Here is a 195,846-nt window from a genome sequence, read left to right as displayed (position 1 = left end):
CCCGCTCCAACACCGTGATCGCCTCCACCAGCACCGCACCGGTCAAATCCGGGGCGCCCGAATCAGCGGCAGCACCAGGATCAGCGGGGTCGGCAGCACCGGCAACGGCATCGGCAGCGGTGGCCGTTGTGGCGTCGGTGTCATCACCGGCGTGACACCCATCATCCGGCCGGCCTGCACCGGCGACCGAGGTTCCAGCGGGCGAGGTGTCAGTAGGCCCGGGCACACTCAAGCTGACCTCATCCAGGGCAGCTAACCGCTCGATCAACGCGCGCAACTCCGCAGCGGTCGGCGCCTGCAACGGTTCACCGCCTGCCGCGGCGCGTGCCGAGGGGGCGTCCGACATGGCATCCGCCGCGCCGTCCGACATGGCCTGCGATGTGGCGGACACCGGGTCACTGGCGAGGATGTCGGAGGCGTTGTTGGTGTTGTTCGAGCGCGCGCCGGCGGCCGGGTCCGGCCTTGGCGTGGGGGTGTTGTCGTGTGCTTCGAACATGTTTCTATTCTAGCTGCCCGGTGTGACATTGTCAGTGTTTTTCACAGGGTTTATTTACGCTGATAGTGAACATTCGAGGCTGTCGGTGGTGCCGGTTAGTGTGGTCCCGTGTGTGCTTCTTGACGGCCGCGACCGGCGCCCAAATCCGCGCCGATAGAAGCGCCGCCGGAAGGGCCGGAAAGCGGTCGCTATTACCGCCACATTCCTCTACTACGGATGTAGGGCACGCGAGGCGACCGCCAGTCGACGACAACTCACCGCTCGGCCGGTGATTGGCGCCCGCTCGGGCGACGAAAACTCGCCGCTCGGCCGGTGATTGGCGCCCGCTCGGGCGACGACAACTCGCCGCTCGTCTAGCAAAGAGTCGCCGCCGTCGACAGCCGCTCGATAACTGGCGGGAAACGAGAAAAGGACTCCGCGAGCGGGAGGTCGGAAAGTGGTCGCTATAGCCGCCAGATTCCTCTACTACGGATGTAGGGCACGCGAGGCGACCGCCAGTCGACGAAAACTCGCCGCTCGGTCGGTGATTGGTGCCCGCTCGGGCGACGAAAACTCGCCGGTCGGCCGCCTCAATACCGCTCGCTAGCGCTTGACCGCCATCAGCAGGCCGTCGCCGACGGGCAGCAAGGTGGTCACCAGGTCGGGGTCGTCGCGCAGCTGCTTGCCGAGATCGCGCAGGATCGTGGTCACCTCATCGCGCACCGCCGGGTCGGCGACCTTGTCGTGCCAGAGCATGTTGTCGATCAACAGCGTGCCGCCGCGACGCAGCAGGCGCAGGGCCTGCTCGACGTATGCCGGGTACTCCCGCTTGTCGCCGTCCACGAGCACCAGGTCGTACGCGCTGTCGGCCAGGCGCGCCATCACGACCAGGGCCGACCCGACGATGGTGCGGGTGCGCTGGGGGGCGACCCCGGCGTCGGCATACGCCCGCTTGGCCGCGTGCGAGTGCTCGGGGTTGATGTCGATGGTGGTGAGGATGCCGTCGGACGGCATACCGGAGAGCAGCCATAGGCCCGAGACGCCGGCGCCGGAACCGATCTCGACGACCGAGCGGGCACCTGCCGCCGCCGCGATCGCCCGCAGCGCGGGACCGGTTCCGGGGCCGACGGGACTCGCGCCGAACTGTTCGCCCTGCTGACGGGCGCGTTCCATCAGCTCGGGCTCGGCCACGAACTCCTCGGCATAGGTCCACGTGGCGGGTCGCATGGTGCTCATGGCTGCCAAGGTTCCCACTGCCGAGGCGCCCAGAACAAACGAGTCGAGAACAAAACCAGTTGCTTGCGCGTTGGACCCGATGAGGCTGCAGCCGGCTCCACAGAGTGAGCACAGCACCGGCACAGGTCGCGCTGTCACACTGAGGGCTCGACGACACGAGGGGTTGACACCGACCATGACGACGACCGTTTCGGGGACCGTGGTGCCTGACCAGGCACCTCCGGGTTGGCAGCCGCCGACCTGGGAGGAGATCGTCACCGAGCACTCCGCGCGGGTCTACCGGCTCGCCTACCGGCTCACCGGCAACGTCCACGACGCCGAGGACCTCACTCACGACGTGTTCGTGCGGGTCTTCCGCTCCCTGAACTCCTACCGCCCCGGCACCTTCGAGGGCTGGCTGCACCGCATCACGACCAACGTCTTCCTGGACAAGATGCGCCGCAAGCAGCGGATCCGCTTCGACGCGCTGGCCGACGACGCGGCCGCTCGGCTGCCCAGCCGGGACGGCAGCCCCGAGCAGCAGTATGTCGACGCGCACTTCGACGACGACGTGCAGCGCGCGCTGGACGCCCTCTCCCCGGACTTTCGGGCCGCGGTCGTGCTGTGCGACATCGAGGGACTGTCCTACGAAGAGGTGGCGGCCACGCTCGATGTGAAGCTCGGCACCGTCCGCTCCCGGATCCACCGCGGTCGTGCGCAGCTGCGCGAGGCGCTGGCGCACCGGGCGCCCGAGGCACGCGCCGCCCGCACCGCCGCCACTCGCCCGGCGCTCACGCCGGCCGCCCGGATGGCACCGGCGGCGCAATGAACTGTCCGGCAGGCGACCTGATCGCCGACTACGTGGAGGGCATGCTCGCTCCGGCGCAGGAGACTGCGCTGGAGCGCCACCTCGTCGCGTGTCATGCCTGCCGCACCCAGGTCAGCGCCGAGCGCGAACTGCTCGGCCGGCTGCGGGCCATGCCTGCACCGGGCGCAGGCCACCAGCACCTCGTCGCCGGCCTGATGAGCCTGGCGCCGAGCGGGCCGCCGCCGCGCCCGGAACCGCAGCGACGGGTGCCCCTGCCGAAGGCCGTCACCGGTCCGATCCCGGTCACCCTCGACTCTCGCGCGCCCGCGCAGTATGTGTCCGCGCGGCGCTCGGTCGGCCTGGCCGCGGTCGCCGCAGTGGGATGCCTGGCCGCGGTCGCCGCCGCGCACGTGCCCCTGCAGTCGACGACGCCCGCCCCGAGCACGGAGCGCCGCGTCGTGGTCAACCACCAGACGCAGCCGCCCGGCCCGCGGATGATGAGCTTCACCCAGGTCGGGCCGATCAGCGCAAAGAACCGGCCCTGATCCCTGCCGCTGCCTCGGCGCGGTAGGTCGTGAACAATGTCGGTATGACGCAGCCGCCCGTGGTCCCGCCTTCGCGGCCCAGGCCGCGCCGGCGTGCCGGAGCCCTGGCCGCTGGGGCCGCCGCCATTGCGCTGGTCGCCGGGGGAGTAGGTGGCGTCACCGGCGCCGTCGTCGCACACCGCGAGGACGCGGCCACCTCCAGCGACGCCGCGAAGGGCAGCCTGGAAGCTGTCGCGGAGCGGGCGTTGCCCAGCGTCGTGACCATCCGGATCGCCGATTCCTCGGGGAAGCCGATCGGCACTGGCTCGGGGTTCGTGCTGCGCGCCGACGGTTATATCGTCACCAACTACCACGTGGCCAAGGCGCCCGGCAGCGACCAGCTGAAGGTGCTCTTCCAGGACGGCTCGCAGATCGACGCGAGCGTCGCGGGCGCGGACTCGTCATACGACCTCGCAGTGCTCAAGGTGGACCGCAAGGGGCTGATACCACTCCTGCTCGGCGACTCCCGCGCCCTGCAGGTCGGCGCACCCGTTGTTGCCGTCGGGGCGCCGCTCGGACTGCAGGGTTCGGTCACCTCGGGCATTGTGAGCGCACTCAATCGCCCGGTGATCACCAAGGGTGGTGGCAGTGGCGGCGACGACAGCGGTGGCAGTGGCGACAGCGGCAACTCCGACGCGGAAACCAGCGACGCGGCATACCTTGACGCGATCCAGACCGACGCGGCGATCAACCACGGCAACTCCGGCGGTCCGCTGCTCAACCTGCAGGGTCAGGTGGTCGGGGTCAACACCGCCATCGCGAGCGCGACCGAGAACGGTGGCAGCATCGGGCTCGGTTTCGCGATCCCGGCCAACCAGGTGCGGCGCACGACCGACCAGTTGATCCGCAAGGGCCAGGCTGACCACCCGGTCATCGGCATCTCCTTCGACACCGAATACGCCGGCGAGGGCGTCAAGGTGACCCAGGTGCAGACCGGCGGCCCGGCCGCGCAAGCCGGGATCAAACCCGATGACGTGATCACCAAGATCGACGGGCAGAACGTTCGCGGCACCGCGGACTTCATCGTGGCGCTGCGCTCCAAGGCGGTCGGGTCGCGGGTGACGCTGATGGTAGTTTCCGAGAGCCGGGAGCACCTGGTGAGCGTCGTGACCGCAGCGTCGGGGAAGTGAGAGGGCCATGTTCGGTCTGGACGGCTGGAAGCTGCTCATCCTGCTGCTGCTCGCGACCTTCCTCATCGGCCCCGAGCGCCTGCCCGAATACATGGCCAAGCTGCGCGAGTTCATCAAGCAGGCTCGCTCGATGGCCGACGGCGCCAAGACGCAATTGCGCGACCAGATGGGGCCGGAGTTCGACGACATCGACTGGCGGCAGTACGACCCTCGTCAATACGACCCGCGGCGGATCGTGCGCCAGGCGCTCTTCGATGATGACGAGCCCGGTCAGGCCGACGCGGCCGCTCCGGTGTGGGAGCCGCCGCGCTATGACCCCGACCGCGTGACGCCCTACGACATCGACGCGACCTGATCGGCCCGCTCAGCGACCGGCCGGTGTGAGCCCCAGCGACCGACCGGCGAGCCCGCGAGCGCGGCTGCCGAGACCCTTGGCGATGCCGCGCAGCGCCACCGCGGCCGGGCTGTCCGGCTGGCCGAGCACCACGGGGGTGCCGGTGTCGGCGCCCTCACGCAAGGTGGTGTCGAGCGGGATCTGACCGAGCAGCGGCACGTCCGCACCAACCGCCCGGGTGAGCGACTCGGCCACCGTCTTGCCGCCGCCGGAGCCAAAGATCTCCTGGCGAGTGCCGTCCGGCAGCTCCAGCCAGGACATGTTCTCGATGACCCCGACGATGCGCTGCTTGGTCTGCAGGGCAATCGAACCGGCCCGCTCGGCGACCTCCGCGGCGGCCTGCTGCGGGGTGGTGACGACCAGGATCTCGGCGGTGGGGATCAATTGGGCGACCGAGATCGCGATGTCACCGGTGCCGGGTGGCAGGTCGAGCAGCAGCACGTCCAGGTCGCCCCAGAAGACGTCGGCGAGGAACTGTTGCAGCGCCCGGTGCAGCATCGGTCCGCGCCAGACGACCGGCTGGTTGCCGGGCACGAACATGCCGATCGAGATGACCTTCACCTCGTTGGCCACCGGCGGCAGGATCATGTCGTCGACCTGGGTGGGCTTGCGCTCCACGCCGAGCATGCGCGGCACCGAGAAGCCGTAGATGTCGGCGTCGACGACGCCCACCCGCAGGCCGCTGGCAGCAAGCGCCGCCGCGAGATTGGTGGTGACCGAGGACTTGCCGACGCCGCCCTTGCCGGAGGCCACGGCATACACCCGGGTGAGCGAGCCCGGCTTGGCGAACGGGATCTCCTTCTCCGCGCTACCGCCGCGCAGCTTGGTCTTGAGCTCGTCGCGCTGCTCGTCGGTCATCACGCCTAGGCGCACGTCGACGCCGGTGACACCGTCAACCGCGCTCACTGCGGCGGTGACGTCGTCAGTGAGTTTGGTCTTCAGCGGGCACCCCGCGATGGTGAGCAGGATGGTCACCGCGACCTGGCCACCGTCGGCGACCGTCACCTCGTCGACCATCCCGAGGTCGGTGATGGGACGTCGGATCTCGGGGTCGTTGACCGTCGCGAGAGCCGCGCGCAGGGCATCCATGGTGGGGGCAGACATGCCCTCCATCGTAGGTCGCCGGTATGCCGAGCCTGTGGCCGCCCGGTCAGGAATCCCGAGGCGCGATCAGGCTGCGTTGTTCGAGCTCGTCCAGCAGGTTGCGCAACTCACTGCGGACGAAGTCGCGGGTGGCCGCATCGCGGGTCGCGAGGCGTAGCGAGGCGACCTCCCGGGTGAGGAATTCGGTGTCGGCCAGCGCCCGCTCGTCCCGCGCCCGGTCCGACTCGAGCGCCACCCGGTCGCGGTCGTCCTGCCGGTTCTGGGCGAGGAGGATCAGCGGGGCGGCATACGACGCCTGGGTGGAGAAGAACAGGTTGAGCAGGATGAACGGGTAGGGGTCGTACCGCAACCCGAAGACGCCGATGAGGTTCCAGGCGACCCAGAGGATGACGAAGACCGTCATCCACATGAGGAACTTCGCGGTGCCCATGAAGCGGGCGAACCGCTCGGCGAAGACACCGAAGGCGTCGGCGTCGATCTGAGGCAGGCGGCGGGTCCGCAGCTCGGCCGGCTGGTCCAGCTTGGGGCCGCGGGCCGATTCACGGCGACGCGTGGGCCGATCGGTGCGCTCAGTCACGGGTCGCCTCCTCCATCACTTCTTCGTCGGTGCCTTCTTCGTCGTGGCGTTCCTCGCGCCAGTCGTCGGGCAGGATGTGGTCGAGCACGTCGTCCACGGTGACCGCGCCGAGCAATCGCCCGTCGTCGTCGACCACCGGCACGGTGACCAGGTTGTAGTTGGCCAGGGTCCGGGTGACCTCACCCAGGCGTGCATCGACCGCGATCGGCTCGATCGTCTTGTCGATCGCGATGCCGACCGGATTGTGCGGCGGCTCGCGCAGCAGGCGCTGAGTGTGCACCAGCCCGAGGAAGCGCCCGGTGGGCGTCTCCAGCGGCGGCCGCACGACGAAGACGGCGGAGGCGAGCGCCGGCGCGATCTCCTCGCGGCGCACCATCGCCAGTGCCTCGGCGATCGTCGCCTCCGGTCCGAGGATGATCGGCTCGGAGGTCATCAGGCCGCCGGCAGTGTTCTCCTCATAGGTCATCAACCGGCGCACCGGCTCGGCCTCGTCGGGTGCCATCAGCTGCAGCAGCCGTTCGGCCTGCTCCGGCGGCAGGTCGGACAGCAGGTCGGCGGCGTCGTCGGGCTCCATCGCCTCGAGCACGTCGGCGGCGCGGTCGTTTTCCAGGCCGGCGATGATCTCGACCTGGTCGTCCTCGGGCAATTCCTCCAGGACATCGGCGAGCTTCTCGTCGTCCAGGGCGGCGGCGACCTCGGCGCGGCGCTTGGGGTTGAGGTCATGGATCGCCTCGGCCAGGTCGGCGACCCGCAGGTCCTCGTAGCTCTCAAGCAGCAGCTCGGCACTCTGGGCGGTCGGCTGGCGGCGCAGGCCGATCACCTGACCGATATCCACCAGCGTGGTCTGACCGCTGCGCCGACGGGTCAGCCGGGACACCGCGCTGCGCTGCCCCGGCTCGTTGCGGCGCACGAAGATCTTGGTGACCAGCCACTCGCGGCGCGCGTTGCGCTCGATCGCGAGATCCTCGACGACCGCGTCGTAATCGCCTTCGCTCGAGCGGACCCGCACCTGCCGGTCGAGGATTTCACCGATCGCCAGCGCCTCCCCGGCCCGCTGCTCGAAGCGGCGCATGTTGACCAGGCCGGTGACGATCACCGACGCGGGGTCGACTGAGGTCACCCGGGTCATCGGCAGGAAGACGCGGCGCTTGCCGGGCACCTCGATCACCAGCCCGTGCGCGTGCGGCTGGCCGCCGCGGGCGAAGGACAGCACGACATCGCGCACTCGTCCCACGTGGTCACCCAGGGGGTCGAGCACGGTCAGGCCCGCCAACCGGGCGACGAAGATCCGCGTCACGCTCACGAGGAGCGAGTCTAGGGGTTGGCCGGCTAGTTGCCCGACCGCGGCCGACGCAGGGCGGTGAGGTGCTTGGGCCGCCAGCGGGCCGTCGTCGCCGCGGTGGGCTGCGGCGGCCGAGCGTCACTCGGCTGGTCCCGATTCGCTTGCGGCACAGGGGTTTCCGGGTCCGCGATGATCGCCCACACCACCGAGTCGGCGGCCCACCGGTCGCGCAGTTCCTCGGTCGGCACCGCCTGCCGGGCAGCCAGAAGTATGTCGGTCACCCGCGCCCAGTCTTCGCCGGCCGGGTTGATGCGTTCGGCGCGGGCAGGGACCGGTCCAACCCGCTCGTGGGTGTCCTTGGTGCGCAACACCAGCTCGACCTGGGCCGGCAGCTGCGGGAGGGGTTGCTCGCCGCCGCCGGTGACGGCATACAGCGTCCCATCGTCGACGGCGACCCACAGCGGCCAGGGGCGGTCGTCGACGACGACCCACACCACGGCGGCCTTGGCGAGGACTGCGGAAAGTTCGGACACGGCCACCGAGACTACCCGCGGACCTAGGCTGTGGCTCGTGGATGCGACTTCGTTGCCCAGCCCCCAGACGCCCGAGTCGGTCTTCACCTACGGCGCGCCGCAGTTGAAGTTCGGCGCCGGCGCCGCCGACGAGATCGGTTACGACCTCAGCCTCACGGGGGCGCGCCGAGCCCTGGTGGTCACCGACCCGGGCGTGGCGGCCGCCGGTGTTGCCGAGCGGGTCGCCACGCAGATGGGCCGCTTCGGCGTCGAGGCGGTGGTCTTCGACCGGGCACACGTCGAGCCGACCGACGAGAGCCTGCAGGAGGCGGTGGCCTTCGGGCGCGAGCGCGGGCCGTGGGATGCCTTCGTGGCCGTCGGTGGGGGATCGGCGATCGACACCGCGAAGGCGGTGAACCTGCTCACCACCAACGAGGGCGAGCTGATGGACTACATCAACGCGCCGGTCGGAGGCGGTCGGGCACCGGCGAATCCGTTGCGACCGCTGGTCGCGGTGCCGACGACGACCGGGACCGGCTCGGAGAGCACCACGATCTGTGTGCTCGACGTGCTGTCGCTCAAAGTCAAGACCGGCATCTCGCACGCGCGGCTGCGCCCGACGATGGCGGTGGTTGATCCATTGCTGACGGTGAGCCAGCCTCCGGGTGTCACCGCGGCCTCCGGGATGGACATCCTGTGCCACGCGCTCGAGTCCTACACCGCCCGGCCCTACACCTCCTACGAGCGCAAGCGGCCCGAAGAACGGGTGCCCTACTGCGGCTCGAACCCGATCGCCGACATGTGGTCGGAGAAGGCGATGACGCTGCTCGCCTCCTCCTTCCGGACGGCCGTGCGCGACGGTTCCGATCTGGACGCGCGCGGCAGTATGGCGCTCGCGGCCACCTTCGCGGGGATGGGCTTCGGCAACGCCGGGGTGCACATCCCGCATGCCAACGCTTATCCCATCGCGGGGCGGGTGCGCGACTTCCGGCCGGCCGACTACCCGCAGGACGAGCCGATGATCCCGCACGGGATGAGCGTCTCGCTGACCGCGCCGGAGGCCTTCCGTTTCACCTTCGCCGCGTCGCCCGAACGTCACCTGCGTGCTGCGGATCTGCTTGCGGGACAACGGGATTACCGTGAGGTCGCAGCGGAGGAGAGGCTGCCGGCCGTGCTCATCGACCTGATGCGCGACATCGGCATACCGAACGGGCTCGCGGCGGTGGGGTACACGGAGGCCGACGCCGACGACCTGGTGGACGGGACGATGAAACAGCAGCGACTGCTGGCCACCGCGCCCCGGCCGGTCACTGAGGAGGACATCGCCGGGATCTTCCGGCGCAGCATGACTCTCTGGTGACGGCTGCCCGCCTTCGGGAATAGATGTGAGGGACGTCTCGTTGTTTCGATTAGAATAGTTCGATTCCAAACAGTATGCTGGAATCACGAACACCGACGAGTGTCATGGGGAAGGAGGCACCGACATGATGAACATGGTTCCGTTCACCCGAGGCGCGATCGCGCAGTCCGTGGCGGCCGACCGGTACCGCACCGAGCGTGTCCGGCGGTTCCTGGGGCGTCGCTGACTCATCCAGAGACTTCAAGGCCTTGATCCCATCGCGAGGATCAAGGCCTTCGTCATATCCCGTAACCAAAACCGGTGCTGCGACGTCATACCAAGTGACGGCGGTGCCGTGAGCGATTCAGGGGGAGTCGCTTCGGGGGAAGCACCGCCGCACCAAGGGGGAATAACGATGTCTCGTACTTTCGATCGCCGGGCGCTGCTCGGCGGAGGGATCGCCGCAGCGACCGTCGCGCTGGTCGGAGGAGGCACCGCCGCCGGTGCCGTCGCCGCCACGCATCCGCAGGTGCGGTACGGCTCCAGCGGCGGTGCCGTGCTCGAACTCCAGCGCAAGCTGGCCGCCAAGGGCTTCTGGTGCGGGTCGCCCGACGGTTCGTTCGGCGGGCTCACGCAACAGGCGGTGTATGCCGTGCAGAAGGCCTACGGCCTCACCCGCGACGGCGTGTGTGGCCCGAACACCTGGGGCGCCGTGGACCGGCTCACCCAGCCGAAGTCGTGGACCCAGACCTATGCCGTCGAGATCGACCTGCGCCGGCAACTGCTGATGATCACCGGCAACGGCTACGCGCGCATCACGCTCAACACCAGCACCGGCTCAGGTCAGTGGTTCAGCTACAACGGCCGCTGGATCCGGGCGACCACGCCGACCGGCTGGTTCTCGATGCTGTGGCACGGATCCAACGGTTGGGACTATGGCGCGCTCGGCGGCCTCTACCGGCCGTACTACTTCACCCGCAGCGGCATCGCGGTGCACGGCTCGGGCTCGATCCCGCCATACCCGGCCTCGCACGGCTGCTGCCGGGTGTCGACGGCGGCGCAGGACATGCTGATCGCCTCAGGTCACCTGCGGATTGGTCGCGGAGTCCTCGTCCACAACTGACGCATCGACCGCTCAGCGGCGCTGCACTCGGGCGATCCACGCCTCGACGTCGGCGCTGGAGCGGGGCATGAAGCCGGAGAGGTTCTCGTGGCCGTCCTCGGTGACGAGCACGTCGTCCTCGATCCGCACGCCGATGCCGCGCAACTCGGCCGGGATGAGCTCGTCGTCGGCCTTGAAGTAGAGGCCGGGCTCGACGGTGAGGATCATGCCTGGCTTGAGCTCGGCCTCCATGTACTGCTCCTGGCGGGCGAGCGCGCAGTCGTGCACGTCGATGCCGAGGTGATGGCTGGTGCCGTGCACCATCCAGCGCCGGTGGTACTGGCCCTTCTCCTTGTCGAGGGTGGTCTCGACGTCGATGCCGTCCGGCAGCAGGCCCCACTCGTGCAGGTGCTCGGCGATCACTCGGATCGCGGCGGCGTGCACATCGGAGAACTTGTTGCCCGGCTTGACCGCGGCGATGCCGGCCTCCTGGGCGGCATACACCGCGTCGTAGACCTTGCGCTGCGCGTCGGTGAAGGTGCCGCTGACCGGCAGGGTGCGGGTGATGTCGGCGGTGTAGAGGCTGTCGACCTCCACACCCGCGTCGAGCAGCAGCAGGTCGCCGTCCTTCACGTCGCCGGTGTTCTTGATCCAGTGCAGGGTGTTGGCGTGGTCGCCGCTGGCGCAGATCGAGTCGTAGCCGACGCCATTGCCGGCATGCCGCGCGTAGAGGCCGAAGACACCTTCGACCCAGCGTTCGCCGCGGCCGCGCTTGACCGCCTCGGGCAGGTCGCGGATGACGCCCTCGAAACCCTCGCCGGTGGCGCGGACGGCCTCGCGCATCTGCTCGATCTCGTGCGGGTCCTTGACCAGCCGCAGTTCGGACAGATGCCGCGCCAGCTCGGCGTCGCGGTCGCGGTCCTCGGCGACCTTGTCGTCGTCGTGCTCCTGGGTCTGGGCGCGCACCTCATCGACGCGCGCCGTGGTCTGCTGGTCGGCATCGCGCACCACCCGCAGCGCGACGGCGCCAGCGTCCTTGGCGACCGCGTCACTGAACTCGTCGATATGCCGCGCGGTGAGCCCGAGTTCGGCCTCGAGGTCAGCCAGCGTCGGTCGGGCGCCGACCCAGAACTCGCCATACCGCGAGTCGCCGAAGAACTCCTCGGTGTCGCGGCCGGCGAGCGGGCGGAAGTAGAGGACCGCCTCGTGACCGCCGTCCTCCTGCGGTTCGAGCACGAGCACCGAGTCCGGTTCGCGGTCGGCGCCGAGACCGGTCAGGTGAGCGAAGGCCGAGTGCGGGCGGAAGACATAGTCGGTGTCGTTCGAGCGCACCTTCAGCCCACCAGCCGGTATGACGAGCCGCTCGCCCGGGAAGCTCGCGCTCACCTCGGCGCGTCGGTCGGCGGCGTAATCGGCGACCGCTGCGCGCTCCGGCGGCGTCTCGTCGCGCGGTGCCCACCCGCTCGCGACGAACTCGCGGAAGGCCATGCTCTGCGGACGGCTGCGGTGTTCGGCCTTGGCCTGCTCTTCACTCACCCGCTCATCGTTGCACGGCGAGCAAGCCCCGCCGCGCCGGGATCAGCGGGTCCACACCCAGGAGTCCAGCAGCGCCGTCAAGGTCGCGGTCGCCGCGGTGCGACGCGGCTGGGAGCACGACAAGGTGATGACATACACCTTCCCAGCGCGCAGCACGTAGAACTGCGTCTGGCTGACCTTCACACCTTGCACCGGGCGGTCGGAGGCATAGCCCTTCGCCGGTTCGCCGCCGATCCGTCGGTCGGCGATGGTGCTGACCGTGCCGCCCTCCTGGCGCATCGCGGTGGACCCCTGATTGACCAGGTCGGTCAGCGTGACGGTGTCCGGTGCGGTCTGCCGCAGCACGGTGATGTTGGTGTAGTAGCCGTCCTCCTGCGCCTTGGAGCGCATGCCGAGCGCGAGGCCGCCCACCCCCGCGACCTTGTCGACGGTGATCCATCCGGACGGCAGCGCGAGGGCGAAATCCTTGTTCTTGTCAGCGGTGCTGCCCGTCGGCGCGGTCGTCGGCGTGACGGTGGTCGGTGCCGGCACCGAGGTGGTCGCCGTGGCGCTGGAGGTGGGCGTGGAGGTGTCGGTGTGCGCGGCACCGCCGGCCGCCGAGCAGCCGGTGAGCGCGAGAGTCGAGATGGCCAACAGCGCGATGGAGCGAGGGGTGCTGGTCATGGCAGGCAACTGTAGGTCGTTCACCGTTGAGGCAGCGCCGCGACCCGTTCGAAGTGCGCGGCGTTGCTGCGATGCCACAGCCAGCCGGCGGCGACGACCCCGGTCAGGGCGATGAGCAGTTGGACGACGATGCCGTACCACGGCAGGTGGCCCCGGGTGACCAGGCTCCAGGTCTGCAGCACCGCGAAGCCGGCCAGCACGGTGGACACGATCCGGGCCCACCACCGGCCGCGCCGGTTGAGCCGAGCCAGAACGAGCCAGAGCACCACGCTGACCGCCGCGACGGTGACCATCAGGCCGACCGTGCCCGTCGTGATGTCGTCGACCGCACCTCGCTGCGTGGCCGTGGTGGCCGTGGCCCGGATGCCCTCGGCGATCGACCCGCGGGCGGCGAAGGTGAGGGGGATCGACAGGGCCGACAGCGCGGCCCCGGCATACATCGCACGGAGTGCGAACTGCAGCGCACGGCTCGTCTGCGTCATCGGCTCACCTTCGCTCGGCACCGTGTCGGCGCTGGAGGCTAGCCTGCCAGAGTGCTGATCGATCTACACGCTCATTCGACCGCCAGCGACGGCACGCAGCCGCCGGCGCAGGTGGTGCGTGCAGCGAGCGACGCCGGGCTCGACGTGGTGGCGTTGACCGATCACGACACGACGGCCGGCTGGGCCGACGCGCTCGCGGCGGCCCAGCAGATCGGTGTCGGCCTGGTGCGCGGCATCGAGGTCTCCACGCAGCACGAGGGCATCAGCCTGCACGTGCTGGGTTATCTGCACGATCCGACCGACCAGGCACTGCTCGCCGAGCTCGAGCACGCCCGCAGCTCGCGCGAGACCCGGGCGCAGCGCATGGTCGAGCGGCTCGCGCCCGACACCGGTCTCACCTGGCCGGAGGTGCTGGCCCAGGTCAGCGAGGGCACGACGATCGGGCGGCCGCATATCGCCGACGCGCTGGTGGCCCGCGGTGTCGTCGCCGACCGCAACGAGGCCTTCGCGAGCTACCTCGCGACCGGCAGCAAGTACCACGTGTCGCACTATGCGCCCGACCCGGTGACCGCGGTCGGGTTGATCGGCGCGGCCGGCGGCGTGGCGGTGATGGCCCACCCCTTCGCCAGCTCGCGCGGCCGGATCGTCGGTGAGGAGGTCATCGAGCAGATGGCCGAGGCGGGGCTGGCGGGCCTGGAGGTCGATCACCGGGACCATGACGCCGCCGCCCGGGAGCGCGCCGCCCAGCTCGCGACCCGGCTGGGGTTGATCGCCACCGGCAGCAGCGACTACCACGGCGCCGACAAGTCCAACCGGCTCGGCGAAAACACCACCTCCGAGGCGGCGCTGCGCGCCCTCGCCGAGCGCGCCACCTCCGGCATCGAGGTGTGGTGGGGATGAGCGACACGCCCGAACTGCCGGGGATGCCGCAGCGGCTCTACCTGGCCAGCCCGAGCCGGCTCTACGCCTTCCAGTCCTGCCCGCGCGCCTATCGCTTCGGCTATCTCGACCGGCCCCGGCCGCAGGCCCGGCCGCAGCGAGCGCACACCTCGGTCGGCCTCAGCGTTCACAACGTGCTGCGGGATTTTTGGGACCTGCCCGCCGACAAGCGCACGCCACAAGGGGTCCGCGAGGCGCTGCGGGCGGCGTGGATCCCGGTCGGCTTTCGCGACGACGGCCAGTCGGCGCGCTGGCGGCAGAAGGTGACCGAGGAGGTCATCGACTATCTGCGCGGGATCGACCGCGACGCCGAGCCGCGCGGCATCGAGCGCACCGTCAGCCTGCGCACCGACGTCCTCGGGCTCACCGGTCGCGTCGACCGCATCGACGAGCGGGGCGAGGAGCTGGTGATCGTCGACTACAAGACCTCCCGGCGCCCCCTGCACCCCGACTCGGCCCGCACCTCGCTCGCCCTCGCGTTCTATGCCGCGGCCGCCAGCCGGCTGCTGCGCCGGCCCTGCTTCGAGGTCGAGTTGCACCACATTCCAAGCGGCGAGGTGATCCGGCATCGGCATACCGCCGAGTCTTTGGACCGCAAGCTCGCCGAGGCCGACTCGATCGCGCGCGATGCCCGCCGAGCCGACCAGCGGTATGCCGATCTCGGTCCCGACGCGCCCGATTTCGCACCGACCCCGTCGGCGCTGTGCCGGTGGTGTGACTACCGGGCGCACTGCCCGGAGGGGCAGCGGGAGGGCCCGGAGCAGTCGGACTGGGCGGCGCTGGAACCGGACGAGCGGTCCTAGGCCCTGACGCATGACGAGGGGCCAGCAGCCCCCTTGCCTGCTGGCCCCTCATCAGTGCGTTCCCCCTGGCCCGTGCTTCTATTGTGCGGCGTGGCAAGGATGTCGCGCCATGCGACCGGGACCGAAGTTCTTGCGGGAAGGTCCTAGGACCGCTCTTCCCCGTCGGGATCGAGGACGTAGCCGATCTCCGAGCGTTGGGTGATGCCGAGCTTGGACAGGATGTTGCCGACATGCGTCTTGACGGTCTTCAGCGAGATGTGCAGGTGGCGGGCGATCTCGGAATTGGTCAGCTGGTCGACGGCGATCAACCCGGCGATCTCCGCCTCGCGCGGAGTGAGGGCGGTGCGCAGCGCAGCGGCCTGCAGGTGGCTGAGCCGGGCCTTGGCGGCGGCTTCCTTGGCGCGCAGCAATTCCACGACCTCGCCCTGCACCTCGACGCAGATCTCCGCAAGCAGCGCCGCCTCGGTGGCGATCTCGTCGCTCGGCCGGCTCTCCTGGGCCGCGATCTGCACCGTTCGCGCCGCGCGCCGGATGCGTTCCATCCGGTGCGAGACCTCCGACATCAGGTCGATCTCGGAGGTGGGCCGGGCCGAGTCCAGCTCGGGGTGGTCGGCATACAGGTCGTGCCCGAGGGGCGAGGTCGCGTCGCGGGCGATCGCGTTGGCGAGTGCGGCCGCCAGCCATTCGGCGGCGGCGACCACCGTGTCGTCATAGGTCTTCGGGGTGAGCGATTGCAGGCTCATCTGGCCCATGACCTCCTTGGAGGTCGGGTCGATGATCGGCACGACGATCGCGTCCTTGGACGATTCGTCGACATTCCCGAAGGGCACCGTGCGGTTGAGCAGGGCGCCGTTGTCGTCGGCGTACCGGTAGGTGCGGGCCGAGGAACGGATCCAATGCGACAGTCCGTGCGGGCCGTAGTGCGAGATGTCCGGTGGGTAGTACTGGTCCTGGTCGAAGACATACGGCAGCACGCAGGTGTGGTCGTCGTGGAAGAAGCCGATGTAGAAGCTGTCGACCCGGGTCAGGTTGGACAAGGTCATCCGGCAGGTGGCATACCGCAGCCGCTGCTCGTGCGGACCCGAGGTGCGCAATCGACGGTCGGCCAGCCGCAAGTGCTTGACCGTCTCCTCATCGAAGCGCACCCGAGCACTCATGCTCCGGCGCCCCGCTCACCACCGCCACCGGCGCCGCGGGTGCGCCGACGGCGACGCGGGCGCCCGGAGGCCGCGGCACCCTCGGTCGGACGCGACCCACTGTCGGAGCGGCGGCCGCCACGCGAGCCACCCCGCCCGCGTCCGTCGGCGGAGCGACCACCGTGACCACGTCGGCCGGCCGCGGCCCCGACCTCGCCGAGGTCCTCGACTTCCTCGGCGCCGAGGCCCGCGCGGGTGCGCTCGGACTTGGGCAGCGTGCCCTTCGCGCTGGTCGGGATGGACAGCTCGGCAAGCAGGTGCGGTGAGGAGGAATAGGTCTCGACCGGCTCCGGTATGCCGAGGTCGAGCGCCTTGTCGATCATCGACCAGCGGTGCAGGTCATCCCAGTCGACCAGGGTGATCGCGATGCCGGTGTTGCCGGCGCGGCCGGTGCGGCCGACCCGGTGGACATAGGTCTTCTCGTCCTCGGGGCACTGGTAGTTGATGACGTGGGTGACGTTCTCCACGTCGATGCCGCGCGCGGCGACGTCGGTGGCGACGAGAGTGTCGATCTTGCCGGAGCGGAACGCGCGCAGCGCCTGCTCACGCGCGCCCTGGCCGAGGTCGCCGTGGATGGCGGCGGCGGCGAAGCCGCGCTGGGTGAGCTCGTCGGACACCTTGGCGGCGGTGCGCTTGGTGCGGGTGAAGATGATCGTGAGGCCCCGGCCCTCGGCCTGCAGCACGCGGGCGAGCAACTCGACCTTGTCCATCGCGTGCGCGCGATAGACGAACTGCTCGATCGCCTTGACGGTCTGCTTGTCGTCACCGTCGTCGCTCATCGCGCGGATGTGCGTCGGCTGGGTCATATAACGGCGCGCCAGGGTCACGACCGCCCCCGGCATGGTCGCCGAGAAGAGCATCGTCTGGCGCGACCCGGGGGTCATCGCCAGGATCTTCTCCACATCGGGCAGGAAGCCCAGGTCGAGCATCTCGTCGGCCTCGTCGAGCACGACGCATTTCACGTGGGACAGGTCGAGGTGCTTCTGCTTGGCCAGGTCGATGAGGCGGCCGGGCGTGCCGACGATGACCTCGGCGCCCCGACGCAGCGCCTCGACCTGCGGCTCGTAGGCGCGGCCGCCGTAGACCGGCTCGACCCGCACGCCGCGCTGGGTGGAGGCGGTGCGCAGGTCACCGGTCACCTGCACGGCGAGCTCGCGGGTGGGCACGACGACCAGGGCCTGTGGCGCACCCGGGGCGGCGAGGGCGGCATACCCCTCGTCGTCCGGGCCGACCACCCGGTTGAGCAGGGGGACGCCGAAGCCGAGCGTCTTGCCGGTGCCGGTCTTGGCCTGGCCGATGATGTCGTGGCCGCCGAGCGCGACCGGCAGGGTCATGGCCTGGATCGGGAAGGGCGTGTGGATGCCCGCGGCGGCAAGCGAGGCCACGATCTGCGGGTGGACGTCGAATGCGGCGAAGGTGGGCTGTTCGGTGGACATGATGGTGTGCTGATCCTCCGGGATCGGTCGGGCGCAGCAGCCGGGTCCGGCGCGCGCGGTCCAGGGCCGATCGGGAAGAAGCGAAATGCGGCGTCTCGCCGCGAGTCATGTCGTATGCCGACCGGGCACCATGTTCGATGACCGCTCGATCCTACCGTCCGGTCGCTAAAGTTCCTGCATGGCCGAACAGCACGCGGGGCAGGCGCCTGCCCGGACGCCGAGGGCGCGCACCGTCGAGGACCTGGAGGATCCCACCTACCGCCGCGGCGTGGTGGCCCTGCTGGGCACGCTCGCGTATGGCGAGCTGGTGAGCTTCTTCACCGTCGTGGCCGACGCCGACCGGGCGCCGTCGATGGCCGACAAGGTCAAGCTGACCCGGGTGGCGCTCAGCGAGTTCGCCCACTTCGACCTGCTGACCGATCGGCTGACCGAGCTCGGCGCCGACCCGGAGCAGGCGATGGAGGCCTCCCGGGACAACCTGGACGAATGGCACCGGCGCTGCACGCCGAGCGATTGGTATGAGGGCCTGATGAAGGTCTATGCCGGCAGCACGATCGCCATCGACTTCTACAAGGAATGCGTCCCGGTGGTCGACCCGGACACCCAGGAGCTGATGCGCAAGGTGCTCGACGACTCCGGGCACTATCTGTATGCCGAGCACGAGCTGCGGGCCGCGATCGAGGCCGACCCCAAGCTCGCTGCCCGGATGGGGCTGTGGGGCCGGCGGATCGTGGGGGAGGCGCTGTCCCAGGCGCAACGGGCCGCGGCCGAGAACGACGACCTCACCGGTTTGCTCATCGACAGCGGGTCGGGCCACGGCTTCGACCTGGCCGAGTTGATGCGGCTGTTCACCCGGATCACCGAGGCCCACACGCGCCGGATGGAGGCGCTGGGACTGTCCGCGTGAGCGGCATACGGCATGACAACGGGCCCGCACCATGGCTGGTGCGGGCCCGTTGTGTGTGGACCGCGGGTCAGACCCGGGAGGACCGACTCGTGATCGCGGTGTAGCCGAAGACCAGCGCGGCACCAACGATCACGCTGATGATCAGCGGGATCCACTGGATGCCGCCGTTGTCGGCGACGTTGAGCACGCTCTTGGCGATGAAGCCGCCGATCAGCGCACCCAGGATGCCGAGCACGATGGTCACGGCGACGCTGATGTTCTGCTTGCCCGGAACGACGAGGCGCGCGAGCGCTCCGACGATCAGGCCGACGACGATCCAGACGATGATGTTCCAGAGCATCTTGACTGACTCTCCTTCGATGCATGAGCCGCGTATGGCGGTCCCACCCGCCCGGCCGGCAAGACGCCGTCCGGGTCCTTCGACTGTGGCGCAGCCTCCGCAGGGGTGCACGCAGGCGCGCCGTTACACCGAAACGCTAGGGCAGACCTCATCCCCACGTGGGCTTGCGAAGGTCACGGAAAGGTTGCGTCCGACACACTCAGGCGCCGAAGCCCACCCGCCGGCCGGTCTCGGGGGCGATGTCGAGATAACCGAGCGCTTCGGCGGGGACGATGACCGTGTGGCCCTTGTCGTCCTCGAGCGTCAACGGGCTGCCCTTGTCGAGCGCGCCGGTGACGGCGTCCTTGACCGCCTGCACGCTCTGCTCGGACTCGATCACGACCTCGCGGCTGACGTTGCGGATGCCGATGCGGACCTGCATGGACCGCTCCTTTCGGTTCGAAGTGGTATGACGCAGCGCGCTGCCGCGCGCTGGTGCCGGTCAGGCCTTGGGGAACCCGGCCAGGCCCCGCCAGCCCAAGGTAGTCACGATGCGAACGGCTTCGTCTCGCGGCATCCGGTCCGGCTGCTGTAACCACCAACGCGCCACCACCTGGGACATTCCCACCATCGCGACGCCGAGCAGCATCGCCTGGTCGCGGGCCAGGCCGGTGTCCTCGGCGATGACATCCGCGATCGCGCCGGCCAGCTCGGTGCTCATGCGGTCGACCTTGTGCGCGACGGTCGGCTCGTTGATCAGGTCGGACTCGAAGACGAGCCGGAAGGCGGCGTCCTTGCGCTCGACGAACTCGAAGAAGGCGCCGATCGCCAGCAGGATGCGCTGGGAGTTGTCATCGGTGGAGGCCATCGCCGCCTTCACCAGCGCGGGGACCTCGGCCGTGTGGTGGTCGACCAGCGCGAGGTAGAGATCCAGCTTGCCGGGGAAGTGCTGGTAGAGCACCGGTTTGCTCACCCGGGCGCGATCGGCGATCTCGTCCATCGCGGCGCCGTGATATCCCGCTTCGACGAAGACCGACTGAGCCGCCTCCATCAATTGCGCCCGTCGTGCGGAACGTGGCAAACGCCCGCCGCGCGAACCAGTGGATTCGGAGGCCGTATCCGCCGTCATGTCACCGTCCTGCTTCGTCTTGCCGGACCCGTGCTACTCGCGGGTCACTTCTGCGGCATCCTACGGCTCAGCGCCGATTGCGCCACTGCGCCCACGGCTGTCGGTGCCCTTTGGTGGGATGGACGACATGGTGCAGATGCAGCGCAGGCAGCGCCCACTGGCGCCGTCCGTGGTGCCCGACGAGGGTCAGCGGGCGGTGCTGGACTCGGCCGCCCGGCGACGGGTGGTGCTCGGCGCACCGGGCACCGGCAAGAGCACGTTGGCCGTCGAGCTGATCGCCGCCGAGGTGGCCGCGGGAGTGCCGGCCGACGCCTGCCTGCTGCTGGCTCCCACCCGGCTGCGCGCGGCGGCCCTGCGCGACCGGGTCACCGAGCGCATCCGGGCCACCTCCACCGAACCGCTCGCTCGCACGCCTCAGGCGCTCGGCTTCGGCATCCTGCGCCGGGCCGCGGCGCTGCAGGGTATGCCGGCCCCGCGGCTGCTGTCCGGCCCCGAGCAGGATGTCGTGCTGCGGGAGATCCTCGAAGGTCACAAGCACGGTGTCGCGCGTGCTCCGGCCTGGCCCGAGTCCTTGCGAGAAGCGTTGGGCGCCAAAGGTTTTCGCAATGAGTTGCGCGACCTGTTGATGCGGGCGGTGGAGTGGGATGTCGACGCCGACCGGCTGGCTGAGCTGGGCCGCGAGCATGACCGGCCGGAGTGGGTGGCGGCCGCGGCGGTGCTCGACGAATACGACCAGGTGACGGCTTTGTCCGCGCCCGGCGCCTACGACCCGGCGTGGATCCTCGGTGGTGCCGCGCAGGCGATGGCCGAGGACCCCCAGCTCGCGCAGGGCGTGCATGCCCAGGTGCGACTGCTCGTGGTCGACGACGCTCAGGAGCTCACCCACGCCGGCGTGCGATTGCTGCGGCAGGTCGTGGCCGGCGGTGCGCGGGTGGTGCTGATCGGCGATCCGGACGCCGCGGTGCAGACCTTCCGCGGGGCTGAGCCGGGGTTGTTCGTGCGCTGGAGCGAGGAGTGGGAGGACGCGGATCGGCATACCTTGCCGGTGGCGCACCGGTTGCCCGAGGCCATCACGCGCGCCGCGGCCCGCGTCGTGGAAAGAATCGGCGCGGTCGGTGGCACGGCGCACCGCGCGCCCGAGCCGGACCCTCGGCGCGGCGAGGTCGAGGTGGGGTTGTTCAAGGCGGTCGCCCAGGAGTCGGCGCATATCGCCGCCGAGTTGCGGCGCGCGCGGGTGATGGGTGGCGTGCCCTGGTCGCAGATGGCGGTGATCGTGCGCGGGCAGTCACGGGTGGCCGCGCTGCGCCGAGCGCTGGTGAGCGCGGACGTGCCGGTCGCGGTGCCGCCGACGGTGGTGGCCCTGCGCGACGAGGCGGCGGTGCGGCCGTTCCTGCAGCTGTTCGAGCTGGTGCAAACGATCGTCACGGTCGGCGCGGCCCGGCCCGACGCCGCGCTGGTGACTGACCTGTTGACCTCGCCGCTCGGCGGTGCCGACGCGATGACGTTGCGCCGGCTGCGGCGGGCGATGCGGGTGCGCGAGATCGCCGACGGCGGAGAGCGCACCAGTGATGAGCTGCTGGTCGCCGGTGTCGTCGACGACGCCTGGCTCACCCTCGACCTGCCCGAGGCGGTGCCGCTCAAGCGGGTGGCGCGCGTCCTGCGGGCCGGCGTGGACGCCTGGCGCGCACCGCAGGCCAATGCCGAGACCGTGCTGTGGGCGATGTGGTCGGCGAGCGGCCTGGCCAAGCCCTGGGAGGAATCCGCGCTCGCGGGCGGCCCCGCCGGGGCTCGCGCCGACCGCGATCTCGATGCGATGGTCGCGCTCTTCGGTGCCGCCGCGAGCTATGTCGACCGGTTGCCGGCGAGTGCGCCTGGCGGCTTCCTGGAGCACGTGCTCGGCCAGGAGGTGCCGGGCGACCGGCTGGTCGCGGCGGCCCCCGACGACGAGGCGGTCGCCCTGCTCACCCCGCAGTCGGCGGCGGGCCAGGAGTGGGCCTTCGTCATCGTCGCTGGTGTGCAGGAGGGCGTCTGGCCCGACCTGCGCCTGCGCGGGTCGCTGTTGGGCTCGGAGGCTTTGGTCGACCTGCTGTCCGGTCGTGACGGTTCGCTGCGGTCGGCCGCGGCTGCCGTGCGGTATGACGAGACCCGCCAGTTCCTCGTCGCCCTCACCCGCTCGAGCGAAAGGCTGCTGGTCACTGCCGTGAGGTCGGAGGAGGAGCAGCCTTCGGCATACCTCGATTTGGTGGATCCTCTTGTGGCAGAAGGGGATTCGGATCCGTTGCGGGAGTTCACCCCGGTCGCTCGCGGTATGACGCTGCGCACCGCGGTGGCCGAATTGCGCCGCGAGGCGGTCGACGGGCAGGTGGGGCTGGCGCCGCAAGACGCCGCCCGGCTGCTCGGCTGGCTGGCCCGCGAAGCTGTCGCCGGCGCCGATCCGGCCGGCTGGTGGGCGTTCACCGAGTTGTCCGACGACCGGCCCCGCCGCGATCCGGACGGCCCGGTGGAGGTGTCACCCTCCAAGGTCGAGGAGTTCGGGCGCTGCGGCCTGCAGTGGCTGCTGCGAGCCAGCGGTGGCGAGGGTTATGAGGTGGGCTCGGCCGATGTCGGCACCCTCGTGCACGAGATTGCGGCCGAGTTGTGGGATGCCGAGCCACACGAACGGCATACCGCCCTCGATGCCCGCTGGGGACGGCTGGGGCTCGGCGACGGGTGGCTGGCCCAGCGCACGCGCGACCAGGCGCACGAGATGCTGCAGCGGTTCGACACCTTCTCCGCCGAGGCGGCGGCCCAGGGCTGGCGGGTGGTCGGCATCGAGCGTGGCTTTGCGGTCACCGACGGCCGGGTCGCGCTGCGCGGGCGGGTCGACCGGCTGGAGCAGGGCCCGGACGGCGGGCTGCGGGTGATCGATCTGAAGACCGGGTCGAGCAAGCCGTCGAGCGACGAATTGCCCGAGCACCCGCAGCTCGGGTCCTACCAATGGGCGGTCGAGCACGGTGGCTTCGAGGAGAGCGACCGGTCCTCGGGTGCGGCGCTGGTGCACCTCGGCAAGGCGGGCAGTGCGAGCCGGGACAAGAGCACCGATCTGCTCAAGCACGCGCTGCAGGTGCAGCCGCCCCTGGGCGAGGACGGCGGGTGGATCGACGAGCGGCTGCGCGCGACGGCCGCGGGCATGGGCGGCTCGCGGTTCGAGGTGCGACTGGATGAGAAGGCCTGCCGGATGTGCCAGCTGAAGCGTTGCTGCCCGCTGCAGCCCGAGGGTGGGGTGGTCTGACATGCCTTACAGCGCAACCGAAATCGCGCAGGCGCTGGGCCTGTTCCCGCCGACCGAGGAGCAGCGGGCGGTCATCGAGCAGCCCCTCGGCCCGCTGCTCGTGGTCGCAGGTGCGGGCTCGGGCAAGACCGAGACGATGGCCGGCCGGGTGGTCTGGCTGGTCGCCAATGGGTTCGTGCAGCCCGACGAGGTGCTGGGGCTGACCTTCACCCGCAAGGCCGCCGGTCAGCTCGCCGAGCGGATCGGGTCGCGGCTGCGCCGCCTGGAGCAGCGCGGACTGTGGAGCCCCCAGCCGGCCCCCGACGGCACGCCGGGGCTGGCCGACATACCCACGGTGCAGACCTATCACTCGTATGCCGGCCGGCTGGTCCGCGAACACGGGCTGCGCGCCGGGGTGGAGCCGGACGCCCGGCTGCTCACCGAGGCCGCTGCCTGGCAGTACGCCTCGGAGGTGGTGCATCGCTACGACGGGCCGATGGGGGAGGTGGACAAATCCGATCGCACCGTGACGGCCGCGGTGGTCGGCCTCGCCGGGGAGATGGCCGAGCACCTGCTCGCCTCGGACGAGGTCGACCGCTATCTCACCTCGGTGATCGCCGAGCTGCAGAGCCAGCCGCCGAGCGGCCGCTCCAAGGCGCTCAAGGCGGGCGCCAAGGAGGCGGTGGCGGTGCTCAGCGCGCGCCGGCAGATCCTGCCGATCGTGCAGCGCTACCAGGCCCTGAAGCGCGAGCGGTCGGCACTGGACTTCGCCGACCAGATGGCGGTGGCGGCGCGGGTCGCCCAGCGCTTCCCCGTCGTCGGTGCGATGGAGCGGCGGCGCTTCCGGGCGGTGCTGCTGGATGAATTCCAGGACACCAGCGAGGCGCAGATGGTGCTGCTGCGGTCACTCTTCGTCGCCGACGGCGAGGCCGTGCCGGTGACCGCGGTCGGCGACCCGAACCAATCGATCTACGGCTGGCGTGGCGCGTCGGCGACCACCCTCGCCGCCTTCCCGGGCAACTTCCGCGAGGGGGACCGCGAGACGCCGGTGCTGCAGCTGTCCACCTCCTGGCGCAATGCCTCCAGCGTGCTCGACGCCGCCAACACCGTCTCCGAGCCGTTGCGGCGAGACAGTGCGGTCGAGGTGGCCGTGCTGCGCCCGCGCCCGGACGCCCCGGCCGGTCGGGTCGAGCTGGCCCGGCTGACCACGGTGGACGACGAGGCGGCGCTCATCGCGGACTGGTTGCGGCAGCGCCGCCGCCCGGACGCCGACGGCGTGCTGCCCACCGCCGCCGTGCTGTGCCGCAAGCGCAGCCTCTTCGCGCCGATGGCCGAGGCGCTGCGCCGGGCCGGCCTGCCGGTCGAGGTGGTCGGCATCGGTGGCCTGCTGCTCACTCCGGAGGTGAGCGACCTGGTGAGCCTGCTGTGGGTCGTCCAGGATCCGACCCGCGGCGACCGGCTGATGCGGTTGCTTACCGGCCCGATGGTGCGGCTCGGCGCCGCCGACCTCGACGCGCTCGCCGCCTGGTCGCGGCACCTGCTCGACGAGGCGCATCGGCGCATCCCGCGCGAGCAGCGCGATATCGCCCCCGACTCCAAGGAGCGCGCCGCGATCGCCGAAGCGCTCGACCAGTTGCCACCCGCCGGGTGGACCGGGCCACGCGGCGAGCGGCTGAGCGACCTGGGCGCCCGCCGGCTCGCGGCGCTCGCCGCCATCGTGCAACGACTGCGCAGTATGCCGGGGCTGCCGCTCGCCGAACTCGCCGGTGAAGCTGAGCGTGCGCTGGGCCTGGACATCGAGGTGCTCGCCCGGCCCGAACACACCCCGGAGACCGCCCGCGTGCACCTCGACGCCTTCGCCGATGTCGCCTCGCATTTCAGTGCGAGCGCGGACCGGCCGACCCTCGGTGGCTTCCTGGAATGGCTGGACGCCGCCGAGGAGGAGGAGCGCGGCCTGGACGCGCCCGAGCTCGAGGCCTCCCACGACGCGGTGCAGATCCTCACCGTGCACGCGGCCAAGGGCCTGGAGTGGGACCACGTCGCGGTGCCCGGCCTGGTGGAGGGCACCTTCCCCGACCACGCCACCAACGCCGCGTGGGACGACGAGCTGGCTGCCTGGACGCTCACCAAGGCCGCCGACCACCGCGACTGGCGGGTGCTCGGCAAGGGCTGGCTGATCGGGGTCGAAGGCGTGCCCTATGAGTTGCGCGGCGACCGGGCCGGGCTGCCGGAGTTTCGCTGGGCCGAGGCCACCGATGTGGTGCACGGCCAGGAGCTCTACGAGCAGTTCCGGGCCGAGGTGGGCGAGCACCTGATGCGCGAGGAGCGCCGGCTGGCGTATGTCGCGCTGACCCGCGCCCGCTCGGATCTGCTGCTCACCTCCTCGGCCTGGCTGACCGGCGCGACGCCTCGGCTGCCGGCGCGCTTCCTGCTGGAGTTGCGCGAGGCCGGAGCCGGGACGGAGTTGGCCTGGGAGGAGATGCCCGAGCCGGGTGTCGACGGCAAGGCGGTCAACCCGCGCGAAGCCGAACCGGTGACCACCAGCTGGCCGCACGACCCGCTCGCCGACCGGAGAAGCCAGCTGGCGGCGGCATACGACCGGGTGCGCGCGAGCGTCGCGGACGACACGGTGCCGGTGCAGACCGAGGCGGGCGCGTTCGGGGCGCGGGTGGCCGAGCTGCATCAGCTGCTGCGCGAGCGGGCGGAGCGGCGCCGCACGCGGGTCGCGGCGGTCCTGCTGCCGCAGCACCTGTCGGCCAGCGGGGTGGTCGCACTGGCGCGCGACCCGGAGCGGTTCGCCCGCGAGCTGCGCCGCCCGATGCCGTCGCCGCCGGCGCTCGCGGCCCGGCAGGGCACGCAGTTCCACGCGTGGGTGGAGCAGTACTACGCGAGCGCGGCGCTCGTCGACATCGGTGAACTGCCCGGCTCCGGTGACGACGACGCGGATCCGCAGGCCGACCTGGAGACGATGAAGGCAGCCTTCCTCGCTTCCGAATGGGCCGGGCGCACGCCGTCCGAGATCGAGCTCGCCCTGGAGACCTGGATCGGTGGGCTGGCCGTGCGCGGCCGCATCGACGCGGTGTTCCCGCGCCCGGACGGCGGGTTCACCATCGTGGACTGGAAGACCGGCAAACCCCCGAGCGGTGCCGCTGCGCGAGCGCGCGACCTGCAGCTCGCGGCCTACCGGGTGGCCTTCGCCCGGCTGCACGGGCTGGCGCCGGACCGGGTCGACGCGGCGTTCTTCTACGCCCAGACCGGTGAGACGGTGCGTCCCGAGCTGCCCGAGGAGCAGGAGCTGGAGCAGCTACTCGCGGCGCTCACCGGCTGACTCGCCGTCCTCGTCGACGATCGGCACCGTGTCGTCCTGGTCGTTCGTCGGGATCTCGACGGTCTCCTCGTCCTCGTCGGCCTCGCGCACCTCGACCGCCTCGATGTCACCCGGCTCGAAGGGCTCCTCCTCAAGGGGCTCGACCAGCACCGGCCGCGGCCGTGGGGTGGCGGGCAGCAGGCTCTCGTCGTGCTCGGTCTGCTCGTCGAGCCGGCGCAGTGCCGCGGCCCGGCGTTCGACCATCGGCTCGTCATCGGCCTGCACGGCCTCGAGCAGAGCGGTCACCCGCTGCAGCTCGGCGGACAGCCGGATGCGGCGCACCAGGTGGCCGTCCGGAGCCTCGGAGCGGGCGCCCGCATAGGTCTCCAGCACCGTGTCGAAGGCGTCCTGGGGAGCCAGCGAGTGCAGCGCCGCGAAGTCGTCGGCAGGGTCACCGACCGCCGCGCGCTCCCAGCCGGTGATCGCGCGCACCTCACCGCCGTCGCTGAGCACGTCGTGGCCCTCGAGCGGGCCGTGGGTCACGCAGGTCGCGAACTTCCAGAGGCTGACCTCCTCCAGGGCGCGTTCCCACCGCGCGAGCAGGCCGCTCGGGACCAGACCGGTGGTCGCCGCCCGGTCGAGGGTCGCCAGCCGCCGGGCGCGATAGCCGTCGGCGTCGTATGCCGGCACGCCCGCCTCGTCGGCCACCCGCGGGTCCACCTCGTGCAGCACCGCCAGCGCCCGACCGAGCGAGCGGGCGAGGTCGTCGCCCGCGGCGAGCTCCCGCCATACCGACGGCGAGCCGGGCAGGCTGCGCTGCACGATGACGGCCGTGCGGTCGGGCAGCACCAGGCGACCCTCGACCCGGGGGACGGCGAAGGGCACCCGCTTGGCGAGCAGGCTGGCGAACCGGTCGGCCTGCTCCAGGCCGGCGCCGTCGGCGGGGGACAGCGACATCCGCACGGTCCAGTCGCGGTCGTCGGCGTCGATCACCCGCACGCTCTGGAAGCGGTCACCCGGGCGGGTGGGCATCGCGGCGAAGCTGCGCGGGCGCAGGCCGGGGACGGCGGCGTCGGCGAGGGCGGCCAGGACGGCGGGAGGTCGAAGCACGGGGTTCACGGTAGGTGCTGGCCCTCGCCTAGCCTGGGAGCCGTGGCCGATTCCCCGGAAACTCACCGAGACCTCATGCTCAATCGCAGCACCCTCGACCGGGACGGCCTGCGACGCCACGACGCCGACCTGGTGACCGCCCTCGTCGCCGAGCCCGGCACCCGGGTGCTTGCCATGCAAGGTGAGCGGCTGCCGGTGACCGAGGTGGATGGGCGGCTGCGGCTCGCCTTCCGGTCTCCGTCGCCGCAGGACTCCGCCGAGGGCGCGCGGGCCTGCTATCTCGGTCGCGTCGACGGGGCAGCGGTCGTCGCGATCTTCGCGCCGCCGCAGCCGGACAGCGCCACGCACCGCAGCCTGCGGGCGATCGCGGCCCGGCTGGACGCCGCGGACACCGGGGTGGCCGTGCTCGCCGTCGGCATGGCGAATTGGACTGCGACGCAAGGCTTTTGCTCTCGCTGTGGTGCACCCACGGAGTCGGTCGACGCCGGCTGGGTCTGGCGGTGCACGGTCGAGGGGATCGACTTCTATCCCCGCACCGACAGCGCGGTGATCATGTCGGTCATCGACGACCAGGACCGGCTGCTGCTCGCCGCCGGCACCCGCCACGTGAGCTCGATGATGTCGGTGCTGGCTGGTTTCGTGGAGCCCGGCGAGCCGCTGGAGGCTGCCGTGCGTCGCGAGGTCATGGAGGAGGTCGGTGTGCCGGTCGGTCGGGTGACCTATGTCGACAACCAGCCCTGGCCGATGCCCGCCTCGCTGATGGTCGGCTTCGAGGCCCGGGCCGAAGCGCCCGAGCTGACCCTCGACCCATCGGAGATCTCTCGCGCGCGCTGGTTCACTCGGGCCGAGTTGCTGGCCGCGCTCACCGGCGGCGAGCTGACCGTCCCGCCGACGCTGTCGATCGCGCGACACCTCATCGAGCGCTGGTATGGCGCGCCCCTGCCGGACCAGCCGGGTGATCTCGCGTGACGCCGGACGAGGTGCTGCAGGGGCTGGATCCGCAGCAGCGCGAGGTCGCCTCGCAGCCGCTCGGCCCGATGTGTGTGCTCGCCGGAGCCGGGACGGGCAAGACCCGGGCGATCACCCACCGGATCGCCTATGGCGTGCACTCCGGGGCGTATGCCGCGGGCCGCGTGCTCGCGGTGACCTTCACCGCGCGCGCCGCAGGGGAGATGCGCACGCGTCTGCGGGGGCTGGGTCTGCCGACCGTCCAGGCACGCACCTTCCACGCCGCAGCGCTGCGCCAGCTGCACTATTTCTGGCCGCAGGCGATCGGTGGTGCGGCGCCAGAAGTGTTGTCGCACAAGGCTCCTGCGGTCGCAGAGGCCGGCGGCCGACTGCGGCTCGACCTCGACCGCACCGCGCTGCGCGATGTCGCCTCGGAGATCGAGTGGGCCAAGGTCTCGATGCTGACTCCGGACACCTATCGCACCGAAGCCGCCCGGCAGGGGCGCTCGGTGGCCGACCTCGACCACACCGCGATGGCGCGCATGTGGGAGGCCTACGAGGAGGTCAAGACGGCGCGCGGAGTGATCGACTTCGAGGACGTGCTGCTGCTCACCGCCGGCATCCTCACCGAGCGCGAGGACATCGCGCGGACCGTGCGAGGCCAATACCGCCACTTCGTCGTCGACGAATACCAAGACGTCAACGCCGCCCAGCAGACCCTGCTCGATGTCTGGGTGGGCGAGCGCAGCGACGTGTGCGTCGTCGGCGACCCGGCCCAGACGATCTACTCCTTCACCGGGGCCTCCCCGCGGCACCTGCTGAATTTCACCGCGCGGCATCCCGGCGCGCAGACGGTCCACCTGGTGCGCAACTACCGCTCGACACCGCAGGTCGTCGCGGTGGCCAATGCCGTGCTCGGTGTGCGCGCCGACGGTCCGCGGCTGCAGGCCCAGCGCGGGGACGGTCCGGCGGTGAGCGTGCAGCAGCACCCGGACGACGCCGCTGAGGCATCGGCCATCGCAGCCTCGGTGAAATCTCTTCTGGCACAAGGGATTCCGGCCAGCCAGATCGCCATACTCTATCGAGTCAACGCTCAGTCCGAAGCCTTCGAGCAGGCGCTCGCCGAGGCCGGCATCAGCTATCTGGTCCGGGGTGGGGAGCGGTTCTTCCAGCGCGCGGAGGTCCGCAACGCGATCGTGCTGCTGCGGTCGGCCGCTCGTTCGGATGACGGCACGGTGCCGCTCGGCAAGCTGGTGCGCGATGTCATCACTGCGGCCGGGTGGTCACCGCAGCGGCCCGCGGGCGGTGCCCTGCTCGAGCGCTGGCAGTCCCTCGAAGCACTCGCCTCGGTCGCCGACGACCTCGCTGCCGACCCGCAGGTGCGCATCGGCCAGCTCGTCGCCGAGCTCGACCGCCGCGCCTCGGAGCAGCATGCCCCCGCGGTCGAAGGCGTCACCCTGGCGTCGCTGCATGCAGCGAAGGGGCTGGAGTGGGATGCGGTCTTCCTCGCCGGCTGCTCCGACGGGCTGCTGCCGCTCAGCCACGCCGAGGGCGCCGCGGCGATCGAGGAGGAGCGCCGGCTGCTGTATGTCGGTCTGACGCGCGCCCGCGTCCACCTCACCCTCACCTGGGCTGCTGCCCGCAACCCGGGCGGCCGGGCGACCCGGTCGGTGTCCCGCTTCCTGCGGCCGGCGGCCCGACTGCTCGACGGTGGCGGCATCCCGGCCGAGGCGCCCCCCACCCGCAGCCGCACCCGCAAGGTGTCGGGACCGGTGCGCTGTCGCGGCTGTGGCAAGGATCTGCACCAGGCGGCCGAGCGCAAGATCGGCCGGTGCGCCGACTGCCCGCCCACCTACGACGAGCAGACCTTCGAGGCGTTGCGCAGCTGGCGCAAGGCGGTGGCCACGGCCCAGAGCGTCCCCGCGTTCGTCGTCTTCACCGACGCCACGCTCATCGCCATCGCCGAGCGGGCACCCGGCTCCGAGACCGAGCTGGCGAAGGTCTCGGGGGTGGGCGCACGCAAACTCGCGGCATACGGCCCGGCGGTGCTCGGGGTGCTGCGCGGTGACGCGCCGGAAGATATGGCCGAACTCGCTTGTGCCACAACGAAATCGGACTAGCCCGAAAAGTTCTCGAATAATTCGGTTGCTCACGACCTGAGCCGGGCCGTAGCCTGACTGACATCCAGCCCGGGTGCGACAGGCTCGCACGCCGGGGCAGACGAGAAGAGACGAAGGAGGGTTGGACAGATGGAGACCATCGTGATGACGGACATGCGCGGCGAGATTGCTGCTGCCTGCGCTGCTGCCCAGATCCAGCTGCCGACCCTCTGCGCCACCGAGGCTCCGGCCCAGGGGAGCAGTGTCTTCGCAGCCGGCTCACTCGTCCCGGCGTCCCGCCCGCGTCAGGGTGGCGTCGCCGTGCGCAAGCCCTACTTCTCGATCTTCGCCACCGGTGTCGTGCGTTCCGCATCCGGGAGGCCACCGATCTGATTGCGACAGCGATCGCCGGTCCTCCTCGGCCGCGGAACCCCCACCAGGGTCCGCGGCCTTTTTGTTTGTCGTCGCTGGGCCACCCGACCACCCATCGAAGGAAGCCATGACCGAGCACCGCTGGGACCACCCGAACCCATGCCCGACGAACGACCCGGCCGTCGACCACGGCCACGACAAGGAGGCGCCGACCATGATGCTGTCCGATTTCATCGACGCGACGCAGCTGGCGGCCGAGGCTGGCGAGGACCTGCCCTGCCAGAGCAACGACCCCGAGCTGTGGTTCGCCGACCGGCCGGCGGATGTCGAGTTCGCCAAGACGCTGTGCCAGACCTGCCCGCTGCGGGCGGCCTGCCTCGCCGGCGCCAAGGAGCGCGAGGAGCCCTGGGGCGTCTGGGGCGGCGAGCTGTTCCAGGCCGGCGTGGTGATCCCGCGCAAGCGGCCGCGGGGACGTCCGCGCAAGCACCCGGTCGCAGCGTGACCGGCATCGAGCGCCGGGAGGCGGCAGCCTCCCGGCGCTCTGCGCATGTCCGGGCGGGGATCAGGTGAGGCAGTCGGCTCCGGGGACCGTCGCACCGAAGATGTCCCGCGCCGGCACGGTGCCCTCGATCTGACAGAGCACCGCGATGCCGCCGAGCCAGGCCCGGTGGATCAGCACGTAGTCGGGGGGCAGGTTGAGCTTGAAGTTCACCCCGAAGTGGCTGGAGCGGGGGTCGTTGAGCGCGGTGAAGACCGAGCGCAGCCACGGGCGGGAGAAGGTGAACTCCTCGGCGCGGACCGGCGCGGTGAAGACGCTGAGGTAGTCGACCAGGCCGCGACCGTCGACGCTGACCCGGGGGCGGACGAAGCCCGCCTCGCGCAGCACGTCGAGCAGGTCATCGGCGTCCTGGGTGAGCACCGCACAGGCGATCCGGCCGAGGCTCGGCGGGAGCCCGTCGGGCAACCGGTTCACCGCGCCGAAGTCGAGCACACCCAGCCGGCCGTCCTCCATCAGCCGGAAGTTGCCCGGGTGCGGGTCGGCGTGCAGCAGCCCGGCCACGGCGGGCGCGCCGAGCAAGAACTCCAGATAGCGAGCCGCGGCCAGGTCGCGTTGCTCCCGCGTGCCGGACTTGATGATCTTCGACAGCGGTATGCCGTCGACCCATTCGCTGACGATGACCTGGGGCGTGGCCGTGACGACCCGTGGCACGAGGACTTCGGGGGAGTCGGCATACGCCTCGGCGAATTGTTCCTGCATGACCGACTCGATGACGTAGTCGGTCTCCTCGGTCATCCGGGAGCGGACCTCATCCAGCACCGGCCCGAGATCGAGGCCGGGCATCCACGCGGTGGTGACCCGCAGCGCCAGGCTGAGTTGCTTGAGGTCGGACATCAGGGCGTCGGCGGCGCCGGGATATTGCACCTTGACCGCGACCTCGCGCCCGTCCTTCCAGACCGCGCGGTGCACCTGCCCGATCGAGGCGGCCGCGACCGGGGTGTCGTCGAAGGAGGTGAACTTGGCGCGCCACCGGGCGCCGAGCTCGGCGCGCAGGACGCCGTGGACGGTCTTGGTGGGCATCGCCGGCGCGGAGTCCTGCAACCGGGTGAGCATCTCCCGGTAGGGCGCGGCGATCTCCTCCGGCAGCGCCGCCTCGAAGATCGACAGGCCCTGCCCGACCTTCATCGCGCCGCCCTTGAGCTCGCCCAGGACCTTGAACAGGTGCTGGGCGGTTTGCTCCTGCATCGCCTGGGTGACCGCCTCGGCCGGCTTGCCGCCGACCCGCTTGCCCAGCCCCACGGCAGCCCGGGCGCCCATGCCCAGCGGAAGACTGGCGAGACGGGCGGTGCGGACGACGGCCTTGCGTGGCAGGTCGGTCATGTCCTCAGTGTCGCAAAGTGCGCCGGCTCAACTGCCGGTGAGCCCCAGCCGGCCGCAGGCACACAGCGGGTGGCGCCGCCACAGATGATGGCCGATCGTCGTGGCGGGTGTCGCCAGTGACAACGAGATGCCGGGCGGCAACTCCTGGCCGCTGCTCAGCCCGCGCAGCACCAGCCCGGCCAGGCCGGCCGCGCCGGCGACGAGCTCGGGCACGGTCGCCACGTCGCCGTCCTCGCTGGGCGGCAACACCAGCTGGGCGGCGAGCGCGGGCCACGCGGGGTCCAGGTCGCAGCGGGCCAGGTCGACGCATTCGGCGCACGGGCCCTCGGCGGCGCCGAGCAGCGGGCCGAGGTCGACCCGGTCGGCCGTGACCGCCACCGGCAGCACCCGCGACCCGATCCGCTGCCATGCATCAAGCCGGCGCGCGGGCACGGCCTCGGAGCCGACGACCACGACCAGGTCGAGCCGGTGGCGCACCACCCGAGCGACAGCGGCCGGCAACACCGAGCAACCCATCGCGGTCAGCACCGAGGTGATGGCCTCGGCGACCGGTCCGGGGCCATCGACGGTCACCCGGCCCGCGACGCACGGCACCTCCTGGGCCAGCACCGCACCCATCAGCAGCGGGGTGAGATGGGCCCACCGCGTCCCGTCGTCGAGGGTCGGCAACACGCCGGACCACTGCGCCACGGTCAACCCACCGAGCGAGACCAGGGCGTCGATCTCCTCGGCGGTGAGGCGGTCGACATACCGGCTGTGCGCGGACCCGACGCCGAATTGCACGGCATCACGGTCCCGGCGCCGGGCGTGCACGCGCGGGGTGAGTGGCGTGAGGGGCAGGCGCATGGGTCTCCTCCGGGCGGTCGCGATGGCCCACTGTGACACCGGCGACGGCCGTGCACGGGGCGTTGTCCACAGGCTCCGCGTTCTCCACAGACTCGGTGCGTCTGGCCCGATGCGGTCGGTGTGGCGACGTAAGTTGAGCGAGTATGACGAACGCCACGCGCCGTCCCGAGGTCGAGATCCGCCGCTCGACCCGGCGGCGCCGCACGTCCTCGGCGCGCCGGGAGGGTGACCGGATCATCGTCATGGTGCCGGCGCGGATGTCGGCGGCGCAGGAGCAGCAGGTGGTCGACGATCTCGTCCGGCGGGTGCTCGCCGCCGAGCGGCGCCGCACCCAGGGCCCCAGCGAGGCCGAGCTGATGCGCCGGGCGCGGGCGCTGTCGCGCCAGCATCTGGGTGGTCTGGCGCGCCCGGTGTCGGTGCGGTGGGTCGACAACCAGAACACCCGGTGGGGGTCGTGCACCCCGGCCCGCGGCACGATCCGGCTCTCGTCCCGCCTGATCGGTATGCCGGAGTATGTGCAGGATTACGTGCTGCTGCACGAGCTCGCGCACCTGTTGCAGCCGCATCACGGCCCGTCCTTCTGGGCGCTGCTGGGTGGTTACCGGCGCGCGAGCGAGGCCGACGCCTTCCTGGCCGGGGTGAACTTCGGCAGCGGCCTGCCGGCGACCGTCGACGACCCGGAGCAGGACGCCGACGACGAGCCGGTCAGTGCGCCTGGCGCGCCCGCCTGAGCTGCGGCAGCAGATCGGGGTCGGTGGGCTCGGGCATCCGCTCGATCGGCCACCACGCCACCTCGAGGGATTCCTCGCTCACCCGCGGAGCGTCCTGCGGCACGACGGTCACGAACCGTAGGTCGAGGTGGGAGCGGCAGCGGCCGAAGGCCGCGGCCAAGGGGTGGTGGTGCAGGCCGGCCAATTGTGGGTGCAGCCGGATGCCGGTCAGCCCGGTCTCTTCGGTGGCTTCTCGGGCTGCGGCCGCGGCGACATCGGCGTCACCGGCTTCGAAATGTCCGCCCGGCTGCAGCCACATCGCCGCCTTGCGGTGCAGCACGAGCAGCACGTGTTCGCGGGTCTGGTCCAGCACGAAGACGCTGGCGGTGAAGTGATGCGGCGGGCCGGCCTTCGCCATACTGTCCGGCTCGGCGGCCAGGTGGGAGAGGAACCGCTGGCGCAGGCTCTCCTGCTCCTCGTCGGGCGCGGACCAGCCCTGCAGCGTCGCGGTCGCCGAGGCGTGCAGGCGGGCGAAGCCCTGCGTCACGAGGGGGTGGGACCGGGCTCGTCGTCCTCGCCCTTGTCTTTGCCGCTGCTCTCGTCGTCCTCGCTCGACCGCTCGGCGTTGAGCTCGTCGGTGCCCTGGGCGAGCAGCGCGGCGAGTGCGTCGTCCATGTCGTCGGTGCCGGACCCGGCCTCGATCGTCCGCTCACCGGCGACATAGGCCGCCGGGTCGTCCAGGTCGGCCGCCGTGGGCGCGAAGTCCGGGTGCTTCCAGGCCTCGTCGCGGCGGGCGCCGCCACCGGCCTCCTCAAGCGCGGCGAACAGCGCGGCTGCCTCGCGCATCCGGCGCGGCCGCAACTCCAGACCGACCAGGCTGGCGAACACCCGCTCCGCCGCCCCACCGGTGGCCCGGCGCCGCCGCACGGCCTCGGCCAGCGCCGCAGCGTGCGGCAGGTGCGGCGCGACCGCGGCCGCGCTCACCTGGTCCACCCAGCCCTCGACCAGCGCGAGCAGCGTCTCCAGGTGGGCGAGCGCCCGCTTTTGCGCCTCGCTCGGCTCGGGGTTGAACATCGAGCCCTGCAAGGCCTGCTGCATCTGCTGCGGGTCCTGGCCGTCGATCCCCTGCAAGGCCTCCTCGATGCCTTCGGTGTCGATCCGGATGTCCCCGGCATAGGACTGAACAGCCGCGAGCAGCGCCGGCCCGAGCCACGGCACGGCGTGGAACAGCCGCACCCGGGCGGCCTCGCGCACGGCGAGGAAGAGGTGCACCTCGCCCGCGTCGACCTCGAGTCCTTCGGCGAAGGCGGCGACATTGCTGGGCAGCATCACGACCGGGTCGCCCTCGACCAGCGGCAGGCCAACCTCGGCACCGCTCACCAGGTCACCGGCGAGGGTGCCGACCGCCTGGCCGAGCTGGGCGGCGAAGACCCCGCTGCTCATCCGGGCGATCATCGGCTCCATCTGGCCCATCATCGCGCCGGGCATGCCACCGGCCTCGGCCGCGCCGAGCCGCTCGATCTGCTCGCGCATCGCCCGTTGCACCGCGCCGCCCACCGCGGTCGCGATCGGGTCGACCAGCCGGCGCCAGGTCGGCATCGTCGCCTCGACCCACTCCGAGCGGCTCCACGCCTTGCCCGCGCCGGTCGACGCGAAATCGGTCACGGCGTCCAGCCACAGGTCGGCGACCGCGGTGACCTGCTCGACATCGCGCTTGGTGGATTCGGAGATGCTCGGGTCGCCGGCCGCGCTCACGGTTTTGCGGGCCACGTCGGTGGCGACGCTCATATTGAGGCTGCCGTCCGACGGCGCCGACATCATCGCCTGGATCTGCGCCTGCAGCTGCTGCATCATCGCCGGGTCCATCGACCCCAACCCCATCTGCTGCAGCTGCGCCATCAGCTCGGGGTTCGCCTCACCACCGGTGAGCGAGCGCAGGATCTCGCCGAGATCGAACGGTTCGTCGCCGAACTCGTCGTCGGGACGGTGCGGTTGGTCAGTCATGACGTGAGCTCCGGTTCTCACTCGGGATGCTGTCTGCTTCCAAGACAACCACGAAGGGGACCCCGCTGGTTCCGCGAGGTACGGCTGACCGGGCGCCCACACGCACGGCATACCCTGTCCGCGACAGAAAGGCGGGGCATGAGCGAGGACCCACGGATCCGGTTGGCCGACCTGCGTGATGCGCCGTTGTCGGTCGACGAGGTGCTCGCGGCCGTCAGCGACGCGAAGGCCGGTGGCGTCGCGCTCTTCGTCGGGCGCGTGCGCGATCACGACCACGGGGAGTCGGTGCAGGCCCTGGACTACACCGCCCATCCGACCGCGGTCGACCAACTGCGGCAGGTCGCGGCGGGCGTGCTCAGCGAGGAGTTGATCGCGGTCGCCGCCGTGCACCGGATCGGCCACCTGCGCGTGGGCGATATCGCCGTCGTCGTGGGCGTTGGGGCCGCGCACCGCGGACCGGCGCTCGCGGCCTGCGAGAAGTTCATCGACACCCTCAAGCAACAGGTCCCGATCTGGAAGCACCAGATCTTCGCCGACGGCTCGGACGAGTGGGTGGGGTTGACATGACGCAGGAGTATGCCGAGCCCGCGCCGGCCGAGAACCAGCCGGCTCCCAGCCGGCTGAGCCGGCGCAATATCACCTGGCTGGTGACCGCCGTGCTGATCGTCGCGGTGGTGGCGGCGCTCAACCTGATCCACGTGCCCTATGTGATCCTGCGCCCTGGTCCGGCGGTGAACACGCTCGGCAAGAGCGACGGCAAGGAGGTCATCGCGGTCACCGGTGCCCCGACCTACCCGACCTCGGGCTCGCTGGATTTCACCACCGTCTCGATGGCCGGCGGGCCGAACTATCCGGTGTCGGTGATCGAGTACCTCCAGGCGAAGTACCTGTCCCGCAATGCCCAGGTGGACCCGCAGGAGGTGTGGTTCCCCAAGGACATCACCGGCAAGCAGGTGCAGGAGCAAAACACCGCCGAGATGACCGACTCGCAGGAGACCGCCGAAGTGGTGGCGCTGCGCGCGGCCGGGTTCACGGTGCCGGAGACCATCTCGGTGGCCGCGATCCAGAAGGGCGCAGCCTCGCAGGGCGTGCTGAAGGTCAACGACGTGCTGGTGCGCGTCAACAACGTGCCGGTCACCGACCTGGCCTCGGTCGCGACGATCATGCGTCAGGTCAAGCCCGGCACGACGGTCCCGGTCGTGGTGCGGCGCGGCGGCAAGGAGCAGCCGCTCCAGGTGCCGACCGGCAACAACAACGGCCGGGCGGTCTTCGGCATCGGCATCGCCCCGGACTACCGGCTGCCGGTGACGATCAAGGTCAACGTCGGCGACGTCGGCGGCCCCTCGGCCGGGATGATGTTCACCCTGGCGATCTACGACAAGCTCACCCCGGGTGCGCTGACCGGCGGCAAGCGCGTCGCCGGCACCGGCACGATCTCCGAGGACGGATCGGTCGGCCCGATCGGCGGCATCCGGCAGAAGATGGTCGGCGCCAAGGACGCGGGTGCGAAATTCTTCCTCGCTCCGCAGAGCGACTGCGGTGATGCTCGCGGCTACGTGCCGAGCGGTCTCACCGTGATCAGCGTGACCACGGTGCAGCAGGCCATCGCGCAGCTGAAGAAGATCGCCGGCGGGCAAACCACCGGGTTCCCCAGCTGCTCTTGAGGTCAGGGCTGTCCGGCGGCGTAGTGAGCGCGGGCGGCCTCGGCGGACAACGCCCGGTCGTAGATCGCGATGTCGTCGATCACGCCGGGAAAGCTGTTCCCGGCGGGTGCCTGGGTCCAGCCGGACAGGTTGTCGTAACCGGCGCGCCAGTAGCCGGCATAGTCCTGGGTGGCGCCGGGTGCGCCCTCGACGGTCTGCCCGTCGACGATCAGGCGCATGCCGCCGGCATCGCGGGCGGCGACCACGTGATGCCAGGCGCCGTCGTCGTAGCGGCCGGGCGCGGTGAGCACCGAGGTGCCCCAGGCGCCGATGCCGAACAGCAGCTTGCCCTCAGCGGTGAGGTAGACGACCCGGTCGTAGAAGAAGGACGCACCGTTGTCGGCCGTGCTGCCGTAGCCGATGATCCGGCCGCCGCGACCGGACGCCGTGGTGCGGAACCACGCCTCGGTGGAGAACGCCGTCGGCCCGGCGGGAGTCTGCGGTGCGCGCAGCGTGAGTGTGGCGGCCGGCCCGCCGAAGTCGAGTGATCCGCTGCTCGCGCCCTGGTGGCCGCCAGCCGTCGTGCGCACGCCGTATGCCGTCGACGGCTGGGCACCGACCGAGTCCCGTGCCGGATCGCTGCTCTCTCCTTCGTAGAACGCGATCGGGCGGTCGGCGAGGACCAGGTCGCGGTAGCCGAGTTCGGCCACGGCGAACTCGGCCCGGGCCAGCGTCTGCGCCGCGAAGCCGGCGCTCGCCGTGCTCCGGCTCGCGATGGTCGTCGCGGTCAGGGCCACGATCGCCAGACCGGCGCAGAGCACGACACCGGTCCGGTCGCCCGACCCCGGCATACGGCCGCGTGCGACGACGACGAGCAGGCCGATGCCGAGGCTCGCGAGACCGAGCGGGGCGAGGTCGCGCCGGCCCAGCCACAGACCGGGCAGCCCCGCCCACGGCACCCGCAGGGCACCGACGCCGTGGACGGCGCTCGGGTGCACCGGGCTGGAATCGTCGGCCCGGTTGGCGTCGCCGCGCAGGATCAGCGCGCCGCCGGGGGTGAAGCGCACCATCCGGTGCAGCCGGAGCGCTCCCTGGTGGTCGGGGTCGTCCACGAGTGCGACCTGGCCGGGTTGGACCTCGGCACCGCGCACCGGCTTGGCGGCGACGACGTCGCCCACGGCGATGGCCGGAGTCATCGAGCCGGAGATCACGGTGGTCGACTGCCAGCCGAAGGCCGCGGGCACGGCTGCCCACACGGCCAGGCCGGCCAGCGTCGCCAGGATGGTCCGGGCCGCGGTCATCAGGATCAGGCCGGGCCAGGTCGCCTCGAGTCTCACTGGTTCTGCGCCTCCCACACCAAGCCCAGCGAGGCGGTGCCGCCCTGGGTGGAGTTCGGGGCGTCGGCGGCGAAGGTGTACTGGACGTGGTAGCCGCGGGCCTCACCCGGGGTGCCGGCCGGCTTCCAGCTGCCGATGCCGGTGGTGTAGCCGGTGGCGCTCGCGCCGAGGCGGTCCATCGAACCGTCGAAGATCACCGCACCGGTGGGCGCGTCGCACGAGGCGACCTCGGTGACCTTGAGGTTCAGGTGCTTGTCGAGGTCCTTGGTGGCCTTGGCGTCGGTGGCGTAGAGCTTGACCGCGGAGGCCAGGCTGCCGCGCGAGGTCACCGTGATGCACTTCTCGCCCTGCTGGCCGGGCGCCAGGTCGCGGACGTCGAAGAGGGCCTTGCCGGAGTCGTTGTCCTCCAGCGCGACGGTGCCGGCGGCCCAGTTGTTGCCGGGGTTGTCGGTCGTGGCGCTGAACGCGGCGCGCGATGCCTGGGACACGATCAGGCCGCTCGCGAGCAGCGAGATCGGGACGATCGACCAGGCGGCGATCTTCTTGCTGCGCTGGCCAGGGGTGCGGGTCGTGGTGGTCATGCTGCGGTCTCCTTCGTCGGTGTGCCCCGAGCTCCCCGGTGGAGTCGGCGACGAAGAAAACTCTATCAGCAAGTAACTCGTTTACCAAACTACTCGCTAAGCGAGCTAACTCGGCTGGCTACTCCTCGGCGCTGCTGAGCGCTCGCGAGAGGATCTGCATCGCCGTGATCCCGGGCAGGAGCGTGCCGTCGAGCTCGGTGAGCGCCGTCTGCGCCACCCCGACATACCGCTGCACGACGACCTTCATCGCGCGCCGTCCTTGCGGCGCGAGCGTCAGCACGACGCTGCGCCGGTCGCTCGGGTGCGGTTCGCGGGTGAGTAGGTCCGCCTTGACCATGCGGTCGATGAGTGCGGTGGTCGAACCGGTGGTGATCGACAGGCTGGCGGCCAGACCCTTGGGGGTCGCGCGCTCCTGCAGCCCGACATACGTCAGGGCGCTCAGTTCGTGCGAACTCAGGCCGAGTTCGGCATACAGGCCGCTTCGCAGTCGCTCGTTGGCGAGCACGAGGCGGCCGAGCTCGAGGATGACCGAGGCGACATCGTCGGCCATGCCGAACCGTCGGGCGATCTGGGCGTCGAATTCCGGGAGTTCCACCCGGCGGCGGGCGGGGCGTGGGTCAGTGCTCATAACGAGCCAGAATACCCGACATAGCTCGATCGCCGAGTAAGTCGACAATCGAGGTATGCCGGGGCGCCGCGCGACGCGGTCAGTCGGCCAGGGTCGCCTCGAGTGCCGCGACCAGACCCGGGGCAATGTCAGTGCCGAGGGCGACCTTGTCGTCCTCGTCATGCGCGCGTTGCCGCAGGAGGCAGATGCGTTCGCCATCGCGCAGCACCGCGACGAAGAGCCGCACATCCTGGCGATCCTCATGTGCCGCAAGGGTTTCCGCGGCCTGCTCCGGATCTTCGGGCAGATCACGCTCGGCTGCCGGGGGCACCACGATCCGTTCGATGGCCAGTGCTACTCCGTCGACCTCCGGCGGCCAGGCCAGCCGCCCCAGGAGCGACTCGATCGAGGACGTCGAGGGGAAACCCTCCTGCTCGACCGTGCTGTAGGCCTGCGGATCGAGGCCGGCCAGCTGCTCCTGCAGCGCCGGCTCGCGGGCAGCGAGGTCGCCATTGCGGGCGATCGCGAACAGCCGCGGTGCCTGGTCCCAACCTGCCCGGGCGACATGACGTTCGGTGTCGACTGCACACTGGCCGAGCGCGCTGAGCACCGGCTTGGCGGTGGGTCCGTCGGAGGCGTCCATGGCCCCATCGTGCTCTATCGCCGGGAAGCGGACAGCCACGGGCGGCCGCCGGGCTCGCGGGTTACCGTTGGGGCGCGACCTTCCGCGGGGAAGGTGCAGCGGAGGTGGCGCGTGAGTTCAGCGGACGACTTCGACGGGATGTCGGAGCCGGCCTATGCCGCGCCCCTCGACGACCGGCGCTGGCGCCAGCGCCGCCGGTGGATGCTCGCGACGATCGGGTTGATCGCGCTCCTGATCCTGATCAACCTGTGGGCGCGGATGTGGCTGGACAGTCTGTGGTTCGCCAGCGTGGGCTTCGGGACGGTCTTCCGCGTCGAGCAGACCACCAAGACCCTGCTGTTCGGCAGTGGATTCCTGCTTACCGCCCTCCCGGTCTGGTGGTCGATGCGGCTGGCCTACCGTCGGCGCCCGATCGAGGCGCCCGCGTCGGCCGAGCTGGACAGCATGGAGCGTTATCGCGCGGTCGTCGAACCCTTCCGCCGGGTCGCCTTCCGGCTGGTGCCCGGGCTCTTCGGCTTGTTCGGTGCCTCGGTCGCCACCACCCAATGGCAGACCGCCCTGCTGTGGCGCAATGGTGGCTCCTTCGGCTTCACCGACCCTGAGTTCCACCGCGATCTGGGGTTCTACGTCTTCACCCTGCCGTGGCTGCAGTTCCTCACCACCTTCGCCACGCTCGCCTTGGTGCTCACCCTCATCGCGGCGGTCATCACGCAGTACATCTACGGCGGTCTGTCGCTGAGTCGCGAACCAGGACAACGGTTCACCACCGTCGCACGCGTGCAACTGTCGGTGACCGGAGCGATCCTCGTGCTGGTGCGCGGTGCCGCCTGGTGGCTCCAGCGCTACGAGCTCACCACCAAGGACGGCTCGCTGATCACCGGCATCGACTACACCGCCGCGCACGCCGAGATCCCCACCAAGGCGGTGATGGCGCTCGCCGCGGTCGTCTGCGCCGGGCTCTTCCTGGCCACGCTCTGGTCGCGCACCTGGCGCCTGCCCATCGTCGGCGTCGCCTCCCTCGTGGTGTGCAGCATCGTGCTCGGCGCGATTTATCCGGCGGTCGTGCAGGGTCGCGCCCGCGGCGCCGAGGAGCGCTACGAAGCGCCCTATGTCGCGCGCAATATCACCGCGACGCGAGCGGCATACGGCCTGGCGGGGATGACGACGACCCAGGCGAGTTCGTGGACCGCCACGCCGACCCGGGACGGGCTGCGGGGCGATCAGGCGACCGTGTCCGGCATACCGCTGCTCGACCCGACCCTCACCGAGGGCACCTTCAGCGACCAGCAGAAGGTGGGTGGCTTCGAGTTCTCGACCCTCACGGCCGGCCGGTATGCCGTCGACGGCAGCCTCCAGCCGATGGTGCTGGGCGTGCGTGGCGTCGATGTGGCGAATATCCCTGCGGATCAACGGGGTTGGGACGGCATGCACAGCGTCTGGACCCATGGCTACGGTGTGGTGTCGGCGGACGCGACCACCCGCACGGCGGCTGGAGACCCGGTCTACGAATCGGTCGGCGTGCCGCCACGGGGGGTGCCGCAGCCGACCCAGCCGCGGATCTACTTCGGCAAGGGCATCCCGAGCTATGCCGTCGTCGGCGGGCTCGCCGCGCACGAGCAGGACCCGGGAGCTGGGCGCACGACCTATTCGGGCAAGGCCGGTGTGCCGCTGGATGCATCGCTGCGCCGGCTGGCGTATGCCGTGAAATACCGCGAGAGCAACTTCCTCAGCTCGTCGGTGAGCAACGACAAGGCCAAGGTGTTGGAGGTGCGCGACCCGGTGGATCGCGTGCGCAAGGTCGCACCCTGGTTGACGACCGACAGCACGCCCTACCCGATCGTCGCGGGCGGACGGATCGTCTGGGTCGTCGACGGTTACACCACGACCGCGCGCTATCCCTACGCGCAGACGGTCGCCTTCGGTGACGCGGCATCCACCTCGGTCACGCCGGCCGGTGACCGGGGCGTGGACCCCGGATCGAGCGTCAACTACGTGCGCAACGCGGTGAAGGCAACGGTCGATGGGTATGACGGGACCGTGCGCCTCTACGCCTGGGACGGTGAGGACCCGATCCTCAAGGCCTGGCAGCGGGCCTTCCCGGGCACGGTCGAGCCGGCGAGTGCGATCCCGGCCGACGTCCTGCCACAGCTGCGCTATCCGGGTGATCTGTTCGCCATCCAGCAGCAGGTGTTGACGATGTATCACAACACCGACCCCAAGGCGTTCATCGCGGGGTCGGACGTGTGGTCGGTGCCCGCCGACCCGATCCGCGGCAACGGCCGGCCGGCCCCGGCCACCTATGTTGCGACGCCCGGACCGCAAGGTGGTGCGCCCGAATGGTCGCTCGTCTCGACCTTCGTGCCGCGTGGTGCCAAGCAGAACCTCGTGGCGACGCTGCGCGTCGACGCCGATCCCGGCGGTGACCCGCAACAGGTGCGCGATGCCTACGGCCGTTTGCACCTGACGGTGTTGCCTCAGGGGAGCGATTCGTATGGGCCACAACAGTTTCAGGGTGCTGTGAACGGGTCCACCGCGACCGCACCGGCCTTCAAGCAGACGCTGTCGCAATATCTCACCGGCAATGCCGCCAAGCTGGTGCGGGGCACGATCGTGACCGTGCCGGCGGGTGGCGGGCTGCTGTATGTCGAGCCGCTCTACCTGCGCTCGAAGGGCACCGCGCTGCGGCAGACGGCGGTCGTCGTCGGCTTCGGTAAGACGGTGGCGTGGGGTGACACGCTCGACGCCGCGCTCAACGCGCTGTTCGGCGGTTCGTCCGGGGTGAAGGCCTCCGACGCGGGTGCGAGCACCCCGGGGGCTTCGCCGGCACCGCCGCCGGCGAGCACGCCCAGCCCCCAGCTGAAGGCGGCGGTCGCGGAGGTCAAGAAGTATTTCGACCAGGCTCAGGCGGCGATGAAGAAGGGCGATTGGGACGCTTACGGCAAGGCCCAGGAGAACCTGCGCAAGGCGATCGACCGGCTCGTCAAGCTCGGGGGAGTGGCCCGGTGAAGTAGCGCTGGAGGTTCGGCGCGATGAGGTCGACGAGCCTCGGTGCCGGCATCGAGGCGATCGGCTCGAGCCGAATCACCTTGCGCACCATGATGATTCCCGAGATCTGGGTCGCGGCCAGGCCGAGGCGGAGCTCCAGGTCGTCGGCGCCGGCCAGTCGGTCACGCAGCACGTCGAAGACCAGGGTCGACACGAAGCTGCGCGCCAGCTCGGACTCGCCGCCGGCGATGGCGGTGCGGAAGGTGGCGAGCACCGCCTCGCTGGACGGACCGTCCCAGACCTCGAGGAATTGGGTGAGCAGGGTGCGCGCGAGGTCCTCGTCGGGGGCACCGGCGAGGGGCTTGAGCACCTCGGCCGGGTCGACCGGCAGGGCCACGGTCGCCAGGAAGAGCCCGCGCTTGTTGTCGAAATAGTGACTGATCAGAGCCACGTCGACGCCGGCATCACCGGCGATCGCGCGCAGCGATACTCCATCAAAACCCTTGTCGGCGAACAGCTTTCGCGCACTCGCGAGGATGTCCTCGCGGGCGCTGGAGCCGCCGGGGCGCCGTCCGGACGCGCGTGGCGTCATCGGGTCCGGCGCGGCATCGACCCCGCGGCCAGGCCGAGGGCGACGACGGTGAAGGCGAGCAGCACACCGGCATTCTGCATCACATCGGTGGTGGGGTCCGACTGCCTCCCAATGGCTTGCAGCGCCTTCACGGCATAGGTCATCGGCAGGGCGTCGGACAGCCAGCGCAACAGCTCCGGCATACCGTCGCGGGGGGCGAGCAGGCCGCACAGAAAGACCTGCGGGCCGATGACCAGGGGCATGAACTGCACCGCCTGGAACTCGGTGCGGGCGAAGGCGCTGGCCAGCAGGCCCGTCGCGACGCCCACCGTGGCCGCGCAGATGGCCACGAGCAGCACCCAGGCCAGGGGGCCGGCGGTGTCGACGCCGAGCAGCCAGTGCGCGACTGCGACGATCACCAGACTCTGGGCCAACGCAGCGACGGCGAAGGCGATGCCATAGCCGAGCAGCAGGTCGGCGCGGTGCAGGGGAGTGGTGAGCAGCCGCTCGAGGGTGCCGGTGGTGCGTTCGCGCAGCATGGCGACGCTGGTGACGAGGAACATCACGAGCATCGGCAGGATGCCGAGCATGGTGAGCGCGAGCCGGTCGAAGACGGCGCTGCCGTTGTAGACGAAGTAGAGCAGCGTGAGCAGCAAGGTCGGGACCCCGACGATGAGGCCGACAGTGCGGTGATCTGCCCTGAGCTGCAACAGGATTCGCTTGATCGTCGCGATGGTTGCGTGCGGGTTCATGCGGCGTGCTCCTTGATCAGGGTGAGGAAGGCGCGGTCCATCGAGTCGGTGTGGGTGCGCTCCAGCAGCTGCCGTGGCGGGAGGTGCTCGAGCAGGCGACCGTCGCGCATCAGCAGCACGCTGTCGCACCGCTCGGCCTCGTCCATGACGTGGCTGGAGACGAGCAGCGTGGTGCCCGCGTCGGCGAGTGCGCGCAGGTGCTCCCACAACTCCTCGCGGGTGACCGGGTCCAGGCCTACGGTGGGCTCGTCGAGCACGAGCAGGTCGGGGTCCCCGACGAGGGCGCAGGCCAGGGAGGCACGCGATGCCTGGCCGCCGGAGAGTTGCTCGACCCGACGGTCGGCATACGGCGTGAGCCCGACGGCGGCCACGGCGTCATCGACGTGGTCGACCGAAAACCCTTGCAGCGCAGCGAAATACGCGGCGTTCTGGCGCACGGTGAGGTCGCGGTAGACGCTGACGGCCTGGGTGACATAGCCGAGCCGGGGCCGGTTGGCGGGATCGTCCGGGGTGCTGCCGAGGACGGTGAGGCTGCCGCCGGCGATGCGCTGGACGCCCACGATCGTGCGCATCAGCGTGGTCTTGCCGCAGCCGGACGGCCCCATCAGGCCGACGATCGCGCCGGTCGGCACGGTGAAGGTGAGCTGGTGCAGCACGGGGGTGCCGCGGCGACTGACCTCAAGCCGGTCGGCCGCGACCGCGGTTTCAACAAGCGTTGAATTCAGCATGTGTTGAATGGTGCGCCTTACGGCTGGCCCGCGTCAACCCCCGGTCTCGATTTGGAGCCAGTCGTCGCGGTCGCGTAAGGTGGTGTTCACCGACGCGGGGTGGAGCAGCTCGGTAGCTCGCCGGGCTCATAACCCGGAGGTCGCAGGTTCAAATCCTGCCCCCGCTACTGCGGTCCCCGTCGGGACCACGAAGGGCCGGAACTCATGACGAGTTCCGGCCCTTCGTGCATGCTGGAAACCGGATCCGCAATTTCCCCCATCAACCCGCGGCGGCAGCCAACCAAGCTGGGGCGTGTGTCGTCCACAAACCGACGAGCGCACGCACATGAGCGAGGGGGTCTTCGGTGCCACGTCCGGTGGATCGCAATGCCACGTACTATCCCGGCCTGGACGGCGTGCGGACGCTCGCCGTCGCCGTGGTGATCCTGTATCACCTGGGCATCGACCGGTTCTCCGGCGGCCTGCTCGGGGTCGGCGTGTTCTTCACCCTCAGCGGCTTCCTGATCACCAGCATCCTGCTCAGCCAGTGGCGCCGCAGCGGCACCCTGGGCCTGAAGACCTTCTGGATCCGACGGGCCCGTCGCCTGCTGCCGGCGGTGATCCTCGTGCTGTTCGTCGGTATGACGATGGTGCTGCTGGTGGATCGCGAACGTTTCGGCACCCGCGCGGTGGAGGCGCTCGCGGCGCTGTTCTATGTCGCCAACTGGCACACCATCGTGTCCGGCAAATCCTATTTCGACCGGTTCAGCGGACCCGGTCCGTTCGACCACCTGTGGTCGCTGTCGGTCGAGGAGCAGTTCTATCTGGTGTGGCCGCTCCTGCTCGCGGCGTTGATCATCGTCTGCCGTGGCCGGCAGGTGCTCGTCGCGGCCGCCACGACGGTCCTCGCCGGCGGATCATTCTGGCTGCTCAGTCAGTTGGCCCAACCCGGTTTCGACAACACCCGCGCCTACGAGGCCACCGACACCCGCGCCGGTGGCCTGCTGCTCGGCGCGGTCCTGGCGCTGTTGTGGCGCCCCCATCGGATGGCGCCAGGCGGCCTCGGACGCGGCGGGCGCACGTTGGTGGATGTCGCCGGTTTCGTCGGCCTGGCCGGGGTGATCGCGATGTGCATGTTCACCAGCGACTACACGATGAGCCTCTACCAGTGGGGCCTGATCGCCTTGTCGGTGGCCACCTGTGCCCTGCTCGTCGCGGTCTGCACCTCCGGCACGGTGCTGTCTCGACTTTTCGCCTGGGCTCCGTTGCGGTGGCTCGGTGAACGGTCCTACGGCATCTACTTGTGGCATCTGCCGGTGCTCGCGTTCACCCCAGCGAAGTTCGCCCAGGGCAACGCGATCGTGCGGGATCTCGTCCTGGTGGCGATCACGATCATCTTGGCCGCGCTGTCCTGGGCACTGGTCGAGAATCCGATCCGGCGACACGGCTTCCTCGGCGCGCTGCGGCGCGCGCGGCAGGGGATCCCCGACCGGCGATCGCCCGGGGTGGGGTGGGGCACTGCCGTCTTCATCCCGTCGGCCGTGCTCGCCCTGATCCTGCCGCAGGCCTTCACCTTCCCCTCAATGAATGCCGCCAGCGCCGCCCGAGCAGAGGGTGCCGCCGCCAACAGTGGAAAGATCGTCGCCGAGGACGCGCCCAAGCCGTCCGCGAGCGCCACTCCGGCCCCTTCTACTTCCCCGGTCTCCACGCGGACTTCGTGCAGCAAGGTCGTCTACATCGGAGATTCGACTTCGGAGGGTCTGCAGTCGCCGAATTATCTGCCCAACCCCGCAGACCGGATCAAGGCGCAGCTCCAACGGGTCGGAGTGACGACGTTCTATCCCGAGATCTCCGGGGCGCGCTCGATTATCGAGACCTGGCAGGGGCAACCGAACGCCCAGTCCGTCGCGGACAAATATCTCACCGCGGGATATAACGGTTGCTGGATTCTCGCGCTCGGCACCAATGACGCGGCCAACCTCTACACCGGCGGTGCGGACTACCCAACCCGGATCGCGGCGATGATGAGCAAGATCCCCTCGGATCAGCCGGTCCTGTGGGTAAACACCAAGTCCTTGGTGAAGTCCGGCTACTACTCGGCGGCACACAATGTCGACTGGAGCAACAGCTTGCAGCAGGCCTGCGCGCAGTACCCCAATATGCGCGTCTATGACTGGGCCAGCGAAGTCCAAGACCAGTGGTTCATCGACGACAACATCCACTTCAACACCCCCGGATATCGCGAGCGGTCCCGCCGCATCGCTCACGCTCTCGCGGTGGGGGTGCCCGCTCGCGGGGCGTCGCCGAAGGCGTGTCTGGTCTCCTCCGGGTTGCCGTCGGCGTAGTTTTCAGGCAACCACGGCGAAGGAGGCGCGATGGAGGTCGTGATCCAGGACGACGCCGGCGAGCTCGGCCGGCTCGGCGCGAAGGCAGTCATCGACACCCTCGCCAACACGCCGGATGCTGTCCTCGGGCTCGCCACCGGGTCGAGCCCGGTGTCGATCTATGACGCCGTCGCAGCGGCCGTCGCCGCCGGATCGGTGTCGCTAGCGCGGTCCTCGGCCTTCACCCTCGATGAGTATGTCGGCCTGCCACCCGGCCACCCGCAGTCCTATCGCAGCGTCATCCTGCGCGACTTCGTCGACAAGGTCGACCTCGACCCGGGCCGCCTGCACACCCCGGACGGTGCGGCGGCCGACATACCGGCGGCGTGCGCGGCATACGAGGGGCAGATCGCCGACGCGGGCGGAATCGACCTGCAAATCCTCGGGATTGGCGCCGACGGGCATGTGGCGTTCAACGAACCGGGGTCATCGCTGGCGTCGCGCACCCGGATCAAGACGCTGACCCAGCAGACCCGCGTCGACAACGCGCGGTTCTTCGACGGCGACGTGGACGCCGTGCCGAGCCACTGCGTGACCCAGGGTGTCGGCACGATCATGCAGGCGCGTCACCTGCTGCTCATCGCCTCCGGGCGGCACAAGGCGCAGGCCGTGCACCAGCTCGTCGAAGGACCGATCACCGCGATGTGGCCGGCGTCGGTGCTGCAGCTGCACCCGCATGTCACCGTGCTGGTCGACCGGGCCGCCGCGTCACGTCTGCAACTGACCGACTACTACCGCGACGCCTTCGCGAACAAGCCCGACTGGCAAGGGTTTTAGGGCTGGATCTCCTCGCAGGTGACCGTCATCAGCTGCAGCCACGGGGCGCCATAGGTGGTCACCATCGCCACGTCGGCGGCATCGCGACCGACGCCGACGACGACCCGGCCCTTTCGGGGAGCGTTCCACCGGGCGTCGAAATCCCACCAGCGGCCGTCGAGCCAGACCTGGGTCCAGGCGTGGAAGTCCATCACGGCCTCGACCCGCGGGACATCCATGATCGGCATATAGCCGTGCACATAGCGCGCCGGGATGTTGAGCGCCCGGCAGAAGGTGATCATCAGGTGCGCGAAGTCGCGGCAGACGCCCCGGCCGGTCGTGAACACGTCGACGGAAGTCGCCGTCGCGATGGTGGATCCCGTTGTGTACGTGAGCCATTCGTGCACGAACTGCCGTATGGCGAGCACCCGCCGGTAGCCGGGTGGCAGGTGGCCGAAGCGCTTCCAGGCCTGGCCGCCGAGCACGTCGGGCTGGCAGAACCGGCTGGCCAGGGTGTAGACGAGCACGTCGTCCGGCAGCTCGGTTGGCGGCGTCTCGGGTGCGTCCTCGTCGATGTCATCCAGGGCGTCCGGCACCTCCGCCTTGGCGGCATACGTCAGGGTGGTGACGCCGGTCGGCAGGGTGAGCCGGGTGCAGGGGTTGCCGTACAGATCGCGGTAGTGGTGCAACGGCAGGTCGCCGGTGACCGACCAGCTGACGTCCCGCAAGGTGGCGCGCGGCTGGTCGACCGGCCCGACCTGGAAGACAGCAGCCGTCGGTGCGAGCGAGGAGTACCGGAAGGTGCAACCGAGCTGCAGGTGGCGACTGGACACGGGTCTCCTGGGGCGGGTCGGTGAAGCGGTCCGCACAACGGTAGCGGCGCGCGCCGCCGCGTGGTCCACCCGAGGGTGCCTAGGCGGATTTCGCGGCTGCGGGTGGGGCCGGGGGTAGCGCCGCCTGCAGCGGATGGACGCGACCGCGCAGCACGAGCAGGCCGCGCCCCGGCCCACCGCGTTCTTGCGGCGGCAGCTGAATGCCGAAGATCTCACCGTCGTGCCGGCCGGGGGACAGGATCACCCCGGTGCGGCGGCGCTTGAGATCGGCCGCCAGCCCGCGGAAGGCCGTGGCCAGCTCGGCGGACGTGCCGGCCGCGATCACCGCGCCGCCGGTCATCCGCGATGCGGCGAGGTGGTCGAGCAGCGGGTCCTCGGCCGGACAACCAAAGAGCTGGTCCAGATCGTCAACCAGCACCAGGCCGTTCGGGTGCTCCTGGCACCAGCGCTCGACCGCTGCCTCGTCGTCCGGCGGCAACAGCATCACCCCGTCCGGTATGCCGGCCGACGCGCCTGGCGCGACCCAGGCCACCGGCCGTTCGCCCGCGCCGTGGGCGAGGGTGAGCAGCACGCTGGTGCGACCGCTTCCTGGCGGACCGGCGATCACCGCACTTGGTTCGGTGGCATCGAATCCCATCGGGGCCGGATCCTCGCCCGCGATCCCGAGGAGCAGCATGTCGGCCGGAGCGGTCAGCTCGCTCAGCGCGACGTGGTCGGGGAGCGAGGCGAACCGCCGCGGCTGGCTCGCTGCAGCACAGTTGCGCGCGATCGCGCCGAGGGCCGCTGACCGTTCCGCGCCGGTGGTGCCGAGCGAAATCCATTGGCATTCCTCGGCATTCGGCAACACCACGGCCCGACCTGGTGGCATGTGCTCGGGGAGCTGATCCTGCCGAAGACCCACCATCATCAGGTCGGACTCCTCGGCCGACAGCACGGTCGTGGCCCGGATCGAGGCGGCGAGGCGGCCGCTGGTGAGCGCCCGGCCGCCGGTGAGCACGGCATACAGTCCGGCGGCCGGTGCGGTGCGCAGCAGAGCGAGCACCTCGTCGCCGAGGCGCCCCTGGGTGAGTTCGTCGCTCGCCTCGGAGAAGGCTTCCCACCCGTCGATCAGCAGCGCGATCCGCGGCCACCTGGCGCGGTGCGCATCATCGAGCTCCACCCAGGTAGACACTCCGATCCGCGCGAATTCGACCTGGCGACAACGGATTTGCTCGCCGAGCCAGGACACCACCCGACCCGCTCGGCCGATATCGGTGGCGTCCACGACGGCGCCGCACAGCGGCAGTTGGGCGAGCGCTCCGAGCGCGCCGGAGGCGTCGATCGCATAGAGGTGGACGTCGTGGGTGGCGCTGCCCGCGGCGATCGTCAGCAGCGCGCTGGTGCGCCCACTGCGGGGGCCGCCGACGATGGCGAGGTGCCCGTCGGTCTCCGGGGTCCAGTGCAGGGCCGCGCGGACCTGGTCGTCCGGCAGATCGAGCAGCGCCAGCGGTATGCCGGGCCGTTCCGCGCCGGTCACGCTGCGCGGGGGCACGCCCTCGAGGTCGGTCGGGTGCACCAGATCGGGCAAGGGCGCCAGCCAGGGTGACCGGCCCGGGGCGACCTGCAGGGCCGAGGTCGCGGCGCGGCACGCCGAGGTCAGCGCGGCCAGGTCGGACGAGTCGTCGATGGTGGCCGGGCCGTGCCAGGCGATGGCCGGACCGCGTGGCACGCCGACCTCGACCGATGACCCCTCCTCACCGCTCGCGGTCGTCACCCGGGCGGTCTGGAGGGTCACCGGTTCGGTGGCGCCGGTGCGAAGGACGGCACGGCCGGGGGTGGCGCTGCTGATCCGCGCCGGCGCCGCGTCCTCCACCACATCCTGGGCGTCACCCTCATCGCGCACGCGCAGCGCAATCCGCAGGTTCATATTGGCGCGGATGTCGGCGGTCACCACGCCCGCAGGACGCTGGGTGGCCAGCACGAGATGCAGCCCCAGGGAGCGGCCCACGGCCGCCAGGCGCACGAGCCCGTCGACGAAATCCGGGAGTTCTTCGGCCAGCACCCGGAACTCGTCGATGACCAGCACCAGCCGCGGCACCGGTGGCCGGCCCGGATCGGCGCGATAGTCGTCCAGATCCTTCGCACCGGCCTCGGCGAGGATGCGTTCGCGCCGGCGGACCTCGGCCTGCAGCGATCGCAGCGCGCGCCGGGTGAGATGGGCGTCCAGGTCGGTGACGATGCCGACGGTATGCGGCAGGTCGGCGCAGCCGGCGAAGGCCGACCCGCCCTTGTAATCGACCAGCACGAAGTTGAGCTCGTCTGGCCGGTTCACCGTGGCGAGAGCCGCGACGAAGGTCTGCAGCAACTCCGACTTGCCCGCGCCGGTGGTGCCGGCGATCAGGACGTGGGGTCCGTCGCGGCGCAGATCCAGGGTGACCGGACCGCCTCCGTCGGTGCCGATGGTGAGCCCGGTGCTGTGCGGCCGGCGCTGCCAAAGGCGTTGCAACGCAAGGGAATCAACCATGTCGATGCCTTCAGCACCGCGGAGCAGCGGACGCAAGGTCACCGCATCCGGCACCGCCGCAGCGCCTCCGTCCGGAGTGACGTCCCGGCAGGAGGCGAGCGAGCGGCATACGGCCCGAACCATCGACGGCACCGGCAGGTCGGGCACGAACCCGAGGCGCTGTTCGGTCTGCAGCACGCCCGCGCGGGACGAATCCAGCTCGATCGTCGCCGTGCACTCGGCGGGCAGACCGCTCGCCGCGGAGGCCGACGCAACGATCGTCAGCCCACGTCGGGCCGGGTCGGCCAGCAAGTCCCGCACCGCGGGGATGACGGCGGTGCGATCGGCGTCGAGCAGGACCAGCACCGTGCGCGGGGGTGCCTTGGCCAGCTCGGCATCGGCTCGCAGCGCGGCGATGACATCGGTGAACGCCTGCTTACCCGGGTCGGCGACGACCAACCGCGGGTGCAATGGCCCACCGGTATGCGGCAGCCAGCGCCACGGCGAATCCGACCGCGGCTCGGCCGAGAGCACCACCACCTCGAGCGTGCGCGGCGAGTGCCACGCCGCGAGTTGGAGCAGCAGGCCGTCGAGAGCCTCCTGCGCGAGCGGTCCGCTGATGCCGGTGACGCGGTGTTGGGCAAGGTCGAGCGCGACCGGCGCGCGGGCGTGGCTGACCGGCACCTTGTCGAGGGTCACCCGCGCGGGCACCGCACCCGTGCCGAGGCGCCACAGGACCCGGTCGCCGTCGCCTGGCCGCCTGCTCCACAGTGCTGCCGACCGGGTGTGCACCGCGCGTTCGGCGTCCACGAGGGTGGGTGAGCGGCGGATCCGCAGCGCGAGTTCGGCGGCGAGCGCGTCGCGGATTCGCTCCTCGTGCGTCGCGACCGCCACGGTGTGCCGGGCTGCCGCTTCGAGGCCTTTGCGTTGATCCGAGCGTTTGTCGTTCCACCACTGCCCGATCGCCATCACCGGGCTCAGCAGGGCGAAACCGAGGAACATCGCGTTGCGCCAGAGCACGGCCATCAGGACGGCCGCGACCACCGGCAGCAGGGCGACGATCCACGGCAGTGAGCGTCGTTCGGGCGGCTGGGGCGGAGTCGGCGGGATGAGGTCGACCGTGGGCAGCGGCGGACACACGCGCGGTCCTACGCGCACCTCGGTGCTCTCGGATTGTTGCGAAACACGTTGCACGACAAGCACATTCGACCCGACGCGGAAGTGCTGACCCAGTCGCAACTCATGGCGTTGCTCGGGCTGGATCGGCTCGCCGGCCAGCCACGTGCCGTTGGTGGTCGCGAGGTCCACCACCTCGGCCTGACCTTGGCGCACCGCCACCGCGCAGTGGCGGCGGGACACCTCCGGATCCTCCAGCCGCAGGTCGCAATCGACGCCGCGACCGATCACCACGGGCCGGGCGGAGAGCGCCGCGGAGAGGCCGCACCACGGCCCCTCGACCACGGCCACCTCCAGCAGCCCGGTTGCCGTCCGCGCCGTGGGCCGCGGGCCCAGGACGGCACCGGACCGGACGCCCTGGGCAACCCACGAGCGGTCGGCGACCACCGCGGTGGCTCCGGCATACGCCGGGTCGGGGACCTCGATCCCGCTCGCTCGCACGGCGGCGCGCACCTCGCCCCATGGCACCGAGGGTGCGGCGCGGATGACGACATCGCGCGGCGCGCAGCCTGCAGCGGCGATGAGCGTGCAGCGCACAGCGACGGGATCTTCGGGCTGCATGCGCCCAGGGTGCGCCGAACCGGTCCGCGCCCGCCGGACCCCCTGTGGAAAACCGGGGTCAGCGCGCCGGCGGCAGGATGCTGATCAACTCATAGACCGCGTGCGCCGCGGCCAGGCCGGTGAGCTCGGCGTGGTCGTAGGCAGGGGAGACCTCGACGAAGTCCGCTCCGACGACGTTGAGGCCGGCCAGCCCGCGGATGATTTCCAGCAGTTCGCGGCTGGTGAGCCCGCCCGGTTCGGGCGTGCCGGTGCCGGGCGCGTGCGCCGGATCGAGGACGTCAATGTCGATCGAGACATAGACGGGGCGATCGCCCAGCCGGGCTCGGATGCGCTCGATCAGCTCGTCCAGCGGGTGCCGGATGAAGTCGCGCGCGTGGATGGCGGCGAAGCCCATCCGCTCGCTCTCCTGCAGGTCCAGCCGGTCGTAGAGCGATCCGCGCAGCCCGACGTGCATCGAGTGCGCGTGGTCGATCAGGCCCTCCTCGGCGGCCCGGCGGAAGGGCGTGCCGTGGGTGTAGGGCGCCCCGAAGTAGGTGTCCCAGGTGTCGAGGTGGGCGTCGAAGTGCAGCACCGCGATCGGCCCGTGCAGCGAGTGCTGAAAACGCAACAACGGCAACGCAATCGTGTGGTCGCCGCCGATCGTGAGCAGGGTGCGGCGGGTGCCGGCGAGGTCGCGGGCCGCGGTCTCGACGGTGCCGATCGCCTCCTCGATGTCGAAGGGGTTGACCCCGATGTCGCCGGCGTCGGCGACCGTGCGGGCACTGAACGGCAGCACCTCAAGCGCGGGGTTGTAGGGGCGCAGCAACCGCGAGGACTGCCGGACGTGCTGTGGCCCGAAGCGCGCGCCCGGCCGGTAGCTCACGCCGCTGTCGAAGGGCACACCCCAGACCACGGTGTCCGCCTCCGGCAGCTGATCCAGCCGCGGCAAGCGCGCGAAGGTGCCGTCACCGGCATACCTCGGCACGACCGTCGCATCGATCGGAGCGCTCGGGCTGGTTCGCTGCTCCGGTATGCCGGGGTCGTGCGTGCTCATCGAAGGTGACCTTTCGTGGATTTCACTGGGGGACAACGAGATTGCCGCGGGCGCTGAACCGCCGCAGCACGTTGCGGGTGATCTGTTCAGTGAACGGATCGTGCAGGCGCAGGCCGTTGACCCACTCGGTGCTGCCGGCGCAGAACACACTGCCCTCACCCTTGGTGAAGCTCGCGACCATGCCCGACCCGTAGAACTCGCCGGTGAACCGGTCCGGCACCGGGTCGAAGAGGACCTCGATGATCTGTTCAACCTCGACCATGGGCGCGCCGAGCGGCACCTGGCCCTGCCAGCGATCGGACTCGCCACCGACGGCTGGACACATAGCGATGATCTCCAGGTTGTCCGGCGCGCCGTCCGACCCGGTGGGGAACGGCAACCCACGGCGCACGGTGTAATCGCAGCCGTCGAGTTCGAACGCCGCAACGCAGATGGGCGCGCCGCCGAAGACATCGCCGTGGTGCAGGTCGGTGTCCTCGAAGGCCCAGTGCCCCGGCCGTTGCACGGTGAAGCCGCCCGACGACCGCGGTGCGGCCGAGCCATAACGGTTGTAGACACCGGCCATGCCGTTGAGGCCCATCGTCTGCGAGCCGGGCCGGCCGATCGGTGGCCACTCCCAGGCTGTGGTGACATGCACCGGATCGGTCGCGAAGAGCGGGTCGAGCTCTGGCAGCTTGTAGCAGACCTGCACCGACTCCTCATCCTCCAAGCGGACCTGCCACAGGAAGTTGCCGGCGAACCGGGAGATGTGTCCGCCCTGCTCGACGAAGGCGTCCACGGTGTCGCGCATCGCTGCGGTCCAGTACTCGTCGTGGCCGACGATGATCGCGTTGGCATAACCGTCAAGAGCGTGCGGATCGCGGTGGAGGTCGTGCTGGGTCAGGTAGTCCAGCGTGATCCCCTCGCCTTCGGCCCAGTGCGCGAACGGCCGCTCGTAGGTCGCCCAGAACGCGTCGGCGTGGTGGCGTGAATAGCCGTGGGTGTGCGCCCATTCGTAGGCCGGGTGCCGCGGCAACTCGCCGAGCGCCGGAGTGTGCGGGTTGGAGCTGCGCGGCGCGTGCGGGGGTTTGCGCAGCATCCCCCGTGCGATCGGCCGGCGGACCGACAGGCGTGGGCTGGGGACATCGGCGTAGGGATCGTCGCCCAGTCCGCGGTAGGCGTTCGCCCCGCCCCAGTCGTTGTAGGAGGTCATCGTGCTCGTGGTCAGGATGAGCGCGTGCGGGGTGCGCCGCTGCCCCCGCACCACGATGAAGTGCTCGCGCTCGTGCCGACGGCCGCCGTCGTCCACCTCGATGATCAGCAGGTAGAGGCCCGAGGGCCAGTCCGCGCCGACCTCGAAGGTGACGGCGACCGGCCAGCCGCAGCCGACGGCATACGCATCCTCGGGGGTCGGGTGCGCACGACCGGGCAGGTCGCGCGCGGACCACACCTCCTCCGGCCGTATGCCGTCGCGCACGAGCCTGAGCGAGTAGCTGTCCGCCGTCGTGTGGGCGCGGACCTCGACGGTGTCGCCGGGATCGAAGCTCCATTCGTCGGTGTAACACCAGGCTTCGACGCTACCCATGCCCGGGCGTTCGACGACGAACCCGGGCACCGACCACGCATATCGGGGGCCGGGCTGCGGTTCGGCGTGGCGGACGGCCTCGGCATGCGGCGGGGCGGGCAGGTTGTCAGCCATGGTCGGTCCTTCGAGTGAGTGCCACGCCCCTGACCGCACCGATGGCGGCAGCGAGCAAGAGCGGGCTGATGACGAGCAGGTTGCCGAGATTGCCGAGGCCGGTGAGCAGGCCCATCGAGGACACAGCCAGCCAGAGCACGACGGCGAGGAGCACGGCCGCGAGCGACGGAGCCACCAGCCGTGTCCAGGCGGACTCGCCCTGGTGACGGCGAGTGAACCACCGCACGACGGCGAGGCTGGTCACGATCTGCAGCGCCAGGACGGCGAAGAGCGTCGGGGTGTTCGTCCAGGTGACGACTTGGGTGTAGGGGTCGAGCGAGGACAGCCCGAAGGCGGCGATTGCGACGGTCGTGATGACCCCCTGGGTGAGCACGGCCCGATGCGGGCTGCCCTGTGCACTCGTCGTCGCGAGCGACCGCGGCAGCAGGCCGCGCCGCCCCATCGAGAACAGATAGCGCGTGCCGGCATTCTGCAGCGCGATGACGCCGGCGACGAAGCTGGTGATTACCAACACCTGCATCACAGTGGTCATTTCAGCTGAGACATAGCTGGTGTTGAGATTGAAGACCACCTGCGAAGGGTCACCCGACAGGACCTTGGCAAGCGCGCCGGTGCCGATCGCCATGACGATGGTGAAGGCGGCGAGCGCGTAGATCAGCGTGAGGATGGCGACCGCGGCGAAGGTGGCACGGGGGACCGCTCGCTGGGCGTCGGCCACCTCTTCGCCATACACCGCGGTCTGTTCGAAGCCGATGAAGACCAGGAAGGTGATCAAGAAGGCGGCGCTCAGCGTGGGAGCCTGCCAGGCGGATGGTTGCAGGGTCTGCCACGGTATGCCGGCCGCGCCGCCACGCAGCCAGACCGCGATGACGAAGACGGCGAGCACGCCGATCTCGAGCAGCAGCAGGAGCGCCGCGACCCGCGCGCCGAGGTCGACCCGCGCCCAGCACAGGGCGACGACCGCCGCCGAGATGACGGTGGCACAGATGCCCCACGGGATGGTCACGCCGAACTGCGAGTCGATCGGCACGGACGCGAAAAGCCCTGCGGCAGAGGCGAATCCGATCTGACCCAAGGTGTATCCGGTCCACGCGACGAGGGCTGCCGACCCACCGGCGACCCGCCCGAAACCTGCCTCGATGTAGGCCGAGAACGCACCGGAGTCCACGACGTGGCGGGACATCGCGGTGAAGCCGACCGAGAAGATCGCGTAGGTCGCACCCGCGATGAGGAAGGCGACCGGGAGCATCGTGCCGCCGACGAGTAGGCCGAGCGGGAGGAAACCCGCGGACACGGTCAGCGGCGCGGCGGCCGCGACGACGAAGAAGATCAGATGGCGGGTCGTCACGGTGTTCTTCCGTAGGCCGCCCGGGTCGTGGCCGGCAGCCACCTCGACGGTCGCCGCTGTGTTGTCGGGACTCATGCGGTCCCTCCCTTCTGGGTGCGCGGAGGTGCGCTGACCCGAAGGCTATCAATCGATAGCCTTCGGGTGAAGGGGATCACATCGGCGGCTGGTTAGAGTGGCTGCCGCCGACAGCACGAGCAGGGAGGGCCGGATGACGAGCGCGCGTCCCGCGCCGACCCGGTTGCGCATCCTCATCGAGGCATCGCGACTTTTCGCGATCCGCGGATATCACGGGACCTCGACGCGCGATATCGCTGGGGCGGTCGGCATCCAACAACCCTCGCTCTACAAGCATTTCGCGACCAAGCACGAGATCCTGGCGGCACTGCTCGATGAGGATCTTGGGCCGGCGCTCGCCCGGATCCGGGCGGCCGTGGCCGCCGACGGGCAGGTGGCCGTGCGCCTGCACGCCTTCGTGGTCGGTGACATCGCCGCGGTGCTCTCCCTGCCGTATGACGTGCGCGGGCTCTACAACGACGACGTGCTGCAACTGCCGGAGCTGGCCGCGCAGGCGCGCAGCCGGGCACGCTTGCACGCTGCGACGGCGGATCTGGTGCGACTCGGGGTCGAGGCCGGTGAGTTCGTGGCGGAGGAGCCGGAGTTCGTGCAGGGTGCGATCACCGGGCTGTTGCTCGAGGTGGTGCGTGAGCAGGGGCCGGAGCCGGCGGCCGATCCCCGCACGCCGGCGACCCGGGTGGCCGATTTCGTGCTGCGCTCGGTGCTGGCCGATCCACGGCGTATGCCGGAGGTGCGCGCCGCGAGCGCGACTCTGGCGGCTCGCATCGAGCGTGCCGGCTGACGCACCTCAAGAGGCGGGCTCAGTTCACGGGATCGGCGTGAGCATCCGGTGCGGGGTGCTCAGCGCGACGGCGACCGGGTCGCTCCGGCGACTGCCGTGGGGCCCGTCCGCCAAACGTACGACCAGTTCGGCGACGTCGGGCACCGTCCCGCAGGTGGGGCAGCGGCCGGCGTCGTCGAGGTCAGTGCCACAGTCGGCGTGGCTGAACACCCGAGGCGGATGGTTGCCGGACAGGTGCTGCTCGCCCCACTTGCTCAGCGCATAGATGCTCGGCCACAGCGCGCGGCCGGCGTCGGTGAGGACATACTCCACCGCCCGGCCCTTCGGCCGCCGCTCCAGCACGCCCGCGGCCACCAGCGCGTCGAGCCGCTCGGTCAGCACCCCGCGGGAGATGTCCAGGTGCGCCAGCAGGTCGCTGAAATGCCGCACACCGTAGAAGCAGTCCCGCAGGATCAGCAGCGTCCAGCGCTCGCCGACCACCTCCAGCGCCCGCGCGAGGAAGCACCCCTGCTGCTCGTATCCGTTGCCCAGTGCCACGTTCCCGCAGTCTACCCGATAAGTCTCGTCATGAGACTCATAGCGTGGTAGACAGGTCTGGTGATGAGACCGAACAGCCCGGGAGCGTATGGCGCGGTGCTGGCCCTCGTCGTGGCGAGCACCTTCTGGTCGATGGTCGCCTACGCCGGTCCGCTCGGGAACGCGGTGACGCTGTCCGCCGCGCTCGACGCATCGACCGCCGGCACCACCTGGGTGCTCGCGTCGATGAGCGTGGGCCTCGCCGTCACCCTGCTCGCCGCCGGAGTGGTCGCCGACGCGCTCGGCCGCGCTCGCGTATTCGCCCTGGGCGCAATGGTTTTCGCGGGAGCCAACCTCGTGTGCGCCGTGGTCGGCGGCACCGGACCGTTCGTCGCCGCGAGGGTCGTGGTCGGCTTCGGCGCGGCCGGGATGATCGCGACCGGGCTCGGTCTGCTCGCCGCGGCCGACGGCGCCGGGCGCCGCCGCTCGACGTCCGCCGTCTGGTGGAGCGCCGCGATGGGCGCAGGCATCGCGCTCGGCCCGCTGCTGACCGGAGTGCTCGACCTGGGCGGGGCGTGGCGCTGGTTCTACGCCGGGCTCGCGCTCGTCGGCCTGCTGTTGTCCGTCTTCGCCGGCCGGGTGCTGCCCGTCGAGCCACCCACCGAACGAGCCCGGCGCCTCGACCTGGTCGGGTTCACCCTGCTCACGGCGTTCCTCGCGCTGCTGATCACCGCGATCGTGCAGGTGCGGGCCGGCGGGCCGGTGCTCGCGGCCGTGCTGCTCGGCGGGTCGGTGCTGCTGCTCGTGGCCCTCGGGCTCAGCCAGCGCCGACCGCAGCGCCTGGTCGACCCGGGCATCTTCACCCACCGCCCCTTCCTCGGCGCGACGATCGCCGGCCTCGGCACCGGCCTCGGGATCATCGCCGCTTCGTCCTTCCTGTGCACGGTGCTGGTGCGGGGGGTCGGGCTGAGCACGTTCCAGGCCGCGGGCGTGCTGGCCGCCTGGTCGGGCACGAGCGCCCTGGCCGCCCTGGCGCTCGTGCGGCACGGCCCGCGCATCCCCGGCCGCGTGCAGTTGACCGCCGGGCTCGTCGGCGTCGCGGTCGGGCTGGTGCTGCTGGCCGGCGTGGAGGACCCGGTCAGCGCGTGGCGGTTCGTGCCCGGGCTGGCGGTCTGCGGCTGCGCGTCGGGGCTGCTCAACGCCGGCCTCGCCCGGCAGGCCGTCGCGACCGTGCCGGGTGGGCTCGCCGCCACCGGGACCGCCGCCAACAACACCGCCCGCTACCTCGGGGCCGCGGTCGGCGTCAGCGTCGCCAGTGTGACCGCCGGCACCGACCTGCTGGCCGGCTGGAACCGGGTGGCGCTGCTTGCCGCGGCCTGCTCGCTGCTCGCGGCACTGACCGTCGCCTGGCTCTCCCGCGGTGAGGGGGAGCGCGGGGTTGCGGGCGCACGAACCGGCACCTGGCGTACCGCAGCAGAGTGATCCATCTCGATCGGAGGAGCTATGACCGCACCCGTCCCCTTGCCCGACTTCGCGCTCGAGGTCGCCAGCCCGTTCGTCGCGGCGAGCGGCCTGCGCGTCGATGAGTATGACGGCGCCCACGTGCGCGGGCACGTCGACCTCGGCCCGACGCAGCACACGCCCTGGGGCGTCGTGCACGGCGGCGCCCACTGCAGCATCGTCGAATCCGCCGCCAGCATTGGCGGGTCGGCCGCGGTGGCCGGGCGCGGTCAGGTCGCGGTCGACGTGCACAATGCCACCGACCTGATCCGCTCCACCACGGGCGGCCGCGCCGAGGTCGAGGCGCTGCCGGTGCACCAGGGCCGCACCCAGCAGCTCTGGGAGGTCGAGATCCGCCAGGACGGCAAGCTGCTCGCGCGCGGCAATGTGCGGCTGCAGAACGTCGACGCGAGCCGGGTGGGGTAACGGTCTGCCCCCAGCCGGCGTGACGGCGATGACGAAGGGGTTCGCCGGAGAACGGCCGGGGCTGGTGTGACGCACGAGTCGGGTGACAACTGCGTGGGTAAGCGGCAAGTAAAGCTTCCTGTGGAAATCGGTTCAGCACCCGCTCAGGTGTGTTTGATAAGCGCATCGCCCGAGATCGAAAAATTGCGGGCGCCACCGGCAAGGAGGGTGCCGATGCAGGGGATCGACGTCATCGAGGGTGAGGTCAGGGAGCTCATCCGTCGACGCCGGCTCGATCCGGCGCGCGATCAGGACGTGCTGCACGGCCTGGTCCGCGATGTCGTCGCCGACTACGAGGAGCGCAGCCTGCGCGGCGGTCTCGAGCCGCTCGGTGACCGGGACACCGCGACCCGGCGGGTGATGGACGCGGTCGTCGGCTTCGGCCCGCTGCAGCCCTATCTGGACGATCCGACGGTCGAGGAGATTTGGGTCAATGATCCGACCCGGGTCTTCGTCGCCCGCCAGGGCGTCGCCGAGCTCACCAACACCATCCTGACCGAGGAGCAGGTCAAGGCCCTCGTCGAGCGGATGCTCAAACCGTCGGGCCGGCGGGTCGACCTCAGCTCCCCGTTCGTGGACGCGACGCTGACCGACGGCTCGCGGCTGCACGTCGCCATACCTGATGTCACTCCGAACACCTGGTATCTCAACATTCGCAAATTCGTCGCCCGGGCCTACACCCTCGATGACCAGGTGCGCCTGGGCACCCTCACCCAACCGGCGGCGCGCTTCCTCGGGGCGGCCGTCGCGTCCGGGCTCAACGTGCTGGTCGCCGGCGGCACCCAGGCCGGGAAGACCACCCTGCTCAACTGTCTCGGCAGTGCGATTCCCTCCCAGGAGCGGGTGGTGAGTTGCGAGGAGGTCTTCGAGCTCAAATTGTCCGCGCGCGACTGGGCGGCGATGCAGTGCCGGCAGCCGAGCCTGGAGGGCACCGGCGAGATCCCGTTGCGCCGGCTGGTCAAGGAGGCCCTGCGGATGCGGCCCTCGCGGATCATCGTCGGCGAGGTGCGCCAGGAGGAGAGCCTCGACCTGCTGATCGCGCTCAACTCGGGGCTGCCGGGCATGGCCACCGTGCACGCCAACTCCGCCCGCGAAGCGGTCATCAAGATGTGCACCCTGCCGTTGCTCGCCGGGCCGAATGTCAGCGCCCAGTTCGTCGTGCCGACCGTGGCGAGCGCGGTGGACCTGATCGTGCACATCGCCCTCGAACGCGACGGCCGCCGACGGGTGCGCGAGATCGTCGCGGTGCCCGGGCGGGTCGAGGGCGATGTCATCGAGCTGGCCGACCTGTTCGTCACCGAGGGCGGTGAACTGGTGCGGGGCACCGGCTATCCACCGCACGAGGAACAGTTCGCCCGCGCCGGTTATGACGTGCGTGAGTTGCTCGGGAGATATGCATGATCTCCCTCACCGCGCTCTGTTTCGGGCTGGGCGTCTTCTGCCTCTACTGGTCGACCTGGCCACGACAGGAGAGCCGCAAAGGATCTCGGGCGGACTTCACCGAGCGGCTGCGCGACGACGTCGCGTTGTGTGACATCCCCGGCCTTACCTTCGGCCGCCTGATCGCCGTTGCGTGCGGGGTCGGCGCCTTCGTCTTCCTCATCGGTATGGCGGCGCTCGGCGTCGCGCCCGTCGCGCTGGCCTTCGCGCTGATCAGCGCATGGGGGCCGATCGCGTTGATTCGCAGTCGTGCTCGCCGCCGCCGATCGCAACGCCGGGACCTGTGGCCGGATGTCGTCGACCACGTCGCCTCAGCCGTGCGCGCCGGCCTCGCCCTGCCAGAAGCGTTGTCCCAGTTGGCGATTCGCGGACCGGTCGAGTTGCGGCCGCTCTTCGAGCAGTTCGCCCACGACTACCGCACGAGCGGCGACTTCCACCGGTCTCTCGACGCGCTGAAGGCGCGCCTGGCCGACCCGGTGGGCGACCGGCTGGTCGAGTCGGTCCGCATCGCGCGTGAAGTCGGTGGGACCGACCTCGGCCGATTGTTGCGGACGCTGTCGACCTTCCTGCGCGAGGACGCGCGCACCAGGGCCGAACTCGAGGCGCGCCAGTCCTGGACCGTCAACGCCGCCCGGCTGGCGCTGGTCGCACCGTGGGCGGTGCTGCTGATGCTGGCCACGCGAGGCGACTCGCTCACGGCATACCAGCGACCGAGCGGCGTGCTGGTCCTGATCATCGGCGGCGCGATCTCGCTGCTCGCCTACCAGATCATGCGGCGGATCGGCCGGCTGCCGCACGAGGAGCGGGTGATGCGATGACGCTGCAGCTTCCCTGGGTGGGCGCGTTGTGCGGGTTGCTCGCGGGCACGGGCCTGCTCGTGATCTGGGCTCGGTTGCCGTTCCGTCGCCGTCCCGGTCTCGCCGACCGGATCGCGCCGTATGTCGCCGACGCCCCACCGCCGTCGAAATACCTTGCGACGCAACGCAATACCACGTCATACGGGATGGCCAGGCCTGCTTTGGAACGCCTCGGCAAGGCGGTCGACGCGGTGCTCGGTGGGGCGACTTCGGTGCGCAAGCGACTCGAACGATCCGGCCGGGCACCCGATGTCGACCAGTTCCGCGCGGAGCAGGCGCTGTGGGGAGTCCTCGCGGGCGTCGCCGCTGCCTGCTGGGTGGGCGTGCGTGCGGCTTCCGGTGGAGCATCGCTGGTGTCTGGCGTGCTGATGATCCTGGTGGCCATCGGCATCGGGGTCGTGGCGCGCGATCAGATGCTGACCCGCGCCGCTGACCGGCGCGGCCGGCAGATCCTCACCGAGTTTCCGGCGGTCGCCGAGATGCTCGCCCTGGCGGTGACCGCCGGGGAGGGTGCGGCAGCAGCGCTGGAGCGGGTGGCGCGGTTGTCCAAGGGTGATCTCGCCGGCGAGCTCGCCCGCTGCCTCGTCGATGCCCGGGCCGGTGCCACGCTGCCCGACGCCTTGCAAGGGCTCGCCGACCGGACCGGCCTGCCGAGTGTGGCTCGCTTCGTCGACGGCGTCGTGATCGCGGTCGAGCGGGGCACGCCCCTTGCCGACGTGATGCGCGCCCAGGCGCAGGACGCCCGGGATGCGAGCAAGCAGCAACTGATCGAGATCGGTGGCCGCAAGGAGTTGCTGATGATGGTCCCGGTCGTCTTCCTGGTGCTGCCCGTCACCGTCCTCTTCGCCGTCTGGCCGGGCCTGAGCGCCCTCCAGTTGACGATGTGAGGCGCACGAATGTTGTTGTCCCCCAACCGATCACCCCGATCGATACCACCAAGAGGAAGGAACTGTCATGACCAGTTTGCAGAACGCCCAGGATCGACTCCTGCGCACCGTGATCGCCCGCACCCAGCAGGTGAGCTCCCGCGACAATCGCGACCGTGGCGACGTGCCCGGGTGGGTGCTCATCACGCTGATGACCGCCGGCTTGGTCACCGCCCTGTGGAAGTTCGCCCAGCCGGCGCTGACCAGCTTGTTCGACAACGCGATCAGCTCGGTCAACGGCAAGTAACCCGCCGCGACCACGGCAGCGCCGTCGCGGAATTCGCGATGGTGTCGGCGCTGCTGGTGGTGCTCTTCCTGGCGGCCTTCCAGGTCGGGTTCGCGCTCTACGTCCGCAACAACCTGACCGCCTTCGCCGCCGAGGGAGCGCGGTATGGCGCTCGCGCCGACTCCTCGCCCGCTCAGGGGGCGGAGCGAGCGCGGTCGCTGATCAGCGCCGGCCTCTCGGGTCGCTATGCCTCGAATGTGTCGGCCGACCAGGTGTCCGAGAACGGCGCCCGCGTGGTGCGGGTCACCGTGCGAGCGCCCATCCCGGTCATTGGACCCTTCGGGCCGCAGGGCGCGCTCACCGTCACCGGGCGCGCCTACGCCGAGGGTCAGGGATGAGCCGGCTGCGGGCCCGGCTCGGGCGGCGCGACTCGGGCAGCGCGGTGCTCGAGTTCCTCGTCGTCGGGGTGCTGCTCACCTTGCCGGTCTTCTATCTGGTCATGTGCCTGGCCCGGCTGCAGGCCGGGGCGTATGGCGCCGCGGCCGCCAGCCGCGAGGCCGGCCGGATGTTCGTCACCGCCACCGACGACGGCGCCGCGTGGTCGAGGGCGTCGGCCGGGATGCAGCTGGCGTTGCAGGACCAGGGGTTCGGCGGCGGTGGACTGCAGGTGGCGTGCACCGCTTCACCGTGCCTGACCCGCGGTGCGTCGGTCACCACCACGACGAGCGTCCGGGTCGACCTGCCGCTCATCCCCGACTTCCTGCGCGGGGTGGTGCCGAGCACGGTCGAGCTGCGCAGCCGGCATACCGAGACGGTCGGGCGGTATCGCGGATGATCCGGCGACTGCGCTCGCGCTGGCGGGCGGCGCGACAGCGACGGCGCGAAGAGGGGCGGATCCTGCTCCTCGGAGCCGGGTTGTTCGCGCTGCTCGGCCTGCTCGTCGTGGGCGGCGTCGACGTCACCGCGGTGCAGCTGGCCAAGCTGCGCGTGCTCGACGCCGCGGATGCCGCCGCGCTCAACGCCGCGGACGATGCCGACCCGACCGACCTCTACAAGGGGGGAGTCGGCACGGGCATCCCGCTCACCGCCGGCCGCGTCGCGACCTCGGCACGCACCAGCCTGTCTCGGCAGGATCGCCCGGCGCATGTCACCAACTGGGCCGTCACCTCGGCCAGCGCTCCCGACGGCACCACGGCAGTGGTGGGGTTGACGGCCACCGTCGATCCGCCGCTGTCCGGCCGCTTCCTGCGAGCGATCGGCGCCGACGTCACCGTCCGGGTCGAGTCCCGCGCCCGGTCCGTCGTGCGATGAATGAAAGGAGGTCAGCCTTAGCCGGTCAGCGGGGTTGTCCCAGCCTTGTCCTCGAGGTCCACGCCCGGTCGAAGGCCACTGCCCCCGAAGACCGGGATCTCAACGGGTTCGGTCGGCATCGCGGGCCGATGCCGCATCAGCAGGCGCAAAGCGTCATCGACCACGTCTCCCAGACTTTGCCCGGTGGCGGCCGCTCGCGCTCGCGCTTCGCGAAGGAGCGCGTCGTCGATCGTCACGGTCGTGCGCATTGCTGCATCATCGCATCATGACGGCCGCGACGTGAGGCGCTCACGTGCCGGGCGGTCGGCCCGATCTGGCGCTGGCCGCCCGAGATGAGGCAGAAAGTCGGGGATCGTCCGCGCCCCGTAAGCTTGTGCCTCGTGGCTGTCGACTTCGCACAAGAGATCAAAGACCTGCGCACGACCATGGAGTCGGTGCGGCAGGTCGTCGACGTCGACGCGCTGAAGCAGCAGATCGGCGAGTTGGAGCAGCAGTCGGCCGCCCCCGACCTGTGGGATGACCAGGAGCGCGCCCAGCAGGTGACCAGCAAGCTGTCGCGCGCCAATGCCGAGGTCGAGCGGATCGCCTCCATGGACTCGCGCATCGACGACCTCGAGGTGCTCGTCGAGATGGGCACCGAGGAGCACGACGCCGACACCATGGCCGAGGCCGAGCGTGAGCTCAACGCGCTGAAGAAGACCGTCGGCGAGCTCGAGGTCCGCACCCTGCTCAACGGCGAATATGACCAGCGCGAGGCGGTCGTCACCATCCGGTCCGGTGCCGGTGGCGTGGACGCGGCCGATTTCGCCGAGATGCTGATGCGGATGTACCTGCGCTGGGCCGAACGCCACGGCTACCCGACCAAGGTGATGGACACGTCATACGCCGAAGAAGCCGGGCTCAAGAGCGCGACCTTCGAGGTCAACGAGCCCTACGCCTTCGGCAACCTGTCGGTCGAGGCCGGCACCCACCGGCTGGTGCGGATCAGCCCGTTCGACAACCAAGGCCGCCGGCAGACCAGCTTCGCCGCCGTCGAGGTGGTGCCGCTGATCGAGACCACCGACACCATCGAGATCCCCGAGAACGAGCTCAAGATCGACGTCTTCCGCTCCTCCGGACCCGGCGGGCAGAGCGTCAACACCACCGACTCCGCGGTGCGGATGACCCACATCCCGACCGGCACCGTGGTGTCGATGCAGAACGAGAAGTCGCAGATCCAAAACCGCGCCGCCGCCCTGCGCGTGCTCCAGTCCCGCCTGCTGCTGCTGAAGAAGCAGGAGGAGGACGCCAAGAAGAAGGAGCTGGCCGGCGATGTGAAGGCCAGCTGGGGTGACCAGATGCGCTCCTACGTGCTGCACCCCTACCAGATGGTGAAGGACCTGCGCACCGAGTACGAGGTGGGCAACACCAGCGCCGTCTTCGACGGCGACATCGACGGCTTCATCGAGGCCGGCATCCGGTGGAAGCGGTCGGCCGAGCGCGACGACGCCTGAGAATAGGCGCGATTCCCGGCGAGTCTGCGGCGCCGGTCCGGATGCGCGACATAGCGTGACGGCGCACCCGTGCCCGCCCCACCTTGAGCGAAGGTCCACCGCGCCCGCATGATCAGCTTCGACCAGGTCACCAAGCGCTACCAAGCCGGCGCCGAACCCGCGCTGGAGGACATCAGCGTCGAGATCGAGCGCGGCGAGTTCGCCTTCCTGATCGGCGCCTCGGGCTCGGGCAAGTCCACGATGATGAAGCTGGTGACCCGGCAGGTCGCCGCCACCCGCGGCACCGTGATGGTCGCCGGGCGCGATCTGCGCACTCTGCCCGACCGCAAGGTGCCGGCCCTGCGCCGCGACATCGGCGTGGTCTTCCAAGACTTCCGGCTGCTGGAGAACAAGACCGTCCACCAGAATGTCGCCTTCGCCCTGCAGGTGCTCGGCGTCAAACGCCGCAAGATCCGCCAGCTGGTCGCCGAGTCGCTCGAGCTGGTAGGCCTGGACGGCAAGGCCCGCCGGCGGCCGCATGAGCTGTCCGGCGGTGAGCAGCAACGGGTGGCGATCGCGCGCGCCATGGTCAAGCAGCCCCAGCTGCTGCTGGCCGACGAACCCACCGGCAACCTCGACCCCGAGACCAGCGACGAGATCGTCAAGGTGCTGCAGCGCATCAACAAGACCGGCACAACCTTGCTCGTCGCCACCCACGACCAGCGCATCGTCGATGACTTCCGCCAGCGGGTGATCGAGTTGTCGCACGGCCAGCTCGTGCGCGACGAGAGCGGCGGCGCCTATCTGCGCGAACGCCGCGGGCGAGGGGAGGGCTGAACCGTGCGGTTGCTCTTCATCCTCGGCGAGACCTGGCAGGGCATCCGCCGCAACGCCTCGATGATCGTCTCGGTGCTGCTGGTGTCGATGATCTCGATGTTCTTCCTCGGCTCCGGCCTGCTCGCCCAGCGCGAGGTCAACCTGGCCAAGGGCTATTGGTACGACAAGGTCGAGGTGTCGGTCTTCTTGTGCACCCCCGACGCGACCAACGTCCCGTCCTGCAGCGAGGGCGCGGTCACGCCCGCCCAGCAGAGTCAGATCCGCCGCGACCTGGTCGGCATGGGCCCGCTCGTGGAGAACCTCTATTACGAAAGCTCGGCGCAGGCCTACAACCGGTTCAAGGCGCAGATGCAGGGCTCGCCCTATCTGTCCGATGTCTCCCCGACCTCGCTGCCCTCCTCCTTCCGCGTCAAACTGTCCGACCCCGGCCGGTATGCCGATGTCGTCGCTCGCATGGACGGCCAACCTGGGGTGCTGGCGGTGAGTGATCAGCGCCAGGTGCTGGACACCTTCTTCAAACTGCTCGGCGTGCTGAGCGTGGGGGCGGTCGGCCTCGCGGTGCTGATGACGGTGTGTGCGGTGCTGCTGATCTCGACCACCGTGCGGCAGGTGGCGTTCAGCCGCCGCAAACAGGTCGAGATCATGCGGCTGGTCGGCGCCTCGGCTTTCGTGATCTACGTGCCGTTCGTCATCGAGATCGTGCTCGCCACGGTGGTCGGCGCGGCCTTGGCGACCGGACTTTTGTGGTTGCTGGTGCACTACGGCGTCAGTGAGTTGTTCAATGGACGTGGCAGCAATGGGGATGTCATCGCCTTGATCGGCACGGGGGACGTGTGGCGTGTCGCGCCGTGGCTGATTCTCGGTGCGGCCATGCTGTCATTGATCGTGTCGTGGTTCAGCCTGAGACGACAGGTGCGCGTATGACGGGGCCGGGAGGCAGCGTGAGACGGACGTGGCGGACGCGAGGCCGGCGCGCCGTCATACTCGCGGCGACGGTGACCCTGGCCGCCTCCACCATGACCGCGCACGCGGACGACCCGGACGCGCAGAAGAAGAAGGTCGACGGACAGATCACCGCGACCCAGGCCGACCTGGAGATGGTGAGCGGCCAGCTGCAGACCGCGATCAAGAACCTCGCCGCGACCGACAAGAAGGTCGGGCTCGCCAACGCCGACCTGGTCAAGAAGCAGGGCTTGCTCAAGACCGCGCAGAACCACTCGCTCGACATGGCCGCCCAGCTGAAGACCGCCCAGGGCGACGAGGCCAAGGCCAAGGGCCAGCTCACCACGATCAACGCCCAGCAGAACCGCACCAAGAAGCTCGTCGGCGGCATCGCCGCGCAGTCCTATATGACCGGCGGCCTGGGCAAATTCGACCTCACCCTGCAGATCCTGATGAGCAAGCAGGATCCCTCCACCCAGATGTCCCTGGCCGATGTGGTGCTGCGCCGCCAGAACGGTGTGCTCACCGACCTGGCCGGACAGCAGGCGCGGGCCAAGGCGACCACCAACCGGCTGTCCGCCGCGACCCGCCGGGTGGCCGGGCTGAAGATCCAGGCCGACAACGCCGTCACCGCCGCGGCCACCGCCCGCAACAACGCGCAGAAGGCCAAGACCGCGCTGGAGAAGCTGCGCAAGGTGCAGGACGCCCAGCGCAAGAAGCTGCAGCAGGCCAAGCAGCAGGACCTTAAGGATCTGGCCTTCCAGAAGGCCGAGTCGGTGCGCCTCGGCAAGATCCTCGTGGCCCGGGCGGCCGCGCGGGCCAAGGCGGCGCGCGACGCGGCCGCCCGCAAGGCGATGGCCGCCACCACCGCCCCGCGGGTGATGCCGGCCGGTGCCAACACCTTCCTCACCCCGCCGGGACCGCTGTCGTCGATCGGGTCCGGTTTCGGCATGCGGGTCAACCCGGTGCTGAAGGTGCCGATGTGGCATTACGGCGACGACTTCCCCTATGCCTGCCGCACCCCGGTGTATGCCGCGGCCGCCGGCGAGGTCGTGGAGGCGAGCTCGGACAGCGTCGCCGGGGTCTACATCACCATCGACCACGGCTTCGTCAAGGGCGTCAACCTCGCCACGATGTACGAGCACCTCGACAGCCAGGTCGTCCGCAGCGGCCGGGTGTCCAAGGGCCAGCTGATCGGCTACTCCGGCACGACCGGCCGCTCGACCGGCTGCCATCTGCACTTCGCCACGCTGGTCAACGGGCAGTATGTCGACCCTCGGGGCTGGATCAGCTGACCCACCGCTCGCGCCGGGAAACCGGTTGCGCCGCCTCCGTAGACTTGGGGCATGCCCAAGGAGTCCGGCAAGAAGATCATTGCCAATAACAAGAAGGCGCGGCACGACTACCTCATCGAGGAGACGGTCGAGGCGGGCCTGGTCCTGATGGGCACCGAGGTCAAGAGCCTGCGGATGGGGCGCGCGACGCTCACCGACGGATTCGCCTCCGAGCGGGACGGCGAGCTGTGGCTGGAGAATGTGCACATCCCCGAATACCTCAACGGCACCTGGACCAACCACTCGGCCAAGCGCCGGCGCAAGCTGCTGCTGCATCGCCAGGAGATCGACAAGCTGATGGTGAAATCGCGCGAGGCCGGCCACACACTCATCCCGCTGTCGCTCTACTTCAGCGACGGCCGGGTCAAGGTCGAGATCGGTCTGGCCAAGGGCAAGAAGCTGCACGACAAGCGCCAGGCGCTGCGCGAGCGGCAAGACCGGCGCGAGGCCGAGCGGGCCATGTCGCTGCGCCGGCGGGTGTGAAACGCGCGGCGGGTGTGAAACGCGCGGTCGCCCTCGCCCTGGCGCTGCTGTGCGCCGGGTGCTCGGGGTCGCCGTCGGGCGGTCCCGTCACGGGTTCGCCCGGGCCGGCCGATCCGACCAGCGCGAGCGGCAGCTCCGCATCGACGACCACCCCGGCCCGGCTGTCGGTGCAGGTGGTCACCGCCGGCCTCACCCATCCGTGGGATCTCGGCTTCCTGCCCGGCGGGGCGATGCTCGTCACCGAACGCCCCGGCCGGCTCACCCTGGTCAAGGACGGCCGGCGCTCGCCGGTGGCGGCGGACCTGAAGGATGTTTACGCCCAGGGGGAGGGCGGCCTGATGGGCCTGGCACTCAGCCCCGATTTCGCCACCTCGCGCGAGTTCGTCACCTGCCAGACCTACGCCCAAGGTGACCGGCCGGTCGACATACGGCTGGTGCGGTGGAAGCTGTCCGCGGACTCGCGGTCCGCGACCAAGGTGCGAATTCTGTTGTCCGGTATGCCGATTGCCTCCTCCGGGCGGCACTCCGGCTGCCGGCCGACCTACGGGCCGGAGGGTGCACTGTATGTCGGCACCGGCGACACCGCGGCCGCCCCGGTCGCCCAAGACCTCACCAGCCTGGGCGGAAAACTGTTGCGGCTCAACGGATCCACCGGTGCGCCCTGGCCCGGCAACCCGTGGATCACCGCGGCTAACCCGCGCCAGCGGTATGTCTACGGTTACGGCCACCGAAATGTGCAGGGCGTGGCCGTCCAGCCGGGCACCGGCCGGGTCTGGACCGCCGAGCACGGCCCCGACAACAACGACGAGGTCAATCTCGCCACCGCGGGCGCGAACTATGGCTGGGATCCTTCGCGCGGCGGGACGACCAGCGACTACGACGAGGGCGTGCCGATGACCGACCTGCAGCGCTTCCCGAAGGCGCAACCGGCCGCCTGGTCGTCCGGGCCGACCACCCAGGCGATCTGCGGGGCGGCTTTCCTCACGGCTCCGCAGTGGGGTGGATTGCGTGGTGACCTGGTGATCACCGCGCTCAAGGGTGCGACGCTGCTCGTGCTCAAGCCCACCGGCGCCAACCGGATGCAGGTGGTCGCGGTGCCGGCCGAGACCAATGGCACCTACGGTCGGCTGCGCGCTGCCCGGACCGGCCCGGACGGCGCGCTCTATGTGACGACCAGCAATGGCACCGACGACAAGATCCTGCGGATCACGCCGGCCGGCTGAGCTGGGTCAGTCGGCCCGGTTGCGCGCCACCCGCCACTGGGTGATCGCGGCGAAGACCGCCGCCAGCGCCAACAGCAGGCCCACGGCCAGCACCCAGTGGGCCACATCGTGCTGCCACAACGGGTCGTCGACGACGGGCGCGGGCCGACCGGTCGAGGTGATCAGGATGCGCTGCACGTCGGTGGTCGCCGCGCCGGCGGCATAACCCCACCGGGCGGGCATGAACCACGACAGTTGCTCCAGCCCGGCTCGGCCGCTGAGCGCGAACAGGCCGCCGCTGAACACCAGCTGGGCCATCACGACCACGACGAGCAACGGCATCGTCTGCTCGGAGGTCGTCACGAAACTGGAGATCAGCAGGCCGACGGTCATCGCACAGAAGGCGGTCAGCCAGCACACGACGATCAGCTCCAGCCGGGGCGACCCGAGCAGGATCGCGTCGGAGGGTCCCTTCTTCACCATCGTCACGAGCAGGACGAGGATCACCGACTGTAGGAAGGTCAGCAGCCCGAAGATCGTGATCTTGCCCCAGAGGTATGCCGCCGGCGACAGGCCGACGGCCTTCTCCCGGGTGTAGATCGCCCGCTCGCTCACCAACTCGCGCACGCTGGACGCCATACCCATGAAGAGCGCGCCGACGACCAGCACGACGAGCAGCATCAACGGCTCGGTGCTGCGTTTGAGCACCTCCGGGCCGGGCACCGACAGGCCGTTGGCGCCAGGCACGACCATCGCCAGCACCGCGAGCACCACCGGCAGCAGGAACATGAAGGCGGCATACCCGCGGTCGGCGAGGATCACCCGCAGGTGCCGGCGCGCCAGCGTCGACAACTGGGACGGGATCGACTGCTGCCTCGGCGGGCGTTCCAGTGGTGGCGCCGGCGGGCGTGGCGCGCTGAGCGGCGCCTCGATCTGCTCGGCCTCGAGTGGTGAGGCCTTGAACCGCTGCTGGGAGCCTTCCGGGTCGCGCGCGACCTGGGTGAAGACGTCGGCGTGGTCCTGCAGGTTGAAGAAGGGCAACAGCTGGGCCGGCGGACCGAAGTAGGCGACCTTGCCTCCCGGCGCGAGCAGCAACACCTTGTCGCACACGCCGAGATTGGCGACCGAGTGGGTGATCACCACGACGGTGCGGCCGCCGTCGGCCAGGCCACGCAAGGTCTGCATGACCTGCTTGTCCAGGCCCGGGTCGAGACCGGAGGTCGGTTCGTCCAGGAAGAGCAGCGAGGGTCGGGTGAGCAATTCGAGGGCCACCGAGGTGCGCTTGCGCTGGCCACCGGACAGCTTGTCGACCCGGGTGTCGGCGTGCCCGGTGAGCCCGAGTTCGGCCATCACCTCATCGACCCGCTGGTCGCGCAACGGCTTGTCGAGGTCGTCGGGGAAGCGCAGCTCGGCCGCGAACCGCAACGCTTGGCGCACGGTCAGCTGCCGGTGCACGACATCGTCCTGGGGCACGACACCAATGCGGTGCCGCAGGTCGTCGTAGTTGGTGTAGAGGTCTCGGCCGTCGTAGTAGACCTCGCCCCGCGTGGCCTGCTGTGACCCGGTGAGCGCCTTCAGCAGCGTCGACTTGCCGGCACCGGAGGGGCCGATCACCGCGAGCAGGCTTGAGCCCTCCATCGCGAAGGAGATGTCGTCGAGCAGCTTCTTGCCACCGGGCAACTCGAAGCTCAGGTGGTTGGCGACGAAGGCGACGTCACCTTCGTCGACGCTGGCGACGAGCTGGCCCTGCAGGACGGTGAACCGGGAGTGGCCGACGGCCAGCAGGTCACCCTCACCGAGCCGGCCGCGGGTGATGCGCTGACCGTTGATGTAGGTGCCATTGCGGCTGTCGAGGTCCTCGACCTCGAAGCCCTGCCCGTTCGGCACCAGCCGGCAGTGGGTGCGCGAGACCAGCAGGTCGTCGACGACGATCTGGTTCTCCAGGCCACGACCGATGGTGAAGCCCGGGCCACGCTGGGCCGGACCGCCACCACCGGGCACGCTGAGCACTTGGGGTTCGGCGCCCTGCACGGCGGTGTGCCCCGAGCTCGGCGCAGCGGCCGGTTGGAGGGCCTGCGGTGGCAGCGCGTGCCGGTCGAAGACCACACCGGTGTGCGAGGGGACCCGGGGCACCGAGGAGGTCGCCGGCAGCTTGCGGGGGAGCGGCCCGCTCGCGCCCGGCGGCCGGTCACCGCCGGGCGGCCGGTCACCGCCGCTCGGGGCTCGGCGCGGCAAGGGGCCACTGGTGCTGCCGCGCCGCGGCAGTGGACCGCTCGGCCCACTCGATGAGCCGCTCGCGCTGTCGACGACGACTCCCAGCGGCTGGGCGTCCGCGCCGCCGAGTCGTATGTCGGCGCCGTCGCCCACCAGCGTGGCCGCAGCAATGCGCTGCCCGTTGACGAAGGTGCCATTGGAGCTGCCGAGATCGATGACTTCGATCTCGTCACCCACCCGGCGCAACTGGGCGTGGCGACGGGAGGCGCCCGCGTCGGTGACCATCAGGTCGTTGTCGCGACCGCGTCCGATGGTCACGGTTTCGGACGGCGCGAGACGACGACGGTTGCCGGCGTAGGTCAGCACGACCTCGCTCATGGCGGTTTCCCCCTGGGTGACGGTGTGCGGTGGGTCAGATGGTGACGAGCCAGCCGTCACGCACCTCGAAGGTGGTGGACCCGATGCCGATCCGGTCGCCCTCCTCCAGGTGCGTGCGTTCGACGCGTCGGCCGTTGACGAACGTTCCGTTGCGGCTGCCGAGATCCTCCAGCAGCAGGCCCTGGTCGTCCGCGGTGATCCGCACATGCTGACGGGATACGAGCATGTCGTCCAGCACGATCGAGTTGTGCCGGCCGCGGCCGATGGTCAGCGCGTCCTCGTCGACCTCCTGGCCGCCGGCCGGGTCGGGGGGCGCCGGCGCGAGGGAGGTCGCCGAGTCGGCCGGCGGGCCGGGTGCGTCGGCGGACGAATACTGCGCGCCACCCTCCTCGGGCTTGAACGCATCACCCGGCCGCGGTGGGCGGTCCATGCTCACCGGCGGCTCGTCGTCGTGCCGCTGCGCGGCGTCGGGCGCCGGGGCCGACTGCCACTGCTCCTGCGGCGGCTGCTCCTGCTGTGGCCACTGTTCCTGCGGCGCGGCGTGGGCCGGGTGGGCGGGGTCGCGGTCCGGGTGCACGGCGGGAGCGCCGACCCCGGCGGCCGCCATACCGGCTGCGGCAGCAGGAACGGGCACGTCACGATCGGCGGGAGGCTGCGGCTCCTGCGACGGCTCGGGGGCATCCCAGGACTGCCCGGGCGGCGGGGCCCACGGGTTGCGGTGCTCCTCGGCGGGCGGGGCCGTCGGTGCGGGCGCCGGCTCGGCAGGCTCGGGATCGAAGGCGCCCGGACCGGTCCACGCGCGGGGCGCGTCGGGCCGCGGCTCGTCCCAGACGATCGGCGCCGCCGCACCTGCGGGGGCGCCGGGGGGCGACCACTGCTGCGCGTTCGGGTCCTGATCGTGCGTCATGGCGGCTCTCCGGCGGTCGATGGGGCAGAAACCTGCCTCAGACTACCCAGGCGTCCGCCCGGACGCTGGTGGCGCCGCGCCAATCCGGGCTCGTGGACTGCGAGCGGACTCACACCGCGCGGCTGCGGGCGGACCCGACCGCGCCGATATCGTGGAGGTGAGGAGCCTGCCCCGACCAGTATGTGAGGCGTCATGTCGCAGCCCACCACCACCGCACCACCCACCGGCCGTCACCGGGTGGTGATCATCGGCTCCGGCTTCGGCGGCCTGTTCTCCGCGCGAGCCCTCAAGCACGCCGACGTCGACATCGTGCTGATCTCCTCGACCAGCCACCACCTCTTCCAGCCGCTGCTCTATCAGGTCGCCACGGGCATCCTGTCCGAAGGCGTGATCGCCCCCTCGATCCGCGAGGTGCTGGCCCGCCAGCGCAATGTGACCTGCCTGTTCGGGCATGTCGACGCCATCGACCTGGCCACCCGGACGATCACCGCTCGCACGCTCGACAGCACCCAGGAGTACTCCTATGACAGCCTGATCGTCGCGGCCGGGGCTGGGCAGTCCTATTTCGGCAATGACCACTTCGCTCGCTACGCGCCCGGGATGAAGAGCATCGACGACGCGCTCGAGCTGCGCGGCCGGATCTTCGGCTCCTTCGAGCTGGCCGAACTCGCCGCCAGCTCCGGACGCGAGCAGGACCTCAGTCGGCTGATGACCTTCGTGGTCGTCGGCGCCGGACCGACCGGTGTGGAGATGGCCGGGCAGATCGCCGAACTGTCCAAGCGCACCCTCAAGCACGACTTCCGCCGGATCAACTCCAAGGAGGCCCACGTCGTGCTCGTCGACGCGGCCGACCAGGTGCTGCCGGCCTTCGGCACCCATCTCGGCGGCCGCGCCGAAGCCCGGCTCAAGCAGATGGGCGTCGAGGTGCAGCTGGGCGCCAAGGTGGTCGACGTCGACAACGACGGCATCGTCATCGAGGACAAGGACGGCCAGCGCCGGCGCATCGAGGCGCTGTGCAAGGTGTGGGCGGCCGGCGTGCAGGCCAGCCCGCTCGGTGCCCAGCTGGCCGAGCAGAGCGGTGCCGGCATCGACCGCTCGGGGCGGGTCGAGGTCGAGCCCGACCTGACCCTGCCGGGACACCCCGAGGTGTTCGTCGTCGGCGACATGATCTCGCTGGACAACCTGCCCGGCGTTGCCCAGAACGCCATCCAAGGCGGCCGGTTCGCCGCCCGGCAGATCATCCGCCGGCTCAAGGGCGAGCCCACCCAGCCGGCGTTCCACTACAAGGACAAGGGGTCGATGGCGACCATCTCGCGGTTCTCCGCGGTCGCCAGCATCGGCAAGGCCCAGCTGTCCGGATTCATCGCGTGGCTGATGTGGCTCGGTGTCCACCTCGTCTACATCATCGGCTTCAAATCTCAGATCACCACGCTGCTGCACTGGGCGGTGTCCTTCCTCGGCCGAGGGCGAGGGGAGCGCACCTCCACCGAGCAGCAGATCTACGCCCGGGTGGCCATCGAGAAGCTCGGTGACCGGTTCACGCCCCGCTCCGGGCTGTCACCGACGCCTCCCTCGGATCAGTCGGCGGTCCCTGCACCCGAGCAGGAGCGGCACCTGAGCGCGGGGTGACCGCGGCCGGCATACGGCAGGGATCGAGCCCGGCCCGTTGACCGGACCGGGCTCGAGCAGGTGCGGCGATCAGCCCTCGTGGCGCTCCAGGGCGACCAGCACACCGGCGGTCGCGAAGTACTTGTTCGACCCGAGGTCACGGATGGTCTTAATGCCGAGCAGGGCCGCCAATGCCTCCGCGTGACGGGGCGTGAGCCCGGCGAGCGCGTCGACCGGCGCGTCGAGGATGTCCTTCAGCAACTTGTCCTCGTAGTCCTTGTCGAGCTTCTTGGCCAGGTTGACCGAGACGGCCATGGTGCACTCCTTCGCGTCCGAGATATGCCGGTGCCGCGGCGCGAGCACCGCGATCACTCTGGTCCGACTGGGCCCCGCCCACAAGGGTGCACGGCAAAGACTCAGTGAACTCGCAGGCTGGCGGCTTTCGTACAGTGACCCGCATGCCGCTGGACTATGAGATCGCGACGCGCACGCTCGCAAACGGATTGCGGGTGCACGTCGCGCCTGACCCAGGCGTCCCCATCGTCGCGGTCAACCTGTGGGTCGGTGTCGGCTCGCGGCACGAGCGGGCCGGCCGCACCGGCTTCGCGCATCTCTTCGAGCACCTGATGTTCCAGGGATCACGGGAGGTCGCCGAGGGCGAGCATTTCGCCGCGATGCTCGGACAGGGCGCCCGGCTGAATGCCACCACGTGGTTCGACCGCACCAACTATTTCGAGACCGTGCCGACCGGCGCGATGGAGCTCGCGCTGTGGCTGGAGGCCGACCGGCACGGGCACCTGCTCGACGCCGTCACCCAGGACAACCTCGACAACCAGCGCGATGTGGTGAAGGAGGAGAAGCGGCAGCGCTATGACAACCGGCCCTACGGCAACGCGATGGTCGATGTCTATGCGACCGTCTTCCCGCAGGGGCATCCCTATCACCATCCGACGATCGGCTCGATGGCCGATCTGGACGCGGCATCGCTCGACGACGTGCACGAGTTCTACCGGCGCCACTACGGGCCCAACAACACCGTGCTGACGCTCGTTGGGGATGTGACCCCGGAGGAAGGTTTCGCCGCGGCCGAGCGCTATTTCGGCTCGCTTCCTGCGGTCGAGCTCGAGCCGGAGCCTGTGGCCGCGCCGCTCGCGCCCTTGGAGCAGCCGGCGCGCTGCGAGCGGACCGAGGACGTCCCCTCGGACCGGATCTGGCTGGCCTTCCGCCTGCCCGCGGCGCACACCCGCGAGTTCTATGCCGCCGAGCTCGCGCTCGACCTGCTCGCCGGGCTCGCCACCTCGCGGCTCTACCGGCGACTCGTGCGACGCGAGCAGATCGCCACGCACGTCTCGCAGACCGCGATGGGCCTGGTCGCCGGCACCTCACTCGGGTTGTTGTCGGTCGAGGTGGCTGAGGGCCGCACCGTCCAAGAGGTGGAGGAGGCGGTGTGCGCCGAGCTCGACCGGCTGATCGCCGAGCCGCCGACCGACGACGAACTCGCGACCGTGCGCGCCGACCTCGAACGGTGGTGGCTGCAGGCGCTGGCCTCGCACGACGAACGCGCCGACCTGATCAGCCACTATTCGTTGCTGCACAACGACCCTGAGCACATCAACCGCTATCTCGACGAGCAGGCCACGCTCACCGCCGACGACGTCATCCGAGTGGCGCAGACCTGGTTGCGACCGCAGTCGCGAGCCGCCGTCATCTACCGCCGGGAGACCTCATGACCGCCCGCCCGATCGTCCAACCGCCGCGGCCGTGGGCCTTTCCCGAGACCGTTGAGCAGCGGTTGGCCAATGGCGTCGTGGCCGAAGTGATCCCGCTGCCCGGCCAGAAGGTTGTCTCGACCCGGCTCATCGTCCCCGTGCCCGCCGCCGCCGAGCCGCGCGCACAAGAAGGTGTCGGCACCATCGTCTCGCGCACGATGGACGAGGGCACCGCTGCACGGTCCGCCGAGGAGATGGCAGAACTGTTGGAGCGCAACGGGATTGCGCTCTCCGGAGGTATGACGGCCCGCGGCCTGGTCATGGACCTCGAGGCGACCGGTGGTCACCTGGACACCGCCTGGGAGCTCACCCGGGAGTTCATCTCTGAGCCGGCCTTCGACAGCACGGAAGTGAATCGCCATGTGCGGCAACGGATTGCCGAGGCCGAGCACGAGCTGGCCGACGCCGGTGCGCGCGCCGCGGTGGAGTGGGTGCGACGGTTCTACACCTCCTCGTCGCGCGCCTCTCGCCCGCTCGGCGGGTCACCAGAGACGATCGGGACGATCGACGCAGAGGCGTGCCGAGCGTTCCACTCGGCATACATCCGCCCGGAGGGCGCGCGGGTGGTCGTGGCCGGTGATGTGGACGCCGCGGACGTCTTCGAGCGACTCGACCGGACCATCGGGCGGTGGGACGAATCCGCTTCTGCCGCAACGCCGGTCGAGGTCAACGAGGCGCTCTCACCCGACCGGGGTGGTGTCACCTTCGTGCACCGGCCGGGGTCGGTGCAGACCGAGATCCAGCTCGGCTGGCAGGGGCCGTCGCGGCGGGTGGACGGCGGCTGGGCGCCCTATCCGGTGCTGTCCTTCGTGTTGGGCGGTGCGCCGACCGCGCGGATCGACAAGGTGCTGCGCGAGGAGAAGGGTTACACCTACGGCATGCGCGGCGGCTTCCGGCCGCGGGTGCGCGACGGGGTGTTCTCCGTGAGTGGGTCGGTGCGCGGCGAGGTCACCGCGCCGGCGCTCGAGCTGCTGCTGGAGATCCTGCGGGACGCCGACGGCGGCTTCGGCGCCGACGAGGTGCGCGGGGGAGTGGACTTCCTCGCCAAGACCGCTCCCGGCCGGTTCGCGACCGCGGATGCCGTCGCCGACGAGGTGGCGATGTTGCGCATGGACGGGCTGGGGCCGCAGTGGGTCACCGACTATCTGGCCGACCTGCAGCAGGTGACACCGGAGCGGGCGAGTGAGGCGTGGCGCCGGTACAGCGGGCAGCAGCCTTGCATCGTCCTAGTCGGTGACGCCGAGGCGTATGCCGACGCGGTGCGCGCGTTGGGTCTGACCGTCGACCTGCGCTGATCGCAAAGAAGTGTTTGCAAAGAACTCTTTGTAGTTCTACGGTGAGGCCATGACCTCACCGCGCACGGTCGTCCCCGACACCGCTCAACTCAAGGCGCTCGCCCATCCAGTGCGGCTGCAGATGCTCGGCATGCTGCGGCTCGACGGCGCAGCGACCGCCTCCCAGTTGGCCGACCGGCTCGGCCTCAACTCCGGCGCGACGAGCTACCACCTGCGCCAGCTCGCCGACGCCGGGCTGATCGAGGACGACGCGGAGCGCGGCAACGCTCGGGACCGTTGGTGGCGCGCGGCGCACCGCTCCACCGAGACCGCGAACACGAGTGCCGACCCACAGGAGCGGGCGGTGTTGGAGACCTACCTCGGAGCGGTCGTCGGCACGATGATCGCGCGGCTGCAGGAGTCAGTCGTCGAGCGGCCCGAGCTGCCGGCGCGGTGGGCGACCGCGGTCGACGCCAGTGACTGGGCGATGTGGCTCACTCCCGAGCGCGCTCGCGAACTCGAAGAGCGGGTCCACGCAACCATCGGTGAGTTCGCCGAGGGGGCGCTGGACGAGGCCGACGCCCCGGAAGGCGCGGCCCAGTTCCTCGTGCAGTTCCACGGCTTCCCGCGACCCGGCACCGTCGTTCACCGCGAGGAGGAGGCATGAGCCGGCGCCCGTTCGCCGGCCTGGCGATCGCCGAGACCTTCTCGATCTCCGGCACCCGCCTGGCGCAGATCGCTATCCCGTGGCTGGTGCTGACCACGACCGGGTCGGCGACCTGGACGGGGGTTGTGGGTTTCGCCGAGATGCTGCCCTATGTGCTGGCCAAGGCCTTCGGCGGACCGATCGTGGATCGCATCGGCGCGAAAGCCGTTGCAGTCATTGCGGATTCGCTGAGCGTCTTCGTTGTCGGGCTCGTGCCGGTCCTGCATTGGCTGGGGTTGCTCCCGCTGCCGGTGCTGATCGCGATCGCGGTGCTGATGGGGGTGGTGCGCGGACCGTCTGATGGTGCCAAGCAGGCACTCGTGCCGGTCGTGGCCGAGGTCGGTGGTCTGCCGCTGGAGCGCGTGACGGGTGTGGCCGGTGCGATCGAGCGCCTCGGCGGCACGATCGGCGCGGCGGTCGCCGGCGGTGTCGTCGCGCTGATCGGAGCACCGCAGGCGTTGCTGATCAACGCAGCCACCTTCGCCGTCGCGGCGTTCTGCATCGGGGTGCTGGTGCCCCGCGGCGCGGCCTCGGCGACGGAAGGCCTGTCGTCATACCTCGAGGACCTGCACGAAGGCTGGCGGTTCCTGCGCGGCGACGCCGTGCTGGTCGGCATCACCACGATGGTGGCGCTGACCAACCTGCTCGACCAGGCGTGGGCGGCGGTGCTGGTGCCGGTGTGGGCGCACGACAGCGGGCGTGGCGCGGGAGCGGTGGGGCTCGCCTTCGCGGCCCTGTCCGGGCCGTCGATCCTGGGCGCGCTGCTGGCCGCCGCTTTAGGAGAGCGGATGCCGAGGCTGCCGGTGTACACGGTCGGCTTCCTGCTCGTCGGGCTGCCGCGGTTCGCGGTGTTCGGCGCCGACGTGCCCTTCTGGATGCTGCTCGCCGTGATCGGCATCGGCGGGTTCGCGTCCGGCTTCATCAACCCGATCCTCGGCGCGGTGATCTTCGAGCGCATCCCGAAGCCGTTGGTCGGCCGCGTGAGTGCGCTCAACACCGCGCTGTGCTGGGCGTTGATCCCGTTCGGCGGTCTGCTCGGCGGTGCGCTGATCAGTGGGCTCGGCCTGCGACCGGCGATGTGGATCGTCGGCGTGAGCTATTTCGTCGCCACGCTGATGCCGTTGGTGCGCAAGAGTTTTCGCCAGTTCGGCGATCGACCGGCGCTCGCTGCGTGAGCCGCTCGCGGCGGGTGTCCGCGGGTGCGCACGAACGGTGGTGCGGAACTGCGGACGCTGACCGGAGGGTATGCCGGGTGTCCGCGCCTTCGCACGAACGGTGGTGCGGAACTGCGGACGCTGGGCCCCCCGGGGACGCCCACCGACGCTCAGGCCGAGGTGAGCGCCTCGGTGAGGATCTGCAGGCCTTCGGCGAGCAACTCGTCGCTGATCGTGAGCGGCGGCAGCAACCGGATGACATTGCCGAAGGTGCCACAGGTCAACACCACGACGCCCTGCTCGTGACACTTCTTCGCCACGGCTGCGGCGAGCGCGGCGTCCGGCTCTTGCGTGCCGGGCTGGACGAGTTCCAGCGCCATCATCGCCCCCCGGCCGCGGATGTCGCCGATCGCCGGCTGCGACTGTTGCGCGGCCTCGAGCGTCGACCGGATCACGGCGCCGATCTGCTCGGCCCGCTGCAGCATGCCGTCGGCTTCCATCGCCTCGATCGCACCGAGCGCTGCCGCGCAGGCGACCGGGTTGCCGCCATAGGTGCCGCCGAGACCACCTGCGTGGACCGCGTCCATCAGCTCCGCGCGGCCGGTGACGGCGGCGAGCGGCATACCGCCCGCGATGCCCTTGGCCGTGGTCACCAGGTCGGGCACGACGTCTTCGTGGTCACACGCGAACCACGCGCCGGTGCGAGCGAAACCGGCCTGCACCTCGTCGGCGATGAAGACGATCCCGTTGTCGCGGCACCACGCCGCCACTGCGGCGAGGAAGCCCGGCGCGGGCACGATGAAACCACCCTCGCCCTGGATCGGCTCGATGATCACCGCGGCGATCTGGTCGGCGCCAACTGCCTTGTCCGCCAACGTGATTGCCCGCTGAGCCGCCTGCTCGCCCGTCATCCCCGAAGGGTCGCGGAAGGGATAGGACATCGGCACCCGGTAGATATCGGACGCGAACGGTCCAAAGCCCTTCTTGTAGGGCATCGCCTTGGCGGTCAGCGCCATCGTGAGGTTGGTGCGGCCGTGATAGGCGTGGTCGAAGGCGACCACCGCGGTGCGGCCGGTCGCGTGGCGGGCGATCTTGATCGCGTTCTCCACCGCCTCGGCGCCGGAGTTGAACAGCGCCGACTTCTTGGCGTGATCGCCCGGCGTGAGCTCGGCGAGCTTCTCGGCGACGGCGACATAGCCCTCGTAGGGCGTGATCATGAAGCAGGTGTGGGTGAACTCGGCGACCTGCCGCTGCACCGCCTCAACAACCTTCGGGTGACTGGCGCCCACCGTGGTCACCGCGATGCCCGCCCCGAGGTCGATCAGCAGGTTGCCGTCGACATCCTCGATGACACCGCCACCCGCGCGGGCGGCATACACCGGCATCGTCGAGCCGACGCCCGCGGCGACCGCGGCCGCGCGCCGCTCGGCGAGAGTCTGCGAACGCGGGCCGGGGATGGAGGTGCGCAGTTCACGGCGCTGCGGGACCTGGACATCGGTGTCGAGGCTCACGGGCGGCTCCTTTGGGGCGGGGTGGTGCTGTCCCCGCCAGTGTGCCACTGCCGATACTTCGAAGTCGAAAGAGGTATGCCGAGGGTCAGCCCTCGGTCGCCGGGCCGAGCCGGCGCAGGACCTCGTCGTGCAGCAGTCCGTTGGTGGACACCCCGTTGCCGCCCCACGGGCCGGGCTTGCCGTCGAGGCTGGTGAACCGGCCACCCGCCTCGGTGACGATCGGCACCAGCGCTGCCATGTCGTGGACTGCGAGCTCCGGCTCCGGTGAAATGTCGACCGCGCCCTCGGCGACGAGCATGTGCCCCCAGAAGTCGCCGTAGGCCCGGCTGCGCCAGCAGTCGTCGATCAGTTGCAGCATCGCCGGGCGCCGGTCGTGCCGGTCCCATCCCGACAGCGAGGCGTAGGACAGCGAGGCGTCCCCGATCGAACCCACCGAGGAGACCTTGATCGGTTTGCCCTTCGACAGCGAGCGACCGGCATACGCCCCAGTGCCGACCGAGGCCCACCAGCGGCGGCCGAGTGCGGGAGCCGCGACGACGCCGACCACGGGTTCGTCGCCGTCGACGAGCGCGATCAGGGTCGCCCACACGGGCACGCCGCGCACATAGTTCTTGGTGCCGTCGATCGGGTCGATGATCCAGCGGCGCAGACCCGAGCCGGTCGTGCCCTGCTCTTCGCCCTGCACCGCGTCGCGCGGCCGTGCTCGCTTGAGCTGGTTGCGGATGACCTCCTCGGCTGCGACGTCGGCGTCGGTGACCGGGCTGAGGTCGGGCTTGGTGCTCACCTGCAGATCGGCAGCGCCGAAGCGCTCCATCAGCGTGGGTTCGACGGAGTCGGCGAGCATGTGCGCGACGCGCAGGTCATCGGCATAGGTGGACACGTGTGCACCGTAGCCCCCGAGCGGTCCAACCCCCCGGACCTCACGCCGGTATGCCGGCCTCGCGCACCTTGCGCAGGGCGTCCTGCAGGTCGGTCAGGTCGATCAGGCGGGTGTTGACCGGCGGCAGGCCGGCGAGCACGCGCTGCAGGGCGGCGGCCATCGCGGCAGCATCGAGATGTTCGAGGGGTTTCTCCAGCCAGCACGCGGCGAGCACGGTGTAACAGATCCGGTTGGTGATCGACTCCAGGGATTCCCAACCGGCCAGGGTGGTCGGCAGCTCCTGCTGGGAGATGCGCAGGATGCGGGCGGTCTGCAATTCCTCATAAGCCAGGTCGCGGCGGGCGACGAAGCCGGCGTCGGAGCCCTCGGCGCCATCGGCGAGCAACAGCAACAGCCGCTCGACGGTGCGCAGGGTACGGCGAAATTGCCTGCGCACCAACGCGATCGGGGTGCGGTGGCCGGTCGCCCACATGACGATGAGGCTGCACACGACGCCGACCGCGGTGTCGCCGATGCGTTCACCGACCATCCGCAGGATCGGCGCATCGGGGTGCCCGGCGGTGGAGATGAGCAGCGCCATCGGCGTCACGAAGAACACCGCGATCGCGTAGTTGCGCACCGCGGTCAACTGCAGCAGGTAGACCAGCACGAGCGCGACCACGATCAGGTCGATGCCGCGCAGCCCCAGCGCGTGGATCACGAAGAACAGCAGCACGCCGGCGATCGTGCCAACCAGGCGATGCATGGCCCGGTGGGTGAGCGACAGCCGGTCGGTGCCGAGGGACATCACGATCGCGGTCGTCATCACCGCCCAGTAGGGATGACTGACCCCGATGGCGTAGGTGGTGAGGCAGGTGAGCAGGATCGCCAGGCCGATGCGGCGGGCGGCGAACCACGGGAAGGCCCGCCGCGACAGCCCCCACCGCAGCAGGTACATCAACCCCGGCGAGCCGAGATAACGGCGTTGTTCGAGGGCGTTGATCGCCACGGCCGCACCCGGGAACTCGGCCTGCGCGATCACCGTGATCACCCTGCGGTGCAGTCGTCGCAGCCGTTTGGTGAGGCGCTTCCACCGCTGGCCGTGGGGGTCGCGGCCGACCGACTCCTCCAGCACCAGGCTGGCGCTGAACACCGCGGCATAGGCCTGGTCGCGCAGGGCGGCCACCTCGGGGGCGTCGGGGCCGGCGGATTCGCTCGCCCGCATCAGGGCGAGCACCTCCTCCTCGGCGGCCTGCACTGCGTCGTCCTCCGCGCGCTCGGCCGAGGTCGACTGCAGCACGATCGAGGTGAGCGATGCGGTGACGGCGCTGAGCGCGGTCACCCCGATCACGGTGGTGACCGGCATACCGACGGTCGGCAGATAGGACGCGATCGCGGGGCCGATGAGCAGGAAGATCGGCCCGGGAGGGTCGGCGAGCACCGCGTGATAGACCAACGCGGCGCCGCTCGAGAGCAGGGTCAGCAAGGCGGTGAGCAGCACGGGACGCTCCCCGACGAGCGCGCCCAGGCTGCACGCGACCAGATAGGCCGCGTCCATGACGAGCAGGATCGGGATGCGGGCCCGCCAGGGCCGCGTGGCTGCGGTCGTGCTGATCATCGCGCCGGTGATCGCCAGCAGGGCGGTGCGCGGGCCGAAGACGATCGCCACGGCGGTGACGGCGGCCGCGCAACAGGCCGTGGCGTGCAGCGCGAACTTCCATCGCCCCGGAGCGGGCTTGACCTCGGTGAAGGTCGTCAGGTGCCCGCTCACCGTCTCGGGCAGACCCCACGCCATCGGGCCTCAGTCCTCCTGGTCCTCGACGGTGCCGGAACGCGAGCGCAGCAGCCGGCGCAGCGACTCCAAGCGTGCCGCGCCGGCCGGCCCGGCGTGCCCGTCGGCCACCCACGCGTCGAGCGCGCATTCGGGTTCGTCGTGCGTGCAACCGCGCGGGCAGTCGCGGGTGCCCTCGGCCAGATCGGGGAAATGGTCGATGAACGAGTCCGGGTCGACGTGCGCGAGGCCGAAGGACCGCACGCCGGGCGTGTCGATCACCCAGCCGCCTCCCTCGAGGGGGAGCGCGATCGCCGAGGTCGACGTATGCCGGCCGCGGCCGGTGACCGCGTTGACCGCACCGATCGCTCGATCCGCTTGCGGCACAAGGGCATTGACCAGGGTGGACTTCCCGACCCCGGAGTGCCCGACCAGCACCGTGGTGCGGTCGGCAAGGGCCGCGTGCACCTGGGCGAGGCCGTCGATCACACCATCGTCGGTCACCTCCGTGACGACATGCGGCAGGTCGAGGCCGGCATACCCGGCAAGGAAGGGGCCGGGCGAGGCGAGGTCGGCCTTGGTGAGCACGAGCAGCGGATCCAGGCCGGCGTCATAGGCCGCGAGCAGGCACCGGTCGACCATCCGCGGTCGCGGCACCGGGTCGGCCAAGGCGGTGACGATGGCGAGCTGATCGGCGTTGGCGACGATGGCACGCTCGACCGGGTCGGTGTCGTCGGCGGTGCGGCGCAGGAAGGTCGTGCGCTCCTCGATCCGCACGATCCGCGCAAGGGACCCTTCGTCGCCACTGGTGTCACCGACCAGCGCAACGCGGTCGCCGACGACGATGCTGGTGCGATGGAGTTCGCGAGCGCGCATCGCGGTGATCGGGCGACCGTCGACCAGCACCGTCCAGCGGCCGCGGTCGACGCCGGTGACCATGCCGATCACCGCATCCTCGTGCTTGGGGCGGTCCTTGGTGCGCGGTCGGCTGCCGCGCGGGTTGGGACGCACCCGCACCCGCGACTCGTCGTCGTCCCAGCGCCCCACTCAGGCTCCCAGCATCCGGGTCCAGAGCGCGGTGAACTCCGGCAGCGTCTTGCCGACAGTCTGCACGTCGGCGATCTCGATGCCGGGGACACGCAGTCCGAGCACCGCCGCCGCCATCACCATCCGGTGATCGCCATAGGTCTGAAAAACGTTGCCGCGCAACGGTTTCGGGGTGATCTGCAGACCGTCGTCGAGCTCGCTCACCTCGCCGCCGAGGGCGTTGATCTCGGTCGCCAGGGCGGCCAGCCGGTCGGTCTCGTGGAAGCGCAGGTGACCGACGCCGCGCAGGTATGACGTGCCGTCGCCGAGCGCTGCCAGCGCGGCGATCACCGGGGTGAGCTCGCCGACATCGTGCAGGTCGACGTCGACCGCGCGGACCGAGCCGTCGCCGGTCACCGTGAGGGTGCCGTCCACCAAGTCGACCGTCGCGCCCAGTTGGGGCAGCAGCTCGCGCAAGGCATCACCGGCCTGGGTGGTTGTGCTCGGCCAGTCCGGCACGCGCACGGTCCCGCCGGCGACGAGAGCGGCCGCGAGGAAGGGCGCGGCATTGGACAGGTCCGGCTCGACGGTGAGGTCGAGCGCGCGGATCGGGCCCGGCTCGACCCGCCAGGTGTTGGCCGCCGAGTCGTCGACGGTGACTCCGGCCGCGCGCAGCACGGCGACGGTCATGTCGATGTGGGGGAGGGAGGGCACCGGCTTGCCGTCGTGGACGACCGCGACGCCCTGCTCGTACCGCGCACCGGCGAGCAGCAGCCCGCTCACGAACTGCGAGGAGGACGACGCGTCGATCAGCACCCGGCCACCACGCACGCGGCCGGTGCCCTGCACCTGGAAGGGCAGCGCATCGCCGAAGACGCCGACCCCGAGGTCGCGCAGCGCGCCGAGGATCGCACCCATCGGCCGCGAGCGGGCCTGCCCGTCGCCGTCGAAGTCCACCGGGCCGTCCGCGAGGGCCGCGACCGGCGGCACGAAGCGCATCACCGTGCCGGCCAGGCCGCAGGCGACATCGGCACAGCCGCGGATGCGACCCGGTGTGACGGTCCAGCCCTCGTCGGTCTCCTCGATGCCGATCCCCAATGACCGCAACGCATTTGCCATCAGGGTGGTGTCACGCGAGACGAGCGGGCGGCGCAGCCGCGACGGCCCGTCGGCCAGAGCGGCGAGCACGGCATACCGGTTGGTGAGGCTCTTGGAGCCGGGCACGACGACGGTCGCATCGAGCGGGCCGGGAGCCTGTGGTGCCGGCCAAGGGGCGGGTGCGTTCATCGGGCCCTACGGTAGTGGGCCCGCCGCCTACGCTGAGGTCCATGTGTGGTCGGTATGCCGCGAGCTTCTCACCCGACGATCTGGTCGACGACTTCGAGATCGACCTGGACGCAACCGACGAGCCGGCGCGGTCGATCCTGAAGAACCCGCAGGAGCCGCCCGCCGGCACACCCGACTGGAATATGGCGCCGACCAAGCAGGCCCCGGTCGTGCTCACCCGGGCGCCCCGCGAGGACCGCGACGGCGACCCGGTGCGTCAGTTGCGATTGCTGACCTGGGGGCTGGTGCCGAGCTGGGCCAAGGACGTCAAGGTGGGCCTGCGGATGATCAACGCGCGCGCCGAGACGCTGCTGACCAAGGGCGCCTTCGTCAAGGCCGCGCACACCCGGCGCGCGATCGTCCCGGCCGAGGGTTGGTATGAATGGCAGGCCAGCCCGACCGTCACCGATGCCAAGGGCAAGCCGCGCAAGCAACCCTTCTTCGTCAAGCGGCAGGACGGCCGGCCGTGCGCCTTCGCCGGGGTCTATGAGTTCTGGCGCGATCGCTCCCTCGCCGACGACGACCCGGACGCCTGGCTCACCACCTACGCGATCGTGACGACGGCCGCCGAGCCCGGCCTGGACCGCATCCACGACCGGCAGCCGCTGGTGCTCGACCCCGACCGCTGGGCGCACTGGCTCGATCCGGAGGTGACCGACACCGACGAGATCGCGGGGATGCTGGAGGGTATGCCGCCCGGCCGGTTCGAGGCCTATCCGGTGACGACTGCGGTGAGCTCCGGTCGCAACAACGGTGCGCGGCTGCTCGACCCGGCCCCGGAGTCGGACCTGCGGGGCGTGGTCGACCCCGCCACCGGCGAACTCATCGGAGGCTGAATCGTGTTGCGGGCCAGGCAGATCGAGACACCGACGGGTATGGCGAGGGCGCACGTCGAGCGACCGCGCGGGGCCGCCGTCGGCAGCCTGGTGCTCGGGCATGGTGCCGGCGGCGGCATCGAGTCGCCCGACCTGGAGGCGCTGCGCGCGGTCGTTGACGAGGGCTGGTGCTACGTGCGGGTCGAGATGCCGTGGCGGGTCGCTGGGCGCCGGATTGCCCCCGCGCCCAAGACCCTCGACGCGGGCTGGGTGCCGATCCTGCACGCCCTGACCACGGGGCGCGGCAGGCTTCCCGGGCCGCTCGTCGTGGGTGGCCGGTCGGCGGGGGCGCGGGTCGCCTGCCGCACCGCGGCGGACCTCGGCGCGCGCGCCGTGCTGGCGCTGTCGTTCCCGCTGCATCCGTCGGGCCGCCCGGACAAATCGCGAGCCGAGGAGGTGCTGGGAGCCGCCGCGGCCGGCATACCGGTGTCGGTGGTGCAGGGCGCCCGCGATCCTTTCGGCCGACCCGAGGAGTTGCGGGCCGCCTTGCCCGGCATACCGGTGTATGCCGTTCCCGGTGACCACAGCTTCAGCCGTGCGGCGGACGGGGTGCTCGCGGCGGTGTCGCAGATCCTGGCGGCGACGCCGCGGGAATGACACCCCGGGCGGGCCTGTTGCAGCGGGGGAACAGTCACGTCGAAAGGAGCGCACGCACGTGTTGGTGACCCCACCGGTGCTGGGCCAGACCGAGCAACCGACCTGGGCGACCGGGCAGCGCGGACCGGAGAGTCGGCGCGCCGGGCTAGGCTTGCAGGCGATGAGCAGTGACACTCCCGACGTGACGCCGGCCGACGAGCTGGTGCAGGTGGATGGCGACGCCGTCGACGTCGAGCGCGAGACCCCGGAGCAGCGGGCCGCTCGGTTCGAGCGCGACGCGATGCCCTACCTGGACCAGTTGTATTCGGCTGCGCTGCGCACCACCCGCAATCCCAGCGACGCCGAGGACCTGGTCCAGGAGACCTTTGCCAAGGCGTTCGCGGCCTTCCACCAGTACAAGCCCGGCACCAACCTCAAGGCCTGGCTCTACCGGATCCTGACGAACACCTACATCAACGACTACCGCAAGCGTCAGCGGCAGCCGCAGCAGTCCGATGCCGCAGAGATCGAGGACTACCAGCTGCACCGGGCCGAGGCACACAGCTCGACCGGGCTGCGGTCGGCCGAGACCGAGGCGCTGGACCACCTGCCCGACTCCGACGTGAAGCGGGCCTTGCAGGAGATCCCCGAGGACTTCCGGCTGGCGGTCTACCTCGCCGACGTGGAGGGCTTCGCCTACAAGGAGATCGCCGAGATCATGGACACGCCGATCGGCACCGTGATGTCGCGGTTGCACCGTGGTCGGCGACTGCTGCGCGAGAAGCTCACCGACTACGCCCTCGAACGTGGCTTCATCACGGAGGGCGCGAGCTCATGATCTTCGACGACCACGCCGATTGCGCGTCCTACCTGGAGCACCTCTACGAATTCCTCGACGGTGAGTTGACCGACGACGACCGTGCGGCGCTCGCGGCGCACCTGCAGGATTGCCCGCCGTGCCTCAATGAATACGAGCGGGACCTGCTGATGAAGGCGCTGGTGCGGCGTTCGTGCCAGTGTGAGTCGGCACCGGCCGAGTTGCGCACTCGCATCATGGCCCAGATCTCGGTGCAGGTGACGACCGTCCAGGTCCGCCGCTACGAGTAGGCCCACCAACGAAACACGCCCGCCACCGCGAACTCGCGGGGCGGGCGTTTTCGTTGCGGTCGACGCTCAGGCGTTGGGGCGCTTGCCGTGGTTGGCGCCCTTGCCCTTGCGCGAGCGACGCTTGCGAGCGCGCTTGCTCATCGTGCCTCCTGTTGCTCCATGCGAGAGTCCGCCGCCTTGGTGGGCGCGCGGACCGGTGCTCTAGTGTCCCACAGTCCGCCGAGCACCCCGGAGGTTCAAGATTTGGTCAAGAAATGACAAGGACAATAGGACGTTATGTTGACCCACCTCTATATCTGAAATAATCATCATGCGCACGGTTTTCGCCACCGTGTCTTCCTCTGTGAGAAAAGAGTTCACTATGACTACTTCCTTCAGCGTGCGCTCCTCCGCACCCTCCGCCTCTTCCGTCCTCACTTGGCGCCCGGTGTCGAGCGTTCTCACTTGGCGTCCCACCGCTGACGTCGACAGCGTTCTCACCTGGCGTCCCAGCGCGGACGCCGAGAGCGTTCTCACCTGGCGTCCCCTGACCCTCTCCTGATCGGCGAAGTCACCGCCGACGAGGAGGTCGGGCGCCCGGAGCGGGCCCAGATCCGACGGCGCAACTCTCGCCGGACGGTGCGTGGTGCCGCGGTCGTGATTTGCACGACCGCGGCACTTCTTGCTGCCCTGGTGTTGCTCCTGCGAGTTGGCGTCGATGTGGACTACCCGCTGGCGGTGGTCGTCCTAGCTGTTATCGCAGTGGCCGCCGAATCCGGCAAGGCGGGTGTCACGCGGCTGGCGGCGATGTCGCTCAGCTCGGTCATGATCGGCGTCGCCGTCGTGCTGTGTGGGCCGATCGGCGCAGCGATCGTCGGCATCGCCGGACCGGGGCTCGTGCTCTCGCGCACGCCGCTTGACGGACGCGCTTACAACGCGGCAATGAGCGGGTGGACGGGCCTGTTGGGAGGCGTGGCCTATCTCGTCGTCGGGGGCGTCGAGGGCGGGACCGTCGACAGTCTGTTCTTCGAGTTGGTCTGGCCGCTGACAGTGGCGACAACGGCCATGCTCATCACCAATGCAGTGCTGTTGGTGCTGATCGTGACGACGACCAGCGACACCAACGCGATGCGGGCCTGGCGGGACTTCAGTCAGGCTTCGGCCGTGCCGTACTACGGCGGCGGGCTGATCACCTTCCTCATCGTGGTGCTGTGGGTGGGCGCCGGCCTCGGTCCGGCGACCATCCCGGTGATGCTCGGTCCGCTGGTGCTCGCCCAAGCGGCATACAGCGGCTTGCGGGCGGACGAGTCGACCCGCGAGGAAACCGTGACCACGCTCATCGCCGCGGTCGAGGCGCGCAATCCGCACTGGGCCGGCCGCAGTGGAGTGGTGGCACGCATCTGCGAGGTGCTCGGCGCCCATCTGCGGCTCTCCGATGCCCAGATGATCCAGCTGAACGCCGCCGCGCGACTGCACAACATCGGCCTGGTGCGCCCGCTGCACCAGCACCAGGCGATCCAGCCGCAGCGGCGCATCAACCTGCTCGCGCACCCGCAACGTGGCGTCGAGATGCTGTCCCAACTGGAGTTCCTGCACGACGCGCTGCCCGCGGTCCAGGCCCACCACGAACGCTGGGACGGCTCGGGATATCCCTTCGGCCTGGCCGGCGAGCGCATCCCGCTGCTCGCCCGGGTGCTCGCAGTCGGCGACCTCTTCGCCGCTGAGCTCGCCCGGGCCACCGCGGCCGACGACCCGGCGCGATTCCGCACCGCACTCGCCGCGACGCGCTTCGCCGCCGGCACCCGCCTTGACCCCCAGCTGGTCGACGCCCTCGCCGCCGTGGTCGACAACGGCCGGCTGATCGACGCGCTCAAGGAAGTCGAGCTGCTGCGGCCCGATCCCTTCGATCACGACCGTCCCGATGTCGCCGACGCGATCATCGGCCGCACCCCACAGGCGGCCACATGAGCCGCTTCCGGCGGCTGCGTTGCCTCATGGTGGTGCTGGCCGCGTTGGTGATGGTCTTCGGCTTCTTCGTCGAGATCCAGCGACCGGTCCACGGTGACGTGCACTGGTCGGCGATCTGGGCGTTCATCGCCGCCTGCGCGATCAGCATGCAGTTCCACCTGCAGTTGCCGGGCGGCCAGGTGATCTCGCCGATGACTCCCGCGGTCTCGCTGGCCTTCGCCGTCGCGCCGCTGGCTGACCGGCCGGAGTTGGATGCGATCACCGCGCCGGGGATCGCCGTCGGCGCCGGCCTCGGCTGCCTCGTCGGGGCCTTCGTGCTGCGCGCCCGCACCGGCGCACTCCTAGCCCTCGGCGAAGTCGCCACGCGCACGGTGAGCGTCTTCGTGGCGGCGGCCGTCTATCGCGATCTGCCCCTCAGCAACGGTCAGAGCGCGCTCATGCTCTATCCCGCCTGGGAGGGGGAGCGGTGGCGCAGCGTCGGGATGATCCTGGTCGCCGGATGTGCCGCCGGACTGGTCGACCTGCTCGCCTTCGCCCTCGATCGGCCCGAGTCGCCGATGCGGTGGCGCGGGCGGGTGCGCCGGCTGGTCGCCAGCTCCGGCCCGGTCTGGCTGTGTCTGGTCACCACCGCCGCGGCGATCGCGCTCGGCATGGTGCCGCTCGGACTGCTCGCCATCCCGATCATGAGCTCACCGCTGGTGCTGCTGTGGATCGTGTTGCGCCAGCAGGCCCGGGTCGAGCGGGGCCGCCGCCAGGCGATCATGGTGCTGTCCGAGCTCACCGAGGTTGCCGGCTACACCCCGGCCGGCCACGGCACCCGGGTGAGCACTTTGTCGCGCCTCGTCGGCGAACAGTTCTTCCACTCCCGGGCCGAGCTCATCGCACTCGAAGACGCCGGCCTGCTGCACGACATCGGCCAGGTCACACTGACCGAACCCATCCCGCGCGGCGCGACCGTCGACGCCGCACCCGCCGACCAGGCGCGCATCGCCCACGAGGGCGCCGCGATCGTCCGCAACGCACGCGGTCTGCAGCAGGTGGCCGAGATCGTCGACCAGCAGGCGACGCCATACCACCTGGTCCGCGAGCAAGACGTCACCGTGCCGCTCGCCGCCCGCATCCTCAAGGTGTGCAACGCCTACGACGATTTCACCCAGGGCCGCCCCGACGCGCGGGCCGCCGCGCTCGAGCGGCTCACGCTCGGCCTGGGCTACGAATACGACCCCGATGTGGTCGACATGCTGGCCGTCGTCACCGAAGTCGACCAGCGGGTATGACGACGCCGGGGTGCGGACCGCTGCGGTCCGCACCCCGGCGATCGGGTCGCTTCAGGCTTCAGGCCCGGCCGGGCGCGGGCTGGTCGTCATACGGGTCGGCGTCGTAGAAGTCGATCCGCGGGTCGCCCTCGTCCACGAAATAGTCCGCCGTGCGGGTCGCATCGACGCCGGCTGGAGCCTTGACCGCGCGCAACACCACGGTCAGCAGCACCGACACGATGACGTTGAGCACCAGCGCGGTCACCGCGATATAGCCCAGGTGACCGAAGCCGGGGATCTCGGCCGCCGAGCCACCGAAGTGCTTGACCTTGGTGACCGGGTTCGCGACGCCATACGCCTTATAGGTGCCGTAGATCATCGCGGCCGCCCAGCCGGCGAGCAGCGCCCACCGGTGGAACCAGCGGGTGTAGAGACCCGCGACGATCGCCGGGAAGGTCTGCAGGATCCAGATGCCGCCCAGCAACTGCAGGTTGATCGCGTTCTGCTTGTCCAGCCCGAGGACGAAGAGCACCGCCAGGACCTTGACCACCAGCGACACCAGCTTGGAGACCTTGGCCTCCTCCTCCCGGGTCGCGCTCGGGCGCAGCCATTCCTTGTAGATATTGCGGGTGAAGGTGTTGGCCGCCGCGATCGACATGATCGCCGCCGGCACGAGCGCACCGATGGCGATGGCCGCGAACGCGACCCCGGCGAACCAGCTGGGGAACTGGTCCTCGAACAGCTGCGGGATCACCAGCTGCGCGTTGGGCTTGCCGTCCAGGCCGATCGGCTTGGTCTTGGCCGCGATCGCCACCCAGCCGAGCAGCGCGAGCATCGCCAGCATGAACGAATAGGCCGGCAGGATCGAAGCATTGCGCCGGATCGTGCGGCGGCTGTTGGACGACAGCACCGCGGTCATCGAGTGCGGGTACATGAACAGCGCCATCGCCGAACCGAAGGCGAGCGTGACATAGGTCCACTGCTGCTTGTCGGTGACCAGGTCGCTGAACGGCTTGGCCGCGGTGGCGGCGGTCGTCTTGGCGTTGGTCGCGCTGAACACCTCACCCCAGCCGCCGATCTTCATCGGCAGGTAGATGATCGCGACGATGATCACCAGGTAGATCAGGATGTCCTTGACGAACGCGATGATCGCCGGCGCCCGCAGGCCGGAGGAATAGGTGTATGCCGCGAGCACCGCGAAGGCGATGATCAGCGGCAGGTCCTTCGCCAGCCAGTTGCCGCCACCGCCGACGCCCGACACCTCGAGCACGGCCTGGATGCCGACCAGCTGCAACGCGATATAGGGCAGCGTGGCGACGAAACCGGTGACCGCCATGGCCAGCGACAGCACCCGCGAGTCATAACGCCCGCGCACGAAGTCGGCCGGCGTGACATAGCCGTGCCGGTGGCTCACCGACCACATCCGCGACATGAAGAAGAAGATGATCGGGTAGGCGACGATCGTGTAGGGCACCGCGAAGAAGCCCGCCGCCGCACCGGTGGCGAACATCGCGGCCGGCACCGCCACGAAGGTGTAGGCGGTGTAGAGGTCACCGCCGAGCAGGAACCAGGTGATCCAGGTGCCGAACGACCGGCCGCCGAGCCCCCACTCGTCAAGGGAGTCCATCGACTCCGCCCGGCGCCACCGCGCGGCCATGAAACCCAGGACCGTGACGAGCAGGAAGAGGATGACCAAAATCGTCAGGGCCACCGTGTTGATGCCGGTGTTGGGCGTGGAGGGGTTGGCTGCCGCGGGCAGGAGGGTGCTCATCGGCGTGCCTGCTCATCGACCGGGGTCATCGGCACGTGCGGACGCGCCTTCTGCACCAGGACGTAGGCGATGCTCGTGCAGGCCGCGGTGAGGAAGACCCACATCAGCTGGTACCACACGAAGAACGGGAAGGGCCCGAGCTTGGGCTCGTATTTCGAATAGAGCCCGACCGGCAGCAGCCCGAGCATCGGGATGACCAGGAAGATTCCGGCGGCGACCAGCAAGCCGATATTGGCCGGCGGGGCCTTGTCTGGGGTTTCGTGAATGTGGCTCACCTCGTCGCCCTTTCACCTCGGCCGGGCTGGGGTTCGGCCCGGTAACGTGCAAAACCTAGTGCCCCGAGGGCGGTTCGCACGAGAGCCGCACCGGACGGCATACCCGGCCCTGCCATGAACAAGGGCGGGAGTCGATCACGACTCCCGCCCTTGCCGAGTGGCTCAGCTGGCCTGCTTGGTCTCCTGGAAGATCTTGTCGATCTCGGCGATCTTGGCGAGCAGTTCGTCAGCGACCGACTCATCGAACGAACCCTTGGTGCCCGACGCGCCGGCGAGCTTGGTCGCCTCGTTGACGAGCGTGTGCAGCTGCGGGTACTTCTCGAAGTGCGGCGGCTTGAAGTAGTCGGTCCACAGCACCCACAGGTGCTCCTTGACCAGCTGCGAGCGCTGCTCCTTGATGATGGCGGCGCGCACCCGGAAGTCGGGGTCGTTGTTGTCGGCGACCTTCTTGTCGATGGCCTTGATCGACTCGGCCTCGATGCGGGCCTGCGCCGGGTCGTAGACACCGCACGGCAGGTCGCAGTGGGCGCTGACGTCGACGGTCGGAGCGAAGAAGCGGCGGAACATGGAGGTCCTTCCTTCTGCTGGCTGATCGCCCGTCCGGCAGCGGCGGGCGCTTCCGTCCACGAACCTACTCCGCATCCTCACCGCGGTCAGCGCCAGGGCGGGCGGAATCCGACCCGTGGGACGGTGCACAGCACGATCGCCACGACATCGGCCTGCGGGATCGCGCCGACCGCCCACGAGTCGACCCCCTCACGCGGGTTGTCCCGCTCGATCCACCAGCCCTCGGGCGTATGGCGGCCCAGCCGCTTGATCGCCAGCGGCCGCGGGCCGTCCGGTCCCGGTGGCAGCCGCACGAGAGCCGCCCGCCCGGGGCGGGGGCGGCCGGCATACCGCACCAGCACCCGGTCCCCGTCGCGATAGGTGGGCTCCATCGAACGGCCGCGCACGACCGCCATACCGAATCTCACGAATGCTTGCGCAGATGTGCCGGTATGCCGGCGTCGGGCGCGTCGGGGTGCGCCTCCGGCGTCTCGTCCTGCTCGGTGAGGATGCGCCGCAGGAAGCTCTTGGTGCGTTCGTGCTGGGGCCGGGCGATGATCTCGCGGGAGGGGCCCTGCTCGACCACGACGCCGCCGTCCATGAAGACCACCCGGTCGGCCACATCGCGGGCGAAGGCGATCTCGTGGGTGACCACGATCATCGTCATACCGCCCTCGGCGAGCTCGCGCATGGTGAGCAGCACCTCGCCGACCAGCTCAGGGTCGAGCGCCGAGGTCGGCTCGTCGAAGAGCATCAACTTGGGCTGCATCGCCAGCGCCCGCGCGATCGCCACCCGCTGCTGCTGACCACCGGACAGCTGGGAGGGATAGTGGTTGGCGCGATCGGCCAGCCCGACCCGATCGAGCAGGGCCAGCGCATCGGCGCGCACGGTCGCGGCCTTCTGCCGCTTGACGTGCACGGGGGCTTCCATGACGTTCTGCAACGCGGTGCGGTGGGGGAAGAGGTTGAACCGCTGGAAGACCATGCCGATCTCGCGACGCTGAGCGGCAATCTCCTTGTCCTTCAAGCGATACAGCTGCCCGCCCTGGTCGCGGTAGCCCATCAACTCACCGTCGACGAAGATGCGTCCGCCGTTGATCGTCTCCAGCTGGTTGATGCAGCGCAGGAAGGTCGTCTTGCCCGAGCCGGACGGGCCGAGCAGGCACACGACCTCGCCCGGGTTCACGTGCAGGTCGATGCCCTTGAGCACCTCGTTGCCGTGGAAGGCCTTGGTGACATTGATCGCCTCGACGAGCGGGCGCGCGCTCTCAGACTGGGTGCTCAATTGCCGCCACCTCCGCGCAGGCCCAGGAATTTCACCCGGGTGTCGTTCTGGACCGAGGTCTGGGCGCCGAAGCCGCGGCCGAAGTGCCGCTCCAGCCAGGACTGGCCCATGCCCAGGATCGTGCTGACGATGAGATACCAGATCACCGCGGCGATCAGCGACGGCATCACCTTGTAGGTCGCCTGCGACACCGCTTGGGCCTGGAAGAACATCTCGTTGGTCACCGGGACCGCGACGAGCAGCGAGGTGTCCTTGACCATCGACAGGGTCTCGTTGCCGGTCGGGGGCACGATGACGCGCATCGCCTGCGGCAGGATCACCCGGCGCATCGACAGGCCTTTACTCATGCCGAGTGCGCAGGCCGCCTCATCCTGGCCCTTGTCCACCGACAGGATGCCGGCGCGCGCGATCTCGGCCATATAGGCCGCCTCGGACAACCCGAGGGCCAGGATGCCGACGAACAGACCGGTCGAGAAGGTCTTGACATTGATGGTGAAGAAGGTGACCGGCAAGAACGGCAGCCCGATGGTGAGGGTGTCGTAGAGATAGAGGATGCCGACGCTCATCACGATGAGCAGCACGTAGCGCGGGATGCCGCGGAAGAACCAGATGTACAGCCAGGACGCGCCCTTGAGCACCGGGTTGTCGGTGAGGCGCATGATCGCCAGCAGCACGCCGAGCACGACGCCGATGATCATCGCGCCGATGGTGCCAAGGATCGTGCCGGCGAGCAGGCCGGTGATGACCGGCTTGTACTTCATCACCTGCCACACGAACGGCCAGTCCCATTTGGCGTTGGTGACGAACGAGCTGATCAGCATCGCGGCGAGGACCGCGAGCACGGCGATGGCGATCCATCGGCCGGGGTGCCGGACCGGCCGGGCGTTGATTTCGCCCGGCCGGTCGAGGGTGTCGGGTGCGGAACTCATGTCAGCCGGAGACCTGCGGGTTGACCTCGAACTTGTCGACGGCGCCGGTCTTCAGGCCCCACTTTTTGAGGATGTTGTCATAGGTGCCGTTCTTCTTCAGCGCGTCCAGCGCACCGGCGATCGCGGTGCCGAAGTCGGTCTGCGCCTTGGGCAGGACAATGCCGTATGGCGCCGCCTCGGTCACCTCACCGACCGTCTCCAGCTTGCCGTTGCTCTGCTTCACCGCGTACTGGGTGACGGGCGAGTCGGCGCTCATCGCGTCGACCTTGCCGGTCTGCAGGTCGAGGTTGACCTTGGTCTGGTCGTCCTCGGGCACGATCTTGATCGGCTTGGACTTGCACTTGGCCTTGTTGAGCGCGTTGAGCTCGTCCTGCTCGACGGTGCCGGTCTGCACCCCGACGGTGAGCCCGCACGGGTTGGTCGGGTCGATCTTCTTGGGGTTGCCCTTCGGCACCGCCCACTGCACGCCGGCGGTGAGATAGCTGACCATCGTGACCGTCTGCAGGCGCTCCTTGTTGATCGTGAAGGAGGAGACGCCGACGTCATATTTGGTGCCGAGGCCCGGGATGATGTTGCTGAACTTGGCGTTCTGCCAGTTCGTCTTCAGCCCGAGGGTGGCCGCGACCGCGTTGAACAGGTCGACGTCCATGCCGGTGATGGTCTGGCTGCCGACCGGCAGGAACTCGTTCGGCGCATAGGACGCGTCGCTGCCGATGGTCAGCGTGCCCTTGGACTTCACCGCGGCCGGGACCTTGGCGGCGAGCGAGTCGTCCTTGCTGGCCGTGACCTGGCCGGTGGCACCGCCGCCGGAGGACGAGCCACCGCCGCCGGTGTTGAGGGTGTCCGAGCCGCAGGCGGTGAGCGGCAGGGCGAGCGCGGCGACCGCGACGAGCGCGGTGCGGCGGCGGAACGAAACGGAGGTCATGGGCGACTCCTCAAGTGATGCGTCGGAACGAGGGTGCGAACCTCGCGGGTGGTGGGGGTCATCCTGGCACCCGGACCGGCACGATGGCACAACGCCGGGTGGGTGTCACCCGACGGAGACCTAACCGCGCAGGTCCGCAGCGAACCGTTGGCAGTCCTCGAACCGAGGCAGCAGGCCGGTCTCGGCCGCCTCCCGCAGCGTCGGCGCGGTCGCATCTTTGGGGCTCAGCGTCGGCGTGATGTCGTCCGGGATCGCCAGCCCGAGCGCGGGGTCCAGCGGATGTATGCCGTGCTCCCGGGCCGGGGCATAGACCTGGGAACACAGGTAGACCGCGGTGGTGTGGTCCGCGAGGGCGACGAAGGCGTGGCCGAGGCCCTCGGCGAGATAGACCGCGCGCCGGTTGTTTTCATCGAGCAGCACCGACTCCGACTTCCCGAAGGTGGGCGAGCCGACCCGCAGGTCGACGACGAAGTCCAGCAGCGCCCCGGACGCCGCGGTCACATATTTCGCTTGCGAGGGCGGCACCTCGGCGAAATGCACGCCGCGCACGGTGCCGCGCGCTGACACCGAGATATTGGTCTGCCGCACCTGCATCCGATGTCCCAGCTGTTCCGCCAAGTGATCGGCGCGGAAGCTCTCCAGGAAAACCCCGCGGTCGTCGGGGAACTGGCGGGGCGTGACGACATACGCCCCATCGATCCGCAGCGGCTCGATCTGCATCAGCGGCCGCCTTCGGCGAGCACCCGGTGCAGGTAGGCGCCATACCCGCTCTTGGCGAGTTCGTCGCCGAGCTCGGCGAGGCGCGCGTCGTCGATCCAGCCGGCGCGCCAGGCGATCTCCTCCACGCAGCCGACCTTGAGCGACTGCTGCTCCTGCAGGATGTGCACGAACTGCGAGGCGGCGATGAGCCCCTCGAAGGTGCCGGTGTCGAACCACGCGGTGCCGCGCGGCAGCACGGTGACGGTGAGTTCACCGCGGCGCAGATAGGCGTCGTTGACACCGGTGATCTCCAGCTCGCCGCGCGCGCTCGGCGTTAACGACCGGGCGATCTCGACGACGGAGTTGTCGTAGAAGTAGAGACCGGGGACGGCATACGACGACTTGGGCTCGGCCGGCTTTTCCTCGATCGAGACGACCCCGCCGGCGTCGTCGAACTCGACCACGCCATAGGCGCTCGGGTTGGGCACCCGGTGGGCGAAGATGCGCCCGCCGGTCACCTCGGCGTTGTCGCGCAGCCGGGTGCCAAGGCCCGCGCCGTGGAAGATGTTGTCGCCGAGCACCAGGGCGACGCTGTCCGCGCCGATGAAATCCGCCCCGATGAGGAAGGCCTGCGCGAGACCGTCGGGCGAGGGCTGCACGGCATACGACAACTCGATGCCCCACTGGCTGCCGTCGCCGAGCAGGCGGCGGAACTGCTCAGCGTCGGTGGGCGTGGTGATGACCAGGATCTCGCGCACCCCGGCCATCATCAGCGTCGACAGCGGGTAGTAGATCATCGGTTTGTCGTAGACCGGCATGAGCTGCTTGCTGATGCCGCGGGTGATCGGATGCAACCTGCTCCCGGTCCCCCCGGCCAGGATGATCCCCTTCATGGGCACGAATCCTAGGGCCGCGGTTAGTCTCAGCGGGTGCGCATCCTGGTGACCGGTGGGGCGGGCTTCATCGGCAGCAACTTCGTCCAGCTGACTCGCCGGACGCGCCCCGACGTGCGGATCACCGTGCTGGACAAGCTCACGTATGCCGGCTCCCTCGCGTCGCTGGCCGGCGTGCTCGACGAGGTCACCTTCGTCGAGGGGGACGTGGCCGACGGGGCGCTGGTGGACCGGCTGGTCGCCGATCAGGACGTCGTCGTGCACTTCGCCGCCGAATCGCACAACGACAACTCGCTCGCCGACCCGAGCCCGTTCGTGCACACGAATGTGGTCGGCACCTTCACCGTGCTGGAGGCCGTGCGGCGGCACGACGTGCGCTATCACCACATCTCCACCGACGAGGTCTACGGCGACCTGGCGCTGGACGACCCGGGCAAGTTCACCCCCGACACGGCATACAACCCGAGCTCGCCCTATTCGGCGACCAAGGCCGGCTCGGACCTGCTGGTGCGCGCGTGGGTGCGGTCCTTCGGCGTGCGGGCCACGATCTCCAACTGCTCCAACAACTACGGTCCGCGCCAGCACGTGGAGAAGTTCATCCCGCGCCAGATCACCAACATCCTGGACGGGCAGCGGCCCAAGCTCTACGGCGCCGGCCGCAATGTGCGCGACTGGATCCATGTCGATGACCACAACACCGCCGTGTGGGCGATCATCGAGGCCGGCCGGGTCGGGCAGACCTACCTGATCGGTGCCGACGGCGAAGCCGACAACCGCACGGTGATCGAGACGATCCTGGAGCTGATGGGGCAGCCAGCGGATGCCTTCGACCAGGTCACCGACCGAGCCGGACACGACCTGCGCTACGCGATCGACGCGCGTCTTGTGCGCGAGGAGCTGGGCTGGGAGCCGAGGTTCGGCGACTTCCTTGACGGGCTGGCCGCGACCATCGAGTGGTATCGCGCCAACGAGGCGTGGTGGCGACCGATGAAGGCGGCGACGGAGGCGAAATACGCTCTCTCACAACGGATTCAGTCGCCATGACGCGCTGGCTGGTCACCGGCGGGCGAGGGATGCTCGGCACCGAGGTGGTGGCTCGGCTGACCGCGCGCGGCGAGCCGTTCACGGGTGTCGGTGCGCGGGAGTGCGACATCCGCGACCTCGGGGCTGTGCGTCGCGCCGTCGCCGGTCATGACGTCGTGGTCAACTGTGCGGCCTACACCGCAGTCGACCGGGCCGAGTCCGAGGAGGCGCCCGCCTTCGCGGTCAACGCCGTCGGCGCTCACCACCTGGCGCTCGCGGCGCGCGAGAGCGGCGCTCGGCTGGTGCACATCTCCACCGACTATGTCTTCGACGGCGAGGCAACCACCCCGTATGCCGAGGAGCACCCGCAGGCGCCGCGGTCGGCATACGGCCGGAGCAAGGCGGCCGGCGAGTGGGCGGTGCGAGCGGCGCACCCGGACGCCTATGTCGTGCGGACCGCCTGGCTGTATGGCGCGCACGGGCCCAACTTCGTCGCGACCATGCTGCGGCTGGCTGCCGAGCGCCAAACGCTGAGCGTCGTCGATGACCAGCGGGGTCAGCCGACGTGGGCGGGGGATGTCGCCGCCGCGGTCATCGCGCTCGCCGAGTCGGGGCGCCCCGGTGGCTACTACCACGCCACCAGCGCGGGGGACACGACCTGGCATGGCTTCGCCCGCGAGGTGCTGCGGCTCGCCGGGCTGGACCCACAGCGGGTCGAGCCGATCGCAACGCGCGATTACCCCACAGCAGCCCCACGGCCGGCATACAGCGTGCTCGCCCACGAGGCCTGGCCGGCGCTGGCGGACTGGCGGGCGGCGCTGCAGCGCAGCGGCCTGGCAAAGCACTGAGGCCACACCGAATTCAGCAAAGGCCTACCACCACGCCATGGTGCTCTGCTATAAAAACGGTCATCAAACCGTAAAGGTTTGGTCAAGAAGCCCCGATCAGGCATGTCTGCGGGCGCAACAGCAGTGCAAGGGTGGAGCTGCGGCATGCCTCGGGGGGCGTGCCCGAAAAGGGGGCGGTAGTCGTGATCATCGATCAGCGACCCACCGCGTCCTCGCGCGCCGTCAGCGTGACCACCAGCCGCTGGGAGCGGATCCTCGTCCCGCGGCTCATCGCCGGTGACCTGGCGTGCGTCGTCATCGCATCCTTCAGTGCGGCCTATGTCCGGTTCGGCAACCTCGGCGACACCAAGGCGGCCGCCGCTGTCGTCGCTCCCAACTACGGCCTGCTCGCTGCGGTCCTGTCCTTCGCCTGGCTGCTCGCGCTCCTCGGCATGCAGTCCTATCGCCCCGAGGTGCTGGGGGTCGGCGGCGAGGAATACCGACGCGTCGTGCGCGCGACCTTCGCAGCCTTCGGCGCGTTCGCCGTGGGCTGTGTGATCGTGCGGATCTCGATCGCCCGCGGCTTCTTGCTGATGGCGCTCGGGCTCGGCCTCGCGCTGCTGTTGCTACACCGCAATGTCATGCGCGTCTACCTCTACCGGCGCCGGGTGCGTGGGCAGTTCATGGATCGGGTGTTGCTGATCGGCTCCGCCAGCGAGGTCGACGACGTCGCCGAGATCATCGCCGAACGCCCCGAGGTCGGATATCAGGTGGCCGCGGTCGCGACCGGCGAGCCGGATCCGGCATACGTCCTGCCGAATGGCACGCGGGTGCCGCAGCTCGGGCCGCTGGCGACCGTGCTGGCCCACACGACCGGCCGCCGCATCGACGCGGTCATCGTCGCCGGGCACTCGCGCATCCCGCGGTCGGCGATGCGGCAACTCGCCTGGGATATGGAGCGGACACCGATGCGTCTGGTGCTCGCCTCGACCATCACCGATATCGCCGGCCCGCGCATCCATTGGCGCCCGGTCGAGGGTATGCCGCTGATGAGCGTGGAGGTGCCGCGCTACACCGGGCCCAAATACGCCGCCAAGCGGGGTTTCGACATCGTCACCGCCGCGACCCTGCTGCTGATGCTCACCCCGGTGCTGCTGCTGACCGCGCTCGCGATCCGGCTGCAGGACGGCGGGCCGGTGTTCTTCCGCCAGACCCGGGTCGGGCTGGACGGCGTGCCCTTCCGGATGACCAAGTTCCGCTCGATGGTGGTCGATGCCGAGGCCCGTCTGGCCGACCTGCAAGCCCGCAATGGTGCCGCCAACGAGACGCTCTTCAAGCTCAAGGACGACCCGCGGGTCACCCGGGTGGGCCGCTTCATCCGCACCTACTCGATCGACGAACTACCGCAACTGTTCGAGGTCCTGCGCGGCACGATGTCGCTGGTCGGGCCGCGGCCCTCGCTGCCGCACGAGGTGGAGCGCTACGAGGACCACGTCCAGCGGCGGTTCAACGTCAAGCCCGGTATGACGGGGCCGTGGCAGGTCGGCGGGCGCTCGCACCTCGGCCAGGTGGAAAGCGTGCGCAAGGACCTCTACTACGTGGAGAACTGGTCGCTGTCCGGCGACCTGCTGATCATGATCAAGACGGTGCGCGCGGTCCTCTCCCGCGACGGCGCCTACTGAGAACCACTCCGTCCCTCCCGCCGAGCGGGCACTTTTCGCCGCGCGCAGGTGGCGGACCCGGCGCTCCGGTTAGCCTGGCCGGGTGCTTGCCGCCTATGCCGCCCGCCTGAACCCGTCCGACCCGCTCGCCGCTCTCGAGGTCGGCGACATCGACCCACCGAAGGCCCCGGACGGCTGGGTGCGGGTGTCGGTGCGAGCGGCGGCGCTCAACCATCACGACGTCTGGTCGCTGCGCGGAGTGGGGCTGCCCGAGGACCGGCTGCCGATGATCCTCGGCTGCGACGCCACCGGCATCACCGATGACGGCCACGCCGTCGTCGTCCACTCGGTCATCGCCTCACCCGGTTGGGTTGGCGACGAAACGTTCGACCCGAAGCGCTCGTTGCTGTCCGAGCGTTACCCGGGCACCCTCGCCGAACAGGTCTGGGTGCCGGCCGCCAACCTCCTGGCGCTGCCCGAGGGTATGCCGGTCGACCATGCCGCCTGTATGCCGACCTCCTGGCTGACCGCCTACCGGATGCTCTTCGTGCAGGCCGGAGTGCGCCCCGGTGACACGGTGCTGGTGCAAGGCGCCGGCGGCGGCGTCGCCACGGCCGCGGTGCAGCTCGGTGCGGCGGCCGGCCTGCGGATGTGGGTCACCAGCCGGGACGAAGCGCGCGGTGAGCGCGCGGTCGAACTCGGCGCGGATGCGGCATACGGCTCGGGCGAACGACTTCCCGCGCGGGTGGACGCGGTGCTGGAGACGGTCGGGGCGGCGACCTGGTCGCATTCGATCAAGTCGCTGCGGCCCGGTGGCACCGTCGTCATCGCTGGTGCGACCTCCGGTGACGCCCCCGATCACGCCGAGCTGACGCGAATCTTCTTCCAGCAGATGCGAATTCAGGGTTCGACGATGGGCACTCGGCGTGAGCTCGAGCAGCTGCTCGCGTTCGTGCGGTCCCGCCAGATCGAGCCGGTCATCGACAGTGTCCGTCCGCTCGATCAGGCCCGGGACGCCTTCGCCGCGATGATCGACGGCGACGTCTTCGGCAAGTTGGTGCTCACCGCCGGCTGAGGCCCTCCAGCACGGACAGGGTCTGGGCCAGCAGGTCGCGCACCTGACCGACGACCTGTTCCTCCACCCGGCGGTCCCGCACGATCCGGCGCGCCGTCGCGCGCACCTCCTGTGCGAGCCGCTCCACGTCGAGCTGTTCGTCGGTGCGGCCGTGGTGTGCCCGATCGGTCGAGATGGGCGTGGCCTGTTGCCGCGCCTGTCGCGCCGCCTCCTTGAGTTCGGCCCGCAGGTCCTTCGACCGGCCGCTCACCCGGGCGCGCACCTGCGCAGCGAGCTGTTGCGCCGACCGGTCCAGGTCGTCCTCGAGATCACCGAGATCACCGCTGCGAGCCGACACTTCGGCATACCCCTGATCGGTGAGCGCGTAGGTCGCCTTGCGCCCCTCGTCGGTGCGCCGGACCAGGCCTTCCTCCTCCAGCTTGGCCAGCCGCGGGTAGACCGTGCCAGCGCTGGGGGAGTAGAGCCCGTCGAAGCGCTCCTCGAGGCCGCGCATGATCTCGTAACCGTGGCGCGGTCCGTCGGCGAGCAGGGCGAGGAGGTACAGCCGCAGCTGCCCGTGGGCGAAGACCGGGCTCATGTCGGGTCCGTGGCGAGCGTGGCGCCCGCGTCGGCGTGACCGCCGCGCAGGATGGTGACATTGCCGGAGACGGAGTTGGCCTTGACCTTGAGGCCGCCGTTGCCCTCGGTGAACGTGCCGCCCTTGCCGAGCATGCCGGTGATCTTGCGTCCGTCCACGACCGCCGTCCCGCTCATGGTGGTGACGCGCACGGCATAACCGGTGCCCGGTGCAAGACGCAGCGTCACATCACCGGACACCGAGCTGGACCTGACGGTGGCGTCGGACTGCTCGAGGTCCATCGTGAGATCGCCGGAGACGGTGTTGAGCCGGATCGGGTCGAGCCGGCTGCGTTGCACGGTGATCGAACCGGAGACCGAGTTGCCCGTGAAGCTGCCGCGCAGGCCGAGGCCCTCGATCGACCCGGACACGGTGTGGGCGTCGATATCGCCCTCGAGGTCGTCGATCGTGAGGTCGCCACTCACCGTGTTGACCTTTGCGGTATGCCGTAGCCCGCTGACGACCGCTTCGGCGCTGACGGTCGACACGCTGCCCTGGGTGCCGCTCGGCACCGAGATCGACACGACCGCGCGAGCACGCTCGTCCGACCCCCACGCCTTGAGCGATTCCCAGATGGTGCCGTGCTCGGGCTGGACGTGGGTCACCCGCACCATGCGCCCGTCCCAGGTCACCCGCAGTGGACGACCCTCGATCTCTTGCGCCTCGATCCGTGCGGTCGGCGAGTCGTCGTGGGTGACGACATCGACCCGGCCGGCCACCAGGCCGACGTCCAGCGCCTCGACCCGCTCGTGCTCGTCACCGATGTCCAGCACCTTCGGACCGGTGATCTCCCACTGCTCGCTCATGCTGACTCCTTCGCCAGGGCTATATCGCGTTGTATCGCGTTCAGTCACGATATATCGCGAGTTGCCCGAAGTGCAAGGGACCAGCGGCAGTCGAGGGATCCGGTCGCTATAGCCGCCGGGAGCCTCTGCTACCGAGGTAGGGGTATGCGACACCCGCAGTAGAGAAATGTGGTCGCTATAGCCGCCGGAAGCCTCTACTACTGATGTAGTGGTGGTGCGACTCGGGGTTGGTGGGGTGCCTTGGCGATGGTCGGCCGCTCCGTGGTGGTCGTGGTGACCGAGGACGTCGTCATTACCTGGCCGGGCCTCACCTGCATGCGGGCACCGCACCTGCATGCGCGCGTCGCACTTACATGCGCGCGTCGCACTTACATGCGCTGACCACGGCATGCGAGTGCGGTTTCTGCTCGCGAGTGGCGTCGCCGCATGCGAGTGGCACCCCACCTCACAACTGGTGCGGCAGCGCACGACTGGCACCGGCAGGCCACGACTGGCACCGGCAGGCCACGACTGGCACCGGCAGGCCACGACTGGCACGGCATCCGGTGCCAGATCTCCACTCTCGTGCCAGATCAACCCCAGGTCGCCAGCTGCCCCCGCGCAGGTCAGGCGTCGAGGCGCAGCCAGTGCTGCCAGCCGGCGTGCAGCACCAGCCAGGCGATCAGGCCGTAGCCGGCCTGTCCCGGGTGCCGCCCGTCACCGGCCGCGAGATCGGTCTGCCACTGGTCATGCCCGAGCAGGGGACGGAAGCAGTCGACATACGTCACGCCGCGACGAGAGCACACGTCGGCTTGCGCGTCGACGAGGACCTGCAGCCGCTCGTTGGTGTCGTTGTCCAGCGTCGGTGGCGGCCCGACGACGAAGGTCGCGATCGCCGCGGAGGACGCGTCGTCGAGGACGTTGGCGAGGTTGAGGCGCGAGCGGGCGGTCGACAGACCCTGCTCGATGTCGGCCAGGCCGCTGGAGAGCACCAGGCGGCGCTCGTTGCTGTGCGCCCAGCGCGGCGCGGTCTCGGCCTGCCAGCGACCGAGGATCTCGGTCGAGCTGTCACCGCGGATGCCGAGGTTGTAGGTCGCCACGTCGACACCGGCGTGCGGGGTGCGGGCCACGACGCGCGACACCCAGCCGAGTGCCTTGGGGTCCCCGAGACCGGCCACGAAGTCGTCGCCCACGAAACACACGCCGACCTGCCGGGGACCTTCGGCCACCCGGAAGTCTGCGCTGGGGTTGAACTCCGGTTCGGCGCCGGTGCGGGACCCGTCCATGCTCACGTCCTCTTAGTCGTCGTCATCCTGGCGCGCGAGCCAGGTCGCGAGCCGTTCCACGGGCACTTCGAATTCGGGGTTGAGGTCCACGAAGGTGCGCAGCTGATCCGCGAGCCACTCGAGGGAGACCTCCTCCTCGCCGCGGCGCGCGGCCAGTTCCTCGATGCCGCGGTCGGTGAAGTACACGCAGGTCACGCTATCGCGAGCGGATCGGGGTGACGGTCACCGCCACCCCGATCGCCCCGCGAAATCAGCGGTCGAAGGCTTGCTGCAGCATCTCGGCGAGCTGCGCCTGGTGCCGCTTGCTCGACCCGGTCGCCGGGGACGCCGCCGAGGGCCGGCCGACGAACCGCAGCGGCCGGTTCTCGCCCAGCTCGGACAGCAACTCCGGCAGGTTGAGCGCCATGAACGGCCAGGCACCCTGGTTGCGCGGCTCGTCCTGCACCCAGACCAGCTCGGCATTCGGGTATTCCGCCACGGCCTCGGCGATCTCCTTGGCCGGGATCGGTGCGAGCTGCTCCACGCGCACGATCGCGGTCTTGGTGTCCCCCCGGCGGTCGCGCTCGGCCTCCAGGTCGTAGATCACCCGGCTGGAGCCGAGCAGCACCCGGTCCACGCCGCGTGCGTCGAGGTCGGCGTGGTCGCGCAGCACCGGCTCGAACTGGCCGCCGGTGAACTCCTGCGGGTTGGAAGTGGCCGCCTTGAGCCGCAGCAACTGCTTCGGGGTGAAGACCACCAGCGGACGACGTGGCCGGGCGAAGGCCTGTCGGCGCAGCAGGTGGAAGTAGCTCGCCGGAGTGCTCGGGTAGGCGATGGTCATGTTGTCCTCGCCGAACAGTTGCAGGAACCGTTCGATGCGGGCCGAGGAGTGGTCCGGGCCCTGGCCCTCGTAGCCGTGCGGCAGCAACAGCACGACCGAGGAGCGCTGCGCCCACTTCTGCTCCGAGGAGGACACGAACTCATCGAGGATCGTCTGGGCGCCGTTGGCGAAGTCGCCGAACTGCGCCTCCCACAGCACGAGGGCGTCGGGCCGCTCCACCGAGTAGCCGTACTCGAAGCCCATCGCGGCATACTCCGACAGCAGCGAGTCGTAGACCCAGAACCACGCCTGGTCGGGGTGCAGATAACGCAGCGGCGTCCACTCGTTGCCGTTTTGCTTGTCGATCAGCACCGAGTGGCGCTGCACGAAGGTGCCGCGGCGGCTGTCCTGGCCGGCGAGCCGCACCGGCACACCCTCCATCAGCAGCGAGCCGAAGGCGAGCAATTCGCCCATCGCCCAGTCGATCCCGCCGCTGGTGACCATGTCCGCGCGCCGCTGCATGAGCTTGGCGAGCTTCGGGTGCACGGTGAAGCCCTCGGGCGGGCTGACCCAGGTCTTGCCGATCAGGTTCAGCGCGGTCTCGTCGATCGCGGTCGGACGGTCGACCGAGACCTTCGCGTCGTCCTCCTCCTGGGCCGACGGGCGCTCCAGGCCGCCGTGGCCCTCGGCGTCGGTGCCGCTGGAGGAGTCCTGCTCGCGCGGGGTGTCCGGTTCGGCGCTCTGCGCCTTCTTGGCCGCCTTGGTCTCATCGAAGACCCGCTCCAGCTGCTGCTGGTAGTCCTTCAGCGCCGCCTCGGCGTCCTCCACCGAGATGTCGCCACGACCGATGAGCGCCTCGGTGTAGAGCTTGCGGACGCTGCGCTTGGCCTCGATCAGGTTGTACATCATCGGCTGGGTCATCGAGGGGTCGTCGCCCTCGTTGTGACCACGGCGGCGGTAGCACACCATGTCGATGACGACGTCCTTGTGGAACTTCTGGCGGAACTCGTAGGCCAGCTCGGCCACGGTCACGCAGGCCTCGGGGTCGTCACCGTTGACGTGGAAGATCGGCGCCTGCACCATCCGGGCGACATCGGTGGAGTAGGTCGAGGACCGCGACTGGGACGGCGCGGTGGTGAAGCCGACCTGGTTGTTGATCACGATGTGGATCGTGCCGCCAGTGCGGTAACCGCGCAGCTGCGACAGGTTCAGCGTCTCGGCCACCACGCCCTGACCGGCGAAGGCTGCATCGCCATGCATCAGGATCGGCAGCACGGTGAACGCGGTGCCGGCCAGGTTGATGCGGTCCTGCTTGGCGCGGGCGATGCCCTCCAGCACCGGGTCGACCGCCTCCAGGTGGGAGGGATTGGCGGCGAGGTAGACCTTGGTGCTGTTGCCTCGGTCGGAGGTGAACTCACCCTCGGTGCCGAGGTGGTACTTCACATCGCCCGAACCCTGGACCGAGTTCGGGTCCTGGGTGCCCTCGAACTCGCGGAAGATCTGGCCGTAGGACTTGCCCGCGATGTTGGCGAGCACGTTGAGGCGACCGCGGTGCGGCATACCGATGCAGACCTCGTCGAGGCCCTCGTCGGCGGCATCGGACAAGATCCGGTCGAGGATCGCGATGACCGACTCGCCACCCTCGAGCGAGAACCGCTTCTGCCCGACATATTTGGTCTGCAGGAAGGTTTCGAAGGCCTCGGCGGCGTTGAGCCGCCGGACGATCCGCAACTGCTCCTGCGGGGACAGCGGGGTGTAGCCCACCTCCACCTTGGATTGGATCCACGCGCGCTGCTCGGGGTCCTGGATGTGCATGTATTCGATGCCCACGCTGCGGCAGTAGGCGTCCCGCAGGATGCCGAGGATCTTGCGCAGCTTGAGGAAGGGTTGCCCGCCGAAGCCGCCGGTCGCGAAGGTCCGGTCGAGGTCCCACAGCGTCAGGCCGTGGTTGGTGACGTCGAGGTCGGGGTGGCGGCGCTGCTTGTACTCCAGCGGGTCGGTGTCGGCCATCAGGTGACCGCGCACGCGGTAGGCGTGGATGAGCTCCTGCACCCGCGCGACCTTGTTGATGTCGTCGTCGTGGCTGGCGTCGATGTCGCGCACCCAGCGGATCGGCTCATAAGGCACTCGCAGCGCCTGGAAAATCTCGTCGTAGAAACCGTCCTCGCCGAGCAGCAACTGGTTCACCACGCGCAGGAATTCACCCGACACGGCGCCCTGGATGACGCGGTGGTCGTAGGTGGAGGTGAGCGTGAGGATCTTGCTCACGCCGTTGGCGTTGAGGGTGTCATTGCTCGCGCCCTGCCACTCGGCCGGGTACTCCAGCGCGCCGACGCCGATGATCGCGCCGGCGCCCTTCATCAGCCGCGGAATCGAGTGCACGGTGCCGATGCCGCCCGGGTTGGTCAGGCTGATCGTCGTGCCGGCGTAGTCGGCCAGCTCGAGCTTGTTGCCGCGCGCCTTGCGCACGATGTCCTCGTATGCCGTCCAGAACTGCACGAAGTCCATCGCTTCGGCGTTCTTGATGTTGGGCACGACCAGGGTGCGGGTGCCGTCCGGCTTGGCCAGGTCGATCGCCAGACCGAAGTTCACATGCCCGGGTATGACGAGTGCCGGCTTGCCCTTGTCGTCGGTGCCGAGCGCGTGGTTCATGTCCGGGACGGACTTCAGCGCCCGCACAACGGCATAGCCGATGAGGTGGGTGAAGCTCACCTTGCCGCCGCGGCTGCGGGACAGGTGGTTGTTGATGACGATCCGGTTGTCGATCAGCAGCTTGGCCGGCACCGAGCGCACGCTGGTCGCGGTCGGCACCTCCAGGCTCGACTCCATATTCGACACGATCCGGGCGGCGACGCCGCGCAGCGGCTGCAGCTCGTCGTCGGCCTCCGCCGGGCGCACCGCCGCGACACCGCCATCGCGGGCGATGGGCCGGTCGGTGCGCAGCTCCGCCTGGGTCGGGTCGATCGCCTGGGTGACCTTCTTGTCCGCCTCGCTCTGCGCCGGCGTCACCTGCTCCTGGTCGCCGTCGGAGGCCACCTTCGCCCCGCGGCGGTCCTCGTTTTGTCCCGACGGCGGCTCAGCCTGCGGGGTGGCCGGCTGCGACGAGGACGGCGACTTCGTCGCGGCGCCCGTCTGACCGCCGCTCGCGGGGGGCTTGGACGCACCGGAGTCGGTCTGCGGGGTTCGTCCATTGCGGTTGCCGTTGGCCGCACCGTTCGCGCCCGAGGAATCCGGCTGGTAGTCGGCGAAGAAGCTCCACCATGCCTTGTCGACGGAGTTCTTGTCCTGCAAGTAGTTCTGGTAGAGCTCATCCACCAGCCACTCGTTGGGGCCGAAGTTTGCGAGCGGGTCCGAGGACGGGGATGACACGCGAATGCGCCTCTTTCGATGTGTCTCGTAAGCGGTGTCTGACGGCAACAAACAGACAAGCCCAGCCTAACGCGCAGGGCTGGGCTCATCTGGGGCGGCTGCCCGCCGAGTTAGGTCACGTCGCGCCGCTCGGTGAGGAAGGTGCCGATCGCCACCATGATCGCGGCATACCCGATCAACACGAGAGCGCCCGCCCACCAGGAGAGTTGATTGGTGCTGCCGTCCTGGGCGTATCCCTGCAGTACGGCATTGGTCGCGCGGCTGGGGAAGTACTTGGCCAGCGATTCGCCCCAGGAAACCTGGCTCACGAGGACCCCGAGCAGCGGCTCGACGATGAACGCGACACCCACGCCGACCAGGATCGCGGCGATCTGGTTGGTGATGAGCACGCCGAGGCCCAGACCGATGAGGGCCCATAGCCCGAGGACGAGCAAGACCAGGACGAGTGACCGCAGCAGGGTGCCCGGCTCGGGGAAGACCTCGAGCCCGCGAATCGACAGCACGGTGGCACCGGCGCCGACCGAGCCGATCAGGAAGATCAGGCCGTAGAGCACACCGAACGCGAGCAGGGCGATGACCTTGGCGGCGATCAACCGCGATCGGTGCGGGACGGCAAGCAGCGATCCGGTGATCGTCTTGTGCCGGTATTCCGAGCCGATGGTCATGATGCCGATCACCATGAGCAAGACGTAGCCGAAGGCTGAGCCCGAGGTGTAGGTCGAGGTGGCGATCTGCAAGGGGGTCATCGCCGGCTGGCCCTGGGCCTGCTGCTCCGGGTTGGGCGTCTCGTTGAGGATCGATGCCATGAGCAGCGCCAGCAGGGCGCCGGCGGCTAAGACGGCGATCGCCATACCCCACCACAGGCGGGTCGTGAGCAACTTGCGGACTTCGGCTTTGATAGCGGTCCCCATGATCAGCGACCTCCTTCCTGGGGGGCGGCGAATCCCTGGGCAGGGTCACCCAGATTGCGGTTGGTGTTTTCGGTGAGCTGGAAGAACAACTGCTCCAGATCGGCCCGTTCACTGTGCAGCTCGTGGACCGGCACACCGGCGCGGTAGGCGATCTCGCCGATCTGGGCTGTCTCGTCGGCGATCACCGACAGCCCCCCGCCCTCCGCTGGACGAACCTGCAGACCCGCGTCGCTCAGGGCACGCGCGAGTCGGTCGCTCTGGGGACTCAGCACGCGCACCCGCTTCTCGCCGCGAAGCTCATCGATCGTGCCCTGTCGGACGGCTCGGCCGTTGGCGATGATGATCACGTCATCGACGGTCTGTTCGACCTCGGCCAGCAGGTGGCTGGAGATCAGGATGGTCTTGCCCTCGCTGGCGAGATGGCGCAGGAAGCCACGCAGCCAGCGAATGCCCTCGGGATCCAGGCCGTTGGCCGGCTCGTCCAGGATCAGCACCTTCGGGTCGCCCATCAAGGCCGCGGCGAGACCGAGGCGCTGCCGCATCCCCATCGAGTAGCCGCCGGCTCGCTTGCGAGCCGCCGCAGGTATGCCGACGAGGGTCAGCAACTCGTCCGCCCGCGAGTCGGGCAGCCCCGCCGCACTGGCGATGACGCGCAGGTGATCCCGGCCGGTGCGACCGGGGTGGAAGTTGGTCGCTTCGAGAGCAGCGCCGACCGTGCTGATCGGGTGCGTGAGTTGGGTGTACGGCGTGCCGCCGATGGTGGCGGTGCCCGAGGTCGGCTTGATCAGCCCGAGCACCATCCGCAAGGTGGTGGTCTTGCCGGCGCCATTGGGTCCGAGGAAGCCGGTGATGCGCCCGGGCTCCACGCTGAAGCTGAGGTCGTCCACGGCCCGGAAGGTGCCGAAGGATTTGGACAGATTGCGCACGTCGATACGGCCGTCCATGGCCGCCTTCGCCGGCGCGGGTGGTGCGCTCACGAGAGTTCCCCCGATCGTCGTTGACGATGAGGTTCTATCAAACGAAGGTGTCCGGTCGCATGCCGAAAGGCGCTGGTCGTGCCCAGAACAGGACAAATGTCATGACACGATAGGCGCCTCATGCTTGCGTGGATCTTCGTGGCGGTCGTCGTGCTGTTGACCGTCGGCACCGCTCTTTTCGTCGCCGCCGAGTTCTCTCTCGTGGCTTTGGACCGTCCGGGGGTGCAACGCCAGGCCGAGGCCGGTGACGCCGGAGCCGGCACTGTCTTGCCGTCCCTGCGCTCCCTGTCGACCCAGTTGTCGGCCGCCCAGGTCGGCATCACCTTGACCACCCTGGTCCTCGGTTTCCTCGTGGAACCGGGCCTCGGCACGCTGCTGGAGTCGGCCCTGACCGCGGCGGGCCTGCCGGAGGCGTCCGCGCTGCCGGTCTCGACCGTCGCCGCCCTCGTGATCGCGACGCTCTTTTCAATGATCTTCGGCGAGTTGATCCCGCAGTTCCTCGGCATCTCCGCGCCGCTGCGGGTCGCCAAGGTCGTCGCGCGGCCGGTGCGGATCTTCGCCACGGTGACCAAGCCGCTCATCGTCATACTCAATGGTTCGGCCAACCGCCTGCTGCGCTGGATGGGGATCGAACCGCAGGAGGAGCTCAGCGCGGCCCGCACGCCGCAGGAGCTCGCGTCGATGGTGCGGCGCTCGGCCGCGGCCGGGACGATGGAGGAGGGGACCGCCCGCCTGCTCACCCGCTCGCTCGGCTTCGGCGAGCGGGTGGCCGCCGACGTGATGACCCCTCGGGTGCGGTGTTCGTATGTCGACCGCTCGGCCACGGCCGCGGATGTCGTCGACCTGGCTCGGGCGTCCGGGCACAGCCGGTTCCCGGTCATCGACGACGGCTGGGATGACGTCGTCGGTGTCGTGCACGTGAAGAAGGCGATCGCGGTGCCGCCCGAGCGGCGCGCCGACGTGCCGGTCACCGCGCTCATGGTGCCGCCGGTGATGGTGCCGGAGACCGCGCGGCTCGACCCGCTGCTGCTGCTGTTGCGGGCCAGTGGACTGCAGCTGGCGATCGTGATCGATGAGTATGCCGGGACCTCCGGTGTGGTCACCCTCGAGGACGTCATCGAGGAGATCGTCGGCGAAGTGTCCGACGAGCACGACCGCGTCAACGACCCGAGCCGGCTGCTGCCCGACGGGTCCTGGACCGTCTCGGGACTCTGGCGGCCCGATGAGGTGACCGACCGCATCGGCGCCGTCATACCGGAGGGTTCGGCCTACGAAACGGTCGGGGGCTTCGTCATGGACCAGGTCGGGCGGGTGCCCCAGGTCGGTGACGAGATCGCGCTGGACGGCTGGATGCTGCGGGTGGTCTCGATGGACCGGCGGCGGGTGGACCGGGTGCGCCTCACCCCGATCATCGAGGCGACCGAGGACGAGGTGACCCAGTGAACCTCGTCTTGGCCGTGCTGCTGCTCGCCGGCAACGCCTTCTTCGTCGGTGCCGAGTTCGCGGTGATGGCCGCGCGGCGCTCGCAGCTCGAACCGCTGGCCGCGGCCGGCTCCCGCCGTGCCTCCCGCGCGCTCGAAGCGTTGGAGAATGTCGCCTCGCTGCTGGCGTGCGCCCAGCTGGGCATCACCGTGTGTTCAGTGCTGCTCGGTGCCGTCGCGGAGGGGGCGATCGAGCACCTGCTGCGGCCGCCGTTCGAGTCCGCGGGGCTGCCCGAGACGGCCACCGACGTCATCTCGCTCGTGCTCGCGCTGCTGATCGTCGCCTATCTGCACGTCGTGCTCGGCGAGATGGTGCCCAAGAACCTCGCGATCGCCGGGCCGGACCGCGCCGCGCTGCTGCTGGCGCCCGCCCTGCTGTGGGTGACCCGGGTGTTGCGGCCGGTGATCAGCCTGGTCGAGGGCATCGCGAAGTTCGTGGTGCGCCGCCTCGGCATCGAACCCAAGGACGAGGTCACCTCGACCTTCTCGGCCGAGGAGGTCGAGATGATCGTCGAGGAATCCCACCGCGAGGGCCTGCTGCAGTCCGAGCAGGAGGAGCGGGTGCGCGGTGCGCTGGAGTTCAGCGACCGGGTCGCCTCCGATGTCGCTGTGCCGCTGTCGGATGTGGTGACCGTGCGGGTGGGTGCGACCCCGGCCGACGTGGAGCATCTGGTCGCCAAGCGCGGCTTCTCCCGTTTCCCCGTGCTCGACGCGCGCGGTGAACTCGCCGGCTATCTGCACCTCAAGGACGTCCTCTACGCCCGTGACGAGGCGTATGACGAGCCCGTGCCGCCGCGGCGCATCCGCCGGCTCGCCACCGTGCGGGGCGAGGACGAGGTGGAGGACGTGTTGCTCGCGATGCAGCGCAGCGGCACCCATCTGGCCCGGGTGGTGGACGCCGACGGCCGGGTCGACGGCATCGTCTTCCTCGAGGATGTGCTGGAGGAGTTGGTCGGCGAGGTGTCCGACGCCACCCAGCGCCGCTTGGTCTGAGGTGCTCGCTGAAGCGGGTCCGAGGCGGACGGCATTCCTCGGCATGACGAACCCCGGCCACGTCGGGGAGTGACCGGGGCTCGTCGGACCTTGAGTGAGCGGTGAACTCAGTGCTCGATGGCCTCGGCCACGCCGTGACCGGTCAGCGAGCGCACCTCCATCTCGGCGTGCTTGGCCGCGTCGTGTTCGCGGCTGGTGAGCGTGCCGATGATGGCCAGGGCGAAGCCGATCGGGATCGAGACCAGGCCCGGGTTGTCCAGCGGGAACAGGTGGAAGTCGATCGACTTCGGCAGCATCGCCAAGTTGGCTCCGGTCTTGGCGTCCACCTTCCCGCTCACCACCGGGCTGAAGATGATCAGCACGATGGCGCTGAGCAGACCGCCATAGATGCTCCACACCGCTCCGCGGGTGTTGAACCGTTTCCAAAAGAGCGAGAAGAGAATCGTGGGCAGGTTGGCGCTGGCCGCGACCGCGAACGCGAGCGCCACCAGGAAGGCGACATTCTGGTCCTTGGCGAGCATGCCGCCCAGGATCGCGATGGCACCGCCGACGACAGCCGCGATCCGCGCGACCTTCACCTCCTGGGCCTGGGTGGCGGTGCCGCGCTTGAAGACCTGGTTGTACAGGTCGTGGGCGAAGGTCGCGCTGGTGGTGATGGTCAGGCCGGCGACGACCGCGAGGATCGTGGCGAACGCGATGCCGGAGACGATGCCGAGCAGCGGTGAACCGCCGAGCTCGTAGGCCAGCAGCGGGGCGGCGGCATTGGCCTTGCCGGGGGCCGCGCCGATCTTGGCCGCGCCGACGAGCGCGCCGGCACCGAACCCGATGACGAGGGTCAGCAGGTAGAAGCCACCGATGAGCCAGATCGCCCACTCAACCGACTTTCGCGCCTGCTTGCTGTTGGGCACCGTGTAGAACCGCTGCAGCACGTGCGGCAGGCCGGCAGTGCCGAAGACCAACGCCATCGCGAGCGACACGAAGTCGATCTTGGTGGTGTTGTTGACGCCGTACTTCACGCCCGGCGCGAGCAACTTCTCGCCGACCTTGGGGTTCTTTTGCACCGCGGCGTCGAACAGGTGGCTGAGCGAGAAGCCGTATTTGCCGAGCACCCAGACGGTCATGATCGCGACGGCGGCGATCAGCAGCACCGCCTTGATCATCTGCACCCAGGTGGTGCCCTTCATACCACCGATCATCACGTAGGCCACCATGACGATGCCGACCACGGCGATCACCAGGTTCTGCGCCGCCGAGCCGTCCACGCCGAGCAGCAGCGACACGAGCGCGCCGGCGCCGGCCATCTGGGCGAGCAGGTAGAAGAAGGAGACGACGAGCGCGGAGGAGGCGGCCGCCATACGCACCGGTCGTTGCTTGAGCCGGTAGGACAGCACGTCGGCCATCGTGAACCGGCCGGTGTTGCGCATCAGCTCGGCGACGAGCAGGAGCGCGACCAGCCAGGCGACGAGGAAGCCGATCGAGTAGAGGAAGCCGTCGTAACCCTGCAGCGCGATCGCGCCGGCGATGCCGAGGAAGGACGCGGCGGACAAATAGTCACCGGCGATCGCGATGCCGTTCTGCTTGCCGGAGAACGCGCCACCGGCGGTGTACATCTGGCCCGCGGTCTTCTTGCCGGCCGAGACCTTGATAACGATCGCGAGGGTGATCGCCACGAAGATCGCGAAGATGGCGATATTGAGTGCGGGCGAGCCGACCTTCTCGGCGGCGGCGCTGGCGAGTGCGTGCATGTCAGTGCTCCTTGTCGCCGTCGAGGCGGGCGCCGATCGCGTCCGCGCGGGGGTCGAACTCGCGGTTGGCCCACCGCGCGTAGAGGAAGGTGATGACGAAGGTCGTCACGAATTGGCCCAGGCCCATGAGCAGGCCGATGGTGATCTGGCCGAAGACCTTGGTGCCCATGAAGCCGGGCGCATAGACCGACAGCAGGACATAGAGGAAATACCAGGCGAGGAAGAAGGCGGTCGCCGGGAAGACGAACCGGCGGAACCGCCGTCGCAGGTCGACGAATTCCTCGGATTGTTGGACGGCGAGATAGCGCTCGCTCGCTGTGGTGGTGGGATCGGTCACGGCATACCTCCGGTCGGGATCGGGCCGGGGATCACTGTGGCGCGGGTCACACTCGGGCGCGAGGTATGCCGCGCGGCCGGTCGCCCAACGGCCGAACCGTGCGCCCTGCGGTCGATCGGTCCGCGACGAACGGTCGGTATGCCGCGACGAACGGTCAGCTGCCCGCGCTCAGGTTTTCGGGGGTGTGCAGCCGTTGCAGCGTCTGCAGGGAGTGCGGCGGCGTGCTTGTGTGGGTGGCGAGGGAGACCGCCACGCTGACGAGGGTGGCGAGCGGCACGGTCCACAGCGCGGGTTGCTCGGTGAGCGCGGCGGCCCAGCCGGCCGGCACCTGCCCCGACAGCGCGGCGGACACCGCGGTCGTCGTGGCGCCGGTGAGCATCCCGGCGATCGCGCCCGGACCGGTGAGGCGGGGCCACCACACGCCGAGGACGATGAGCGGCGCGAAGGTTGCGGCCGCCAGCGCGAAGGCATATCCGACGGCGGTGGACAGCCGCAGCGGTGTCGCCGCGAGCGCGACGACCGTCGGCGTCACCACCGCGAGTGCGGTCGAGGCGCGGAAGCTGGTCGCGGGGGAGCGATGCGCACGGGGTCGCACCACGTCCTGGTCCAGCACGCCGGCCACCGACAGCACCAGGCCGGAGGTGGTCGACAGGAAGGCCGCGAAGGCGCCGCCGGCCAGCAGGGCGCTCAGCAGGCTGCCGCCGACACCGGGCACGGCGACATCGGGCAGCCGCAGCACGAGCGTGTCGTCGGCGGGAGCATCGCGCAGATAGATCCGCCCGAAGAAGCCGTAGAGGGGGGTCCACACATAGAACACGCCGAGCAGCACCAGCACCGCCACCGTCGTATGCCGGGCCTCTCGTCCGGTCGGGTTGGTGTAGAAACGCACCACCACATGGGGCAGGCCCATGGTGCCGAAGCACAACGCGACCAGGGTGCTGTAGGTGAGCCAGAGCCCGGGCCCGGACGACGGGCCGGGCACGGGATCCCACCAGCCGTCGGTCAGCCCGGTGGGAGCGGGCCGGCCGTCGCGCAGCCAGACCGCGAGCAGCACGAACGCGGGGATGCAGATCGCGGTGAGCTTGACCCAGTACTGCAAGGCCTGGACCACGGTGATCGAGCGCATCCCGGCGACCGCGACATTGGCGCCGACGACGAGCGCGACGACGAGCGTGCCGACCCAGCGCGGCCAGCCAGTGACATGGCGCAACACCACGCCGGCGCCCTGCAGCTGCGGCAGCGCGTAGAGCCAGCCGACCGCGACGACGAGCGCCGAGCACACCAGTCGGGCAGCACGCGACTCCAACCGCAGCTCGGCGAAGTCCGGCACGGTGTAAGCACCCGAGCGACGCAGCGGCGCCGCGACGAGCACCAGCAGCACGAGATAGCCGAGGGTGTAGCCGACCGGCAACCAGGCCGTGGGCGCGCCGCGCTCGAAGACGAGGCTGGCGATGCCGAGAAAGCTTGCGGCAGAAAGGAATTCGCCGCCAATCGCGCTCGCGTTGCGCCAAGAGGAGACGGTGCGGCCGGCGACATAGAAGTCGGTCGTGGCACGCGCCATACGCAATCCGAAAAGCCCGACGAGCAGCGTGGTGACCGTGACGAGCGCGACCGCGAGCACGCTCCAGGGCTGGGTCACCGGGGTCCTACCAGGTCCCGGTATTGCCCCTCGAGCCGTTCGGCGGCGCGCTGGTAGGCGCGCCCGACGATCGCGGCCGCCGGGTAGATCACCACCCCCAGCGCGAGCCACAAGAACGGTATGCCGGCCACCCGCAGGTCCGCAGTGGAGGGCACCAGTGCGAAGAGCGCGGGGAGGGCGCCGAGCGCGAGGGTGCCGACCACGAGCACCCGCACCGACAGCAGCAGTTGCGCTCGCATCAGCGAGCTCAGGTATGCCGTATGCCGCCCCTCGGCGTCGGTCGACGGGGCCGGTGGCCGGACGGTGCCGCGTCGCGAACTGGTGACGCGGACGCGCTGCGGAGGCTCAGTCGCCACGGGCCGAATGCAGGTCGAGCAGGCGACCGCGCAGCGCCCGGCCATGCCGGCGACTGACGGTCAACGGGGTGTCACCGACGAGCGCGACCAGGCCGCCGCCTTCGGCGCGCAACTGGGTGACATGCTTCAGGGACACCAGGGTGGAGCGGTGGATGCGCTCGAATCCCGCTGAGCGCCAACGCTCTTCGAGAGTCGTCAAGGGCACACGAATGAGGTGGGAGCTGGTGGCGGTGTGCAGCCGGGCGTAGTCGCCGGAGGCTTGGGCGTAGCGGATCTCGGACAGCGGGATGAACTTGGTGACACCGCCGAGCTCGACGGCGACGCGCTCTTCCTCGGCGGTCTCTCCCGTCGCCGGGCGTAGACCCTCGAGGCACCGGCGCACCGCGTCGTCGACGCGTTCGGGCCGCACGGGCTTAACCAGATAGTCGACCGCGTCCACCGCGAAGGCGTCGACGGCATGCTCCTCGTAGGCCGTCACGAAGACGATAGCGGGGCGCTCGGCGAACTTGGCGAGCACCTTGGCGAGCGTCATACCGTCCAGCCCGGGCATCGCGATATCGCTGAAGACGACGTCGACGGGGGAGCTCTCCAGCATCGCGAGTGCCTCCGCGCCGCTGGCTGCCGTGGCCACTTCGGCGATATCGGCATGCTGCTGCAGCAACCAGGCCAGCTCCGAGCGTGCGGGGGCCTCGTCGTCGACGACGAGCGCGCGCAAACGGGGCGTCATACCGTGGAACCTTAGGGGCGATCCAAAGCCGCCGGTGCGAACTTCGGCAACCGGAAGGTCACCCGCATGCCCGCCTCGGGTGCGGTCTCGACCACCAAGCCCAGATCGTCGCCGTAGACCTGCCGCAGGCGCGCGTCGACATTGCCGAGGCCGACCGAGTCCTGGCCGTCGGCGCCCCCGTCGAGGACCTGCCGGATGACGGCCGGGTCGGCACCGACACCGTTGTCGTCGATGCTGATCTCGGCCTCGGTGCCGACATCGCGGGCGACGATCTCGATCCGGCCACCGCTCTCCTTGGGCGCGATGCCGTGCTGCACTGCGTTCTCGACCAGGGGCTGGATCGCGAGGAAGGGCACGCGGATCGGCAGGACTTCGGGTGCCACCTTGAGGCTGACGGTGAGCCGGTCGCCGAAGCGGGCCTGCTCCAGCACGAGATAGCGCTCGACATTGCGCAACTCCTCGGCAAGCGTGGTGAAGGTGCCGCCCTCACGCAGGGCGTAGCGGGAGAAGTCGGCGAACTCCAGGAGCAGCTCGCGCGCGCGGTCGGGGTCGGTGCGCACGAAGGACGCGATCGCGCCGAGGCTGTTGTAGATGAAGTGCGGGCTGATCTGCGCGCGCAGGGCGCGCAGCTCGGCCTCCATCGTGCGCGTCCGCTGCCGGGACAGGTCCGCCAGATCGACCTGGGTCGCGACCCAGTCGGCGACCTCCTCGGTGGCGCGGGTGAGGCCAGGGGTGCTCTCGGGTGCGGGCGCGACGAGCGCGGCGACGACGCGGTCCCCCGCCACGACCGGCGCGACCACGGCTGAGCGCAGAAAACAGGTCGGGTCGCCGCAGGCGGGCAGGTCGACCGCGCGCACCTCTCCGGTGTCGAGTGCGCTCGTGGCGATGTCCACCACCTGGGTGGCGTGGTCCTCGGCTGCGCCCTCCCAGGCCAGCAGGCCGCTGCGGTCGACCAGGGCCAGGGCAGGGGTGCCGAGCAGTTCTCGCAGGGGTCCCACCGCCCGCCGGGCCTCGGTCGGTGCCAGCCCGCCGCGCAAATGGCGCGCCGCCACCGAGGCGGTGTGCAAGGTGGCGTAGGTCGCGCGTTCGCGGTCGGTGACGAACTGCGGGCGGGTGCGTGGGCGGAGCAACCACCAACCGACGGCGAGCACGATCAGCGCGCCGATCACGACGATCGCGACGGTGCTGCCCCAGCCGGTGTCCACCGGCCGATCCTGGCAGATGCGGGGAGCGCGATCCGGCATCGGAGTGACAAGAGCGCGCCCCGTGGGTGCCACCGGCGCCGATATCTACTCGACTGTCGGTGTGGTCTGGTGTGATGTAGCCATGGTGGGTGTGACGGTCCTCGACCGCGAGGTCTACGCGGAAGCAGAGGCAGCGCGGCTCCTTGCGATGCCCCAATCCACCTTGCACTACTGGCTGGAGGGCCGCACCCAGGGTGGCCACACGTACCTGCCGATCCTGCGTGAGCAGGTGACGTCACGAAGGGTGGTCACCTGGGGCGAGTTCGTCGAGGCCGCACTGCTTCGTGGATATCGCAACCAGAAGGTGCCGATGCCTCAACTGCGGGCGTTCATCGAGCGGCTCCGTGAGGAAACCGGTGCGCCGTATCCGCTCGCCGAACATCGACCCTGGGTCTCGGGCACTGACCTGCTCTTTGCCGCACAGGAGGAAGCTGACCTGCCGCCGGAGTTTTGGCTCGTCAGCAACGGTCAGGGTCTGCTGACTTATCCCGGCGACGCCTTCGTTCACCGCGTCACCTGGGCCGAGGGCATTGCCCAGCGGTTGCGCCCTCCGGTTGCGAGCAACGAGTCCCCGGTCGTGATTGATCCGCTCCAGCGGTTCGGCAGGCCCTCCATCGCAGGCGTCAGCACTGCGGCGCTCGCCGACGAGGTCGAGGCCGGCGCCACCGTCGAGGAGGTCGCGGAGGACTTCGGCATCTCGGCCGAGGATGTGAGGTGGGCGGTCGCTTACGAGAATGAGAGCGCCAACGCGGCATGAGCGAACGCCCGGCCGAGGTCAGGTTCTACGTTGACCAAGATCTTCTCGGCTTGGCAAAGATCCTGGTGCAAGTCCGGTCTGACGTGACGTACCCGGGCGACCCCGGCGGTGTTCTTCACCGGCAGCGTCGTCCAGCATCGCCAATTCGTGCCGGTGCGCGAGACGTGGACTGGATTCCAGTCGTCGCGGAACGCGGGTGGCTCGTGCTGTCGAGAGACCAGCAGATCCAGTTCACCTACGCCGAACTCACCGCGGTCCGCGACAGTGGGACCCGCATGGTTCGCCTTAGCGGTGAGGCCGGCAAGCGCAAGTGGACTCAACTCGAGGCGGTGATGACTCAGTGGCGAAAGATCGAGCAGTTGCTGACTGAGGAGGGCCCGCTTCTCGTGAGAGCCACCCACACGGCGTTCAGTCAGGTGGACATTGAATCGGAGATTGCTCGACTGGAATCTGGCCGCCGTAGGCCACGAGGCTGACGACGCAGCGAGAGGGCCGCTGACGTGATCCCAGGTCAGCGGCCCTTTTCTGATGCGCCCCCTGCAGGATTCGAACCTGCGCTCCCGCCTCCGGAGGGCGGTGCTCTATCCCCTGAGCTAAGGGGGCGGATGCCCGGCGTCCGGGCGAGGATGAACGTTACCAGCCGGGGTGCGCCGTCCCCGAATCGTGGGTGCCCGCGTTCGGCTGCTGGAACCTCGACGCCACGCGCGGGGCCGCTGCCGTACCGTCATGCCCGATGAACAGCCACCCCGTCTTTTCCGCAGGCGTATGCCGGACCGCGGACGGCGCGCTCGCCCTCGCCGGTCACGATCTGCGCGCGATCGCGCAGATCTACGGCACGCCGGCATACCTCGTCGACGTGGCGGACGCGCGTGCCCGTGCCCGCGCCTATCGGGACGCCTTCCGGTCCGCGTTCGACAAGGTCGGCGCGCCGGCCGATGTCTACTACGCGGGCAAGGCGTTCTTGTGCACGGCGATGGCTCGCCTGGTGCACGACGAGGGATTGCGGCTGGACGTGTGCTCCGGCGGCGAGCTCGCGGTGGCGAGGCGGGCCGGCATACCGGGTGAACTCATCGGGCTGCACGGCAACAACAAGTCCACCGACGAAATCAACGCGGCGCTCGACTACGGGGTGGGGCGGATCGTGCTTGACTCCTTCGAGGAGATCGACCGGGTGGCGGCCGCGGCGGCCGAGCGTGACGTCATCGCACCGGTGATGATCCGGGTCAAGGCCGGCGTCGAAGCGCACACCCACGAGTTCATCGCCACCGCGCACGAGGATCAGAAGTTCGGTTTCAGTCTCACCGACGGTCAGGTCGGAGAGGCGATCACCCGGGTGCTCGAAGCGCCAAATCGGTTGCGGCTGTTGGGTTTTCACTCTCACATCGGTTCGCAGATCTTCGAGTCCGATGGCTTCCGGGTCGCCGCACAGCGGCTGATCGAGCTGCAGTTGCAGGTGGCTCGCGAGCACGGCGTGCAGCTGCCCGAACTCGACCTCGGCGGTGGCTTCGGCATCGCCTATCTGCCCACGGACGACCCGCTCGCGCCGCAGGACATGGCCGACCAGTTGGCGCGAATCGTCGCCGACGCGTGCTCAGCCGCCGGTATGCCGGTCCCGCGCGTCTCGGTCGAGCCGGGCCGGTCGATCATCGGGCCGGCCGGCATGACGCTTTACACCGTCGGCACGGTCAAGCCGGTCCGGGTCGACGACGACCTCGTGCGCACCTATGTCGCCGTGGACGGTGGCATGAGCGACAACCCGCGGCCGGTGCTCTATGACGCGCAGTACTACTGCGAGCTCGCCGACCGGACCAGCGAGGCTGCCCCGGTGCTGGCCCGAGTCGTCGGAAAGCATTGCGAGAGTGGGGACATCGTCGTGCGCGATGTCGAACTGCCCGGGGACGTGCACGCCGGCGATCTGATCGCGGTCGGTGCGACCGGCGCCTACTGCCGCTCACTGGCGAGCACCTACAACCACGTGCCGCGGCCGCCGGTGCTCGCGGTCACGAAGGAGAAGGTCACGACCTGGCTGCGCCGCGAGACCATCGATGATCTGTTGGCATTGGAGGGGAACGAGCAATGACAGCGATTCGGGTGGCCCTGCTCGGCAGCGGCGTGGTCGGCAGTGCCGTCGCCAAGCGGCTGGTCGACGAGGCGGACGACCTGGCGGCTCGCGCGGGCGCGCCCCTGGAGGTCGTTGGCGTGGCGGTGCGCGACACCGGCAAGGACCGGTCCGCGACCGGCCTGGCACCCGAGCTGTTCACCACCGACGCCGAAGCGCTCGTCCAGCGCGCCGACATCGTCGTCGAGTTGATGGGTGGCATCGAGCCGGCACGATCATTGCTGCGCAAGGCGATTGAGCACGGCGCGAGCGTGGTGACCGCCAACAAGTTGTTGCTCGGTGAGGACGGCCCCGCGCTCTACGAGCAGGCCGAGGCCGCCGGGGTCGACCTGTCCTACGAGGCTGCGGTGGCCGGCGCGATCCCGTTGATCCGGCCGCTGCGCGAGTCCCTCGCCGGTGACCACGTCACCCGCGTCATGGGCATCGTCAATGGCACCACCAACTACATCCTCGACAAGATGGACCGCACCGGTGCGGCCCTCGCCGACGTGCTTGCCGAGGCCCAGGAACTCGGGTATGCCGAAGCCGATCCGACCGCCGATGTCGAAGGGCACGACGCTCAGGCCAAGGCAGCGATCCTCGCCTCGCTGGCGTTCCACACCCGAGTCGTCACCTCCCAGGTGCACTGCGAAGGCATCATGGGCATCACCGCCGAGGACATCCAGGCCGCGCGCCGGATCGGCCTGGTCGTCAAGCTGCTGGCGATCGCCGAGCGGGTGCGCGACGACAGCGCCGGTGATGCGCTGAGCGTGCGCGTGCACCCTGTGCTGGTGCCGCGGTCGCATCCGCTGGCTGCGGTGCACGAGGCCTTCAACGCGGTCTTCGTCGAGACCGAACTCGCCGGCGACCTGATGTTCTACGGCCGCGGCGCCGGGGGCGACCCGACCGCGTCGGCCGTCCTGGGCGACCTCGTGCAGGCCGCCCGCAACCGAGTGGCGGGTGGGCACGGACCGGGCGAATCGGCATACGCCGATCTGCCGGTGCTGCCGATCGGCCGCGCGCGCACGTGCTATTTCGTGCGCCTCGACGTGCTCGACGTGCCGGGCGTACTCGCAAGAGTGACAGGACTTTTCGGCCAGCACGGGGTGTCGATCGAGAGCATGCGTCAAGGGGTGCGGCGGTCGGAGGACGGCCTGGCCACACTCCATCTCGTCACCCATGCCGCGCAGGAGTCGGCGCTGCAGCGGGTCATGGACGAGGTCCAGAGCTTGGACGATGTGCGGACGATCGCGTCCGTGCTGCGAGTGGAGGGTGCATAACCGATGGCTCACCAGTGGCGCGGAGTGATCCGTGAGTATGCCGACCGGCTGCCGATGCTGGCGGGCGCGCCAGTCGTGACGCTCGGCGAGGGCGGCACGCCGCTCATCCACGCCGAGCACCTGAGCGAACTCGTGGGCGCTGAGGTGCACATCAAGTACGAGGGGATGAACCCCACCGGATCCTTCAAGGACCGTGGCATGACGGCCGCAATCTCGTTGGCCGCCAAGGCCGGTGCCAAGGCGGTCGTGTGCGCGTCCACCGGCAACACGAGCGCCTCTGCGGCCGCCTACGCGACCAAGGCCGGTATGACGTGCGCCGTCCTCGTGCCGGACGGTCGGATCGCGCTCGGCAAGCTGTCGCAGGCGATCGCCGTCGGCGCCACGCTGCTGCAGGTCGACGGCAACTTCGACGATTGCCTCACCGTGGCCCGCAAGCTGGCCGAGTCCTATCCGGTCGAGCTGGTCAATTCGGTCAACCCGGCACGCATCGAGGGGCAGAAGACGGCTGCCTTCGAGGTGATCGATGTGCTCGGCGACGCACCCGACATCCACCTGCTGCCGGTCGGCAACGCCGGCAATATCACCGCCTACTGGAAGGGCTACCGCGAGGCGACCGACTCCGCGCACGGCACCCCGATCGCGACGAAAACCCCTGCCATGTGGGGATTTCAGGCCGAGGGTGCCGCGCCCATCGTCAAGGGTCACCCGGTCGATGACCCCGACACCATCGCGACCGCGATCCGGATCGGCAACCCGGCCTCGTGGCAGCAGGCGGAGGCCGCGCGTGAGCAGTCCGGTGGCCTGATCGACGCCGTGACCGACGAGCAGATCCTCACCGCGCACCGGCTGCTGTCGAGCACCGAGGGCATCTTCGTCGAGCCGGGCTCGGCGGCCAGCATCGCGGGTCTGCTGCTGCAGCACGAGCGTGGTGCGATCCCTGCGGGTGCCCGCATCGTCTGCACGGTGACCGGCCACGGACTGAAGGACCCGCAGTGGGCGCTGAAGGCGGCCGACGGCTCCGACATCGTCCCCACCCAGATCTCGGTGGATGCGGTGAGCGCCGCTCGGGAACTCGGTCTCGAAAGCTGAAAGGCGTGACAGCACAAGAGAATTGGGCTGCCCAAGCGGTCGAGGTGTCGGTGCCGGCGAGCACCGCCAATCTCGGGCCGGGTTTCGACACCATCGGGCTCGGCCTGGAGATCCGCGACCGGGTGGTGGCGCGACTCGGCGACGAGGGGTTGCGGATCGAGGTCACCGGCGCGGGCGCTGATGAGGTCCCGCTCGACGACGGGCACCTGGTGCACCGATCGATGATCGCCCTCTGGCAGCGCATCGGCGTGCAGCCGCCATCCGGGCTAAACCTGTTGTGCGACAACGTGATTCCTCACTCGCGCGGGCTCGGATCGTCGGCGTCGGCGATCGTGGCGGGGGTGGCTGCCGCCCTCGCTCTGGTGCGCGGCACCGTCTCCGACGACGACTCGCTCGCGCTCATCAGCGATGTCGCGAGCGACCTCGAAGGTCACCCTGACAATGCCTCGGCGAGTGTGTATGGCGGAGCGACCGTCTCCTGGCGCGACACCGACCGATGGCGCACCGCCCGGCTCACGCCGCATCCGGCGATCGCGGTGACGGCCTTCGTGCCGAGCGCGCGGCTGTCCACCGACACCGCGCGTGCGGTGCTGCCGGCCAGCCTCTCCCTGCGCGATGCGGCGACCAACAGCGGCCGCGCCGCATTGCTCGCCCACGCCCTCACGAATGCGCCCGACTTGCTGCTGCCCGCGACCGCGGACCTGTTGCACCAAGAGGCGAGGCGGCCGGCATACCCCGGGACGATGGATCTGGTGGACCGGTTGCGGGCCGGGGGTCATGCGGCCTTCGTGTCCGGAGCCGGGCCGTCGGTGCTGGTCCTGGGCCCGGAGGGCGGCATACCGGACCTCGACGATCCCGACTGGCAGGTATGGCGGCCGGCGATCGCGACCACCGGTGTGCGGGTCGAATCGCACACCCGGTGGCCGAGCGTGTAGATTGTGTGCCGCACCACGCGCGCAGGACGCGCTGGGCGCCCGTTTATCCCGATCACTGGATCGGGCCAGGCGCCTCGACGGTGCGCCTTCACAGGATCTCGTGATCGCGCCGCATCTGTTAGGGGAGCGGTAGCGACGCCACGAGTACACCGACGCCACGGTTCTTACGTGGCCCGAACACCCCACTGGCCATCATCGCCAGTCAGACGAGGGGGAAGGAACCTTCGTGACCGACACCACCGACCTGCGCACGCCCACGGGCGATGCAGGTTCATCCCGCCCGCTCAGCAGCCTCAAGCTCGATGAGTTGAAGCAGCTCGCTGGGACCATGGGCATCAGCGGCACCTCGAAGATGCGCAAGAGCGATCTGCTCGAGGCGATCCGCGACCGCGGCAATGGCTCCGCCGCCCGCGCCGAGCGTGCTCCGCGCCGGGCGAGCTCGCAGCCGACCACGCCGCAGAACGACCGCGAGCAGTCGGCGCCGGTCAGCGCACCGACCTCGACCGAGCAGCAGGCGCCGGCCCAGCAGGCCGAGCGACCCGCCGGCGACCGCGCGCCGCAGGGTGAGCGCGAGGGCGATTCGGCTCCGTCGCGTGGGGAGCGCGCGGACTCCGGCGAGGGCCAGCAGGGCCGCCAGGACGACCGATCACAGGACCGCTCCTCCGATCGTCAGGACCGCCGTCAGGACAACCGCACCGAGCGGCAGAACGACCGGCAGCAGGACCAGCAAGGCGACCGGCAGGGTGGCGGCAACGACCGTGACGGCCAGCGCGGCAATGACCACCGGGCCGACAACCGTGGCGACAACCGCGGCAATGACCGCCAGGGCAACCGCAACGAGCGGCAGAACGACCGCCAGGGCAATGACCGTCAGGGTGACGGCAACGACCGCAACCAGGGCAACAACCGCCAGGGCAACCAGAACAACAACCGCCAGGGCGGTAACGACTGGAATGACGACGGCCGCGGTGGCCGGCGTCGGCAGCGGGGCCGGGACCGCAAGCGCGGCCGCAACCGTGCCGACGACTTCGGCGATGTGGACACCCAGGTGCGCGAGGACGACGTGCTGGTGCCGGTGGCCGGCATCCTGGAGGTGCTTGACAACTACGCGTTCGTGCGGACCACTGGTTATCTGTCCGGCCCCAATGACGTCTACGTGCCGCTCGGCATGGTCAAGAAGAACGGCCTGCGCGGCGGCGATGCGGTCACTGGTGCGGTGCGCGCGTTGCGCGAGGGCGAGCAGCCCCCGGCGCGGCAGAAGTACAACGCGCTCGTGCGGCTCGACACCGTCAACGGTGCGACCCCGGAGCAGGCCAAGCAGCGCGTCGAGTTCTCCAAGCTGACCCCGCTCTACCCGCAGGAGCGACTGCGGCTGGAGGACGACCCGAAGCACCTCACCAACCGCGTCATTGACCTGATCGCCCCGATCGGCAAGGGCCAGCGTGGCCTGATCGTCGCGCCGGCCAAGGCCGGTAAGACCCTGGTGATGCAGTCGATCGCCAACGCGATCACCACCAACAACCCCGAGTGCCACCTGATGGTCGTGCTCGTCGACGAGCGCCCGGAGGAGGTCACCGACTTCGAGCGCTCGGTCAAGGGCGAGGTCATCTCCTCGACCTTCGACCGTCCGGCGTCCGACCACACCGCGGTCGCGGAGCTGGCGATCGAGCGGGCCAAGCGCCTGGTCGAGCTGGGTCAGGATGTCGTGGTGCTGCTCGATGGCATCACCCGCCTCGGCCGCGCCTACAACCTGGCGGCCCCGGCGAGCGGCCGGATCATGTCCGGCGGTGTCGACTCGGCGGCGCTCTACCCGCCGAAGAAGTTCTTCGGCGCGGCCCGCAATATCGAGAATGGCGGCTCGCTCACCATCCTCGCGACCGCGCTCATCGAGTCCGGTTCGAAGATGGACGAGGTGATCTTCGAGGAGTTCAAGGGCACCGGCAACTGGGAGCTGCGCCTGTCGCGTCAGCTCGCCGAGCGCCGCATCTTCCCGGCGGTGGACGTCAACCAGTCCTCCACCCGGCGCGAAGAGATCCTGCTCTCCGGCGACGAACTCAAGATCATGTGGAAGCTGCGCCGGGTGCTCGCCGCGCTCGACTCCCAGCAGGGCATCGAGTTGCTGCTCGACCGTCTGCGCAAGACCAAGAGCAACTACGAGTTCCTGGTCCAGGTGCAGCAGACGAGTTCGATCAAGCTCGACGACGAGGACTGACGACAGCCGCTCGAGGACCCGGAACGTAGTGAGGCCCGGAGGGCGGCGTGGAGTCGGTCCAGAGGGTAAGGACTGACGGCGGCGCGTCGGCACAAAACGCCCAACTGGGCGATCGGTGCTGCCGTTGGGTGGGCGCGTCGGCACAAAACGCCCACGTGGGCGATCGGTGCGCCTCCTGGGTCGGCGTTTCCGCGCAGAACGCCCAACTGGGCGATCCGCGCGCCTCCTGGGTGGGCGCGCCGGCACAAAACGCCCAACTGGGCGATCGGTGCCCCTGCTGGGTGGGCGCGTCGGCACAAAACGGGGGCGATCCGCGCGCCTGCTGGGTGGGCGTTGTTGCGCAGAACGCCCACGTGGGCGATCGGTGCCGCTCCTGGGTGGGCGCGTCGGCACAAAACGCCCACTTGGGCGATCGGTGCCCCTGCTGGGTGGGCGCGTCGGCACAAAACGCCCAACTGGGCGATCGGTGCCGCTCCTGGGTGGGCGCGCCGGCACAAAACGCCCACTTGGGCGATCGGTGCCGCTCCTGGGTGGGCGCGTCGGCACAAAACGCCCAACTGGGCGATCGGTGCGCCTCCTGGGTCGGCGTTTCCGCGCAAAACGCCCACGTGGACGATCGGTGCCCCTGCTGGGTGGGCGCGTCGGCACAAAACGCCCAACTGGGCGATCGGTGCCCCTGCTGGGTGGGCGCGCCGGCACAAAACGCCCACTTGGGCGATCGGTGCGCCTCCTGGGTCGGCGCTTCCGCGCAGAACGCCCAACTGGGCGATCGGTGCTGCCGTTGGGTGGGCGCGTCGGCACAAAACGCCCACTTGGGCGATCGGTGCGCCTCCTGGGTCGGCGTTTCCGCGCAGAACGCCCAACTGGGCGATCGGTGCCCCTGCTGGGTGGGCGCGCCGGCACAAAACGCCCAACTGGGCGATCGGTGCCGCTCCTGGGTGAGCACCACCGCCACAAACGCGCCCCCGGAATACCGCACCAGGCGTCGCCGTTTTGGAGGGTGTCTGCCGCTCTGGCAGACTGTTACGTCGGTCCCGGTTCACGCACGACGCCCGTCGCTTGCGACCCGGGAACACCCGAAGACGAGGAGAACACCCGTGAAGAAGGACCTGCACCCGACCTACAGCGACACGCTGGTCACCTGCAGCTGTGGTGCTCAGTTCACCACGCGCAGCACCGCCGAGGCCGGCAAGATCAACGTCGAGGTCTGCAGCAACTGCCACCCGTTCTACACCGGCAAGCAGAAGATCCTGGACACCGGTGGTCGCGTCGCTCGCTTCGAGCAGCGCTACGGCAAGAAGGCCGCCAAGTAGCTTTCCCGCACACGCCGGTCCCGCCCTTTGGTGGGACCGGCGTTCGCGTTCCCGCCCGTTCGCCCCTCGGAGGTCGTCATGCTCGAATCCGCCGCAGCGGTCGTCGCGGAGTATGCCGACCTTGAGCGGCAGCTCGCTGACCCCGCCATCCATTCTGATCCCGCCGCGCTGCGCCGGGTGAACAAGAGGTATGCCGCCCTCGGCCCGACGGTCGCGGCATACCGCGCCTGGGAGCAGGCCCGCGACGACCTCGGCGCGGCCCGCGAACTGGCGACCGAGGACGAGTCCTTCGCCGAGGAGGTCCCCGCCCTGGAGGAGCAGCTCGGCGAGGCCGAGCAGCGGCTGCGCACCCTGCTGTTGCCGCGTGACGAGGACGACGACCGCGATGTGATCATCGAGGTCAAGGCCGGCGCCGGCGGGGAGGAGTCCGCGCTGTTTGCGGGCGACCTGGTGCGGATGTACCTGCGGTATGCCGAGCGCGCCGGCTGGCGGGCCGTCATCACCGACGCCACCGAGACCGACCTCGGTGGCTACACCGACGTCCGCCTGCAGGTGCAGGCCAAGGGGACGCCGGAGCCGGGGACCGCACCGTGGGCCCGGCTGAAGTACGAAGGCGGTGTGCACCGCGTGCAGCGGGTGCCGGTCACCGAGTCGCAGGGACGCATCCACACCTCGGCCGCGGGCGTGCTGGTCATGCCCGACATCGAAGAAGACGACTCGGAGATCGAGTTCGGGCCCAACGACCTGAAGATCGATGTCTACCGGTCATCCGGTCCGGGCGGGCAGAGCGTCAACACGACCGACTCGGCGGTGCGCATCACCCATCTGCCGACCGGCACGGTCGTGTCCTGTCAAAACGAGAAGTCCCAGCTGCAGAACAAGGAGTCGGCGCTGCGCGTGCTACGCGCCCGGCTGCGGCAGCTGCAGCAGGACGAGCGCGACGCCGAGGCCTCGGCCGCGCGGCGCTCGCAGGTGCGCACGATGGACCGCAGCGAGCGGATCCGCACCTACAACTTCCCCGAGAACCGCATCGCCGACCACCGCACGGGCTACAAGTCCTACAACCTGGATGCCGTGCTGGACGGTGATCTGGGGCCGGTCATCGACTCCGCCGTGGCGGCCGATGAGGCGGCCCGGATGGCGGCGGTGGCGGAGGGCGCGTGACGCGCTCGCTGCTGCGTGAGGCGGCGGATCGTCTTGCGGCCCAAGGGGTTTCGTCGCCGGATGTCGATGCCCTCGCGCTGCTGGAGCATGTCTGGGATGTGCCCGACGTGCGGGCCGCGCTGGTGCTCGGCCGCGCCCCGTCGCCGCAAGTCGCGGAGCGGTTCGAGGAGTTGGTGGCGCTGCGCGCCGAGCGCGTGCCGCTGCAACATCTGACCGGGGTGGCCCACTTCCGCGGGCTGACCCTGAAGGTCGGTCCCGGCGTCTTCGTGCCGCGCCCCGAGACCGAGTCGATCGTCGACCTCGTGCTGGCGGTGCTGCCCGACGGTGGCCGGGTCGTGGATCTCGGCACCGGCTCCGGAGCGATCGCGCTGGCCCTCGCGGTCGAGCGTCCGGACGCGTTCGTCGGCGCGGTCGAGGTCTCCGAGCACGCCCATGCCTGGGCGTTGCTCAACCGGGACGCGCTCGCCCCCACGGTGGATCTGCGTCTCGGTGATGCCCGGGCCGCCTTCCCTGAGCTGGACGGTGAGATCGACGTGGTGGTGAGCAACCCGCCATACATCCCGGCGGGGATGGTCCCGGTCGACCCCGAGGTGCGCGATCACGACCCGGACGTCGCGCTGTATGGCGGCAGCGCCGACGGCCTGCGCATCCCGCTGGAGGTGGCTGCCCGAGCCAGCGCGCTCCTCCGACCCGGCGGCACGCTCGTGATGGAACACGCTGAGACACAAGGGGATTCGCTGCCAGCCGCGCTCGCACGCGCCGGGTGGACCGAGCCGTATGACGTGCCCGACCTGACCGGGCGCCCCCGCTTCGCGATCGCCCGCCGCTGACCAAGGCGCTGACCGAGGCGGTGGCGCCGCGACACGCCCGGGATCGGCCTACCCTCGGCGCGTCGCGGTCGCTGGTTGACGCGGACGCGCCGGGGCGGGGCGTGTTCTCGGCGCGTCGCGGTCGCTGGTTGACGGTGACGCGCCGGGGCGGGGCGTGTTCTCGGCGCGTCGCGGTCGCTGGTTGACGGTGACGCGCCGGGGCGGGGCGTGCTCTCGGCGCGTCGCAGTCGCTGGTTGACGCGGACGCGCCGGGGCGGGGCGTGCTCTCGGCGCGTCGCAGTCGCTGGTTGACGCGGACGCGCCGGGGCGGGGCGTGCTCTCGGCGCGTCGCGGTCGCTGGTTGACGGTGACGCGCCGGGGTGGGGCGTGTGCTCGGCGCGTCGCGCCTCACGCGTCGAGCACGGTGCAGCCGGTGAGTTCGGCGACGATCGTCGCTGCCTGATCGCGGGTGATGACCGCGCCCTTGAGCACCCGCAGCCGCTCCAGCTCGCACGGGCCGAGGTTGGCACCGCGCAGGTCCGCGTCGCGCAGGTTGGCGTCATACAGATCGGCGCCGGCGAGGTCACAGCCGTCGAAGGTCGAGCCGTGCAGGTCGGTGCCGCGCAGTTCGGCCTCGGTGAAGCGACAGCCGGACAGGTCGACATTGGCCAGGGACGCCCCGATCAGGTTGGCGCCGAACAGATTGCACCGCTTGAGTTCGAAGCCGAGGCCGCGGGTGCGCTCGAGGTTGGCGCCGGTCATCCGGCAACCGGTGAAGACCGCGCCGCCGAGCGAGGCGTTCTGCAGCAGGGCGCCGTCGAGCGCGCACTCCTCGAAGGTCACCTCGGTGAGGTCGAGGTCGCGCAGGTCCTCGCCGCGCAGCGCGCAGCGAGTGAATGTCAACGGCTCGGTCGTGGTGCGCAGCAACTCTTCGAGGTCGGCGCGGGTCAGGTCCTGATCGGTGATCTCCACGGGACTCATCGTGCACCTGGCCACTGACGGGGCGCCGCCCAGTGCGCCTGCAGCCGGAGCCCCTCGACCGCGCTCTGGCAGCGCGCGAGTTGCTGGATCGCGGTGCCGGCCCATGCGGCGAAGATCAACAACTGCAGATAGACCAGCGAGGCCGACAGGTGATGCCGTTCTGCGACGAACTGCCAAACGGTCAGCGCGATCGCGCACGGCATCAGTAGCTTCACCGCGAGCCAGCCGGACCACCCGATGAGCGGCGGCCGCACCCCGAGCGACGTGCTGATCGAGCGCAGCGAGGCGCGGGGAGCGCGGCAGAGCATCGACATGCGAGACGCCCACCACGGCCAGACCAACAGCACCAAGGGCGTCCAGCCGGTGAGCATCACCAAGGCCAACACCATGATCGGTGCGCCGCTGTCGGCATAGGGATAGCGTTCGGCGTCCTGCACCGTGCTGGCGATCACCACAGCGTTGAGACTGGCCGCACAGGCGAAGGTCAGCACAGCGAGGATCGGCCAGACGACGCCGGGCGGACGCACGAAGCCGGGCGGACCGTTGACTGTCATGACCGTATGACGGTCGCGGGCCGGCGTTCGTGCCGCGGGTGTGCAGCGGGCCGACTTCGCTCGTGCTCAGTAGCGGTCGACGGGGCGGTCCACCGTTCGGTCCACCACGGTGGTGCGCCGGCGGCGCATCGCCAGCAGCCCGGCGACGAGCGCGATGATGCCTGCGACGAGCAGGATCCAACCGAGGGTGTTCGGCGCGATGCTGTTGGCAATCGAGGCGGGCAAGGCGACGGCGCCGGTGAGCAGAATGACACCGACCACGCCGAGGATGATGCCGAGGATCAGCAGAACCATGAGCGACTCCTAAGTCCGAAGGGCACCATCACGCTAGGCGCGCCGGGCCGCCAGGTGGGCAGAGCGCCGCACCGGGACCCAACATCCACCCGAAGGGGTAGCGGCCAGACACGAACTAGGCTGTCGGCCCATGGCGCCCGACGATGTGCTCCGCTGCAGCGATCGCGATCGAGACTGGGTCACCTGGGCGGTGCGCACGGTCGAAGCCGACGCAAATCGCTCGGCCGACACCCACCTGATCCCGCTGCACTTGCCGGAGGACTTCGGCGTCGACCTCTATCTCAAGGACGAGTCGACCCACCCCACGGGCAGCCTCAAGCACCGCCTGGCCCGCAGCCTGTTCCTCTACGCCCTGTGCAACGGCTGGATCCGCCGAGACTCCACGGTGGTCGAAGCCTCCAGCGGGTCGACGGCGGTGAGCGAGGCCTATTTCGCCCGGCTGCTCGGCCTGCCCTTCGTCGCCGTGATGCCGCGCACCATCAGTGCCGAGAAGATCGCCCTCATCGAGCGGTATGGCGGCCGCTGCGATTTCGTCGACGACGCCGGCGAGGTCTATGCGCGGGCCCAGGAGGTGGCCGACGAGACCGGCGGCCATTATCTGGACCAGTTCACCTATGCCGAGCGCGCCACCGACTGGCGGGGCAATAACAACATCGCCGAGTCGATCTTCGACCAGATGCACCTGGAGCGGCATCCGGTGCCGGCCTGGGTGGTCGTCGGTGCGGGCACTGGCGGCACCAGCGCCACCGTCGGGCGGTTCCTGCGCTATCGCGGCTTGCCCACCAAGCTGTGTGTGGTCGACCCGGAAAACTCTGCCTTCTTCGGCGGCTGGGTCGACCGCGACCCGCACCTGGTCACCGGCCGGGGCTCGCGCATCGAAGGCATCGGCCGCCCGCGGATGGAGCCGTCCTTCCAGGCGTCCGTGGTGGACCGGATGATCCGCGTCTCCGATGCCGCATCGATCGCGGCAATCCACGAATTGCGTGATCGCACAGGGCTTTTCGCTGGCGGATCGACTGGCACCAATCTGTATGGCGCGCTCCGGCTCGCCTGCGAGATGCGGGAGCGGGGCGAGCAGGGATCCATCGTCACGCTGCTCTGCGATGGCGGGGACCGCTATCGGCATACCTATTTCGACGCTGACTGGCTGGCGACCGCGGGACTGGACCCGGCGCCATACCGCGATGGGCTCGCGCGGGCCTGGGACAAGGGGGAGTGGACCTGGCCGGCGCCCAACCCCGAGGGTGCGCGAGACTTCGAGGCATCCTCGACTGCGACAAGGAGCGATCAGTGAGCCCGGCCCTGGACTGCACCACGCAGAAAGCCCGCGATGAGAACGTCCCGGCCGCCGTGGAGGCGATTCGCGCCGGAGAGTTGATCGTGCTGCCGACCGACACCGTCTACGGCATTGGCGCCGACGCCTTCAACGCCCACGCGGTCGAGCAGTTGCTCGCCGCCAAGGGACGTGGTCGGGATATGCCGCCGCCGGTGCTGATTCCCGACCAGCGCGCGGTCGACGGCCTGGCGATGAACGTTCCGTCTTATGCCAAGCGGCTGATGGAACGCTTCTGGCCCGGTGGGCTCACCCTGGTCCTGCGCGCGCAGCCCTCCCTGGCTTGGGACCTCGGCGACACCAATGGCACCGTCGGGCTGCGCATCCCCGACGACGAGGTGGCCCTCGCGGTGCTGCGCGAGACCGGCCCGCTCGCGGTGAGCTCGGCCAATCGCACCGGCGAGGCGGCCGCGACGACGGTCACCGAGGCCGGCTTCGCGCTGGGCCCGGCGGTGCGGGTCTATCTCGACGGCGGACCGCGCACCGACGTCGAGCCGTCCACGATCATCGACTGCACCAAGGCCGACCCGGTCGTGCTGCGGCTGGGCTCGGTGAGCCCGGAGGCGATCACCGAGGTGCTCGCCGGCGTCGAGCTGGTCAACCCCTTCGACCAGCCGGTCATCGACCTGGCCAAGGAGGACGAGCCACCCATCGACCTGACCAAGGGCGGCGAGCCGGTGCCGGACCCCGCGACCGAGAGCCCCGACGGAGAGGCTGCGCAGGAGACGACCGAGCCTCACTAGAGTTGGCGCCATGACGACTCCGTTCTACGGCTCCGACTTCGATGCCCTGCAGTCCTTCGACCCCGACATCGCGGGCGTGCTGCTGTCCGAGCTGGACCGCATCCGCAGCGGTCTGCAGCTCATCGCGAGCGAGAACCTCTCCAGCCCGGCGGTGATCACGGCTCTCGGCTCGACGCTGACCAACAAATATGCCGAGGGCTACCCGGGTCGTCGCTACTACGGCGGGTGCGCCGAGGTCGACAAGGCCGAGAACATCGCGATCGAGCGCGCCAAGGAGCTCTTCGGCGCCGATCACGCCAATGTCCAGCCGCATTCCGGGGCGAGCGCCAACCAGGCGGTCTACGGCGCGTTCCTGCAGCCGGGCGACACCCTGCTCGCGATGGCCCTGCCGATGGGTGGCCACCTCACCCACGGTGCCAAGGTGAGCTTCTCCGGCAAGTGGTTCAACGCCGTGCACTATGGCGTCGACAAGCAGACCGAAGACATCGACTACGCCGAGGTCGAACGGCTCGCCAAGGAGCACAAGCCCAAGGTGATCCTCGCCGGCGGTTCGGCGATCCCGCGCCTCATCGACTTCGAGTTCTTCCGCAAGCTGGCCGATGAGATCGGTGCGATCTTCTGGGTCGACGCGGCCCACTTCATCGGGCTGGTCGCCGGCAAGGCGATCCCCAGCCCCGTGCCGTATGCCGATGTGGTCACCTTCACCACGCACAAGGTCTTGCGCGGTCCGCGGTCCGGCGCGCTGGTCTGCAAGGCCGAGCACGCCGCCAAGCTGGACAAGGCGGTCTTCCCGATGATGCAAGGTGGCCCGCAGATGCACACCATCGCGGCCAAGGCGGTCAACTTCAAGGAGTGCGCGACCCCCGAATACGCCGCCTACGCCCAGCAGGTCATCGACAACTCGCAGGCGCTGGCAAAGGCGTTGGGGGACAAGGGGATTCGTCCCACGACGGGAGGCACCGACACCCACCTGTCGTTGCACGACCTGCAGGGCATCGGGGTCACCGGAGCCGAGGCCGAGCAGCGCGCTGACGCGGCCGGCATCGTGCTCAACAAGAACGCCATCCCGTTCGACCCGCAAAAGCCCAATATCGCCTCCGGCATCCGGGTGGGCACGCCGTCGGTCACGACGCAGGGCATGGGCACCGAACAGATGGTCACCATCGCCGACCTCATCCACCGGGCAATCACGCAGGGCGACGGCACGCCGGAGCACCAGGTGGCCAAGGACGTCAAGGCGCAGGTCACCGAGCTGGTGACCCAGTTCCCGGCATACCCGCGAGCCAAGTAGGACAAGTAGAGGGGCGTCGCTGACCGGCTGTGCGTGAATATCTGCTCGTCTGTGTGATCGCCGCGGCGATCACCTTCGTGGTGACGCCGGCGGTGCGGCTCGTCGCGGTCCGGGCCGGGGCGGTGACCCCGGTGCGCGGCCGCGACGTGCACTCGGTGCCGATCCCGCGCCTGGGCGGCGTGGCGATGTTGGTCGGCTTCGCTGCCGCGGCGATCGTCGCGGCGCAATTGCCCAAGCTCGGCCCGCTGATCCGCAGTCGCGAGGTGCTCGGCATCGGTGTGGCCGCACTGCTCATCACCGTGCTCGGCGCGCTGGACGATTTCGTCGACCTCGACGCCATCACCAAATTCGCCGGGCAGATCGTGGTCGCCGGCATCATGACCTTCGCCGGCGTGCAGATGACGCTCGTGCCCTTCGCCGGCACGCAGACGATCCTGCCGCAGTGGATGCTCGTCGCGCTGACCGTGCTGATCGTGATCGCCTCGACCAATGCGGTGAACTTCGTCGACGGCCTGGACGGTCTCGCGGCTGGCATGGTCGCGATCGCGGCGCTGGCCTTCTTCTTGTTCGTCTACGTCACGACGCCGCCGAACTCCGAGCCGGTGACGGTGTTCTCCACCGCGGCCTTCCTCGCCGCGGCGATCATCGGGTGTTGTGTCGGCTTCCTGCCGCACAACTTCCACCCGGCCAAGTTGTTCATGGGCGACGCGGGAGCGCTGCTGCTGGGCCTGCTGCTCGCGGCGGCCACGGTGTCCTTCACCGGCAATGTCGACCCCGGCTCGAGCAAGCTCGGCGCCTCGACCCTGGTGGTGTTCTGGCTCCCGCTCGTGCTGCCGCTGTCGATCCTCGCGCTGCCGGTGCTGGACGTCCTGCTCGCCATCCAGCGCCGTGGGCTGAAGTTCTGGAAGCCGGACGCCAAGCATCTGCACCACAAGATGCTCGCCATGGGCCACCCGCACCGCCAAGCCGTCGTGCTGCTCTATCTGTGGGCGCTCACGGTCGCCGGGGGAGTGCTCTCCTATGTCTTCTGGCCGGTCGCGGTGAGCACGACCGTGCTCGCGATCGGGCTGCTGGTGTGCGTCGCGCTCACCCTCGGCCTCCCCGGATTGGGCCGCCGCCGGAGCTTGTGATAGTTTTCACAAGCAAGAGGGAGACCTCGAGCTTGCCCTTCGCGAGACGCCATCGTCGACGCCCACGAACCGGCAGATTGGACCCCGCCATGGACGGCGCGCCGAGCACGGACACCGTGCCCCACGCCACCCCTTTCGCAGCCATGCTGCGCGCCGGGTTCCTTGCTTCCGCGGTGACCTTCCCCATCGTGGTCATCGTCTTCTGGATCACCCGCGGTCCGTCCGGCGGGGGAGCGGCCGCGCTCGGTGCGCTCGTCGCGATCGTGTTCTTCACCGCGGGCCTGCTCGTGATGAAGCGGGTGGTCACCGCCCACTGGCTGTCCGTGCTCGCCGGAGCGCTTGCGGTCTACCTCGGCCAACTCATCTTCCTGGGCGTGGTCGCGCTCGCGCTCGGCAGTCAGGATTGGCTCGACGGGGTGGCCTTCGGGCTCGCGCTGTTGGTCGTCACGCTCGTCTGGCAGGTCGCGCAGGTGATCGCGTTCGCCCGCGCCCGCAAGCCGGTCTACGACATCGAGCCCACGGGAGGTGCCGTATGACGATCCCACCAGCAGGTGCGCACGATGGAGGTGGCCACGATGGCCGACGACCGCACACCGATCGACCCCGCGACCGGCGAGCCGCGCAAGGACTACCGGCCCGGGCCCATTCCCGAATCCGTGGCCTGGAGCGTCACCAGCTATCTCATCTCCGGACCGCTGATGCTCGGCGGGCTGGGCTGGTTGCTGGATCGCTGGCTGCACACCGGATTCCTGGTGTTGATCGGGATTCTGGCCGGTATGGCCCTGTCGCTGTACCTGATCTGGTTCAGGTACGGTACGGGATGACTCGGCGGCCCATCAGCGCGCTGCCCCACCAGACTTCCCCCACTAGCTGGACGTTGACTGAGGAGACTCTGTGAGCTTCACCGTGCAGGCCATGGCGGCCTCGGGCTCCGCGGAAGGCGGCGGCTTCGAAGCGCCGTCCCCCGCGGATTTCTACCAGCCGTTGATCGGCAGCGGGCAGTGGGCGTTCACCCGTCCGATGTTGCTGATGATCATCTCGATCATCTTCATCGCCGGCTTCCTCATCGCCACGACCCGCAAGGCCGCGGTCGTGCCGGGTAAGGGTCAGTGGCTGACCGAGCAGGTCTACAACTTCGTGCGCAACTCCGTGGCCCAGGACACCATCGGGTCCAAGGAGTTCATCAAGTACGTCCCGCTGCTGTTCAGCCTGTTCATGCTGATCCTGGTCAACAACCTGTTCGGCATCATCCCGCCGTTCCAGTACCCGACCTTCAGCCGGGTCGGCTTCCCGATCGGGCTCGCGCTGCTGGTCTACGTGATCTACCACGCCATCGGCATCAAGCGGAAGGGCGTCGCCGGCTACTTCAAGGGTCTGATCCCCTCGGGGCTGCCGAAGGGCATCTACGTCCTGATCATCCCGCTGGAGCTGATCACCTACTTCATCACCCGCCCGGTGACGCTCGCCCTGCGACTGTTCGGCAACATGTTCGCCGGCCACATGCTGCTGCTGCTGTTCATCCTCGGCGGCCAGTACATGGTGCTCGAGGGTGGCCCCGGCCTGAAGGTCGCGGGCATCGGCTCCTGGCTGCTGGCCTTCGTGATGACCGTCTTCGAGGCGCTGATCGAGTTCCTGCAGGCCTACATCTTCACGCTGCTCGCAGCCACCTACATCGCCGACTCGTTGTCCAACGAGCACTGAGCCGGCGCGACAACTTCATAACCCCTCACGCTCCCGCCGGTCGGAACGACCGGACGGGCACCCCATAAAGGAAAGAGAGATCATGCAGGGCAACATCGCGATCCTCGGCTACGGCCTGTCGGCCATCGGCCCCGGTGTCGGTATCGGCCTCATCTTCGCCGCCTACATCAACGGTGTGGCGCGCAACCCTGAGACCCGCAGCATGCTGCAGTCGATCGCCATCCTGGGCTTCGCGCTCGCCGAGGCGCTCGCCATCTTCGGTCTGGTCCTCGCGTTCGTCTTCCGGTAAGTCGAGCATCGAGCCACCAGCCGACCAGCGTCCTAGTAGGAGTAACCCATGCACACCAACGCAGCCATCGCTGCGGGCCTGAAGGCAGCTGAGGAAGGACCGGGCGTCAAGGTCCCGATCATCCCGGCCTGGGGCGAGCTGATCTTCGGCATCGTCGCCTTCCTGGTCCTGCTGTTCCTGATCCAAAGGTTCGTGGTGCCGCGCCTGGAGCAGGCTTACGCCGAGCGGACCGCCGCCATCGAGGGCGGCATGGAGCAGGCGGGCGAAGCCCAGCGTCAGGCCGAGGCCGCCAAGCAGCAGTACGAAGACCAGCTGCGCGGCGCGCAGGACGAGGCCGCCAAGATCCGCGAGGACGCCCGCAGCCAGGGCGCGCAGATCGTCGCCGACTCCCGCGAGCAGGCCAACGCCGAGGCGCAGCGCATCATCGACAACGCGCACAAGCAGATCGCCGCCGAGCGTCAGCAGGCCGCCGTGTCGCTGCGCTCGGATGTCGGTCGCCTGTCGACCGACCTGGCCAGCAAGATCGTCGGTGAGTCGCTGCACGACGACGTGCGTCAGCGCGGCATCGTCGAGCGTTTCCTCGGCGAACTCGAGGCCGGCAAGGTCACCCCGACCAAGGTCGGTTCGACCAGCGGTGAGGCGGGGGCCTGATGCAAGGGGCTTCTCGCGGATCTCTGGTCTCGTTGCGCACCTCGCTCGGTCACCAGCTCGGCGACGGCGGCGATGCGGCGACGATCAGCCGTGAGCTCTTCGCGGTCACCGAGGTGCTGGCCTCCAGCGCTGCCCTGCGGCGCGCGCTCGTCGACACCTCGCGGGACACCTCGGCTCGCACCGGGCTGGTCGACCGCGTCTTCGGTGGCAAGGTGTCCGACGCCACGCTCGGTCTCGTGCGTGAAGCGGTCGGCCAGCGCTGGTCGTCCGACCGCGACCTGGTCGACGCGGCCGAGGAGATCGCCGTGGCTGCCGCCTTCGGCGCGGCCGAGCGTCGCGGCCGGCTGGACCAGGTGGAGGAGGAGCTGTTCCGCTTCGAGCGCACCGTGGCCGGTGACCCCGGCCTGCGGGACGCGCTGCTGGACCGCCAGCGGTCCGGTGCGGATAAGGCCGCCTTGGTCAAGAAGCTGCTCGACGGCAAGGCGGAGCAGGAGACCATCTTCCTCGCCGAGCGCGCCGCGTCTTTCCCGCGGGGCCGCCGCTTCGAGCGCGTCATCGCCGACTATCTGCGCACCGCCGCCTCGGTGCGCGACGAGCTCACCGCCACGGTGACCGTCGCGCGTCCGTTGGAGCCCGCGCAGAAGGACCGGCTCACCCAGGGCCTGTCCCGGCTCTACAACCGGTCCATCGTGACCAACGTCATCGTCGACCCCCAGGTCGTCGGCGGCATCCGCGTGCAGGTGGGTGACGAGGTCATCGACGGCACGATCCTGTCCCGGCTCGAAGAGGTCCGCCGCACGATGGCGGGCTGAGCAGCCCACCCCACCACCCCAGGCTTGAACGACGGGCCCACCGCCCGCAATGAAGGAGAAGATGATGACCGAGCTCTCCATCCGTCCGGAGGAGATCCGGGACGCGCTGGACGGGTACGTCCAGTCCTACGAGCCCTCGGCCGCCTCGCGCGAGGAGGTCGGGACCGTGGTCGACGCCGCCGACGGCATCGCCCACGTCGAGGGTCTGCCCTCGTGCATGACCAACGAGTTGCTGCAGTTCGAGGACGGCACCCTCGGCATCGCCCTGAACCTCGACGTCCACGAGATCGGCGTCGTCATCCTCGGTGAGTTCGACGGCATCGAGGAAGGCCAGCAGGTCAAGCGCACCGGCGAGGTCCTCTCGGTCCCGGTCGGCGACGCCTACCTCGGCCGCGTGGTCGACCCGCTGGGCAACCCGATCGACGGCCTGGGCGAGGTCAAGGCCGACGTCCGCCGCCCGCTCGAGCTGCAGGCGCCGACGGTGGTGCAGCGCAAGTCGGTGCACCAGCCGCTGATGACCGGCATCAAGGCGATCGACTCGATGACCCCGATCGGTCGTGGCCAGCGTCAGCTGATCATCGGTGACCGCAAGACCGGCAAGACCACGATCGCCACCGACACGATCATCAACCAGAAGGAGTACTGGGAGACCGGCGACCCGGAGCAGCAGGTCCGCTGCATCTACGTCGCCATCGGTCAGAAGAACTCCACCGTGTCCGAGGTCCGCGCGACCCTCGAAGAGGCCGGCGCGATGGAGTACACCACCATCGTCAACGCCCCCGCCGGTGACCCCGCGGGCTTTAAGTACCTTGCCCCGTTCACCGGTTCGGCCATCGGCCAGCACTGGATGTATGACGGCAAGCACGTGCTGATCGTCTTCGACGACCTGTCCAAGCAGGCCGAGGCCTACCGCGCGATGTCGCTGCTGCTGCGCCGCCCGCCGGGCCGCGAGGCCTACCCGGGCGACGTGTTCTACCTGCACAGCCGCCTGCTCGAGCGTTGCGCGAAGCTGTCCGACGAGCTCGGCGCGGGCTCGATGACCGGTCTGCCGATCATCGAGACCAAGGCCGGCGACGTGTCGGCATACATCCCGACGAACGTCATCTCCATCACCGACGGCCAGATCTTCTTGCAGGCCGACCTGTTCAACGCCAACCAGCGCCCCGCGGTCGACGTGGGTATCTCGGTCTCCCGAGTCGGTGGTGCGGCGATGACCAAGGCGATGAAGGCCGTGACCGGTTCGATCAAGGTCGACCTCGCGCAGTTCCGCGAGATGGAGGCGTTCGCGATGTTCGCCTCCGACCTGGACGCCGCGTCCCGTCGCCAGCTCGCCCGCGGTGAGCGGCTGATGGCGATGTTCAAGCAGCCGCAGAACGACCCCTACCCGCTCGAGGAGCAGGTCGCGGCGATCTGGGCCGGCACCACCGGCCAGCTCGACGATGTCGCCACCGAGGATGTGGGCCGGTTCGAGTCCGGCTGGCTGGAGTTCCTGCGTCGTGAGCACGGCGACTTCCTGCGCAGCATTCGCGAGTCCACCAAGCTCGACGACGACGGCAAGAAGAAGTTCGAGGACGCGATGGCGGCATACAAGAAGGAGTTCCGCTCCACCCCGGACCACGGCGGCGAGGGCTCGGAACGCTTCGACGAGATCACCGAGGACCAGATCAACCAGCAGAAGATCGTCAAGCAGCACCAGTGAGCTGCCGGATCTGAACTCGACGCCTACAGCGTAGAAAGGGGCCCCAATGGGAGCGCAGATGCGGGTTTACCGCCAGCGCATCCGGTCGGTCCAGGCCACCAAGAAGATCACTCGCGCGATGGAGCTCATCGCCGCCTCGCGCGTGGTCAAGGCTCGGCAGGCCGTGGAGCGATCCACGCCGTATGCCGTGTCGCTGACCCGCGCGATCTCGGCGCTCGCGACCTACTCCAATGTCGAGCACGTGCTCACCACGGAGCGCGAGAAGCCGCGCCGGGTGGCGGTGGTGATCCTCACCAGTGACCGTGGCCTGGCCGGGTCCTACTCGGTCAACGCGATCAAGAAGAGCCAGGAGCTCATCGAGCACCTGAGCGGTGCGGGTCTGGAGCCGGTGCCCTTCCTCGTCGGACGCAAGGCGGTGAGCTACTACAAGTTCCGCCGCCGGGAGTACGCGCAGGAGTGGAGCGGTTTCACCGACAGCCCGACCTTCGAGGCCGCCAAGGAGATCGGCGACCGCCTCACCGAGGAGTTCATGAAGGGCTCCGAGGAGGGCGGCGTCGACGAGGTGCACATCGTCTACACGCTGTTCCGCAACATGGTGACCCAGGAGCCGCGCGTGGTCCGGTTGCTGCCGCTGGAGGTCGTCGAGGGCGAACTCGACGAGGAGGCCGGCGGCAACGACCTGCTGCCGCTGTATGAGTTCGAGCCGAGCGCGGAGCAGGTGCTGGACGCGCTGCTGCCGAAGTACATCACCGCGCGGATCTTCAACGCGTTGCTGCAGTCGGCCGCGTCCGAGCTCGCCGCCCGCCAGCGGGCGATGAAGTCGGCCACCGACAACGCCGAGGAACTCATCAAGAAGTACACCCGACTGGCCAATCAGGCCCGTCAGGCTGAAATCACCCAAGAGATCAGCGAGATCGTTGGTGGCGCCAGCGCCCTCGCGGACGCCGGCTGACGCCATACCGAAGAGGAAGTATCAAGCCATGAGCACTGCTGTTACCGAACACGACGCCCCGAAGGCGGAGGTTCCCGGTGGCGTGGGCCGCATCTCGCGAGTGATCGGCCCGGTCGTCGACGTGGAGTTCTCGACCGACTCGATGCCCGAGGTCTACAACCTGCTGACCACCGAGGTCGACCTCAGCGGTCAGGGGGAGGGCGAGTCCGAGGACAACAAGCGGATCAACCTCGAGGTCGCCCAGCACATCGGCGACAACATGGTCCGCGCGATCTCGCTGCAGCCGACCGACGGTCTGGTCCGCGGCGCGCAGGTGCAGGACACCGGCGGTCCGATCACCGTGCCGGTCGGTGACGTCACCCTCGGCAAGGTCTTCAATGCCACCGGTGACTGCCTCAACCTGGAGCCCGGGGAGACCCTCGAGGTCAAGGAGCGCTGGGGCATTCACCGCAAGGCGCCGGCCTTCGACCAGCTGGAGTCCAAGACCCAGATGTTCGAGACCGGCATCAAGGTCATCGACCTGCTGACCCCCTACGTGCAGGGTGGAAAGATCGGTCTGTTCGGTGGTGCCGGTGTCGGCAAGACCGTGCTGATCCAGGAGATGATCGCCCGCGTCGCGCGCGACCACGGTGGTGTGTCGGTGTTCGCCGGCGTCGGCGAGCGCACCCGTGAGGGCAACGACCTGATGGTCGAGATGGAGGAGGCGGGCGTCCTCGGACAGACCGCGCTCGTCTTCGGTCAGATGGACGAGCCGCCGGGCACGCGTCTGCGCGTGGCCCTGTCCGCGCTCACGATGGCGGAGTACTTCCGCGACGTGCAGAACCAGGACGTGCTGCTGTTCATCGACAACATCTTCCGGTTCACCCAGGCCGGTTCGGAGGTCTCCACCCTGCTCGGCCGTATGCCGTCCGCGGTGGGCTACCAGCCGACCCTCGCCGACGAGATGGGCGTGCTGCAGGAGCGGATCACCTCGACCCGCGGTCACTCGATCACCTCGATGCAGGCGATCTACGTGCCGGCGGACGACTACACCGACCCGGCTCCGGCGACGACCTTCGCCCACCTCGACGCGACCACCGAGCTGTCGCGTGACATCGCCTCGATGGGTATCTACCCGGCCGTGGACCCGCTGACCTCGACCAGCCGGATCCTCGACCCGCGGTACATCTCCAAGGAGCACTACGACACCGCCGTCCGGATCAAGGGGATCCTGCAGCGCAACAAGGAACTGCAGGACATCATCGCGATCCTCGGTATCGACGAGTTGTCCGAGGAGGACAAGATCCTCGTCAACCGCGCTCGTCGCATCCAGCGGTTCCTGTCGCAGAACACCTATGTCGCCAAGCAGTTCACCGGCATCGAGGGTTCGACCGTGCCGCTGAAGGACACGATCGAGGCCTTCACCAAGATCGCCGACGGCGACTACGACCACGTGCCGGAGCAGGCGTTCTTCATGTGCGGTGGCCTGGACGACGTCGAGGCTAAGGCCAAGGAGCTGGAGAAGGAGGCCGGCGCCTGACGTCGGTCTGACCCGCGAAGGCGGCCGGGGTGCGATCGCACCCCGGCCGCTTCGTTGTTTGCGGTGGTTAAGCGCTCTCCTGGTCCAGTCGCTCGAGGATCCACGAGCGCACCAGCGTGGAGGCGGGCAGGTGCATCGCGTCGGCAACGCTCTGCACCCGGGCTTGCTCGTCCGGCGTGAGGCGCACGGAGTACACCTGGGATCTGTTGGGTCGCCGAACGACGGTGTCGGGCGGGTATGGGTCGTCCTTGGTGCGCTCGGACTCTTCGCGGAGACGAGCGCTGAAGGCGGGGTCATTTTCGCGAGTCATCATCACGTCCTTCCTGGTAGATGGTGAGGTCGGCGCCCGTAGCCGGCCACGCGTTGACACCGTGCAGGTCACCGTCAAGGTCGCGGTAGGCGACGATGACGATAACGCGGCCGGCAGACGGGGAGAAGCCGATGAATCGGCAGGCTCCGATGCGAGACTTCGGGTCGGGCTCGAGGGCCGCTAGGTCGATGTCATTCATGGCTTCCTGGGCCCACTCCGTGCGCAGGTTGATCGCCGCTGGATATCGGCTCGACCGCGAGCCAATGTATGCCGCCGCTTCGCGGTCCCAGACGAGCGCCTCACCCATCCACCGAGTATGACAGTGTCCTACGGCGTAGTACATATGAGAGGCCTCTGCCATCAGGCCGACTGCTCGGTGGGCGGGCGGGCAGGTGCGAGGCGGGTGGCGAGGACGGCGGCGAGAAGGACGACGACGCCGAACCCGGCATACGCGATGGTGAGGCCTTGCACCCGGGCCGCGTGACCGAGTCCGGTGAGGGTGAGGACGGTCGAGCCGGCGGAGCCGCCGAGCAGGGCGCCGAAGGATTCGGCGGTGATGACCGCGGCGGCGAGCTCGGTGGCGCCGGTGCCTTCGGGTGGGGTGGACGCGGCGAGATAGAGGGTGGGATAGGCCAGGCCGACCCCGACGCCCGCGACGGCCCAGGCGAGGATCACCAGCGGGTATGGCGCGCCGGTCGCCACCGCGACCGCGAGGGCGAGCACACACAGGCCGGTGACGGCGAGGCAGAGCGCGGTGGACGGCAGCAGGCCACGTGTGCGCAGGCGCGGGACCAGCGGAGTGCTGAGCGACCAGGCGAGCGGCGCCGCGCTCAGCGCCAGGCCGGCGGCACGCAGGTCGGTGCCGAAGCCGTCGGTGAACAAGACGGTGACCAGGCCGTCGGCGCCGAAGAAGCCGAGGCCGAAGAGGGTCAGCGCGGCGACCCCGGCGGGCGCGCCGACCCGGGCGCGCAGGGTGCCGCGGGGGACCAGTGCGGCGAAACCGATCAGGGCGATCACCGTGCCGACGACGATCGCGAGCGGCCGGTCGGCCGCGACCACCATCAGGCCGACACCGACCGGGACGAGCAGGGCATTCCAGGAGGTATGCCGGATGTCCTGCTCGCCGGGGTCGTCCCGCGTAGCACGCGCGACGAGCACACGACCGACCACGACAAAGGGCAGCGGCAGCAGCAGAGTCCAGCGCCAGCCGACGATCGCGTTGAGCCCCAACGTGATCGGCGGTCCGACGAGCGCGGGCAGGATCCACATCGCGGCCGTCGCGGCGATCACCCTGACCCGCACGTCATCGCTGAGATGACGGATCGCCGCGGACAGCCCGAAGACCGCGAGCAGGCCGGAGGCGAAGCCGGCGATCGCCCGGCCGACGGCGAAGACCACCGGTCCGTCTGCGAGGGACGCCATGGCCGTGCCGCCGATGCTGAGCACGAGTCCGCCGCCGAGCACCTGGGTGGCCGAGAATGCGCGAATTGCCCTGCCGCTCAACGGCATTGACACGAACATGCCGAGCGTCGAGCCGGCGATCAGCAGTCCGAGCCGGTCGCGGGCGTGCAGATCTGCTGCGATCACCGGCAGCAGCGTGGAGGACACGAACACCGTCACCGCTGCGGCGAACTCCAGTCCGATGATGCCCAGGCCGAGGGCGAGTGAAGAGTGCGAGGACGGCATACAAGAATGCTAGCAAGTTACCAGAGCGAGGTAACACCACTTGGACCTCTAGGATCATGGCTCGTGAGCTTCCTCCCCTCCTGGACCGTCCACGGTGACGGTCGCTCGATCGCAGCGGGTGAGGTCGTCGCCCCCGACGAACGCCTCAGCTGGCCGCGCACGATTGGCATCGGCGCCCAGCACATCGTCGCGATGTTCGGTGCGACCTTCCTGGTGCCGCTGCTGACGCATTTCCCGCCCGCGACGACGCTCTTCTTCTCCGGCATCGGCACGATGCTCTTCCTGCTGCTGACCGCCGGCCGGGTGCCGTCCTATCTCGGGTCGTCGTTCGCGTTCATCGCACCGATCACGGCGGCGCGGTCCGACGGCGGTATGGCGGCCGCCCTCGGCGGCGTGGTGCTCGCCGGTGTGACGCTCGCGCTCGTCGGGCTGGTGGTGCAGCTGGCCGGCGCCGGCTGGCTGCGGGCGCTGATGCCGCCCGTGGTGACCGGCGCGATCGTCGCGCTGATCGGCCTCAACCTCGCTCCGGCCGCGAAGGCGAATTTCGTGACCTCCCCGGTCACCGGCGTGGTCACCGTCGCCGCGATCGCGATCGTCACCGTGCTCGGGCGCGGCCTGCTCGGCCGGCTCGGCATCCTGGTGGGCGTCGCCATCGGGTATGCCGTCGCGTGCGCGCGTGGCGAGGTCGACTTCGCCGCCGTCCGGTCGGCCGGGTGGGTGGGGCTGCCGGATTTCACCACGCCGACCTTCCACCTGGCGACCGTCGGGTTGTTCGTGCCGGTGGTGCTTGTGCTGGTGGCCGAGAACATCGGGCACGTGAAGTCGGTCGCGCAGATGACCGGTCGAGACCTGGACGATGTCTCGGGCCGGGCGCTGATCGCCGACGGCCTGGCGACGACGCTCGCCGGTTTCGGCGGCGGTTCGGGCACGACGACCTACGCCGAGAACATCGGCGTCATGGCCGCCACGAAGGTGTATTCGACTGCGGCGTACTGGATTGCCGCGCTCGGGGCGCTGCTGCTGAGCTTCTGCCCGAAGTTCGGTGCCGCGATCGCGACGGTGCCGGCCGGCGTGCTGGGTGGTGCGGGCACCGTGCTTTACGGGATGATCGGCCTGCTCGGCGCGCGCATCTGGATCGAGAACCGGGTGGACTTCGGCAACCCGATCAACCTCACCGCCGCGGCCGTCGGTTTGGTCATCGGCATCGCCGACTTCACCTGGAGGATCGGCAAGGTGCAACTTGCCGGCATCGCGCTCGGCACCATCGCGGTGCTGCTGACCTATCACCTGATGACCGCCCTCGCCCGCCTGTCAAGAAACGAGCAAGGTCCGACGAAGGAGGACCGCGGCCTTCTCGGTGGTTGAGCAAGGTCCGACGAAGGAGGACCGCGGCCTTCTCGGTGGTTGAGCAAGGTCCGACGAAGGAGGACCGCGTCGAAACCCCGAGACGCCGCACCGAGTCCACGACCTAGGCTCGGCGTTATGACGCGAGCGCCGGAGAGCATCGAGGACTACTACGCCCGCGTGCGCGCGGCGACCGACGAGAACGGCCGCCTCACCGTCGCCGCGGAGGAGATGCCGGGCGTCGAGGCACTCCCGAGCGTCGGGCGCGCGCAGATCGCCAAATACGGCGACGGTGGCGCGCACCTGCACCTGTGGATGTTCGGACGGCCGGCGCGGATGCTCCAGCTGCGCGGTTCACCCCTGCTGGACTGGGAGGAGAACCTGCCGCGAGTCCCGTTGGACATTTTGCAGGCCAACGCCCGCCCGATCGGCGAAGCCCTCGTGCAGACGTATGGCGGAGCGCTGGGTCGCCTCGGGCGGTAGCGTCACCCGAGCGCTTCGCTGAGCACCGTGAGGTTGACGTCGTCGGCGATGCGGTAGGGCTTGGTGGCGACCAGCGTGCCCAGTTGCCGGCGCATCCGGGAGATTTCGGCGCGCACGGTGACCAGATGCTCACCATCGCCATACAGCGCCAGGCTCAACTGGCCCGCGCTCATCCCGCTGCGTCCGGCGGCATGCAGCACCTGCATCACCTCGGCATGCCGTTCGGACAAGGGCATCCGCCATACGTCGGTGGCCGAGCGCACCTCCAGCGTGGCCGGGCTGCCGAGCTGGAGCACGGCGGTGATCGCGCGGCCGCCCTCGGCGGGCCGGACCAGCCAGCCCTCGTGCAGGCGTTCGGGCAGGCAGATGCCCATGCCGGGGATCGTGAGCGCCGTGCCTTCGCGCGGCACCGCGATCCGGTCGCGCGCGTGGATGCCGTGGTGATGGGCGACCCAGCCGTGCTCATCGACCACGAGCAGGGGTCCGCGGGTGGCGGCGACGAGCGGCTCGGCCGATTGACGCAGTCGTGCCAGCCGCTCCTCGTGGCCCCGCCACAGTTGCGCCTCGGCCAGCCGCACCGCGGTCTGCACCAGCGCCCCGATCGTGGGGTGCAGGCTGAGCGCCGGCCCGCTGACGTCGACGATGCCGAGCAACTCGCCGGTGCGCGGGTCGTGGATCGGGTGAGCGGTGCAGTACCACGGATGCTGGGCCTGCTCGAAGTGCTCGGCGGAGAACAGCTGCACCGGCGCGGCCTCGGCGAGGGCGGTGCCGATGGCGTTGGTGCCGACCTGCTTCTCGCTCCAGTCGGCGCCCTCGGTGAAACCCAGCGCGTCGGCATGACTGCGCACCGCCACCGATCCCGCGCGCCACAGCACAACGCCCTCGGCATCGGCGACGACCATCAGCAGCCGGGAGGCATCGGCGACCCCGGAGATCACCGCGAGCAGGTCGCTGATCACCCCGCGCAGCGGCGACGCATTGCGCCGACGGAGGACCTCCTGCGTGCTGAGCGGCTCGCGGTAGTTCTTGCGCGAGGCGTCCAGGCCGGCCTGCAGCACCCGCTGCCAGGAACGCGCGACCACCGCCCGCGGCCGTTGCGGGGCGCTCGAGCCACTGACGACACAGTCGTGGATCCGGGTGAGTTCGCGTGCGTACTGGGACAGGTTGGTCCCCGGGCGAACGGCGTTGAAATGGGACAAGGGCACTCGACCTCCTCTGGTGAGGATAGAGCGCCGGTGTGATCGTCGCCACAGCTCGACCGGTTGCAACATCGTGCAACATTCGTAGCGCGCGCGCGTCCGCCGGCCCCGGTGGGGGCACCCACCGGGGCCGGCGATGTCGCGCGTCAGGCCGGCTGCTGCGCCGGGGTCGCCTCGACCGCCGAGGTGACCGCCCGCACGACGGCCGACGGTTGCTCCATGTGCGCCATGTGCCCGGCGTCGGGCACCCGGGTGACGTCCGCGCGGTCGGCCAGGCCCTCGGCATTCGAAATCGGCACCACCGCGTCGGCCTCGCCCCACACGACCCGCACCGGGACGCGGGTGGAGCTCAGCAGCGGCGCCACCTCGATGCCGGCCCGGTCGCCGTCCAGCAGGGTGGCGAGCAGGGCGTTCAGCGAGGCATCGACACCGTCCAGCCGCTTGTACTTCATCAGGTCGTCCGCGAGCTGCCGGGTCGCGAGCGAGGGATCGGCGAACAGCGCGGTCAGGTGCGGCTGGAGTTCGCGGCGCGACTGGGCCTGCGCGAAGCCGCGCAGGTAGTCGGCGTTGATGTCCGGCCCCACGCCCGCCGGTGCGATCAGCGTCAGCGACGCCACCTGTGCCGGTGCCGCGGCGGCCGCCGCGATGGCGACCGCACCGCCGAGCGAGTGCCCGACCAGGTGCGCACGCTCGATGCCGCGCTCGGCGAGATAGCCGGTCACCGCCTGCGCCAGCACGTCGAGCGAGCCGTCGCCGACGTCCTTGGTGGACTCGCCGTGTCCGGGCAGGTCGATCGCGTCCACGAGGTATGACGACGACAGCGGCTCCTGCACGAACAGCCAGGAGTTCTTGTCGCCGCCATAACCGTGGACCAGCACGATGTGCTCGCCCTCGGATCCCATTCGGGCGTAAGCGATTTCGCGGCCGTCGACGGTGACCTTGCCGATCTCCGGGCCGGCCGACTCCTCGACGGCGCCGGCCTCGAGCTGCTCCCGGGCCGCCTTGGCCGCCTGGTCGATCTCCTCCTCCGGCACCTCGGCCGGAGCAAGGAGAGCAATGGTGGCGCCGACGGGCACAGGCTCGTCCAGCTCGGCGATCTGCCGACGAAGGACTCCGCCCGCGGGCGACTCGAGGGCTCCGGCGATCTTGTCGGTGTCGATCTCGAGCAGGTCGTCCCCGGCGGAGACCTCCTCGCCCTCCTCGACCAGCCACTCGGTGACCCGGCCGGTGGTCATCGACAGGCCCCACTTCGGCATGACGACATTGGTGATGTCACTCATCAGCGCTTCCAATCAGTCGCGGTCTTCACGGCATTGACGATGTCCTGGGTGCTCGGGATGTAGAGGTCCTCGAGCACATCGGAGAAGGGCACCGGCGTGTGCGGAGCAGTGACGACCTGGATGGGCGCCTTGAGCGCGCCGAAGGCCTCCTCGGCCACGATGGCGCTGATGTCGCGCGCGACGCTGCACCGCGGGTTGGACTCATCGACCACGACGAGTCGCCCGGTGCGCTCGACGCTCTCGATGATCGTCTCGGTGTCCAGCGGGCTGGTCGTGCGCGGGTCGATGATCTCCGCGTCGACGCCAGTGCCCGCCAGTTCCTCGGCGGCCTCGCTGGCGTAGGACACCATCCGGCCGAGCGCCACGATGGTCACGTCGTCACCATCGCGCACGACATTCGCCTCCCCGAAGGGGATGACGTACGCCCCCTCGGGCACATCGCCCTGCATGTCATAGAGCGCCTTGTGCTCGCAGAAGATCACCGGGTCGTCGTCGCGGATCGCCTGGATCAGCAGACCCTTGGCCTCGTACGGGTTGGACGGCACGACGACCTTCAGCCCGGGGATGTGGGTGAACAGCGGATAGAGCACCTGCGAGTGCTGGGCGGCCGCGCGCAGGCCCGCGCCATACATCGTGCGGATGACGACCGGGGTGACCGCCTTGCCGCCGAACATGTACCGGAACTTCGCCGCCTGGTTGAAGATCTGGTCGAAGCACACGCCCATGAAGTCGATGAACATGAGTTCGGCGACCGGGCGCAGCCCGGCGGTGGCGGCACCGACCGCGGCGCCGATGAACGCCGATTCGGAGATCGGGGTGTCGAGCACGCGGTCGGGGAACTCGCCATACAGACCCTTGGTCACACCGAGCACGCCACCCCAGGCGTCCTCCTCACCGGGGCTGCCGGCGCTCGCGCCACCGGCGTTGTCCTCGCCCATCACGATGACCGACGGGTCGCGTCGCATTTCCAGCGCGAGGGCCTCGTTGATGGCCTCGCGGTAGCTGATCATTCGAGCCATGATCATTCCTCCAAGTCAGTAGTTGATGTAGACGTCGGTGAGCAGGTCGGCCTCGGTCGGCAGCGGGGCGGCCTTCGCCTCGACCACCGATTCCTCGACCAGCTGGCCGATCTCGGCGTCGATGGCGTCCAGGTCGTCCGCGCTCAGTTCGCCGGTCTCGGTGACCCGCGCGCGGAACCGCTTGAGGCAGTCCAGTTCTTCGCGGGCGCGGGCGACCTCGTCGGCGCGGTAGGTCTGCTGGTCGCCTTCGAAGTGGCCGAAATAGCGGGTGAACTTCACCTCGATCAGGGTCGGTCCGCCGCCGGCGCGGGCTCGGGCGATCGCCTCGCCGGCCGCCTCGTGCACGGCGAAGAAGTCGAACCCGTCGACGATGACGCCCGGCATACCGAAGCCGGACGCGCGGTCGGCGATGTCGTCCGCGGCGACCGACCAGGTGCTCGCGGTGCTCTCGGCATACCCGTTGTTCTCCGCCACGAAGATCGCCGGGAGGTTCCAGACCGAGGCGAGGTTCATCGCCTCCAAGGTGGTGCCCTGGTTGCTGGCGCCGTCGCCGAAGAAGGCGACGCTCACCCCGCCGGTGCCCTGGATCTTGGCGGCGAGTGCGGTGCCGCAGATGAGCGGCGGCCCGCCACCGACGATGCCGTTGGCGCCGAGCATGCCCTTGGCCAGATCGGCGATGTGCATCGAGCCACCCTTGCCGTGGCAGGTGCCGGTGGCCTTGCCGTAGATCTCGGCCATCATCCCCTTGACGTCGACGCCCTTGGCGATGCAGTGGCCGTGGCCGCGGTGGGTCGAGGCGATGGTGTCCCGCTCGTCGAGGTGGGTGCACACGCCGGTCGCGGACGCCTCCTCACCGGCATACAGGTGGACGAAGCCGGGGATCTCGCCGGTGGCGAATTCGGTGTGCAGCCGTTCCTCGAACTCTCGAATGGTCCGCATCATCCGGTAGGCATCGCGCAGCTTGTCTGCGCTCAGCCCCTCCTGCGTGCGGACGGTTGCCGTAGCGGTCATCGGGGTGCTCCTTTTCTCTTCCTGATCGAGCTGGTCAGGTCTGGGGTGCCGGTGGTGAGCAGGCCCTCGCAGGCCGCGTGCGCCATCACGGCAGGTATGTCGATCGCGCGCGGCCCGTGGGTGGTGAGGCTGACCGTGGCGCGGTCCCGGGGTCGCAGTTCGATCTCGCGTTCGCCGTCGAGCGCGATGACTCCGGCGTCGGTGACCGCGACCTCGTCACCCGGCTGAAGCTCGCGCCAGGACCGCACGCCGACCGGCAGCACCAGGCCGGGCGCGATCGGGGCGCGGACGACGACGGGGGCGGACTCTGGCGCAGCCAGCTCCAGCAGGACACCGCTGGCCTGCCGGCGCGGGGAGGGGCACAGCAGCCCGGCGATGCTGGACAGGCCGATGGCATCCGGCTCGGCGAAGGTGCAGATCAGGGTGCGCAGACCGGCGGGGTCCCACAGCGCCCGGGACCCGATATGGCGCGCCGCCGCGACGCACACGTCGACCAGCGCGATCTCGCGGCGTGCGTCTGTGCGCACCTCGAGGGCGAGGTCGCGGCGCAGCGCGACCGGTTCCGGCACCGCGTGGGTCGCGACCAGCCCCGCGGCGAGGCCGGCGATCGTCGCCTCGCGCATCACGGGAAAGGCGTTGTTGGTGCCGGTGCTGAGCGCCAGGAGGGGCACCTCACCGCACGCGGCGGCAGCCAGCCGGGCGGTGCCGTCACCGCCGAGACAGACGATGACTTCGGCTCCCGCGGCGATCATCCGGCGCACGGTGAGGGTGGTGTCCTCGCCGGTGCCGGTGATCGGGTCGTCGTCGACAAAATGCAGCTGCGGCCACGGCGGATCGACGCCCTCGACCCGCGACTTCAGCGCGCGCAGGACGCCGGCCGAGATACCCCCGAGATCGGTCGACAGCAGGACGCGCTCGACACCGACCGAGCCGAAGGCAGTCAGCATCCGCACCACCATGTTGGCCTTCTCGGCCGTGGGGAAGACCGAGGCACGGGCGACCAGCCGGCGGATGTCACGACCTGACGCCGGATTGGCGACGACGCCCACCGTGGGTGAACTGGATGCCACTGTCATGCCTGCTAGCAGAGCGCGGCGCGGGGTCGGCCGACCAGGGTTGCGAGGCGTTGCAAGGCCGGGAGCTATGCCGGGGATCGCAACCTCACGCAACCGTCGCGCGCACGGCTGCACGCCTGCGACGGTCGGTGGACCGAGGCCCACCCAGGGTCTTCGCACCGAGAGGAGATGCCATGTCCGTCGCTCACGTCACCGGAGCCGCGCGTGGAATCGGCAAGTCGATCGCCCTGCGCCTGGCCCAGGACGGCCACGATGTCGCCGTGTCGGATCTGCCGTCCATGGCCGACGAGCTCGCCGGGACTCAGCAGGAGATCGAGGCCGCCGGAGTGAAATCGGTTGCGCTGCAAGGCGATGTGTCCGACCCCACCTCGGTGCGCGCGCTGGTGGCCGACACCGTGGCGGCCCTCGGCTCGCTCGACGTCATGGTGGCCAACGCGGGCATCGCGCAGACCAAGCCGCTGCTCGAGGTCAGCCCGGAGGAATACGACAAGGTGCACGCCGTCAACGGCCGGGGCGTCTTCTTGTGCTACACCGAGGCGGCCCGGCAGATGATCGAGCAGGGCACCGGCGGCAAGATCATCGGCGCAGCCTCGATCGCCGCGCACAAGGGCTTCCCGCTGCTCGGTGTCTACTGCTCCTCGAAGTTCGCGGTGCGCGCGCTCACCCAGGCGGCGGCCCAGGAGTGGGCACCGCACGGCATCACCGTCAACGCCTACTGCCCCGGCATCGTCGACACCACCATGTGGGAGGAGATCGACCACGACCTCGGCGAGATCAACCAGGTCGGCAAGGGGGAGTCGATGAAGGCGATGGCGGCGGGCATCGCCCTCGGCCGGGTCTCGACGGGTGAGGACGTCGCCAAGCTCGTGTCCTATCTCGCCGGCCCGGATTCGGACTACATGACCGGTCAGTCCGTCCTCGTCGACGGCGGCATGATCTTCGTCTGATCCCTGCCGTATGCCGGCTCGTGGCGGGCCGCGCGAGGTCAGTCCACCTCTGCGCGGCCGGCCAAGGCGAGGCAGCCACCCAGGGTCGCGGCGAAGCCGAGCACGGCCACGACCACCAGGCCATGTCTGATCGCATCGCCGAGGAAGGCCAGTCCGATCGCCGCCGGCACGATCGTCTCCACCGCGAAGGTGATCGCCGCGACCGTCGTGGTCTTGCCACGGTCCAGCGCGAAGCCGTAGGCCACGACCGCAGCGATGCCACCGATGATCAGCGCCCACAGTTGCGGCTGAATAATGGTGTGCCACAACGGTTTTGCCGGCTCGATCACCCTGGCGGCGATCCCCGTGACACCGAAACCCAGCCCGCTCACGACGGCCAGCTGCACCGAGGAGCGCGACCGGTCGCGGTCGGCATACCCGAGGGCGAAGAGCACGCCGACGATGACCGCGAAACCGAGCAGCAGCCAGCCACCGGTGCTGCCGACCGCCCGGCCCGGCCCCTCGTGAGCACTGAGCGCGAGCAGCACCAGCCCGATGCCGACGACCCCGAGGGCGGCGACCTCGGCTCGGCGCAGCCGCACGTGCAGCACCACGACCGCGAGCACCGCTGTCACCGCGACCGAGGACGCGAGCATCGACTCGACCAGGAACAGCGGCAGGGTGCGCAGCGCCGCGAAGGACAACAGGAAGCCAAGGCCGTCGAGCGCGAGGCCCACGGCATACAGCCGCCCGGCCTTCAGTCGGGCCGGCCAGCCGGGGTGCTCCGGCAGCGCGTCGAGCTGTCGCACGCCGATCGCCTGCAGGATCGTCGCGGTGCCGTAGGCGAGGGCAGCGAGCACCGCACCGAGGAGTCCGAGCATGCGCCGATGCTGCCAGGCGCCTGCCCGGACCCAGAAAGCAGCCGCGCCGTCACCGCTCAGGGGGCGGTGACGGCGCGGCAGCGTGGTCGCGTTACGGCAGCAGCGGCAGGGCGGCGCAGTTGGACACCGCGGGCTTGCCGTTGAGCCGGTCGATCATCCAGTTCTGAGCCAGCTGCTCGTCCTGGATCGCCGGGGCCAGGTGGTTGGCGCTCGTCCCCGCGCCGGGGAGCTGGGCGTAGGGCAGATAGTCGACATTGGCACCCTTGGCGCACCAGTCCACGGCGAGCTGGCGCGCCTGCCGGTGGTCGACGATGTCGTCCTGGGTGCCGCTGATCACCCGCACCGGCACACCCGGGCGCAGGCGGCCGAGCCGCTGGGCGTCCACCACCGACTTCAACTCGGGGTCGGTCGCGGTGATCTGCGCGAGCGGCTGACCGGTCGAGGTCCAGCTTGACGTGCGCTGGTAGGCGTAGTTCGCGATGGCGTCGCCCACGCACATCGTCTTCAGCCGCTCGAGGGCAGCCTTGCCAGCGGCATTGGTGTAGAGGTCGACCTTCGGCGCGATCGCGGGGTAGGTCTGCAGGAAGCCGTTGATCGCCCAGCCGATGGCGCCGGCCAGCGTGGTGCCGTCGATGCTCTCGAGCACGGCCTGCAGATCGGCGGGCGGCGCGCCCGCGTAGGCGCCGGCGAGCGGCACATCCGGGGCGTATGCCGGTTGCAGCTCGGCTGCCGAGGCCGCCGCACCTCCGCCCTGGGAGTAGCCATAGGCGCCGACCTTGGAGGTCGGGGTGATCGAGGCGCCGGTCACCGAGCGCGCGGCCCGCGCGGCATCGAGCACGGCGTGGCCCTGGTCGACCCGGTTGACATAGGTGTGCACGCGGTCCGGCGTGCCGAGCCCGACATAGTCGGTCATCACCACGGCGACACCGCGCGACAGCAAGGCGTAAACATTGGCGAGGTCGTAGTTGATGCCGATCGACTGCTCGTTGATGGTCACCGGGGTCGTGGTGTTGCGTGAGGGGGCGCACTGGTCACCCTGGCCGATCGTGCCCGACGCCATCGACACCAGCGGGCGCGGCCCGGCACCCGACCACGCGGCGGTGGGCTCGAAGTAGACGCCGGTTACGGCGACCGCCTGGCCGGTGGTCTCGGTGGACTTGTACATGATCCGGGTGGCCTTGCCCGGCAGCGGGCCCGACATCCCGGGCAGCGCGAGGCTGATGGCGAGGGGGATCGGCTCCTGCCGGATCAGTGCGCCGTTCTGCGCTGGCAGCGTCGCGGGCGGGGTGTAGAACTGCGCATCGGTGGAGGTCTCGGCGCCAGCGTTCGGGGCGCCGAAACCGGCCAGCGCGATGGCTGCGGCTGCGGACAAGATCAAGGCGCGGGACTTCGGCATACGCGATCGGCCTCCTGGATCGGCGAGCTGTCGGGGTGGTGAAACCTACCGCACAGTAGCTATCGCGGGCCGGGCCCGCACCGGGTTCGCCCAGACCGCTCACCGGTCGGACGTCAGGTGAGCAATTCTTGAAGGAGTTGATCGCGGCGCAGCGCCACCCCCATGGCGCGGGCGTGACCGTCGAGGATGAACCACACGGTCTGCGACACCAAGGTCACCATCTGCTCGGCCGAGGGTTGCCGCGCGCCGCCGTCCATCCACCGGCCGACCGCGCCGAAGACGGCCCCGGCGAGGCCGAAGGCGACCGGCTCGAGCCCGGCGCGCTGGGTCCTGGTGAGCTCGACCTCCAGCAGGCGGGCGGCGGCGAGCAGGGCTTCGACGACCGCGAGCGCGACCGAGTCCAGGCCGAGCCGCACCGCACCGGTGCTGTCGAAACTCGCCGAGCCAGAGATGCGCCGGTGCAGTTGCGGATGGGAGGCGGCCCACATGACATAGGTGCCCACGACCCGTCGCACCATCTGCTCGATCGTGCCGTCGAGGGAGACGACCGACAGCAGCTCACCCGAGATCAATTCGACGATGCGCTCCTGGACCGCCTGGTCCAATTCCTCCCGGCTGGTGAAATGCCGGTAGAGGACGGTGCGCCCGACCCCGGACCGAGCGGCGACATCGGCCATGGTGAGGTCCGCGCCGGCGTCGCCCGCCTCGATCAGCTCGATCGCGCAATCGAGCACATGGGACCGGCGGTCGGCGTTATGTCGCTGCCACCGCACCTGCCGTCCGTCGATCGGCTCCAGAGAACTCTCCATCGTTGTCATAGTCTCGTCGGCCGGGCCGCGATCGCGTCGCATCGGCCCGCGCCTGCTCAGCCACGCGCACGGCCTCGCCTCGGTCGACGAGCTTACGACGCACCCGCCCGGCAGCCGCTCCCTGCGCGCGCTCCTCGGCCTCGATCGCCCACCAGTCCTCGCGGTCCAGCACGGTGATCCCGCGGGCTCGCAGGTCGGCGAGCAGCAACCGCGGGTCCCGGCGCGGTGCGGTGATCGCCTCGGCGTCGAGGTCGTCAAGCAGGCTGGCGACGGTCTCCTGGGCACAGGTCTTGTTGCTCCCGATGAACCCGGTCGGGCCGCGTTTGATCCAGCCGGCGACGTAGCTGCCGGGCGCGACGCGGCCGGCGTCGTTGGGCACGGTGCCGGTCACCTCGTCATACGGCAGGTCCGCGACCGGCTGGCCGTGATAGCCGACCGAGCGCAGCACGAGCCCGACGGGCAGGTCCTCGGTCTCGTCGGTGAGCGTCGCCCGCGGTATGCCGTGAGCATCGACCTCCAGCCGCGTCCTGGCCAGGCGCACCCCGCTCACCCGGTCGGTGCCGAGCAGCGCCAGGGGCGACCAGCCGAAGCGCAACACGATGCGGCGGTTGCCGGGCCGAGACGGCCGGCTCGCGAGCTGGTGCAGCACCCGGCCCCGCTCGTCGTCGGGCAGCGGCAGCCCGCCGGTGTCGACGACGACGTCGACATCGGGCTCGCCGGCCAGGCCGATCAGCTCCGGGGTGGTGAACGCGGCCTGCGCGGGACCGCGGCGGCCGATGACCACGACCTCGCGAATCTCGCTGTGCCGCAACGCATTCAGCGCATGCTCGGCGATGTCGGTGGCGGCCAAGGCCTCCGGGTCGCGGGTCAGCACGCGGGCGACATCGAGGGCGACATTGCCGTTGCCGACCACGACGGCGCGCTCGGTGGCGAGGTCGACCGGCAGGTCGCGTCCGTCCGGGTGGCCGTTGTACCACCGCACCAGCGCGGTCGCCGACAGCGATCCGGGCAACTGCTCCCCGGGTATGCCGAGCGTCTTGTCGGCTGCCGCTCCGACCGTCCAGACCACCGCGTCGTAGCAGGCGGCGAGGTCCGCGCGAGTGACATCCCGGCCCACGTCGACGCCGAGGTGATAGCGGAAGCGCGAGTCGGCCTCGATGTGCCGGAAGAGGGCCGACGCCTGCTTGGTGCGCTGGTGGTCTGGTGCGACCCCTGCGCGCACCAGGCCGTGCGGTGTCATCAGCCGCTCGAAGACCTCGACGCTGACCTCGGGGTGCTTCAGCAGCTCGTCGGCGACATAGAGGCCGGCTGGACCGGCACCCACGATCGCCACCCGCACCGGGCGGGAGCTGCGCAACCGCCGCTGCCGCGGCAGCCGGGCGACGGGGGAGCGGTCGGCGTGGGGCGATTGCCGGTAGTAACCGGCGTTGAGCTCCAGGAAGGGCAGCTCGTTCGGCGCCAGCTTGGTGTGCGGCTTGATCGCATCGACCGGGCAGGCGGTGACGCAGGCTCCGCAGTCCACGCAACCCGCGGGGTCGACATACAGCATCTCGGCGGTGGCGAAGCCGGGCTCGCCGGGCGCCGGGTGGATGCAGTTGACCGGGCAGGCGACCACGCAGGACGCATCAGCGCAGCAGGGCTGCGTCACGACATACGGCATGGGTTCAGGCCGCGGCGGAGGCCGGCTCGCTGCGGAACCGCGACGGGCGGCCGTCGATGCCCATCGCGCGCCAGACGCGGCGGGCGAGCGGGTTCATCAGCCCGGTGCGCTCGGCGAGCATCCGCACGTCACCGAACAGGTCGCGCAAGAACTTCTGCGACTCCGGGTCGCGCCAGAAGATCTGCTTGGCGACATCGTCCGGCAGGCCCATGGCCCGGCGGGCCTCCTTGCTCGGCACCAGGATCTCGTCGCACAGCCAGCGCATGATGATCGGCACGAGCACCGACAGCAGGGCCCGGTCGCGGCGGCTCAGCGCCGGGCTGCGCTCCTCGAGGAACTGGTGGGCGAAGCCGATGTGGCGCGCCTCCTCGGCGACGTGGATCTGCATGATGCGCTGCAGCAGCGGGTGCATGGTGCTGGAGGACCGCAGCACCGACTTTTGCACGTGGTCGATCGGCTCTTCGCCGGCGAGCACGCCGTAGAAGAACAGGACCGGGGCGATCCGCGCCGCGATGGGCAGCAGCGGACCGGCGAGCTGGAAGAACTTGGTGCCGCCACCCACGTCCTGCAGGGACCGGTTGACGAACTGCTGGAACATCTGGGTGTGGTGGCACTCCTCGGTCGCCTCGTGCGTGGCGTAGCGGAACTCGGGCGAGCCGTTGGGCAGGCCGAAGGAGTGGTACATCAGCCCGGAGATCAGGATCTGCTCGAACTGCAGGCCGACCTTGGTGACATTGGCCTGGCGGTAGAGACCGACGCGCAGCTGCTCGTCCTCGGGCAGCGATTGGTACCACTGGGTGCGACCGAGCACGTCGACCTCGGGCAGCTTCCAGCGCGGGTCCTTGGGGTCGATCGCGTAGTCCGGGTGGTCCCAGTCGATGTCGAGGAAGGCGTCGAAGTGCTGGTGCACCGACGCCTCGGACAGCGTCTCCAGCCGTTCGAAATAGGTCTGGCCGGCCTGGGCGTGCTCACCGACGGTCTCGGTGGCGGTGCTGCGGGTGATGGTGGCGGTCATCGAAGCTCACCTCGTGTGCGCTGGGTCACGGACGAAGATCAGGTTAGTGCGACACGGTGTCTCTGTAAACACTTTGCGCCGAATTCGCTGCCGCGGTGTCCTGTCGGGAGTGCCCAGCCGGCGCCGTTAGGGTTGGCGGCATGTGTGGAATCGTCGGCTATTACGGCCCCGGCGGCAGCGAGCCGATGCTGCGCGCGATGAACGACTGTCAGATCCATCGCGGCCCCGACGGCGAGGGCGTCTTCTTCGACGGACCCGTCGGGCTCGGGCATCGCCGGCTGTCGATCATCGACGTGGCGCACGGCCAGCAGCCGATGACCACGCCGGACGGGCGCTACACGATCGTCTACAACGGCGAGGTCTACAACTATCTCGACCTGCGCGCGGAGCTGGAAGCACTCGGCGTCAGCTTCACCACCGACTCCGACACCGAGGTCGTGCTGCACGCCTTCGCTCAGTGGGGGGCAGCGTCCTTCGACCGGCTGAACGGCATGTGGGGCCTGGCGATCTGGGATGCGACCGAGCAGCGGCTGACGCTGTCGCGCGACCACTTCGGCATCAAGCCGGTCTACCTCGCCCAGTGCGGCGACACCTTCGTCTTCGCCTCGGAGATCAAGTCGATCCTGGCGAGTGGGCTGTATGAGAAGGCGGTCAACGAGCGCACGCTCTACCGCTACCTGCGCTTTCGCATCCACGAGGACGGCCGGGAGACCTTCTTCGCCGGCATCGAGCGGCTGGAGCCGGGCGAGCAGCTCACCATCGACGCGAGCGGCACCCGCCGCGAGCCGTTCACCCGGCTGCGCGAGGAACTCGCCGAGCTCGCCCGTGAACAGCGGCCGTATAACGATGCCGCGGCCGCCGACTACAAGGCGCGGCTGATCGAGGCGGTCCGGCTGCGGCTGCAGTCCGAGGTGCCGGTCGGCACCAGCCTGTCCGGAGGCCTGGACTCCAGCGCCGTCGCGGTGATCATCAACCAGTTGCTCAACGCCGGCGACGAGACCACCAAGGAAGCGGTGGGTGCGCAGCAGAACACCTTCTCCGCCGTCTTCCCCGGCAGCCTCAACGACGAGGAGCAGTATGTCGACGCCGTGCTCGACATCTGCCGCGGTCAGGTCGACGCGCACAAGGTGAAGCCGACCGCCGATGAGTTCAAGGCCGACCTGCGTGACTTCATCCGCACCCAGGAGGAGCCGCTGATCTCCTCGGGTCCCTACGCGCAATACCAGGTGATGCGCGAGGCGACCCAGCATGTCACCGTGCTGCTCGACGGCCAGGGCGCCGACGAGATGATGGCCGGCTATATCCCCTATTACTTCGTCTACCTGCGCCAGTTGCGCGCCCAGGGCGCCAAGGCCGCCGCGCTCGAGCTGTCCAAGAGCCTCGACGTCATCTACCGGCTCGGCCGGTTCAAGCTGCAGGACAAACTCAAGCGCAAGACCGTCATACCGGTCACGCAGTTGCTCAACAGCACCTGGGCGAGCCCGTATGCCGACGAGCGTTTCCCGGTCGAGGGGTCCAACCTCAAGCTGAGGTTGATCCAGGATCTGTTCCACAACTCGCTGCCGTCGCTGCTGCGCTACGAGGACAAGAACACCATGCGGTTCTCCTTGGAGGGGCGCGTGCCCTTCCTGGACAAGGAGGTCGTGAAGTTCATCTTCAGCCTGTCCGACGAGGCGATCATCAAGGACGGCTGGAACAAGCGGGTGCTGCGCGACGCGACCCGCGGGCTGCTGCCGGAGTCGATCAACCGGCGCCGCAACAAGATCGGCTTCACCACGCCGCAGGGCGAGTGGTTCATGCGGTTGAAGAACTACTTCTATGGCGTGTTCCTCTCCGAGTCCTTTGCGAACCGCCCGTATTTCGACCAGAACGAGGTGCTGCACGCCTTCGAGGGCTGGATCAAGGGCACCAACGGCATCGACTCGATGACCTTCTGGCGGTTGCTCAACGTCGAGCTGTGGCTGCGCGAGTTCTTCGACGAGCCGGACCCGGCGGTGCAGGCGCAGCCGCGGATCAAGACCGACCTCGAGCCGAACGCCGACAAGCAGCTCGACCTGGTGACCGCGAGCGGCGAGCAGGTGCGGCGCTATCCGCTGCGCACCGACCTGGTGAACAAGGACACCGACCTCGACGGCTTCGTCACCGCGACCGTCGACCGGTTCTTCGCCCAGCTGCAGGCCGACCCCGAGCACGCCGCGGCGCTGCAGGGCAAGCAGTGGTATCTGTTCATCTCCGAGAAGATCATCGCGATCACCCAGGGGCGGTCCTACTTCATCTGGGACATCAATGTCGGCAAGCCGGCGCGGATCCTGTCCAAATATGTCACCCGCACCCCGGCGGGCATCGGCCTCGGCTCGCCGTTCACCATGCAGCTGGCGATCCAGGAGGCCGGGCTGCCGCGCGTGCTCTACGCCAGCGCCGGCGGAGCGGTCGGCAAGGTGCTCGGCAAGCGCGGGATGTTCTACGAGCTCGTCGGCAACGACATCCGGGCGATCGACGGGCCGACCGAATACTCCGCCTACCCGAGCAATGTCTCGGCCAAGCTGGCGCCGAAAAACCCCGACGAGGTCGCCGCGCGGCTGTCGGAGCAGATCCGGGCGCGCGCGCCGGAGGCCTATCGCGCCGGATTCGCCGGCACCATCGTCATGGACGCCAACGACATCGGCCGCAATGTCCTCGGCGCCGACGTGCCGGGCGACCGGTCGCGGTTCGAGGAGATGTTCGCCGACAACCCGCTCGGCCAGGGATCGGAGCAGACCCCCCTCGCGATCGTCGTGGTGGGCTGAGGCGCTCGCCGGCCACGCCGACCGGGTGCAGCCCCCGGCATACGGGAGGACGCCTGGTCGGGGCACCGGCTCGCGCCCGGTAGACTGCACGGAATCCACCGCCCATGACCGCTCGCCGGTCTGGACACCTCAGGGAGCGCTCGTGAGCAGCATGCAGGTCGATGTCGTCGCCGCTGACCGCAAGGTCTGGGAAGGCGAGGCCAACTCGGTGTACGCCCGCACGGTCGAGGGCGAGCTCGGCATCCTGCCGCAGCACACCCCGCTGCTGTCGGTGCTCGCCGATGGCGCCGAGGTGCGCATCGACCCGACCAATGGCGAGCGCCAGGCGCTCACGGTGAGTGGCGGTTTCATCTCCGTCGACCACAACCGGGTCACCGTCGTCGCCGACCAGATCGAGTCCGGCTCCGCCTCGTAGGGAAGCGATCGGCCGGTGGGTGACTTCCTGAAGTCTTCCGAAGTCGTCCTTGGCCTGCTCGTCGTCTGTGTCATCGTCGCCCTGGCGTGGATCGTCGTGCGGCGGTGGTACCTCACCCACGACCGACACGTCGTCCTGATCGCTCTCGCGCCCGCCGATCCGGCGGGCGCTTGGCATGTCGGTATGGCGCGCATCGGCTCGGCGAAGGTCGAATGGTTCCCCGTGCTCGGGCTCAGCGTGCGGCCGTCACACACCTGGCAGCGGGGCGAACTGGAGCTCGGCGCGCCGATGCCGCCGGCGCCGAGGCCACCCGCGGTGTTGCAGGACCCGGTGGCGGTGAAGGCCGTGACGAGCGAGGGCACGGTGCGGCTGGCGATGGCGTCCTCGGACTACACCGTGCTGCGGTCGTGGTCGGAGTCGGCGCCGCCGGGCAGCACGGTGCACCTGGCTTAGCCGCGTTCGCCGCCCGGCACCCACAGGGTGTCGCCGCCGCGCGCGAGGTTGGCATGCCGGCCGAGCAGGAAGAGCAGATCGGACAGCCGGTTGAGATAGGTCGCGGTGAGCGGGTTGACCCCGCCGACGCCCTTGGCGGACCCGGCCGGCGCTTCATCGGTGCCGTAGGTCTCGATCGCCGCCCAGGCCGAGCGCTCGGCCCGGCGGGCGACGGTGCGGGCCACGTGCAGGTGGGCGGCGCCGATCGAGCCGCCCGGCAGGATGAACGAGCGCAGCGGCTCCAGGTCCTCGTTGAAGCGGTCGCAATCGGCCTCGATCTGGTCGATCCATTGCGGCAGCACGCGCAGCGGCGGGTGCTCCGGCTCGGCCACGAGTGGGGTGCACAGGTCCGCGCCGACGTCGAAGAGATCGTTCTGCACCCGGGTGAGGACCGTCGTCACCTCGTCGTCGAGGTCACCGGAGGCGATCGCGACACCGATGACGCTGTTGGTCTCGTCGGTGTCGGCGTAGGCCACCAGCCGCGGGTCGTTCTTGGAGGTCCGGCTGAAGTCGCCGAGCGCCGTGGTGCCCTGGTCGCCGGTGCGGGTGTAAATGCGGCTGAGGATGACCATGAGCTCGATCGTGCCACGGCGTGGCGCCTGGCCGGATCCGGGCCCCGCGTGCATCAATAGATGGCACGCCAATGGGGAGGTGGGTATGCCGCTGTACGCACGTGAGGCGGTGCTGCGAGCGCTGCCGGTTTTTCGGGCGACCGAGACGGTGCCCGGGCGGGTCGTGCTCGTGCAAGGAGCGATCGACCATCGCTCCGCGGCGGCGTTGCGCGCGGTGCTGATGCATGCCGAGGCCGGTGGCCAGGGCGAACTCACTCTCGACCTGACCTGCTGCGAGATCGGCGACTCGACCGGCCTCGGGGTCATCGTCGGTGCCCATCACCGGATGCAACTCGGCGGGCGCAAACTCGTGCTCACCTCGCTGTCACCGCGCACGCTGCGGCTGCTGCGGGTGACCGGCCTGCACCGGGTGCTCTGGCACACCGACGCCCACAGCTCGGCGAGCACCTCCCTCCCGGCCTAGGCGGTTCTTTCGCCGGTTGCGGCAGGCGCGCCTCGAAATTCAGCCGACCGCGGTGGCGGCCGCGCGGCGGGGGTCCGCCGCAGCCTGGAGTTCACCACCCGGCAGCAGCGTCGCGGCGCCGACGCCACCGAAGTACATCGAGTGCGGGTCGTGCTCGACGATCGTGGCGTCGGATGCCGAAAGCGCCTGTGCCGCAGCGGGATAGGGCTCAGTGTCGATGACGAACGCGTCACCCGGGCGCACGTGCAGGCGGGGCGCATCGACCGATTCCTGCAGGGGTCGCTCCTCCAGGCAGTAGTGCGCCAGCACCTGCATCAGCGCCGTGGTGATGCGGTCCGCACCCGGGCTGCCCACCGCGAGCACCCGGCCGTCGCGGTGCCGAGCGGTCGTCGGCGCCATATTGGAGGCGATCCGCGTGCCGGGCGGCAGCGCATGGAAGCCGCGCCGGTTGAGCTCGGGCTCACCGAGACAGTTGTTGAGCACCAACCCCGTGCCCGGGACGGTGATGCCGGAGGAGTACCCGGCCGAGGAGGTGACCGCGCACGCCATACCGTCACTGTCGACGACTGAGACGTGCGCGGTGTCCTTGGAGGTGGGCAGGGTGCGAAGGTCGTTGCCCTCCAACGCTTTCAGCAGCTCGACACCCGCCGCCTCGAGGTCCTCGGCGACGTCGAGGCGGTCGCTGCGATAGCTGCCCACCTCGCGCTGGATGCGCAGGATCTCCTCTGGGGAGCTGCCGCGTCGCTGCAGCAGTCGCAGCATGGTCGCCAGCACCGGGCCGCCGATCGAGGGTGGGGGATTGGTGGCCGTGCGCCACTCACCGAGTGCGTCCTGCGTCGCCCTGCGCGCAATCGGCCGGTATGCCGTGAGGTCGGCTAGCGTGATCAACCCGCCCTCGGCGTCCATCTGGTCGGCCAGAGCGCGACCGAGCTCGCCGCCATACAGCGCTGAAACGCCTTGTGTCGCAATGACTTCCAGCGCGTCGGCGAGTTCGGGTGAGCGCATCAGCGCGCCGGTGTCGGCCGGCGCGTCGTCGACGAAATAGGCGGCGCGGGTCTGCGGGTCGAAACCGAACAGCGCCTCCCCGACGATCTGCAGGTATGACGCCGCCGCCGAGCCCAGCCGATAGCCCTGGCGCGCGACGTTGATCGCCGGTTCGCACACGGCCCGCCACGGCACCTGCCCGAACCGGCGGTGTGCCTCGGCAAAACCGGCGAACGCGCCTGGCGTTGCAGCCGATCCGGCGCCCGCGAAGATCGTGATGCCACCGCCGTAGGCGAGGTTGAGCTCGAGCATCCCGTGGCCGAAGCGCGACTGCGGCAGGCCCCGCCCGGGCATCTCGCAGTTGGCGTCGATGACGACCGGATCACCGTCGGCGGGCCAGACGTTGACGAAGGCTCCGCCGAGGGCCGAGACGACGCCGGGCTCGCTGACATAGGTCACCAGCATCGCGGCGATCGCCGCGTCGACCGGCGAGCCGCCCAGATGCGTGATGTCTGAACCTGCTTGTGCCGCAAGGGCATTCGGAGCAGCGACGGCGACGCGACGGGTCGGCATACTCAAAACAGCCTGGACTCGGTGTCGTCCATGCCCTTGAGCGCTTCATAGTCCAGGGTCACGCAACGGATCCCACGATCCTCGGCCAGCACGCGCGCCTGTGGCTTGATCAGCTGGGCGGCGAAGACGCCCGTGACCGGCGCGAGATGCGGGTCGCGGTTGAGCAGCTCGAGGTAGCGGGTGAGTTGTTCGACGCCGTCGATGTCACCGCGGCGCTTGATCTCGACGGCCACGGTCATGCCGGTCGCGTCTCGGCAGACGATGTCGACCGGGCCGATCGCGGTCATATATTCGCGGCGGATGAGCGAGTAGCCGGTGCCGAGGGTTTCGATGTGCTCGGCGAGCAGCGCCTGCAGTTGCGCTTCGACGCCATCCTTGACCAGGCCGGGGTCGATGCCGAGGTCGTGCGCGCTGTCGTGGTGCACCCGGTGGATGCGGATGCGCAAGTGGTCCTCGGATTTGGCGTGCTGCACCAGCCAGACCGATTGCACGCCCTCCTCGGTCTCGTCCTCGGTCGGTGCGATCTCGGCCATCGAGCACGGCGGCGACATCCAGTTCAGCGGCTTGTAGGAGCCGCCGTCGCTGTGCACCAGCACCGAACCGTCGGCCTTGACCATGAGCAACCGGGTCGCGAGCGGCAGGTGGGCGGTCAGCCGCCCCAGGTAGTCCACGCTGCACTCCGCAATCACCACTCGCACGGGCGGCAGGATACGCGCGATCGCGGTCTGGGAAACTTCCTGGCATGACCGTTGAGATCCAGACCGTCGGTGTGATCGGCCTCGGCACCATGGGTGCGGGCATCGTGGAGGTGTTCGCCAAGGCGGGGCTGCGGGTGATCGCCGTGGACGGCTCGCCCGAGCTCGCCGAGCGTGGCAAGGGGTTCCTCACTCGCTCGCTCGACCGCGCCGTCGAGCGTGGCCGGCTGGAGCAGAGCGCCCGGGATGCCGCGCTGGAGGCGGTGACCTTCAGCGCCGAACTCGCCGACCTCGCGCCGGTGGACCTGGTGATCGAGGCGGTGCCCGAGCGCCTGGAGATCAAGACCTCGATCTTCGCCTCGGTCGACGAAATCGTGCGCGAAGACGCGATCATCGCCTCCAACACCTCCTCCCTGTCGCTGACCGCAATCGCGGCCGCGACCAAGCACCCGCAGCGGGTGGTCGGCATGCACTTCTTCAACCCGGCGCCGGTGCTCAAACTCGTCGAGGTCATCACCACAGTGCTCGTCGACGACGAGGTGGTCGAGGCCGTGCGGTCGCTCGCCGAGCGCCTCGGCAAGCAGCCGGTCGTCGTGCGCGACCGGGCGGGCTTCGTCGCCAATGCGCTGCTCATCACCTATCTCGCTCGCGCGATCCGCACCTACGAGACCGGGCATGTCAGCCGCGAGGACTTGGACGACGCGGCACGGATCGGTCTCGGGTTGCCGATGGGTCCGCTCACCCTGGCCGACCTGATCGGCCTCGATGTGGTCAAGGAGGTCTGCGACGTCCTGTATGCCGCCACCAAGGAGCCTTCCGCTGCTCCTCCCGCCCTCCTGGAGCAGCTCGTCACCGCGGGACACCTGGGCCGCAAGACCGGACGTGGGTTCTACAACTACGACAAACCCGGCTCCGGAACGGTGACCGATGCGCCCGAGCCGTCCGCGGAACCCGTTGCGGCACAAAGCGTTTCGATCATCGGCGAGGGGCCTGTCGCCGAGGAACTCGGGAAGGTGCTGCGAGACGGCGGGGTGAGCGTCACGGCATACGGCAGGACGTCCGAGGACCTGCCGCACGATGCCGAGGTCGCGTTCGTGGTCGGGGACGAGGTGACCGAGGACGAGGACGACGCGTGGTTCGTCGAGGCGATCGCCGCGCTGCCGGCCACCGCCGTGGTCGCCTGCCTCGACGGACTGGCGCAGCTGGCGGTCACCGGCTATCTCGAGGACGGAGCGCAGATGGCCAGTCTGCAACTGCACGGGGCCACCAAGGCCGGGCAGATCGCCGAGATCGCCCGCCCGCTCGGCGCCGACGACGCGGCGATCGACCGGCTCGCGGACACCCTGCGCGCCGCCGGGCTGCGCACGATCGTCGCGCGCGACCGCGCCGGCCTGGTCGTGGACGCGCTGCTGCTGCCGCAGATCAACGACGCGGTGCGGATGCTGGATGCGGGTTATGCCAGCGTCGAGGACATCGACACCGCGATGACGGCGGGCTGCGGCTATCCGCAGGGGCTGTTCGCGTATGCCGATCAGTTGGGTGCCGCGGAGGTCTCGCTCGGTCTGCAGGACATGTATGACGAGACGGGCGAGCCGGGGTTGCGGCCCTCGCCCTTGCTCGACGAACACGCCGCGGCCGGGCTGCCGTTCCGCGACTGAGCCGACACATGCCGCGCCGTCCGCGCCGACGCCCGCAGCCCTCGCGGGGCGACATCTCACGCGTCCTGGAGACCGGGATGCGGGTGGAGAGCTACGCGGGGCAGCGGTGGAATGTGCGGCCGGTGCGCGGCAACGACTCGGGCCGGGTGTACGTCTGTCCCGGCTGCTCGCAACAGTTGCCGGCCTCGATCGCGCATGTGGTGGTGTGGCCCGCGGAGGGCCTCGGGGATGTCTCGGACCGGCGGCACTGGCACACCACGTGCTGGGCGGCGCGCGATCGTCGGCCGCCCCGCGGCTCCTACCGCTGAGCGGCTACTCATCACCGCCCGAGCGGGCAGTTGTCGCCGGGCGACGATCAAGCGACCGATCTTCCGAGCGCGCGAGGGGGATCGGAGCGTTGAGGAGTCGGCGAGAAAGAATTTCGTCGCGCGAGCGGGCCCTTCCGTGCGCAACGCGGCGTTATCGGACGACATACCAACGCTTATGCTTGCGACATGACAATCGTCGGTTTCCCCAACCCGGTCAACGAGAAGGCGGCCCGCGTGGTGGCCACCGGGGTGCTGGTGATGAGCGTGGTCACCGCTGCCACCGGCTGGTGGTGGCTGCTGGTGCCGCTGGTCTACGGGTTCGTCGCGCGGGTGGTCGCGGGCCCGCGCCTTAGCCCGCTCGGACAGTTCGCGACGCGTGTCGTTTCGCCGCGGTTGGGCGCCCCGAAGCTGGTGCCGGGGCCGCCGAAGCGTTTCGCGCAGGCGGTCGGCGTGTGCTTCTCGGTGGCGGCGGCGGTGTTGGCGCTCAGCGGTCTGGGCACGGCGGCCGCGGTCGTGCTCGCGGTGCTTGCCGTCTTCGCAGCCCTGGAGTCGATCGTCGGGTTCTGTGCTGGCTGCTTCGTCTTCGGCCTGCTGATGCGGGCGGGGGTTATTCCGGAGGAGACCTGCGAGGCCTGCGCCGACATCCGGCTGCGCCGCCCGGTAGCTACCGGCTAGGTGAGACCCGGGCGGTGAAGAGTGCCCGCTCGGGCGGTGAAGAGTGCCCGCTCGGGTAGTGGATCAGTGGGGGTCGGGGGAGGCCGCGGGCTCGACGAGTTCGACGAGCACGCCGCCAGCGTCCTTGGGGTGGATGAAGTTGATCCGGCTGCCGGCCGTGCCACCCCGCGGGTCGTCATACAGCAAGCGAAGTCCCTTGTCCCGCAAGACTTTTGACACTTCGTCGACCGAGCCGACCCGATAGGCGAGCTGCTGTATGCCGGGCCCGCTGCGGTCCAGGAATTTGCCGATCGAGGAGTCCGGCGTCAGCGGCGCGAGCAACTGGATGTGCGCATGCGGCGCGGCCGGATCGCCCACCGTCATCATCGCTTCGGCGACGCCCTGCTCTTCATTGACCTCGCGGTGCGCCAAGGTCATTGCGAAGGTGTCCTCGTAGAACGCGATGGCGGTGTCAAGGTCGGCGACGGCGATGCCGACATGGTCGAGGGCGTCGAACAGATGGGTCGGCAGGGCGCTCATAGTGCTCAGATTAGAGTGGGTGCACCACCGATGTCGCTGGAGGAGCACCCGCATGACCACGGACAACACCCCGGTTCTCGTCGCCGGCGCCCGCACCCCGATGGGCCGCTTGCTCGGTTCGCTGAAGGATTTCAGCGGTTCCGACCTCGGCGGCCTGGCGATCAAGGGCGCTCTGGACAAGGCCGGTGTCTCCGGCGAGCAGGTCGACTACGTGATCATGGGCCAGGTGCTCACCGCCGGTGCTGGGCAGATCCCGGCGCGGCAGGCGGCCGACAAGGGCGGCATCCCGATGACGGTGCCAGCGCTCACGATCAACAAGGTGTGTCTGTCCGGCATCGACGCGATTGCGTTGGCAGCTCAGCTGATTCGCGCCGGCGAGTTCGAGACCGTGGTCGCCGGCGGTCAGGAGTCGATGAGCCAGGCCCCGCATCTGCTCACCGGTTCGCGCGAGGGATTCAAATATGGCGACGTCACCATGCGCGACCACATGGCGTATGACGGTCTCTGGGATGTCTTCACCGAGCAGGCGATGGGCAGCCTGACTGAGTCGGCCAACACCGGTCAGCAGCAGTTCACCCGCGAGCAGCAGGACGCGTTCTCTGCGCGCAGCCACCAGCGCGCCGCGGCCGCGTGGAAGGACGGCCTCTTCGACGACGAGGTCGTCTCCGTGAGCATCCCGCAGCGCAAGGGCGACGCCCTGGAGTTCAAGTCCGACGAGGGCATCCGCGCCGACACCACGACCGAGTCGTTGGCCAAGCTGCGCCCGGCCTTCAGCAAGGACGGCACGATCACCGCCGGGTCGGCCTCGCAGATCTCCGATGGCGCCTGCGCGGTCGTGGTGATGAGCAAGGCGAAGGCAGAATCGTTGGGGCTCAACTGGATTGCCGAGATCGGTGCGCATGGAGTGGTCGCCGGCCCCGACTCGACCCTGCAGTCCCAGCCGGCCAACGCGATCGCCAAGGCGTGCGCGAAGGAGGGCATCTCGCCCTCCGACCTCGACCTGGTCGAGATCAATGAGGCCTTCGCTGCCGTCGGGCTCGCGTCCACCCAGCAGCTGGGGCTGGACGAGGAGAAGGTCAACGTCAACGGCGGAGCGATCGCTCTGGGCCACCCGATCGGTATGTCGGGTGCGCGCATCACACTGCACCTCGCCCTGGAGTTGGCTCGCCGAGGCGGCGGCGTGGGTGCCGCTGCCCTCTGCGGTGGCGGCGGCCAGGGTGATGCGCTGATCATTCGCGTGCCGAAGTCCTGATGGCGCGACGCCCGGTCGACGTCCCCTCCCTGGTCGAGGCGGCACGTGCGGGGTCGCCGCGTGCGGTGGCCCGGCTGATCACCCTGGTCGAGAACGCTTCTCCCGCCCTGCGCGAGGTGATGGCCGCGCTCGCGCCCTACACCGGCACGGCGTCGATCATCGGGCTGACCGGCTCGCCGGGAGTGGGCAAGTCGACGACGACGAGCGCGCTCGTGCGCGCGTATCGCGAGCAGGGCAAACGGGTCGGCGTGCTCGCGGTCGACCCGTCGTCACCGTTCTCCGGTGGTGCCCTTCTCGGCGACCGAATCCGGTTGGGGGAGCACGCTCTCGACCCAGAGGTGTACGTGCGATCGATGGCGTCGCGCGGCCATCTGGGTGGCCTGTCGTGGGCGACCCCGCAGGCGCTGCGCGTGCTGGATGCGGCTGGGTGTGAGGTGATCCTGCTCGAGACGGTCGGCGTCGGCCAGTCCGAGGTCGAGGTGGCCGGGCTCGCCGACACGGTGATGGTGCTGCTCGCCCCGGGCATGGGGGACGGCATCCAGGCGGCGAAGGCGGGCATCCTCGAGATCGGTGACCTGTTCGTGGTCAACAAGGCCGACCGCGACGGCGCCGACGCCACCGTGCGCGACTTGCGCTACATGATCAGCCTGGCCGAGGGACGCGAAGCCGGCGAATGGCGACCGGTGGTCGACAAGCTGGTCGCCGAGCGCGGCGAAGGCTTGGAGGAGGTGCTTGGCTCGATCGCCAAACACCGCGCCTGGCTGGAGTCCTCGGGTGAGCTCGGGCACCGTCGCCGGCGCCGCGCCGAGGACGAGATCGAGGCGATTGCGGTGGCGCAGTTGCGTTCTCGGATGGGCGAGGTCGACCGGGGAGAGGGTATGACGCAGCTTGCGCAGCAGGTCGCCTCGGGCGAGCTCGACGCCTATCGGGCGGCTGACGAACTGCTGGCCAAGCTGCCCTGAGAGCGCATCGCGCTGCCTGGTTGCGGCTGCTCGGTTCAGCGCCAGCCCGCAGCCTGGCTGGTGAAGCGGACCCGCCGACCGGGCTCGGTCTGGGCGAGCGCGTCGAGGTCGGCGTCGGTCACCACCGCGATCACCGGGTAACCGCCGGTCACCGGGTGATCGGCAAGGAACACGATCGGTTGCCCGGACGGCGGCACCTGGATCGCGCCGCGCACCTGGCCCTCACTCGCGAGTTCGCCTGTGCGACAGCGGCGTAGCTCGGGGCCGGCAAGGCGCATGCCGACCCGGTTGAGCTCGCAGGTGACTTCCCAGGGCGTGCGGAGGAAGTCGCGGATGGCCTCGGGGGTGAACCAGTCGTCGCGAGGGCCGAGGACGACGCGGACGGCGCGGTCGCGTCCACCCCAGCTGCCGGTGTCCACCACGTCGACCTGCGCGGTGCTCGGCTCGGCCGCGGGATGCACGGAGAGCAGGTCGCCGTCGGCCACGGGCGCGGGACCGAGCCCGTTGGTTGGATCGCTGCTCGCGCTGCCGTAGAGCCGCGATGCCGCGAGGCCGCCCTGCACGGCGAGATAGGACCACAACCCCTGCGCTGGTCGCCCCAGGTCGAGCACATCGCCAGCGTGCAGGGTCAGGGCACGACGCATCGCGACCTGAGCACCGTTGAGCCGCAACGGAAGCGGCGCCCCGGTCACCGCGACCGTGACCGCACCCTCGGCGGCCAGGCGCAGACCGCCGAGCAGCGTTTCGACGGCCGGTGCGGCCTCGTCATTGCCGAGGATGCGGTTGGCCAGGCGCAGCGAGCCGCGATCGACCGCACCCCCTTGGCTCACGCCCACGTCGGCATGGCCCGGCCGTCCGAGATCCTGCACGGTGGCGGAAAGACCGGGTGACAGCACGCGCAACCCCGTCATACGTCCCGCTCCACGAAGGTCACCCGAGTGCCTGGGCGCAGCAACGCGGGCGGGTCGCGTTCGGCGTCCCAGAGGCGCAGGTCGGTGTGGCCGATGAGTTGCCAGCCGCCCGACGATGCGTGCGGGTAGACGCCGGAGAACTCGCCGGCGAGTCCGACCGAACCAGCCGGGATGCGGGTGCGCGGCGAGTCGCGACGGGGCACCTCGAGGCCGCCCTCACTGCCGATGAGATAGCCGAATCCCGGTGCGAATCCTCCGAATTCGACGGTCCACAACTGTCCCGTATGCCGTCGCACGACCTCCTCGCGGCTGATGCCGAGCGTGTCCGCTACCTCGTCAAGATCGGCACCGTCGTAGACGACCTCGATCGTGAGCTCGGCGGTGTCACCGCCCGCCGACCCGGTGGTCGGCGCCTCGGCGAAGACTCGACGCAGCCGGTCGGCCACCGGCTGCAGGGCCGTGCCGCGTGCCAGGCGGACCAGGACCGTCGTCGCGGCTGGGACCTGCTCGACGACTCCCGGCAACTGCGCCGCGCGAAGGGCTGCATCGAAGCGGCGCCGCTCATCGGCGTCGTCGAGCTCGACTAAGATCGCGCGATCGCCGCAGGGCAGCAGTCTCATGTCACAAACGACCGCAGCGAGACTCCCGCGGTGGTGAGCCGCTCACGCACCGCATTGGCCATCGCGACCGCGCCCTCGGAGTCACCATGCAGGCAGATCGAATCTGCTTCCACCGCAACGGGATTGCCGTCGATGTCCACGACCCGCTGCTCGGTCACCATGAGCAGCACCCGATCGGCCACCTGTTGCGGGTCGTGCAGGACGGCACCGGGCTCACGCCGTGACACGAGCTGCCCGCCGGGGGTGTAGGCCCGGTCAGCGAAGGCTTCACGGACCGGCCGCATCCCCGCGTCCTCGGCAGCGCGCAGGAGCGCAGACCCGGGTAGTCCCAGCACCGGCAGCGTGTCGCGATAATCGCGCACCGCACGCACCACGGCCTCGGCCTGCGCCTCATGCTCCACGGCGGCGTTGTAGAGCGCCCCGTGCGGCTTCACATAGGAGACCTCGCCACCGACGGTCCGCGCGATGCCGTCCAGGGCAGCGAGCTGGTAGAGCACGTCGGCATACAGATCCTCGGGCTCAACGTCGATGAACCGGCGGCCGAACCCGGCGAGATCGCGATAGCCCACCTGCGCCCCGATCCGCACCCCCGCCGCGACAGCGTCCCGGCAGGTTGTGACGAGCGTGCGCGGATCGCCGGCGTGGAAGCCGCAGGCGACATTGGCGGAGGTGACGATCCGCAGCAGTGCCGCGTCGTCGCCGAGGGTCCAGCGCCCGAACGACTCCCCGAGGTCGGCGTTGAGATCTACAGTGGGCATAGCAAGATTGTTCAACAACATGCCGCCATGTCAAGGGGGAGTGATGGCCCAGCCAGCGGTGGGATCGGTCGTGGAGACCCTCCGGCAACGGATCCTCGACGGCGCGATGGCCCCGGGTGACCGGCTCGATGAGGTGCGGCTGGGCGGCGAGCTCGAGGTCTCGCGCAACACCTTGCGGGAGGCCTTCCGGGTGCTCGAGCACGAGCATGTCATCGAGCACCGGCCGCACCGCGGAGTGTTCGTACGCAGGCTCACGGCACGCGAGGCGCGCGAGGTCTATGCCATGCGGCGGCTGGTCGAGCCCGGCGCGCTGCGGGAGGCTGCGGTCCGGCGATTGGCGGCTCAGCAGCTCCCCACCGCGGAGCAGGGACCGTTCGAAAGAGCTTGGGAGAGAGCGGTTTCGGAGGTTGTCCGCGCCGTCGGCCAGGGTCAGTCGGGTGTGCGAGCCGGTGACTTCGGCGCGGTCGGCACGGCGAATGGCCGATTCCATCTCGCGGTCGCCGCGCTCTCGGGCAATGACGTCATCGTGCGCACCGTGCGACAGCTGCTCACCGAGATGCGCTTGCTCTTCCTGGTCGCGGATTCGGCCCGCGATGTGCATGCGCGCTATGTCGAGGACAACCGCAGGATCGCCGACCTCATTGTCGCCGGCGAGCTGGTCCGGGCCTCCGTTGCGATGGAGGACTATCTCTTCCGGGCCGAGCGGCACCTCTTGTCAGATTGTTGAACAATCCCTAGCCTGCACGAGATCACGTCGTGGCACGCGCCGCGACACCCTCACACCCCGGGAGGCGCAGGACCATGTGGGTTCTTCTCGCCGTGGCGGTCGTCGTCGTCGGCTTCGCGTTGCGGCTCAACGCGATGCTCGTCGTCACCGTCGCGGGCATCGTCGCCGGCCTGATCGCGCGGCTGTCACCCCGCGAGATCGTCGAGGCTTTCGGCACCGGTTTCGCCGGATCTCGCTCCGTCACCGTCTTCATCGTCGCGCTGCCGGTCATCGGTCTGATCGAGCGGATGGGACTGCAGCATCAGGCCCGGAGGTTGATCGGCAGGTTGCGCGGTATGACGACCGGCCGGCTGCTTGCGACCTATCTGTTCATCCGGCAGGGGACGGCCGCGTTGGGGTTGACCTCGATCGGTGGTCCCGCCCAGGCCGTGCGCCCGATCATCGCGCCGATGGCCGAAGCCGCCGCGGAGAAGTCGCATGGCACCCTCACCGAGCGGATGCGCGAGAAGGTGCGTTCGTATGCCGCGTCAGCCGACACCGTCGGGCTGTTCTTCGGTGAAGACATCTTCGTGGCCGTCGGATCCATCCTGCTCATCACCGGGTTCGTCGACACGACCTACGGGCTGAAGCTTGAGGCGATCAACATCGCGCTGTGGGCGATCCCAACGGCGTTGTGCGCGTTCGCGATTCACGGTTTCCGGATGCTGCGGTTCGACACCCAACTGCGCCGTCTGGCGGCGACCGGCGACAGCGCGGAAACCGAGAAGGGTGCGGGCGCATGATCAAGATCGAGTGGTTCTACTGGCTGTGCGCCGCCCTCTTCCTGGTCGTCGCGGTGATCCGGTTGCTCGACACGGGCGACCGCAAGCGCTTCGGCAGCGCGGCCTTCTGGGCGATCCTCGCCTTCACCTTCGTCTACGGCACCTTCGTGGTGAACAAGTCCGGCAGTGCGCTGGTCGAGGGCATCGCGGTGCTCGCCCTGGCGGCGCTCGCCGGGTGCGGCTTCCCGGGTCGTGGCTCGGCCGAGTCGGTGACGGAGGAACAGAAGGAAGCCTCCGCGCGGCGCTTCGGCAACAAGCTGTTCATCCCCGCCCTGCTGATCCCGCTCATCGCGGTGATCTTCGGCGCCGTCCTGAAGAACACCACGATCGGCGGCACCCGCCTGCTCGAGGAAGGTTCGGCCACGATCATCGGTCTGGGCGTTGCCTCCCTGGTCGCCCTGGTCGCCGGCATGGCGATCATCAAGGTCGGCAACCCGATGGTGCCGATGCGCGAGGGGGACCGGTTGCTCGGGCACATCGGCTGGGCCGCGATCCTGCCGCAATTCCTCGCCACCCTCGGTCTGTTGTTCAACCAGGCGGGTGTCGGCAAGGCGGTCGGTGAGGTCACCGGCAAGGTGCTGCCACACGGGCTGCTGTTGCCGAGCGTCATCGTCTACTGCGTCGGTATGGCGGTCTTCACGATCATCATGGGCAATGCCTTCGCGGCCTTCCCGGTGATGACCGCGGCGATCGGCTGGCCGTTGCTCGTCCAGCAGTTCCACGGCAATCCGCCGGCCGTCTTCGCGGTCGGCATGCTGGCCGGCTTCTGTGGGACGCTCGTCACCCCGATGGCGGCGAACTTCAACCTCGTGCCCGCGGCCCTGCTCGAGCTCAAGGATCAGTACGGCCCGATCAAGGCACAGATCCCGACGGCGATCCCGCTGCTGCTGTGCAACATCGTGATCATGTATCTCTTCTGCTTCCCGAGGTGAACCCGGTGACCGACTGGCGCGCCGCATACGCCGAACCCTGGGCACAGACCGTGCTCACTGTGCTGGATATGAGCTATCCCTATGCGGCACAGCATGTTTCGAGCGGCCCGGATGATGTGGACGTCACCCCTGATCGGTTGCACCCGAGCTTCCACGGCAGCTTCGACTGGCATTCGTCGGCGCACATGCAGTGGTCCGGTCTGCGCCTGCTCCAGCTCGCCGGCAATCAGCTGACGCCGGCGACGCGGGAGGCGCTCACCCGCATGCTCGCGGACCGGTGGGATCCGGCGAAGATCCAGGCGGAGGCGGCATACCTGCGGGAGCATCCGAGCTTCGAACGGCCCTACGGCTGGGCGTGGGCGGCGACGATCGCGGCGGACGCGGGCAGCGAGTGGGGGAGCGCGACCCGCCCGCTGGCCGAGGCGGTTTTCGACCTGGTGACCGAGTGGCTGCCACGGCTCGCCTATCCGGTGCGCAGCGGCGAACATCCCAACACCGCCTTCGGGCTCGCCCTGCTGTATGACGCCGCTGGTCGCCTTCGTCGCACCGACGTGCAGGAGCTGATCGCATCCTCGGCGCGGGCGTGGTTCGCCGAGGACAAGGATTATCCGGCGGCCTGGGAGCCCGGCGGCAGCGACTTCTTGTCGGCTGCGTTGACCGAAGCGGATCTTATGCGAAGAGTGTTGGCCGACAACGAGTTTCGCGGCTGGCTGGGCGCGTTCCTGCCTGGTCTCGGCGGTGCGGGCGACACCCTGCTGAGCCTGCCCGAGGTGCGTGATCCTTCGGACGGCAAGGGTGCTCATCTGCTCGGGCTGGCGCTCTACCGCGCAGCGGCGCTGCGCCGGCTCGCGCCATACCTCGACGACGGCGCGCAGCGCCGGATCGCGGAGGCGACCGCACGCAATGTGGCCGCGGTCGAGGAGCAGATCGTGACCGGCGGCTTTATGGCGACGCACTGGCTGGTGTCCTTCGCGTTGCTCGCCGTCACCGCCGACGAGGACACTGCGCGAGACGGAAACTGACCGAGCTCACGGCTCGTTATCGTGGGTGACCCCGGACCCGACCCACAGAAAGCTGACGTGGACACCGATCGACATAGGACGAGACGATGATCGAGGTCCTGTTGCTGTTGTTGGCCGTGGTGCTCGTCGTGTTGTGCGGGCTGTTCGTGGCCGCGGAATTCGCCTTCGTGACCGTCGATCGGCGGGCCGTCGAGCGGGAGGCCGCCACCGGGGACCGGAGCGCAGCCGGTGTGCAGATCGCGCTGAAATCACTGTCGACCCAGTTGTCGGGCGCCCAGGTCGGCATCACGATCACCAACCTGGCCATCGGTTTCCTCGCCGAGCCGTCGCTGGCCCGCCTGCTGGACGGACCGCTGGGCGCGGTGGGCATCGAGGGTGATGCGGCCCGTGCGGTCGGCGTCGTTGTCGCCATGGCCGTCTCCACCACGCTGACGATGGTCTTCGGCGAACTTGTGCCCAAGAACTTCGCGATCGCTCTGCCCTTGCGCACAGCCCGGGCGGTGCAGGGCTTCATGCGCGGGTTCACCACCGTCAGCCGGCCGCTGATTACCTTCCTCAACGGCGCCGCCAACAAGGTTCTGCACCGCTTTGGGATCGAGCCCACCGAGGAGCTCGCCTCGGCGCGCAGCCCGCAGGAGCTGTCCTTTCTCGTGGCCCGCTCGGTCGACCAGGGCACGCTCGATGCGGCGACCGCCAATCTCGTGCACCGCAGCCTGCTGTTCGGAGACCGTCGAGCGGATGAGGTGATGACGCCTCGCTCTCAGCTGGACTTCATCGGCCCCGATGACCGGCTCACCGAGGTGGTCGACCGCATCCACGAGAGCGGACATGCACGCTTCCCGGTGGTTGACGCCCGCACTGACGAAGTGCTCGGGCTGGTCACCACCGCCCAGGTGCTCCAGGTGCCGGTCGACCAGCGCAGTGAGCGCACCGTCGCCGACGTCATGCTGCCGCCGACCCTCGTGCCGTCCTCGGTCGACCTCGACACGCTGCTGGAGATGCTGCGCGACGGTCCGCACCAGCTCGGTGTGGTGATCGATGAGTTCGGCAGTGTGGACGGTGTCGTCACGCTGGAGGACCTGGTCGAAGAGATCACCGGTGAACTGGACGACGAGCACGACCGACCCTCCGCCGCGCGCGAGCTGACCGCCGGCACCTGGGAACTGTCCGGGCTGCTGCGGATCGACGAGGTGCGCGACGCGATCGGGCTGTCGTTGCCGGAGTCCGACGACTACGACACCCTTGCCGGCCTGGTGCTGTACCACCTTGAGCGGATGGCCGAACCCGGTGACGAGGTGCGGCTCGACGGTTATGACAGCGAGCGCCGCACCCGGCCGGTCGTCCTCGGCGTTGTCGGCCTGGAGGGTGTGCGCATCGACACCGTGCGCGTCGTTGTCGGCGACCCGATCGAACCCGACGACCGCGAGGGGGAGCGCTGATGGACTGGCTGTTCCTTTTGCTCGCGGTGGTGTTGCTGGGTCTCAACGCCTTCTTCGTCGGCGCCGAGTTCGCGCTGATCTCGGCGCGCCGCAGCTCGATCGAGCCCTTGGCCCAGCGCGGCGACCGACGCGCGCAGATCACCCTCGGCGCGATGGAGAACGTGTCGCTCATGATGGCGACCGCGCAGTTCGGCATCACGATCTGCTCGCTCGGTCTCGGCGCCGTCGGTGAACCTGCCTTGGCGCACCTCATCTCCGGACCGATGAGCGCGCTCGGGCTGCCCGATGGCCTCGTCCACCCGGTGGCGTTCGTGCTCGCCCTGGCGATCGTCGTCGGCTTGCACGTCGTGGCCGGCGAGATGATCCCCAAGAACATCGCCCTCGCCGGCCCGGACCGCAGCGCTCTGTGGCTGGGCCCACCGCTGGTCCTGATCAGCCGGGTGCTCAAACCGTTCGTCCTCGCGATGAACTGGCTGGCCAACCGGGTCCTGCAGCTGCTCGGTGTCGAGCCGCGCGATGAGGTGGTGAGCACCTTCACCCGCGACGAGGTGCGCGAGATGGTGGAGGAGTCCAGCCGCGAAGGGCTGCTCGACGAGCACGAGCGCGAGTTGCTCAGCCGCGCCCTGCACTTCGAGGAGGGTTCGGTGCGCGAGGTGACGATCCCGGTCGCCGATGTCGTGCTGGCCGCCCGGTCGGCGCCCCGCGCCAAGCTGGAGAAGCTCGCCCGCGAGTCCGGCTTCTCCCGCGTGGCGATCTACGACCCGAAGGTGCAGGACCAGTTCGTCGGATATGTCCACGTCAAGGATGTGCTCGACAACGATCCCGGCAAGCAGTCCGAGCCGGTTCCCGACGGTGCCGTGCGCCGGTTGCCGTCGTTGGCGCCCGAGGCGACCCTGCGCGAGGCCCTGGAGACAATGCGGCGGTCGCAGGCGCACATGCTGCAGGTGCGCGACGGCGGGCGCACGGTCGGCATCATCGCCCTGGAGGACGTCATCGCCCGCATCGTCGGGCAGATCGCGGCGCAGGTCTGAGCCAGTCGTCCCGCGGGCGGCCGGTCGTGACGCCGCACTAACCTGGGGCCATGCTCGTCGCCTTCTCCGTCGCCCCCTCCACGACTGACGACGCGGACGGCTCGGTCAGCGCGGCCGTCGCCGACGCCATCGCGGTCGTCCGCGAGTCCGGCCTGCCGCACGACCTCGGCTCGATGTTCACCACGATCGAAGGGGAGTGGGACGAGGTCATGGACGTCATCAAGCGTGCGTGTGAGGCCGTCGGCAAGCACAGCCCGCGGGTCGGACTGGTGCTCAAGGCCGACATCCGGCCCGGCCACGACGGCATGCTCACCGCGAAGGTCGAGCGGATCGAGCAGCGCCTCAACAGCTACTGATCGAGCGACGTCCGCTGCGTTCTAGAGCGCTCTCTCGCGTCCTTTTCCGTATGCCGTCGCGCCGCCCCCCTGGGTGCCCGACCAACCGTTGCCTGATTCGCGTGGGGTGCTGGCCCGGCCAGCCCTACAAATCGCCCAAGTGGTCATTTTGCGCGGGTGTCAGCGAGGGTGGGGCGCGCAAATCGCCCAAGTGGTCATTTTGCGCGGGTGTCAGCGAGGGTGGGGCGCGCAAATCGCCCAAGTGGGCACTTTGCGCTGATCGCAGCCCAGCCAGCCCCACAAATTGCCCAAGTGGGCGCGCCCCGGCAAGTCTCCGAAGCCGGCTGAACCTCAGAAGCGAGCGGGCTCGCGATAGACGCCCCACACGTCCCGCAGCGCATTGCAGATCTCGCCCATCGTCGCCTCAGCGCGGACCGCCTCCAGCATCGGCTCGATCAGATTGCCTTCGCCACGCGCCACCTCGGTCATCCGGCTCAGCGCGGCCTGCACCGACGCGTCGTCGCGGGCGGCCTTGCGGCTGGTCAGCACGCGCACCTGCTCACGCTCGACCTCGTGCGACACCCGCAGGATCTCTAGGTCGCCGGCGAGCGACTCGGTGTGGGTGTTGACGCCGACGACGCGCTTGTCGCCCTTCTCCAGAGCGAGCTGATAGCGGAAGGCCGCATCGGCGATCTCCGACATGAACCAGCCCTCCTCGATGCCGCGCAGCAGCCCGTCGGTGATGGGCCAGACACCGCGACCGGTCGTGCCGGTGGATTCGGCCACCTGGGCGGCGAGGCCGGCGGTGTCGGCGCTGGTCAGGGTGGAGCCGCCCAGGCTGAGGATCTCGTCGAAGATCGCCTCGGCCTCGGCCTCGATCTTGTCGGTGAGTGCCTCGATGTACCACGAGCCACCGAGCGGGTCGGCGACATTGGTGACGCCGGTCTCCTCCATCAGCACCTGCTGGGTGCGCAGTGCTACTTCGGCGGACTGGTCGGTCGGCAGGGCGAGCGTCTCGTCAAGAGCGTTGGTGTGCAACGAGTTTGTGCCACCGAGGACCGCGGCGAGCGCCTCGACCGCGGTGCGCACGACATTGTTCATCGGCTGCTGCGCGGTGAGCGAGACACCCGCGGTCTGGGTGTGGAAGCGCAGCCACTGCGCCTTCGCGGTCTTGGCGCCATAGACATCGCGCATCCAGCGCGCCCAGATCCGGCGAGCGGCGCGGAACTTGGCGATCTCCTCGAAGAAGTCGATGTGGCTGTCGAAGAAGAAGGACAACCCGGGCGCGAACACGTCGACGTCCAGGCCGCGCGAGAGGCCGAGCTCGACATACCCGAATCCGTCGGCGAGGGTGAAGGCGAGCTCCTGGGCGGCGGTCGAGCCGGCCTCGCGGATGTGATAGCCGGAGACCGACAGCGGCTTGTAGGCCGGGATCTTCGCCGAGGTGTACTCCATCAGGTCGCCGATGAGGCGCAGGTGCGGCTCCGGCGCGAAGAGCCACTCCTTCTGGGCGATGTACTCCTTGAAGATGTCCGTTTGCAGGGTGCCGTTGAGGGTGCTGACGTCGACGCCCTGGCGCTCGGCGGCGACGAGGTACATGCAGAAGGCGGGGACGGCCGGGCCGCTGATCGTCATCGAGGTGGTGACCTGACCGAGCGGGATGTCCTTGAACAGGATGTCCATGTCGGCGGCCGAGTCGATGGCGACGCCGCAGTGGCCGACCTCGCCGAGCGACATCGGGTCGTCGGAGTCACGGCCCATCAGCGTCGGCATGTCGAAGGCGACCGACAGGCCGCCGCCGCCGCGGGCGAGGATGAGCTTGTATCGCTCGTTGGTCTGCACCGCGTTGCCGAAGCCGGCGAACTGCCGGATGGTCCACGGCCGGCCGCGGTAGCCGGTGGGGTAAAGGCCTCGGGTGTAAGGGAATTCGCCCGGCCAGCCGATGTCCTCGCGCACCTCACCGTCGGTGGGTCCGTAGACCGGGTCGACCTCGACGCCGGAGAGGGTCGTGAAATCCGCGTCGCGCACCTGACCCTTGGCCACCGCCGCGTCATATGCCTGCTGCCAGCGCTGCTGGCCCCGCTGCTCACCCATGTGAGCCAGGTTACTAGGACGTCCTACTATCTGTCGAAATCGCGTATGCCGAGGGTGCGCGGCTTGGGTGCCCGGCCTCGCCGACCGCTCAGAAGTGAGGCGTCGCTCAGCGCGTGCCGTCGGTGTCGGCGGCGCGCACCCGGCCCAACAGCTCGTAGAGCCGATCGTGGTCGGCGTCGGACAGCCCGTCGAGGCCGAACCGCTCGCGCTCCAGCAACGCGGTCGCCTGCTCCATCCGGCGACGCCCCTCCTCGGTGATGCTGGCGAGCGCGCCCCGGCCATCGCGCGGATTGGGCCGGCGCTCGACCAGGCCGGCCGCCGCCAGCCGCTGCACGATATTCGTCGCGCTCGTCGGGTGGATCATCAACCGCTCACCCACCTTGCCCATCGGCAGCGAACCGGTGCGGCTGAACGTCAGCAGCACCAGCGCCTCGTAGCGCGCGAAGGTCAGCTCCAGCGGTGCGAGCAGCTGGTCGTAGTGCGCGAGCAGCAGTTGCTGGACCCGCATGACCGAGGTCGCCGTGGCCATCGCTCGGTATGCCGAGTCCTCACCCCACCGCTCGCGCCACAGCTCGGCGGCGCGCTCGATGGGGTCGAAGGGCGGGCGACTCACGGTGTTGACGGTAGCGGCTGCGCCACGGCGGCCCCTGCTCGGTGTTGCCGGATTGTGACCGGGAAAGCCGCGACACGGCCGCAGCTTCACCGGGCATTCACCCGCCCGGCCTAGCCTGGCCAGCAGGGGCACTCGGGCAGACCACCGGGTGAAGGGTGATGGCACGCACTCGGGGATGGTGGGTGATCGGCGCGGTGACGGCGCTGACCGTCGCCGCGTGCGCCGCACCCTCGGTCGGGAGTCTCGGCGCGACGGACGGGCGGGCGACCCTGGCCGGCTCGGCCGCCGAGGACCCCACCCAGGTGCTGATCGCCGACGCGCTGCGGCTCGCCGACTCCTACGACTACGACGCCGCGCTCGCCCTGCTGCGCGGACGCACGGGCGCCGCCATCGAGCGAACGGTCCGGCAGATCAACGCGCGGAAGGCGAGCGCATCGGCATACCCGATGGACCGGGCGATCTCCCACCTGTTCTGGCACTCGCTCGTGGTCGATCCGCAGCGAGCCTTCCGCGGTCCGATCGCGGCCGGATTCGAGCAGTACATGGTGACGGTGACCGAGTTCCGGCGGCAGTTGCAGGATCTCTACGAGCGCGGTTATGTGCTCGTGCACCCACAGCGGATCGCGGCGCCGGGCGCGGACGGCACGATGACGAGGCAACCGATCGTGCTGCCGCCGGGCAAGAAGCCGCTGGTGCTCTCGGTCGATGACGTCAGCTATTACACCTATATGGACGGCAAGGGGTTCGCCTCCCGGCTCAAGGTCGGAGCCAACGGCCGGATCGTCAACGACTACACCGACGCGACCGGCCGCACCACGTCCGGGTCGTATGACGTGCTGCCGATCGTCGACGATTTCGTGCGGGCGCACCCGGATTTCTCCTACCGGGGCGACAAGGGCACGCTCGCCCTGACCGGGTACAACGGCGTGCTGGGCTATCGCACCTCGATCCGGGAGTATGGCGACAACCCCACCACCCGCGCGCAGATCGCCGAGGCGACCACCGTGGCCCGGGCGATCACCGCCGACGGGTGGCAGTTCGCCTCGCACACCTGGGGCCACCGCAATGTCGGGCGGGACAGCCTGGCCATGCTCACCGCGGACGCGCAGCGGTGGACGCGCGAGGTGCAGCCCATCGTCGGGCCGACCCGGTCGTTCGTCTTCCCCTTCGGTGCGGACATCTCCGGCATCCGGCCCTATGGACCGGACAACGCCAAATACGAACTGCTGCACAAGACTCTCGGTTTCGACTATCTCTTCCCGATCGACGCGAGCACGCCGGCGTGGATGCAGGTGGCCGGCGGGTCGCTGCGGCAGGCGCGGGTCAATGTGGACGGGCTGTCGATGCAACGAGCGCTGGGCAACAGCAACGACGTGCTGTGGACCTTCTTCGACGTGGCCGCCAGCGTCGACCCCGACCGCCCGATGCCGGTGCCGGGCGACACGAGCAACGCCGGTCGCTGAGCCGACCTCAGCCGAGTGCCGGGTCCACGCCCGCCGCGCGGCACGGTCGGACAGAATGAGGTCATGACGAACCAGCCGCTGAACCCGTCCGCGCTGCGCGGTGCGGTCGATCTGTCCAGTCTCGCCAAGCCCGCTCGTCCGACGACGCCGTCCGGGGGCGCGGGCGGCCAGGGCGGCTTTGTCATCGACGTGGACGACCGCACCTTCGCCGATGCCGCCCAGCAGTCGATGCAGGTGCCGGTGCTGCTCGCGCTGTGGTCCTCCTCGCGGGAGGACTCCAAGAAGCACCTGGACACCCTCACCAAGGTCGTCGAGTCGTATGACGGGCGCATCCTGTTGGCGCGTGCCGACATCAACGAGGCTCTGCAGATCCGCCAGGCGCTGCAGGTGCAGCAGGTCCCGATGGTGCTGGCGATCATCCAGGGCCAGCCGCTGCCGCTCTATGTCGGCGACCAGCCCGAGGCGGCGGTGCGGGATGTGGTCGAGCAGGTGCTGCAGGCCGCGCAGCAAGCGGGCGTGACCGGGCGGGTGGCCGGGGCGCCGGCGGACACCGACGAGGAGGCCGGCGACACAGCCGAGCAGCCGCTCTCGGCCGACCACCAGGCGGCCTTTGACGCGATCGAACAGGGTGATTACGCGGCCGCGATCGCGGCCTATGACCGAGTGCTCGCCGCCGACCCGGACGACGAGGAGGCGCGCCTTGGCCGCGGCCAGATCGTGCTGCTGCAGCGCACCGAGGGCGTCGACCTCAACCAGGCGCGCGCCGACGCTGCCGCGGCGCCGACCGACGTCGTCAAGCAGACCCTCGTCGCCGACCTGGACGTGCTCGGCGGTCACGTCGAGGACGCCTTCGCCCGGCTCATCGAGGTCGTCAAGGCGACCAGCGGTGAGGAGCGCAATGCCGCGCGCGAGCACCTGATCGGGCTGTTCGAGGTCGTGGGTGCCAGCGACCCGCGGGTGAAGAAGGCCCGCACCGCGTTGATGTCGGCGTTGTACTAAGTCCATGTACCTGCGCCTCGGGGACCGGGAGCGGCGGTATGACGCGGTCGCGCTGGAGGCCGACGTCTCGGCCGGTCCGTGCCGCCTGGAACGCCGGGGCTGGACGCGGGAGGTCGGCACCCAGGGCCTGTGGCGGCTGGAATACCGCTTCCTGGTCACCCGCCGCCGGCGGGTGCGCCAGGAGCCGATCCTCGACCCGCGCTGCCCGGACACGGTGGACACCGAGTGGGGCACCAAGTCCGAATGGCGTCGCAGCGACTACCGGGAGCCGGACTGGCTGACCGCGCCCACGGTCGCCGGACGGACCCGGCCACTGGACCTGCCGACGGCATACCGGATCCCGATGAAGACGCGCCTGTGGGCGCCCGCGGGGTTGCGGGCCGCGGATCCGGCGCCGCTGCTGGTGTGTCACGACGGCGACCACTACGAGCGGTATGCCGCGATCACCCAGTGGGCCGGGGCCCATATCGCCGCGGGGGTGCTGCCGCCGTTCCGGCTGCTGCTGGCCGACGCGCACCGGCGCAACAGTTGGTATTCCGCCTCGCCGGTCTACGCCCGCTCGTTCACCAAGGCCCTCGACGAGCTCGAGACGCGGTATGCCGTCCGCGGCTGGGTGGCCGTGATGGGTGCCAGTCTGGGTGGTCTCGCGGCGCTGCACGCCGGGGTGCGCGACGAGCGTGTCGGGGTGGTCTTCAGCCAGTCGGGGTCCTTCTTCGATCCGTGGATTTCGCAGGAGGACAACGGTTTTCGCGACTTCGACCGGATCGCCGACGAGGTGCGCGAGCTGAAGCGGATGCGACCGCCGAGGCGACTGGAGGTGGGGCTGTCGTGCGGGATGCGGGAGAGCAATTTCGACCTCAACGAGTCCCTGGAGCGGATGATGGCCGACCACGGGTGGCGGACCGTCTTCACCGGCTTCCCCGATCTGCACAACTACACCGCCTGGCGGGACAACCTCGATCCGGTGTTGCCGAGCCTTTTGCGCAGGGCCTGGGGTATGTGAGGCTGACCCCGTGAGCGGCGAGCGCGTCGAACTGCAGGTGCCGGACAGCGACGTCCGGCTCGGGGTGATGCGTTACGGCCACTGGGGCCGGCCGGTGCTGGTCTTCCCCAGCGAGGCCGGCCGCGCCGAGGATTTCGCGGCGCACGGCATGGTCGGGGCGGTGCAGGATCTCATCGACGCCGGACGGGTGAGCTTCTTTTGCGTCGACTCCGCGGACGGGTGGACCTGGTCGGCGAACGACAAGCCGACCGAGGAGCGGGCGCGCGGGCACGCGGCATACCTGAGATGGCTCGACGAGGCCGTGATCCCCTGGATCACCGAGCAACTCGGTGGCCGGCTGCCGGTGATCACGCTCGGGGTGTCGATGGGCGCCTATCACGCCGTGCACTACAGCCTCACCCGCGCGCACCTGGCGCCGCTCGGCATCGGCCTGTCCGGCAACTACGACCCGAGCAGCTGGCACGCGTGGGGCGAGACGGGCGATGCGACCTATTTCGCCAACCCGATGCACTATGTGCCGGGCATGTCCGGCGACCACCTGGAGTGGGTGCGTTCGGCGGCGTCGGTGCTGCTGGTGGTGGGGCAGGGCGCCTTCGAGTGGGAGCCGACCAAGGCCTATCCGTCGACGCTCGCGTTTGCACAAGTGTTGCAGGACAAGGGAATTCGTCACGAGCTCGACGTCTGGGGTCACGACAGCGCCCACGACTGGCCGTGGTGGCAGCGACAGATCGCTCATCACCTGCCACGCTTCTGCTGACGCTGCACGGTTCGCGAAGGGAGAGGTATGACGACCACCCAGCACCTCATCGGACTCCTGCTCGGGGCGGAGGAGGACTGGCCGCGCGCGTTCGAGGAGCTCGTGCGGCGGGTCGGCCCGATCACCGCGCCGGACGGGACGACCCACGAGGTGCGCTCGGAGCGGCTGGCGATCGAGCCGTTCAACCTGCGTGAGAAGCCGCGCACCGAGCTGGTGATCGACCGGCTGGCGCACTGGTACTACCACCCGCGCGAGTGGCTGAAGAAGGTCGCGCTGATGGACGACGTCTACCTGCTCAACAGCCCCTTCACCTTCCAGTCGATGGAGAAGCACTCGGCCTATTGCGCGCTGATCCGGCTCGGCATGAAGGTGCCCGAGACCGTGCTGGTCCCCTACAAGAACCCGGTCGACAATGTGCGCTGGGCCTACACCTCGAGCAAGTACAACCGGTCCTTCGACCTGGATGCGATCGCTGCCGAGCTGGGCTATCCGATGTTCATGAAGCCCTTCGACGGCGGCGCGTGGCGCGGGGTGTCGATGATCGCCGACGAGCACGACCTGCACCGGTCGTATGACGACTCCGGCGAGATGCTGATGCATCTGCAGAAGGCCGTCGACGGGTATGACGTGTTCGCCCGGGCGCTCACCATCGGCCCGGAGACGATGGTGATGAAGTTCCGGCCGGACGAGCCGATGCACGACCGCTACGAAGTGGCTTATGACTTCCTGTCGCCGGAGGCGGGCGCCGAGACACGGACCATCGCGCAGACGGTGAACGCGTTCTTCCGGTGGGAGTTCAACTCCTGCGAGATGCTCGTCAAGGACGATGTCGTCTATCCCATCGACTACGCCAACGCCTGCCCGGATGTGGCGCTGACCTCGCTGCACTACTACTTCCCGTGGGCGATCAAGTCACTGCTGAAGTGGTCGATCTTCTGTGTCGTCACCGGGCGCAAGGCGCGGACCCAGGTGGACACCGGCCCCTGGTTCGACATCGCCGATGAGGACACGGCATACGCGGACAAACTCGTTGAATATCAACGGCTTTCGGACGCGCACTTCGATTCCGAGCGATACTTCGAGTTCTGCGAGACGGCCCTCGGGCATGTCGACGAGCTCGTCCTCGACTGGGTGCTGTCGGACGATTTCGACCGGCTCTTGGTGGAGACGGTGCGCTCGACCTATCCCGCGCACGAGCAGGATCGCTTCCTCGGACACTTCCGCGGGCTCACCGGCCTGTGGGCCAAGGACGAAGAACAAATCCTCGGCTGACCTTCACCCGGCCCGCCGGTTGAGCAAGGCCCCCTCTCGCCGGTTGAGCAAGGGCCGCCACTCCGCTGGTTGAGGAAGGCCCCCCTTCGTTGGTTGAGCAAGGTGCGAGCTTGCGAGCGCCGCGTCGAAACCACGTGCAGCGCAACGCCTTTCGCTTGCTGTGTCCGCATGTCCGCACGAATGGTGCGGCGAATCTGCGGACACTGGACCCCTCGCTGGTTGAGCAAGTGAGCGACGAAGGAGCGAGCGCGTCGAAACCACGTGCAGCGTAACGCCTTTCGCTTGCTGTGTCCGCGTGTGCGCACGAATGGTGCGGCAGATCTGCGGACGCTACCCCCCTCGCTGGTTGAGCAAGTGAGCGACGAAGGAGCGAGCGCGTCGAAACCACGTGCAGCGCAACGCCTTCTGCCTGCTGTGTCCGCGTGTGCGCACGAATGGTGCGGCGAATCTGCGGACGCTGGGCGTATGCCGTCCCGCTGTGTCCGCGTGTGCGCACGAATGGTGCGGCGAATCTGCGGACGCTACCCCCCTCGACGCTTCTATGTTCGTCAAGCGGCGGTGAGGTCGGGTTGTGGTGGTGTGGGGTGTGCTGCGGTCAGGACGCGGTAGATCTTGCGGGTGAGGTAGGCGCGTAGGCAGCGTTTGGCTTCTTGGG

At 69.7% G+C, this 195,846-nt stretch carries 189 protein-coding genes and 2 tRNA genes; 102 read left to right on the top strand and 89 right to left on the bottom strand.

Annotated elements, in window-relative coordinates:
- Both G9U51_RS12060 and G9U51_RS12055 read right to left on the bottom strand, forming a co-directional pair.
- A partial coding sequence (locus G9U51_RS12060) for a hypothetical protein (RefSeq protein WP_207948253.1) occupies nucleotides 1-496 on the bottom strand: 496 nt, incomplete at its 3' end.
- A 582-nt stretch (nucleotides 497-1,078) separates the two neighbouring features.
- Complete coding sequence (locus G9U51_RS12055; RefSeq protein WP_166197167.1) at nucleotides 1,079-1,711, bottom strand: O-methyltransferase; 633 nt, start codon at nucleotides 1,709-1,711, stop codon at nucleotides 1,079-1,081.
- Nucleotides 1,712-1,886: 175 nt separating this feature from the next.
- Between G9U51_RS12055 and sigE the strand changes: the two genes are divergently transcribed.
- Genes sigE through G9U51_RS12035 form a run of 4 tightly spaced genes read left to right on the top strand, consistent with a single transcriptional unit; the run spans nucleotide 1,887 to nucleotide 4,567 of the window.
- Nucleotides 1,887-2,519 carry an RNA polymerase sigma factor SigE gene (sigE, locus tag G9U51_RS12050; protein WP_166197166.1) on the top strand — a complete coding sequence of 211 codons (633 nt, stop codon included), beginning with the start codon at nucleotides 1,887-1,889 and terminating at the stop codon, nucleotides 2,517-2,519.
- A complete protein-coding gene (locus G9U51_RS12045) occupies nucleotides 2,516-3,043 on the top strand; it encodes an anti-sigma factor (RefSeq protein ID WP_166197165.1) in 528 nt (175 codons plus the stop codon). The genes sigE and G9U51_RS12045 overlap by 4 nt, the downstream gene beginning before the upstream one ends.
- Before the next feature lie 44 nt (nucleotides 3,044-3,087).
- On the top strand, nucleotides 3,088-4,212 hold the full coding sequence (locus G9U51_RS12040) for a S1C family serine protease (RefSeq protein WP_166197164.1): 1,125 nt from the start codon (nucleotides 3,088-3,090) through the stop codon (nucleotides 4,210-4,212).
- Between the two features lie 7 nt (nucleotides 4,213-4,219).
- Nucleotides 4,220-4,567 carry a Sec-independent protein translocase family protein gene (locus tag G9U51_RS12035; RefSeq protein WP_166197163.1) on the top strand — a complete coding sequence of 116 codons (348 nt, stop codon included), beginning with the start codon at nucleotides 4,220-4,222 and terminating at the stop codon, nucleotides 4,565-4,567.
- A gap of 9 nt (nucleotides 4,568-4,576) precedes the next feature.
- On the opposite strand, the gene G9U51_RS12030 is transcribed toward G9U51_RS12035, so the two are convergent.
- From G9U51_RS12030 to G9U51_RS17465, 4 genes are read right to left on the bottom strand one after another with little or no spacing between them, the layout of a single operon-like run.
- A complete protein-coding gene (locus tag G9U51_RS12030) occupies nucleotides 4,577-5,710 on the bottom strand; it encodes an Mrp/NBP35 family ATP-binding protein (protein WP_166197162.1) in 1,134 nt (377 codons plus the stop codon).
- A 46-nt stretch (nucleotides 5,711-5,756) separates the two neighbouring features.
- On the bottom strand, nucleotides 5,757-6,287 hold the full coding sequence (locus tag G9U51_RS12025; protein ID WP_166197161.1) for a DUF1003 domain-containing protein: 531 nt from the start codon (nucleotides 6,285-6,287) through the stop codon (nucleotides 5,757-5,759).
- A complete protein-coding gene (locus G9U51_RS12020; protein WP_328823456.1) occupies nucleotides 6,280-7,590 on the bottom strand; it encodes a magnesium transporter MgtE N-terminal domain-containing protein in 1,311 nt (436 codons plus the stop codon). Before G9U51_RS12020 ends, G9U51_RS12025 begins: the two co-directional genes overlap by 8 nt.
- 26 nt (nucleotides 7,591-7,616) lie before the next feature.
- Entirely contained in the window at nucleotides 7,617-8,102 is a 486-nt protein-coding gene (locus G9U51_RS17465) for a hypothetical protein (RefSeq protein ID WP_235946021.1), read from the bottom strand.
- A 37-nt stretch (nucleotides 8,103-8,139) separates the two neighbouring features.
- Between G9U51_RS17465 and G9U51_RS12010 the strand changes: the two genes are divergently transcribed.
- Together G9U51_RS12010 and G9U51_RS12005 are read left to right on the top strand one after the other, a co-directional pair.
- Entirely contained in the window at nucleotides 8,140-9,441 is a 1,302-nt protein-coding gene (locus tag G9U51_RS12010; RefSeq protein WP_328823455.1) for a hydroxyacid-oxoacid transhydrogenase, read from the top strand.
- Nucleotides 9,442-9,835: 394 nt separating this feature from the next.
- The gene (locus G9U51_RS12005) at nucleotides 9,836-10,543 is read left to right on the top strand and encodes a peptidoglycan-binding domain-containing protein (RefSeq protein WP_166197159.1); all 708 of its coding nucleotides are present in this window, start codon (nucleotides 9,836-9,838) and stop codon (nucleotides 10,541-10,543) included.
- A 12-nt stretch (nucleotides 10,544-10,555) separates the two neighbouring features.
- Here the strand turns inward: G9U51_RS12005 and G9U51_RS12000 are convergent, their stop codons facing one another.
- Genes G9U51_RS12000 through G9U51_RS11990 form a run of 3 tightly spaced genes read right to left on the bottom strand, consistent with a single transcriptional unit; the run spans nucleotide 10,556 to nucleotide 13,203 of the window.
- Nucleotides 10,556-12,058, bottom strand: coding sequence for an aminopeptidase P family protein (locus tag G9U51_RS12000; protein WP_166197158.1), 1,503 nt, complete (start codon nucleotides 12,056-12,058; stop codon nucleotides 10,556-10,558).
- Between the two features lie 42 nt (nucleotides 12,059-12,100).
- Nucleotides 12,101-12,721 carry a DUF1795 domain-containing protein gene (locus tag G9U51_RS11995; protein WP_166197157.1) on the bottom strand — a complete coding sequence of 207 codons (621 nt, stop codon included), beginning with the start codon at nucleotides 12,719-12,721 and terminating at the stop codon, nucleotides 12,101-12,103.
- A 20-nt stretch (nucleotides 12,722-12,741) separates the two neighbouring features.
- Nucleotides 12,742-13,203 carry a hypothetical protein gene (locus G9U51_RS11990; RefSeq protein ID WP_166197156.1) on the bottom strand — a complete coding sequence of 154 codons (462 nt, stop codon included), beginning with the start codon at nucleotides 13,201-13,203 and terminating at the stop codon, nucleotides 12,742-12,744.
- Between the two features lie 51 nt (nucleotides 13,204-13,254).
- On the opposite strand from G9U51_RS11990, the gene G9U51_RS11985 reads away from it, so the two are divergent.
- Together G9U51_RS11985 and G9U51_RS11980 are read left to right on the top strand one after the other, a co-directional pair.
- Nucleotides 13,255-14,103 carry a PHP domain-containing protein gene (locus tag G9U51_RS11985; RefSeq protein ID WP_166197155.1) on the top strand — a complete coding sequence of 283 codons (849 nt, stop codon included), beginning with the start codon at nucleotides 13,255-13,257 and terminating at the stop codon, nucleotides 14,101-14,103.
- Entirely contained in the window at nucleotides 14,100-14,945 is an 846-nt protein-coding gene (locus G9U51_RS11980) for a RecB family exonuclease (protein ID WP_235946020.1), read from the top strand. Before G9U51_RS11985 ends, G9U51_RS11980 begins: the two co-directional genes overlap by 4 nt.
- Nucleotides 14,946-15,088: 143 nt before the next feature.
- Here G9U51_RS11980 and G9U51_RS17460 read toward each other — a convergent pair whose 3' ends face one another.
- Both G9U51_RS17460 and G9U51_RS11970 read right to left on the bottom strand, forming a co-directional pair.
- On the bottom strand, nucleotides 15,089-16,102 hold the full coding sequence (locus G9U51_RS17460; RefSeq protein WP_235946016.1) for a helix-turn-helix transcriptional regulator: 1,014 nt from the start codon (nucleotides 16,100-16,102) through the stop codon (nucleotides 15,089-15,091).
- Nucleotides 16,099-17,577 (bottom strand): DEAD/DEAH box helicase, encoded by a 1,479-nt coding sequence (locus G9U51_RS11970; RefSeq protein ID WP_166197154.1) that lies wholly within the window; start codon nucleotides 17,575-17,577, stop codon nucleotides 16,099-16,101. Before G9U51_RS11970 ends, G9U51_RS17460 begins: the two co-directional genes overlap by 4 nt.
- Before the next feature lie 178 nt (nucleotides 17,578-17,755).
- Between G9U51_RS11970 and G9U51_RS11965 the strand changes: the two genes are divergently transcribed.
- A complete protein-coding gene (locus G9U51_RS11965; protein ID WP_166197153.1) occupies nucleotides 17,756-18,484 on the top strand; it encodes a ferritin-like fold-containing protein in 729 nt (242 codons plus the stop codon).
- A 67-nt stretch (nucleotides 18,485-18,551) separates the two neighbouring features.
- Here G9U51_RS11965 and G9U51_RS11960 read toward each other — a convergent pair whose 3' ends face one another.
- The 3 genes from G9U51_RS11960 to G9U51_RS11950 form a co-directional block, all read right to left on the bottom strand.
- Nucleotides 18,552-18,824: a GlsB/YeaQ/YmgE family stress response membrane protein gene (locus G9U51_RS11960; protein ID WP_166197152.1), complete on the bottom strand. Its 273-nt coding sequence runs from the start codon at nucleotides 18,822-18,824 to the stop codon at nucleotides 18,552-18,554.
- A gap of 199 nt (nucleotides 18,825-19,023) precedes the next feature.
- A complete protein-coding gene (locus G9U51_RS11955; protein ID WP_166197151.1) occupies nucleotides 19,024-19,245 on the bottom strand; it encodes a DUF3107 domain-containing protein in 222 nt (73 codons plus the stop codon).
- A 60-nt stretch (nucleotides 19,246-19,305) separates the two neighbouring features.
- Nucleotides 19,306-19,932 (bottom strand): TetR/AcrR family transcriptional regulator, encoded by a 627-nt coding sequence (locus G9U51_RS11950; RefSeq protein ID WP_166197150.1) that lies wholly within the window; start codon nucleotides 19,930-19,932, stop codon nucleotides 19,306-19,308.
- Between the two features lie 118 nt (nucleotides 19,933-20,050).
- Here G9U51_RS11950 and G9U51_RS11945 point away from each other — a divergent pair, with 118 nt between their 5' ends.
- Entirely contained in the window at nucleotides 20,051-23,203 is a 3,153-nt protein-coding gene (locus G9U51_RS11945) for an ATP-dependent helicase (protein WP_235946014.1), read from the top strand.
- Nucleotide 23,204: 1 nt separating this feature from the next.
- Nucleotides 23,205-26,510, top strand: a complete 3,306-nt coding sequence (locus tag G9U51_RS11940) for an ATP-dependent helicase (protein WP_166197149.1) — start codon at nucleotides 23,205-23,207, stop codon at nucleotides 26,508-26,510.
- Here G9U51_RS11940 and G9U51_RS11935 read toward each other — a convergent pair.
- Nucleotides 26,487-27,599, bottom strand: coding sequence for a phosphotransferase (locus tag G9U51_RS11935; protein WP_166197148.1), 1,113 nt, complete (start codon nucleotides 27,597-27,599; stop codon nucleotides 26,487-26,489). The two genes, G9U51_RS11940 and G9U51_RS11935, sit on opposite strands and share 24 nt — an antisense overlap.
- A 75-nt stretch (nucleotides 27,600-27,674) precedes the next feature.
- Between G9U51_RS11935 and nudC the strand changes: the two genes are divergently transcribed.
- The 4 genes from nudC to G9U51_RS11915 all read left to right on the top strand — a co-directional run bounded on the left by nudC (nucleotide 27,675) and on the right by G9U51_RS11915 (nucleotide 31,520).
- Nucleotides 27,675-28,568, top strand: a complete 894-nt coding sequence (gene nudC, locus G9U51_RS11930) for an NAD(+) diphosphatase (protein ID WP_166197147.1) — start codon at nucleotides 27,675-27,677, stop codon at nucleotides 28,566-28,568.
- Nucleotides 28,565-30,667 carry an ATP-dependent DNA helicase UvrD2 gene (locus G9U51_RS11925; RefSeq protein WP_166197146.1) on the top strand — a complete coding sequence of 701 codons (2,103 nt, stop codon included), beginning with the start codon at nucleotides 28,565-28,567 and terminating at the stop codon, nucleotides 30,665-30,667. Before nudC ends, G9U51_RS11925 begins: the two co-directional genes overlap by 4 nt.
- A gap of 129 nt (nucleotides 30,668-30,796) precedes the next feature.
- Nucleotides 30,797-31,039, top strand: coding sequence for a hypothetical protein (locus G9U51_RS11920; protein ID WP_166197145.1), 243 nt, complete (start codon nucleotides 30,797-30,799; stop codon nucleotides 31,037-31,039).
- Nucleotides 31,040-31,232: 193 nt separating this feature from the next.
- Nucleotides 31,233-31,520 (top strand): WhiB family transcriptional regulator, encoded by a 288-nt coding sequence (locus tag G9U51_RS11915; RefSeq protein WP_166197183.1) that lies wholly within the window; start codon nucleotides 31,233-31,235, stop codon nucleotides 31,518-31,520.
- 60 nt (nucleotides 31,521-31,580) lie between these two features.
- Here the strand turns inward: G9U51_RS11915 and G9U51_RS11910 are convergent, their stop codons facing one another.
- Both G9U51_RS11910 and G9U51_RS11905 read right to left on the bottom strand, forming a co-directional pair.
- Complete coding sequence (locus G9U51_RS11910; RefSeq protein WP_166197144.1) at nucleotides 31,581-32,897, bottom strand: ABC1 kinase family protein; 1,317 nt, start codon at nucleotides 32,895-32,897, stop codon at nucleotides 31,581-31,583.
- Between the two features lie 27 nt (nucleotides 32,898-32,924).
- Complete coding sequence (locus tag G9U51_RS11905; protein WP_166197143.1) at nucleotides 32,925-33,743, bottom strand: hypothetical protein; 819 nt, start codon at nucleotides 33,741-33,743, stop codon at nucleotides 32,925-32,927.
- Between the two features lie 143 nt (nucleotides 33,744-33,886).
- On the opposite strand from G9U51_RS11905, the gene G9U51_RS11900 reads away from it, so the two are divergent.
- Nucleotides 33,887-34,474 carry a M48 metallopeptidase family protein gene (locus G9U51_RS11900; protein WP_166197142.1) on the top strand — a complete coding sequence of 196 codons (588 nt, stop codon included), beginning with the start codon at nucleotides 33,887-33,889 and terminating at the stop codon, nucleotides 34,472-34,474.
- On the opposite strand, the gene G9U51_RS11895 is transcribed toward G9U51_RS11900, so the two are convergent.
- Both G9U51_RS11895 and G9U51_RS11890 read right to left on the bottom strand, forming a co-directional pair.
- Nucleotides 34,449-35,000 carry an NUDIX domain-containing protein gene (locus G9U51_RS11895; RefSeq protein ID WP_328823452.1) on the bottom strand — a complete coding sequence of 184 codons (552 nt, stop codon included), beginning with the start codon at nucleotides 34,998-35,000 and terminating at the stop codon, nucleotides 34,449-34,451. The genes G9U51_RS11900 and G9U51_RS11895 overlap by 26 nt on opposite strands.
- Nucleotides 34,997-36,457: a zinc-dependent metalloprotease gene (locus G9U51_RS11890; RefSeq protein ID WP_166197141.1), complete on the bottom strand. Its 1,461-nt coding sequence runs from the start codon at nucleotides 36,455-36,457 to the stop codon at nucleotides 34,997-34,999. The genes G9U51_RS11895 and G9U51_RS11890 overlap by 4 nt, the downstream gene beginning before the upstream one ends.
- Before the next feature lie 138 nt (nucleotides 36,458-36,595).
- Between G9U51_RS11890 and G9U51_RS11885 the strand changes: the two genes are divergently transcribed.
- Complete coding sequence (locus G9U51_RS11885; protein WP_166197140.1) at nucleotides 36,596-37,024, top strand: molybdenum cofactor biosynthesis protein MoaE; 429 nt, start codon at nucleotides 36,596-36,598, stop codon at nucleotides 37,022-37,024.
- Nucleotides 37,021-38,121: a YlbL family protein gene (locus G9U51_RS11880; RefSeq protein WP_166197139.1), complete on the top strand. Its 1,101-nt coding sequence runs from the start codon at nucleotides 37,021-37,023 to the stop codon at nucleotides 38,119-38,121. Before G9U51_RS11885 ends, G9U51_RS11880 begins: the two co-directional genes overlap by 4 nt.
- Nucleotides 38,122-38,123: 2 nt before the next feature.
- Here G9U51_RS11880 and G9U51_RS17885 read toward each other — a convergent pair whose 3' ends face one another.
- From G9U51_RS17885 to G9U51_RS11860, 4 genes are all read right to left on the bottom strand, one after another.
- A complete protein-coding gene (locus tag G9U51_RS17885; RefSeq protein ID WP_166197138.1) occupies nucleotides 38,124-39,437 on the bottom strand; it encodes a LamG-like jellyroll fold domain-containing protein in 1,314 nt (437 codons plus the stop codon).
- On the bottom strand, nucleotides 39,434-40,018 hold the full coding sequence (locus G9U51_RS11870; protein WP_166197137.1) for a hypothetical protein: 585 nt from the start codon (nucleotides 40,016-40,018) through the stop codon (nucleotides 39,434-39,436). Before G9U51_RS11870 ends, G9U51_RS17885 begins: the two co-directional genes overlap by 4 nt.
- Before the next feature lie 118 nt (nucleotides 40,019-40,136).
- Nucleotides 40,137-40,646 (bottom strand): MarR family winged helix-turn-helix transcriptional regulator, encoded by a 510-nt coding sequence (locus G9U51_RS11865; RefSeq protein ID WP_166197136.1) that lies wholly within the window; start codon nucleotides 40,644-40,646, stop codon nucleotides 40,137-40,139.
- 79 nt (nucleotides 40,647-40,725) lie between these two features.
- Nucleotides 40,726-41,268, bottom strand: coding sequence for a PPA1309 family protein (locus tag G9U51_RS11860; RefSeq protein ID WP_166197135.1), 543 nt, complete (start codon nucleotides 41,266-41,268; stop codon nucleotides 40,726-40,728).
- A gap of 111 nt (nucleotides 41,269-41,379) precedes the next feature.
- Between G9U51_RS11860 and G9U51_RS11855 the strand changes: the two genes are divergently transcribed.
- Nucleotides 41,380-44,274: a UPF0182 family membrane protein gene (locus G9U51_RS11855; protein WP_166197134.1), complete on the top strand. Its 2,895-nt coding sequence runs from the start codon at nucleotides 41,380-41,382 to the stop codon at nucleotides 44,272-44,274.
- On the opposite strand, the gene G9U51_RS11850 is transcribed toward G9U51_RS11855, so the two are convergent.
- Genes G9U51_RS11850 through G9U51_RS11840 form a run of 3 tightly spaced genes read right to left on the bottom strand, consistent with a single transcriptional unit; the run spans nucleotide 44,249 to nucleotide 46,304 of the window.
- Nucleotides 44,249-44,845, bottom strand: coding sequence for a TetR/AcrR family transcriptional regulator (locus G9U51_RS11850; protein WP_166197133.1), 597 nt, complete (start codon nucleotides 44,843-44,845; stop codon nucleotides 44,249-44,251). The two genes, G9U51_RS11855 and G9U51_RS11850, sit on opposite strands and share 26 nt — an antisense overlap.
- Nucleotides 44,842-45,576 (bottom strand): ABC transporter permease, encoded by a 735-nt coding sequence (locus tag G9U51_RS11845; protein WP_166197132.1) that lies wholly within the window; start codon nucleotides 45,574-45,576, stop codon nucleotides 44,842-44,844. Before G9U51_RS11845 ends, G9U51_RS11850 begins: the two co-directional genes overlap by 4 nt.
- Complete coding sequence (locus tag G9U51_RS11840) at nucleotides 45,573-46,304, bottom strand: ABC transporter ATP-binding protein (RefSeq protein WP_166197131.1); 732 nt, start codon at nucleotides 46,302-46,304, stop codon at nucleotides 45,573-45,575. The genes G9U51_RS11845 and G9U51_RS11840 overlap by 4 nt, the downstream gene beginning before the upstream one ends.
- A gap of 93 nt (nucleotides 46,305-46,397) precedes the next feature.
- On the opposite strand from G9U51_RS11840, the gene G9U51_RS11835 reads away from it, so the two are divergent.
- The 3 genes from G9U51_RS11835 (at nucleotide 46,398) to nagB (ending at nucleotide 49,444) form a co-directional block, all read left to right on the top strand.
- A tRNA-Met gene (locus tag G9U51_RS11835) sits at nucleotides 46,398-46,471 on the top strand.
- A 177-nt stretch (nucleotides 46,472-46,648) separates the two neighbouring features.
- Nucleotides 46,649-48,628: an acyltransferase family protein gene (locus G9U51_RS11830; protein WP_166197130.1), complete on the top strand. Its 1,980-nt coding sequence runs from the start codon at nucleotides 46,649-46,651 to the stop codon at nucleotides 48,626-48,628.
- A gap of 30 nt (nucleotides 48,629-48,658) precedes the next feature.
- A complete protein-coding gene (gene nagB / locus G9U51_RS11825) occupies nucleotides 48,659-49,444 on the top strand; it encodes a glucosamine-6-phosphate deaminase (protein ID WP_166197129.1) in 786 nt (261 codons plus the stop codon).
- On the opposite strand, the gene G9U51_RS11820 is transcribed toward nagB, so the two are convergent.
- The 5 genes from G9U51_RS11820 to G9U51_RS11800 all read right to left on the bottom strand — a co-directional run bounded on the left by G9U51_RS11820 (nucleotide 49,441) and on the right by G9U51_RS11800 (nucleotide 58,609).
- Nucleotides 49,441-50,256: a transglutaminase-like domain-containing protein gene (locus G9U51_RS11820; RefSeq protein WP_166197128.1), complete on the bottom strand. Its 816-nt coding sequence runs from the start codon at nucleotides 50,254-50,256 to the stop codon at nucleotides 49,441-49,443. The genes nagB and G9U51_RS11820 overlap by 4 nt on opposite strands.
- A gap of 79 nt (nucleotides 50,257-50,335) precedes the next feature.
- Nucleotides 50,336-54,475, bottom strand: a complete 4,140-nt coding sequence (locus tag G9U51_RS11815) for an FtsK/SpoIIIE domain-containing protein (RefSeq protein ID WP_166197127.1) — start codon at nucleotides 54,473-54,475, stop codon at nucleotides 50,336-50,338.
- A 58-nt stretch (nucleotides 54,476-54,533) separates the two neighbouring features.
- The gene (gene speB / locus G9U51_RS11810; RefSeq protein ID WP_166197126.1) at nucleotides 54,534-55,508 is read right to left on the bottom strand and encodes an agmatinase; all 975 of its coding nucleotides are present in this window, start codon (nucleotides 55,506-55,508) and stop codon (nucleotides 54,534-54,536) included.
- A gap of 22 nt (nucleotides 55,509-55,530) precedes the next feature.
- A complete protein-coding gene (locus G9U51_RS11805) occupies nucleotides 55,531-57,186 on the bottom strand; it encodes a N,N-dimethylformamidase beta subunit family domain-containing protein (RefSeq protein ID WP_166197125.1) in 1,656 nt (551 codons plus the stop codon).
- Nucleotides 57,179-58,609, bottom strand: a complete 1,431-nt coding sequence (locus G9U51_RS11800; RefSeq protein ID WP_166197124.1) for an APC family permease — start codon at nucleotides 58,607-58,609, stop codon at nucleotides 57,179-57,181. The genes G9U51_RS11805 and G9U51_RS11800 overlap by 8 nt, the downstream gene beginning before the upstream one ends.
- A gap of 133 nt (nucleotides 58,610-58,742) precedes the next feature.
- Here G9U51_RS11800 and G9U51_RS17665 point away from each other — a divergent pair, with 133 nt between their 5' ends.
- Entirely contained in the window at nucleotides 58,743-59,390 is a 648-nt protein-coding gene (locus tag G9U51_RS17665; protein ID WP_166197123.1) for a TetR/AcrR family transcriptional regulator, read from the top strand.
- Between the two features lie 24 nt (nucleotides 59,391-59,414).
- On the opposite strand, the gene G9U51_RS11790 is transcribed toward G9U51_RS17665, so the two are convergent.
- On the bottom strand, nucleotides 59,415-59,927 hold the full coding sequence (locus tag G9U51_RS11790) for a winged helix-turn-helix transcriptional regulator (RefSeq protein WP_166197122.1): 513 nt from the start codon (nucleotides 59,925-59,927) through the stop codon (nucleotides 59,415-59,417).
- 63 nt (nucleotides 59,928-59,990) lie between these two features.
- Between G9U51_RS11790 and G9U51_RS11785 the strand changes: the two genes are divergently transcribed.
- From G9U51_RS11785 to G9U51_RS11745, 9 genes are all read left to right on the top strand, one after another.
- Nucleotides 59,991-61,388 carry an MFS transporter gene (locus tag G9U51_RS11785; protein ID WP_166197121.1) on the top strand — a complete coding sequence of 466 codons (1,398 nt, stop codon included), beginning with the start codon at nucleotides 59,991-59,993 and terminating at the stop codon, nucleotides 61,386-61,388.
- A gap of 21 nt (nucleotides 61,389-61,409) precedes the next feature.
- Nucleotides 61,410-61,832 (top strand): PaaI family thioesterase, encoded by a 423-nt coding sequence (locus G9U51_RS11780; RefSeq protein WP_166197120.1) that lies wholly within the window; start codon nucleotides 61,410-61,412, stop codon nucleotides 61,830-61,832.
- Between the two features lie 213 nt (nucleotides 61,833-62,045).
- Nucleotides 62,046-63,272: a CpaF family protein gene (locus tag G9U51_RS11775; protein ID WP_166197119.1), complete on the top strand. Its 1,227-nt coding sequence runs from the start codon at nucleotides 62,046-62,048 to the stop codon at nucleotides 63,270-63,272.
- Nucleotides 63,269-64,129, top strand: a complete 861-nt coding sequence (locus tag G9U51_RS11770; RefSeq protein WP_166197118.1) for a type II secretion system F family protein — start codon at nucleotides 63,269-63,271, stop codon at nucleotides 64,127-64,129. Before G9U51_RS11775 ends, G9U51_RS11770 begins: the two co-directional genes overlap by 4 nt.
- Nucleotides 64,126-65,055 (top strand): type II secretion system F family protein, encoded by a 930-nt coding sequence (locus G9U51_RS11765; protein WP_166197117.1) that lies wholly within the window; start codon nucleotides 64,126-64,128, stop codon nucleotides 65,053-65,055. Before G9U51_RS11770 ends, G9U51_RS11765 begins: the two co-directional genes overlap by 4 nt.
- Nucleotides 65,056-65,122: 67 nt before the next feature.
- Complete coding sequence (locus G9U51_RS11760; RefSeq protein WP_166197116.1) at nucleotides 65,123-65,341, top strand: hypothetical protein; 219 nt, start codon at nucleotides 65,123-65,125, stop codon at nucleotides 65,339-65,341.
- On the top strand, nucleotides 65,272-65,718 hold the full coding sequence (locus tag G9U51_RS11755) for a TadE/TadG family type IV pilus assembly protein (protein ID WP_328823450.1): 447 nt from the start codon (nucleotides 65,272-65,274) through the stop codon (nucleotides 65,716-65,718). Before G9U51_RS11760 ends, G9U51_RS11755 begins: the two co-directional genes overlap by 70 nt.
- Complete coding sequence (locus G9U51_RS11750) at nucleotides 65,715-66,155, top strand: pilus assembly protein (RefSeq protein WP_166197114.1); 441 nt, start codon at nucleotides 65,715-65,717, stop codon at nucleotides 66,153-66,155. The genes G9U51_RS11755 and G9U51_RS11750 overlap by 4 nt, the downstream gene beginning before the upstream one ends.
- Nucleotides 66,152-66,631, top strand: a complete 480-nt coding sequence (locus G9U51_RS11745; RefSeq protein WP_166197113.1) for a pilus assembly protein TadG-related protein — start codon at nucleotides 66,152-66,154, stop codon at nucleotides 66,629-66,631. Before G9U51_RS11750 ends, G9U51_RS11745 begins: the two co-directional genes overlap by 4 nt.
- Before the next feature lie 17 nt (nucleotides 66,632-66,648).
- On the opposite strand, the gene G9U51_RS11740 is transcribed toward G9U51_RS11745, so the two are convergent.
- The gene (locus G9U51_RS11740) at nucleotides 66,649-66,879 is read right to left on the bottom strand and encodes a type II toxin-antitoxin system VapB family antitoxin (RefSeq protein ID WP_166197112.1); all 231 of its coding nucleotides are present in this window, start codon (nucleotides 66,877-66,879) and stop codon (nucleotides 66,649-66,651) included.
- A gap of 132 nt (nucleotides 66,880-67,011) precedes the next feature.
- Between G9U51_RS11740 and prfB the strand changes: the two genes are divergently transcribed.
- The 6 genes from prfB to G9U51_RS11710 all read left to right on the top strand — a co-directional run bounded on the left by prfB (nucleotide 67,012) and on the right by G9U51_RS11710 (nucleotide 72,922).
- Entirely contained in the window at nucleotides 67,012-68,124 is a 1,113-nt protein-coding gene (gene prfB, locus G9U51_RS11735) for a peptide chain release factor 2 (RefSeq protein ID WP_166197111.1), read from the top strand.
- 108 nt (nucleotides 68,125-68,232) lie between these two features.
- Nucleotides 68,233-68,940, top strand: coding sequence for a cell division ATP-binding protein FtsE (gene ftsE / locus G9U51_RS11730; protein WP_166197110.1), 708 nt, complete (start codon nucleotides 68,233-68,235; stop codon nucleotides 68,938-68,940).
- 3 nt (nucleotides 68,941-68,943) lie between these two features.
- Nucleotides 68,944-69,864 (top strand): permease-like cell division protein FtsX, encoded by a 921-nt coding sequence (gene ftsX, locus G9U51_RS11725; RefSeq protein WP_166197109.1) that lies wholly within the window; start codon nucleotides 68,944-68,946, stop codon nucleotides 69,862-69,864.
- Nucleotides 69,865-69,881: 17 nt separating this feature from the next.
- Complete coding sequence (locus G9U51_RS17880) at nucleotides 69,882-71,177, top strand: peptidoglycan DD-metalloendopeptidase family protein (RefSeq protein WP_166197108.1); 1,296 nt, start codon at nucleotides 69,882-69,884, stop codon at nucleotides 71,175-71,177.
- 51 nt (nucleotides 71,178-71,228) lie between these two features.
- Nucleotides 71,229-71,699 (top strand): SsrA-binding protein SmpB, encoded by a 471-nt coding sequence (smpB, locus tag G9U51_RS11715; RefSeq protein WP_166197107.1) that lies wholly within the window; start codon nucleotides 71,229-71,231, stop codon nucleotides 71,697-71,699.
- A gap of 14 nt (nucleotides 71,700-71,713) precedes the next feature.
- On the top strand, nucleotides 71,714-72,922 hold the full coding sequence (locus tag G9U51_RS11710) for a PQQ-dependent sugar dehydrogenase (protein ID WP_166197106.1): 1,209 nt from the start codon (nucleotides 71,714-71,716) through the stop codon (nucleotides 72,920-72,922).
- Between the two features lie 6 nt (nucleotides 72,923-72,928).
- On the opposite strand, the gene G9U51_RS11705 is transcribed toward G9U51_RS11710, so the two are convergent.
- Both G9U51_RS11705 and G9U51_RS11700 read right to left on the bottom strand, forming a co-directional pair.
- The gene (locus G9U51_RS11705; RefSeq protein ID WP_166197105.1) at nucleotides 72,929-75,493 is read right to left on the bottom strand and encodes an FHA domain-containing protein; all 2,565 of its coding nucleotides are present in this window, start codon (nucleotides 75,491-75,493) and stop codon (nucleotides 72,929-72,931) included.
- Nucleotides 75,494-75,527: 34 nt separating this feature from the next.
- Nucleotides 75,528-76,400: an FHA domain-containing protein gene (locus tag G9U51_RS11700; RefSeq protein WP_166197104.1), complete on the bottom strand. Its 873-nt coding sequence runs from the start codon at nucleotides 76,398-76,400 to the stop codon at nucleotides 75,528-75,530.
- Between the two features lie 192 nt (nucleotides 76,401-76,592).
- Here G9U51_RS11700 and G9U51_RS11695 point away from each other — a divergent pair, with 192 nt between their 5' ends.
- Nucleotides 76,593-78,029: an NAD(P)/FAD-dependent oxidoreductase gene (locus tag G9U51_RS11695; RefSeq protein ID WP_166197103.1), complete on the top strand. Its 1,437-nt coding sequence runs from the start codon at nucleotides 76,593-76,595 to the stop codon at nucleotides 78,027-78,029.
- A 69-nt stretch (nucleotides 78,030-78,098) separates the two neighbouring features.
- Here the strand turns inward: G9U51_RS11695 and G9U51_RS11690 are convergent, their stop codons facing one another.
- On the bottom strand, nucleotides 78,099-78,323 hold the full coding sequence (locus G9U51_RS11690) for a hypothetical protein (RefSeq protein WP_166197102.1): 225 nt from the start codon (nucleotides 78,321-78,323) through the stop codon (nucleotides 78,099-78,101).
- A 143-nt stretch (nucleotides 78,324-78,466) separates the two neighbouring features.
- On the opposite strand from G9U51_RS11690, the gene G9U51_RS11685 reads away from it, so the two are divergent.
- Genes G9U51_RS11685 through G9U51_RS11670 form a run of 4 tightly spaced genes read left to right on the top strand, consistent with a single transcriptional unit; the run spans nucleotide 78,467 to nucleotide 82,932 of the window.
- Entirely contained in the window at nucleotides 78,467-79,738 is a 1,272-nt protein-coding gene (locus tag G9U51_RS11685; RefSeq protein WP_166197101.1) for a M16 family metallopeptidase, read from the top strand.
- The gene (locus G9U51_RS11680) at nucleotides 79,735-81,072 is read left to right on the top strand and encodes a M16 family metallopeptidase (protein WP_166197100.1); all 1,338 of its coding nucleotides are present in this window, start codon (nucleotides 79,735-79,737) and stop codon (nucleotides 81,070-81,072) included. Before G9U51_RS11685 ends, G9U51_RS11680 begins: the two co-directional genes overlap by 4 nt.
- A gap of 49 nt (nucleotides 81,073-81,121) precedes the next feature.
- Nucleotides 81,122-81,718 (top strand): ArsR/SmtB family transcription factor, encoded by a 597-nt coding sequence (locus G9U51_RS11675; RefSeq protein WP_166197099.1) that lies wholly within the window; start codon nucleotides 81,122-81,124, stop codon nucleotides 81,716-81,718.
- Nucleotides 81,715-82,932 (top strand): MFS transporter, encoded by a 1,218-nt coding sequence (locus G9U51_RS11670; protein WP_166197098.1) that lies wholly within the window; start codon nucleotides 81,715-81,717, stop codon nucleotides 82,930-82,932. The genes G9U51_RS11675 and G9U51_RS11670 overlap by 4 nt, the downstream gene beginning before the upstream one ends.
- Nucleotides 82,933-83,081: 149 nt before the next feature.
- On the opposite strand, the gene gabT is transcribed toward G9U51_RS11670, so the two are convergent.
- From gabT to aroA, 5 genes are all read right to left on the bottom strand, one after another.
- The gene (gabT, locus tag G9U51_RS11665) at nucleotides 83,082-84,422 is read right to left on the bottom strand and encodes a 4-aminobutyrate--2-oxoglutarate transaminase (protein ID WP_166197097.1); all 1,341 of its coding nucleotides are present in this window, start codon (nucleotides 84,420-84,422) and stop codon (nucleotides 83,082-83,084) included.
- Between the two features lie 85 nt (nucleotides 84,423-84,507).
- Nucleotides 84,508-85,302, bottom strand: coding sequence for an inositol monophosphatase family protein (locus G9U51_RS11660; protein ID WP_407941439.1), 795 nt, complete (start codon nucleotides 85,300-85,302; stop codon nucleotides 84,508-84,510).
- Nucleotides 85,303-85,342: 40 nt separating this feature from the next.
- Complete coding sequence (locus G9U51_RS11655; RefSeq protein ID WP_166197096.1) at nucleotides 85,343-87,076, bottom strand: FUSC family protein; 1,734 nt, start codon at nucleotides 87,074-87,076, stop codon at nucleotides 85,343-85,345.
- Nucleotides 87,077-87,082: 6 nt separating this feature from the next.
- Nucleotides 87,083-88,099 (bottom strand): ribosome small subunit-dependent GTPase A, encoded by a 1,017-nt coding sequence (rsgA, locus tag G9U51_RS11650; RefSeq protein WP_166197095.1) that lies wholly within the window; start codon nucleotides 88,097-88,099, stop codon nucleotides 87,083-87,085.
- A complete protein-coding gene (gene aroA, locus G9U51_RS11645) occupies nucleotides 88,100-89,365 on the bottom strand; it encodes a 3-phosphoshikimate 1-carboxyvinyltransferase (RefSeq protein WP_166197094.1) in 1,266 nt (421 codons plus the stop codon).
- A gap of 41 nt (nucleotides 89,366-89,406) precedes the next feature.
- Between aroA and G9U51_RS11640 the strand changes: the two genes are divergently transcribed.
- The 4 genes from G9U51_RS11640 (at nucleotide 89,407) to rsrA (ending at nucleotide 91,962) form a co-directional block, all read left to right on the top strand.
- Nucleotides 89,407-90,240: an SOS response-associated peptidase gene (locus G9U51_RS11640; protein ID WP_166197093.1), complete on the top strand. Its 834-nt coding sequence runs from the start codon at nucleotides 89,407-89,409 to the stop codon at nucleotides 90,238-90,240.
- A 39-nt stretch (nucleotides 90,241-90,279) separates the two neighbouring features.
- Complete coding sequence (locus tag G9U51_RS11635) at nucleotides 90,280-90,876, top strand: alpha/beta hydrolase family protein (RefSeq protein WP_207948251.1); 597 nt, start codon at nucleotides 90,280-90,282, stop codon at nucleotides 90,874-90,876.
- 160 nt (nucleotides 90,877-91,036) lie between these two features.
- Complete coding sequence (locus G9U51_RS11630; protein WP_166197179.1) at nucleotides 91,037-91,693, top strand: sigma-70 family RNA polymerase sigma factor; 657 nt, start codon at nucleotides 91,037-91,039, stop codon at nucleotides 91,691-91,693.
- Nucleotides 91,690-91,962: a mycothiol system anti-sigma-R factor gene (rsrA, locus tag G9U51_RS11625; RefSeq protein ID WP_166197092.1), complete on the top strand. Its 273-nt coding sequence runs from the start codon at nucleotides 91,690-91,692 to the stop codon at nucleotides 91,960-91,962. The genes G9U51_RS11630 and rsrA overlap by 4 nt, the downstream gene beginning before the upstream one ends.
- Before the next feature lie 66 nt (nucleotides 91,963-92,028).
- Here the strand turns inward: rsrA and G9U51_RS18025 are convergent, their stop codons facing one another.
- On the bottom strand, nucleotides 92,029-92,103 hold the full coding sequence (locus tag G9U51_RS18025) for a 50S ribosomal protein bL37 (protein ID WP_370587309.1): 75 nt from the start codon (nucleotides 92,101-92,103) through the stop codon (nucleotides 92,029-92,031).
- A gap of 531 nt (nucleotides 92,104-92,634) precedes the next feature.
- Between G9U51_RS18025 and G9U51_RS11620 the strand changes: the two genes are divergently transcribed.
- Entirely contained in the window at nucleotides 92,635-93,909 is a 1,275-nt protein-coding gene (locus G9U51_RS11620; RefSeq protein ID WP_166197091.1) for an HD-GYP domain-containing protein, read from the top strand.
- Nucleotides 93,906-95,186, top strand: coding sequence for an HD-GYP domain-containing protein (locus tag G9U51_RS11615; RefSeq protein WP_166197090.1), 1,281 nt, complete (start codon nucleotides 93,906-93,908; stop codon nucleotides 95,184-95,186). The genes G9U51_RS11620 and G9U51_RS11615 overlap by 4 nt, the downstream gene beginning before the upstream one ends.
- 58 nt (nucleotides 95,187-95,244) lie before the next feature.
- Here G9U51_RS11615 and mctP read toward each other — a convergent pair whose 3' ends face one another.
- The 9 genes from mctP to rfbA form a co-directional block, all read right to left on the bottom strand.
- Nucleotides 95,245-96,936, bottom strand: a complete 1,692-nt coding sequence (mctP, locus tag G9U51_RS11610; protein ID WP_166197089.1) for a monocarboxylate uptake permease MctP — start codon at nucleotides 96,934-96,936, stop codon at nucleotides 95,245-95,247.
- Nucleotides 96,933-97,211 carry a DUF3311 domain-containing protein gene (locus tag G9U51_RS11605; RefSeq protein WP_207948250.1) on the bottom strand — a complete coding sequence of 93 codons (279 nt, stop codon included), beginning with the start codon at nucleotides 97,209-97,211 and terminating at the stop codon, nucleotides 96,933-96,935. Before G9U51_RS11605 ends, mctP begins: the two co-directional genes overlap by 4 nt.
- A 162-nt stretch (nucleotides 97,212-97,373) precedes the next feature.
- Nucleotides 97,374-97,778, bottom strand: coding sequence for a superoxide dismutase, Ni (gene sodN, locus G9U51_RS11600; RefSeq protein ID WP_166197088.1), 405 nt, complete (start codon nucleotides 97,776-97,778; stop codon nucleotides 97,374-97,376).
- 86 nt (nucleotides 97,779-97,864) lie between these two features.
- Nucleotides 97,865-98,185 (bottom strand): S24 family peptidase, encoded by a 321-nt coding sequence (locus G9U51_RS11595; RefSeq protein WP_328823449.1) that lies wholly within the window; start codon nucleotides 98,183-98,185, stop codon nucleotides 97,865-97,867.
- Nucleotides 98,182-99,042, bottom strand: a complete 861-nt coding sequence (locus G9U51_RS11590; RefSeq protein WP_166197087.1) for an amino acid ABC transporter ATP-binding protein — start codon at nucleotides 99,040-99,042, stop codon at nucleotides 98,182-98,184. Before G9U51_RS11590 ends, G9U51_RS11595 begins: the two co-directional genes overlap by 4 nt.
- Complete coding sequence (locus G9U51_RS11585) at nucleotides 99,039-99,971, bottom strand: amino acid ABC transporter permease (RefSeq protein ID WP_166197086.1); 933 nt, start codon at nucleotides 99,969-99,971, stop codon at nucleotides 99,039-99,041. Before G9U51_RS11585 ends, G9U51_RS11590 begins: the two co-directional genes overlap by 4 nt.
- A 1-nt stretch (nucleotide 99,972) precedes the next feature.
- Nucleotides 99,973-100,896, bottom strand: a complete 924-nt coding sequence (locus G9U51_RS11580) for an ABC transporter substrate-binding protein (RefSeq protein ID WP_166197085.1) — start codon at nucleotides 100,894-100,896, stop codon at nucleotides 99,973-99,975.
- A 120-nt stretch (nucleotides 100,897-101,016) separates the two neighbouring features.
- The gene (locus G9U51_RS11575) at nucleotides 101,017-101,616 is read right to left on the bottom strand and encodes a dTDP-4-dehydrorhamnose 3,5-epimerase family protein (protein WP_166197084.1); all 600 of its coding nucleotides are present in this window, start codon (nucleotides 101,614-101,616) and stop codon (nucleotides 101,017-101,019) included.
- Nucleotides 101,616-102,488 (bottom strand): glucose-1-phosphate thymidylyltransferase RfbA, encoded by an 873-nt coding sequence (rfbA, locus tag G9U51_RS11570; RefSeq protein WP_166197083.1) that lies wholly within the window; start codon nucleotides 102,486-102,488, stop codon nucleotides 101,616-101,618. Before rfbA ends, G9U51_RS11575 begins: the two co-directional genes overlap by 1 nt.
- 36 nt (nucleotides 102,489-102,524) lie before the next feature.
- On the opposite strand from rfbA, the gene rfbB reads away from it, so the two are divergent.
- From rfbB to G9U51_RS11550, 4 genes are all read left to right on the top strand, one after another.
- Entirely contained in the window at nucleotides 102,525-103,532 is a 1,008-nt protein-coding gene (rfbB, locus tag G9U51_RS11565) for a dTDP-glucose 4,6-dehydratase (RefSeq protein ID WP_166197082.1), read from the top strand.
- Nucleotides 103,529-104,359, top strand: coding sequence for a dTDP-4-dehydrorhamnose reductase (gene rfbD, locus G9U51_RS11560; RefSeq protein ID WP_166197081.1), 831 nt, complete (start codon nucleotides 103,529-103,531; stop codon nucleotides 104,357-104,359). Before rfbB ends, rfbD begins: the two co-directional genes overlap by 4 nt.
- A gap of 182 nt (nucleotides 104,360-104,541) precedes the next feature.
- On the top strand, nucleotides 104,542-106,020 hold the full coding sequence (locus G9U51_RS11555) for a sugar transferase (protein WP_166197080.1): 1,479 nt from the start codon (nucleotides 104,542-104,544) through the stop codon (nucleotides 106,018-106,020).
- A gap of 82 nt (nucleotides 106,021-106,102) precedes the next feature.
- Entirely contained in the window at nucleotides 106,103-107,074 is a 972-nt protein-coding gene (locus G9U51_RS11550) for a zinc-binding dehydrogenase (protein WP_166197079.1), read from the top strand.
- Here the strand turns inward: G9U51_RS11550 and G9U51_RS11545 are convergent.
- From G9U51_RS11545 to G9U51_RS11515, 7 genes are all read right to left on the bottom strand, one after another.
- Nucleotides 107,061-107,651, bottom strand: coding sequence for a PadR family transcriptional regulator (locus G9U51_RS11545; RefSeq protein ID WP_166197078.1), 591 nt, complete (start codon nucleotides 107,649-107,651; stop codon nucleotides 107,061-107,063). The genes G9U51_RS11550 and G9U51_RS11545 overlap by 14 nt on opposite strands.
- The gene (locus G9U51_RS11540; RefSeq protein ID WP_166197077.1) at nucleotides 107,648-108,496 is read right to left on the bottom strand and encodes a DUF4097 family beta strand repeat-containing protein; all 849 of its coding nucleotides are present in this window, start codon (nucleotides 108,494-108,496) and stop codon (nucleotides 107,648-107,650) included. The genes G9U51_RS11545 and G9U51_RS11540 overlap by 4 nt, the downstream gene beginning before the upstream one ends.
- Nucleotides 108,497-109,101: 605 nt before the next feature.
- Complete coding sequence (locus G9U51_RS11535) at nucleotides 109,102-109,761, bottom strand: GDSL-type esterase/lipase family protein (protein ID WP_166197076.1); 660 nt, start codon at nucleotides 109,759-109,761, stop codon at nucleotides 109,102-109,104.
- A gap of 12 nt (nucleotides 109,762-109,773) precedes the next feature.
- A complete protein-coding gene (locus G9U51_RS11530) occupies nucleotides 109,774-109,947 on the bottom strand; it encodes a DUF6104 family protein (protein WP_166197075.1) in 174 nt (57 codons plus the stop codon).
- 64 nt (nucleotides 109,948-110,011) lie between these two features.
- Entirely contained in the window at nucleotides 110,012-113,875 is a 3,864-nt protein-coding gene (locus G9U51_RS11525; protein ID WP_407941438.1) for a multifunctional oxoglutarate decarboxylase/oxoglutarate dehydrogenase thiamine pyrophosphate-binding subunit/dihydrolipoyllysine-residue succinyltransferase subunit, read from the bottom strand.
- Nucleotides 113,876-114,039: 164 nt separating this feature from the next.
- Nucleotides 114,040-114,840, bottom strand: a complete 801-nt coding sequence (locus G9U51_RS11520; protein WP_166197074.1) for an ABC transporter permease subunit — start codon at nucleotides 114,838-114,840, stop codon at nucleotides 114,040-114,042.
- Nucleotides 114,841-114,842: 2 nt separating this feature from the next.
- On the bottom strand, nucleotides 114,843-115,784 hold the full coding sequence (locus G9U51_RS11515) for an ABC transporter ATP-binding protein (RefSeq protein WP_166197175.1): 942 nt from the start codon (nucleotides 115,782-115,784) through the stop codon (nucleotides 114,843-114,845).
- A 153-nt stretch (nucleotides 115,785-115,937) separates the two neighbouring features.
- On the opposite strand from G9U51_RS11515, the gene G9U51_RS11510 reads away from it, so the two are divergent.
- Both G9U51_RS11510 and G9U51_RS11505 read left to right on the top strand, forming a co-directional pair.
- Nucleotides 115,938-117,260, top strand: a complete 1,323-nt coding sequence (locus G9U51_RS11510; protein WP_166197073.1) for a hemolysin family protein — start codon at nucleotides 115,938-115,940, stop codon at nucleotides 117,258-117,260.
- A complete protein-coding gene (locus G9U51_RS11505) occupies nucleotides 117,257-118,291 on the top strand; it encodes a hemolysin family protein (RefSeq protein ID WP_166197072.1) in 1,035 nt (344 codons plus the stop codon). Before G9U51_RS11510 ends, G9U51_RS11505 begins: the two co-directional genes overlap by 4 nt.
- A 107-nt stretch (nucleotides 118,292-118,398) precedes the next feature.
- On the opposite strand, the gene G9U51_RS11500 is transcribed toward G9U51_RS11505, so the two are convergent.
- The 6 genes from G9U51_RS11500 to G9U51_RS11475 form a co-directional block, all read right to left on the bottom strand.
- Nucleotides 118,399-120,036 carry a solute symporter family protein gene (locus tag G9U51_RS11500; protein WP_166197071.1) on the bottom strand — a complete coding sequence of 546 codons (1,638 nt, stop codon included), beginning with the start codon at nucleotides 120,034-120,036 and terminating at the stop codon, nucleotides 118,399-118,401.
- Nucleotide 120,037: 1 nt separating this feature from the next.
- Nucleotides 120,038-120,373 carry a DUF485 domain-containing protein gene (locus G9U51_RS11495; RefSeq protein ID WP_166197070.1) on the bottom strand — a complete coding sequence of 112 codons (336 nt, stop codon included), beginning with the start codon at nucleotides 120,371-120,373 and terminating at the stop codon, nucleotides 120,038-120,040.
- A gap of 154 nt (nucleotides 120,374-120,527) precedes the next feature.
- Nucleotides 120,528-122,012 (bottom strand): sodium/solute symporter, encoded by a 1,485-nt coding sequence (locus tag G9U51_RS11490; protein ID WP_328823448.1) that lies wholly within the window; start codon nucleotides 122,010-122,012, stop codon nucleotides 120,528-120,530.
- Nucleotides 122,009-122,368: a hypothetical protein gene (locus G9U51_RS11485; RefSeq protein WP_166197069.1), complete on the bottom strand. Its 360-nt coding sequence runs from the start codon at nucleotides 122,366-122,368 to the stop codon at nucleotides 122,009-122,011. Before G9U51_RS11485 ends, G9U51_RS11490 begins: the two co-directional genes overlap by 4 nt.
- Nucleotides 122,358-123,095: a LytR/AlgR family response regulator transcription factor gene (locus G9U51_RS11480; protein WP_166197068.1), complete on the bottom strand. Its 738-nt coding sequence runs from the start codon at nucleotides 123,093-123,095 to the stop codon at nucleotides 122,358-122,360. The genes G9U51_RS11485 and G9U51_RS11480 overlap by 11 nt, the downstream gene beginning before the upstream one ends.
- 11 nt (nucleotides 123,096-123,106) lie before the next feature.
- Nucleotides 123,107-124,339: a histidine kinase gene (locus tag G9U51_RS11475; RefSeq protein ID WP_166197067.1), complete on the bottom strand. Its 1,233-nt coding sequence runs from the start codon at nucleotides 124,337-124,339 to the stop codon at nucleotides 123,107-123,109.
- Nucleotides 124,340-124,361: 22 nt separating this feature from the next.
- Here G9U51_RS11475 and G9U51_RS17875 point away from each other — a divergent pair, with 22 nt between their 5' ends.
- Entirely contained in the window at nucleotides 124,362-125,096 is a 735-nt protein-coding gene (locus G9U51_RS17875) for a DUF433 domain-containing protein (RefSeq protein WP_166197066.1), read from the top strand.
- On the top strand, nucleotides 125,093-125,572 hold the full coding sequence (locus G9U51_RS11465) for a PIN-like domain-containing protein (RefSeq protein ID WP_166197065.1): 480 nt from the start codon (nucleotides 125,093-125,095) through the stop codon (nucleotides 125,570-125,572). Before G9U51_RS17875 ends, G9U51_RS11465 begins: the two co-directional genes overlap by 4 nt.
- Nucleotides 125,573-125,627: 55 nt before the next feature.
- Here G9U51_RS11465 and G9U51_RS11460 read toward each other — a convergent pair.
- Nucleotides 125,628-125,699 (bottom strand) — tRNA-Arg (locus G9U51_RS11460).
- 130 nt (nucleotides 125,700-125,829) lie between these two features.
- Here G9U51_RS11460 and lysA point away from each other — a divergent pair.
- From lysA to prmC, 8 genes are all read left to right on the top strand, one after another.
- Nucleotides 125,830-127,176 (top strand): diaminopimelate decarboxylase, encoded by a 1,347-nt coding sequence (lysA, locus tag G9U51_RS11455; RefSeq protein WP_166197064.1) that lies wholly within the window; start codon nucleotides 125,830-125,832, stop codon nucleotides 127,174-127,176.
- Nucleotides 127,173-128,474: a homoserine dehydrogenase gene (locus tag G9U51_RS11450; protein WP_166197063.1), complete on the top strand. Its 1,302-nt coding sequence runs from the start codon at nucleotides 127,173-127,175 to the stop codon at nucleotides 128,472-128,474. Before lysA ends, G9U51_RS11450 begins: the two co-directional genes overlap by 4 nt.
- Nucleotides 128,475-128,477: 3 nt before the next feature.
- A complete protein-coding gene (gene thrC, locus G9U51_RS11445) occupies nucleotides 128,478-129,563 on the top strand; it encodes a threonine synthase (RefSeq protein WP_166197062.1) in 1,086 nt (361 codons plus the stop codon).
- A 5-nt stretch (nucleotides 129,564-129,568) separates the two neighbouring features.
- Nucleotides 129,569-130,498, top strand: a complete 930-nt coding sequence (gene thrB, locus G9U51_RS11440) for a homoserine kinase (protein WP_166197061.1) — start codon at nucleotides 129,569-129,571, stop codon at nucleotides 130,496-130,498.
- A 226-nt stretch (nucleotides 130,499-130,724) separates the two neighbouring features.
- On the top strand, nucleotides 130,725-132,710 hold the full coding sequence (rho, locus tag G9U51_RS11435; protein WP_166197060.1) for a transcription termination factor Rho: 1,986 nt from the start codon (nucleotides 130,725-130,727) through the stop codon (nucleotides 132,708-132,710).
- 1,097 nt (nucleotides 132,711-133,807) lie between these two features.
- On the top strand, nucleotides 133,808-134,023 hold the full coding sequence (gene rpmE, locus G9U51_RS11430; protein WP_166197059.1) for a 50S ribosomal protein L31: 216 nt from the start codon (nucleotides 133,808-133,810) through the stop codon (nucleotides 134,021-134,023).
- A gap of 78 nt (nucleotides 134,024-134,101) precedes the next feature.
- Nucleotides 134,102-135,187, top strand: coding sequence for a peptide chain release factor 1 (gene prfA / locus G9U51_RS11425; RefSeq protein WP_166197058.1), 1,086 nt, complete (start codon nucleotides 134,102-134,104; stop codon nucleotides 135,185-135,187).
- On the top strand, nucleotides 135,184-136,017 hold the full coding sequence (gene prmC, locus G9U51_RS11420) for a peptide chain release factor N(5)-glutamine methyltransferase (protein ID WP_166197057.1): 834 nt from the start codon (nucleotides 135,184-135,186) through the stop codon (nucleotides 136,015-136,017). Before prfA ends, prmC begins: the two co-directional genes overlap by 4 nt.
- A 387-nt stretch (nucleotides 136,018-136,404) precedes the next feature.
- Here the strand turns inward: prmC and G9U51_RS11415 are convergent, their stop codons facing one another.
- The 3 genes from G9U51_RS11415 to G9U51_RS11405 form a co-directional block, all read right to left on the bottom strand.
- A complete protein-coding gene (locus G9U51_RS11415; protein ID WP_166197056.1) occupies nucleotides 136,405-136,968 on the bottom strand; it encodes a pentapeptide repeat-containing protein in 564 nt (187 codons plus the stop codon).
- A gap of 5 nt (nucleotides 136,969-136,973) precedes the next feature.
- Nucleotides 136,974-137,531, bottom strand: a complete 558-nt coding sequence (locus G9U51_RS11410; RefSeq protein WP_166197055.1) for a hypothetical protein — start codon at nucleotides 137,529-137,531, stop codon at nucleotides 136,974-136,976.
- Between the two features lie 66 nt (nucleotides 137,532-137,597).
- Nucleotides 137,598-137,825 (bottom strand): hypothetical protein, encoded by a 228-nt coding sequence (locus G9U51_RS11405; protein ID WP_166197054.1) that lies wholly within the window; start codon nucleotides 137,823-137,825, stop codon nucleotides 137,598-137,600.
- A 130-nt stretch (nucleotides 137,826-137,955) separates the two neighbouring features.
- Here G9U51_RS11405 and G9U51_RS11400 point away from each other — a divergent pair, with 130 nt between their 5' ends.
- The 13 genes from G9U51_RS11400 (at nucleotide 137,956) to atpD (ending at nucleotide 149,945) form a co-directional block, all read left to right on the top strand.
- Complete coding sequence (locus tag G9U51_RS11400; protein ID WP_166197053.1) at nucleotides 137,956-139,119, top strand: PLP-dependent cysteine synthase family protein; 1,164 nt, start codon at nucleotides 137,956-137,958, stop codon at nucleotides 139,117-139,119.
- Nucleotides 139,116-139,901, top strand: coding sequence for an L-threonylcarbamoyladenylate synthase (locus tag G9U51_RS11395; RefSeq protein ID WP_166197052.1), 786 nt, complete (start codon nucleotides 139,116-139,118; stop codon nucleotides 139,899-139,901). Before G9U51_RS11400 ends, G9U51_RS11395 begins: the two co-directional genes overlap by 4 nt.
- A gap of 10 nt (nucleotides 139,902-139,911) precedes the next feature.
- Nucleotides 139,912-141,192: a serine hydroxymethyltransferase gene (locus G9U51_RS11390; RefSeq protein WP_166197051.1), complete on the top strand. Its 1,281-nt coding sequence runs from the start codon at nucleotides 139,912-139,914 to the stop codon at nucleotides 141,190-141,192.
- 29 nt (nucleotides 141,193-141,221) lie between these two features.
- Nucleotides 141,222-142,322: a glycosyltransferase family 4 protein gene (locus G9U51_RS11385; RefSeq protein WP_166197050.1), complete on the top strand. Its 1,101-nt coding sequence runs from the start codon at nucleotides 141,222-141,224 to the stop codon at nucleotides 142,320-142,322.
- Nucleotides 142,323-142,411: 89 nt separating this feature from the next.
- Nucleotides 142,412-142,858: a hypothetical protein gene (locus G9U51_RS11380; RefSeq protein ID WP_166197049.1), complete on the top strand. Its 447-nt coding sequence runs from the start codon at nucleotides 142,412-142,414 to the stop codon at nucleotides 142,856-142,858.
- A gap of 39 nt (nucleotides 142,859-142,897) precedes the next feature.
- The gene (locus tag G9U51_RS11375; RefSeq protein WP_166197048.1) at nucleotides 142,898-143,146 is read left to right on the top strand and encodes an AtpZ/AtpI family protein; all 249 of its coding nucleotides are present in this window, start codon (nucleotides 142,898-142,900) and stop codon (nucleotides 143,144-143,146) included.
- A gap of 70 nt (nucleotides 143,147-143,216) precedes the next feature.
- Nucleotides 143,217-144,023: a F0F1 ATP synthase subunit A gene (atpB, locus tag G9U51_RS11370; RefSeq protein WP_328823447.1), complete on the top strand. Its 807-nt coding sequence runs from the start codon at nucleotides 143,217-143,219 to the stop codon at nucleotides 144,021-144,023.
- An 82-nt stretch (nucleotides 144,024-144,105) separates the two neighbouring features.
- Nucleotides 144,106-144,312, top strand: coding sequence for an ATP synthase F0 subunit C (gene atpE, locus G9U51_RS11365; protein ID WP_166197047.1), 207 nt, complete (start codon nucleotides 144,106-144,108; stop codon nucleotides 144,310-144,312).
- Between the two features lie 48 nt (nucleotides 144,313-144,360).
- Nucleotides 144,361-144,963, top strand: coding sequence for a F0F1 ATP synthase subunit B (locus tag G9U51_RS11360; protein WP_166197046.1), 603 nt, complete (start codon nucleotides 144,361-144,363; stop codon nucleotides 144,961-144,963).
- A complete protein-coding gene (locus G9U51_RS11355; protein WP_166197045.1) occupies nucleotides 144,963-145,775 on the top strand; it encodes a F0F1 ATP synthase subunit delta in 813 nt (270 codons plus the stop codon). The genes G9U51_RS11360 and G9U51_RS11355 overlap by 1 nt, the downstream gene beginning before the upstream one ends.
- A gap of 64 nt (nucleotides 145,776-145,839) precedes the next feature.
- Nucleotides 145,840-147,474, top strand: coding sequence for a F0F1 ATP synthase subunit alpha (gene atpA, locus G9U51_RS11350; protein WP_166197044.1), 1,635 nt, complete (start codon nucleotides 145,840-145,842; stop codon nucleotides 147,472-147,474).
- Between the two features lie 46 nt (nucleotides 147,475-147,520).
- Entirely contained in the window at nucleotides 147,521-148,426 is a 906-nt protein-coding gene (locus tag G9U51_RS11345; protein WP_166197043.1) for a F0F1 ATP synthase subunit gamma, read from the top strand.
- Nucleotides 148,427-148,454: 28 nt separating this feature from the next.
- Nucleotides 148,455-149,945 (top strand): F0F1 ATP synthase subunit beta, encoded by a 1,491-nt coding sequence (gene atpD / locus G9U51_RS11340; RefSeq protein WP_207948249.1) that lies wholly within the window; start codon nucleotides 148,455-148,457, stop codon nucleotides 149,943-149,945.
- A gap of 293 nt (nucleotides 149,946-150,238) precedes the next feature.
- Here atpD and G9U51_RS11335 read toward each other — a convergent pair whose 3' ends face one another.
- Together G9U51_RS11335 and G9U51_RS11330 are read right to left on the bottom strand one after the other, a co-directional pair.
- Nucleotides 150,239-150,562, bottom strand: coding sequence for a hypothetical protein (locus G9U51_RS11335; protein ID WP_166197042.1), 324 nt, complete (start codon nucleotides 150,560-150,562; stop codon nucleotides 150,239-150,241).
- A gap of 53 nt (nucleotides 150,563-150,615) precedes the next feature.
- Nucleotides 150,616-151,941 carry an MFS transporter gene (locus tag G9U51_RS11330; protein WP_166197041.1) on the bottom strand — a complete coding sequence of 442 codons (1,326 nt, stop codon included), beginning with the start codon at nucleotides 151,939-151,941 and terminating at the stop codon, nucleotides 150,616-150,618.
- A 63-nt stretch (nucleotides 151,942-152,004) separates the two neighbouring features.
- Here G9U51_RS11330 and G9U51_RS11325 point away from each other — a divergent pair, with 63 nt between their 5' ends.
- The gene (locus G9U51_RS11325; RefSeq protein WP_328823445.1) at nucleotides 152,005-153,306 is read left to right on the top strand and encodes a uracil-xanthine permease family protein; all 1,302 of its coding nucleotides are present in this window, start codon (nucleotides 152,005-152,007) and stop codon (nucleotides 153,304-153,306) included.
- Between the two features lie 117 nt (nucleotides 153,307-153,423).
- Entirely contained in the window at nucleotides 153,424-153,768 is a 345-nt protein-coding gene (locus tag G9U51_RS11320) for a hypothetical protein (protein WP_166197039.1), read from the top strand.
- Nucleotides 153,769-153,770: 2 nt separating this feature from the next.
- Here G9U51_RS11320 and G9U51_RS11315 read toward each other — a convergent pair whose 3' ends face one another.
- The 5 genes from G9U51_RS11315 to G9U51_RS11295 form a co-directional block, all read right to left on the bottom strand.
- Complete coding sequence (locus G9U51_RS11315) at nucleotides 153,771-154,973, bottom strand: GAF domain-containing protein (RefSeq protein ID WP_328823444.1); 1,203 nt, start codon at nucleotides 154,971-154,973, stop codon at nucleotides 153,771-153,773.
- A 140-nt stretch (nucleotides 154,974-155,113) separates the two neighbouring features.
- Entirely contained in the window at nucleotides 155,114-156,247 is a 1,134-nt protein-coding gene (locus G9U51_RS11310) for an acetoin dehydrogenase dihydrolipoyllysine-residue acetyltransferase subunit (protein ID WP_166197038.1), read from the bottom strand.
- A complete protein-coding gene (locus G9U51_RS11305; RefSeq protein ID WP_166197037.1) occupies nucleotides 156,247-157,266 on the bottom strand; it encodes an alpha-ketoacid dehydrogenase subunit beta in 1,020 nt (339 codons plus the stop codon). Before G9U51_RS11305 ends, G9U51_RS11310 begins: the two co-directional genes overlap by 1 nt.
- Nucleotides 157,267-157,281: 15 nt before the next feature.
- A complete protein-coding gene (locus tag G9U51_RS11300; RefSeq protein ID WP_166197036.1) occupies nucleotides 157,282-158,277 on the bottom strand; it encodes a thiamine pyrophosphate-dependent dehydrogenase E1 component subunit alpha in 996 nt (331 codons plus the stop codon).
- Entirely contained in the window at nucleotides 158,274-159,353 is a 1,080-nt protein-coding gene (locus G9U51_RS11295) for an ATP-NAD kinase family protein (protein ID WP_166197035.1), read from the bottom strand. The genes G9U51_RS11300 and G9U51_RS11295 overlap by 4 nt, the downstream gene beginning before the upstream one ends.
- 173 nt (nucleotides 159,354-159,526) lie before the next feature.
- On the opposite strand from G9U51_RS11295, the gene G9U51_RS11290 reads away from it, so the two are divergent.
- On the top strand, nucleotides 159,527-160,300 hold the full coding sequence (locus tag G9U51_RS11290) for an acetoin reductase (protein ID WP_166197034.1): 774 nt from the start codon (nucleotides 159,527-159,529) through the stop codon (nucleotides 160,298-160,300).
- 38 nt (nucleotides 160,301-160,338) lie between these two features.
- On the opposite strand, the gene G9U51_RS11285 is transcribed toward G9U51_RS11290, so the two are convergent.
- From G9U51_RS11285 to G9U51_RS11265, 5 genes are all read right to left on the bottom strand, one after another.
- On the bottom strand, nucleotides 160,339-161,160 hold the full coding sequence (locus G9U51_RS11285; protein WP_166197033.1) for a hypothetical protein: 822 nt from the start codon (nucleotides 161,158-161,160) through the stop codon (nucleotides 160,339-160,341).
- Between the two features lie 91 nt (nucleotides 161,161-161,251).
- The gene (locus G9U51_RS11280) at nucleotides 161,252-162,556 is read right to left on the bottom strand and encodes a lipase family protein (RefSeq protein ID WP_166197032.1); all 1,305 of its coding nucleotides are present in this window, start codon (nucleotides 162,554-162,556) and stop codon (nucleotides 161,252-161,254) included.
- Nucleotides 162,557-162,669: 113 nt separating this feature from the next.
- Nucleotides 162,670-163,365: a TetR/AcrR family transcriptional regulator gene (locus G9U51_RS11275; RefSeq protein ID WP_166197031.1), complete on the bottom strand. Its 696-nt coding sequence runs from the start codon at nucleotides 163,363-163,365 to the stop codon at nucleotides 162,670-162,672.
- On the bottom strand, nucleotides 163,310-165,025 hold the full coding sequence (locus G9U51_RS11270; protein ID WP_166197030.1) for an FAD-dependent oxidoreductase: 1,716 nt from the start codon (nucleotides 165,023-165,025) through the stop codon (nucleotides 163,310-163,312). Before G9U51_RS11270 ends, G9U51_RS11275 begins: the two co-directional genes overlap by 56 nt.
- Before the next feature lie 4 nt (nucleotides 165,026-165,029).
- The gene (locus tag G9U51_RS11265; protein ID WP_166197029.1) at nucleotides 165,030-166,040 is read right to left on the bottom strand and encodes an AurF N-oxygenase family protein; all 1,011 of its coding nucleotides are present in this window, start codon (nucleotides 166,038-166,040) and stop codon (nucleotides 165,030-165,032) included.
- A gap of 140 nt (nucleotides 166,041-166,180) precedes the next feature.
- On the opposite strand from G9U51_RS11265, the gene asnB reads away from it, so the two are divergent.
- From asnB to G9U51_RS11250, 3 genes are all read left to right on the top strand, one after another.
- Nucleotides 166,181-168,826 (top strand): asparagine synthase (glutamine-hydrolyzing), encoded by a 2,646-nt coding sequence (gene asnB, locus G9U51_RS11260; protein ID WP_166197028.1) that lies wholly within the window; start codon nucleotides 166,181-166,183, stop codon nucleotides 168,824-168,826.
- Nucleotides 168,827-168,977: 151 nt separating this feature from the next.
- Nucleotides 168,978-169,241, top strand: a complete 264-nt coding sequence (locus G9U51_RS11255; protein ID WP_207948255.1) for a F0F1 ATP synthase subunit epsilon — start codon at nucleotides 168,978-168,980, stop codon at nucleotides 169,239-169,241.
- A gap of 15 nt (nucleotides 169,242-169,256) precedes the next feature.
- Nucleotides 169,257-169,694, top strand: a complete 438-nt coding sequence (locus G9U51_RS11250) for a DUF2550 family protein (protein WP_166197026.1) — start codon at nucleotides 169,257-169,259, stop codon at nucleotides 169,692-169,694.
- Here G9U51_RS11250 and G9U51_RS11245 read toward each other — a convergent pair.
- On the bottom strand, nucleotides 169,691-170,305 hold the full coding sequence (locus tag G9U51_RS11245) for a cob(I)yrinic acid a,c-diamide adenosyltransferase (protein WP_166197025.1): 615 nt from the start codon (nucleotides 170,303-170,305) through the stop codon (nucleotides 169,691-169,693). The genes G9U51_RS11250 and G9U51_RS11245 overlap by 4 nt on opposite strands.
- A gap of 85 nt (nucleotides 170,306-170,390) precedes the next feature.
- Here G9U51_RS11245 and G9U51_RS11240 point away from each other — a divergent pair, with 85 nt between their 5' ends.
- On the top strand, nucleotides 170,391-170,768 hold the full coding sequence (locus tag G9U51_RS11240) for an STAS domain-containing protein (protein ID WP_166197024.1): 378 nt from the start codon (nucleotides 170,391-170,393) through the stop codon (nucleotides 170,766-170,768).
- A gap of 39 nt (nucleotides 170,769-170,807) precedes the next feature.
- Here the strand turns inward: G9U51_RS11240 and G9U51_RS11235 are convergent, their stop codons facing one another.
- On the bottom strand, nucleotides 170,808-172,325 hold the full coding sequence (locus G9U51_RS11235) for a gamma-glutamyltransferase (protein WP_166197023.1): 1,518 nt from the start codon (nucleotides 172,323-172,325) through the stop codon (nucleotides 170,808-170,810).
- A 2-nt stretch (nucleotides 172,326-172,327) separates the two neighbouring features.
- The gene (gene nucS / locus G9U51_RS11230) at nucleotides 172,328-173,023 is read right to left on the bottom strand and encodes an endonuclease NucS (RefSeq protein ID WP_166197022.1); all 696 of its coding nucleotides are present in this window, start codon (nucleotides 173,021-173,023) and stop codon (nucleotides 172,328-172,330) included.
- Nucleotides 173,024-173,067: 44 nt separating this feature from the next.
- Here nucS and G9U51_RS11225 point away from each other — a divergent pair, with 44 nt between their 5' ends.
- The 3 genes from G9U51_RS11225 (at nucleotide 173,068) to G9U51_RS11215 (ending at nucleotide 175,661) form a co-directional block, all read left to right on the top strand.
- Nucleotides 173,068-174,678, top strand: coding sequence for a 3-hydroxybutyryl-CoA dehydrogenase (locus G9U51_RS11225; protein WP_166197021.1), 1,611 nt, complete (start codon nucleotides 173,068-173,070; stop codon nucleotides 174,676-174,678).
- Between the two features lie 8 nt (nucleotides 174,679-174,686).
- Nucleotides 174,687-174,986: a hypothetical protein gene (locus G9U51_RS11220; RefSeq protein WP_166197020.1), complete on the top strand. Its 300-nt coding sequence runs from the start codon at nucleotides 174,687-174,689 to the stop codon at nucleotides 174,984-174,986.
- Between the two features lie 186 nt (nucleotides 174,987-175,172).
- Complete coding sequence (locus tag G9U51_RS11215) at nucleotides 175,173-175,661, top strand: DUF4395 domain-containing protein (RefSeq protein WP_166197019.1); 489 nt, start codon at nucleotides 175,173-175,175, stop codon at nucleotides 175,659-175,661.
- Nucleotides 175,662-175,724: 63 nt separating this feature from the next.
- On the opposite strand, the gene mce is transcribed toward G9U51_RS11215, so the two are convergent.
- Nucleotides 175,725-176,180 (bottom strand): methylmalonyl-CoA epimerase, encoded by a 456-nt coding sequence (gene mce / locus G9U51_RS11210; RefSeq protein ID WP_166197018.1) that lies wholly within the window; start codon nucleotides 176,178-176,180, stop codon nucleotides 175,725-175,727.
- A 52-nt stretch (nucleotides 176,181-176,232) separates the two neighbouring features.
- On the opposite strand from mce, the gene G9U51_RS11205 reads away from it, so the two are divergent.
- A complete protein-coding gene (locus G9U51_RS11205; protein ID WP_166197017.1) occupies nucleotides 176,233-177,432 on the top strand; it encodes an acetyl-CoA C-acetyltransferase in 1,200 nt (399 codons plus the stop codon).
- Nucleotides 177,432-178,394, top strand: coding sequence for a methylmalonyl Co-A mutase-associated GTPase MeaB (gene meaB / locus G9U51_RS11200; RefSeq protein WP_166197016.1), 963 nt, complete (start codon nucleotides 177,432-177,434; stop codon nucleotides 178,392-178,394). The genes G9U51_RS11205 and meaB overlap by 1 nt, the downstream gene beginning before the upstream one ends.
- Nucleotides 178,395-178,429: 35 nt before the next feature.
- On the opposite strand, the gene G9U51_RS11195 is transcribed toward meaB, so the two are convergent.
- Genes G9U51_RS11195 through G9U51_RS11185 form a run of 3 tightly spaced genes read right to left on the bottom strand, consistent with a single transcriptional unit; the run spans nucleotide 178,430 to nucleotide 180,683 of the window.
- Nucleotides 178,430-179,305 carry a 5-oxoprolinase subunit C family protein gene (locus G9U51_RS11195; RefSeq protein ID WP_166197015.1) on the bottom strand — a complete coding sequence of 292 codons (876 nt, stop codon included), beginning with the start codon at nucleotides 179,303-179,305 and terminating at the stop codon, nucleotides 178,430-178,432.
- The gene (gene pxpB / locus G9U51_RS11190; protein ID WP_166197014.1) at nucleotides 179,302-179,925 is read right to left on the bottom strand and encodes a 5-oxoprolinase subunit PxpB; all 624 of its coding nucleotides are present in this window, start codon (nucleotides 179,923-179,925) and stop codon (nucleotides 179,302-179,304) included. The genes G9U51_RS11195 and pxpB overlap by 4 nt, the downstream gene beginning before the upstream one ends.
- Nucleotides 179,922-180,683, bottom strand: coding sequence for a LamB/YcsF family protein (locus G9U51_RS11185; protein ID WP_166197013.1), 762 nt, complete (start codon nucleotides 180,681-180,683; stop codon nucleotides 179,922-179,924). The genes pxpB and G9U51_RS11185 overlap by 4 nt, the downstream gene beginning before the upstream one ends.
- Before the next feature lie 43 nt (nucleotides 180,684-180,726).
- Between G9U51_RS11185 and G9U51_RS11180 the strand changes: the two genes are divergently transcribed.
- The 7 genes from G9U51_RS11180 to G9U51_RS11150 all read left to right on the top strand — a co-directional run bounded on the left by G9U51_RS11180 (nucleotide 180,727) and on the right by G9U51_RS11150 (nucleotide 187,011).
- Nucleotides 180,727-181,410, top strand: a complete 684-nt coding sequence (locus tag G9U51_RS11180) for a GntR family transcriptional regulator (protein ID WP_166197012.1) — start codon at nucleotides 180,727-180,729, stop codon at nucleotides 181,408-181,410.
- Between the two features lie 74 nt (nucleotides 181,411-181,484).
- Complete coding sequence (locus G9U51_RS11175) at nucleotides 181,485-182,192, top strand: DUF969 domain-containing protein (RefSeq protein WP_166197011.1); 708 nt, start codon at nucleotides 181,485-181,487, stop codon at nucleotides 182,190-182,192.
- Nucleotides 182,189-183,163, top strand: a complete 975-nt coding sequence (locus G9U51_RS11170) for a DUF979 domain-containing protein (protein WP_166197010.1) — start codon at nucleotides 182,189-182,191, stop codon at nucleotides 183,161-183,163. Before G9U51_RS11175 ends, G9U51_RS11170 begins: the two co-directional genes overlap by 4 nt.
- A gap of 5 nt (nucleotides 183,164-183,168) precedes the next feature.
- A complete protein-coding gene (locus G9U51_RS11165) occupies nucleotides 183,169-184,185 on the top strand; it encodes a DUF2891 family protein (RefSeq protein ID WP_328823443.1) in 1,017 nt (338 codons plus the stop codon).
- Between the two features lie 86 nt (nucleotides 184,186-184,271).
- On the top strand, nucleotides 184,272-185,624 hold the full coding sequence (locus G9U51_RS11160; protein WP_166197009.1) for a hemolysin family protein: 1,353 nt from the start codon (nucleotides 184,272-184,274) through the stop codon (nucleotides 185,622-185,624).
- Nucleotides 185,624-186,655, top strand: a complete 1,032-nt coding sequence (locus tag G9U51_RS11155) for a hemolysin family protein (protein ID WP_166197008.1) — start codon at nucleotides 185,624-185,626, stop codon at nucleotides 186,653-186,655. The genes G9U51_RS11160 and G9U51_RS11155 overlap by 1 nt, the downstream gene beginning before the upstream one ends.
- A 50-nt stretch (nucleotides 186,656-186,705) precedes the next feature.
- Entirely contained in the window at nucleotides 186,706-187,011 is a 306-nt protein-coding gene (locus G9U51_RS11150; protein WP_166197007.1) for an MTH1187 family thiamine-binding protein, read from the top strand.
- A gap of 330 nt (nucleotides 187,012-187,341) precedes the next feature.
- On the opposite strand, the gene G9U51_RS11145 is transcribed toward G9U51_RS11150, so the two are convergent.
- A complete protein-coding gene (locus tag G9U51_RS11145; protein ID WP_166197006.1) occupies nucleotides 187,342-189,084 on the bottom strand; it encodes an acyl-CoA mutase large subunit family protein in 1,743 nt (580 codons plus the stop codon).
- A gap of 106 nt (nucleotides 189,085-189,190) precedes the next feature.
- The gene (locus tag G9U51_RS11140) at nucleotides 189,191-189,697 is read right to left on the bottom strand and encodes a MarR family winged helix-turn-helix transcriptional regulator (RefSeq protein ID WP_328823442.1); all 507 of its coding nucleotides are present in this window, start codon (nucleotides 189,695-189,697) and stop codon (nucleotides 189,191-189,193) included.
- Nucleotides 189,698-189,855: 158 nt separating this feature from the next.
- Between G9U51_RS11140 and G9U51_RS11135 the strand changes: the two genes are divergently transcribed.
- The 5 genes from G9U51_RS11135 (at nucleotide 189,856) to G9U51_RS11115 (ending at nucleotide 195,191) form a co-directional block, all read left to right on the top strand.
- Nucleotides 189,856-191,160 (top strand): polysaccharide deacetylase family protein, encoded by a 1,305-nt coding sequence (locus G9U51_RS11135; RefSeq protein ID WP_166197005.1) that lies wholly within the window; start codon nucleotides 189,856-189,858, stop codon nucleotides 191,158-191,160.
- 63 nt (nucleotides 191,161-191,223) lie between these two features.
- Nucleotides 191,224-192,159: a tetratricopeptide repeat protein gene (locus G9U51_RS11130; protein WP_166197004.1), complete on the top strand. Its 936-nt coding sequence runs from the start codon at nucleotides 191,224-191,226 to the stop codon at nucleotides 192,157-192,159.
- Nucleotides 192,160-192,163: 4 nt separating this feature from the next.
- Nucleotides 192,164-193,162: an alpha/beta hydrolase gene (locus G9U51_RS11125; protein ID WP_166197003.1), complete on the top strand. Its 999-nt coding sequence runs from the start codon at nucleotides 192,164-192,166 to the stop codon at nucleotides 193,160-193,162.
- A gap of 10 nt (nucleotides 193,163-193,172) precedes the next feature.
- Nucleotides 193,173-193,919, top strand: a complete 747-nt coding sequence (locus G9U51_RS11120; protein WP_328823441.1) for an esterase family protein — start codon at nucleotides 193,173-193,175, stop codon at nucleotides 193,917-193,919.
- A 27-nt stretch (nucleotides 193,920-193,946) separates the two neighbouring features.
- Nucleotides 193,947-195,191, top strand: a complete 1,245-nt coding sequence (locus tag G9U51_RS11115) for an ATP-grasp domain-containing protein (RefSeq protein WP_166197002.1) — start codon at nucleotides 193,947-193,949, stop codon at nucleotides 195,189-195,191.
- Nucleotides 195,192-195,846 lie beyond the last annotated feature (655 nt).

Source organism: Metallococcus carri (assembly GCF_011440275.1).
Lineage (GTDB): Bacteria > Actinomycetota > Actinomycetes > Actinomycetales > Dermatophilaceae > Metallococcus > Metallococcus carri.
The sequence above is the reverse complement of the archived record's forward strand: the minus strand, read 5'-3'. Positions and strand labels throughout refer to the sequence as shown.

What these genes read in the sequence shown, in the direction of transcription:
- G9U51_RS12055 (WP_166197167.1), bottom strand. Translation starts at nt 1,711, where the DNA reads ATGAGCACCATGCGACCCGCCACGTGGACCTATGCCGAGGAGTTCGTG.
- sigE (WP_166197166.1), top strand. Translation starts at nt 1,887, where the DNA reads ATGACGACGACCGTTTCGGGGACCGTGGTGCCTGACCAGGCACCTCCG.
- G9U51_RS12045 (WP_166197165.1), top strand. Translation starts at nt 2,516, where the DNA reads ATGAACTGTCCGGCAGGCGACCTGATCGCCGACTACGTGGAGGGCATG.
- G9U51_RS12040 (WP_166197164.1), top strand. Translation starts at nt 3,088, where the DNA reads ATGACGCAGCCGCCCGTGGTCCCGCCTTCGCGGCCCAGGCCGCGCCGG.
- G9U51_RS12035 (WP_166197163.1), top strand. Translation starts at nt 4,220, where the DNA reads ATGTTCGGTCTGGACGGCTGGAAGCTGCTCATCCTGCTGCTGCTCGCG.
- G9U51_RS12030 (WP_166197162.1), bottom strand. Translation starts at nt 5,710, where the DNA reads ATGTCTGCCCCCACCATGGATGCCCTGCGCGCGGCTCTCGCGACGGTC.
- G9U51_RS12005 (WP_166197159.1), top strand. Translation starts at nt 9,836, where the DNA reads ATGTCTCGTACTTTCGATCGCCGGGCGCTGCTCGGCGGAGGGATCGCC.
- G9U51_RS11995 (WP_166197157.1), bottom strand. Translation starts at nt 12,721, where the DNA reads ATGACCAGCACCCCTCGCTCCATCGCGCTGTTGGCCATCTCGACTCTC.
- G9U51_RS11990 (WP_166197156.1), bottom strand. Translation starts at nt 13,203, where the DNA reads ATGACGCAGACGAGCCGTGCGCTGCAGTTCGCACTCCGTGCGATGTAT.
- G9U51_RS11980 (WP_235946020.1), top strand. Translation starts at nt 14,100, where the DNA reads ATGAGCGACACGCCCGAACTGCCGGGGATGCCGCAGCGGCTCTACCTG.
- G9U51_RS17460 (WP_235946016.1), bottom strand. Translation starts at nt 16,102, where the DNA reads ATGAGTGCTCGGGTGCGCTTCGATGAGGAGACGGTCAAGCACTTGCGG.
- G9U51_RS11970 (WP_166197154.1), bottom strand. Translation starts at nt 17,577, where the DNA reads ATGTCCACCGAACAGCCCACCTTCGCCGCATTCGACGTCCACCCGCAG.
- G9U51_RS11965 (WP_166197153.1), top strand. Translation starts at nt 17,756, where the DNA reads ATGGCCGAACAGCACGCGGGGCAGGCGCCTGCCCGGACGCCGAGGGCG.
- G9U51_RS11960 (WP_166197152.1), bottom strand. Translation starts at nt 18,824, where the DNA reads ATGCTCTGGAACATCATCGTCTGGATCGTCGTCGGCCTGATCGTCGGA.
- G9U51_RS11955 (WP_166197151.1), bottom strand. Translation starts at nt 19,245, where the DNA reads ATGCAGGTCCGCATCGGCATCCGCAACGTCAGCCGCGAGGTCGTGATC.
- G9U51_RS11950 (WP_166197150.1), bottom strand. Translation starts at nt 19,932, where the DNA reads ATGACGGCGGATACGGCCTCCGAATCCACTGGTTCGCGCGGCGGGCGT.
- G9U51_RS11945 (WP_235946014.1), top strand. Translation starts at nt 20,051, where the DNA reads ATGGACGACATGGTGCAGATGCAGCGCAGGCAGCGCCCACTGGCGCCG.
- G9U51_RS11940 (WP_166197149.1), top strand. Translation starts at nt 23,205, where the DNA reads ATGCCTTACAGCGCAACCGAAATCGCGCAGGCGCTGGGCCTGTTCCCG.
- nudC (WP_166197147.1), top strand. Translation starts at nt 27,675, where the DNA reads ATGCTCAATCGCAGCACCCTCGACCGGGACGGCCTGCGACGCCACGAC.
- G9U51_RS11920 (WP_166197145.1), top strand. Translation starts at nt 30,797, where the DNA reads ATGGAGACCATCGTGATGACGGACATGCGCGGCGAGATTGCTGCTGCC.
- G9U51_RS11915 (WP_166197183.1), top strand. Translation starts at nt 31,233, where the DNA reads ATGATGCTGTCCGATTTCATCGACGCGACGCAGCTGGCGGCCGAGGCT.
- G9U51_RS11910 (WP_166197144.1), bottom strand. Translation starts at nt 32,897, where the DNA reads ATGACCGACCTGCCACGCAAGGCCGTCGTCCGCACCGCCCGTCTCGCC.
- G9U51_RS11905 (WP_166197143.1), bottom strand. Translation starts at nt 33,743, where the DNA reads ATGCGCCTGCCCCTCACGCCACTCACCCCGCGCGTGCACGCCCGGCGC.
- G9U51_RS11900 (WP_166197142.1), top strand. Translation starts at nt 33,887, where the DNA reads ATGACGAACGCCACGCGCCGTCCCGAGGTCGAGATCCGCCGCTCGACC.
- G9U51_RS11890 (WP_166197141.1), bottom strand. Translation starts at nt 36,457, where the DNA reads ATGACTGACCAACCGCACCGTCCCGACGACGAGTTCGGCGACGAACCG.
- G9U51_RS11885 (WP_166197140.1), top strand. Translation starts at nt 36,596, where the DNA reads ATGAGCGAGGACCCACGGATCCGGTTGGCCGACCTGCGTGATGCGCCG.
- G9U51_RS11880 (WP_166197139.1), top strand. Translation starts at nt 37,021, where the DNA reads ATGACGCAGGAGTATGCCGAGCCCGCGCCGGCCGAGAACCAGCCGGCT.
- G9U51_RS11870 (WP_166197137.1), bottom strand. Translation starts at nt 40,018, where the DNA reads ATGACCACCACGACCCGCACCCCTGGCCAGCGCAGCAAGAAGATCGCC.
- G9U51_RS11865 (WP_166197136.1), bottom strand. Translation starts at nt 40,646, where the DNA reads ATGAGCACTGACCCACGCCCCGCCCGCCGCCGGGTGGAACTCCCGGAA.
- G9U51_RS11860 (WP_166197135.1), bottom strand. Translation starts at nt 41,268, where the DNA reads ATGGACGCCTCCGACGGACCCACCGCCAAGCCGGTGCTCAGCGCGCTC.
- G9U51_RS11850 (WP_166197133.1), bottom strand. Translation starts at nt 44,845, where the DNA reads ATGACGCCACGCGCGTCCGGACGGCGCCCCGGCGGCTCCAGCGCCCGC.
- G9U51_RS11845 (WP_166197132.1), bottom strand. Translation starts at nt 45,576, where the DNA reads ATGAACCCGCACGCAACCATCGCGACGATCAAGCGAATCCTGTTGCAG.
- G9U51_RS11840 (WP_166197131.1), bottom strand. Translation starts at nt 46,304, where the DNA reads ATGCTGAATTCAACGCTTGTTGAAACCGCGGTCGCGGCCGACCGGCTT.
- nagB (WP_166197129.1), top strand. Translation starts at nt 48,659, where the DNA reads ATGGAGGTCGTGATCCAGGACGACGCCGGCGAGCTCGGCCGGCTCGGC.
- G9U51_RS11815 (WP_166197127.1), bottom strand. Translation starts at nt 54,475, where the DNA reads ATGCAGCCCGAAGATCCCGTCGCTGTGCGCTGCACGCTCATCGCCGCT.
- speB (WP_166197126.1), bottom strand. Translation starts at nt 55,508, where the DNA reads ATGAGCACGCACGACCCCGGCATACCGGAGCAGCGAACCAGCCCGAGC.
- G9U51_RS11805 (WP_166197125.1), bottom strand. Translation starts at nt 57,186, where the DNA reads ATGGCTGACAACCTGCCCGCCCCGCCGCATGCCGAGGCCGTCCGCCAC.
- G9U51_RS11800 (WP_166197124.1), bottom strand. Translation starts at nt 58,609, where the DNA reads ATGAGTCCCGACAACACAGCGGCGACCGTCGAGGTGGCTGCCGGCCAC.
- G9U51_RS17665 (WP_166197123.1), top strand. Translation starts at nt 58,743, where the DNA reads ATGACGAGCGCGCGTCCCGCGCCGACCCGGTTGCGCATCCTCATCGAG.
- G9U51_RS11785 (WP_166197121.1), top strand. Translation starts at nt 59,991, where the DNA reads ATGAGACCGAACAGCCCGGGAGCGTATGGCGCGGTGCTGGCCCTCGTC.
- G9U51_RS11780 (WP_166197120.1), top strand. Translation starts at nt 61,410, where the DNA reads ATGACCGCACCCGTCCCCTTGCCCGACTTCGCGCTCGAGGTCGCCAGC.
- G9U51_RS11775 (WP_166197119.1), top strand. Translation starts at nt 62,046, where the DNA reads ATGCAGGGGATCGACGTCATCGAGGGTGAGGTCAGGGAGCTCATCCGT.
- G9U51_RS11770 (WP_166197118.1), top strand. Translation starts at nt 63,269, where the DNA reads ATGATCTCCCTCACCGCGCTCTGTTTCGGGCTGGGCGTCTTCTGCCTC.
- G9U51_RS11765 (WP_166197117.1), top strand. Translation starts at nt 64,126, where the DNA reads ATGACGCTGCAGCTTCCCTGGGTGGGCGCGTTGTGCGGGTTGCTCGCG.
- G9U51_RS11760 (WP_166197116.1), top strand. Translation starts at nt 65,123, where the DNA reads ATGACCAGTTTGCAGAACGCCCAGGATCGACTCCTGCGCACCGTGATC.
- G9U51_RS11750 (WP_166197114.1), top strand. Translation starts at nt 65,715, where the DNA reads ATGAGCCGGCTGCGGGCCCGGCTCGGGCGGCGCGACTCGGGCAGCGCG.
- G9U51_RS11745 (WP_166197113.1), top strand. Translation starts at nt 66,152, where the DNA reads ATGATCCGGCGACTGCGCTCGCGCTGGCGGGCGGCGCGACAGCGACGG.
- G9U51_RS11740 (WP_166197112.1), bottom strand. Translation starts at nt 66,879, where the DNA reads ATGCGCACGACCGTGACGATCGACGACGCGCTCCTTCGCGAAGCGCGA.
- ftsE (WP_166197110.1), top strand. Translation starts at nt 68,233, where the DNA reads ATGATCAGCTTCGACCAGGTCACCAAGCGCTACCAAGCCGGCGCCGAA.
- smpB (WP_166197107.1), top strand. Translation starts at nt 71,229, where the DNA reads ATGCCCAAGGAGTCCGGCAAGAAGATCATTGCCAATAACAAGAAGGCG.
- G9U51_RS11705 (WP_166197105.1), bottom strand. Translation starts at nt 75,493, where the DNA reads ATGAGCGAGGTCGTGCTGACCTACGCCGGCAACCGTCGTCGTCTCGCG.
- G9U51_RS11700 (WP_166197104.1), bottom strand. Translation starts at nt 76,400, where the DNA reads ATGACGCACGATCAGGACCCGAACGCGCAGCAGTGGTCGCCCCCCGGC.
- G9U51_RS11695 (WP_166197103.1), top strand. Translation starts at nt 76,593, where the DNA reads ATGTCGCAGCCCACCACCACCGCACCACCCACCGGCCGTCACCGGGTG.
- G9U51_RS11690 (WP_166197102.1), bottom strand. Translation starts at nt 78,323, where the DNA reads ATGGCCGTCTCGGTCAACCTGGCCAAGAAGCTCGACAAGGACTACGAG.
- G9U51_RS11685 (WP_166197101.1), top strand. Translation starts at nt 78,467, where the DNA reads ATGCCGCTGGACTATGAGATCGCGACGCGCACGCTCGCAAACGGATTG.
- G9U51_RS11680 (WP_166197100.1), top strand. Translation starts at nt 79,735, where the DNA reads ATGACCGCCCGCCCGATCGTCCAACCGCCGCGGCCGTGGGCCTTTCCC.
- G9U51_RS11675 (WP_166197099.1), top strand. Translation starts at nt 81,122, where the DNA reads ATGACCTCACCGCGCACGGTCGTCCCCGACACCGCTCAACTCAAGGCG.
- G9U51_RS11670 (WP_166197098.1), top strand. Translation starts at nt 81,715, where the DNA reads ATGAGCCGGCGCCCGTTCGCCGGCCTGGCGATCGCCGAGACCTTCTCG.
- G9U51_RS11655 (WP_166197096.1), bottom strand. Translation starts at nt 87,076, where the DNA reads ATGGCGTGGGGTCTGCCCGAGACGGTGAGCGGGCACCTGACGACCTTC.
- aroA (WP_166197094.1), bottom strand. Translation starts at nt 89,365, where the DNA reads ATGAACGCACCCGCCCCTTGGCCGGCACCACAGGCTCCCGGCCCGCTC.
- G9U51_RS11640 (WP_166197093.1), top strand. Translation starts at nt 89,407, where the DNA reads ATGTGTGGTCGGTATGCCGCGAGCTTCTCACCCGACGATCTGGTCGAC.
- G9U51_RS11635 (WP_207948251.1), top strand. Translation starts at nt 90,280, where the DNA reads ATGGCGAGGGCGCACGTCGAGCGACCGCGCGGGGCCGCCGTCGGCAGC.
- G9U51_RS11630 (WP_166197179.1), top strand. Translation starts at nt 91,037, where the DNA reads ATGAGCAGTGACACTCCCGACGTGACGCCGGCCGACGAGCTGGTGCAG.
- rsrA (WP_166197092.1), top strand. Translation starts at nt 91,690, where the DNA reads ATGATCTTCGACGACCACGCCGATTGCGCGTCCTACCTGGAGCACCTC.
- G9U51_RS11615 (WP_166197090.1), top strand. Translation starts at nt 93,906, where the DNA reads ATGAGCCGCTTCCGGCGGCTGCGTTGCCTCATGGTGGTGCTGGCCGCG.
- mctP (WP_166197089.1), bottom strand. Translation starts at nt 96,936, where the DNA reads ATGAGCACCCTCCTGCCCGCGGCAGCCAACCCCTCCACGCCCAACACC.
- sodN (WP_166197088.1), bottom strand. Translation starts at nt 97,778, where the DNA reads ATGTTCCGCCGCTTCTTCGCTCCGACCGTCGACGTCAGCGCCCACTGC.
- G9U51_RS11585 (WP_166197086.1), bottom strand. Translation starts at nt 99,971, where the DNA reads ATGAGTTCCGCACCCGACACCCTCGACCGGCCGGGCGAAATCAACGCC.
- G9U51_RS11580 (WP_166197085.1), bottom strand. Translation starts at nt 100,896, where the DNA reads ATGACCTCCGTTTCGTTCCGCCGCCGCACCGCGCTCGTCGCGGTCGCC.
- G9U51_RS11575 (WP_166197084.1), bottom strand. Translation starts at nt 101,616, where the DNA reads ATGCAGATCGAGCCGCTGCGGATCGATGGGGCGTATGTCGTCACGCCC.
- rfbA (WP_166197083.1), bottom strand. Translation starts at nt 102,488, where the DNA reads ATGAAGGGGATCATCCTGGCCGGGGGGACCGGGAGCAGGTTGCATCCG.
- rfbD (WP_166197081.1), top strand. Translation starts at nt 103,529, where the DNA reads ATGACGCGCTGGCTGGTCACCGGCGGGCGAGGGATGCTCGGCACCGAG.
- G9U51_RS11545 (WP_166197078.1), bottom strand. Translation starts at nt 107,651, where the DNA reads ATGAGCCCGGTCTTCGCCCACGGGCAGCTGCGGCTGTACCTCCTCGCC.
- G9U51_RS11540 (WP_166197077.1), bottom strand. Translation starts at nt 108,496, where the DNA reads ATGAGCGAGCAGTGGGAGATCACCGGTCCGAAGGTGCTGGACATCGGT.
- G9U51_RS11535 (WP_166197076.1), bottom strand. Translation starts at nt 109,761, where the DNA reads ATGGACGGGTCCCGCACCGGCGCCGAACCGGAGTTCAACCCCAGCGCA.
- G9U51_RS11520 (WP_166197074.1), bottom strand. Translation starts at nt 114,840, where the DNA reads ATGGGGACCGCTATCAAAGCCGAAGTCCGCAAGTTGCTCACGACCCGC.
- G9U51_RS11515 (WP_166197175.1), bottom strand. Translation starts at nt 115,784, where the DNA reads ATGGACGGCCGTATCGACGTGCGCAATCTGTCCAAATCCTTCGGCACC.
- G9U51_RS11510 (WP_166197073.1), top strand. Translation starts at nt 115,938, where the DNA reads ATGCTTGCGTGGATCTTCGTGGCGGTCGTCGTGCTGTTGACCGTCGGC.
- G9U51_RS11500 (WP_166197071.1), bottom strand. Translation starts at nt 120,036, where the DNA reads ATGCACGCACTCGCCAGCGCCGCCGCCGAGAAGGTCGGCTCGCCCGCA.
- G9U51_RS11480 (WP_166197068.1), bottom strand. Translation starts at nt 123,095, where the DNA reads ATGACGCCCCGTTTGCGCGCGCTCGTCGTCGACGACGAGGCCCCCGCA.
- G9U51_RS11475 (WP_166197067.1), bottom strand. Translation starts at nt 124,339, where the DNA reads ATGCCGGATCGCGCTCCCCGCATCTGCCAGGATCGGCCGGTGGACACC.
- G9U51_RS11465 (WP_166197065.1), top strand. Translation starts at nt 125,093, where the DNA reads ATGAGCGAACGCCCGGCCGAGGTCAGGTTCTACGTTGACCAAGATCTT.
- lysA (WP_166197064.1), top strand. Translation starts at nt 125,830, where the DNA reads ATGAACAGCCACCCCGTCTTTTCCGCAGGCGTATGCCGGACCGCGGAC.
- G9U51_RS11450 (WP_166197063.1), top strand. Translation starts at nt 127,173, where the DNA reads ATGACAGCGATTCGGGTGGCCCTGCTCGGCAGCGGCGTGGTCGGCAGT.
- thrC (WP_166197062.1), top strand. Translation starts at nt 128,478, where the DNA reads ATGGCTCACCAGTGGCGCGGAGTGATCCGTGAGTATGCCGACCGGCTG.
- prfA (WP_166197058.1), top strand. Translation starts at nt 134,102, where the DNA reads ATGCTCGAATCCGCCGCAGCGGTCGTCGCGGAGTATGCCGACCTTGAG.
- G9U51_RS11410 (WP_166197055.1), bottom strand. Translation starts at nt 137,531, where the DNA reads ATGACAGTCAACGGTCCGCCCGGCTTCGTGCGTCCGCCCGGCGTCGTC.
- G9U51_RS11405 (WP_166197054.1), bottom strand. Translation starts at nt 137,825, where the DNA reads ATGGTTCTGCTGATCCTCGGCATCATCCTCGGCGTGGTCGGTGTCATT.
- G9U51_RS11400 (WP_166197053.1), top strand. Translation starts at nt 137,956, where the DNA reads ATGGCGCCCGACGATGTGCTCCGCTGCAGCGATCGCGATCGAGACTGG.
- G9U51_RS11390 (WP_166197051.1), top strand. Translation starts at nt 139,912, where the DNA reads ATGACGACTCCGTTCTACGGCTCCGACTTCGATGCCCTGCAGTCCTTC.
- G9U51_RS11380 (WP_166197049.1), top strand. Translation starts at nt 142,412, where the DNA reads ATGGACGGCGCGCCGAGCACGGACACCGTGCCCCACGCCACCCCTTTC.
- G9U51_RS11375 (WP_166197048.1), top strand. Translation starts at nt 142,898, where the DNA reads ATGGCCGACGACCGCACACCGATCGACCCCGCGACCGGCGAGCCGCGC.
- atpE (WP_166197047.1), top strand. Translation starts at nt 144,106, where the DNA reads ATGCAGGGCAACATCGCGATCCTCGGCTACGGCCTGTCGGCCATCGGC.
- G9U51_RS11360 (WP_166197046.1), top strand. Translation starts at nt 144,361, where the DNA reads ATGCACACCAACGCAGCCATCGCTGCGGGCCTGAAGGCAGCTGAGGAA.
- G9U51_RS11355 (WP_166197045.1), top strand. Translation starts at nt 144,963, where the DNA reads ATGCAAGGGGCTTCTCGCGGATCTCTGGTCTCGTTGCGCACCTCGCTC.
- atpA (WP_166197044.1), top strand. Translation starts at nt 145,840, where the DNA reads ATGACCGAGCTCTCCATCCGTCCGGAGGAGATCCGGGACGCGCTGGAC.
- G9U51_RS11345 (WP_166197043.1), top strand. Translation starts at nt 147,521, where the DNA reads ATGGGAGCGCAGATGCGGGTTTACCGCCAGCGCATCCGGTCGGTCCAG.
- atpD (WP_207948249.1), top strand. Translation starts at nt 148,455, where the DNA reads ATGAGCACTGCTGTTACCGAACACGACGCCCCGAAGGCGGAGGTTCCC.
- G9U51_RS11335 (WP_166197042.1), bottom strand. Translation starts at nt 150,562, where the DNA reads ATGGGTGAGGCGCTCGTCTGGGACCGCGAAGCGGCGGCATACATTGGC.
- G9U51_RS11330 (WP_166197041.1), bottom strand. Translation starts at nt 151,941, where the DNA reads ATGCCGTCCTCGCACTCTTCACTCGCCCTCGGCCTGGGCATCATCGGA.
- G9U51_RS11320 (WP_166197039.1), top strand. Translation starts at nt 153,424, where the DNA reads ATGACGCGAGCGCCGGAGAGCATCGAGGACTACTACGCCCGCGTGCGC.
- G9U51_RS11310 (WP_166197038.1), bottom strand. Translation starts at nt 156,247, where the DNA reads ATGAGTGACATCACCAATGTCGTCATGCCGAAGTGGGGCCTGTCGATG.
- G9U51_RS11305 (WP_166197037.1), bottom strand. Translation starts at nt 157,266, where the DNA reads ATGGCTCGAATGATCAGCTACCGCGAGGCCATCAACGAGGCCCTCGCG.
- G9U51_RS11300 (WP_166197036.1), bottom strand. Translation starts at nt 158,277, where the DNA reads ATGACCGCTACGGCAACCGTCCGCACGCAGGAGGGGCTGAGCGCAGAC.
- G9U51_RS11295 (WP_166197035.1), bottom strand. Translation starts at nt 159,353, where the DNA reads ATGACAGTGGCATCCAGTTCACCCACGGTGGGCGTCGTCGCCAATCCG.
- G9U51_RS11290 (WP_166197034.1), top strand. Translation starts at nt 159,527, where the DNA reads ATGTCCGTCGCTCACGTCACCGGAGCCGCGCGTGGAATCGGCAAGTCG.
- G9U51_RS11285 (WP_166197033.1), bottom strand. Translation starts at nt 161,160, where the DNA reads ATGCTCGGACTCCTCGGTGCGGTGCTCGCTGCCCTCGCCTACGGCACC.
- G9U51_RS11280 (WP_166197032.1), bottom strand. Translation starts at nt 162,556, where the DNA reads ATGCCGAAGTCCCGCGCCTTGATCTTGTCCGCAGCCGCAGCCATCGCG.
- G9U51_RS11275 (WP_166197031.1), bottom strand. Translation starts at nt 163,365, where the DNA reads ATGGAGAGTTCTCTGGAGCCGATCGACGGACGGCAGGTGCGGTGGCAG.
- G9U51_RS11270 (WP_166197030.1), bottom strand. Translation starts at nt 165,025, where the DNA reads ATGCCGTATGTCGTGACGCAGCCCTGCTGCGCTGATGCGTCCTGCGTG.
- G9U51_RS11265 (WP_166197029.1), bottom strand. Translation starts at nt 166,040, where the DNA reads ATGACCGCCACCATCACCCGCAGCACCGCCACCGAGACCGTCGGTGAG.
- asnB (WP_166197028.1), top strand. Translation starts at nt 166,181, where the DNA reads ATGTGTGGAATCGTCGGCTATTACGGCCCCGGCGGCAGCGAGCCGATG.
- G9U51_RS11255 (WP_207948255.1), top strand. Translation starts at nt 168,978, where the DNA reads ATGCAGGTCGATGTCGTCGCCGCTGACCGCAAGGTCTGGGAAGGCGAG.
- G9U51_RS11245 (WP_166197025.1), bottom strand. Translation starts at nt 170,305, where the DNA reads ATGGTCATCCTCAGCCGCATTTACACCCGCACCGGCGACCAGGGCACC.
- G9U51_RS11240 (WP_166197024.1), top strand. Translation starts at nt 170,391, where the DNA reads ATGCCGCTGTACGCACGTGAGGCGGTGCTGCGAGCGCTGCCGGTTTTT.
- G9U51_RS11235 (WP_166197023.1), bottom strand. Translation starts at nt 172,325, where the DNA reads ATGCCGACCCGTCGCGTCGCCGTCGCTGCTCCGAATGCCCTTGCGGCA.
- G9U51_RS11225 (WP_166197021.1), top strand. Translation starts at nt 173,068, where the DNA reads ATGACCGTTGAGATCCAGACCGTCGGTGTGATCGGCCTCGGCACCATG.
- G9U51_RS11220 (WP_166197020.1), top strand. Translation starts at nt 174,687, where the DNA reads ATGCCGCGCCGTCCGCGCCGACGCCCGCAGCCCTCGCGGGGCGACATC.
- G9U51_RS11215 (WP_166197019.1), top strand. Translation starts at nt 175,173, where the DNA reads ATGACAATCGTCGGTTTCCCCAACCCGGTCAACGAGAAGGCGGCCCGC.
- mce (WP_166197018.1), bottom strand. Translation starts at nt 176,180, where the DNA reads ATGAGCGCCCTGCCGACCCATCTGTTCGACGCCCTCGACCATGTCGGC.
- G9U51_RS11205 (WP_166197017.1), top strand. Translation starts at nt 176,233, where the DNA reads ATGACCACGGACAACACCCCGGTTCTCGTCGCCGGCGCCCGCACCCCG.
- meaB (WP_166197016.1), top strand. Translation starts at nt 177,432, where the DNA reads ATGGCGCGACGCCCGGTCGACGTCCCCTCCCTGGTCGAGGCGGCACGT.
- G9U51_RS11195 (WP_166197015.1), bottom strand. Translation starts at nt 179,305, where the DNA reads ATGACGGGGTTGCGCGTGCTGTCACCCGGTCTTTCCGCCACCGTGCAG.
- pxpB (WP_166197014.1), bottom strand. Translation starts at nt 179,925, where the DNA reads ATGAGACTGCTGCCCTGCGGCGATCGCGCGATCTTAGTCGAGCTCGAC.
- G9U51_RS11185 (WP_166197013.1), bottom strand. Translation starts at nt 180,683, where the DNA reads ATGCCCACTGTAGATCTCAACGCCGACCTCGGGGAGTCGTTCGGGCGC.
- G9U51_RS11180 (WP_166197012.1), top strand. Translation starts at nt 180,727, where the DNA reads ATGGCCCAGCCAGCGGTGGGATCGGTCGTGGAGACCCTCCGGCAACGG.
- G9U51_RS11175 (WP_166197011.1), top strand. Translation starts at nt 181,485, where the DNA reads ATGTGGGTTCTTCTCGCCGTGGCGGTCGTCGTCGTCGGCTTCGCGTTG.
- G9U51_RS11170 (WP_166197010.1), top strand. Translation starts at nt 182,189, where the DNA reads ATGATCAAGATCGAGTGGTTCTACTGGCTGTGCGCCGCCCTCTTCCTG.
- G9U51_RS11160 (WP_166197009.1), top strand. Translation starts at nt 184,272, where the DNA reads ATGATCGAGGTCCTGTTGCTGTTGTTGGCCGTGGTGCTCGTCGTGTTG.
- G9U51_RS11155 (WP_166197008.1), top strand. Translation starts at nt 185,624, where the DNA reads ATGGACTGGCTGTTCCTTTTGCTCGCGGTGGTGTTGCTGGGTCTCAAC.
- G9U51_RS11150 (WP_166197007.1), top strand. Translation starts at nt 186,706, where the DNA reads ATGCTCGTCGCCTTCTCCGTCGCCCCCTCCACGACTGACGACGCGGAC.
- G9U51_RS11145 (WP_166197006.1), bottom strand. Translation starts at nt 189,084, where the DNA reads ATGGGTGAGCAGCGGGGCCAGCAGCGCTGGCAGCAGGCATATGACGCG.
- G9U51_RS11135 (WP_166197005.1), top strand. Translation starts at nt 189,856, where the DNA reads ATGGCACGCACTCGGGGATGGTGGGTGATCGGCGCGGTGACGGCGCTG.
- G9U51_RS11130 (WP_166197004.1), top strand. Translation starts at nt 191,224, where the DNA reads ATGACGAACCAGCCGCTGAACCCGTCCGCGCTGCGCGGTGCGGTCGAT.
- G9U51_RS11125 (WP_166197003.1), top strand. Translation starts at nt 192,164, where the DNA reads ATGTACCTGCGCCTCGGGGACCGGGAGCGGCGGTATGACGCGGTCGCG.
- G9U51_RS11115 (WP_166197002.1), top strand. Translation starts at nt 193,947, where the DNA reads ATGACGACCACCCAGCACCTCATCGGACTCCTGCTCGGGGCGGAGGAG.